Origin of the sequence: Prauserella flavalba (genome assembly GCF_003202235.1) — a bacterium.
Lineage (GTDB): Bacteria > Actinomycetota > Actinomycetes > Mycobacteriales > Pseudonocardiaceae > Prauserella_A > Prauserella_A flavalba.
Window position 1 is genome coordinate 1 of sequence record NZ_MASU01000002.1, and the last position, 224,043, is coordinate 224,043.

The 224,043-nt window shown below is 70.9% G+C and carries 219 protein-coding genes, 5 tRNA genes and 2 pseudogenes (1 of these 226 only partly in view); 134 read left to right on the forward strand and 92 right to left on the reverse strand.

Annotation, left to right across the window (positions count from 1 at the left end):
* Nucleotides 1-431, forward strand: a pseudogene (locus BA062_RS39715) (hypothetical protein); the annotation flags it as partial.
* Here the strand turns inward: BA062_RS39715 and pknB are convergent.
* From pknB to BA062_RS02290, 7 genes are all read right to left on the reverse strand, one after another.
* A complete protein-coding gene (gene pknB, locus BA062_RS02260; RefSeq protein ID WP_110334362.1) occupies nt 428-2,413 on the reverse strand; it encodes a Stk1 family PASTA domain-containing Ser/Thr kinase in 1,986 nt (661 codons plus the stop codon). The pseudogene BA062_RS39715 and the gene pknB overlap by 4 nt on opposite strands.
* A gap of 75 nt (nt 2,414-2,488) precedes the next feature.
* A complete protein-coding gene (locus BA062_RS02265) occupies nt 2,489-3,718 on the reverse strand; it encodes a serine/threonine-protein kinase (protein WP_110334363.1) in 1,230 nt (409 codons plus the stop codon).
* Between the two features lie 3 nt (nt 3,719-3,721).
* Nucleotides 3,722-5,191, reverse strand: coding sequence for a peptidoglycan D,D-transpeptidase FtsI family protein (locus tag BA062_RS02270; protein ID WP_110334364.1), 1,470 nt, complete (start codon nt 5,189-5,191; stop codon nt 3,722-3,724).
* A complete protein-coding gene (locus BA062_RS02275; protein ID WP_110334365.1) occupies nt 5,188-6,696 on the reverse strand; it encodes an FtsW/RodA/SpoVE family cell cycle protein in 1,509 nt (502 codons plus the stop codon). The genes BA062_RS02270 and BA062_RS02275 overlap by 4 nt, the downstream gene beginning before the upstream one ends.
* A complete protein-coding gene (locus BA062_RS02280) occupies nt 6,696-8,132 on the reverse strand; it encodes a PP2C family protein-serine/threonine phosphatase (protein ID WP_110334366.1) in 1,437 nt (478 codons plus the stop codon). Before BA062_RS02280 ends, BA062_RS02275 begins: the two co-directional genes overlap by 1 nt.
* A complete protein-coding gene (locus BA062_RS02285) occupies nt 8,129-8,602 on the reverse strand; it encodes an FHA domain-containing protein FhaB/FipA (protein ID WP_110334367.1) in 474 nt (157 codons plus the stop codon). The genes BA062_RS02280 and BA062_RS02285 overlap by 4 nt, the downstream gene beginning before the upstream one ends.
* 124 nt (nt 8,603-8,726) lie before the next feature.
* Nucleotides 8,727-9,959, reverse strand: coding sequence for an FHA domain-containing protein (locus tag BA062_RS02290; protein WP_110334368.1), 1,233 nt, complete (start codon nt 9,957-9,959; stop codon nt 8,727-8,729).
* 128 nt (nt 9,960-10,087) lie between these two features.
* Here BA062_RS02290 and BA062_RS02295 point away from each other — a divergent pair.
* The 10 genes from BA062_RS02295 to BA062_RS02340 all read left to right on the forward strand — a co-directional run bounded on the left by BA062_RS02295 (nt 10,088) and on the right by BA062_RS02340 (nt 19,806).
* A tRNA-Leu gene (locus BA062_RS02295) sits at nt 10,088-10,170 on the forward strand.
* A 159-nt stretch (nt 10,171-10,329) separates the two neighbouring features.
* The gene (locus BA062_RS02300; protein ID WP_110334369.1) at nt 10,330-11,373 is read left to right on the forward strand and encodes a trans-sulfuration enzyme family protein; all 1,044 of its coding nucleotides are present in this window, start codon (nt 10,330-10,332) and stop codon (nt 11,371-11,373) included.
* Nucleotides 11,374-11,510: 137 nt separating this feature from the next.
* On the forward strand, nt 11,511-12,713 hold the full coding sequence (locus BA062_RS02305) for a thioester domain-containing protein (RefSeq protein ID WP_110334370.1): 1,203 nt from the start codon (nt 11,511-11,513) through the stop codon (nt 12,711-12,713).
* An 86-nt stretch (nt 12,714-12,799) separates the two neighbouring features.
* Nucleotides 12,800-14,287 (forward strand): ABC transporter substrate-binding protein, encoded by a 1,488-nt coding sequence (locus BA062_RS02310; RefSeq protein ID WP_110334967.1) that lies wholly within the window; start codon nt 12,800-12,802, stop codon nt 14,285-14,287.
* 59 nt (nt 14,288-14,346) lie between these two features.
* Nucleotides 14,347-15,282: an ABC transporter permease gene (locus BA062_RS02315; protein ID WP_110334371.1), complete on the forward strand. Its 936-nt coding sequence runs from the start codon at nt 14,347-14,349 to the stop codon at nt 15,280-15,282.
* Entirely contained in the window at nt 15,279-16,094 is an 816-nt protein-coding gene (locus tag BA062_RS02320) for an ABC transporter permease (protein ID WP_110334372.1), read from the forward strand. Before BA062_RS02315 ends, BA062_RS02320 begins: the two co-directional genes overlap by 4 nt.
* On the forward strand, nt 16,091-16,852 hold the full coding sequence (locus tag BA062_RS02325; RefSeq protein WP_110334373.1) for an ATP-binding cassette domain-containing protein: 762 nt from the start codon (nt 16,091-16,093) through the stop codon (nt 16,850-16,852). Before BA062_RS02320 ends, BA062_RS02325 begins: the two co-directional genes overlap by 4 nt.
* A complete protein-coding gene (locus tag BA062_RS02330; RefSeq protein ID WP_110334968.1) occupies nt 16,843-17,640 on the forward strand; it encodes an ABC transporter ATP-binding protein in 798 nt (265 codons plus the stop codon). Before BA062_RS02325 ends, BA062_RS02330 begins: the two co-directional genes overlap by 10 nt.
* Entirely contained in the window at nt 17,641-18,414 is a 774-nt protein-coding gene (locus BA062_RS02335; protein ID WP_110334374.1) for an SDR family NAD(P)-dependent oxidoreductase, read from the forward strand.
* A 9-nt stretch (nt 18,415-18,423) separates the two neighbouring features.
* Nucleotides 18,424-19,806, forward strand: coding sequence for an amidase (locus BA062_RS02340; RefSeq protein ID WP_110334375.1), 1,383 nt, complete (start codon nt 18,424-18,426; stop codon nt 19,804-19,806).
* Here the strand turns inward: BA062_RS02340 and BA062_RS02345 are convergent.
* The 3 genes from BA062_RS02345 to BA062_RS02355 form a co-directional block, all read right to left on the reverse strand.
* Entirely contained in the window at nt 19,774-20,775 is a 1,002-nt protein-coding gene (locus BA062_RS02345; RefSeq protein WP_245959644.1) for an LLM class flavin-dependent oxidoreductase, read from the reverse strand. The genes BA062_RS02340 and BA062_RS02345 overlap by 33 nt on opposite strands.
* Nucleotides 20,776-21,192: 417 nt before the next feature.
* Nucleotides 21,193-22,053, reverse strand: coding sequence for an HpcH/HpaI aldolase/citrate lyase family protein (locus tag BA062_RS02350; RefSeq protein WP_168213866.1), 861 nt, complete (start codon nt 22,051-22,053; stop codon nt 21,193-21,195).
* Nucleotides 22,050-23,120 carry an HpcH/HpaI aldolase/citrate lyase family protein gene (locus BA062_RS02355; RefSeq protein ID WP_110334970.1) on the reverse strand — a complete coding sequence of 357 codons (1,071 nt, stop codon included), beginning with the start codon at nt 23,118-23,120 and terminating at the stop codon, nt 22,050-22,052. The genes BA062_RS02350 and BA062_RS02355 overlap by 4 nt, the downstream gene beginning before the upstream one ends.
* Nucleotides 23,121-23,433: 313 nt before the next feature.
* Between BA062_RS02355 and BA062_RS02360 the strand changes: the two genes are divergently transcribed.
* Genes BA062_RS02360 through BA062_RS02380 form a run of 5 tightly spaced genes read left to right on the forward strand, consistent with a single transcriptional unit; the run spans nt 23,434 to nt 25,751 of the window.
* Nucleotides 23,434-24,075, forward strand: a complete 642-nt coding sequence (locus BA062_RS02360) for a hypothetical protein (RefSeq protein WP_110334377.1) — start codon at nt 23,434-23,436, stop codon at nt 24,073-24,075.
* Between the two features lie 19 nt (nt 24,076-24,094).
* Nucleotides 24,095-24,757: an NAD(P)H-binding protein gene (locus BA062_RS02365; protein WP_110334378.1), complete on the forward strand. Its 663-nt coding sequence runs from the start codon at nt 24,095-24,097 to the stop codon at nt 24,755-24,757.
* 40 nt (nt 24,758-24,797) lie between these two features.
* Entirely contained in the window at nt 24,798-25,160 is a 363-nt protein-coding gene (locus BA062_RS02370; protein ID WP_110334379.1) for a YbaB/EbfC family nucleoid-associated protein, read from the forward strand.
* Nucleotides 25,153-25,437, forward strand: coding sequence for a hypothetical protein (locus tag BA062_RS02375; RefSeq protein ID WP_110334380.1), 285 nt, complete (start codon nt 25,153-25,155; stop codon nt 25,435-25,437). Before BA062_RS02370 ends, BA062_RS02375 begins: the two co-directional genes overlap by 8 nt.
* Nucleotides 25,438-25,463: 26 nt before the next feature.
* Nucleotides 25,464-25,751, forward strand: a complete 288-nt coding sequence (locus tag BA062_RS02380) for a hypothetical protein (RefSeq protein WP_146239989.1) — start codon at nt 25,464-25,466, stop codon at nt 25,749-25,751.
* Here BA062_RS02380 and BA062_RS02385 read toward each other — a convergent pair.
* On the reverse strand, nt 25,718-27,025 hold the full coding sequence (locus BA062_RS02385) for a D-arabinono-1,4-lactone oxidase (protein WP_110334382.1): 1,308 nt from the start codon (nt 27,023-27,025) through the stop codon (nt 25,718-25,720). The genes BA062_RS02380 and BA062_RS02385 overlap by 34 nt on opposite strands.
* A gap of 85 nt (nt 27,026-27,110) precedes the next feature.
* Here BA062_RS02385 and BA062_RS02390 point away from each other — a divergent pair, with 85 nt between their 5' ends.
* A complete protein-coding gene (locus BA062_RS02390; RefSeq protein WP_110334383.1) occupies nt 27,111-28,298 on the forward strand; it encodes an amino acid deaminase/aldolase in 1,188 nt (395 codons plus the stop codon).
* A 41-nt stretch (nt 28,299-28,339) separates the two neighbouring features.
* On the opposite strand, the gene BA062_RS02395 is transcribed toward BA062_RS02390, so the two are convergent.
* The 3 genes from BA062_RS02395 to BA062_RS02405 all read right to left on the reverse strand — a co-directional run bounded on the left by BA062_RS02395 (nt 28,340) and on the right by BA062_RS02405 (nt 30,163).
* On the reverse strand, nt 28,340-28,978 hold the full coding sequence (locus tag BA062_RS02395; RefSeq protein ID WP_110334384.1) for a TetR/AcrR family transcriptional regulator: 639 nt from the start codon (nt 28,976-28,978) through the stop codon (nt 28,340-28,342).
* Between the two features lie 383 nt (nt 28,979-29,361).
* Nucleotides 29,362-29,814 carry a hypothetical protein gene (locus tag BA062_RS02400; RefSeq protein ID WP_110334385.1) on the reverse strand — a complete coding sequence of 151 codons (453 nt, stop codon included), beginning with the start codon at nt 29,812-29,814 and terminating at the stop codon, nt 29,362-29,364.
* Between the two features lie 13 nt (nt 29,815-29,827).
* Nucleotides 29,828-30,163, reverse strand: coding sequence for a hypothetical protein (locus tag BA062_RS02405; protein ID WP_110334971.1), 336 nt, complete (start codon nt 30,161-30,163; stop codon nt 29,828-29,830).
* Between the two features lie 354 nt (nt 30,164-30,517).
* Between BA062_RS02405 and BA062_RS02410 the strand changes: the two genes are divergently transcribed.
* Together BA062_RS02410 and BA062_RS02415 are read left to right on the forward strand one after the other, a co-directional pair.
* Entirely contained in the window at nt 30,518-31,825 is a 1,308-nt protein-coding gene (locus BA062_RS02410) for a helix-turn-helix transcriptional regulator (protein WP_245959686.1), read from the forward strand.
* A 19-nt stretch (nt 31,826-31,844) separates the two neighbouring features.
* A complete protein-coding gene (locus BA062_RS02415; RefSeq protein WP_110334387.1) occupies nt 31,845-32,732 on the forward strand; it encodes a phosphotransferase enzyme family protein in 888 nt (295 codons plus the stop codon).
* Between the two features lie 154 nt (nt 32,733-32,886).
* On the opposite strand, the gene BA062_RS02420 is transcribed toward BA062_RS02415, so the two are convergent.
* The 5 genes from BA062_RS02420 to BA062_RS02440 all read right to left on the reverse strand — a co-directional run bounded on the left by BA062_RS02420 (nt 32,887) and on the right by BA062_RS02440 (nt 37,966).
* Nucleotides 32,887-34,923 carry an ATP-binding protein gene (locus tag BA062_RS02420; RefSeq protein ID WP_110334388.1) on the reverse strand — a complete coding sequence of 679 codons (2,037 nt, stop codon included), beginning with the start codon at nt 34,921-34,923 and terminating at the stop codon, nt 32,887-32,889.
* Between the two features lie 160 nt (nt 34,924-35,083).
* Nucleotides 35,084-36,106, reverse strand: a complete 1,023-nt coding sequence (locus BA062_RS02425) for a copper resistance D family protein (RefSeq protein ID WP_110334389.1) — start codon at nt 36,104-36,106, stop codon at nt 35,084-35,086.
* Between the two features lie 2 nt (nt 36,107-36,108).
* Nucleotides 36,109-36,675, reverse strand: a complete 567-nt coding sequence (locus BA062_RS02430) for a copper resistance CopC family protein (protein ID WP_110334390.1) — start codon at nt 36,673-36,675, stop codon at nt 36,109-36,111.
* Entirely contained in the window at nt 36,672-37,388 is a 717-nt protein-coding gene (locus tag BA062_RS02435) for a YcnI family copper-binding membrane protein (RefSeq protein ID WP_110334391.1), read from the reverse strand. Before BA062_RS02435 ends, BA062_RS02430 begins: the two co-directional genes overlap by 4 nt.
* 53 nt (nt 37,389-37,441) lie before the next feature.
* A complete protein-coding gene (locus tag BA062_RS02440; protein WP_245959645.1) occupies nt 37,442-37,966 on the reverse strand; it encodes a hypothetical protein in 525 nt (174 codons plus the stop codon).
* Nucleotides 37,967-38,217: 251 nt separating this feature from the next.
* On the opposite strand from BA062_RS02440, the gene BA062_RS02445 reads away from it, so the two are divergent.
* The 6 genes from BA062_RS02445 (at nt 38,218) to BA062_RS02470 (ending at nt 44,578) form a co-directional block, all read left to right on the forward strand.
* Nucleotides 38,218-39,963 (forward strand): BCCT family transporter, encoded by a 1,746-nt coding sequence (locus BA062_RS02445; protein WP_110334392.1) that lies wholly within the window; start codon nt 38,218-38,220, stop codon nt 39,961-39,963.
* Nucleotides 39,960-40,607 carry an ABC transporter permease gene (locus BA062_RS02450; protein WP_110334393.1) on the forward strand — a complete coding sequence of 216 codons (648 nt, stop codon included), beginning with the start codon at nt 39,960-39,962 and terminating at the stop codon, nt 40,605-40,607. The genes BA062_RS02445 and BA062_RS02450 overlap by 4 nt, the downstream gene beginning before the upstream one ends.
* On the forward strand, nt 40,600-41,760 hold the full coding sequence (locus tag BA062_RS02455; RefSeq protein ID WP_110334394.1) for an ABC transporter ATP-binding protein: 1,161 nt from the start codon (nt 40,600-40,602) through the stop codon (nt 41,758-41,760). Before BA062_RS02450 ends, BA062_RS02455 begins: the two co-directional genes overlap by 8 nt.
* On the forward strand, nt 41,757-42,536 hold the full coding sequence (locus BA062_RS02460; protein ID WP_110334395.1) for an ABC transporter permease: 780 nt from the start codon (nt 41,757-41,759) through the stop codon (nt 42,534-42,536). The genes BA062_RS02455 and BA062_RS02460 overlap by 4 nt, the downstream gene beginning before the upstream one ends.
* A complete protein-coding gene (locus BA062_RS02465; protein ID WP_110334396.1) occupies nt 42,533-43,495 on the forward strand; it encodes a glycine betaine ABC transporter substrate-binding protein in 963 nt (320 codons plus the stop codon). Before BA062_RS02460 ends, BA062_RS02465 begins: the two co-directional genes overlap by 4 nt.
* Nucleotides 43,496-43,645: 150 nt before the next feature.
* On the forward strand, nt 43,646-44,578 hold the full coding sequence (locus tag BA062_RS02470; RefSeq protein ID WP_110334397.1) for a TauD/TfdA dioxygenase family protein: 933 nt from the start codon (nt 43,646-43,648) through the stop codon (nt 44,576-44,578).
* A gap of 77 nt (nt 44,579-44,655) precedes the next feature.
* Here the strand turns inward: BA062_RS02470 and BA062_RS02475 are convergent, their stop codons facing one another.
* Nucleotides 44,656-45,150 (reverse strand): DUF6474 family protein, encoded by a 495-nt coding sequence (locus BA062_RS02475; RefSeq protein WP_110334398.1) that lies wholly within the window; start codon nt 45,148-45,150, stop codon nt 44,656-44,658.
* 11 nt (nt 45,151-45,161) lie between these two features.
* Here BA062_RS02475 and BA062_RS02480 point away from each other — a divergent pair, with 11 nt between their 5' ends.
* Complete coding sequence (locus BA062_RS02480; protein ID WP_110334399.1) at nt 45,162-46,799, forward strand: TM0106 family RecB-like putative nuclease; 1,638 nt, start codon at nt 45,162-45,164, stop codon at nt 46,797-46,799.
* On the opposite strand, the gene BA062_RS02485 is transcribed toward BA062_RS02480, so the two are convergent.
* Nucleotides 46,796-47,554: an SDR family NAD(P)-dependent oxidoreductase gene (locus BA062_RS02485; RefSeq protein WP_110334400.1), complete on the reverse strand. Its 759-nt coding sequence runs from the start codon at nt 47,552-47,554 to the stop codon at nt 46,796-46,798. The genes BA062_RS02480 and BA062_RS02485 overlap by 4 nt on opposite strands.
* A 146-nt stretch (nt 47,555-47,700) precedes the next feature.
* Between BA062_RS02485 and BA062_RS02490 the strand changes: the two genes are divergently transcribed.
* Nucleotides 47,701-49,008 carry a UDP-glucose dehydrogenase family protein gene (locus BA062_RS02490; RefSeq protein ID WP_110334401.1) on the forward strand — a complete coding sequence of 436 codons (1,308 nt, stop codon included), beginning with the start codon at nt 47,701-47,703 and terminating at the stop codon, nt 49,006-49,008.
* 33 nt (nt 49,009-49,041) lie between these two features.
* On the forward strand, nt 49,042-50,817 hold the full coding sequence (locus tag BA062_RS02495; protein ID WP_110334402.1) for a gamma-glutamyltransferase family protein: 1,776 nt from the start codon (nt 49,042-49,044) through the stop codon (nt 50,815-50,817).
* Between the two features lie 76 nt (nt 50,818-50,893).
* Here the strand turns inward: BA062_RS02495 and BA062_RS02500 are convergent, their stop codons facing one another.
* Together BA062_RS02500 and BA062_RS02505 are read right to left on the reverse strand one after the other, a co-directional pair.
* Nucleotides 50,894-51,781, reverse strand: coding sequence for a VOC family protein (locus BA062_RS02500; protein WP_110334403.1), 888 nt, complete (start codon nt 51,779-51,781; stop codon nt 50,894-50,896).
* Complete coding sequence (locus BA062_RS02505; protein ID WP_110334404.1) at nt 51,774-52,298, reverse strand: RNA polymerase sigma factor; 525 nt, start codon at nt 52,296-52,298, stop codon at nt 51,774-51,776. The genes BA062_RS02500 and BA062_RS02505 overlap by 8 nt, the downstream gene beginning before the upstream one ends.
* A 116-nt stretch (nt 52,299-52,414) precedes the next feature.
* On the opposite strand from BA062_RS02505, the gene BA062_RS02510 reads away from it, so the two are divergent.
* From BA062_RS02510 to BA062_RS02525, 4 genes are read left to right on the forward strand one after another with little or no spacing between them, the layout of a single operon-like run.
* Nucleotides 52,415-54,538 carry a molybdopterin-dependent oxidoreductase gene (locus BA062_RS02510; RefSeq protein ID WP_110334405.1) on the forward strand — a complete coding sequence of 708 codons (2,124 nt, stop codon included), beginning with the start codon at nt 52,415-52,417 and terminating at the stop codon, nt 54,536-54,538.
* A 41-nt stretch (nt 54,539-54,579) separates the two neighbouring features.
* Entirely contained in the window at nt 54,580-55,464 is an 885-nt protein-coding gene (locus BA062_RS02515; RefSeq protein WP_110334406.1) for a hypothetical protein, read from the forward strand.
* A 9-nt stretch (nt 55,465-55,473) separates the two neighbouring features.
* Nucleotides 55,474-56,583 (forward strand): sensor histidine kinase, encoded by a 1,110-nt coding sequence (locus BA062_RS02520; RefSeq protein WP_245959646.1) that lies wholly within the window; start codon nt 55,474-55,476, stop codon nt 56,581-56,583.
* On the forward strand, nt 56,580-57,248 hold the full coding sequence (locus BA062_RS02525) for a response regulator (RefSeq protein ID WP_110334407.1): 669 nt from the start codon (nt 56,580-56,582) through the stop codon (nt 57,246-57,248). Before BA062_RS02520 ends, BA062_RS02525 begins: the two co-directional genes overlap by 4 nt.
* Nucleotides 57,249-57,493: 245 nt before the next feature.
* On the opposite strand, the gene BA062_RS02530 is transcribed toward BA062_RS02525, so the two are convergent.
* Both BA062_RS02530 and BA062_RS02535 read right to left on the reverse strand, forming a co-directional pair.
* Nucleotides 57,494-58,741, reverse strand: coding sequence for a flagellar basal body protein FliL (locus BA062_RS02530; protein ID WP_110334408.1), 1,248 nt, complete (start codon nt 58,739-58,741; stop codon nt 57,494-57,496).
* 189 nt (nt 58,742-58,930) lie between these two features.
* Entirely contained in the window at nt 58,931-60,232 is a 1,302-nt protein-coding gene (locus BA062_RS02535) for an alginate O-acetyltransferase AlgX-related protein (RefSeq protein ID WP_245959647.1), read from the reverse strand.
* A gap of 69 nt (nt 60,233-60,301) precedes the next feature.
* Between BA062_RS02535 and BA062_RS02540 the strand changes: the two genes are divergently transcribed.
* Genes BA062_RS02540 through BA062_RS02550 form a run of 3 tightly spaced genes read left to right on the forward strand, consistent with a single transcriptional unit; the run spans nt 60,302 to nt 66,153 of the window.
* Complete coding sequence (locus BA062_RS02540) at nt 60,302-61,714, forward strand: SAM-dependent methyltransferase (RefSeq protein WP_110334975.1); 1,413 nt, start codon at nt 60,302-60,304, stop codon at nt 61,712-61,714.
* 42 nt (nt 61,715-61,756) lie between these two features.
* Nucleotides 61,757-64,927, forward strand: a complete 3,171-nt coding sequence (locus tag BA062_RS02545; protein ID WP_110334409.1) for a glycosyltransferase — start codon at nt 61,757-61,759, stop codon at nt 64,925-64,927.
* Nucleotides 64,928-64,947: 20 nt separating this feature from the next.
* Nucleotides 64,948-66,153, forward strand: coding sequence for an acyltransferase family protein (locus BA062_RS02550; RefSeq protein ID WP_245959648.1), 1,206 nt, complete (start codon nt 64,948-64,950; stop codon nt 66,151-66,153).
* Here the strand turns inward: BA062_RS02550 and BA062_RS02555 are convergent.
* A complete protein-coding gene (locus BA062_RS02555; RefSeq protein WP_110334977.1) occupies nt 66,095-67,099 on the reverse strand; it encodes a hypothetical protein in 1,005 nt (334 codons plus the stop codon). The genes BA062_RS02550 and BA062_RS02555 overlap by 59 nt on opposite strands.
* A gap of 86 nt (nt 67,100-67,185) precedes the next feature.
* Here BA062_RS02555 and msrA point away from each other — a divergent pair, with 86 nt between their 5' ends.
* A complete protein-coding gene (msrA, locus tag BA062_RS02560; protein WP_110334410.1) occupies nt 67,186-67,860 on the forward strand; it encodes a peptide-methionine (S)-S-oxide reductase MsrA in 675 nt (224 codons plus the stop codon).
* Between the two features lie 104 nt (nt 67,861-67,964).
* On the opposite strand, the gene BA062_RS02565 is transcribed toward msrA, so the two are convergent.
* Both BA062_RS02565 and BA062_RS02570 read right to left on the reverse strand, forming a co-directional pair.
* A complete protein-coding gene (locus BA062_RS02565; RefSeq protein ID WP_110334411.1) occupies nt 67,965-68,570 on the reverse strand; it encodes a lytic polysaccharide monooxygenase auxiliary activity family 9 protein in 606 nt (201 codons plus the stop codon).
* Nucleotides 68,571-68,765: 195 nt separating this feature from the next.
* Nucleotides 68,766-68,838, reverse strand: a tRNA-Gly gene (locus BA062_RS02570).
* A gap of 191 nt (nt 68,839-69,029) precedes the next feature.
* On the opposite strand from BA062_RS02570, the gene BA062_RS02575 reads away from it, so the two are divergent.
* The 10 genes from BA062_RS02575 (at nt 69,030) to BA062_RS02620 (ending at nt 78,785) form a co-directional block, all read left to right on the forward strand.
* Nucleotides 69,030-70,646: a sigma-70 family RNA polymerase sigma factor gene (locus BA062_RS02575; protein WP_110334412.1), complete on the forward strand. Its 1,617-nt coding sequence runs from the start codon at nt 69,030-69,032 to the stop codon at nt 70,644-70,646.
* 54 nt (nt 70,647-70,700) lie between these two features.
* Nucleotides 70,701-71,141 carry a DUF983 domain-containing protein gene (locus BA062_RS02580; RefSeq protein ID WP_110334413.1) on the forward strand — a complete coding sequence of 147 codons (441 nt, stop codon included), beginning with the start codon at nt 70,701-70,703 and terminating at the stop codon, nt 71,139-71,141.
* 13 nt (nt 71,142-71,154) lie between these two features.
* Nucleotides 71,155-72,063, forward strand: a complete 909-nt coding sequence (locus tag BA062_RS02585) for an Fpg/Nei family DNA glycosylase (RefSeq protein ID WP_110334414.1) — start codon at nt 71,155-71,157, stop codon at nt 72,061-72,063.
* Nucleotides 72,064-72,152: 89 nt separating this feature from the next.
* A complete protein-coding gene (locus BA062_RS02590) occupies nt 72,153-73,445 on the forward strand; it encodes a GAF domain-containing sensor histidine kinase (protein ID WP_110334978.1) in 1,293 nt (430 codons plus the stop codon).
* A 9-nt stretch (nt 73,446-73,454) separates the two neighbouring features.
* On the forward strand, nt 73,455-74,294 hold the full coding sequence (locus tag BA062_RS02595; protein WP_110334415.1) for a S49 family peptidase: 840 nt from the start codon (nt 73,455-73,457) through the stop codon (nt 74,292-74,294).
* Nucleotides 74,295-74,355: 61 nt separating this feature from the next.
* Nucleotides 74,356-75,189 (forward strand): LytR/AlgR family response regulator transcription factor, encoded by an 834-nt coding sequence (locus BA062_RS02600; RefSeq protein ID WP_110334416.1) that lies wholly within the window; start codon nt 74,356-74,358, stop codon nt 75,187-75,189.
* A 6-nt stretch (nt 75,190-75,195) separates the two neighbouring features.
* Nucleotides 75,196-75,672 (forward strand): hypothetical protein, encoded by a 477-nt coding sequence (locus BA062_RS02605; protein WP_110334417.1) that lies wholly within the window; start codon nt 75,196-75,198, stop codon nt 75,670-75,672.
* Nucleotides 75,673-75,711: 39 nt separating this feature from the next.
* A complete protein-coding gene (locus tag BA062_RS02610) occupies nt 75,712-77,472 on the forward strand; it encodes a sodium/solute symporter (protein ID WP_110334418.1) in 1,761 nt (586 codons plus the stop codon).
* A gap of 47 nt (nt 77,473-77,519) precedes the next feature.
* Nucleotides 77,520-77,870: a rhodanese-like domain-containing protein gene (locus tag BA062_RS02615; protein ID WP_391358005.1), complete on the forward strand. Its 351-nt coding sequence runs from the start codon at nt 77,520-77,522 to the stop codon at nt 77,868-77,870.
* A 3-nt stretch (nt 77,871-77,873) separates the two neighbouring features.
* Entirely contained in the window at nt 77,874-78,785 is a 912-nt protein-coding gene (locus BA062_RS02620) for a DUF4328 domain-containing protein (protein WP_210406741.1), read from the forward strand.
* A gap of 87 nt (nt 78,786-78,872) precedes the next feature.
* On the opposite strand, the gene BA062_RS02625 is transcribed toward BA062_RS02620, so the two are convergent.
* Together BA062_RS02625 and BA062_RS02630 are read right to left on the reverse strand one after the other, a co-directional pair.
* On the reverse strand, nt 78,873-80,042 hold the full coding sequence (locus tag BA062_RS02625; protein WP_110334420.1) for a cytochrome P450: 1,170 nt from the start codon (nt 80,040-80,042) through the stop codon (nt 78,873-78,875).
* 13 nt (nt 80,043-80,055) lie between these two features.
* Nucleotides 80,056-80,406, reverse strand: a complete 351-nt coding sequence (locus tag BA062_RS02630) for an MmcQ/YjbR family DNA-binding protein (RefSeq protein ID WP_110334421.1) — start codon at nt 80,404-80,406, stop codon at nt 80,056-80,058.
* A 51-nt stretch (nt 80,407-80,457) separates the two neighbouring features.
* Here BA062_RS02630 and BA062_RS02635 point away from each other — a divergent pair, with 51 nt between their 5' ends.
* The 4 genes from BA062_RS02635 to BA062_RS02650 all read left to right on the forward strand — a co-directional run bounded on the left by BA062_RS02635 (nt 80,458) and on the right by BA062_RS02650 (nt 83,195).
* On the forward strand, nt 80,458-81,333 hold the full coding sequence (locus BA062_RS02635) for a DUF5926 family protein (protein ID WP_110334422.1): 876 nt from the start codon (nt 80,458-80,460) through the stop codon (nt 81,331-81,333).
* The gene (locus BA062_RS02640; RefSeq protein ID WP_110334423.1) at nt 81,333-81,692 is read left to right on the forward strand and encodes a DUF952 domain-containing protein; all 360 of its coding nucleotides are present in this window, start codon (nt 81,333-81,335) and stop codon (nt 81,690-81,692) included. The genes BA062_RS02635 and BA062_RS02640 overlap by 1 nt, the downstream gene beginning before the upstream one ends.
* 154 nt (nt 81,693-81,846) lie before the next feature.
* Nucleotides 81,847-82,356, forward strand: a complete 510-nt coding sequence (locus BA062_RS02645; RefSeq protein WP_110334424.1) for a SigE family RNA polymerase sigma factor — start codon at nt 81,847-81,849, stop codon at nt 82,354-82,356.
* Nucleotides 82,353-83,195 (forward strand): hypothetical protein, encoded by an 843-nt coding sequence (locus BA062_RS02650; protein WP_110334425.1) that lies wholly within the window; start codon nt 82,353-82,355, stop codon nt 83,193-83,195. Before BA062_RS02645 ends, BA062_RS02650 begins: the two co-directional genes overlap by 4 nt.
* An 80-nt stretch (nt 83,196-83,275) precedes the next feature.
* Here the strand turns inward: BA062_RS02650 and BA062_RS02655 are convergent, their stop codons facing one another.
* From BA062_RS02655 to BA062_RS02675, 5 genes are all read right to left on the reverse strand, one after another.
* Entirely contained in the window at nt 83,276-83,824 is a 549-nt protein-coding gene (locus BA062_RS02655; RefSeq protein ID WP_110334426.1) for a ferritin, read from the reverse strand.
* Between the two features lie 167 nt (nt 83,825-83,991).
* The gene (locus tag BA062_RS02660) at nt 83,992-85,212 is read right to left on the reverse strand and encodes an arginine deiminase (RefSeq protein WP_110334427.1); all 1,221 of its coding nucleotides are present in this window, start codon (nt 85,210-85,212) and stop codon (nt 83,992-83,994) included.
* A gap of 52 nt (nt 85,213-85,264) precedes the next feature.
* Nucleotides 85,265-85,456, reverse strand: coding sequence for a hypothetical protein (locus tag BA062_RS02665; protein ID WP_110334428.1), 192 nt, complete (start codon nt 85,454-85,456; stop codon nt 85,265-85,267).
* Nucleotides 85,457-85,561: 105 nt separating this feature from the next.
* Complete coding sequence (locus BA062_RS02670) at nt 85,562-86,371, reverse strand: CPBP family intramembrane glutamic endopeptidase (protein ID WP_110334429.1); 810 nt, start codon at nt 86,369-86,371, stop codon at nt 85,562-85,564.
* Nucleotides 86,372-86,406: 35 nt separating this feature from the next.
* On the reverse strand, nt 86,407-87,192 hold the full coding sequence (locus BA062_RS02675; protein ID WP_245959649.1) for a DUF2470 domain-containing protein: 786 nt from the start codon (nt 87,190-87,192) through the stop codon (nt 86,407-86,409).
* Between the two features lie 77 nt (nt 87,193-87,269).
* On the opposite strand from BA062_RS02675, the gene BA062_RS02680 reads away from it, so the two are divergent.
* The 3 genes from BA062_RS02680 to BA062_RS02690 all read left to right on the forward strand — a co-directional run bounded on the left by BA062_RS02680 (nt 87,270) and on the right by BA062_RS02690 (nt 89,464).
* The gene (locus tag BA062_RS02680) at nt 87,270-87,902 is read left to right on the forward strand and encodes a LysE family translocator (protein WP_110334430.1); all 633 of its coding nucleotides are present in this window, start codon (nt 87,270-87,272) and stop codon (nt 87,900-87,902) included.
* A gap of 78 nt (nt 87,903-87,980) precedes the next feature.
* Complete coding sequence (locus tag BA062_RS02685; RefSeq protein WP_110334431.1) at nt 87,981-88,835, forward strand: hypothetical protein; 855 nt, start codon at nt 87,981-87,983, stop codon at nt 88,833-88,835.
* Nucleotides 88,832-89,464 carry an IclR family transcriptional regulator gene (locus tag BA062_RS02690; protein WP_110334432.1) on the forward strand — a complete coding sequence of 211 codons (633 nt, stop codon included), beginning with the start codon at nt 88,832-88,834 and terminating at the stop codon, nt 89,462-89,464. The genes BA062_RS02685 and BA062_RS02690 overlap by 4 nt, the downstream gene beginning before the upstream one ends.
* Before the next feature lie 57 nt (nt 89,465-89,521).
* Here BA062_RS02690 and BA062_RS02695 read toward each other — a convergent pair whose 3' ends face one another.
* The gene (locus BA062_RS02695) at nt 89,522-90,124 is read right to left on the reverse strand and encodes a TMEM165/GDT1 family protein (RefSeq protein ID WP_110334433.1); all 603 of its coding nucleotides are present in this window, start codon (nt 90,122-90,124) and stop codon (nt 89,522-89,524) included.
* Nucleotides 90,125-90,371: 247 nt separating this feature from the next.
* On the opposite strand from BA062_RS02695, the gene BA062_RS02700 reads away from it, so the two are divergent.
* From BA062_RS02700 to BA062_RS02715, 4 genes are all read left to right on the forward strand, one after another.
* Nucleotides 90,372-91,871 (forward strand): cytochrome ubiquinol oxidase subunit I, encoded by a 1,500-nt coding sequence (locus tag BA062_RS02700; protein WP_110334434.1) that lies wholly within the window; start codon nt 90,372-90,374, stop codon nt 91,869-91,871.
* Between the two features lie 190 nt (nt 91,872-92,061).
* On the forward strand, nt 92,062-93,072 hold the full coding sequence (gene cydB, locus BA062_RS02705; RefSeq protein WP_110334435.1) for a cytochrome d ubiquinol oxidase subunit II: 1,011 nt from the start codon (nt 92,062-92,064) through the stop codon (nt 93,070-93,072).
* On the forward strand, nt 93,069-96,368 hold the full coding sequence (gene cydD / locus BA062_RS02710; RefSeq protein ID WP_110334436.1) for a thiol reductant ABC exporter subunit CydD: 3,300 nt from the start codon (nt 93,069-93,071) through the stop codon (nt 96,366-96,368). The genes cydB and cydD overlap by 4 nt, the downstream gene beginning before the upstream one ends.
* 14 nt (nt 96,369-96,382) lie before the next feature.
* Entirely contained in the window at nt 96,383-97,525 is a 1,143-nt protein-coding gene (locus BA062_RS02715) for a GAF domain-containing sensor histidine kinase (protein ID WP_110334981.1), read from the forward strand.
* Here BA062_RS02715 and BA062_RS02720 read toward each other — a convergent pair.
* On the reverse strand, nt 97,522-98,166 hold the full coding sequence (locus BA062_RS02720; protein ID WP_110334437.1) for a response regulator: 645 nt from the start codon (nt 98,164-98,166) through the stop codon (nt 97,522-97,524). The two genes, BA062_RS02715 and BA062_RS02720, sit on opposite strands and share 4 nt — an antisense overlap.
* Nucleotides 98,167-98,418: 252 nt before the next feature.
* On the opposite strand from BA062_RS02720, the gene BA062_RS02725 reads away from it, so the two are divergent.
* From BA062_RS02725 to BA062_RS02740, 4 genes are read left to right on the forward strand one after another with little or no spacing between them, the layout of a single operon-like run.
* Nucleotides 98,419-98,958, forward strand: coding sequence for an excalibur calcium-binding domain-containing protein (locus BA062_RS02725; protein ID WP_168213867.1), 540 nt, complete (start codon nt 98,419-98,421; stop codon nt 98,956-98,958).
* Nucleotides 98,955-99,614 (forward strand): class F sortase, encoded by a 660-nt coding sequence (locus BA062_RS02730; protein ID WP_245959650.1) that lies wholly within the window; start codon nt 98,955-98,957, stop codon nt 99,612-99,614. The genes BA062_RS02725 and BA062_RS02730 overlap by 4 nt, the downstream gene beginning before the upstream one ends.
* 28 nt (nt 99,615-99,642) lie before the next feature.
* On the forward strand, nt 99,643-102,729 hold the full coding sequence (locus BA062_RS02735; RefSeq protein WP_110334439.1) for a DEAD/DEAH box helicase: 3,087 nt from the start codon (nt 99,643-99,645) through the stop codon (nt 102,727-102,729).
* A gap of 41 nt (nt 102,730-102,770) precedes the next feature.
* On the forward strand, nt 102,771-103,526 hold the full coding sequence (locus tag BA062_RS02740) for a DUF427 domain-containing protein (protein WP_110334440.1): 756 nt from the start codon (nt 102,771-102,773) through the stop codon (nt 103,524-103,526).
* A 4-nt stretch (nt 103,527-103,530) separates the two neighbouring features.
* Here BA062_RS02740 and BA062_RS02745 read toward each other — a convergent pair whose 3' ends face one another.
* Together BA062_RS02745 and BA062_RS02750 are read right to left on the reverse strand one after the other, a co-directional pair.
* Nucleotides 103,531-104,376 (reverse strand): thermonuclease family protein, encoded by an 846-nt coding sequence (locus tag BA062_RS02745; protein WP_110334441.1) that lies wholly within the window; start codon nt 104,374-104,376, stop codon nt 103,531-103,533.
* Between the two features lie 85 nt (nt 104,377-104,461).
* Nucleotides 104,462-104,788, reverse strand: a complete 327-nt coding sequence (locus BA062_RS02750) for a nucleotide pyrophosphohydrolase (protein ID WP_110334442.1) — start codon at nt 104,786-104,788, stop codon at nt 104,462-104,464.
* An 86-nt stretch (nt 104,789-104,874) separates the two neighbouring features.
* On the opposite strand from BA062_RS02750, the gene BA062_RS02755 reads away from it, so the two are divergent.
* Nucleotides 104,875-107,121, forward strand: coding sequence for an AAA domain-containing protein (locus BA062_RS02755; protein ID WP_110334443.1), 2,247 nt, complete (start codon nt 104,875-104,877; stop codon nt 107,119-107,121).
* The gene (locus tag BA062_RS02760) at nt 107,118-108,326 is read left to right on the forward strand and encodes a hypothetical protein (protein ID WP_110334444.1); all 1,209 of its coding nucleotides are present in this window, start codon (nt 107,118-107,120) and stop codon (nt 108,324-108,326) included. The genes BA062_RS02755 and BA062_RS02760 overlap by 4 nt, the downstream gene beginning before the upstream one ends.
* A gap of 4 nt (nt 108,327-108,330) precedes the next feature.
* Here the strand turns inward: BA062_RS02760 and BA062_RS39720 are convergent, their stop codons facing one another.
* The 3 genes from BA062_RS39720 to BA062_RS02770 all read right to left on the reverse strand — a co-directional run bounded on the left by BA062_RS39720 (nt 108,331) and on the right by BA062_RS02770 (nt 112,019).
* The gene (locus BA062_RS39720) at nt 108,331-108,486 is read right to left on the reverse strand and encodes a hypothetical protein (RefSeq protein ID WP_168213868.1); all 156 of its coding nucleotides are present in this window, start codon (nt 108,484-108,486) and stop codon (nt 108,331-108,333) included.
* A gap of 126 nt (nt 108,487-108,612) precedes the next feature.
* Nucleotides 108,613-109,410, reverse strand: coding sequence for an alpha/beta hydrolase (locus tag BA062_RS02765; RefSeq protein ID WP_110334445.1), 798 nt, complete (start codon nt 109,408-109,410; stop codon nt 108,613-108,615).
* 2 nt (nt 109,411-109,412) lie between these two features.
* Entirely contained in the window at nt 109,413-112,019 is a 2,607-nt protein-coding gene (locus BA062_RS02770) for an ATP-binding protein (protein WP_146239990.1), read from the reverse strand.
* Nucleotides 112,020-112,275: 256 nt separating this feature from the next.
* On the opposite strand from BA062_RS02770, the gene BA062_RS02775 reads away from it, so the two are divergent.
* The gene (locus tag BA062_RS02775; RefSeq protein ID WP_110334447.1) at nt 112,276-113,070 is read left to right on the forward strand and encodes a transposase family protein; all 795 of its coding nucleotides are present in this window, start codon (nt 112,276-112,278) and stop codon (nt 113,068-113,070) included.
* Between the two features lie 39 nt (nt 113,071-113,109).
* Here BA062_RS02775 and coaA read toward each other — a convergent pair whose 3' ends face one another.
* Complete coding sequence (coaA, locus tag BA062_RS02780) at nt 113,110-114,042, reverse strand: type I pantothenate kinase (RefSeq protein WP_110334448.1); 933 nt, start codon at nt 114,040-114,042, stop codon at nt 113,110-113,112.
* Nucleotides 114,043-114,164: 122 nt separating this feature from the next.
* Nucleotides 114,165-114,779, reverse strand: coding sequence for a macro domain-containing protein (locus BA062_RS02785; protein ID WP_110334449.1), 615 nt, complete (start codon nt 114,777-114,779; stop codon nt 114,165-114,167).
* A gap of 89 nt (nt 114,780-114,868) precedes the next feature.
* Here BA062_RS02785 and pheA point away from each other — a divergent pair, with 89 nt between their 5' ends.
* The 3 genes from pheA to BA062_RS02800 all read left to right on the forward strand — a co-directional run bounded on the left by pheA (nt 114,869) and on the right by BA062_RS02800 (nt 117,165).
* Complete coding sequence (gene pheA, locus BA062_RS02790; RefSeq protein ID WP_110334450.1) at nt 114,869-115,777, forward strand: prephenate dehydratase; 909 nt, start codon at nt 114,869-114,871, stop codon at nt 115,775-115,777.
* On the forward strand, nt 115,774-116,394 hold the full coding sequence (locus BA062_RS02795; RefSeq protein WP_110334451.1) for a histidine phosphatase family protein: 621 nt from the start codon (nt 115,774-115,776) through the stop codon (nt 116,392-116,394). The genes pheA and BA062_RS02795 overlap by 4 nt, the downstream gene beginning before the upstream one ends.
* Before the next feature lie 90 nt (nt 116,395-116,484).
* Nucleotides 116,485-117,165, forward strand: coding sequence for a DUF4232 domain-containing protein (locus tag BA062_RS02800; protein WP_110334452.1), 681 nt, complete (start codon nt 116,485-116,487; stop codon nt 117,163-117,165).
* On the opposite strand, the gene BA062_RS02805 is transcribed toward BA062_RS02800, so the two are convergent.
* The 3 genes from BA062_RS02805 to BA062_RS02815 form a co-directional block, all read right to left on the reverse strand.
* Nucleotides 117,162-118,358, reverse strand: coding sequence for an MFS transporter (locus BA062_RS02805; RefSeq protein WP_110334453.1), 1,197 nt, complete (start codon nt 118,356-118,358; stop codon nt 117,162-117,164). The genes BA062_RS02800 and BA062_RS02805 overlap by 4 nt on opposite strands.
* An 86-nt stretch (nt 118,359-118,444) precedes the next feature.
* Nucleotides 118,445-118,795 carry a metallopeptidase family protein gene (locus BA062_RS02810; RefSeq protein WP_110334454.1) on the reverse strand — a complete coding sequence of 117 codons (351 nt, stop codon included), beginning with the start codon at nt 118,793-118,795 and terminating at the stop codon, nt 118,445-118,447.
* Nucleotide 118,796: 1 nt separating this feature from the next.
* Nucleotides 118,797-119,840 carry a septum formation family protein gene (locus BA062_RS02815; protein ID WP_110334455.1) on the reverse strand — a complete coding sequence of 348 codons (1,044 nt, stop codon included), beginning with the start codon at nt 119,838-119,840 and terminating at the stop codon, nt 118,797-118,799.
* 88 nt (nt 119,841-119,928) lie between these two features.
* Here BA062_RS02815 and BA062_RS02820 point away from each other — a divergent pair, with 88 nt between their 5' ends.
* From BA062_RS02820 to BA062_RS02835, 4 genes are read left to right on the forward strand one after another with little or no spacing between them, the layout of a single operon-like run.
* A complete protein-coding gene (locus tag BA062_RS02820; protein ID WP_110334456.1) occupies nt 119,929-120,519 on the forward strand; it encodes a hypothetical protein in 591 nt (196 codons plus the stop codon).
* A complete protein-coding gene (locus BA062_RS02825; RefSeq protein ID WP_110334457.1) occupies nt 120,520-121,686 on the forward strand; it encodes a glutathionylspermidine synthase family protein in 1,167 nt (388 codons plus the stop codon).
* A 40-nt stretch (nt 121,687-121,726) separates the two neighbouring features.
* Nucleotides 121,727-122,173, forward strand: coding sequence for a DUF350 domain-containing protein (locus tag BA062_RS02830; RefSeq protein WP_110334458.1), 447 nt, complete (start codon nt 121,727-121,729; stop codon nt 122,171-122,173).
* 17 nt (nt 122,174-122,190) lie between these two features.
* Nucleotides 122,191-123,099 carry a haloalkane dehalogenase gene (locus BA062_RS02835; protein ID WP_110334459.1) on the forward strand — a complete coding sequence of 303 codons (909 nt, stop codon included), beginning with the start codon at nt 122,191-122,193 and terminating at the stop codon, nt 123,097-123,099.
* A 36-nt stretch (nt 123,100-123,135) separates the two neighbouring features.
* On the opposite strand, the gene BA062_RS02840 is transcribed toward BA062_RS02835, so the two are convergent.
* Nucleotides 123,136-123,477 carry an ArsR/SmtB family transcription factor gene (locus tag BA062_RS02840; protein ID WP_110334460.1) on the reverse strand — a complete coding sequence of 114 codons (342 nt, stop codon included), beginning with the start codon at nt 123,475-123,477 and terminating at the stop codon, nt 123,136-123,138.
* The gene (locus BA062_RS40435; protein ID WP_245959651.1) at nt 123,474-124,337 is read right to left on the reverse strand and encodes an SRPBCC domain-containing protein; all 864 of its coding nucleotides are present in this window, start codon (nt 124,335-124,337) and stop codon (nt 123,474-123,476) included. The genes BA062_RS02840 and BA062_RS40435 overlap by 4 nt, the downstream gene beginning before the upstream one ends.
* Nucleotides 124,338-124,434: 97 nt before the next feature.
* Here BA062_RS40435 and serS point away from each other — a divergent pair, with 97 nt between their 5' ends.
* Nucleotides 124,435-125,703, forward strand: a complete 1,269-nt coding sequence (gene serS / locus BA062_RS02855; protein ID WP_110334461.1) for a serine--tRNA ligase — start codon at nt 124,435-124,437, stop codon at nt 125,701-125,703.
* Here the strand turns inward: serS and BA062_RS02860 are convergent.
* Nucleotides 125,665-126,423 (reverse strand): maleate cis-trans isomerase family protein, encoded by a 759-nt coding sequence (locus BA062_RS02860; protein WP_110334462.1) that lies wholly within the window; start codon nt 126,421-126,423, stop codon nt 125,665-125,667. The genes serS and BA062_RS02860 overlap by 39 nt on opposite strands.
* 159 nt (nt 126,424-126,582) lie before the next feature.
* Here BA062_RS02860 and BA062_RS02865 point away from each other — a divergent pair, with 159 nt between their 5' ends.
* The gene (locus BA062_RS02865; RefSeq protein ID WP_245959652.1) at nt 126,583-127,578 is read left to right on the forward strand and encodes a DUF3558 family protein; all 996 of its coding nucleotides are present in this window, start codon (nt 126,583-126,585) and stop codon (nt 127,576-127,578) included.
* Between the two features lie 2 nt (nt 127,579-127,580).
* A complete protein-coding gene (locus BA062_RS02870; protein WP_110334464.1) occupies nt 127,581-128,099 on the forward strand; it encodes a GNAT family N-acetyltransferase in 519 nt (172 codons plus the stop codon).
* Nucleotides 128,100-128,174: 75 nt separating this feature from the next.
* On the opposite strand, the gene BA062_RS02875 is transcribed toward BA062_RS02870, so the two are convergent.
* The 3 genes from BA062_RS02875 to BA062_RS02885 all read right to left on the reverse strand — a co-directional run bounded on the left by BA062_RS02875 (nt 128,175) and on the right by BA062_RS02885 (nt 134,014).
* On the reverse strand, nt 128,175-129,728 hold the full coding sequence (locus BA062_RS02875; RefSeq protein ID WP_110334465.1) for an MFS transporter: 1,554 nt from the start codon (nt 129,726-129,728) through the stop codon (nt 128,175-128,177).
* A gap of 114 nt (nt 129,729-129,842) precedes the next feature.
* Nucleotides 129,843-132,977, reverse strand: coding sequence for an AfsR/SARP family transcriptional regulator (locus tag BA062_RS02880; RefSeq protein ID WP_110334466.1), 3,135 nt, complete (start codon nt 132,975-132,977; stop codon nt 129,843-129,845).
* A gap of 17 nt (nt 132,978-132,994) precedes the next feature.
* A complete protein-coding gene (locus BA062_RS02885; RefSeq protein WP_110334467.1) occupies nt 132,995-134,014 on the reverse strand; it encodes a DegT/DnrJ/EryC1/StrS family aminotransferase in 1,020 nt (339 codons plus the stop codon).
* Between the two features lie 154 nt (nt 134,015-134,168).
* Between BA062_RS02885 and BA062_RS02890 the strand changes: the two genes are divergently transcribed.
* Both BA062_RS02890 and BA062_RS02895 read left to right on the forward strand, forming a co-directional pair.
* Nucleotides 134,169-135,569 carry an AMP-binding protein gene (locus BA062_RS02890; protein ID WP_245959653.1) on the forward strand — a complete coding sequence of 467 codons (1,401 nt, stop codon included), beginning with the start codon at nt 134,169-134,171 and terminating at the stop codon, nt 135,567-135,569.
* A 78-nt stretch (nt 135,570-135,647) separates the two neighbouring features.
* Nucleotides 135,648-137,324: a hypothetical protein gene (locus tag BA062_RS02895; RefSeq protein ID WP_110334984.1), complete on the forward strand. Its 1,677-nt coding sequence runs from the start codon at nt 135,648-135,650 to the stop codon at nt 137,322-137,324.
* Here BA062_RS02895 and BA062_RS02900 read toward each other — a convergent pair.
* Nucleotides 137,321-138,136, reverse strand: coding sequence for an HAD family hydrolase (locus BA062_RS02900; RefSeq protein ID WP_110334469.1), 816 nt, complete (start codon nt 138,134-138,136; stop codon nt 137,321-137,323). The genes BA062_RS02895 and BA062_RS02900 overlap by 4 nt on opposite strands.
* Before the next feature lie 67 nt (nt 138,137-138,203).
* Here BA062_RS02900 and BA062_RS02905 point away from each other — a divergent pair, with 67 nt between their 5' ends.
* The 4 genes from BA062_RS02905 (at nt 138,204) to BA062_RS02920 (ending at nt 141,999) form a co-directional block, all read left to right on the forward strand.
* Nucleotides 138,204-139,085 carry an LLM class flavin-dependent oxidoreductase gene (locus tag BA062_RS02905; RefSeq protein ID WP_110334470.1) on the forward strand — a complete coding sequence of 294 codons (882 nt, stop codon included), beginning with the start codon at nt 138,204-138,206 and terminating at the stop codon, nt 139,083-139,085.
* Between the two features lie 205 nt (nt 139,086-139,290).
* Nucleotides 139,291-140,517 (forward strand): UDP-galactopyranose mutase, encoded by a 1,227-nt coding sequence (gene glf / locus BA062_RS02910; protein ID WP_210406742.1) that lies wholly within the window; start codon nt 139,291-139,293, stop codon nt 140,515-140,517.
* Nucleotides 140,510-141,070 carry a phosphatase PAP2 family protein gene (locus tag BA062_RS02915; protein ID WP_110334472.1) on the forward strand — a complete coding sequence of 187 codons (561 nt, stop codon included), beginning with the start codon at nt 140,510-140,512 and terminating at the stop codon, nt 141,068-141,070. Before glf ends, BA062_RS02915 begins: the two co-directional genes overlap by 8 nt.
* Nucleotides 141,067-141,999 (forward strand): decaprenyl-phosphate phosphoribosyltransferase, encoded by a 933-nt coding sequence (locus BA062_RS02920; protein WP_110334473.1) that lies wholly within the window; start codon nt 141,067-141,069, stop codon nt 141,997-141,999. Before BA062_RS02915 ends, BA062_RS02920 begins: the two co-directional genes overlap by 4 nt.
* A gap of 72 nt (nt 142,000-142,071) precedes the next feature.
* On the opposite strand, the gene BA062_RS02925 is transcribed toward BA062_RS02920, so the two are convergent.
* Entirely contained in the window at nt 142,072-144,897 is a 2,826-nt protein-coding gene (locus BA062_RS02925; RefSeq protein WP_110334474.1) for an arabinosyltransferase domain-containing protein, read from the reverse strand.
* A gap of 123 nt (nt 144,898-145,020) precedes the next feature.
* On the opposite strand from BA062_RS02925, the gene BA062_RS02930 reads away from it, so the two are divergent.
* Nucleotides 145,021-147,186, forward strand: coding sequence for an ArnT family glycosyltransferase (locus BA062_RS02930; RefSeq protein WP_110334475.1), 2,166 nt, complete (start codon nt 145,021-145,023; stop codon nt 147,184-147,186).
* Nucleotides 147,187-147,271: 85 nt separating this feature from the next.
* On the opposite strand, the gene dprE2 is transcribed toward BA062_RS02930, so the two are convergent.
* Together dprE2 and dprE1 are read right to left on the reverse strand one after the other, a co-directional pair.
* Entirely contained in the window at nt 147,272-148,027 is a 756-nt protein-coding gene (dprE2, locus tag BA062_RS02935; RefSeq protein WP_110334476.1) for a decaprenylphospho-beta-D-erythro-pentofuranosid-2-ulose 2-reductase, read from the reverse strand.
* Nucleotides 148,024-149,406 (reverse strand): decaprenylphosphoryl-beta-D-ribose oxidase, encoded by a 1,383-nt coding sequence (gene dprE1, locus BA062_RS02940; protein WP_210406743.1) that lies wholly within the window; start codon nt 149,404-149,406, stop codon nt 148,024-148,026. The genes dprE2 and dprE1 overlap by 4 nt, the downstream gene beginning before the upstream one ends.
* A gap of 70 nt (nt 149,407-149,476) precedes the next feature.
* Here dprE1 and BA062_RS02945 point away from each other — a divergent pair, with 70 nt between their 5' ends.
* Together BA062_RS02945 and BA062_RS02950 are read left to right on the forward strand one after the other, a co-directional pair.
* Nucleotides 149,477-149,923, forward strand: a complete 447-nt coding sequence (locus BA062_RS02945; protein ID WP_110334478.1) for a GtrA family protein — start codon at nt 149,477-149,479, stop codon at nt 149,921-149,923.
* Nucleotides 149,924-150,008: 85 nt separating this feature from the next.
* Entirely contained in the window at nt 150,009-151,949 is a 1,941-nt protein-coding gene (locus BA062_RS02950) for a glycosyltransferase (protein ID WP_110334479.1), read from the forward strand.
* 49 nt (nt 151,950-151,998) lie between these two features.
* Here BA062_RS02950 and BA062_RS02955 read toward each other — a convergent pair whose 3' ends face one another.
* Complete coding sequence (locus tag BA062_RS02955) at nt 151,999-152,241, reverse strand: hypothetical protein (protein WP_110334985.1); 243 nt, start codon at nt 152,239-152,241, stop codon at nt 151,999-152,001.
* 119 nt (nt 152,242-152,360) lie between these two features.
* On the opposite strand from BA062_RS02955, the gene BA062_RS02960 reads away from it, so the two are divergent.
* The 4 genes from BA062_RS02960 (at nt 152,361) to BA062_RS02975 (ending at nt 155,789) form a co-directional block, all read left to right on the forward strand.
* Nucleotides 152,361-153,143, forward strand: coding sequence for an ESX secretion-associated protein EspG (locus tag BA062_RS02960; protein ID WP_110334480.1), 783 nt, complete (start codon nt 152,361-152,363; stop codon nt 153,141-153,143).
* Nucleotides 153,144-153,276: 133 nt separating this feature from the next.
* Entirely contained in the window at nt 153,277-153,741 is a 465-nt protein-coding gene (locus BA062_RS02965; protein WP_245959654.1) for a hypothetical protein, read from the forward strand.
* Between the two features lie 3 nt (nt 153,742-153,744).
* On the forward strand, nt 153,745-154,320 hold the full coding sequence (locus BA062_RS02970) for a DUF3558 family protein (RefSeq protein WP_110334481.1): 576 nt from the start codon (nt 153,745-153,747) through the stop codon (nt 154,318-154,320).
* A 5-nt stretch (nt 154,321-154,325) separates the two neighbouring features.
* A complete protein-coding gene (locus tag BA062_RS02975) occupies nt 154,326-155,789 on the forward strand; it encodes a hypothetical protein (RefSeq protein ID WP_110334987.1) in 1,464 nt (487 codons plus the stop codon).
* A gap of 52 nt (nt 155,790-155,841) precedes the next feature.
* Here the strand turns inward: BA062_RS02975 and glfT1 are convergent, their stop codons facing one another.
* The 4 genes from glfT1 to BA062_RS02995 all read right to left on the reverse strand — a co-directional run bounded on the left by glfT1 (nt 155,842) and on the right by BA062_RS02995 (nt 159,334).
* Nucleotides 155,842-156,738 carry a galactofuranosyltransferase GlfT1 gene (gene glfT1, locus BA062_RS02980; RefSeq protein WP_110334482.1) on the reverse strand — a complete coding sequence of 299 codons (897 nt, stop codon included), beginning with the start codon at nt 156,736-156,738 and terminating at the stop codon, nt 155,842-155,844.
* A gap of 10 nt (nt 156,739-156,748) precedes the next feature.
* Nucleotides 156,749-157,555 (reverse strand): galactan export ABC transporter ATP-binding subunit Wzt/RfbE, encoded by an 807-nt coding sequence (gene wzt, locus BA062_RS02985; RefSeq protein ID WP_110334483.1) that lies wholly within the window; start codon nt 157,553-157,555, stop codon nt 156,749-156,751.
* Nucleotides 157,556-157,563: 8 nt separating this feature from the next.
* Complete coding sequence (gene wzm, locus BA062_RS02990) at nt 157,564-158,454, reverse strand: galactan export ABC transporter permease subunit Wzm/RfbD (protein ID WP_110334484.1); 891 nt, start codon at nt 158,452-158,454, stop codon at nt 157,564-157,566.
* A 91-nt stretch (nt 158,455-158,545) separates the two neighbouring features.
* Nucleotides 158,546-159,334: a class I SAM-dependent methyltransferase gene (locus BA062_RS02995; protein ID WP_110334988.1), complete on the reverse strand. Its 789-nt coding sequence runs from the start codon at nt 159,332-159,334 to the stop codon at nt 158,546-158,548.
* A gap of 97 nt (nt 159,335-159,431) precedes the next feature.
* Between BA062_RS02995 and BA062_RS03000 the strand changes: the two genes are divergently transcribed.
* The 5 genes from BA062_RS03000 to BA062_RS03020 all read left to right on the forward strand — a co-directional run bounded on the left by BA062_RS03000 (nt 159,432) and on the right by BA062_RS03020 (nt 164,332).
* Complete coding sequence (locus BA062_RS03000) at nt 159,432-160,091, forward strand: glycosyltransferase family 29 protein (protein ID WP_425452845.1); 660 nt, start codon at nt 159,432-159,434, stop codon at nt 160,089-160,091.
* Between the two features lie 29 nt (nt 160,092-160,120).
* Nucleotides 160,121-160,555: a hypothetical protein gene (locus BA062_RS03005; RefSeq protein ID WP_210406744.1), complete on the forward strand. Its 435-nt coding sequence runs from the start codon at nt 160,121-160,123 to the stop codon at nt 160,553-160,555.
* Nucleotides 160,545-161,024: a GNAT family N-acetyltransferase gene (locus BA062_RS03010; RefSeq protein ID WP_110334485.1), complete on the forward strand. Its 480-nt coding sequence runs from the start codon at nt 160,545-160,547 to the stop codon at nt 161,022-161,024. Before BA062_RS03005 ends, BA062_RS03010 begins: the two co-directional genes overlap by 11 nt.
* Nucleotides 161,025-161,026: 2 nt before the next feature.
* Nucleotides 161,027-162,073, forward strand: a complete 1,047-nt coding sequence (pseI, locus tag BA062_RS03015; protein ID WP_110334486.1) for a pseudaminic acid synthase — start codon at nt 161,027-161,029, stop codon at nt 162,071-162,073.
* Nucleotides 162,074-162,154: 81 nt separating this feature from the next.
* Nucleotides 162,155-164,332, forward strand: a complete 2,178-nt coding sequence (locus BA062_RS03020) for an MMPL family transporter (RefSeq protein ID WP_110334487.1) — start codon at nt 162,155-162,157, stop codon at nt 164,330-164,332.
* Here the strand turns inward: BA062_RS03020 and BA062_RS03025 are convergent.
* Together BA062_RS03025 and pseB are read right to left on the reverse strand one after the other, a co-directional pair.
* Nucleotides 164,301-165,440 (reverse strand): DegT/DnrJ/EryC1/StrS family aminotransferase, encoded by a 1,140-nt coding sequence (locus tag BA062_RS03025; protein ID WP_110334488.1) that lies wholly within the window; start codon nt 165,438-165,440, stop codon nt 164,301-164,303. The two genes, BA062_RS03020 and BA062_RS03025, sit on opposite strands and share 32 nt — an antisense overlap.
* Nucleotides 165,433-166,416 (reverse strand): UDP-N-acetylglucosamine 4,6-dehydratase (inverting), encoded by a 984-nt coding sequence (pseB, locus tag BA062_RS03030; protein WP_110334489.1) that lies wholly within the window; start codon nt 166,414-166,416, stop codon nt 165,433-165,435. Before pseB ends, BA062_RS03025 begins: the two co-directional genes overlap by 8 nt.
* A gap of 41 nt (nt 166,417-166,457) precedes the next feature.
* On the opposite strand from pseB, the gene BA062_RS03035 reads away from it, so the two are divergent.
* The 4 genes from BA062_RS03035 to BA062_RS03050 all read left to right on the forward strand — a co-directional run bounded on the left by BA062_RS03035 (nt 166,458) and on the right by BA062_RS03050 (nt 170,666).
* Nucleotides 166,458-167,201, forward strand: a complete 744-nt coding sequence (locus tag BA062_RS03035) for a cytidylyltransferase domain-containing protein (RefSeq protein WP_391359589.1) — start codon at nt 166,458-166,460, stop codon at nt 167,199-167,201.
* Entirely contained in the window at nt 167,198-168,208 is a 1,011-nt protein-coding gene (locus BA062_RS03040) for a spore coat protein (protein WP_110334491.1), read from the forward strand. The genes BA062_RS03035 and BA062_RS03040 overlap by 4 nt, the downstream gene beginning before the upstream one ends.
* Nucleotides 168,205-169,710, forward strand: a complete 1,506-nt coding sequence (locus tag BA062_RS03045) for a hypothetical protein (RefSeq protein ID WP_110334492.1) — start codon at nt 168,205-168,207, stop codon at nt 169,708-169,710. Before BA062_RS03040 ends, BA062_RS03045 begins: the two co-directional genes overlap by 4 nt.
* 62 nt (nt 169,711-169,772) lie before the next feature.
* Complete coding sequence (locus BA062_RS03050; protein ID WP_110334493.1) at nt 169,773-170,666, forward strand: IS982 family transposase; 894 nt, start codon at nt 169,773-169,775, stop codon at nt 170,664-170,666.
* A 123-nt stretch (nt 170,667-170,789) separates the two neighbouring features.
* On the opposite strand, the gene BA062_RS03055 is transcribed toward BA062_RS03050, so the two are convergent.
* Complete coding sequence (locus BA062_RS03055; RefSeq protein ID WP_168213870.1) at nt 170,790-171,359, reverse strand: bacterial proteasome activator family protein; 570 nt, start codon at nt 171,357-171,359, stop codon at nt 170,790-170,792.
* Between the two features lie 143 nt (nt 171,360-171,502).
* Here BA062_RS03055 and BA062_RS03060 point away from each other — a divergent pair, with 143 nt between their 5' ends.
* Nucleotides 171,503-172,702 carry a cysteine desulfurase-like protein gene (locus BA062_RS03060; RefSeq protein ID WP_110334495.1) on the forward strand — a complete coding sequence of 400 codons (1,200 nt, stop codon included), beginning with the start codon at nt 171,503-171,505 and terminating at the stop codon, nt 172,700-172,702.
* On the opposite strand, the gene BA062_RS03065 is transcribed toward BA062_RS03060, so the two are convergent.
* Complete coding sequence (locus BA062_RS03065; protein ID WP_110334496.1) at nt 172,699-173,676, reverse strand: NAD(P)H-quinone oxidoreductase; 978 nt, start codon at nt 173,674-173,676, stop codon at nt 172,699-172,701. The two genes, BA062_RS03060 and BA062_RS03065, sit on opposite strands and share 4 nt — an antisense overlap.
* A gap of 109 nt (nt 173,677-173,785) precedes the next feature.
* Between BA062_RS03065 and BA062_RS03070 the strand changes: the two genes are divergently transcribed.
* From BA062_RS03070 to BA062_RS03085, 4 genes are all read left to right on the forward strand, one after another.
* Entirely contained in the window at nt 173,786-175,309 is a 1,524-nt protein-coding gene (locus BA062_RS03070) for a M28 family metallopeptidase (RefSeq protein WP_110334497.1), read from the forward strand.
* Nucleotides 175,310-175,833: 524 nt separating this feature from the next.
* Complete coding sequence (locus BA062_RS03075) at nt 175,834-176,310, forward strand: MarR family winged helix-turn-helix transcriptional regulator (RefSeq protein ID WP_110334498.1); 477 nt, start codon at nt 175,834-175,836, stop codon at nt 176,308-176,310.
* A gap of 20 nt (nt 176,311-176,330) precedes the next feature.
* Nucleotides 176,331-176,415, forward strand: a tRNA-Ser gene (locus BA062_RS03080).
* 143 nt (nt 176,416-176,558) lie between these two features.
* Nucleotides 176,559-176,999: a DUF1801 domain-containing protein gene (locus BA062_RS03085; protein ID WP_245959656.1), complete on the forward strand. Its 441-nt coding sequence runs from the start codon at nt 176,559-176,561 to the stop codon at nt 176,997-176,999.
* A 556-nt stretch (nt 177,000-177,555) separates the two neighbouring features.
* Here the strand turns inward: BA062_RS03085 and BA062_RS03095 are convergent.
* On the reverse strand, nt 177,556-178,146 hold the full coding sequence (locus BA062_RS03095) for an ImmA/IrrE family metallo-endopeptidase (RefSeq protein ID WP_110334992.1): 591 nt from the start codon (nt 178,144-178,146) through the stop codon (nt 177,556-177,558).
* A 2-nt stretch (nt 178,147-178,148) separates the two neighbouring features.
* Complete coding sequence (locus BA062_RS03100; protein WP_110334499.1) at nt 178,149-178,520, reverse strand: helix-turn-helix domain-containing protein; 372 nt, start codon at nt 178,518-178,520, stop codon at nt 178,149-178,151.
* Between the two features lie 114 nt (nt 178,521-178,634).
* Between BA062_RS03100 and BA062_RS03105 the strand changes: the two genes are divergently transcribed.
* The 3 genes from BA062_RS03105 (at nt 178,635) to BA062_RS03115 (ending at nt 180,735) form a co-directional block, all read left to right on the forward strand.
* A complete protein-coding gene (locus BA062_RS03105) occupies nt 178,635-178,859 on the forward strand; it encodes a DUF2188 domain-containing protein (RefSeq protein WP_110334500.1) in 225 nt (74 codons plus the stop codon).
* An 87-nt stretch (nt 178,860-178,946) separates the two neighbouring features.
* Complete coding sequence (locus BA062_RS03110; protein WP_110334501.1) at nt 178,947-179,540, forward strand: hypothetical protein; 594 nt, start codon at nt 178,947-178,949, stop codon at nt 179,538-179,540.
* A 37-nt stretch (nt 179,541-179,577) separates the two neighbouring features.
* The gene (locus BA062_RS03115) at nt 179,578-180,735 is read left to right on the forward strand and encodes a glycoside hydrolase family 3 N-terminal domain-containing protein (RefSeq protein ID WP_110334502.1); all 1,158 of its coding nucleotides are present in this window, start codon (nt 179,578-179,580) and stop codon (nt 180,733-180,735) included.
* Here the strand turns inward: BA062_RS03115 and BA062_RS03120 are convergent, their stop codons facing one another.
* Nucleotides 180,736-181,140 carry an SsgA family sporulation/cell division regulator gene (locus BA062_RS03120; RefSeq protein ID WP_110334503.1) on the reverse strand — a complete coding sequence of 135 codons (405 nt, stop codon included), beginning with the start codon at nt 181,138-181,140 and terminating at the stop codon, nt 180,736-180,738.
* A gap of 353 nt (nt 181,141-181,493) precedes the next feature.
* Here BA062_RS03120 and BA062_RS40180 point away from each other — a divergent pair, with 353 nt between their 5' ends.
* A complete protein-coding gene (locus BA062_RS40180; protein WP_210406745.1) occupies nt 181,494-182,165 on the forward strand; it encodes a hypothetical protein in 672 nt (223 codons plus the stop codon).
* 9 nt (nt 182,166-182,174) lie between these two features.
* Here the strand turns inward: BA062_RS40180 and BA062_RS03130 are convergent, their stop codons facing one another.
* Complete coding sequence (locus BA062_RS03130) at nt 182,175-183,272, reverse strand: winged helix DNA-binding domain-containing protein (protein WP_110334504.1); 1,098 nt, start codon at nt 183,270-183,272, stop codon at nt 182,175-182,177.
* Between the two features lie 167 nt (nt 183,273-183,439).
* Between BA062_RS03130 and BA062_RS03135 the strand changes: the two genes are divergently transcribed.
* Nucleotides 183,440-184,453 carry a beta-ketoacyl-ACP synthase III gene (locus BA062_RS03135; RefSeq protein ID WP_210406746.1) on the forward strand — a complete coding sequence of 338 codons (1,014 nt, stop codon included), beginning with the start codon at nt 183,440-183,442 and terminating at the stop codon, nt 184,451-184,453.
* A gap of 28 nt (nt 184,454-184,481) precedes the next feature.
* On the opposite strand, the gene BA062_RS03140 is transcribed toward BA062_RS03135, so the two are convergent.
* From BA062_RS03140 to BA062_RS03175, 8 genes are all read right to left on the reverse strand, one after another.
* A complete protein-coding gene (locus BA062_RS03140; protein WP_110334994.1) occupies nt 184,482-185,915 on the reverse strand; it encodes an adenylate/guanylate cyclase domain-containing protein in 1,434 nt (477 codons plus the stop codon).
* Between the two features lie 103 nt (nt 185,916-186,018).
* Complete coding sequence (gene ku, locus BA062_RS03145) at nt 186,019-186,990, reverse strand: non-homologous end joining protein Ku (protein WP_110334505.1); 972 nt, start codon at nt 186,988-186,990, stop codon at nt 186,019-186,021.
* 8 nt (nt 186,991-186,998) lie between these two features.
* Nucleotides 186,999-187,871, reverse strand: a complete 873-nt coding sequence (ligD, locus tag BA062_RS03150; RefSeq protein WP_110334506.1) for a non-homologous end-joining DNA ligase — start codon at nt 187,869-187,871, stop codon at nt 186,999-187,001.
* On the reverse strand, nt 187,868-188,788 hold the full coding sequence (gene ligD / locus BA062_RS03155) for a non-homologous end-joining DNA ligase (RefSeq protein ID WP_110334995.1): 921 nt from the start codon (nt 188,786-188,788) through the stop codon (nt 187,868-187,870). The genes ligD (BA062_RS03150) and ligD (BA062_RS03155) overlap by 4 nt, the downstream gene beginning before the upstream one ends.
* A gap of 14 nt (nt 188,789-188,802) precedes the next feature.
* On the reverse strand, nt 188,803-189,372 hold the full coding sequence (locus BA062_RS03160; RefSeq protein ID WP_110334507.1) for a DNA polymerase ligase N-terminal domain-containing protein: 570 nt from the start codon (nt 189,370-189,372) through the stop codon (nt 188,803-188,805).
* Between the two features lie 37 nt (nt 189,373-189,409).
* Entirely contained in the window at nt 189,410-190,222 is an 813-nt protein-coding gene (locus BA062_RS03165; RefSeq protein ID WP_110334508.1) for a SigB/SigF/SigG family RNA polymerase sigma factor, read from the reverse strand.
* Nucleotides 190,219-190,650, reverse strand: coding sequence for an ATP-binding protein (locus BA062_RS03170; RefSeq protein WP_110334996.1), 432 nt, complete (start codon nt 190,648-190,650; stop codon nt 190,219-190,221). Before BA062_RS03170 ends, BA062_RS03165 begins: the two co-directional genes overlap by 4 nt.
* 93 nt (nt 190,651-190,743) lie before the next feature.
* Nucleotides 190,744-191,841 (reverse strand): Rv2629 family ribosome hibernation factor, encoded by a 1,098-nt coding sequence (locus BA062_RS03175; RefSeq protein ID WP_110334509.1) that lies wholly within the window; start codon nt 191,839-191,841, stop codon nt 190,744-190,746.
* Nucleotides 191,842-191,987: 146 nt separating this feature from the next.
* Here BA062_RS03175 and BA062_RS03180 point away from each other — a divergent pair, with 146 nt between their 5' ends.
* From BA062_RS03180 to glmS, 3 genes are all read left to right on the forward strand, one after another.
* Nucleotides 191,988-192,776, forward strand: coding sequence for a sulfite exporter TauE/SafE family protein (locus tag BA062_RS03180; protein ID WP_110334510.1), 789 nt, complete (start codon nt 191,988-191,990; stop codon nt 192,774-192,776).
* Between the two features lie 61 nt (nt 192,777-192,837).
* Nucleotides 192,838-193,107 carry an HU family DNA-binding protein gene (locus BA062_RS03185; protein ID WP_110334997.1) on the forward strand — a complete coding sequence of 90 codons (270 nt, stop codon included), beginning with the start codon at nt 192,838-192,840 and terminating at the stop codon, nt 193,105-193,107.
* Nucleotides 193,108-193,116: 9 nt separating this feature from the next.
* Nucleotides 193,117-194,946 carry a glutamine--fructose-6-phosphate transaminase (isomerizing) gene (glmS, locus tag BA062_RS03190; RefSeq protein ID WP_110334511.1) on the forward strand — a complete coding sequence of 610 codons (1,830 nt, stop codon included), beginning with the start codon at nt 193,117-193,119 and terminating at the stop codon, nt 194,944-194,946.
* A 72-nt stretch (nt 194,947-195,018) separates the two neighbouring features.
* Here the strand turns inward: glmS and hisC are convergent, their stop codons facing one another.
* Complete coding sequence (gene hisC / locus BA062_RS03195) at nt 195,019-196,077, reverse strand: histidinol-phosphate transaminase (protein WP_110334512.1); 1,059 nt, start codon at nt 196,075-196,077, stop codon at nt 195,019-195,021.
* A gap of 107 nt (nt 196,078-196,184) precedes the next feature.
* On the opposite strand from hisC, the gene BA062_RS03200 reads away from it, so the two are divergent.
* The 9 genes from BA062_RS03200 (at nt 196,185) to BA062_RS03240 (ending at nt 202,514) form a co-directional block, all read left to right on the forward strand.
* On the forward strand, nt 196,185-196,835 hold the full coding sequence (locus tag BA062_RS03200) for a dienelactone hydrolase family protein (RefSeq protein WP_110334513.1): 651 nt from the start codon (nt 196,185-196,187) through the stop codon (nt 196,833-196,835).
* 83 nt (nt 196,836-196,918) lie between these two features.
* Complete coding sequence (locus BA062_RS03205; RefSeq protein WP_146239991.1) at nt 196,919-197,371, forward strand: hypothetical protein; 453 nt, start codon at nt 196,919-196,921, stop codon at nt 197,369-197,371.
* Complete coding sequence (locus tag BA062_RS03210) at nt 197,371-198,444, forward strand: PPE domain-containing protein (RefSeq protein ID WP_110334515.1); 1,074 nt, start codon at nt 197,371-197,373, stop codon at nt 198,442-198,444. Before BA062_RS03205 ends, BA062_RS03210 begins: the two co-directional genes overlap by 1 nt.
* On the forward strand, nt 198,445-199,203 hold the full coding sequence (locus BA062_RS03215; protein WP_110334516.1) for an ESX secretion-associated protein EspG: 759 nt from the start codon (nt 198,445-198,447) through the stop codon (nt 199,201-199,203).
* Between the two features lie 10 nt (nt 199,204-199,213).
* Nucleotides 199,214-201,193, forward strand: coding sequence for an acetoacetate--CoA ligase (locus BA062_RS03220; protein WP_110334517.1), 1,980 nt, complete (start codon nt 199,214-199,216; stop codon nt 201,191-201,193).
* A gap of 81 nt (nt 201,194-201,274) precedes the next feature.
* A tRNA-Ser gene (locus BA062_RS03225) sits at nt 201,275-201,364 on the forward strand.
* 57 nt (nt 201,365-201,421) lie between these two features.
* Nucleotides 201,422-201,494: transfer RNA gene (locus BA062_RS03230), tRNA-Arg, on the forward strand.
* Nucleotides 201,495-201,649: 155 nt separating this feature from the next.
* On the forward strand, nt 201,650-201,874 hold the full coding sequence (locus BA062_RS03235; RefSeq protein ID WP_146239992.1) for a hypothetical protein: 225 nt from the start codon (nt 201,650-201,652) through the stop codon (nt 201,872-201,874).
* A 91-nt stretch (nt 201,875-201,965) separates the two neighbouring features.
* Complete coding sequence (locus BA062_RS03240) at nt 201,966-202,514, forward strand: hypothetical protein (RefSeq protein WP_110334519.1); 549 nt, start codon at nt 201,966-201,968, stop codon at nt 202,512-202,514.
* A gap of 281 nt (nt 202,515-202,795) precedes the next feature.
* On the opposite strand, the gene BA062_RS03250 is transcribed toward BA062_RS03240, so the two are convergent.
* The gene (locus BA062_RS03250) at nt 202,796-202,975 is read right to left on the reverse strand and encodes a hypothetical protein (protein ID WP_110334521.1); all 180 of its coding nucleotides are present in this window, start codon (nt 202,973-202,975) and stop codon (nt 202,796-202,798) included.
* A gap of 295 nt (nt 202,976-203,270) precedes the next feature.
* Between BA062_RS03250 and BA062_RS03260 the strand changes: the two genes are divergently transcribed.
* Nucleotides 203,271-203,645 (forward strand): VOC family protein, encoded by a 375-nt coding sequence (locus tag BA062_RS03260; protein WP_110334998.1) that lies wholly within the window; start codon nt 203,271-203,273, stop codon nt 203,643-203,645.
* 16 nt (nt 203,646-203,661) lie between these two features.
* Nucleotides 203,662-204,060 (forward strand): YciI family protein, encoded by a 399-nt coding sequence (locus BA062_RS03265; RefSeq protein WP_110334522.1) that lies wholly within the window; start codon nt 203,662-203,664, stop codon nt 204,058-204,060.
* Here BA062_RS03265 and BA062_RS03270 read toward each other — a convergent pair whose 3' ends face one another.
* The 3 genes from BA062_RS03270 to BA062_RS03280 are packed head-to-tail and all read right to left on the reverse strand — an operon-like array spanning nt 204,061 to nt 205,891.
* A complete protein-coding gene (locus tag BA062_RS03270) occupies nt 204,061-204,462 on the reverse strand; it encodes an arsenate reductase ArsC (protein ID WP_110334523.1) in 402 nt (133 codons plus the stop codon).
* Nucleotides 204,459-205,532 (reverse strand): ACR3 family arsenite efflux transporter, encoded by a 1,074-nt coding sequence (gene arsB, locus BA062_RS03275; RefSeq protein WP_110334524.1) that lies wholly within the window; start codon nt 205,530-205,532, stop codon nt 204,459-204,461. Before arsB ends, BA062_RS03270 begins: the two co-directional genes overlap by 4 nt.
* On the reverse strand, nt 205,529-205,891 hold the full coding sequence (locus BA062_RS03280; RefSeq protein WP_110334525.1) for an ArsR/SmtB family transcription factor: 363 nt from the start codon (nt 205,889-205,891) through the stop codon (nt 205,529-205,531). The genes arsB and BA062_RS03280 overlap by 4 nt, the downstream gene beginning before the upstream one ends.
* A 44-nt stretch (nt 205,892-205,935) precedes the next feature.
* On the opposite strand from BA062_RS03280, the gene BA062_RS03285 reads away from it, so the two are divergent.
* From BA062_RS03285 to BA062_RS41275, 8 genes and pseudogenes are all read left to right on the forward strand, one after another.
* The gene (locus BA062_RS03285) at nt 205,936-206,337 is read left to right on the forward strand and encodes an ArsI/CadI family heavy metal resistance metalloenzyme (protein WP_110334526.1); all 402 of its coding nucleotides are present in this window, start codon (nt 205,936-205,938) and stop codon (nt 206,335-206,337) included.
* A gap of 233 nt (nt 206,338-206,570) precedes the next feature.
* On the forward strand, nt 206,571-207,218 hold the full coding sequence (locus tag BA062_RS03295; RefSeq protein ID WP_110334527.1) for a TetR/AcrR family transcriptional regulator: 648 nt from the start codon (nt 206,571-206,573) through the stop codon (nt 207,216-207,218).
* Nucleotides 207,219-207,311: 93 nt separating this feature from the next.
* Nucleotides 207,312-208,781: a flavin-containing monooxygenase gene (locus BA062_RS03300; protein ID WP_110334528.1), complete on the forward strand. Its 1,470-nt coding sequence runs from the start codon at nt 207,312-207,314 to the stop codon at nt 208,779-208,781.
* Nucleotides 208,781-209,704 carry a metal-dependent hydrolase gene (locus BA062_RS03305; RefSeq protein ID WP_210406747.1) on the forward strand — a complete coding sequence of 308 codons (924 nt, stop codon included), beginning with the start codon at nt 208,781-208,783 and terminating at the stop codon, nt 209,702-209,704. The genes BA062_RS03300 and BA062_RS03305 overlap by 1 nt, the downstream gene beginning before the upstream one ends.
* The gene (locus BA062_RS03310; protein WP_168213871.1) at nt 209,701-210,756 is read left to right on the forward strand and encodes a PDR/VanB family oxidoreductase; all 1,056 of its coding nucleotides are present in this window, start codon (nt 209,701-209,703) and stop codon (nt 210,754-210,756) included. Before BA062_RS03305 ends, BA062_RS03310 begins: the two co-directional genes overlap by 4 nt.
* Before the next feature lie 17 nt (nt 210,757-210,773).
* The gene (locus BA062_RS03315) at nt 210,774-211,256 is read left to right on the forward strand and encodes an SRPBCC family protein (protein WP_110334529.1); all 483 of its coding nucleotides are present in this window, start codon (nt 210,774-210,776) and stop codon (nt 211,254-211,256) included.
* Between the two features lie 70 nt (nt 211,257-211,326).
* Entirely contained in the window at nt 211,327-212,223 is an 897-nt protein-coding gene (locus BA062_RS03320) for an SDR family oxidoreductase (protein ID WP_110334530.1), read from the forward strand.
* Between the two features lie 116 nt (nt 212,224-212,339).
* Nucleotides 212,340-212,444, forward strand: a pseudogene (locus tag BA062_RS41275) (helix-hairpin-helix domain-containing protein); the annotation flags it as partial.
* Here the strand turns inward: BA062_RS41275 and BA062_RS03330 are convergent.
* On the reverse strand, nt 212,437-212,856 hold the full coding sequence (locus BA062_RS03330) for an ester cyclase (protein ID WP_110334532.1): 420 nt from the start codon (nt 212,854-212,856) through the stop codon (nt 212,437-212,439). The pseudogene BA062_RS41275 and the gene BA062_RS03330 overlap by 8 nt on opposite strands.
* A gap of 77 nt (nt 212,857-212,933) precedes the next feature.
* Here BA062_RS03330 and BA062_RS03335 point away from each other — a divergent pair, with 77 nt between their 5' ends.
* The 3 genes from BA062_RS03335 to lexA are packed head-to-tail and all read left to right on the forward strand — an operon-like array spanning nt 212,934 to nt 214,802.
* Nucleotides 212,934-213,599 (forward strand): TetR/AcrR family transcriptional regulator, encoded by a 666-nt coding sequence (locus BA062_RS03335; protein ID WP_110334533.1) that lies wholly within the window; start codon nt 212,934-212,936, stop codon nt 213,597-213,599.
* Nucleotides 213,600-213,624: 25 nt separating this feature from the next.
* On the forward strand, nt 213,625-214,125 hold the full coding sequence (locus tag BA062_RS03340; protein WP_146239993.1) for a hypothetical protein: 501 nt from the start codon (nt 213,625-213,627) through the stop codon (nt 214,123-214,125).
* A 14-nt stretch (nt 214,126-214,139) separates the two neighbouring features.
* Nucleotides 214,140-214,802: a transcriptional repressor LexA gene (gene lexA, locus BA062_RS03345; protein WP_110335001.1), complete on the forward strand. Its 663-nt coding sequence runs from the start codon at nt 214,140-214,142 to the stop codon at nt 214,800-214,802.
* On the opposite strand, the gene BA062_RS03350 is transcribed toward lexA, so the two are convergent.
* Genes BA062_RS03350 through BA062_RS03370 form a run of 5 tightly spaced genes read right to left on the reverse strand, consistent with a single transcriptional unit; the run spans nt 214,733 to nt 219,116 of the window.
* Nucleotides 214,733-215,164 (reverse strand): bleomycin resistance protein, encoded by a 432-nt coding sequence (locus tag BA062_RS03350; protein WP_210406748.1) that lies wholly within the window; start codon nt 215,162-215,164, stop codon nt 214,733-214,735. The genes lexA and BA062_RS03350 overlap by 70 nt on opposite strands.
* A gap of 18 nt (nt 215,165-215,182) precedes the next feature.
* Nucleotides 215,183-216,895 (reverse strand): asparagine synthetase B family protein, encoded by a 1,713-nt coding sequence (locus BA062_RS03355; RefSeq protein ID WP_110334535.1) that lies wholly within the window; start codon nt 216,893-216,895, stop codon nt 215,183-215,185.
* A 9-nt stretch (nt 216,896-216,904) separates the two neighbouring features.
* The gene (locus BA062_RS03360; protein WP_210406749.1) at nt 216,905-217,414 is read right to left on the reverse strand and encodes a hypothetical protein; all 510 of its coding nucleotides are present in this window, start codon (nt 217,412-217,414) and stop codon (nt 216,905-216,907) included.
* Between the two features lie 11 nt (nt 217,415-217,425).
* Nucleotides 217,426-218,226, reverse strand: coding sequence for a hypothetical protein (locus BA062_RS03365; RefSeq protein ID WP_110334536.1), 801 nt, complete (start codon nt 218,224-218,226; stop codon nt 217,426-217,428).
* Nucleotides 218,223-219,116, reverse strand: a complete 894-nt coding sequence (locus BA062_RS03370; protein ID WP_110334537.1) for a hypothetical protein — start codon at nt 219,114-219,116, stop codon at nt 218,223-218,225. The genes BA062_RS03365 and BA062_RS03370 overlap by 4 nt, the downstream gene beginning before the upstream one ends.
* Nucleotides 219,117-219,382: 266 nt before the next feature.
* On the opposite strand from BA062_RS03370, the gene BA062_RS03375 reads away from it, so the two are divergent.
* The 3 genes from BA062_RS03375 (at nt 219,383) to BA062_RS03390 (ending at nt 221,621) form a co-directional block, all read left to right on the forward strand.
* A complete protein-coding gene (locus tag BA062_RS03375; RefSeq protein WP_110334538.1) occupies nt 219,383-220,117 on the forward strand; it encodes a hypothetical protein in 735 nt (244 codons plus the stop codon).
* A 172-nt stretch (nt 220,118-220,289) separates the two neighbouring features.
* Nucleotides 220,290-221,027, forward strand: coding sequence for a hypothetical protein (locus BA062_RS39480; RefSeq protein ID WP_146239994.1), 738 nt, complete (start codon nt 220,290-220,292; stop codon nt 221,025-221,027).
* A 6-nt stretch (nt 221,028-221,033) separates the two neighbouring features.
* Entirely contained in the window at nt 221,034-221,621 is a 588-nt protein-coding gene (locus BA062_RS03390; RefSeq protein ID WP_110334541.1) for a class F sortase, read from the forward strand.
* Between the two features lie 23 nt (nt 221,622-221,644).
* On the opposite strand, the gene BA062_RS03395 is transcribed toward BA062_RS03390, so the two are convergent.
* The 3 genes from BA062_RS03395 to BA062_RS03405 form a co-directional block, all read right to left on the reverse strand.
* Nucleotides 221,645-222,553 (reverse strand): mechanosensitive ion channel family protein, encoded by a 909-nt coding sequence (locus tag BA062_RS03395; protein ID WP_110334542.1) that lies wholly within the window; start codon nt 222,551-222,553, stop codon nt 221,645-221,647.
* A 79-nt stretch (nt 222,554-222,632) separates the two neighbouring features.
* Entirely contained in the window at nt 222,633-223,580 is a 948-nt protein-coding gene (locus BA062_RS03400) for a sugar kinase (protein ID WP_110334543.1), read from the reverse strand.
* 1 nt (nt 223,581) lies between these two features.
* Nucleotides 223,582-224,043 carry the 3' portion of a dihydrodipicolinate synthase family protein gene (locus BA062_RS03405; RefSeq protein WP_110334544.1) on the reverse strand. Its footprint extends 435 nt past the window's final position, so 462 of the gene's 897 nt are visible here — the last part of the coding sequence; its start codon lies beyond the right edge, outside the window; its stop codon occupies nt 223,582-223,584.

Consider the following 224,043-nt stretch of genomic DNA (forward strand, 5'->3'; position numbering starts at 1 on the left):
GACCCGTCACCCTGAGCCACACCCGCGGTCCCTGGGTGCTCGTCGCCGCGTTCGGGCTGGCCACGCTCGCCTGCTCGGCCGTGCTGACGGTGGTGTCGCTGCTGTGGGCGACGCTCGTGCACGGCGGGGTCCCCGCCGCCGAGCTGGGCCTGGGCGCGCTCGCCCACGCCGCGTGCGCGTTCACCGGCCTCGCCGTCGGGCTGCCGTGCTCGCGCCTGCTGGTGCCCCGCATCGGCTACACCGTGGTGTCCGCCCTGCTCCTGCTCGCCGTGGTGCTGCTGGTGCGCTGGGTTCCGCTGGTCAACCCGATGCTGCGCGCGCTCGCGGGCGAGCAGCCATCGGCGGGCGGCGTGGTGACCGCACTCATGACAACGGCGGTCGCACTCGCCGTGAGTGCGACCGCCGTGTCGGTCAGGGTCCGTTTCGCCTAGGGAAAGCCGGGGATCCCGGGCTCGTTCTCGGTCGTCGAGGTCTCGGTCGAACCCTCGTCGTCCTCACCGATGATCAGCGTGATCGGCTGGCTCTTCGTGATCGTCGAGCCAGCCGACGGGTTGGTGTTCACGACCTTGCCCACGTCGCTGTTGTCGTCCACCGGCTCCGTCTGCGTCGAGACGTCGCCGCTCCAGCCCGCCCGCTGCAGCTCGCGGATCGCCTGGTCCTCCGTCATGCCGGACAGGTCCGGCATCTGGATCTGCTGGCCGGAGCCGTTGGAGACGTCCAGCGTGATCGTGGTACCGGGGGCGAACTCGCCGCCGTTGGGCGTCTGGTTCACCACGATCCCCGCCTCCTCGGCGGAGTCGACGTCGTTGCGGACCACCTGGAAGCCCGCGGCCTCGAGGCCGGCCTTCGCCGCGTCGAACTGCTGACCGGTGTAGTTGGTCACCGCGATCGTCTCGGGCGCCTTGCCGACCGAGATGCGCACCGAGGAGCCCTTCTCCACCTGGTCGCCAGGGCTGGGCGTCTGGTCGACCACCCTGCCGATCATCGACTCGTCGTCGACCTCGATCTCCACCACGTTCTGGTCGAGCGTGAGCCCAACGCGCTGCAGCTCGGCCTCGGCACCGCTGCGGTCCCGGCCGGAAAGGTCGGGCACCTCCACCTGCTCGGGCGCGACGCCGACGCTCAGCACGATCTGGGTGTTCGGCGCGATGCGCTCGCTCGCGGTCGGGTTGGTGCTGATCACCTTGTCGATCTGGTCGGGGCCGCAGCTCGGCTCCTGACCGGAACCGTCGCGGCACACGACGTTCTCGCGGCGGAAGTTGTTGAAGCCCTCTTCGCGCAGCTGGGCCGTCGCGCGGTCGTAGGTCTGGCCGACGACGTTCGGGACGGCATGCAGCTCGGGGTCGCTCCTGAACGCGCCCATGATCCACGCGACGAACAGGATCGCCCCGGCGAGCAGCGCCACGAGTCCCGCGATCAGCCAGCGCTTCTTGCGCTTGCGGCGCGCCTCCTCCTCGGCGTCGTAGGCGTCGGGGTCGTAGTCGTCGTAGCCGTAGGCGTCCGGCTGCTGGCGGGTCGCGTTGAGCACCTGGGTGCGCTCGTCGTCCGACATCACCATCGGCGCGGACGGACGCTGACCGGACAGCGTCCGCACCAGGTCGGAGCGCATCTCGGCGGCGGACTGGTACCGGTTGGCCGCACCCTTCGACAGCGCCTTGAGCACCACGGCGTCCAGCTCCGGCGACACCGCAGGGTTCACCGCCGACGGCGGCTTCGGGTCCTCCCTGACGTGCTGGTAGGCCACCGCGACCGGGGAGTCGCCCGTGAACGGCGGCTCGCCGGTCACCAGCTCGTACAGCACACAGCCGGCCGCGTAGACGTCACTGCGGGCGTCCACCTGCTCGCCGCGAGCCTGCTCGGGGGAGAGGTACTGGGCGGTGCCGATCACGGCGGCGGTCTGGGTCATCGCGGCCTGGCCGTCGTGCACCGCGCGGGCGATGCCGAAGTCCATGACCTTCACGGCACCGTTGCGGGTGATCATCACGTTCGCCGGCTTGACGTCGCGGTGGACGATGCCGTGCCGGTGGGAGAAGTCCAGCGCCGCGCTGACGTCGGCCATGACCTCCATCGCCCGCTTCTGCGACATCGGACCCTCGGTCTTGACGATGTCGCGCAGCGTCCTGCCCTCGACGTACTCCATCACGATGTAAGGCAGCGGGCCGTACTCGGTGTCGGCCTCGCCCGTGTCGTAGACGGCGACGATCGCGGGATGGTTCAGCGCGGCCGCGTTCTGCGCCTCGCGCCGGAACCGCTCCTGGAACTGGGGGTCGCGGGCCAGATCGGCACGCAGGATCTTCACGGCCACCTCGCGGCCGAGCCGCACGTCGTGGCCGTGATGGACCTCGGACATGCCACCGTAGCCGAGCGTGTCGCCCAGCTCATAGCGGTTCGAGAGCAGTCGGGGTGCGCTCATTGCTCGGTGCCGTTCCATTCCGTCAGTGCCTTCTCCAACGCGCGAATGCGATCACGCCTAGCTGCCATCGACGCATCACCCGCGGTCATCCATCAGCAGCCTGCCCATCATTCGTTCCAAGCCGTCCTCTCCCGGTGAACGCTCACCGGCACCGGACCAGTTGTCCCGGATGCCCGGCGAATCGCTCTCCACCCGGCCGGGGGTGGCCGGATCGCCGTTCTGCCGGAGCAGCACCGTCAGTAGCACCGTCACCACGGCGACGAGCAGCACGAGCGCCAGCGAGAGCAGTATCCACAACCCGGCGGGCTTCCGCCGCTGTTGTGGCATGGCGTGGGGGACCGGTGCGCCGCCGGTCGGAGGGGCCACCGGCTGCATCGAAGGGTGGGAACCGGGGCCCACGGGCGTGACGGGATTCACCGGGGCGATCGGGGCCGGCTGGTACCCCGCGCCGACGAAGCCCGACGGCATCGGCAGCGGGTGACCGGCGCGTACGGCGGCGACGGCGGCCGCGAACTCGCCGCCCGTGGCGTAGCGCTGGCGCGGGTCCTTGACCAGTGTCGCCTCGATCACGGCGCGGGCGCCCGGCGGCACATCCGGCGGCAGCGGCGGCGGCAGGTCCCTGATGTGCATCATGGCGACCGTCACGGCGTTCTCGGAGAGGAACGGCCTGCGGCCCGCGAGGCACTCGTAACCGCACACGGCGAGCGAGTAGACGTCGCTGGCCGGTTCCGCGTCGTGACCGAGCGCCTGCTCGGGGGCGATGTAGTGCGCGGTGCCCATCACCATGCCCGAGCGGGTCACCGGCGCGGCGTGCGCCGCCTTCGCGATGCCGAAGTCGGTGAGCTTCACCCCACCCGACGGCGTGACCAGGATGTTGCCCGGTTTGACGTCGCGGTGCACGAGCCCGCGCTCGTGCGCGGCCTGCAGCGCGTTGCCTGCCTGCTCCAGGATGTCCAGCGTGCGCTCGGCGGAGATGCGGCCCTCCCTGGCGAGGATGCCGGCCAGCGGCTCGCCCTCGACCATCTCCATGACCAGGAACGCGATGGAGTGCTCGCCCGCGAGCGTCTCCCCGTAGTCGTGCACGCCCGCGATGTTCTGGTGGTTCAGCGAGGCGGTGGTCCTCGCCTCGGTGCGGAACCGGTGCAGGAACTCGGCGTCGCCGGACAGTTCGTCCTTGAGGATCTTCACCGCGACGGTACGGTCGAGCCGGGTGTCGCTGGCCTCCCAGACCTCGCCCATTCCCCCAACGGCGATGCGGCTGGCGAGGCGGTATCGCTCCGCGATGAGTTGCCCCGACGACAGCATCGGCTACCCACCCCCGAGGGCGGCGGCGATGGTGGACCTCGCGATCTCGGCGGCCACGGTGCCACCGGTGGCGGCGAGCCCCCGGTTACCGCCGGACTCGACGATCACGGCGACGGCGATCTTCGGGTCGTCGTACGGCGCGAACGCGGTGTACCAGGCGTGCGGCGGCGTCGCCTTCGGGTCCGTGCCGTGCTCGGCGGTACCGGTCTTCGAGGCGATCTTCAGCGACTCGTCCTTGCCGCCTCCGCTGGTGTTCGACTCCGACTGGATCATCATGTCGGTGAGCACCTGGGCGTTCTCCGCCGACATCGCGGGCTCGCCGGTGAGCTCCTCGGGGCTGAACTCCTCGATCGTCGACAGGTCGGGGGCGAGCAGCGCCTTGATGAGCTGCGGCTTCATCGCCACGCCGTCGTTGGCGACGGTCGCGGCGAGCAGCGCGTCCTGCAGCGGGGTCAGCCGGACGTCGCGCTGGCCGATGCCGCTCTGGTACAGCGCGGCGTCGCTCTCGAGATCGCCGAGCCCGGACGGCACGACACCCATCGGGATCGCCAGGTCGTCCATGCCGATGCCGAAGTTGGCGGCGGTCGCCTCGAGCTTCTCCTTGCCCAGCTGGCCAGCGATCTCGGCGAACGCGGTGTTGCACGAGTACTTGAGCGCGTCGGCGAGCGTGCTGCCGGGGCAGGTGGCGCCGCCGTAGTTCTCCAGCGTGGTGCTGGTTCCGGGCAGGGTCGTCTCGGCCGCGCTGGTCACCTGGCTGTCGGCGGTCATGCCGTTCTCCAGCGCCGCGGCGGTGGTGACGATCTTGAACGTCGAGCCGGGCGGGTAGTTCTCGCGGATCGCCCTGTTCAGCATCGGGTTGGCCGGGTCCTCGGTGAACGACGTCCACGCGTCCTGCTGCTCGTTTGCGTCGTGCGAGGCGAGCCTGCCGGGGTCGTAGGAAGGCGTGGAGACCATCGCGAGGATGTCGCCGGTCTTCGGGTCCAGCGCCACCACGGAGCCCGTGTAGCCGTTCTGGACCATCGCGTTGTAGGCGGCCTCCTGCACCGACGGCCGCACGGTGAGCCGCACGTTGCCGCCGCGCGGGTCGCGGCCGGTGATCATGTCCGAGAGCCTGCGCACGAACAGGCGCGGGTCCGAGCCGTTGAGGAACTCGTCCTCGGCGCGCTCGAGCCCGCCTGCGCCGTAGAGCACCGAGTAGTAGCCGGTGACCGGCGCGTACATCGGGCCGTCGAGGTAGGTGCGCTGGAACTTCAGCTGGTCGTCGGTCGGCTTGACGCCGGCCAGCACCTGGCCCGCCTCCTCGGAGACGATCTTGCCGCGTTCGCGCGAGTACTCGTCGAGCAGCACCCGCGAGTTGCGGCTGTCGGTGCGGTAGTCGTCGGCCTGTACCACCTGGATGTAGGTGGCGTTGACGAGCAGCAGCGTCACCATGACGAGCATGGCGACGCCGACCTTGCGCAGCGGCGTGTTCACGGCGTGCTCCCCCCATCGACGCCAGGCTGCGGCTGCCCAGCCGGGGGCCGCTGCACCATCACCGTGTGTGCCTCCGCCAGCGGCGCCTGCGGCTGCGGCTGCTTCGGCTTCGCCTGCTGCTGCGGGCGGCGGGCGGTGTCGCTGATCCGCAACAACAGCGCGACGAGGATGTAGTTGGCCAGCAGCGACGAACCACCGGCGGACAGCCACGGCGTCGTGACACCGGTCATCGGGATCAGCTTGGTGACCCCGCCGATGATCACGAAGATCTGCATGATGATCGCGAACGAGAGGCCGCCGCCGAGCAGCTTGCCGAACGTGTCGCGAACGGCCAGTGCGCTGCGCATGCCGCGCATGGCCAGTATCAGGTACACCATCAGGATCGCGGCGAGCCCCACGAACCCGAGCTCCTCGCCGAGCGCCGCGCTGATGAAGTCGGTGTTCGCCTCGGGAACGGTCTCCGGCCGGCCAGCGCCGAGACCGGTGCCGAACACGCCGCCGGTGCCGAGCCCGAACAGGCCCTGCGCGATCTGGTAGCCGCCGCCGGGGTCGTCGTAGGTCGACAGCGGGTCGATCCAGTTGGCCACGCGCTGCTGCACGTGGGTGAACAGCTGGTAGGCGATGAGCGCGCCGACGAAGAACATCGAGAGGCCGACGACCACCCAGATGATCCGCTCGGTGGCGACGTACAGCATCACCAGCACGATGCCGAAGAACAGCAGCGCGGTGCCGAGGTCGCGCTCGAACACGAGAATGCCGAGGCAGACCACGGCGGCGATGATGATCGGCCCGAGGTCGCGAGCCCTCGGCAGTTCGATGCCCAGCACCCGCTTGCCCGCGGTCATGAAGAGGTCCCGCTTCGCGACGAGGAACGACGCGAAGAAGATCATCAGCAGGATCTTGGCGAACTCACCGGGCTGGATCGAGAAGCCCGGCAGCTTCAGCCACACCTTCGCGCCGTTGACCTCCGACAGCGAGCTGGGCAGCAGCGCGGGCAGCGCGAGCGCCACGATGCCGATGAGGCCGAACGTGTACGCGTACCGCGTGAGCGTGCGGTGGTCCTTCACCACCATCAGCACACCGAGGAAGAGCGCCAGCGCCAGCACCGTGAACAGCACCTGCCTCGGCGCGCTGCCGGTGGCGGTCTCGCCGATGGAGATCGCTTCCTGCGCGTTGGCGAGGTCGATCCGGTAGATCATCACCAGGCCGAGGCCGTTGAGCAGCGCCACGCACGGCAGGATCAGCGGGTCGGCGTAGGGCGCCCAGCGGCGCACCGCGAGGTGGGCGACCGCGAAGATCGCCAGGTAGGCAAGCCCGTACCAGACGATGGACCAGGAGAGCTCCTGCTCCTGGTTCGCCTGCACCAGCACGAACGCCGACGTCACGATGAACGCGGCGAACGCCAGCAGCATCAGCTCCGTGCCCCGCCGCCTCGGCAGTTCGCGCGGCGGGTTCGTCGTGTACTGCTGGCCGACCGCGCCGGGGTTGCCTGCGGGTTGAGCCATCAGTTACCGCCTGGGCTGGGCGCCGGGCGGCAGTCCACCCCCGGCTCTTGCCGACCCTGTTCCGGCGTCGTCGTCTCGGTCGGCTGGTTGCCGCCGCTCGGCTGGTTGCCGCCCTCGGGCCGGTTCTCGCCGGTCGGCTCGGGCGCGGAGCCGCCCTGGCCGATGCCGCCGATCACGCCACCGCCCTGCGGCTGCTCCTCGTCGCAGATCTCCAGCATGTTGTTGCGGCGGAGCGTGTCGATGTAGTCCCGCGACTCGGCGAGCCCATCGCGCTTCACGGAGTTGCGCACGGCGACGCGCGCGTCCTGCTGGAGGTCCTGCAGGCGCAGCGGCTCGCACAGCGTGGCCTCCGGAGGACAGGAGCCCTCCGCCTCGCGGTGCAGGTCGAAGCCGAGCACGCTGCCGGGAACGCCCTGGAAGATCACGACTTCCTGGTTCGAGCCCACGCCGACGTAGTACTGCCGCATGACGAAGTAGCGGGTGGCGATCGCGGCGGCCGCGAGCAGGATCAGTGCCAGGCCGAGTGCCACGAGGAGTCTGATCCGCTTACGGCGCTTCGCTTTTGGGTCGGGTGGCGGCTCCGTCGGCTCGAGCCGCTGTGGCTGGGTGGGCGGAGGCGCCGTGAGCGCCCTCGCGCGGGCCGCGGGGGAGTCGCCCTGGTGTCCCTCGTCGCTGCCGTCACCGGCCGCACCGCCGACGATGGGCGCGTCCTCGCCGAAGTCGACGTCGACGACATCCGCGACGATCACCGTCACGTTGTCGGTGCCGCCGCCCTTGAGGGCGAGCTCGATCATCCGGTCCGCGCACTCCTGCGGGTCCGGGATCTGCATGGCCTCCGACAGCGTCTCGTTGCTGACCATGCCGGACAGGCCGTCGGAGCAGAGCAGGTAACGGTCGCCCGCCCGCGCCTCGCGGACCGTGAAGCTCGGCTCCACCTCGTGTCCGGTGAGCGCCTTGAGGAGCAGGGACCGCTGCGGGTGGGTCGCGGCCTCGTCCTCGGTGATGCGGCCCTGCTCCAGCAGCTCGTTGACGAAGCTGTCGTCGCGGGTGATCTGCGAGAACTGGCCGTTGCGCAGCAGGTAGGCACGCGAGTCGCCGACGTGCACGAGCCCGAGCCGGGAGCCCGAGAACAGCACGGCGGTGAGCGTGGTGCCCATCCCGTCGAGGTCGGGGTCGTTCGCGACGAGCTCCGAGATCGCCTGGTTGCCGTGGGTCACCGCGTCGCGGAGCTGGGTCACCAAGTCGTCGCCGGGCTCGTCGTCGTCGAGCGGGGCCAACGAGGCGATGACGACCTTGCTGGCCACCTCGCCGGCGGCGTGGCCGCCCATTCCGTCGGCCAGGGCGAGCAGGCGCGGGCCGGCGTACACCGAGTCCTGGTTGCTCGAACGAACCAGGCCACGGTCACTGCGGGCCGCGTAGCGTAGGACGAGAGTCATGGGCGAAGCTCGATCACCGTCTTGCCTATCCGGATGGGGACGCCGAGCGGGACTCGGAGGGGTGCAGTGACCTTAGCCCGGTCGAGATAGGTGCCGTTCGTCGAGCCCAGATCTTCCACGTACCACTCGTCACCGCGCAGTGAGATGCGAGCGTGCCGCGTGGAGGCGTAGTCGTCGTCGAGCACCAGTGTCGAGTCGTCGGCCCTGCCGATCAGGATCGGTTTGCCGTCCAACGCGATGCGAGTGCCCGAGAGCGCGCCGTGCGTCACGACCAGTTGCCGCGGCAGCTTCCCCCCGCGCGGCTTCCTCGGCTCCTTGCCGCCCTTGCCGCGCCGGAGGCTGGGCAGGTTGACGCGCAGCCCGGACGCCGCGTAGAGGTCCGAGCGCACCACGCGTAGCGCGGCGAACACGAACAGCCAGAGCAAGAGGAGAAAACCTGCTCTGGTGAGTTGAACGACCAGCTCTGGCACCTGTTGTGTCAGCTCCCGCCTTTTCACGCCCACCCCGTGACGAATGCGCCACGGGTCCCCCGCATGGCCGTCATTATGCGGGACCCGCGCTCGCGGGCCATGCGGGATGGCCGAAAAGCCCGAACTAGCCCTGCGTCCGGAACACCAGGGACGAGTGACCGACCCTGATGACGTCACCGTCGGCGAGCTGCCAGGTCTGTACGGGGGTGCCGTTCACCGTGGTGCCGTTGGTGGAGCCGATGTCGGCGAGCGTCGCGCTCTGGCCGTCCCAGGTGATCTCCAGGTGCCTGCGCGAGACGCCCGTGTCCGGGAGCCGGAAGTCGGCGTCCTGGCCGCGGCCGACCACGTTGCCGCCCTGCTTGAGCGAGTACGTGCGGTTGGAGCCGTCGTCGAGCTGGAGGCTCGCGGCGAGCTGGCGGTTGCCACCCGGCATCCCGGGCTGGCCGTAGCCCTGCTGTGCGTACGGGTCCGGCGGCGGCGCCTGCGCGGGGTAGCCACCGGGCGGGCTCGGCGGAGCCGCGTAGCCCTGGTCGTAGCCGGGTGCCGGGGGCTGCTGGCCGTAGCCCTGGTCGTACCCACCGGGCTGGCCATAGCCCTGGTCGTAGCCGCCAGGCTGGCCATAGCCCTGGTCATACCCACCGGGCTGCCCGTAGCCCTGGTCGTAGCCGGGTGCCGGGGGCTGCTGGCCGTAGCCCTGGTCGTACCCACCGGGCTGGCCATAGCCCTGGTCGTAGCCGCCAGGCTGACCGTAACCCTGGTCATACCCTCCCGGCTGCCCGTAGCCCTGGTCGTAGCCGCCGGGCTGCTGGCCGTAGCCCTGGTCGTAGCCGCCAGGCTGTCCCTGTCCGTAGCCGTACTGGCCCTGCTGGCCGTACGGGTCACCCTGGTCGTATTGGCCGTAGCCGCCGGGCTGGCTCATTGGTCGGTCTCCTGCGTCGCTGGTTCGTGCTGGCCGTGCTTGACCCCCGGCGCCAGGTGCTTTGACGTCGGGATCGACGGTCGAGCGGGTCTTGAACTGTCCAGTATGCAGCGCCTCGTTGCGCTCTAGCGAAACTACGACGTCACCATAGGTGTCCCAGCCGTGCTCGGCGAGGTGCTGTGCGACTGCGTCCGCGAGCAGCCGGGTGACCCGTTGCTCGTCGCCTGCCATCCGGTCGTGATCAGCGGCACCCAAGGAAACGATGTAGTGATTCGGAGCGAGCTTGCGCCCACCCGCGAGCTCACGGACGTTGTCCTCACTCTCACGCTCCAGATCCAGCGCCACTTCCTGCGTGACGACGTTGCCACCGAACATTCGCGCGAAGGTGTTGCCCACGAGGCTCTCGAGGCGCCGATCGAAGCGCTGTACGCGGCCCACCGGGACAACCCCCCTCCTTCCACGTGTACCTCCGGATAGATCGTATCTGGGTTTGGAGCGTTAAACACCGGGGCCGGTGAAACCCGCTCAGACGGCCTGATACGCTGTGCGAGCTGTCGCAGTTACTCGGGCGAGTGGCGGAATGGCAGACGCGCACGGTTCAGGTCCGTGTGTCCGAAAGGACGTGAGGGTTCAACTCCCTCCTCGCCCACCGACCTCGGCCGACGTGTGCTCGCGGAACTTGCTTGCCACGTCGGCCAGTTTCGTATCCGGGGGCCGAGCCCCCAGACCCCCACGGTGCGAGCTCCTCGTGACCCGGCGTGGTTACGTTGGGTGCAGACCAGCGTGCGTGAGTTGTGGAGTGGTTGTCGTGGGTGCTGATTGGTCTGTTCGGACTCTTGCGATCGTTGCCGGGCGGCCCGAGGGGGTTGGGCAGCCTGCCAACGTGCCTATCGTGCCCGCTTCGGCGCTGGGGTTGGGGTACTCGCGAGAGGACGGGACGCCTACCTGGGTTGCCCTCGAGGAGGCTATCGGGCGCTTGGAGGGGGGCCACGCCACCGCGTTCGCCTCGGGCATCGCGACCGTCTCCGCCGTCCTCGATCTGCTGCCGGCCGGTGCCGAGGTGGCGGTGCCCAGTGACAGCTACGTCGGCACGCGCGCGATGTTCGACCACGCCGAGCGGATGGGCCGGCTCCGTTGCCGCCGGGTGACGCCCGCCGACACCGAGGCCTGGGTCGCCGCCGCGGGGGAGGCCGACCTGCTCTGGCTCGAGTCGCCGACCAACCCGAGCCTGGAACTGATCGACATCCCCGCGATCACGGCCGCGGCCGCCGGGCGGGCGAAGGTCGTCGTGGACAACACGTTCGCGACACCGCTCGGTCAACAGCCCCTCTCGCTCGGCGCCGACATCGTCGTGCACAGCGCCACGAAACTCATCGGCGGGCATTCCGACCTGCTGCTCGGTCTGACCGTCGCCGCCGACGAGGAACTGGCCGGCCTGCTGCGTGACGCCCGCACGCGTGGGGGTGCGACCCCCGGCGCGCTGGAGGCGTGGCTCGCGCTGCGCGGGTTGCGCACGCTCGGGGTCCGCTACGCCGAGGCGTCCCGATCGGCCGCGCTGCTCGCCGAGCGACTCGGCAAGCACTCCGCCGTCACGCGCGTCCGTTACCCCGGTTCCGGCGCGATGATCTCCTTCGAACTCGCTGGTCCAGACCTCGCGGACCGGTTGTGTGAGCGGCTGCGGCTGATCCGGCACGCGACGAGCCTCGGCGGTGTCGAGTCGTCCCTGGAGCGCAGGGCCGCGAGGGCCGGTGACGCACACGTGCCTGCGGGTGCCCTGCGGTTCAGTGTCGGGCTCGAGGACCCCGAGGACCTGTGGCTGGATTTGGCTCAGGCACTGGATTCTGTTGGTTGAAATTGGAACAGACCACGGTCGTGTGGGCTGGTTCACGCCAATTTAATACCCTGTGTAAGCTCCGCCCTCACTGGGAAGTGTGATCTTCACTCGTACTGGGGAAGCTCCCTCATCTTTGCTGTGGGGTTAGGAGACTCATGCACAAGAGATCTGCCTTCACTCGGGCAGGCGCGGCCCTCACTGGCGCCTCCGCCGCCGTGCTGCTGAGCGCGCTGCCCGCGTCCGCCGAGGACGTCACCGCTCGGCTCCACGAACCCGCGCACACGAGCGGCTACGCGGTCAACATCGGCGGCGGCACCGTCGGCACCACGCTGTTCGGCCTGAAGATCGACGACGACAGCCTGCTCAAGGTCTACTGCGTCGAGATCGACGTGAAGATCGACCCGAGCCGCTCGCTGTCGGAGAAGCCGTGGGACGAGTTCCCCAACGAGCAGTCGCCGTTCCACGAGAACCGCGACAAGCTCAACTGGGTGCTGCAGCACAGCTACCCCGCGCTGGAGACCGACGACATCGAGGAGGCGCTCGCCGAGAGCGGCGTCGAGTTCGACAACGGGCTGAGCAAGCGCGAGGCGATCACCGCGACGCAGGCCGCCGTGTGGCACTACAGCGACGGCAAGGACCTCGACCTCGAAAATCCGCTGAAGTCGAACGACGAGGGAGCCGAGCACGACGTCGTCGCCCTCTACGAGTACCTCACCGGCGAGGCGAACGTGGGCATCGGCGACCAGCCGACGCCGACGCTCGACATCACGCCAGACGTGTCGACCGGTGCGGCGGGCGAGCGGCTCGGCCCGTTCACCGTCTCCACCACCGGCCAGATCACCGAGGTGAACAGCGAGCTGCCCGAGGGCGTCACGCTGACCGACGCCGAGGGCAAGGAACTCGCCGACGACGCCATCGCAGACGGCACCGAGTTCTTCGTCGACGTTCCCGCCGACGCCCCCGAGGGCGCCGCGAACATCGAGCTCGAGGGCACCGCGCAGGTGGCAACCGGCCGCCTCTTCGTTGCGGAGAACTACGACAAGAAGCCCGCGCAGTCGCTGATCGTCGCGCAGGCCGAGGAGTCGAAGCTCAAGACCGGTGCCAGCGCCAACTGGGTCGCCGGTGTCCCGGAGACCACCACCACGACGCCGCCGGCCGAGACCACCACCGAGGCTCCGCCGACCAGCTCAGAGGTGGTGGCCCCGCCGGCCACGGAGACCTCGGTGTCGCCGCAGGCCGACTCGGGTGACCTCGCCGAGACCGGTGTCTCGATCACCACCCCGATCATCATCGGCGCCGTGCTGATCGGCGCGGGCGTCGGAGCCCTGCTGCTCCAGCGCCGCCGCAAGAACGCGTAGTTCCACCTTTCCCCAAGGCCACCTTTGGTGCGTTCAACGCACCAAAGGTGGCCTTGGGTGCTTTTCGGGGGCCTATGCTGGGCCGGATGAGAGCGCGTTGGCTGGCGGTGGCGGTCGCGGGGGCGCTCGTGCTCTCCGGGTGTTCCGCCGGTTCCACCGCGACCGTCGGCGGTGAGGACACGCTGGCCGTCGGCTTCACGGCGGAGCCGAAGAACTTCGACTTCACCACCACCGACGGCGCCGCCATCCCGCAGGCCCTGCTCTACAACGTCTACGAGGGCCTCGTGAAGCTCGACGCGAACGGAGAGATCGCGCCGCTGCTCGCCGAATCGTGGACCATCAGCCCCGATCGCACCGTCTACGACTTCCAGCTCCGCTCCGGCGTCACCTTCAGCAACGGCGCGCCGTTCACCGCCGACGACGTCAAGTTCTCCATCGAGCGCGTCCGTACGGAGTGGACGATCTCGCTCAAGTCCACAATGGACGTCGTCGACCGCGTGGAGGTGGTGAGCCCTGCCCACGCGCGCGTGGTGCTCAAGGAACCCAGCAACTCGTGGCTGTTCGCCATGACCACGCGGCTCGGCGCGATGTTCGACCCGAGCGGTGTCGGCGATCTCGCGAACCGGCCCGTCGGCACCGGACCGTACGAGGTCACCGACCGGCGGCGCGGCGATTCCGTGGTGCTCTCGGCCAACCCGGACTACTGGGGCCGTGAACCGGCCTACCCCACCGTGGTGCTCAAGTACTACCGCGACGCCACCGCGCTCAACAACGCACTGCTGAGCAACGGCATCGACGTGATCTCCGGCGTCACCGCACCGGACTCGGTGCCGCAGTTCGAAGCAGACACCCGGTTCAACGTCCTGCAGGGCACCACCAACGGCGAGGTGGTGCTCGCCTTCAACAACCGGCGCGCTCCGCTGGACGACGTGCGCGTGCGGCGCGCGCTGACGCTCGCCATCGACCGGGAGGCACTGCTCGCGGCCGCATGGGGCGGCAGGGGCACGCTCATCGGCAGCATGGTGCCGCCCACCGATCCCTGGTACGAGGACCTCTCCCGCTCCTACCCCCACGACCCCGAGCGGGCGCGGCGGTTGCTTTCCGAAGCGGGACAACGGGATCTGCACCTGCGGCTGCGGATAGCGAACCTGCCCTACGCGATGTCGGCGGCGCAGGTGGTGGCCTCCGATCTCGGGCGGATCGGGGTGGACGTGACGATCGAGCCGCTCGACTTCCCCGCTGTATGGTTGCAGCAGGTGTTCACCGACCACGACTACGACCTCTCGATCGTCCAGCACGTCGAGCCCCGCGACATCGCGACGTTCGGCGATCCCGACTACTACTGGGGCTACGACAGCCCGCGGGTGCGGGAACTGCTGAGGCGCGCCGACACCGGCTCGCCGCGGCAACAGGTCGAGGACATGCGCGAGGTGGCGAGGACGCTCAGCGAGGACGCCGCGGCCGACTGGTTGTTCCTGTTCCCCAACATCGTGGTGGCGAAGAAGGAGGTCACCGGCCTGGTGCGCAACCAGGTCAGTGAGTCCTTCGACCTGACGGGGCTGGGGCGAGGATGAACAGCGGCGCGGAGCGCCTCCGTGGGGGCCGGTGGTTGGGAGCCGGGTGGGCATTGGCGATGCTGCGGAGGATTCTCATCCTCGTCGCGAGCGTGTTCGCGGCCTCGGTCGTGGTGTTCGCGTTCATGGCCGTGCTCCCCGGCGATCCCGCGCAGGTGGCGCTCGGCGTCAACGCGACGCCCGAGCTCGTGGAGCGAACGCGCGCCGAGTTCGGGCTCGACCGGCCGCTCGTCACGCAGTACCTCGACTGGATGGGCGGCGTCCTCAGCGGCGACTTCGGCACCTCCTACGTGACGCGGGAGGCGATCGGGCCGCAGCTCGTCGACCGGCTCGGGGTGACGCTGTGGCTCGTCGGCGCGGGCATGCTCGTCGCGCTGCTGATCGCGATGCCGCTCGGCACGATCGCCGCCGTGCGACACCGCAGGCCGAGCGGAACGGCCGTGTCGGCGCTGTCGCAGGTGGGCGTGGCGATCCCGGCGTTCCTGGCGGGCATCATCCTCGTGCAGGTCTTCGCCGTGCGCCTGGGCTGGCTCCCCTCGGGCGGGTGGACCCCGCCGGTGCGGGACCCCGTGGAATGGCTGCGCGGACTGATCCTGCCCGCCCTGTCGCTCGGGCTCGTCCAGGGCGCGGTGCTCACCCGCTACGTGCGCACGGCCGTGCTCGACGTGCAGCGCGAGGACTATCTGCGAACCGCCCGCTCGAAGGGCCTGAGGCCGTACCCCGCGCTCGTGCGGCACGGCCTGCGCAACGCCGCGCTGCCGGTGCTGACCGTGCTGGGCCTGCAGCTCACGACGTTGCTCGTCGGCGCCGTGGTGATCGAGCGCGTCTTCGTGCTGCCGGGGATAGGCAGCATGCTCCTCGACGCGGTCGCGGCGCGCGATCTGCTGACCGTGCAGGCCATCGTGCTCGTGCTCGTGGCCGCCGTGCTGTTCGTCAACTTCTGCGTCGACGTGCTCTACACGGTGCTCGATCCCCGGCTGCGGAGGTCCTGGTGACGCGGAACCTCAGCCTCCTCGCCGGTGTGGTGCTCGTCGGGCTCGTCGTGGGCACGGCACTCGTGTCGTTCGGGTGGACACCGCATGATCCGCTGCTCGTGGACGCGAGCGTGCGCCTGCTGGGACCCAGCGGCGAGTTCGTGTTCGGCACGGACAAGCTCGGCCGCGACGTCGCGAGCCAGCTGATGGTCGGTGCGCGCACCACGCTCTACGTCGGGGTGGTGGCGGTGGGCATCGCCGCGGTCGTCGGCACCCCGCTCGGGATCGCCGCCGGGATGGGCGCGCGGTGGCTCGGCGAGCTGATCATGCGCGTCAACGACCTCGTGCTCGCGTTCCCCGCGCTGCTGCTCGCGATCATGCTCGGCGCCGTGTACGGGGCGAGCACGCTCACCGCGACGATCGCGATCGGCATCGCCACGGTGCCGTCGTTCGCGCGCATCGCCCGTGCCGGCACGTTGCAGGTGATGAGCACCGAGTACGTGCTCGCCGCGCGGGCGGGCGGCCGCTCGCGGTGGTGGATCGCGCTGCGGCACGTGCTGCCGAACATCTCCGGGCTCGTGCTCGTGCAGTCGTCGGTGTCCTTCGCGATCGCGGTGCTCGCCGAGGCGGCGCTGTCGTTCCTTGGCTTCGGCACGGCGCCGCCAACGCCCTCGTGGGGCCGGATGCTGCAGGAGTCGCAGGAACTGCTGGCCGTGGAGCCGAGGCTCGCGCTCATCCCCGGCGCCGCGATCGCGGTGGCCGTGCTCGGGTTCAACCTCCTCGGCGATGGCCTGCGCGACCGCTTCGACCCGAGGCTGGAGGTGCGCCGATGAGCCTGCTTTCGGTGGAGGGGCTGGGCATCGCGGCGGGCTCGCTACCGCTCGTCGAGGACGTGTCGTTCACCATCGCGCCCGGCGAGCGGGTCGGCCTGATCGGCGCCTCCGGCTCGGGGAAGTCGCTCACCGCGTCGGCGGTGATGGGCCTGCTGCCCGAAGGGCTCACCCCGGCAGGCTCGGTGCGCTTCGGCGAACGGGAACTGCTCGGCGCGAGCGAACGCGAGCTGTCCCGCCTGCGCGGCAAGAACATCGCGATGGTGTTCCAGGAGCCGATGAGCGCGCTCAACCCCTCGATGCGCGTGGGCAGGCAGGTGGCCGAGGCGATGTCGCTGCACGGCACCCGCGATCGGCGGGGCGCCAAGGCCGCCGCCGTCGAGCTGCTCGGCCGCGTGCGCCTGCCCGAACCGGAGCGGACCGCGCGCGCCTACCCGCACCAGCTCTCCGGCGGGCAGCGGCAACGGGTCGTGCTCGCCATCGCACTCGCCAACGATCCCGCGCTGCTCATCTGCGACGAACCCACCACCGCGCTCGACGTCACCGTGCAGGCGCGGGTGCTGGAGGTGATCAACGAGGGCGTGCGCGACCACGGCAGCGCGCTGCTGTTCATCACTCACGACCTCGCCGTCGTGGCGACGATGTGCGAGCGGGTACTGGTGATGAACGAGGGGCGGATCGTCGAGTCCGGCTCAACTCGCGACGTGCTCGGCTCCCCGAAGCACGAGTACACCGCACGACTGCTGGAGGCATCGGCGTGATCTCCGTGAGTGAGCTCGAGCGCAGCTACCGGCGGTCCCGCACGTCGCTGACCGGGCCACGGCCCGAGGTGCACGCGCTGCGCGGGGTGTCGTTCGACATCGAGCGGGGGCAGCGCTTCGGCATCGTCGGCGAGTCCGGCTCGGGCAAGTCCACTCTGGTCAGGCTCCTCGCCGCGCTGGACCGGCCGACATCCGGCTCGATCACCTTCCAGGGCAGGCGGATCGACGACCTGCCGGAGCGCAGGCTGGGTTTCCTGCGCTCGCAGGTGCAGATCGTGTTCCAGGACCCGATGGGCTCGCTCGACCCGAGGATGCGTGTGCGCGACATCATCAGCGAGCCGCTGGGCAGGCGGCCGGGGCGGCGCGAGCGCGTGCGCGAACTGCTCGACGCCGTCGGCTTGCCCGCCGACGCCAGCGAGCGGTACCCGCACCAGTTCTCCGGCGGGCAGCGGCAGCGGATCTCGCTGGCCCGCGCGCTGGCGCCGAGGCCGAGCGTGCTGCTCGCCGACGAGGCCGTCAGCGCGCTGGACGTGCTGGTGCGCAAGCAGATCCTCGATCTCATCGCCGAGCTGGTGGAGCGCTACGAGCTGACGCTCGTGTTCGTGTCCCACGACCTCGGCGTGGTGCGGCGCGTGTGCGACACCGTGGCCGTGATGCGCGCGGGCGAGATCGTGGAGCTCGGCCCCGTCGACGAGGTCTACGACGACCCGAAGCACCCCTACACGCGAGAACTCATCGCGGCCGCGCCGAACCTCGCGGCCGCGCTCGCCGGACTCGAGGAGGAGTGAATGGACTACGCGAAACTGTTCCGGTTGGACGGTCGCGGTGCGGTCGTCCTCGGTGGGGGAAGCGGCATCGGCAGGGAGGCAGCACGAGCGCTCGCCGCGCAGGGCGCCGACGTCACGTGCGCCGACCGCGACCTCGGCGCGGCGGAGGAGACCGCGCGGCTCGCCGGTGACTCCGCGAAGGCGTACCGGCTCGACCTGCTCGACACCGCCGCCGTCGAGCGCGCGGCGACGGAGCTGGGCGAACCCGACGTCGTGGTGCTCACCGCGGCCACCAACGTGCGCAAACGGCTGCTCGACTACAGCCGTGAGGAGTTCGACCGAGTGCTCTCGCTCAACCTCGGCGCGACCTTCGACGTACTGCGATCGTTCGGAGCCGGGATGGTCGAGCGCGGGCGCGGCAGCATCGTGGTGTTCTCCTCCATCCGCAGCATCACCGTCGAGCCGGGGCAGAGCGCCTACGCGGCGACCAAGGCGGGCATCGTGCAGCTCATCCGCACCGCGGCCGCCGAGTACGGGCCCTCGGGCGTGCGCGTGAACGCCGTGGCTCCCGGCGTGGTCGAGACACCGCTGACCGAGCCGATCAAGGCCGACCCCGAGTGGTACCGGGCGTACGCGGAGAAGAGCGCGCTCGGCCGCTGGGCCGACGCGGGCGAGCTGGCCGGTGCCGTGGTGTACCTGGCCTCCGACGCGGCGAGTTTCGTCACCGGCTCGGTGCTGCTCGTCGACGGCGGGTGGACCGCGGTGGACGGCCGGTACGTGCCGCCCGGAGCGTAGGAGCGTGACATGGCCGAGCTGAGCTCGCTTTCCGCGACCGAACTGGTGGCCGAGTACCGCGCGGGCACGCTGTCGCCGGTCGAGGTCTCCGAGGCGGTGCTGGCCAGGATCGACGCACTGGAGGGCACCCTGCGCGCGCTCTACGCCTACGACCCGGACGCCGCCCGTGACTCGGCCCGCGCGGCCGAGCGGCGCTGGCTCGCCGGCGAGCCGCTCGGTGCCATCGACGGGGTTCCGTTGACGCTCAAGGAGAACATCGCCACGAGGGGCACGCCCGTGCCGCTGGGCACCGCGGCGACCGAGCTGTCGCCCGCCCCCGAGGACGCTCCCGCGGCCGCGAGCGTGCGCGAATGCGGCGGGGTGCTGCTCGCGAAGACGACCATGCCGGACTACGGGATGCTCACCTCCGGGCTCTCCAGCTTCCACCCGGCCACGCGCAACCCGTGGGACCACGCGCGCACTCCAGGCGGCTCGAGCGCGGGCGCCGCCGCCGCGGCCGCCGCGGGGTACGGACCATTGCACGCCGGCACCGACATCGGCGGGTCGATCCGGCTGCCCGCCGGGTGGTGCGGGCTGGTGGGGTTCAAGCCGAGCTTCGGGCGCGTGCCCGTGTTCCCGCCGTACCTCGGGCGCGTGGCGGGCCCCATGACCCGCACCGTCGCCGACGCAGCGCTGTTCATGGAGGTGCTCTCGCGGCCGGACTCGCGCGATCACCTGTGCCTGCCGCCGGAGGAGATCCCGTGGCACGAGCTCGCGCTCGACCCGGCCGGGCTGCGCATCGGGGTGCAGCTCGACGCCGGGGTCGGACTCGCCGTGGAGCCGGACGTGCGTGTCGCCGTGGCGGAGGCGGCGCGGCTGTTCGAGGCGGCCGGCGCGCGCGTCGAGCCGGTGGAACCGTTCCTCACCAGGCAGATGCTCGACGGGCTCGACCGGTTCTGGCGCACCCGGTTCGTCGTGGACACCGAGGAGCTGCCCGCCTCGCGGCGCCAACGGATCTTGCCCTACATCGCGGAGTGGGTGGCCGGGGGCGAAGGGCTTTCCGGCGTGGACGTCTACCGCGGGTTCGCGCAGATCGACGCGATCACCGCAGCCGCGCTGCGGGCGAGCGAGCCCTTCGACGTGGTGCTGTCGCCGACGTGCCCGGTGTCGGCGCCGCCGTTCGACTGGGCCTCGCCGACCAACGACCCGGCGCGGCCGTTCGAGCACATCGGATTCACGGTGCCGTACAACATGTCCGGCCAGCCCGCCGTGTCCGTCAACTGCGGGTATACGCGGGAGGGCCAGCCGATCGGCCTGCAGCTCGCCGGGCGCCGGTTCGACGACCTCGGCGTGCTGCGCGCAGCCGCGGCCTTCGAACGGCTACGCCCCGCGCAGCGCGCCTGGCCCGACTAGTTCCGCGAGTCGGGCGTAGGAGTCGAGCATCTCAGCTCGGTCGAACGTGCTGAGCGTGATCAGCAACTCGTCGGCGCCGGTGCGCTCGACGAGCTCGGCCAGTTCCGAGGAGACCTGCTCGGGCGTGCCGTGGATCTGCCCGCTCAGCGACTGCTCCAGCAGTCGCGCCTCGCGCGCGGTCGGCGTGGGCAGCTCGGCGGCAGGCCGCAGCGGCGGGAACACGCCGCGCGTGCGGGCGTGGACCATCGACCACGCCTCCGGCAGCAACAGCCGCCGCGCCTGCTCGGTGGTGTCGGCGACCGCGACGGCGCTGGACACCACCACGTAGGGGCACGGCCAGAGCTCGGAGGGGCGGAACCGCTCACGGTAGGCGGCGATCCGTGTGGCGACGGCGTCAAGACCGGCGACGGGAGCGATCACGAGCGCCAGGCCGAGGTCGGCGGCGAGGTCCGCACCGGCGCCGGTGGCGAGCACGAACGCGGGTACTCGGAGTCCTTCGGCGGGGTAGCCGTGCACGCCGGGGTGTTTCCGCTGGTCGCCGGTGAAGTAGCCGAGCAGCTCGCGCACCTGCTCGCCGAACCGGTCGGCGTCGTCCTTGCCGTGGCCGAGTGCACCGCGCACCCCGTTCGTGAAGCCGACCGAGCGCCCGAGTCCCATGTCGATCCGGCCCGGGTAGAGCGCTTCGAGTGTGCCGAACTGCTCGGCGACGACGATCGGCTGGTGGTTGGGCAGCATCACCCCGCCCGTACCGACCCTGATGCGCGAGGTGGCCGCCGCGATCGCGGAGGCGAGCACGGTGGGCGCTGACCCGGCGACCCCGGGCACGCCGTGGTGTTCCGACACCCAGAACCGGTGGTAGCCGAGTTCCTCGGCCTGCCGCGCGAAGCGGACCGTGTCGCGCACGGCCGCGGAGGTGTCCTGCCCCGTGCGTGTGCTGGAGCGGTCGAGGACCGACAGCGGAACCGGCAACGTCTGCACACGAGGTGCAACGCCGTGCCCAGCGCCCCGAATTCCGCGCGAGTCGTGCGTTCCCGACCGCGAGTCGTACGCCCAGGACCGCGAGTCGTGCGTTCCCGACCGCGAGTTGTGCGTTCCCACATCGTGAACGCACAACTCGCGTGCAGGAGTGCACAACTCGCGTGCAGGAGTGCACGACTCGCGAACGGGAGTGCACGACTCGCGAACGGCACCGAGCCCGCGACGAGTGTCGGATCGTCGGTCAGCGACGCGACCAGCAGCGGCCCCGCGGCGAGCGCGATGCCGTCGGCGATGTTCGTGAACGCGTTGGCGGTCCACAGTTTCGCGAAGTCCGCCCCCCAGCGGCGTCCGTTGTCCACTCCGCACGCACTCACGACAGCGCAAGTACCCGCGCGGGGCAACGGATTTTCAGCCGAGTGCGCCGATCGCCTCCGCGAGCCCGAGTACGCGCTTGGCGTTGTCGACGTGCAGGTTCTCGATCATCCGGCCGTCGACGGTCACCACACCGCGGCCAGCCTTCCTGGCCTCCTCGAAAGCGTCGATGATCTTGCGGGCCTGCGCGACCTCCTCCTCGGAGGGCGCGAACACCTTGTTGCACGGCTCGATCTGGCCTGGGTGGATGAGGGTCTTGCCATCGAAGCCGAAGCGCCTGCCCTGCAGGCACTCCACCTCGAAGCCCTCGAGGTCCTTCACGTCGTTGTAGACGCCGTCGAGGATCACCTTGCCCGTCGCGCGAGCCGCCAGCAGGCACAGCGAGAGCCCGCCGAGCAGCGGCGCCCGCCCGGGGACGAACTCGGCGTGCAGCTCCTTGGCGAGGTCGTTGGTGCCCATGACGAGCACGGTGAGCCGCTCGCTGGCCGAGGCGATCTCCTCGGCGTGCAGCATCGCGATCGGCGTCTCGACCATCGCCCAGATCTTCGTCTCGTCGGGTGCCCCGCCGAGCTCCAGCGCGCGCTCGATGTTGTGCACGTCGCGAGCGGAGTTCACCTTCGGCACCACCACGGCGGCCGGGGCCGCCTGCGCCGCGGCCCGCAGGTCCGCGTCGTGCCACTGGGTCTCCAGCCCGTTGACGCGGATGGTCACCTCGCGCGAGCCGTACTCGCCGGACGACGCCGCCGCGCACACGCGCTCGCGCGCGGCCTCCTTGGCGTCGGGGGCGACGGCGTCCTCGAGGTCCAGGATGAGCGCGTCGGCAGGCAACGTCTTCGCCTTCTCCAGCGCCCGCTCGTTCGCGCCGGGCATGTAGAGAACGGAACGGCGCGGTTTCACGCGAGTGCCTCCTTCGTTGCCGCGTCGTAGGCCTCGGCCAGCTCGGGGTCGCCCGCCGCGAGCGCGTCCGCCAGCTCGGCGACCACCCTGCACTGCTTCACCGACGCGTCGTCCTGCATCTTCCCGTCGATCATCACCGCACCGGTGCCGTCGCCCATCGCGGCGATCACCTTGCGGGCCCACGCGACGTCCTCGGGCGCGGGGGAGAACACCTTCTTCGCGATGTCGATCTGCACCGGGTGCAGGCTCCACGCGCCGACGCAGCCGAGGAGGAACGCGTTGCGGAACTGGTCCTCGCAGGCCACGACGTCGCGGATGTCACCGAACGGCCCGTAGTACGGCAGGATCCCGTGCAGCACGCACGCGTCGACCATGCGCGCGACGGTGTAGTGCCACAGATCCTGCTGGTAGGTGGTGCGGCCCTCGGTGAGGTCGTCGCCGACGGGGTCGGTGCGCACGAGGTAGCCGGGGTGCCCTCCGCCGACGCGGGTGGTCTTCATGCGCCTGCTGGCGGCGAGGTCGGCGGGGCCGAGCGAGATGCCCTGCATGCGCGGGCTCGCGCCGGCGATCTCCTCCACGTTGGCGACGCCGCTCGCGGTCTCCAGGATCGCGTGCACCAGCAGCGGCTTCCGCAACCCGGCCCGTGCCTCCAGCTGCGCGAGCAGGCGGTCGACGTAGTGGATGTCCTGCGCGCCCTCGACCTTCGGCACCATGATGACGTCGAGCTTGTCGCCGATCTCGGTGACGAGCGTGATCAGGTCGTCGAGCACCCACGGAGAGTCGAGGCTGTTGACGCGCGTCCAGAGCTGGGTGGAGCCGAAGTCGTTCTCCTTGGCGACCTTGACGAGCCCCTCGCGGGCGGCCTCCTTGCGATCGGCCTTGACCGCGTCCTCGAGGTTGCCGAGCAGCACGTCGACCTTCTTGGCGAGGTCGGGCGCCTTGGCGACCATCTTCTCGTTGCTCGGATCGAAGAAATGAATCATCCTCGACGGCAGGGCCGGGATCTGCCTGACCGGCTCCGGCGCACCCACGGCGAGCGGGGCGAAGAAGTCCTTCGGCGAGCGCATCGGGTCCTCCAGCACTGGCGGTCAATACCCGGCGACCCTATCCCGGCTTCCCGGCTCAGGGCTGCGGTACACATCACCGCTCCACTCTGAGAAGCACCGTTCGGCCGCACGTCACCCATCCGGCGGCACTGCCGGACCGAAGTCCGATTACCGCCCACCGACCGATCACCGACCGTTCGGCGCCGCCGATCGCAGCTACTCGTCCTACCGGCAGACTGCGACCCGTTTCCGCTGGTACCTAAGTTGTGGTGCTTCCCGCCAGGGCGCACCGGGCACGCGTGAGTCGCAGAAACGGCAGAGGGAGGCGGACTTCGTGGCGGTAACACCCGGGCACACCGCGGTGACGAGCGGTTCGAACGGAACCAGGTCGGCTCCCAGCCGCATCGTCGCACCCATCGAACTGCCTGCCTCCGGTGACGAGCTGGCCGCCGAGGCGGCGGCGCAGCTGGGCTGGGACGCCGTGCTGCTTCCCCGGCTGACGATGTTCGGCCGCCGGGTGTACGTGGTGGCCAGGCTCCGGCCGGAGGCGCACGCCGAGCGGATCGCGCTGGGCGTCGGCCCGGTCACCGACAGGGCGAGCGTGTCGACGTGGACGTGGCCGGAGCTGGCCGCGAGCGCGCCGCCGCCCGCCGCGGAGATCGTCGGCGTGCTCGCCGTCGCGAGGCACTGGCGCACCGGTCTCGCCGCGACCGTTCCGTTCGCGCGCTACGGCGACGCGGCGATGGTGCTCCCGCACTCGGCGACCCTGAGCCACGACTACGTCGACAACTGCCTCCCGCGCGCCCGTGCCTACGGCCTGGCCGTGGTCACCGCCGACGAGAACGCGACCGTCGGGCTCGACCTTTCGGGCCGCGACGAGCGAATCACCCTCGGCGAGGACGCCGTGTCCCGCTGGGTCAACGAGGTGGTCTACGAGCAGCTGCTGGCGCTGGAGACCCCTGCCGACGCGCACTGATCTCACTAGGCTCGGTGCCATGCGAGTCGTTATCGCCGGTGGACACGGACAGATCGCGCTGCGGCTGGAGAAGCTGCTCGCCGCGAACGGCGACACCGCCGTTGGCATCGTCCGTAACGTCGACCACGCCGCCGACCTACGGGACGTGAGCGCCGAGCCCGCGGTGCTCGACCTCGAGACCGCCACCCTCGACGAGGTCGCCGTGGTGCTGGAAGGTGCCGATGCCGCGGTGTTCGCGGCGGGTGCGGGGCCGGGCAGCGGAACGGCGCGCAAGGAGACCGTCGACCGCGGCGCCGCCGTGTTGTTCGCCGACGCCGCCGAGCGCGCGGGCGTGAGCCGCTTCGTGCAGATCAGTTCGATGGGCGCCGCGGGCCCCATCGAAGAGGCGGCCGTGGGCGAGGTGTTCGCCGCGTATCTCCGCGCGAAGGCCGCCGCCGAGGAAGATCTGCGCAAGCGCGAACTCGACTGGACGATCCTGCGGCCCGGCAGGCTCACCAACGATCCCGGTACCGGCCTCGTCCACCTCGCCGAGTCCGTGCCGAGGGCCGACGTCACGCGCGACGACGTCGCCGCGGTGATCGCCGAGCTGCTCACCGAGGACGGTACGTCGGCCTCCAACCGCCGGGTGCTCGAACTCACCGGCGGCAACACACCGATCGAGGAAGCCGTCAGCCGGGTCTGACACCCGTTTCGGTCGGACCCTCCCGGTAGGTTCTGCCCCCGTGGAATCCAGCACACCCGGGATCGAGCGCGCCCGCACCCAGACCGGTGCGCTGCTGCGCCGGATCAACGCCGCGAGCGCCGAACTGGCGACGGAGCGGTTCACCTACACCAGCCCCGACGGCCTGGTCCGGGCGACGGTCGACGGCAACGGAGCCCTGCTCGGCATCTCCCTCGCGGAGGGTGCCGTGCGCACGGCCGGGCTCGGCTCCCAGCTCGTCACCGCGGTGAACACCGCGCGCAGGGCCGCGACGCTCGACAGCCGCGACCGCCTCGCCTCGGTGATCGGCGGCAAGCGGGCCGACGCGCTGATCGGCTCCTCGGAGTACGACGGCATGCTCGACGGGGTGAGCAGCGATGACTGAGCAGGCCGGGGACAGGTTGGCGCAGGCAGGAAAACGCCGCGCCGAGGCCGACGCGAAGATCATCGGCGAGAAGATCGAGGAAGGCCTCGGCGTGGTGCAGGTCGACATCCTCGGCTCTCTGCGGGCGATCGAGCTCGACCACCGGGTGTTGCCCGAGCTGGCCGAGGTGCGCGTGGCCGAGCTGGTCACGGCCGCCGTTCACCGCGCGGAGCGCAAGGCCGGAGAGCTGCGGCAGATCGTGCTCGGCGCCGACCCGATGCGGGAGGACGCGTGCTGACCGCCGCGCAGGGTGTCCACACAGGAGTGTCGACAGACGAGGCGGAACGGATCGTCCTCGACATCGCGGGCAAGCTCGGGCTCGACGGGCCGGTGTCCGAAGTGCTCGGAGAACTACGCGCACTGTCCATACCGGACACTGCCGAGCCCGCGCGGAGCCTGGTGTTCGACGTCGCCGCGCGGCTTGTCGAGGCTGTCGGCGGGCTGGACCGGTCCGACTTCCTGTTCGCCGCCGTGCGCGCCGCGACCCGGATCCTCGCCGACTTCGTCACGCAGGCCGGTCAGCTGAGCGGGCCGAGCACGCGGTCGAGGTAGGCGTTGCCGAACAGGTCGAACGGGTCCACCTCCTTGCGCACGGCCAGGAAGTCGTCGAAGCGCGGATACCGCTGCCGCAGTGCCGCGGCGTCGAGATCGTGCAGCTTGCCCCAGTGCGGGCGGCCGCCCACGGCACCGGCGATCTCGCCGAACGCGGTGAAGTACTCGCGGTAGGGCATGCCGACGTACTGGTGGATGGCGATGTAGGCGGAGTCGCGGCCGTAGGCGGTGGAGAGCCAGACGTCGTCGGCCGCCGCGACGCGCACCTCCACCGGGAACGCCACGGGATCGGCGAGCTTCGGCACCAGCGCGCGCAGCTCACCGAGCACGTCGTGCACCGACTCCCTCGGCAGCGCGAACTCCGACTCAACGAATCGCACCGAGCGCTGGGTGACGAACACGCGGTGGGAGGCGTCGCTGTACTCCCGCCCGGACAGCGCCGCCGAGGAGAGCCTTCCCAGCGACGGCACCAGCCTGGGCACGGCGCGGCCCACGCGGCACAGCGTGCCGAACGCGGCGTTCTCCATGATCGTGTAGTCGACGAACCGGCGAACGTTCGACAGCGGGCGGGCAGGACTGCCCGGTTCGAGCCGGTTGTTGCGCTTGACCAGTGCGTTGCGGCCGTGGGGGAACCAGTAGAACTCGAAGTGGTCGTTGTGCTCGGCGAAGTCGTGGAACCCGTCGAGCACCTGCTCCAGTGGCTCGGGCCGCTCCTGCGCCCTCAGCACGAATGCCGGTTCGCAGCGCAGGGTCACGGTGCTGAGTACCCCCAGTGCGCCGAGGCCTACCCGCGCGGCGGCGAAGAGGTCCGGCCTGCGTTCGGGTGAGCACGACACCACCGAGCCGTCGGCCAGCACGATCTCCAGCGCCGCGACCTGCGTGGCCAGGCCGCCGAATCGGGCGCCGGTGCCGTGGGTGCCGGTGGAGATCGCGCCCGCGATGGTCTGCGCGTCGATGTCACCCAGGTTGGTCATGGCGAGGCCGCGTGCGGCCAGCTCGGCGTTGAGCGCGCGCAGCGTGGTGCCCGAGCGCACGGTGACCAGGCCGGTTTCCGGGTCGGCGGCGACGATGCCCGTCCACGCGCCGAGGTCGATCGCGTCGGAGTCGGTCGCGGCGATGTCGGTGAAGGAGTGGCCGCTGCCGAGTGCGCGCACGCGCCGCCCTTCGACGGCGGCGTCGGCGACCACCTCGGCGAGCTCGGCGGTGCTGCGCGGCCGGTGGACGCGGCGCGGGTGCGCCACGGCCGTTCCCGCCCAGTTGGTCCACGCTGACAACGGCTGCCTCCCCGATGGTCTGGGTTTGGCCACGATAAGTGAATACGATTCGCGTTACAAGCCTTCCTGGCGTAACGTACGCGCCGTGACCACGGGAAACGGCGCGGCGTACGACCTCGCGACGAAGGATCTCGACCCGCCGCTGGCCATTGTCGACCTCGAGGCGTTCGACGCCAACGCGGCCGACCTGGTGCGCCGTGCCTCCGGCCTTTCGGTGCGGGTGGCGAGCAAGTCCATCCGCTGCCGGTATCTGCTGGAACGGGCGCTCGCGCTGCCGGGTTTCGCGGGTGTGCTCAGCTATTCGCTGGCTGAGGCGCTCTGGCTCTTCCGGCAGGGCAGCAGCACCGACCTCGTGGTGGCCTACCCGACCGTCGACCACGGCGCCCTGCGGGAACTGGCCGCCGACGACGCCGCCCGCGCCGCGATCACGATCATGGTCGACTCGGCCGAGCACCTCGACCTCGTCGAGGCCGCGCTCGGCAGGCATCACCCCGAGATCAGGGTGGCCCTCGAACTCGACGCGTCGTGGCGTCCGCTGCCCGGTGTGCATGTCGGCACGCGCCGCTCGCCGGTGTTCACCGCACGCCAGGCGGGCGAGCTCGCCCGCAGGATCGTGGACCGTTCCGGCTTCTCCCTCGTCGGCATGATGGCCTACGAGGGACAGATCGCCGGTGTTCCCGACGGCGCGCCCGGCCTGCGCGGCGGGCTGGTCCGCTGGATGCGGCGCCGCTCCGCCGCCGAGCTCGCCGGGCGTCGCGCGAAGGCGGTCGAGGCCGTGCGCGAGGTGGCCGACCTGGAGTTCGTCAACGGCGGCGGCACCGGCAGCCTCGAGACGACGAGCGCCGAGCGGTCGGTCACCGAGGTCGCGGCGGGCTCCGGACTGCTCGGTCCCGCGCTGTTCTCCCAGTACACGCGGTTCACGCCCCGGCCGGCCGCCCTGTTCGCGCTGCCCGTCGTGCGCAAGCCTGCGCGCCGCATCGCGACCGTGTTCGCCGGCGGCTACGTCGCGTCGGGGCAGGCCGGGGTGTCGCGGTTGCCCTCGCCATACCTGCCTGCCGGGTTGCGGCTGCTCGGCGTCGAGGGTGCGGGCGAGGTGCAGACGCCGGTCACCGGCCCCGCCGCGCGCGATCTGTGCCTCGGCGACCGGGTGTGGTTCCGGCATGCCAAGTCGGGCGAGCTGGCGGAGCACTTCACGGAGTATCACCTCGTGCAGGGTGACCGCGTGGAGCGCACGGCGCCGACCTACCGGGGCGAGGGCCGCGCGTTCGGCTGAGTTGTCCACAGCGTGTGCAAGGCTGTGGACAACCCGGTTCCTCATTCGCCGAACCGGCTCGCCAGATAGCCCTTGATCAGCGCCTTCGTCTCGGTGAGCACTTCGGGATCGCCCTGGGGATCGTTGCGGAAGGCGAAGTTCAGCAACCCGTCCGCCGCCTCCACCGCGATCGAGATCGGCAGCGTCAGCCGTTCCGGCTCCAGGTCGACGTGCCTGGCGACGAGCGCCGCGAGCGAATCGGTGATCACGCGGTTGTTGGTGCGCTGCTCGTCCAGCAGGCGGACGTCCACGACGTCGCCGAAATGCACGCGGGAGAAGCCCGGCACCTCGCGGTGCATCTGCAGGTAGATGTCGAGCAGTGAGTCGACGACGTCCCACCAGTGCTCGTGCTCGCCACCACCCAGCCGCTCGCTGACCGCGGCGACGAACCGGTCGAGGTTGCGCTGGGTCAATGCCTGCACGACCGCACGTTTGTCGGGGAAGAACTGGTACAGCGAGCCCACGGCAACCCCGGCCCGCTTCGCGATGAGGGTGGTGGTCAGCGCCTCGTAGCCGACCTCCTGGAGCAGCTCGGCGCTCGCGTCCAGCATGCGTTCGACGCGTTTGGCGCTGCGCTGCTGGACGGGCTGCCGACGCAGGGGCGTCGTCTCGTTCGGCGTCACGGCCTGGTTCTCGGACACGTCGTGCTCCTCGCTGTGCAGGTCAGCGACTTTATCGTGCTGGTGACCTGCTTCTCGGTCGAGTGAACACTTCGCGCGGGCAAGAACCGGGCGAATGGGAACCGCGGGCCGGTGCCGGTCGGGGGAGGGGGAGTGCAACGGCACCGGCCCGCGGAGTATCGGGGCCGCACTGTGGGCGGGGTTTCACAGCGTGCGATATGCAGTTGTGCGGCGATCACTCGGCGCTCAACCTAACCGGCGGATTACCACTTTCGCCAGAGGCTGACGCACATTATTTTGGATTAATCGCCGACCGGTTGCGACCGGCGACCGGCTCATCTCGCTCGGGGGTACGGACGAGCCGGCCGCCGACCTTGGCGAGAACATCTCGCCGCCTGTGTCCGTTACCGGGCGGGGCTCCCGGTAACGGCGTGCCGGCCTGCCGGCACGGGGACCAGGGCGTGCTTGCCCTTCTGTTGCGGGACCGGCTGTGGTTCAGCCGGCGTGGGGACCGCGTGAGACTGTTGCGCGGCGGCCGGGGCCGCCCGGCGGCGTCCCCTCCGTCGCGTGTCCTGCTGGGGCGCCAGCCCACCGGCGACCAGGTGCTCGTGGGCCACCTGCCAGACCGTGCAGGGCGCCTTGCACTTGTGCCACCGCGTCGAGCACGTGGGGCAGTCGCCCCGCTCGTCCGGCTCGTGCGAGCGCAGCATGGCGCGCCAGCCCTCGGTCAGCCGGGGCAGTTCGGACCGCGCCACGGAGACCAGCGAGGGAGCGTCTGCGCGGCTCGCCAGATCGGAGAGCATGTCGAGGCGTTCCCACACCGCGTTGCGGAGCACCTGTCCGAGGATCTGATCCACCTGGAACTCACCGTCACCTTTCCGCCAGCTTGGCGGCTTCGTTGAGCGCGGCCCGCAGCTGGCCGAGCTGGCCTGCCGTGAGCCGCGCCGTCTCGCCGGGAGGCCCGACGAGCACCACTTCGTCGTCGTCTACGAACACCGTCAGGCAACGCTCACGACTGATCAGGTCGCCGCACTGCACACGCCACACGAGCTGTCCGCCCTCGTACCTGCGGACAGCGGCGGCGCGGGGGTCTGCCGTCGACGCTGACGACAGCGGCTGACGCGCCTTCTCGCCGACCAGAGACCGGTGCACGGGCGTCGTGCCGGTCGCAGCACGTCCTGCTGTGATCGAGTGCACGAACTCCACGTTCCTCTCCACTCTCCCGGCGTCAGGCGCTTGAGCCTGTTCCTTGCTGTGGTAGCTCTCCGTGACTGCGCTGGGTATTCACCCGGCCACGGAGATCTGCGAACTACATTGCGACGAAAAGAACGCCGAAAGAAGGCTTGGTGGGCGTCATAGCGGCGACCGGCCCGAGTTCCACGTTAAGCGGTCGGGGAACTTCGGCTGGGCCGATCAGCGCGCACAAACAGCGTTTCGCAGGGTTCAATAGGGGTGCTTACGCTGCTTACCGACGCCCGACAGGACTGTGGAGGGCCGCACGTGGACACAGGTGACGCCAAGCAGGGCCGGATCAACCCGAAGCTCTGGGAAGCCCCGGAGATGAGGGATGCCCTCGCGAGCAGAAACATCAGCGAGGTCTACCGCCAGCTGCGTAAACACGGTGTCTCGCAGCGTCAGATCGCCGCCATGACCGGCCAGTCGCAGTCCGAGGTCTCGGAGATCCTCAAGGGACGCCAGGTCATGGCCTACGACGTTCTCTCCCGGATCTCCACAGGCCTGGGCATCCCACGTGGATACATGGGCCTCGCCTACGACGAGGCCACGGAGATTCAGGTCGTCGGCGCGGCCGACGAGCAGCAGGCTGAGGAGGACGAGTCCGTGAAACGGCGGAAGTTCCTCGCGCACGCCGCACAGGTGACGATGGGGGCAGCGGTCTTCGGACCTGCGTCCGACGCCTGGGCGGCGAGTCCCGCAAGGACACCCGCACCTGGGCGGATCGGCATGACCGACGTCCGGCAGGTGGAAGCGGCAACAAGGGCGCTCCGCGCGCTCGACTACCAGTACGGCGGCGGGTTCTGCCGGGACGCCGTCGTCGCCCAGCTGTCCTGGGGACAGCAGATGCTCCAGGCCAGCGGTACCGAACTGGTCAAGTCCCGGCTCTACGTCGCGCTGGCCGACCTGCACAGCCTCGCGGGTTGGACCTCGTTCGACATCGGACTCATCGACTCCGCGCGCGGGCACTTCGCCAATGCGCTGGACCTGGCGAAACAGGGCGAGAACCACCCGCTCGTCGCCAACATCCTGTACCGCATGGGCCGCGTCTACCTGCACCAGGAGGCGCCGAACGACGCGCTCAAGCTGTTCCAGCTCGGGCAGATCGCCGCGCAGGAGTCCGGTTCGGAGCTCGCCGTGGCCGTGCTCTGCGCCAACGAGGCGTGGGCCTACGCGATGATGGGCAACGCGGAACAGGCCATCAAGCTGCTGGGCCGGACGCGGGACGAGTTCGCGCGCGCCGACCTCGCCAACGCCGAGTCGTGGGTGCGGTTCTTCAACGAGACCGACGTCTACGCGATGATCGGCACCGTCCACACGGCACTCGCGCACCAGGCGGACTCCGCGCACACGAAGTACGCGATCCCCGCGCTGAGCAGGGCCATCGGCGACTACGGCGATGACATGGCCCGCAGCAGGACGTTCAACCTGAGCATGCTGGCCACCAACCACATGATCGACGGCGACATCGATCAGGGCGCGAAGGTCGGCGGCAAGGCGCTCGACGCCGCCGAGGGCCTCAAGTCGGCCAGGATCGAGCAGCGCATGCGCCCGCTGAAGGAGGAAGCGGCGCGGCGCAGCAACAACTCCGACGCTCGCGAACTCGTGGAACGGATGACCACGTTCTTCGCGTAGGCAGGCGCGCCGAGGATCCTTGAACGGGCGGTTCACCAGGGAGAAGCTGGACCAGGTTCTGCGGCAGACGTGTGTCCGCCTCGGCCTCGACCACCGCGGCGCGAAGCTGCTGCGGTTCACCAACAACGCGGTGTATTCCCTGGTGAACGACCCTGTCGTGGTGCGGATCGTGGGGTCGCGTGCGCTGCGGCACCGGGCGCGCAAGGTGGTGGCCGTCGCCGAGCACTTCGCCCGGCACGGCGTGCCCGCGATCCGGCTCGTGGCGGGTGTTGAGCAGCCGCTGCACGTCGACGAGCACGTGGTGACCGTCTGGGAGAAGGTGCCCGGCACCGGAGGCCGCGCCACGTCCGCCCAGCTCGCCGTGCTGCTCCGCCAGGTGCACGCACTGCCTCCGCCGGACGGCGTCGGGCACTGGCAGCCGCTCGCCGACGTGCGCGCGAGGGTGTCCGACGCCGAGGAGCTCGCCCCCGGCGACCGGCGGTTCCTGCTCGAACGCTGCCGCGAGGTGGAGGCCGAGCTGGCCGAGCTCGAGTTCGCGCTGCCAACGGCGCTCGTGCACGGCGACGCCCATCCCGGCAACGTCATCGTGGGCGACGACGGCCCCGTCCTGTGCGACTTCGACTCCGCGTGCGCGGGCCCACCCGAATGGGACCTGATCCCGCTGGCGGTGGGTAGGCAGCGGTTCGGGGACCCCTCGGCCTGGTATCGGGCGCTGGTGCGGACCTACGGTTTCGACGTCACGTCCTGGGAGGGGTTCGGCGTGCTGCGGGCGGCCAGGGAACTCAAGCTGACCACGAGCGTGTTGCCGATCATGCGCAGTCATCCGGCCGTGCGACACGAGCTACATCGCAGGCTGGACGACCTCAGGGCGGGGCGACAGCACACCCGGTGGGTGCGGTACCGCTGAACGGGGCCGGTTTTTGCTTTCATTCAACGACAAGATCTGACCGTTCGTCGTTTGCGATTTTCCCGGTCGCTCGGGGTGACAATTTCACCCCGGCTGATCACTTCGGACGGTTGACGGGACGTCAACCGGTGCAATTTGCAGCCACACAGCGTCACTAGCTGCGGTTTTCCACCTGCCTCAGCCGCTCCCGCACCTCGCCGGCCTCGGGCCTGCCGAGCTCGGTGAAGATCGGCAGCACCGCCTCGTAGCGCCGCCTCGCCTCGTCGGCGCGGCCCGCCGACTCGGCCACCTCCGCGAGCACCTGCATGGCCCTGGCCTCCTCGAACGCCGACCCGCGCTGCCGCATCACCTCGCGTGCCTCGGTGACGTGCTCGGTCGCCTCCGCCGTGCGGCCGTCGAGCGCGAGCGCGCGGGCGAGGTCGATCCGGGCCCTGGCCACGTTGTAGCCGTCTGCCTGCTCGGCGAGCAGCGCCCTGGCCTCGTCGAGCTGCTCGATCGCCTCGCGAGTCCGGCCCAGCCTTGTCAACGTCACGCCGAGGTTGACCTGGGCGAGCGCGACGTCGTGCGGCCGCTCCAGCTCGCGGGAACGGCGCAGGTCGTCGGTGAACTCCCGCAGCGCGTCCTCCAACCTGCCCTGCGCCAGCGCAACCAGGCCGAGTCCCTCGACGGACCTGATCCCCGGCACCTGGTCGCCGTCGGCTCGCAAGGCTCGCAGCGCGCCGCTGTAGTGCTCGACGGCCTCGTCGAACCGCCCCGCGCCCCGGCACGCGGCACCGCAGCGGTTGCGCATGATGACCTCGGCGTCGGCGTTGCCCCACTGCTGGGCACACCGCACGCCGAGCTGGCTCACGGTCAGGAAGTCGCGGTAGTGCTTGCGGAGCAGGAACAGCGGCCACATGGCGTCGCCGAGGTGCCAGGCCAGCTCAGGGTGGTCGAGCTGGGCCGCCGCCTGCATCGCGGCGAAGACGTTGGTGCGCTCACGCTCAAGCCAGTCGAGCGCCTCATCCGCACCGGGCAGCGACGCGGCGTCGGGTCGCCTGCTCGCGTACTCGTAGGGCAGCGGCTCCTGGTCGAGGGTCACGAGGTGAGCGGTCGCGCGCGCCGAGCGGAGGTACCACTCGAGGATCCGCAGCTGGGCGTCCCTGCGTTCGTCGCCGCTCTCGTGCTCCTCGGCCTTCTCGACGGCGTGCAGGCGATACAGGTCGTGGAACGTGTAGCGACCGTCCTCGGGCTCGGTGAGCATGTTGACCTCGACGAGCTCGTCGAGCAACCGCCGGGTCGCCGACACGGAGCCGTTCACGGCCGCCGCGGCCACGCCCTCGCTGAACTCGGCACCCGGATGCAGCCCCAGCAGCCGGTAGGCCCTCGCGGCCTCGGGCGGCAGCGCCTGGTAGGCGAGATCGAACGACGCCTGCACGGAGTCCCCCTCTTTGCCCGCCGAGAGCACCGAGAGCCGTCGCCTGCTCACGCTCAGGTCGGACGCCGTGCGTGCCAGCGTCGCCTTCGGCTTGGCCACCAGCCGCCCAGCCACCGAACACAGCGCGATCGGCAGGCCCGCGGTGAGACGGACGATCGTCGTGGCATGTGCACGTTCAGTATCCACGCGATCGACGCCGAGTGTGTCACGCAGAAGGGTCATGGAGTGCTCGGCGCTCAGCGGTTCCAGAGCGAGCAGGCCCGCGCCCTCGTCCACGGCGAGACCGCCCAGCGGCCTCCTGCTCGTGACCACCACGAGGCTGCCGGGCGCGGCCGGGATCAGCGGCCGTACCTGTGCCTCCGAGCCCGCGTTGTCGAGCAGCACCAGCATCGGCAGCGACGCGGTGAGCGTGCGGTACAGCCCGCCCTGCTCCTCGACGTCGACGGGCACGCGGCTGCCCGGAACGCCGAGCGCGCGCAGGAACTGCCCGAGCACTTCGCCGACCGCCACGGGACCGGTCGGGTCGAACGCGCCGAGGCTCGCCTGCAGGGCACCGCCGGGGAAGCGGTTCGCGATCTCCGTGAGCCAGTGCAGTGCGAGGGCCGTCTTGCCGACGCCGCCGGGTCCGCTGATCACCTGCACCACGGTGCCGCCGCCGGCCGTGGCGAGCGCGTCCCGCAGCCGCTGGAGCTCCTCGGCACGGTTGGTGAACCGGGCAGGCGGCCGCTTGAGCTGGCGCGGAACGACCGGGTCGGGGCCCTTCGGGGCTGCCATGTCAGAGCTTCCTCGCTGCCGCGGCAAGGACCGGTCGATCGTCACGCGTACTCCTCTGCCAGCCACCCTTCCCGTCCGTGATCATCGCGCAGGGTGTGGGCGTGGATACCCGGAAGAACGCGAATTGCGCTGAACGGCGCAGGAGGTGAAGCTGTTCGGTCTAGGCGACCGGGGCGCGGGTCAGGACCACCGCGAAGCCGAACGCGAGCCCCATCACGGTCAGCTCCAGCGTCGCCCACATCGCGAGCGCCGTGTGCTGGTGCCGCATGATCCTGGGCAGCAGCCGGAAGCGCAGGTAGGCGCCGAAGCAGGCGATGGCGGCCGTGCAGGCGAGCTTGAGCAGCACGAGCCCGCCGTACGGCGTGGTGAACAGCGCCGTCCACAGGTCCATCGTCGGGTTCAGGTTCAGCTCGACGAGCCCGTTGAACAGTCCCGTTCCCGCCGAGATCGCCAGGCATATCGTGGCGAGCTTGGAGAACCGGGGCAGGGCGTACGCCAGCAGTGTGCGGTTGCCCACGAGCAGCGCCGCGATCGCGCCGAGCCCGCCCGTCCAGGCCACGGCGCTCATGACGTGCAGCTCCATCGAGATCATCGTGTAGTCGTGGAACGACCAGTTCGAGGCGTGCCCGGTGACCGGAAGGGGCAGCAGCGCGAACAGGCCGAGCCCCACGCGGACCTCGGCGGGCACCTTCTCGCCGTGCCGGACGGCCAGCACGTTCAGTGCCATGAGCCCCAGCGCGAGCACGGCGACGATCAGCAATGCCTTGCCCGCACCGACCGCGACGACGTAGTCGGCGAGGTCGCCGAAGCCGACGGTGCCGGCCCCGGGCCGGTACTCGGCTGTCTGCAGCACGAGGGTGACGAGCGCGGTGACGGCCCACACCAGCGACGCCGCCACCGCGGCGGGCCGGGCGCGGCGGAGCACCGGTTCGGTGAGCTTGGGCCGGTCGTAGCCCACGAGCACCGACAGCAGGGCCAGCCCGATGGCGGCGACCGCCGAGAGGTCCAGCAGCACCCGCACGACCGGGATGCCGACCGAGACCACCCCGCTGACCTCGGCGATGCCGCTGACCGGCGAGGTCGCCGTGAGCGCGATGCCGATGAGCACACCGGCGAGCGCCGAGGCGAGCACGCTGAGCAGGACACCGGCCGTGGCAGGCGAGGTGGTCTCGGCCCTGGTCATGACTACTTGTCCTCCGGTGAGCGGCCCATGCGCAGCGCGACCGTCACCCCGGCCACGAGCAGCGCGGCCGCCAGCACGATCCACACCCACACCGGCACGCCGGACGAGCTCTCGGCGGGCTGACCCTGGTTCGCCTGCGGCTGCGGCGTGTCGGGTGCCGCGGCGGCCGACGACGGAGGCGCGGGGCTGCCCGTGCCCTGGCCAGCCTGCGTGAGCGTGAACCGGATCTCCTTGGAGACCGGGTGCCCGTCGGCGGACAGGATCCGGAAGCCGATCACGTACTCACCGGCGGGTCCGAGCGGACGCACGGGCGCGGTCACGACGTTGCGCTCGACCCGCACGGTTCCCTCGGCGTAGCGGCCGCCGTCCGGCCCGGTGACCGCGACCTCGTTGACGTCGGCCTCCTGCACGGTCTGGTCGAACGTCAGCGTGATCGTGCTGGGCGCGGTGTCGAGCCGCGCGCCCTCGGCCGGGTCGGAGGAGATGAGCGTGTTGTGCGCGGCGGCGGGTCCGGCGGCGCCGAACAGCGTCAGCACCGCGATGCCGGCGACGACGAGTGCCCGCCTCATGACCGGCCCTGCTTCCGGGCCCGCAGGGTCGCACCGACGCCGAAGCCGACGCCGAGCGCGCCGACGGCGAGGCCGGCGCCGCCGAGCCAGCGCGCGGTGGTGTCGCTGGTTGCCGGCGCGGTGTCCTCGGCGTGTGCGCTGCCCTCGGACTCGGCGCTCGCTTGCTCGGCACTCGCGCCGTGCCCGTGTCCGTCACCGGAGGGTTGGGCCAGCTCGACCGTCGGCGCGGGGTGCTCGGGCTCCTCGTCGCCCTTGGCCTCCTGGTTCCAGTTGGCGACGGTGCCGTCGGAGTAGGTCTGCGCGGCGGGCAGCACGAGCGTGTCCACGTCCTCGGGCAGGGGACCCGCGGTGAAGGCGAACTCCTGGTAGGACGTGGTGCCCGCGGGAATCTCGTTGCCGGGCTGCGCGGTCCACGTGATCTTGCTGACCACGTCGTTCTTGGTGACCTCGGCCTTCCAGCCCGGTACCGGCTTGGTGCGGGCGGAGCTGATCGCGTACTCGGCGGGGATGGTCACCTCGACCTTGACCGTGCCCGCCTGCTCCTCCTCGTTGGGCACGCGCAGCACGATGGCGCCGTAGCCGCCCTGCTCCGGCTGGCTGCCGTAGACGTCGGCGGTGACGTGCGCCGAGGCGATACCGGCCGTCGCGAGTCCGGTCGCGCCGAGCGTGGCCGAGACCACGAGCGCACGCCGAAGGAATCGATGTGTCGACATGTAGGTGTTCTCTCCTGAACGAAGTCGGTTCCCGGGAAAGGTGAAGCAGGTGTTCAGGAGGGAACCGGGGGACCGCGCCTGCCGTGGACCCGGCGCAGCAGGACGTCGACGACGTGGGTGCCGCCCGCGGGGCGGACGGTGGCGCGAGCCACTGTGGCCGAGGGCACGGGTGCCGGTGACCACACTCTCGGCAGCAGCAGGCGCAGTGTGGCGACCACCACGAGCAGCATCGACTCGGCGTGGGCGAGCAGCAGGGCCGTACCCAGCGTCGCGAGCACGTGAGCCAGCGTCATGCCGGCGCCGCCGGTCGCGTGGCCGGAAAGTTCGGTGAGCACCAGGTGCATCACCAGCTGGGCGCCGCCGAGCACGAGCAGGATGCCCGGCAGGCCGCGGGTGCGGTCGGCCGCGGCCGTGGACACCCAGCCGATCAGCACGCTCAGCAGCACCGTTGTGGCGGGGTGCGGTAACTCACCATCGGCGAAACCGTGTGCGCTCGTCGCGAGCGCGGCGGAGGAGATCGCGAGCAGGACCCCGCGCGCGGACCGTAACGCGCTGCGAGAAGGGCCTGATCTGCTCACTCGCACAGGGTATTGGAGGGCCGATCCGGGCCCGCGTCGCTACCCGGCGCTCTATTTCATTTGTCGAAACTTCGCAACATTCCGTACGTCTTCGGTTGCTGATTTCCGCTGGATAGGCAACGGTATGTCCACATCGACGGCCGGGGTTTTGCCCCATACCTGCTTGTGGAGCGCTCCCAGGGCCCTAGGGTGTTAACCCGAACGGGTTAACGGCTACGAAAGGAGGCCGCGCCTCCACGAGGCGCGTGCGTATGTCTGAACAGTCTGAAGAAGACAGGTTGGCGGCACGGACGGTGGTGGACGACGGCGACCGTGCCAACGCACCGGAGGAGACCGGCGTCGCCGCCGGTCCCGGCCCAGACGAGCATGTGCCTCCAGTCGTCGCGGCGGACCAGCCCGCCGAGACCGACCGCACGGTGTTCGGCATCGCCGCCGTGCTCGCCCTCGCGATCATCATCTGGGGCATCGCCTCGCCGAGCAGCCTCGCGTCGGTGACCGACACGCTGCTCAACGACGCGGTGATCCCCTACGGCGGCTGGGCCTTCGTGCTCACCGCGTCCGGCTTCGTCGTCTTCGCCGTGTGCCTGGCCATAAGCCGTTATGGCCGGATCAAGCTCGGCAAGGACGAGGAGAAGCCCGAGTTCCGCACGGCGTCGTGGATCGCCATGATGTTCAGCGCGGGCATGGGCATCGGGCTGATGTTCTTCGGCGTGTACGAGCCGGTCTCGCACCTGGCCAGCCCGCCCCCTGGCACGGCGGCGCCGAACTCCGACGAGGCCGTGCACACCGCGATGGCCACGACGCTGTTCCACTGGACCGTCCACCCGTGGGCGATCTACGCCGTGGTCGGTCTCGCCATCGCCTACAGCACGTTCCGCCGCGGCCGCAGCCAGCTGATCAGCGCCGTGTTCGAGCCGCTCATCGGCAAGCGGCGCAGCGAGGGCCCGCTCGGCAAGGCCATCGACGTGATGGCGATCTTCGCCACGCTGTTCGGCTCGGCCGCGTCGCTCGGTCTCGGCGCGCTCCAGGTCGGCGGCGGCATGGCCTCGGTCGGCTGGATCGACAACCCCGGCACGGGGCTGCTCGTCGGCATCATCGCCGTGCTCACCGTGGCGTTCATCGCCTCCGCCGTCTCCGGCGTCGCCAAGGGCATCCAGTGGCTGTCCAACATCAACATGGTCCTCGCGGCCGTGCTGGCGCTGTTCGTGCTGGTGGTCGGCCCGACCGTGCTGATCCTCAACCTCGTGCCGAACGCGATCGGCGACTACTTCCGTGAGCTCGCCGAGATGTCCGGCCGTTCCGGCGTCACCGGCGGCGAGGAGATGCAGACCTGGCTCGGCGGCTGGACCGTCTTCTACTGGGCCTGGTGGATCTCCTGGACGCCCTTCGTCGGCATGTTCATCGCCCGCATCTCCCGCGGCCGCACCATCCGGCAGTTCATCATCGGCGTCATCGCGGTGCCGAGCGTGGTTAGCCTCATCTGGTTCGCGATCTTCGGTGGTGCCGCGATCGACCAGCAGCGGGGCGGCGTCGACATCGCGGGCGCGGGCGGCGAGGAGGCCGCGACGTTCGAGCTGCTCCAGCACCTGCCGTGGTTCGTGCCGATCGCCGTGATCGTGATGATCCTCGTGTCGATCTTCTTCGTCTCCGGGGCCGACGCCGCCTCGGTGGTCATGGGCACGCTCTCGCAGAAGGGCACCGTGGAGCCGAAGAAGAACGTGGTGATCTTCTGGGGTGTGCTCACCGGTGCGGTGGCCGCCGTGATGCTCCTCGTCGGCGGGGACAGCGCGCTCACGGGTCTGCAATACCTGACGATCCTCGTCGCGGTTCCGTTCGTGATCGTCATGCTGGGCCTGTGCGTGTCGGTGTACCGCGATCTGCGGCACGACCCGCTCATGATCAAGGAGGACGAGATGATGCGTTCGCTCGAAGCCATCCACGCCGAGCGGACGGATGAGAGGCGGAAGCGCAGGCCGTTCCGGAGCCGCAGGCCGTGAATCTCCTCGACTACGTAGCCGACCGGTGGGATCGGCTGTCCCTGCAAGCGTGGCTGCACGTCAGTGAGGTCGTGCAGTCCACGCTCATCGCCGCGGTCATCGGCGTGCTGATCGGGGTCGCGGTGTACCGCAGCCCCATCGGCTCCGCCGTGGCCACGGCTCTGGCCAGCACGATCCTCACCATTCCGTCGTTCGCGCTGCTCGGGCTGCTCATCCCCGTCTTCGGGCTCGGTGCGCTGCCGACGGTGATCGCGCTAGTGCTGTACGCGCTGCTGCCGATCACCCGCAACACGATCGTCGGCCTCGCCGGCGTGGACCCGGCCGTGACCGATGCCGCGAAGGGCATCGGCATGAGCCGGACGGCCGTGCTGACGAGGGTCGAGCTGCGACTCGCCTGGCCGGCGATCCTTGCCGGGATGCGCGTGTCCACCCAGATGCTCATGGGCATCGCGGTGATCGCCGCATACGCCAAGGGTCCCGGCCTGGGCAGCGAGGTCTTCTCCGGCCTGACGCGGGCCGGCAGCGCCAACGCGACCAACCAGGCGCTCGCCGGCACGCTCGGTGTCGTCATCCTCGCCCTGCTGCTCGAGGGCGTCTATTTCCTCATCGCTCGCTTCACCATCTCGAGGGGTATCCGTGGCTGAGAACGTCAGTGGCGTCGAGATCCAGCTGGAGAACGTCACCAAGCGCTACCCGGGCACCCGGGAGCCCGCGGTGAAGGACTTCACCATGACGATCCCGGCCGGCAAGATCGTGATCCTCGTCGGGCCCTCGGGCTGCGGCAAGACCACGACCATGCGGATGATCAACCGCCTGATCGAGCCCAGCTCGGGCCGCATCACCATCGGCGGGGAGGACGCGCTCAAGCTCAACGGCGACGCGCTGCGCCGCAAGGTCGGCTACGCGATCCAGCAGGCGGGCCTGTTTCCGCACTTCACCGTGGCGCAGAACATCGCGGTGGTCCCTGGCCTGCTCGACTGGGACAAGAAGCGCATCTCCGACAGGGTCGACGAGATGATGGACCTCGTCGGCCTCGACCCCGCCGTGTACCGCGACCGGTACCCGCGCCAGCTCTCCGGTGGGCAGCAGCAGCGCGTCGGCGTGGCGAGGGCGCTCGCCGCCGACCCGCCGGTGCTGCTGATGGACGAGCCGTTCGGCGCGGTCGACCCCATCACGCGCGGCAACCTGCAGGACGAGCTGCTGCGCCTGCAGCTGGAGCTGCGCAAGACGATCGTGTTCGTCACCCACGACTTCGACGAGGCCGTGAAGCTCGGCGACAAGATCGCCGTGCTGGGTGACCAGTCGACGATCCAGCAGTACGACACGCCGGAGGCGATCCTCGCCAACCCGGCCAACGACATGGTGGCCGGGTTCGTCGGTGCGGGCGCCTCGCTCAAGCAGCTCACGCTGCTGCGCGTGCGCGACGTCGACTACCACGACGACGCGCTCACGGTCGTCGCGCCGGACAGCTCGCCCTCGGACCTGCGCAAGCGGATGACCGAGCTGGGCAAGACCTACGCGCTCGTGCTCGACGCGCGGAAACGCCCGCAGCGCTGGGTGCACGTCCGCGACCTTTCGACGGCGAGCACGCTCGCGACCGTCGGCAGGCCGGTCGGTGACATGGTGAGCACGCAGTCCACGCTGCAGGATGCGCTCGAGGCGATCCTGTCCGAGGGCGGCAACGCGGTGGTCACCGGTTCGCGCGGCGAGTACGTCGGCACCATCGACATCAACACGGTGACCGACACCATCCAGCAGCTGCGCGAGGAGCACGACGCCGGGAGCGCGGCCTCGTGAGCAGTACCACCGAGATCCAGGGCTTCTCCACCGAGTCGGGCTCGCGCCGCGCTGACCGGGTGCGGCTGTTCGCCCAGCCCGCCGCGGTCGTGGTGATCGTGGGCCTCGTGCTGGTGTGGGCGTTCACGCGCACCAACGACAGCATCGAGGCCGAGTCGATCCAGGCCGGCGTGCTGCTCGACAAGACGTGGGAGCACGTGCTGATCACGCTCGTCGTCGCCGCGATCGTCGTCGGCATCGGTGTACCGCTCGGCATGGTGCTCACGCGGTCGTGGGCAAGGCCCGTCGCGCCGCTGTTCATCGGCATCGCCAACATCGGGCAGGCGGCACCGGCGCTGGGTGTGCTGGTGCTGTTCTTCCTGTGGACGGAGTGGGACGGCCTGTGGGCCGCCGCGCTGCCGATCGCCTTCTACTCGCTGCTTCCGGTGCTGCGCAACACCATCGTCGGCATCCAGTCGGTGGACCCCGCGCTCGTCGACGCGGGCAAGGGCATCGGCATGTCGTCCTCCGGTGTGCTGTTCCGCATCGAGGTGCCGCTGGCGATCCCGCTGATCCTCGCCGGTCTGCGGACGTCGCTGGTGCTCGCCGTCGGCACGGCCACGCTGGCGTTCTTCGTCAACGGTGGGGGGCTCGGCGAGCTCGTCGACACCGGCTACAAGCTCAACCGGGTGTCGGTGCTCGTGGTCGGCGCGGTGCTGGCCGTCGGCCTGGCGTTGCTGGTCGACTGGGTGGGCGCGCTGCTGGAGGAGTACCTGGGACCGAAGGGACTGTCATGAGGCGCAAGCTGCGCGCGGTCCTCGGTGCCGCGCTGCTGATGGCCACCACCTCGGCGTGCGGGCTCACCGTCAACGCCGCGCTGCCGTTCGACGTGCAGCCGGGTTCGATCAAGCCGGTGCCCGAGCTGCAGGGCGTCGACGTGACGGTGGGGTCCAAGGACTTCACCGAGCAGATCATCCTCGGCTACATCGCCGAGCTGGCGCTGGAGGCGGCCGGGGCGAACGCCATCGATCTGACCAACATCAACGGCTCCAACAGTTCCCGGTACGCCCTCATCGACGGGCAGATCGACCTGCAGTGGGAGTACACGGGCACGGGCTGGCTGTCCTACCTCGGCTACGACAAGCCGTTGCCGGAGGAGGACGAGCAGTACGAGGCGGTGCGCAAGGCCGACCTCGAGCAGAACGGCGTTGTGTGGCTGCCGTACTCGGAGGTCAACAACACCTACGCGTTCGCGACCACCGAGGCCTTCGCGCAGAAGCACAACCTGAAGACCACCACGGACATGACGAACTTCCTGAAGGAGAACCCGCAGGAGGGCGTCTTCTGCGTGGAGACGGAGTTCGCGAGCAGGCCCGACGGCATGCCCGGTGTGCAGAAGACGTACGGCTTCGACGTCACGACCACGAAGACGTTCGGCACCGGGGCGATCTACAGCGCCATCGCGGCCGGCACGTGCAAGTTCGGCGAGGTCTTCACCACCGACGGCCGCATCGCGGGACTGAACCTGCGGGTGCTGCAGGACGACAAGAAGTTCTTCCCGCAGTACAACGCGTCCGTGACGTTGCGCAAGGAGTTCCTCGACCAGTACCCGCAGATCGCGGACGTGATGGCGCCCGTCACCGAAGCGCTGAACAACGACGAGATCATCGAGCTCAACAAGCGGGTCGACGTGGACGGGGAGGACCCGGCGAAGGTCGCCCGCGACTGGATGATCGAGAAGGGTTTCATCAACTGAGCTATTTCTGGAATCATGGCGACATGCCTGCTGTCTGGGAACACTCCGGTATCTGTGCCCTGCTGCTGCGGCGCGGCCGCCTCGGCTCGCCGCCGTGCTGAGGCCATTCCGGATCCCATTTATTTTTTGACAGTAAGGAATTAAATTCCCATGACTCTGGAATTGTCCGATCGTTCTGCCCTGCGCGAAGCACGAGTGCCTGCCGGCGGGATTCTCGAAGGCCCTCGGGTGCTGAACCGGCTGCCCGAGGGCGTCGAGTCCCGGCCGTACGAGCTGTTCGGGGTGCGCCCGCTCGGGCGCGTCATCGGTGCCGAGATCGATGGTGTGGACCTCGGTGAGCCAGTGACCCCCGAACTACGGGAGGAGCTCAACCGCGCGCTGCTGGAGTGGAAGGTGCTGTTCTTCCGCGACCAGGACATCACCCCGGCGCAGCAGCGCGCGTTCGCGCGCAACTGGGGCCCGCTGGAGACCAACCCGTTCATCCCGGCCGGCGACACCGACGAGGTCACGCGGTTCGAGCGCAGTGCCTCGATGCCGGGCTTCGAGAACATCTGGCACACCGACGTCACGTTCCGCCCCAACCCGGCGCTGGGCTCGGTGCTGCGGCTGGTGACCGTTCCGCCGGTGGGTGGCGACACGATGTGGGCCGACATGGCCGCGGCGTACGACAACCTGCCCGAGGACGTGAAGGCCCGCATCGACGGCCTCAAAGCGGTGCACGACTACCTGCCGGGCTTCGACCGCTTCTCCGACCCCGAGGTGCTCGCCCAGTGGCAGGAGCAGTTCCCGCCGGTCGAGCACCCGGTGGTGCGCAGGCACCCGGAGACGGGCAGGCGGACGCTGTTCGTCAACCAGTCCTTCACGACCCACATCGTGGGGATGGACCGGGACGAGAGCGACCGGCTGCTGCACTACCTGTTCACGCAGGCGCATGTGCCGGAGTACCAGGTGCGGTTCCGCTGGACCGAGAACGCCGTGGCCTTCTGGGACAACCGCGCCACCCAGCACTACGCGGTGAACGATTACGCGCCGCACCCGCGCGTCGCCGAGCGCGTCGCCATCGCGGGCGACCGCCCCTTCTAGCCCCTGCCGACTGCAGTGAAGGCCACCATCACTGCGTTCAACGCAGTGATGGTGGCCTTCACTGCAACTGGGCGAGGCTAGATGCCGAGGCGGTGGAGGAGCTGGGACTCAATGTGTTCCAGCTCCGCGGCGACGGCCCGGTGGGCGGCCTTGCGGCGCGCGGCGGGCATCCGCTCGGCGGCGCGCACGGACGCGGCGAGCTGTTCGAGGGTCGACCGGCCGCGTTCGGCGAAGGTCAGGTCGTCGTCGGTGACCTTGGGCGAGCGGCGCAGCTCGGTGAGCCCGTCGGCGGCACCCGCGATGCGGGCGAGCAGCGCGCCGCCCCTGCCGGTGTACTCGCTGAGCTGCTCGACGCCGATGCCCATGCGACGCGCCTGGTAGCGGTCGTAGGCGTCTCTCGCGACACCGGCGGCCCGCACCGCGAGCGGGGCCACCACCGGCACAGCGGCAGGGATGATCACCTTGGCCACGCGGACGGCGTTCTTGGCCTTCTTCGGCGTCAGTGCGGACTCGTGCTCGACGTTTCCGGCGGCCTCGGCGGCCTTGTCTCGGGAGTGTCGGTGCCCTCTCATACAGTGAGCGTATGGCAAACGAGGTGCTACTGGACGCGGGAGTGGTGACCCGCTGCCGTCGGCGTGTGCACCTCGACAACGACCCGACCATGCGCGACGCCCCGCAAGCGCCGCCGGATCCGGCCGCCGAGCAGCGGATCGCCGACGCGAGGGCCCACCGGGCGGAGATCGCGGAGCGGTTGCGCGCGGCCACGGGCGCGCCCTGGGCGGTGGTCCCGGCCGAGCTGCCTCCATCCGATCGGGTGGGCCTGACGATGACGGCGCTGGAGGAGCGCGTCCCGTTCGTCTGGGGTGGACTGCTGCCGGTCGACACCGAGGGCGGCAGGCGCGGCGGCGTCGAGCTGCTGGTGCGCACGGCCCAGGGATACGTGCCGGTGCTGGTGGTGCGGCACCGCATCACCGACCCCGGCGAGGGCGCCCGCACGGCGCCGATGACCGAGCTCGACCCGGACGACGCGCGCACCGACCCGGCGCGCAAGCTCCGTTCGCACCCACGTGACCAGCTCCGCCTCGCCCACCTCCGGCGCCTGCTGGAGGCCGCGGGCCACGCCGAGCGCGGCAGGGCACTCGGCGGGGTCATCGGGCTCGACGCCGACGTGGTGGTGTGGCACGACCTCGCCGCGCCGACGTGGCCGGGCGGGCGCAGCACGCTGGAGGAGTACGACGAGCGCTTCGCCGACCGGCTCGCTGTCGCCCGCGCGGCCGCCGAGCGGAGGGAGGCACTCGCCGAGCCGTCGCGGATCCTGGAGTGCCGCCGCTGTCCGTGGTGGCCGGTGTGCGAGGCCGACCTCACGCGCATCAGGGACGTGAGCCTCGTCGTGCGCGGCGAGGACGCCGTCGAACTGCGCAAGGTGGGCGTCGGCACGGTCGACAAGCTCGCCGCGCTGGACGTCGCCGACGAGACGCCGATCCAGTGGACGGGCACCACGTTCGTCGACGCGGTCGCGCTCGCGCGCGCGTGGCTGGCCGACCTGACGGTGGTGCGCCGCGTCGCCGACGTCACCGTGCCGCGCGCCGACGTCGAGGTGGACATCGACATGGAGAGCTTCGGCGACTCCGGCGCGTACCTGTGGGGCTGCCTGCTCAGCGGAGCCGACATCGGGGTCGCACCGGGCTATCGGGCGTTCGCGACGTGGGAGGCACTGCCCACTGTGGACGAGGCGCGCTCGTTCGCGGAGTTCTGGGCGTGGCTTTCGGACGTGCGGGCGCGCACCGCCGCCGCGGGCCTGAGCTTCCGCGCCTACTGCTACAACGCGCTCGCCGAGAACCGCTGGTTGTTCGCGTCTGTGGAACGTTTTGCCGGCATGGCGGGCATCCCGCCGAAGGACGAGCTGCGGTCCTTCGTGGACTCCGACGAGTGGGTGGACCTCTTCCGCAGCGTCTCCGACCAGTTCCTGTGCTCACACGGCAAGGGGCTGAAGGTGGTCGCGCCCGTCGCCGGCTTCCGGTGGCGGGACCCGGAAGCCGGCGGTGAGGCGTCGATGCGCTGGTACCGCGACGCGGTGGGCATGGACGGCGAGCTTCCCGACCCGGCCCAGCGCGAGCGGCTGCTGCGCTACAACGAGGACGACGTGCTGGCCACCCACGCGCTGCGCGAGTGGATGACCGGCCCCGCCATGCGCGACGTCCCGTTCATGGGCGACCTCTAGCGCGGCGCCATCCGCAGCGAACCGTCGAGGCGGATCACCTCGCCGTTGAGGTAGTCGTGCTGGACGATGTAGAGCGCCAGCTGCGCGTACTCGTCGGGGCGGCCGAGCCGCTTCGGGAACGGCACGCCCGCGGCGAGGCCCGCGCGGAACTCGTCGCTCACCGTCGCCAGCATCGGGGTGTCGATGATGCCGGGCGCGATCGTCATCACGCGGATGCCGTGCGAGGCGAGGTCGCGCGCCGCGGGCAGGGTCATGCCGACGACGCCGCCCTTGGAGGCCGAGTAGGCGATCTGGCCGATCTGCCCGTCGTAGGCGGCGACCGACGCCGTGTTGATGATGACGCCGCGCTGGTCGTCGGCCAGCGGCTCGGTCTTCGCGATCGCCTCGGCGGCGACCGTGACGACGTTGAACGTGCCGATGAGGTTGACCTCGACGACCTTGCGGAACAGGTTGAGGTCGTGGGGGCCCTTCTTCGACAGGATGCGCGCGGAGGGGCCGATGCCCGCGCAGTTCACGACGGTGCGCAGCGGCGCCCCGGAGCCGGCCGCCTGCTCGACCGCGGCGCGCACCTGCTCGGGGTCGGTCACGTCGGCCTCGACGTACGTGACGCCGTCGATCTGCTCTGCCTTCTCGATCGCGGCGCCGAGGTCGAGCGCGAAGACGCGCGCGCCCTGCTCCGCGAGTGCCCGCGCCGTCGCGCCGCCAAGGCCGGAGGCGCCACCCGTGACGATGGCCGCGGTGTCGGTGATCTGCATGGTCTTCCTTTCTCACCCTGCTGAATCCGGCATCAGGTTAACGCTCGTTCGCGTGGCGGGTCCCGAGGCCATTCGTTGACGAATGGCTGCCTGCTGGTTCCCTCCGCGTTCGCTCGCAGGTCAACTGCGGGTGTGACCGTCGGTGTATGAGCGCAGCTCGAATCGTGGTGGTGGGCACCGGCTACGTCGGACTCACCACCGGTGCGTGCCTTGCCAGTCTGGGTCACCGGGTGACCTGCGCCGATGTGGACGAATCGAAGGTCGCCAGGCTCGCCGCGGGCCGGGTCGACATCATGGAGCCGGGCTTGGCCGAGCTGGTCGCCCGCGGCCTCACCAGCGGCAACCTGTCCTTCGTCGTCGGCGCCAGGGAGGCCGTGCGCGACGCCGACGGGGTGTTCCTGTGCGTCCCGACGCCGATGGGCGCCGGCGGCGCCGCGGACCTGCGTGCGGTGGAGCAGGTGGTGGCCGAGATCGCCGACGTGCTGCCCAGCGGTTGCGCGCTGATCACCAAGTCGACCGTGCCCGTCGGCACGGCCCGCCGGATCCAGGAGCTCACCGGCAGGCCCGATCTGCCCGTGGTCTCCAACCCCGAGTTCCTCCGCGAGGGCACCGCGGTGTCCGACTTCCTCGGGCCCGACCGGATCGTCGTGGGCTCGGACACCCCGGGTGCCGCCGACTGGGTCGCCAACCTCTACGCCGATCTCGGAGCGCCCGCCGTGGTGACCGACGCCGCGAGCGCCGAGCTGGTGAAGTACGCCGCGAACTGCTTCCTCGCGATGAAGCTCTCCTACGTCAACGCCATCGCGGAGCTGTGCGAGCGGCTCGGCGCGGACATCGAGCCGGTGACGCTGGGCATGGGTTACGACCGGCGCATCGGGCGGTCGTTCCTGCGCCCGGGACCCGGCTGGGGCGGGTCGTGCCTGCCGAAGGACACGAGCGCGCTGCTCAGGATCGCCGAGTCGGTGCGGTTCGACTTCGAGCTGCTCGACGCCGCGGTGGAGGAGAACATCGCCCAGCGCGACCGCGTGATCGCCAAGATCGCGGGCGCGGTCGGCGGCAGGCTCGCGGCTGCCCGGATCGGCCTGCTCGGGCTGGCGTTCAAGGCGGGGACCAACGACCTGCGTGACTCGCCCGCGCTGTCGATCGCGTCGGTGCTGTGCGCACACGGCGCAGAGGTGACGGCGTACGACCCCGCGGTGCAGGGCGAGCTGCCCGGCATGCTCGTGGTGGACAACGCCTACCAGGTGGCGAAGGGCGCCGACGTTGTGGTGGTGCTCACCGAATGGTCCGATTTCACCCGGCTCGACTGGGCTTACATGGCGGAGCTGATGCACGGTGACGCCGTGGTGGACACCCGTAACCTGCTGGAACCCCGCGTGGTGCTCGACGCGGGGCTGAGCTGGCAGGGAATCGGGCGGCCGCGTGCCGGGGCACGGGTCACTTCCGTTAGTTGAGCGAACGAAGCGTCCGCCCGTAGGGTTCAGGACGTGTTCACCACCAGACCTGAGCTCGCCGGTACGCGGGGCATGGTCGCCTCGACCCACTGGCTCGCCTCCGCCGCGGGCATGGCCGTACTCGAGGACGGCGGCAACGCCTTCGACGCGGCGGTGGCGGCAGGCTTCGTGCTGCAGGTCGCCGAGCCGCACCTCAACGGACCGGGTGGGCAGGTGCCCGCGATCTTCGTGACCGCGAGTGACCGCACGCCCAAGGTGCTGTGCGGCCAGGGTGTCTCACCCGCCGCGGCGACCCCGCGGCACTTCGCCGATCTGGGCCTCGACCTCATTCCCGGCAGCGGACTGCTCGCGGCGACCGTGCCCGGCGCGTGGGACGCGTGGCTGCTCATGCTGCGCGACCACGGCACGAAGAGCCTGCGCGAGGTGCTGAGCTACGCGATCTCGTACGCCTGGAACGGCGTGCCGGTGGTCGGCCGCATCACCGAGACCATCGACACGGTCGCCGAGCTCTTCGCGCAACACTGGACCACGTCGGCGCAGCTGTGGCTGCCCGGCGGCGAGGCGCCCGCTCCCGGCTCGCTGCACCGCAACCCGACGCTCGCGCGCACCTGGCAGCGGCTGCTCGCCGAGGCCGAGGCCGTGTCGGGTCGCGAGGCCCAGATCGACGCCGCGCGCCGCGCCTGGTCGCACGGCTTCATCGCCGAGGCGGTGGACTCCTTCAGCCGCACCGCGTTCCGCGACGACTCCGGCCGCGACCACGCGGGCCTGCTCACGGCCGACGACCTCGTGGGCTGGGAGGCTTCCTACGAGGACGCGCTGGTCACCGACTTCGGCGAGTGGAGCCTGGTGAAGTGCGGTGGCTGGACGCAGGGCCCCGTGCTCGCGCAGCAGCTGCGCATCCTGGAGGGGTTCGGCGACGAACTGTCGTATGTGGACGGTGTGCCGACCGCGCGGACCGTCCACCTCGCCGTGGAGGCGGCCAAGCTCGCGTTCGCCGACCGCGAGGCGTACTACGGCGACACCGGTGACGTGCCGCTGGACTGGCTCCTGTCGCGCGAGTACGCCGAGCAGCGCAGGGCGCTCATCGGCGACGAGGCGAGTGGCGAGCTGCGCCCCGGCGGCGCGGACCCGAGGCTGCCGAAGATCATCGCCGAGACGTGCGGCGCGCAGGCGGGCGGCGGCGCGATCGGCGAGCCGACCGTGGGGCCGCAGGGCCAGGTGCGCGGCGACACCGTGCACATCGACGTGGTGGACGCCGACGGCAACATGGTGTCGGCGACGCCGTCCGGTGGCTGGCTCCAGTCGTCGCCGACCATCCCCGAGCTGGGCTTCTGCCTCGACTCGCGGGCGCAGATGTTCTGGCTGGAGGAGGGCCTGCCCAACACGCTGGCCCCGCGCAAACGGCCCCGGATCACGCTGTCGCCCTCGATGGCGCTGCGCGACGGGGAGCCGGTGATCGCGTTCGGCACGCCCGGCGGCGACCAGCAGGACCAGTGGCAGCTGTGCTTCTGGCTCGCCCACACCCACGGTGGACTGAACCTGCAGGAGTCGATCGACTCGCCCGCGTGGCACACCACGGCGTTCCCCAGCTCGTTCTACCCGAGGTCGTGGACGCCGAAGGAGCTCGTGGTGGAGTCCCGGGTCGGCGAGGCCGCGCTCGCGGAGCTGCGCGAGCGCGGGCACGACGTGGTGGACGCGGGGCCGTGGGCGCTCGGCCGCCTCTCCGCCGTCTCCCGCGACCGCGCCACGGGCATCCTGCGTGCCGCCGCCAACGCCCGCGGCATGCAGGGCTACGCCGTCGGCCGCTGACCTGACCGCACCCAAGGCCACCTTTGTTGCGTTGAGCGCAACAAAGGTGGCCTTGGGGAGCGTTCCCCTGGAGGGGCTAGGGCTGCCAGAGCCAGAACTCGACGTTCTGGTTGTCGACGCAGTCGGCGGTGCGGCCGTAGGGCTCCCGCTTGACCTCGCGCACCTCGCCGCCGACCGTGCGCACCCGCTCCACGGCGGCGTCGAGGTCGTCGACGGCGTACATCATCTTCCAGCCCGCGTAAGGCTGCCCGCCCCACAGACCCGAGTCCGGCAGTCCGCTGCCCTCCACGCGCCACGCCCTCGGCACGGAGCCCTCACCGAACTGCCAGCCCAGCACCGTGCCGTAGAACGTCTTCGCCAGCTCGTCGTCCGGGATAGTGAACGTGAAGTACGCGGCGTGGCCGTGCGCGGGCCGCGGCGCGCCCGCGGACGAGCGCCTCGGAGCCTGCGCGAGCAGCCAGCGCTGCCCGAACGGGTCGCGGATCCGGCCGGTGAGGCCGTGCCCCCTGTCCTCCACGTCGCCGACCTGCTCGGCGCCCAGCCCCACCGCGCGGCGGATGGCCTCGGCGACATCGGGGACCTCGACCCTGATCGATGCCCCGCCCGAGGCGGCGACGGTGTGGCCGATCTCGGCGAACTCCTCGGCGAGCATCAGCACCGAGTCGCCGATCGCGACCTCGGCGTGGCCCACCCTGCCGTCCGGCATCACGATCGGCTCCGCGCGCCGGGTCGCGCCGAACACCTCGACGTAGAAGTCCAGTGCCGCGCTCGCGTCGGGCACGGCGAGATACGGGGTCAGCGCGTGCGTCTCGGCCCGCGCGGGTGCCTCAGCGGTGGTCATGTCCTCGTCCCTTCCTTCCTGCAGTACCGCGGCCCGCAGCGCCTCGCGTAGCTCGGCGGCGAACCGCGGGTCCGGTTCGATGGGCTGGTGCGGGCGGAAGAGGGCATCGAACGCGTCAGTCATCGCTACCCTCCTTCCCCTCGTAGTGGCGTCTGAACGCGGTTCTGGCCCTCACCAGCAGCGCCTCCGTGGCGTGCACCGTGCGGCCCAGATGCTCGGCGACCTCGGGCACGCTCAGGCCGTCGAGGTAGCGCAGGGTCAGCGCCGCCCGGTGCTGCGGTCGCAGCTGCGCGAGCACCTGCCGGGCACGTAGCGCGTCGAGCTCGGCGTCCCACGGATCGACGCACTCGTCCCCGGCGTCGTGCACGAGGCGCAGCTTGCGGTCCTCCCGCTCCTGCCCGCGCCAGTGGTCGGCGAGCTTGTGCCGGGCGATGCCGATGAGCCACGCCGTGCTCACCGGCGGCGCGCCCGGCCTGCGGCACGCGCTCACCGCGCCGAGGAACGTCTCCGACGTGAGCTCCTCGGCGAGCGTCCGGTTCCCGCAACGGGACAACAGGTAGCCGTACACCTCCGGCAGCACGTCCTCGTACATGCTGAGCAGCGCGAACGCCGGATCGGGCCGTATCCGTGGTTCCGTCACACCCTCATCGTCGTTCGCCGGGCCTCCGCTCCGACGCCTTCCCTCCGACTTTTCGCCCGTTGGGTTCGCCCATTACGACCCCTGGCGGAGGCGCTGCGCGCCGCTAGTCTCGATTCATGGTCACCACGACCCATCACCACAGCTGCACGCTCTGCGAGGCCACCTGCGGCATCACGGTGACGGTCGAGGGCGATCGGGTCACCGGCATCAGAGGCGACGAGGCCGATCCGCTGTCCAGGGGCTACATCTGTCCCAAGGCCACCGCGCTCGCCGACGTCCACCACGACCCCGACCGGTTGCGCACCCCGCTGGTGCGCTTCGGCGACGAGTGGGTGGAGACGAGCTGGCCCGCCGCGTTCGAGCTGGTCGCGGCGGGGCTGCGCGAGGTCCGCGAGCGCCACGGGAGGGACGCGCTCGCCGTCTACCAGGGCAATCCCAGCGCCCACAACTTCGGCCTGCTCACCTACGGCCTGCCGTTCTTCCGCGCGCTCGGCACGCGCAACCTGTACTCGGCGACGTCGGTGGACCAGCTGCCGCACATGCTCGCCGCGCTGGAGATGTTCGGCCACCAGCTGCTGATGCCGGTGCCGGACATCGACCGCACGGACTTGTTCGTGTGCCTCGGCGGCAACCCGGCGGTGTCCAACGGCAGCATCATGACCGCGCCGAACGTGCGGGCGCGGCTGAAGGCCGTGCGCAGGGTCGTGGTGATCGACCCGCGCCGCACCGAGACGGCAGGCCTCGCCGACGAGCACCTGTTCATCAGGCCCGGCACCGACGCGCTGCTGTTGCTCTCGCTCATCGACGTGCTGTTCGCCGAGCACCTCGTGTGCACGGGCAGGCTCACGCCGCACCTGGTCGGCCTCGACATCCTGCGCGAGGTCGCCCGCGGCTTTCCCGCCGAACGCACCGAGCCGGTCACGGGCGTGCCCGCCGAGCGGGTGCGGGCGCTCGCCCGCGAGCTGGCGGAGACGCCGAGGGCGGTCGTGTACGGCCGGGTCGGCATCTGCACGCAGGAGTTCGGCGGGCTCGCCGCGTGGCTCGTGGTGGTGGTCAACGCGCTCACCGGGCACCTCGACGAACCGGGCGGCGCCATGTTCACCACGCCGGCGGTGGACGCCCTTCCGCTCGCGGCGCTCACCGGGCACCGGGGCAGCTTCGGCACCTACCGCAGCCGGGTGCGCGGGCTGCCGGAGTTCGGCGGGGAGCTGCCGGTCGCCGCGCTCGCGGAGGAGATCGACACCCCGGGGGAGGGGCGGATCCGGGGGCTCATCACCTCGGCGGGCAACCCCGTGCTGTCCACTCCGAACGGTGCGCGGCTGGAGCGGGCGCTCGACGAACTCGACTTCATGGTCTCGATCGACCCGTACCTCAACGAGACCACGCGCCACGCCGACGTGATACTGCCGCCCACCGTCCACTTGGAACGGTCGCACTACGAGCTGGCCCTGGCGAACTACTCGGTGCGCAACGTCGCGAAGTACTCGCCGCCGGTGTTCCGGCGAGGATCCGACCAGCGGCACGACTGGGAGATCGTGCTGGAGCTGGCAACCCGCGTGCTCGGCGGCGGTGCGCCCGCGCGGTTGCTCGGCGGGCTCGGGCCGGAGGCCGTGCTCGAACTCGGCCTGCTCGCCGGCCCGCACGGGCTGCGCAAGCTCCACAAGGGACTGTCGCTGCGCTCGCTCAAGCAGGAGCCACACGGCGTGGACCTCGGCCCGCTGGAACGCAGGCTGCCCGGAAGGCTCGCGACGCGGGGCCGGAAGGTCAACCTGGCCCCGAAGTCCTACCTGGACGACGTGCCCCGGCTGCGTGGCGTGCTGGAACGCGAGCGCCCCGCGCTGGTGCTCATCGGCAGGAGGCAGCTGCGCAGCAACAACTCGTGGCTGCACAACAGCGAACGGTTGGTGAAGGGCAAGCCGCGCTGCACCCTGCTCGTGCACCCCGACGACGCGCGCCAGCGCGGTCTCGACGACGGCGACCGCGCGCTGCTCTCGTCGGCGAGCGGGAAGATCGCGGTGCCCGTTGAGGTCACCGACGCGATCATGCCGGGCGTGGTGAGCCTGCCGCACGGCTGGGGCCACCACCGCGACGGCGTGCGCCTCGCCGTGGCGACCGCGCACGCCGGCGTCAGCGCGAACGACGTCACCGACGAGGGCTTCGTCGACGCGCTGACGGGCACCGCCGCCGTCTCCGGGGTGCCCGTGGAACTCACCCCTGAGAGGGAGTTCGACAGGTCCTGAGCGGGAACCGCAGGACGGCGCGGGCGACGACGCTGATCGGCATGACCAAAGCACGGCACGTCCTCTGCTACGTCGCGATCGCCGGCGTCCTCCCGTACCTCCTGCTCAAGATCGTCTGGGTCGCCGGGGGCACGCTCGGCGCCACCGACCCCACGTTCCTCAGGGAACCTGCCATGATCGCCGGCAACGCCTTCACCGCGTTCATGGACCTGGTCGCGATCCTCGTGGTGCTCGCGTTCACCTACGACTGGGGGCAGCGCCTGCCCGCGTGGCTCGTGCTGTTCCCGATCTGGGTCGGCACCGGGTTCCTCGCGCCCATCGCGCTGTCGAGTCCTGTGATCGGCCTGAACCTGGCGATGGAGCCAGGTGACGGCGCCCAGCTGGCGACCTGGGTGACGCCCGTAGTCTACGGCAGCTTCGCCTGGCAGGGCTTCACGCTGCTCGCCGCGTTCGTGCTGTACGCGCGGACCCGCTGGCCGCACGTGTTCGCCGGCACCGCCCCGCGTGGACCGGTCGGCGTCGGGACGGGTGCCGGAGCGGTGCTCGCCCTCGGCACGGGGCTCGCCCACGTGTGGTGGGCGATCGTGCCCGAGGAGGGCGTCAACGTCGCCTCGCGGTTCCTGGACGGCGTGCACGGCGTGCTTGCGCTCGCCGCCGCCGGGGCGGTGCTGACGCTCGCCGGCAGGCGGCTGCGGGGCAGGCTCGTGCTGGCCTGGACCGGCTCGGGCGTGATGTTCGCGTGGGGGTTCTGGGCGGTGTTCACGGCGGTCGCGATGGCAGGCGACACGGACCCCGTGCACCTCGTGCTCGCGTGCGTCCAGGCGCTCGGCGGTGTCCTGCTCGCGCTCGGCCTCCCGGGTACCGCGCGGAGCGTAGCGCGGGAACGCGCTTTTCAGCCGACGCGCGAGGCCGCCGCTCAGGGGTAGCTTCAACGCGTGTTCCCGCCCAGGAAGCTCCTCACCGACGTGATCGGCCCGCTGGCCCTCACCGCCTTCGTCCTGGGCATCACCACCGTCGCCGCCACGCGGCAGCCGCAGGCCCAGCACCTCGACGTGCTGGGCTACGGCCTGTTGTGCGGTGCCGGGCTGCCCTTGCTGGCCCGCAAACGCTTGCCCGTGTCGGTGTTCGCGGTGTCGATCGCGTGCGCGCTGGCCTACTACTGGAGCGGCTACCCCGGCGGGCCGGCGATCCTGCTGCCCGCGCTGGCCCTCTACACGGTGGCACTGGTGCGGGGTCCGCTCGTCGCGAGCATCGCCGGCGGGGCGCTGGTGTTGGCGGGGTACGTGATCTTCGTGGCCGCCGGGCTCGGCTGGCTGCCCGACGCGAGGGCCGCGGGCCTCGTCGCGGGCGTCGCCGCCGTGATCGGCATCGGCACGGCGGTGCGCAACCGCGGCGCGGTGCTCGCGGCCGCGAGGGAGCAGGAGGCCGAGCGCCGCGAACGGCTCGCCGAGCAGGAGCGCCTGCGCATCGCCCGCGAGGTGCACGACGTGGTGGCCCACAGCCTCGCCATGATCAACGTCCAGGCCGGGGTCGCGGCGCACGTCGCCGACCGCAAACCGGAGCAGGCCAAGGAAGCACTGCGCAACATCAAGGAGGCCAGCGCGTCGGCGCTCACCGACCTGCGGGCCACGCTCGCCGTGCTGCGCACCGGGGAGAACCGGGCACCCGCGCCGAGCCTTCGGCAGCTCGACGAGCTGCTCGACCACGCGAGGACCGCCGGGCTCGTGGTGCGCCTGCGCGGCCACGCCGGGGAGCTGCCGGCGCCCGTGGACGCCGCGGCGTACCGGATCCTGCAGGAGTCGCTCACCAACGTGGTGCGCCACGCCAACCAGGCCAGGCTCGTCGAGGTGCGGCTGTCGCGGGCGAACGGCAGCCTGAGGCTGAGCGTGCGCGACGACGGCTCGGGCGCGGCGGCGCCGAAGATCGGCAACGGCCTGCGCGGCATGCGGGAGCGGGCCGAGGCGCTGGGCGGCACCGCCGACGCGGGCCCGGTCGTCGGCGGTTTCGAGGTCAGGGCCGTGATACCGATCGAGGAGCGGACATGACGATCAGGGTGGTGCTCGCCGACGACCAGGCGCTCGTGCGCGCCGGTTTCCGCGTGCTGCTCGACACCGAGGACGGCTTCGAGGTGTGCGGCGAGGCCTCCGACGGCGAGGAGGCCGTCGCGCTCGCGCGCGAGCACAAGCCCGATGTCGTGGTGATGGACGTGCGGATGCCCGGCGTCGACGGGCTGGAGGCGACGAGGCGGATCGCGGAGGAACCCGAGCTCGCCGGGGTGAAGGTGCTGGTGCTGACCACGTTCGACGTCGACTCCTACGTCTACGACGCGCTGCGCGGCGGCGCGAGCGGGTTCCTGCTGAAGGACACCGACCCGGTGGAGCTGCTGCGAGCGCTGCGCGTGGTGGCCGCGGGCGAGGCACTGCTGGCGCCCACCGTCACGCGCAGGCTCATCTCGGAGTTCGTCGGCAGGCCGGAGAACCGCCGGATCGACCCCGGCGCCATCCAGGAGATCACCGACCGCGAGCGCGAGGTGCTCGCGCTCGTCGCGGGCGGGCTGACCAACGACGAGATCGCCGGCGAGCTGTTCATCTCCACGGCCACCGCGCGCACGCACGTCAGCCGCATCATGACCAAGCTCGCCGCGAGGGACCGCGCGCAGCTGGTGGTGCTGGCCTACGAGTCGGGTCTGGTCAAACCAGGCGCCGCGTAGCCTTCACCGCGGCGGGCGGCAGGCCGGGGGCGTCAAGCCGAGGGGGTCAGTCAGCCGAGCGGCGGGATCGCATGACCTCGCGTGTCACCCTGACCAGGAAAACCGCGGCGAGCACGGCGACGAGGGAAATCTGCAGCCACATCACGCCTCCTCTCTCCGGGGCCCGATGCTCCGCTCGGAGGGCGTGTGACCGTGGGATGAGGTTGGCCGTGTTGGCCAACCTCACCCGTTCGGCGGTATGAAGCTCAGTCGCCCGTGTAGCTGGGCGGCGCGTGGTTGATCTGCTCGTCCAGCAGGTCGGTGAACACCGGCTCCAGCTGGTCGCGGTTGGGGCCGGTCACGTCGATGATCACCACGCGCTTGTAGAGCACGTACACCGCGCGGAAGACGCTGTCGGAGCTGGCGTTGCCCGCCCCGAACACGGGGACGCCCTGCATGGACAGCTCCGGGACCTCCGGGATGCCGCCTTCCTGCTGGATGACGCCGTACTCCTCGGCGGCCGACACGGCGGCGTCCTCGTTGGACACCTCGATCGCGTAGATGCCGATCGTGGCGTCGCCGTCGCGGGTGGTTTTGAGCAGGCCGTCGGTCATCCCGGCGTCCTCGAGCGCCTGGACCATCGACTCCGGCAGCATCTGGTTGGTCCTCAGCTGCTCCAGGTTGAACGGCCCGCCGCCGTTGCGCTCCTGGCCGGGCGGGTCGATGATCGCCGACTCGTTGTCGGCGGGCACGGCCTTCGCCGGGGGCGGTTCCGGCAGTGCCGAGCTGGTGGGCTGCTGCGGGGCCTGCGACTGCGAGGTGGCAGGCGGGTCGGTCTGTGCCTGCGGGTTGTCGTCACCGCCGTTGATGAACAGCGCCCACACGGCGAAGCCGATACCCGCGAGCAGGACCACGCCGAGCACGGAGAACAGCACCTTGCGGCCTGCGCCCGACTTGGACTCGGACTCGAACGACTCGGGGCCCTGGCTCACACCCCACTCGGAGCTGCCCTGCGGCGCGATCGGCGGGAAGTCGCCACCGCCCCACGGCGGCGTGGCGTCCTCCTGCGGCGCGTTCCACGGCTGCTGTTGCTGCTGGTACTGCTGCTGCTGAGGACCCGCGAACCCGCCGGGAGGGGAGGCGGGCTGCTGGTACTGCTGCTGCGGCTGGGGGAAGCCCGCCGGGGGCGAGGCCTGCGGCCGGGGCTGCTGCGACTGCCAGCCGGGCACCACCTGGGTGCGCTCGCCACCGGCATCGGAGGGGGAGACGGCCTGAGTGGCTTCCGGCTGCTGGGGCTGTTGCGGCTGCTGCTGTGGGGTGCCCTGCGGAGGCGAGAGCGGCTCGATGATCTGGGTCGAGTCGGCGTTGCCGCCCTGCTCGCCCTGCGGCTGCTGTTCCGTCGAGGTCACCGCCGACGACAGGATCTGGTCCCGGCGGGTTCTGTACTCGTCCGCGGACAGGCTGCCGGACGCGAGACTCTCGTCCAGCTTGCGTAGCTCTTCCTGCCAGGTCACCCCCGGCCCCCCTTCGGGACAGTTCTGTGCATGCTCGCGTCAGCTCAGCGAACATCGACGATGAAAACCGAGGACATTGTGCACCTCGTGTCAGGGGCGCACTGTGGCGACCACCCAGACGTAACCTACTGTGCCGTCGGGTCCGGCACCGCCCGCAACAGGACCCCGATCATGGCTGTCACCTGGTTGTTATCTGGGATTGGCCGCGAGCGCGGTGCCGAGCCGGTCGATCGCGTCGTCGTGCAGCAGGGCGCTCGCCCCGCCGGTGACGATCCGCTCCACGAACTCGACCACCACCACGTCGCGGTCGGCGAGCAGCTCGGCGATCTGGTCGACCGACGACTCCGCGACCGTCTCGGCATGCACGACGGAGAGGTCGCGGACGGCGGCCGTGAGGAACGGCGTGGCGAACTGGGTGTAGGAGTCGGCGATCACGCCGACCTTGTCCTCGATCGTGCCCTCGACGGGCTCGCCGCGCTGTTCCACCTGGAGCTGCATCTTGAAGTCGCTTGCGAGGTAGCGGGTGCGGTCCTCGCCGCCGTCCGGCGCGAGGGTGTAGCGCGTGAGGTCGCGCTGCTCCTGCCTGCCGAGCATCCGGGGCAGGTCGGCGGGCCACGCCTGCCTGCCGTCCGGCGCCACCTGCCACGTCGCCGTGCTGCCGGGCGTGATCCGCTCGGCCAGCGCGTACGTCATGGTGAGCCCGCCGGCGAAGTTCCAGTGGCTGTCGATGGCGTCGTACAGCGGCTCGCCGGTCTGCCGCTCGGTGTCGCGCAGGGCGGGCCGCAGGTCGATGGCGCCGGCCTCGGTGGGGACGCGGCGCCAGAACTCGGCCGCCCGCTGCTGCGAGCACTCCTTCCCGACGTAGCTCTCCGGCAGGTGCTGCGGCATCACCGTCGTCTTGTCCGGAGCGACCACCAGCTCGAACTCGCGGCCTGACGCCTCGACGGCCTCGCGCAGCTTGTTCAGCTGCGTCACCACGCCGCTCACGTCGCGCACCGGATAGCACCTGGCCTTGACGTCCTCGCCGAGGTAGAGCCAGTTGTCGCTGCCGGCGATCACCTCGGGGAACAGGTCGGGCGGCGTCTCCTGTCGCTCGCTGCCCGGCGAGACGCCCACCGTGTCGCGCGCGCCACCGCCCACGTCGGGCGGATCGCGGAACACCCCGGTGCTGATACCGCTCGCCGCGTCGATGCCCGCCTCGCGCAGCGGCAGGTGGTCGGTCGCCCACGCGGAAAGGCCGGTGAAGAAGCCCCAGCCGTCCGCGATGCTCGGGAACTCGGCCAGCGCCCTGTTCTCGAACGCCTGCGGCCGAACCCCGAGCACGAACGCGAGCGCCGGGGCGAGGAAGAACACGACCGCGCAGGTCAGAGCGGTGCGCTGGCGAGGGCTGTGCCGGGGCCGGTAGAGGTTGTGCTCGTTCGGCAGCCACGATTCCGGCGTGGGTGGAAGGCCCCCGCCCACGGGCGGGTGCGATCGGGGGCCTGCGGACACGCGCCGTATCGTATCGCCGGGCCGGGTGAACTGGGGGCCGGTTCGGGTCGATCAGTGGAGGGACGCGTGATGCACGGCGTCGACTACGAGCAGCGGCTGGCCGCGGAACGGGAGACGTTCGCGCAGCAGGTCGACCTGCACGGGAGCCTGCCGGAGTCCGCGCACCGCTGGTCGGCGAGGCACATGCTGCCGAAGCTGAACGCGCTCGGCGTTCCCACCATCGACCACCTCATCACCGGCGAGATCGCGAGCAGGGCCGCCGGGCTCGACCGCGACGCGGTGGTGCTCTCGCTCGGCAGCGGCAACGGCGATCAGGAGCTGGGCTGGCTGCGGACGCTCGCCGACGAGGGCGTGCACAACGTGCGCGTACGCCTGCTGGAGATCAACACCGACATGCAGGAGCGCGCAGCGAAGGCCGCCGAGTCGCTCGGGCTCGCCGACCGCGTCGAGCCCGTGGTCGCCGACTTCAACACGTGGGTCGCCGACGCCAGGCACGACGTGGTGGTGGGCTACCAGGTGCTGCACCACGTGCTGGACCTCGAACACCTCTACGGCCAGCTCCGCGACAGCCTCACGCGCGACGGCGTGCTCGTGGTGCACGACATGATCGGCCGCAACGGGCATCGCCGCTGGCCGGAGGCGCTGGAGGTGATCGAGCGGATCTGGGCCACGCTGCCGGCCGAGCTGCGCCGCAACGCGATCACCGGCGCCGTCGACGAGGTCTACGACGACGTGGACTGCGCGGTTGACGGCTTCGAGGGCATCCGCGCGCAGGACGTGCTGCCGGTGCTCCTGCGCTACCTGCACCCGAGCTTCTTCCTCGCGCTCGGCAACATCATCGACCCGTTCATCGACCGCATCTACGGGCACAACTTCGACATGGCCGACCCGGCACATCAGGCCCTCATCGACCGGCTCGGCACGCTCGACGACACCCTGATCGACCTCGGCATCGTCACCCCGACGCGGCTCACCGCCCTGTTCCATCCCACGCCGCGGCCGCTGCGCGTGCACGGCGAGCGCACCCCGGCGCGGTCGGTCCGCAACACCGAGGTGCTCGACCCGGCGGGCCGCGTCTCGTTCGACCCCAGGGGCAGCGACCCCGGCGGCCTCGTGCGCGGAGCCGGAGTCGCGGCGGGCCGGATGAACGGCGTCTTCCACGACGCGTGGGCGGGCCGCACCGTACGCTTCCCGGTGCTGACCACGGCCGACGTCGCGAGCATCGAACTGCGTACGTACGTGCCGGAGTGGATGCCGGACACCGGCGAGGTCACCGTGAGCCTCGACGGCACGCCGGTCGGTTCGATCGAGGTCGGGCCCGAGCTGACCGAGCGGAGTCTGCCCATCCGCGTGCCCGCGCATCGCACCGCCGAGCTGACCCTGAGCGCCGACTGGGCGGTCAACCCCAACCGTCACGGGCTCGGCGACGACCGGCGCAATCTGGCCTATGTGCTGGTCGGCATCACATTGCGGGAAATCTGAACCTGTCACCGGGGACAGTGTGTGAACCGCTAATCTCCCCGCATGGGTACGGGACCTCGGGGTGAGCGGCTCATCGACTGGACCGGGGAGCGGTGCGTGCCGTGGGCCGACGACCTCCAGGTCATCTACGAGCACTACCACCGGTACGCCTTCGCGCTGCGGTTCACCGAGGGCAAGCGCGTGCTCGACCTCGCCAGCGGTGAGGGCTTCGGCAGCGCGCTGATGGCCGCCAAGGCCACGCAGGTCGTGGGCATCGACATCGACGAGACCACCGTCGAGCACGCCCGGCAGCGCTACCCGCTCGGCAACGTCCGGTTCGAGGTCGGCTCGATCACCGACCCCGGCGCGTGTGCGAGCGAGGAGCCCTTCGACGTCATCACGTGCTTCGAGGCGGTGGAGCACGTGCTGGAGCAGGACCGGCTGATGGAGCTGGTCGGCAACCGGCTCGCGCCCGGCGGGATCTTTCTGTGCAGCACGCCCGACATCGACGTCTACACCCACGACCACGGCAACGAGAACCCCTACCACGTCCACGAGCTGCACGAGGGCGCCTTCCGGGAGCTGCTCGGCGGACGCTTCGAGCACGTGCTGCTGCTCAAGCAGAACGTCGCCGTCGGCTCGGTGATCCACGACGGCGAGTCCGGCTGCGACAGCGAGACCTACACGCTGAGCAGGCGCGCGGCCGACGACTGGTCGGTGGACCGCGGCGCCCCGCACACCTACTTCGTGGGCATCGCGTCGAACCGGCCGTTCGAGGTGCCGCACACGTCCGTGCTCGTCGACCCCAAGCTGACCCTGGTGCATGAGGCGAGGGCCGGTGAGATCGCGGGGCTGGCCGACTCGGTGCGCACCCTGGAGGCCAGGCTGCGTGAGCGCACCGCCGCCGTCGAGGACGCCGAGGCCAGGGCGCGGACGCTCGCCGGGGAGCGGGACGAGGCGCTGGCCCAGCTGCGTCGCGTCAACGAGTGCTATCGCAAGGCCGTCGACGAGGGCGACCAGCTGCGCCGCAGGGCCACCCGTGACGCGGCGAGGCTGAGCTGGCTCTCGGACAACCTCGGCACCCTGCGCCAGACCGTCAACCACCTCGCTGGGGAGAACGCCAGGCTCTCCGCCGAACACTCCGAGCTCGCGCAGAAGCTGCTCGGCCGCTACCGCTCCGCCGTCGAGAAGCTCGCCCCTCGCGGCACCCGCCGCCGCGACGCCTACGAGACCGCGCTGGGCAGGCAACCGGGGCCGGTCGTGCCCGCCGAGGAGGTGCCGGGGCCGGTCGCCGTCACCACCAGCGACGAGCCGATCGTCTCGGTGGTGATCCCGATCTACGGCAACTGGGCCTACACGCGCCGGTGCCTCGAGTCGATCGAGGTCAACCTGCCGATCACGCCGTTCGAGGTCATCGTGGTCGACGACGCCTCGCCCGACGACACGGCCGACCGCGTCGCGGGCTGCGCGGGGGTGCGGCTGGTCCGCGCGCCACGCAACCTCGGCTTCATCGGCGCGTGCAACCTCGGCGCCGAGCACGCGCGCGGCGAGCTGGTGATGTTCCTCAACAACGACACCGAGGCCCGGCCCGGCTGGCTGGACAAGCTCGTGCAGGTCTTCGACAACGACGCCTCCGTCGGGCTCGCCGGGTCGAAGCTCGTCTACCCGGACGGCACCCTCCAGGAGTCCGGCGGCATCATCTGGCGCGACGGCAACGGCTGGAACTACGGCAGGGGAGCCAACCCCGACGAGCCGCGGTTTCGCACGATGCGCGACGTCGACTACTGCTCGGGCGCGGCGCTTCTCGTGCGCCGCGACCTCTTCGAGCGCATCGGCGGCTTCGACACCCGCTACGCGCCCGCGTACTACGAGGACACCGATCTCGCGTTCGCCGTGCGTGCCGCGGGCTACCGCACCGTCGTGCAGCCCGAGTCGGTGGTGGTGCACCACGAGGGCGTCTCGAACGGCACCGACACCGGTTCCGGCGTGAAGCGGCACCAGGAGCTCAACCGCGAGGTCTTCGCCGAGAAGTGGGCGAGCGCATTGGCCGACCACCTGCCCGAGGCGAGCCCCGGCAACCTGTGGCTCGCCCGCGCCCGGGGTGCGCACGGCCACCGCGGCGGGCTCGTCCTCGTCGCCGACCACCAGGTGCCGCGCACCAAGGAGGACTCAGGCTCGGTCCGCATGGCCCGGCTGCTCGACCTGCTCGTCGACCTCGGCCAGCGCGTGGTGTTCTTCCCCATGAACGGTGCGATCCCCGAGGAGTACACGGCGCCGCTGCACCGCAAGGGCGTCACCGTGATCGCCGATCAGGGCCAGCAGGAGGAGTTCGTGCGCGACGCGGGCAGCGCGTTGCGGCTCGCGGTGCTGTCCCGGCCGCAGGTGGCGTGGCGGCTGCTGGAGCCGCTGCGTCAGCACGCGCCCGGCTGCGTCGTTGCCTACGACACCGTCGACCTGCACTTCCTGCGTCTGCAGCGGCAGGCGGACCTCGCGGCTCAGCTCGGCGACGTCGCCGAGCGGGACACGCTGAGCAGGCGGGCCGAGGCGCTGCGGGAAATGGAGCTCGGGCTCGCGCGCGCGTGCGACGTGACGCTCGTCGTGTCGGAGGTCGAGCAGCGGCTCCTCGGCGAGCTCGTGCCCGCTTCGAAGGTCGAGGTGCTCTCCAACGTGCACGAGGCCGACGTCGCGAGGGCCGACGTCGAGGGCCGCTCGGGCGTGTTGTTCGTCGGCAGCTTCGACCACATCCCCAACCGCGACGCCGCCCGCTGGCTCGCCGAGGAGATCATGCCGCTCGTGCGGCAGCGCCACCCCGGCGCGGTGGCCCACATCGTCGGCAGCAACCCGCCGCCGGAGATCGGCGAGCTCGCGCGCGAGGGCGTGGTCGTACACGGCTGGGTGGAGGACCTGGCCGCCCAGTACGAGCAGGCCCGCGTGGTGGTGGCCCCGCTGCGCTTCGGCGCGGGCGTGAAGGGCAAGGTCGGCGAGGCGCTCGCCCGCGGCGTGCCCGTGGCGGCGACCGCGCTCGCGGCCGAGGGCATGCACCTCGTCAACGGCGAGGAGGTGCTGCTCGGCGAGACCGCGGCGCAGCTGGCCGAGCGCATCGGCACGCTGCTCGCCGACGACGCGCTGTGGCTGCGGATCTCGGAAGCCGGCAAGGAGGCCGTGAACAGGCGGTTCGGGCCGGGCGTTGCCCGTGAGACGCTCGCCGGGCTGCTGCGGGGGCGCTCGGACTGACGACGGCATCGGGGGGACGAGTGGCCGGCACGGGCAAGCGGCGAAAGCTGAAGGAGTACGCCGACCCGAACATCGGGTTCGCGTGGCTGCGGCTGTTCGGCGCCATCACGGTGGTGATCGACCACAGCTCGCCGCTCGTGCACCCGGAACGGCTGACGATCTTCCCCGCGAGCTGGCACGCCTCGCCCGGCTATGTGGCGCTCATGGGCTTCTTCGCCATGAGCGGCTGGCAGATCAGCGACAGCTGGGAACGCGACCCGTCGTGGTGGCGGTTCAGCGGACGGCGCCTGCTGCGCATCCTGCCGCCGCTGCTCGCGGTGGTGTTCGTCACCACGTTCGTGATCGGTCCGCTGTTCACCAGCCTCACGGTGGGCGAGTACTTCGCCGACCAGCAGACCTGGCGCTACCTCGTGGGCACGTCGCTGCTGTTCCTCCTGCAGCATCTGCTGCCAGGCGTGTTCGACGACAACCCGTACCCGTGGTCGGTCAACGGTTCGCTGTGGACGCTGCCGATGGAGATGGTGGGCTACGTGCTCGTCCTCGTCGTCGGCCTGCTGGTGGCGTTCGGCGTGACGCGCTACGTCGTGCTGCCGGTGCTGGCGGGGCTGATGGTGCTGGACGGGATGTTCCAGGCGACGTTCGGCTTCCAGGGCAACGCGGGCTCGCTCATCGAGGTGCCGATCGGCTCGATGGTGTCGTTCATGGTGCCCTTCGCCATCGGCATGGTGATCCACACGTTCCGCGACCGGATCCCGCTCAACGGACCCGCGGCGATCGTGCTGTTCGCGGGCTGGATCGCGGCGCACTGGACCCCGCTCGACCGGTACCTGCTGGCCATCTCGGCGAGCTACGGCGCCATCGTGATCGCCCACCACTGGCCCACGTGGTTCAAGGCCGACGGCAGGCTCGTCTTCGGCAGCTACGGGCTGTACATCTGGGCGTTCCCGGTGCAGCAGATGATCATCGCGGCCGGGGTGCACAACCAGTGGGTGCTGATGGCGCTCGCGGTGCCCGCCGCCTACCTGTGCGGCGTCGCCTCCTGGTGTCTGGTGGAGGCGCCGACGCAGCGCAGGCTGCGGAAATACCTGGTCAAGCCCAAGCCTCCGCGGCAACCGAGGCCACCGTCGCCCCGGCCGCCGAGCTTCGCCGAGGCCGACACCGTCCGGTTCAGCCCAGTGGCAAGGCCGCCCGCAGGTCGGCGACCGCCTTCGATGCGAGTTCGCTGAGCCGCTCGGCGGAGGTGTCCGCGGTGGGCTGCGAGACCCACAGGTTCACCGCCGTGTCACCAGACGCGTACCAGGTGCCGCTGAGCGTGCGTTCGCCGAGCTCGCCCGACATGGTGTCCTGCGCGGTCTCCTCGGTGAAGCCCGCGCCGAGCATCAGCTCGCGCATGTCGTCGACCACGGAGTTCGCGGCGGCGGCGTTGTCGAGCGGGAGCACCAGCATGAAGTACGCCGCGTCGCCGTCGGTGGAGGCGCGGTAGACGATCTCCTTCGCGCCGGCGTCGGTGAAGATCTTGCCGGAGGACTCGGGGTAGAGGCCCAGTTCGACGCCCTTGGCGATCGACATCGTCGAGTTGTCGCTGTTCTGCTCGCCGGGCAGCACGGGCAGGCGGTCCTCCAGCGCGACCTCGGTGGGCGGCGCGGGGCTCGACGACGGCGCGGTGTCGCCCTGCACGGAGCCGCTCGACCCGCCGATGCCGCCGAGCCACCACGCGCCGCCGATCACGGCCGCGAGTGCGAGGAAGACGCCGAGCGAGATGTACAGCCACGTGCGCCTGCGGCCCCGGTTCTCCGGGGGCGGCGGAGGTGTGACCAGTGGCTGGCTCTGCAGCCTGCTCATCGGCATGGTCAGCTCGGTGTCGGCGGGGCTGGGCGCCGTGGTGGGCCGCCCGTTGGACAGCAGCGACGCGGGCGTGACGCGGGGCGGCTGTTGCGGCGCGGGCGGCTGCGGAGGCGGCTGGGTGGCCTGGTGTGCGTCGGCGGCCGGGTTGGCGGCCTGCCACTGCGGGGCGCCGCCCACGTCGGCGCGTGGCGAGGCGAACGGCGACACCACCGGGCTACCCGAGACCTCCGCGAGGATGTCCTCCCGGCGCCGCCGATGCAGATCATGGGAGATCGTTCCGGCGGCGAGCTCGGCGTCGAGGCGTCGCAACTCTTCCTGCCAAGTCATCGAGAACCCCCTGACCAACACGAGCGAGCGCATGCACAGTATTGCGTCACCCCTTTGAAGGACATTCTGTCGCCTAGGATTGACTCATGTCGTGGTTCGGTCGAGACAAGATGAGGCTCGTGTCCGCCGAGGAAGCCCTTCCCGGTCGCGCCGAGCCGCTGCGGACGCCTGACCTGCACGCCGTGTTCCCCGATCGCCGGATCAAGCCCCCGTTTCCGGAGGGCCTGCGGACGGCGGTGTTCGGGCTCGGCTGCTTCTGGGGTGCGGAACGCCTGTTCTGGCAGACGCCGGGTGTCTACTCGACGGCCGTCGGCTACGCGGGCGGGCACACGCCCAACCCCACCTACGAGGAGGTCTGCTCGGGACTGACCGGGCACACCGAGGCCGTGCTCGTGGTGTACGACCCCGCGCAGGTGTCCTACGAGCAGCTGCTCAAGGTGTTCTGGGAAGGTCATGACCCGACGCAGGGCATGCGCCAGGGCAACGACCTCGGCACCCAGTACCGCTCGGCGATCTACTACGCCGACGACGCCCAGCACCAGGAGGCCGAGGCGTCGCGCGCGGCGTTCCAGTCGGCCCTGCGTGCCGCGGGCCACGGGGAGATCACGACGGAGCTGGCGCCGCTCGGTGAGTTCTACTACGCCGAGGACTACCACCAGCAGTACCTGCACAAGGTGCCGAACGGCTACTGCGGCCTCGGCGGCACGGGCGTCTCCTGCCCGGTGGGCCTGACCCTCCCCGCCGAAGGCCGCGAGGTCTAGCCAGCGCGCTCAGGGCCCCCAGCTGCAGTGAAGGCCACCTTCACTGCGTTGAACGCAGGCATGGTGGCCTTCACTGCGGTTGGGTTGAGGGGGGCCCGCCGTGCTCAGCTGAAGGTCACGTCCGAGCACGCGTAGAAGGCGTTCGCCGTGTCGGCGACGTCCCAGACCGCCAGCACCACGTGGTGGCCCGACTTTCCGGCGGGCAGCGTGCCCGTGTGCTTGACGGTGTTCGGCGGGCGCTGGCCGCCGAAGTCGACCGTCAGGAACGGCTCCGGTTCGAGCTGGGCGCGCGTGAGCGGCTCGCCGGGGTTCCAGCCGTTCTTCGTCACGAAGTAGCGGAACGTCGAGGTGGCGTGCGGGACCTTCAACGTCCACTCGAACTCGAAGTCCTGGCCGCTCGTCATCGGTGTACGCGGCCACGGCTTCGCCGGGTCGTCGAGCTGGGCGAACTGGGCGTTGCCCGCCGCGCAGATCCGGCCGTCGGCGGGGCCCGCCGCGGGGAAGCCCTTCGGGCCCTCCACGCTCTGCGGTTCCCATTGGATCGGACCACAGTCACTCACCGCGCCCTGCTGGCAGTGCAGCGAGCGACTCGGCGGGTTCTGCGTGTAACCGTGGCCGGAGGCGCTTGGCGCCAGTGCGACGGAGGCGCCGAGCGGAATCAGGCCCAGTGCGGCGAGCGCCGCCGCACGGCGGGTGCGGGTGCCGGACATCGTCTTCTCCTCTCACCGGAAGCGATGTCGGAGATTTTCCCCTGCAGGAAGATTGGTGTAGACCACTAACCGGAGCAAAGCGGACGCGCGACGGTTCGACAGATTGGTCCACACCAATGGCGAACGGCGTAGTCCATTGCCCGGTCCGGGCGCAAGAAAAAGCTCCCCCGTGCGGGGGAGCTTTGAAAAACCGAGAGCGGACGACGGGACTCGAACCCGCGACCCTCACCTTGGCAAGGTGATGCGCTACCAACTGCGCTACGTCCGCCTGCACCGCTTTCCGGTGGTGCTCACACAGTCTATACCGACCCGGATCCGGGGTTGCGAGGCACCCGCCCATGCCTGAATGTGGGCATTTGGTCACGTCCGTAGTACAAGGGGTGACGGCGATGCCGTGGCTCCGTATGGTGTTCAACGTTCAACCGAAAGGGCTACGGCCCAGAGGGGGTGCCTGGCTGGATGGACCGTGCGGTTTCCGGATCCGATGAGCCGGCACTGCTCGCCCGACTGCGTTTCGGCGAGGATGCCGCGTTCGGCGAGCTGTTCGAGCTGCACGCGGGGGCCGTGCGCAGGCTCGCCCGAGGTCTGGCTTCCGACGCGTCGGAAGCCGAGGACATCACCGCCGAGACGTTCTTCCGGGTGCTGCAGGCCGTGCGCAGGGGCAACGGTCCACGCGACAACGTCCGCGCGTACCTGCTGACCGTCGCGCGCCGCGTGTCATGGGAGTGGCACGGGGCCCGCCGCGACGTCCCGGTGACCGACGACGAGCTGACCAGCCGGGTCGGCGCGGGCGCCGACTCCCAGAACCGCACCGCGGAGGCCACGCTCATCACGCGCGCGTTCTCCAGCCTGCCGGAACGCTGGAAGACCGTGCTCTGGCAGACCGAGGTCGAGGGCGTGCAGCCCGCCAACGCCGCCGCCCACTTCGGCCTGAGCCCCAACGCGACCGCCGCGCTCGCGCGCAGGGCCCGGCTCGGCCTGCGCGCGGCGTACCTGCAGGCCCACCTCGCGGTCAACCGCAGCTCCGACGGCTGCCGCACCGTGATGGAAAAGCTCGGCGGCTACACCGCGGGCAGCGTCACCGGCTCCGAGGCTCGCAAGATCAAGTCCCACCTCGGCACGTGCGCGTCGTGCCGGTCGACCCACGACGAGCTCATGGAGGTGTGCTCGTCGCTGCGGGCACACGCCGGGATCATCGTCCTGCTCGTGCCAGCCACCGGTCTCGCCATCAGCGCCGGGTCGGGCGCAGGCACGGTCGGCGGGGTGAGCGCCGTCAGCGGCGCCGCGGGCACCATCGCGAGCGGGGCCGGTGGCGGCATCGGCGGCTCGGCGCTCGCCGCGATCGGCACCAACGTCAAGCTCGGGCTCGCGCTCGCCTCGACGGCCGCGATCGGCGCGGTGGGGGTCGCCGCCGGGCCGGTCGACGACGGGATGCAGGACCCGATCGGGTTGCCGAGCGACGGCAACGCCGTCGAGCTCCAGATCGCGGAGGCCACGTCGGATCCCCTTTCGCAGCTGCCTTCGAGCGAACCGGGCGCCCGGTCCTCCGACGCCGGCGCCCCACAGCAGGGCAGGTTCGAGGCGGGCCCCGCCTTCGAGGAGGTCGAGCCCGTCGGCCATCAGGGCGCCACCGAGTACTCGCTGCCACCAGGGGCCGAGATCGCGAGCGAGGCCAGCCAGGGCCGTTCGCAGGGCAGGAGCACGGAGCTGCCCGGCACCCACGTGCCGCCGGGGCAGACGAAGGACAAGCCGCGCAGCGACCTTCCCGAGCAGCCCCAGCCCACCACCGGTACGCCGCTGTCCACCACCGACACGTCGACCCCGGGCACGTCGAAGCCGGAGAAACCTTCCAAGCCGGAGCCGCCGTCGAGGACCGAGCCGCCGTCGCGGTCGTCGGGACACTCGACGTCGCCCGGGCTCACGTCGTCGCCGCCGGAGTCGACCACGACACCCTCCGGGTCCTCCGGGACCATGCCGCCGTGCCCGAGCGGCCCGCCCGCCTGGGCACCCGCCAACGGCCACCACCACTGGGCGTGTGAAGAACAGCAGCCGGAAGCGGACTTCCCGCGCGGCTGAAGATCACGGTAACGTCTCAGAGGAACGTGCTCGGGCGGGCTTGCGGAGGAAGCGATGAACCGGCTGGTCCGGGGTTCTGACGGCCGGGAATGGATCATTCGCGGCCAGATGGAGTGGCGGCGCCCCGCCACGGCCGACGACTTCGAACACGACGTCGCCGCGAGCTACGCGCCCGGCATCGTCATGGCGGCGGTGGCCATCGGACTCGCCGTCGTGCTCATCGTGTGGATGCCGGACGACGTCCGCGTGCCCTCCTGGGTGCCGCTGGCGGTCGTGCTGGTCGCCCTGTTCTTCCCCCTGCGCTGGGTGCTGCGCAGGCCGTGGACGGTCGTCGCCGAGACCGAGGGCGACGTCACCGGCGAGCGGCCCTCCGAGCGCTGGGTCGGCACCATCCGGGGGATCTTCACCGTGCGCGGGGAGATCAACCGGGTCGCCAAGTCCATCGCCCGGCACGACCTGCCGGATTTCGAGGGGCCGCTGCACCCCGTCGAGTAGCGTGGAGTGAGCCATGCCCGAGTTACCGGAAGTCGAAGCGCTCGCGTACCACCTGCGGGAGCACGCCGTCGGCCGCACCGTGACGAGGGTGGACGTCGCCTCGCTCAGCGTGCTCAAGACGGTGAGCCCGCCGTGGACCGAGCTGCACGGCCGGGAGGTGACCGGAGCGGGCAGGCACGGCAAGCACCTCGACCTCGTATGCGGTGACCTGCACCTGATCGTGCACCTCGCGCGGGCGGGCTGGCTGCGCTGGTCCGACTCGCTCTCGCCAGCTCCGCCGCGGCCAGGCGGGAAGGGGCCGATCGCGCTGCGGGTGCATTTGACAAACACTGCGGCGCGAAGCGCCTCCGTGGCGGGTGGCGGTGGGCGACGGGAGGGCGGGCCGGGGTTCGACCTGACCGAGGCCGGTACCAAGAAGGGTCTCGCGGTGTGGATCGTGCACGACCCGAAGGAGGTCGACAGCATCGCGCGGCTCGGCCCGGACGCGCTCGACCTCGACCGCGACGGGCTGGCGACGCTGCTGAAGGGCCAGACCGCGCGGCTCAAGACGGTGCTCACCGACCAGCGCGTGCTCGCCGGTATCGGCAACGCCTACTCCGACGAGATCCTGCACACCGCCCGCCTCTCGCCGTACGCGACGCCCGCGAAGCTCACCGACGAGGCGATCGACCGGCTCGCCGAGGCCGTCCGCGAGGTGCTGACCGGCGCCGTCGAACGCTCGGTGGGCCAGGACGCCGCGCGGCTGAAGGGCGAGAAACGTTCGGGGCTGCGCGTGCACGCGCGCACGGGACTGCCGTGCCCGGTGTGCGGAGACACGGTGCGTGAGGTGTCCTTCGCCGACAAGGCGTTCCAGTACTGCCCGACGTGTCAGACCGGCGGCAAGCCCCTCGCCGACCGGCGCATGTCCCGGTTGCTCAAGTGAATGACAACGGTGCGTGACAACCCGCAGTCGCGAAATACGCACAGAAAGTGTACGGCTAACCCTTGCACGGGGGCCGTGGAGCGCAGAGCATTGACGCCGTGTCCGACCTGCTGACCACTCAAGTCATCCCATGGGGTGTCGCGGTGGTCGCGGTCGTCTTCCTGGTGGCCGTCCTGATCAGGAGCCGCAAGCCGAGCGGTGCGATCGACGACGCCGTGCTCGAAGCGGTCTACCTGATGTCGAAGGCGCCGCTGGAGCTGCGTGAGGGCCTCGACCAGGCGGTCGCCGACAAGGTCACCACCCGCCTGCTCCAGCTGCTCAAGTGCATCGCGGTGGGCATCACCGACGGCGAGGGCACGCTGCTTTCCTGGGACGGCGAGGCCAACGACCACTACGTCGACCTGGTCGACACCATCGGCACCGCGATCCGCAAGCACCGCCGCGAGGTCGTCTCGCACGACAAGATGCCCTGCAACCACCGGGGCACATGCCGCATGCGCACCGCGGTGATCGTGCCGCTGATCGTCGAGGGCGAGACCGACGCGGTACTGATCGTCGTCGGCCGCACGCGCGGCAAGCGCATCGTGCACATGGCCGACGCCGTAGCCAGGTTCGTCGGCACCCAGCTCGAGGCGGCCAGGCTCGAGGAGACCAAGCATCAGCTGCACCAGGCCGAGATCAAGGCCCTGCGCGCGCAGATCTCCCCGCACTTCGTCTACAACGCGCTGAACACGATCTCCTCGCTCATCCGGACCGACCCGGAGGAGGCGAGGGAACTGCTGCAGGACTTCGCCGACTTCACGCGCTACTGCTTCCGCACCGAGGGCACGTTCACGACGCTGTCCGACGAGCTGCGCAACATCGACCGCTACCTGACGATCGAGAGCGCCCGCTACGGCGGCAGGCTCAACGTCCGGCTCAAGATCGCGCCCGAGGTGCAGTCGGTGGTCGTGCCGTTCCTGCTCATCCAGCCGCTCGTGGAAAACGCGGTCAAGCACGGCATCGCCACCAAACCCGGCGGCGGCACGGTCACGGTCACCGCGCAGGACTACGGCACCGAGGCCGAGATCAGCGTCGAGGACGACGGCGTCGGCATGGACCCCGAGCTGCTCGACGGGATGCGCGACTCTCGCAGCAGCGCCCACATCGGGCTGACCGGCATCAACCGCCGCATGAACCAGGTGTTCGGCAACAAGTACTCGCTGATGGTCGAAACCGCGCCCGGCGCGGGCATGAAGGTGACCATGCGCGTGCCCAAGTTCGTCAGGGGCGTGCGGCCGGACATGCTGAAGTTCGCCGCCGACGTCCCGGAGCAGCCTGCGCGGCGCAACGGGTCCTCCGCCCGGTCCGCGCTGCCGAGCAGCACCCCCAAAGCTGGCTAGTGTGGGGGCATGGGTACGACACAGCGGCTGACCTCGCGCATCCCGATGATCGGGGACAAGACCGACCGCAAGGACGTGGTCGCCGTCGTGAAGCTGCACGGCGTGATCAACCCCCAGCCGACGCCGCTGGCCAGGGGAGTGATCAACCTGGCCACGGTCGAGACGGCGCTGACCAGGGCCTTCGACCACGATCGGCTGAAGGCCGTCGCCCTGCAGATCAACTCGCCCGGCGGCGCGCCGACGCAGTCGGGACTGATCGCGGAGCGCATCCGGCAGCTGGCCGACAAGAAGAACGTGCCGGTGCTCGCGTTCGCCGAGGACCTCGCCGCGTCCGGCGGGTACTGGCTGGCGTGCGCGGCCGACGAGATCTTCGCCCACCGGACCTCGCTGGTCGGCTCGATCGGCGTGATCAGCGGCGGCTTCGGGTTCACGGGCCTGCTCGACCGGTTCGGCGTCGAGCGCAGGCTCTACACGGCGGGCAAGAACAAGTCCCGGCTCGACCCGTTCAGCCCGGAGAAGCCCGAGGACGTCGAGTGGCTCGGCAAGCTCCACAACCAGCTGCACGAGATGTTCGTCGACTGGGTCCGCGAGCGCAGGGGCGACCGGCTGACCAGCGAGGAGGAGCTGTTCACCGGTGACGTGTGGCTCGGAGCCAAGGCGCAGCGGCTCGGCCTGGTCGACGCCCTCGGCAGCCTGCGCGACGTGCTCGCCGAGCGCTATCCCGACGCCGAGATCGTGTTCGCCGAGCCGAAGAAGCCGCTGCTCGCCCGGCTGGGCATCGGTGCCCCGGCCGCGGCGCTGCTCGACGCGGTGGAGAGCCGGGTCGCGTGGTCACGATTCGGTCTGTAGGCGGCGGCTTTCCCCGCTCGCGGTGCAGACGGTGTAGACATTGGACGCTCGCTTAGGCAGGATGCTTGTCACTGTGAGTACTCACGACGACACCCGCAAGCTCCTCGTCCTCGCGGTGGACGACGAGCTGCACGGGCTTGACCAGCTGCGGCACTGTCTCGAGTCGAACGCGCACGTCGGCCGCGTGATCCCCGCAGTCGACGCGTCCGAGGCCCTGCGCCTGCTCGGCTCAGAGGACGACGAGATCCGCGTGCGCAAGGAACGGGGCATGCCCCCCGTCGACGCCGTGTTCGCCGACATCAACATGCCCGGCCTTTCGGGCATGGAGATGTCGCGGGTCTTCGCGTCGCTCAACCCCGCGCCGGTACTCGTGTTCGTCACCGGCCACGCCACCGAGGCCGTGGACGCGTTCGACCTCGGCGCCGTCGACTACGTGCTCAAGCCCGCCCGCCAGGAGCGGATCGACAAGGCCGTCACCAGGGTCGTGGAGAAGCTGCAGAGCACGCCCGCGCGCGGTGATGCCGGACCGACGGGCGAGGCCGCGCAGACCGACGACGAGGTGATCCCCGTCGAGCTCGCGGGCACCACCAAGCTGATCCCGCGCTCGTCGGTGCGCTGGGTCGAGGCGCAGGGCGACTACGCGAGGCTGTTCACCACCGAAGGCAGCCACCTCGTCCGCATTCCGCTCGCCCAGCTGGAGGAACGCTGGGAGAAGGCGGGCTTCGTGCGCATCCACCGGTCGTTCCTGGTGGCCTTGCCGCTGATCACCGAGCTGCGCATGGGACAGGGCGGCTACCAGGTCGTGATCGGCAACGAGGAGAAGGTCCTTCCGGTCAGCAGGCGGCACACCCGTGAGCTCAAGGACAGGCTGGTCGGCTCGTCCCGCGCCGGGTAGCCGGCCATGACCGACGACTTCTACCGCAATGTCGGAGGCATCCGCGAGCCGGATCCGACGCTCGGCAAGAGCGTCCAGCCGGAGCCCGCGCCCGAACCGGTCCTGCCCGAGCCCGAGCCGCCGCCGAGGGTCCGACGGCAGCGCGTCGTGCTCGCCGAGCCCAGCCGCAGCGCGGGCTCGCTGCGGGCCCGCGTCGAGCTGGAACAGCAGACCAGCTGGGGTGAGCTGCTGATCAAGGACCTGATCAAGGTCCAGCTCCGGTCGGGGGTCGCCCTCGCGCTGCTGGTGCTGGCTGTGCTCGGGGCACTGCCCGCGGTGTTCTTCTTCTGGCCCTCGTTCACCGACCTGCGCTTCGTCGGCATCCCGCTGCCGTGGCTGCTGCTCGGCGTGGCGCCCTTTCCGCTCCTGTTCGGGGTCGGCCTGTGGTACAACCGGCTGGCCGAGCGGCACGAACGTGACTTCGTCGACATGATCGAGAACTGAGCCGGCGGCGCGGTACCGGACTTTTGCGAGGATCTGCCCGTGCAGGTGAACCCGTGGGCGCTGACCAGCGTCGGGCTGGTCATCGTGGTGACCTACTACCTCGGTCGCCGCACGTCCCGGTTCGCCCGTAGCACCCACGACTTCCTGGTCGCCCGCCGCACCGTGCGGTCGCGGCGCAACGCCGCCGCCATCTCCGGCGAGTACATCTCGGCCGCGTCGTTCCTCGGCGTCGCCGGACTGGTGCTCAAGGAGGGCGCCGACGCGCTGTGGTTCCCCATCGGCTTCACCGCCGGATACCTCGCGCTCATGCTGTTCGTCGCCGCGCCGCTGCGCCGCTCGGGCGCCTACACGCTGCCCGACTTCCTGGAGGCCAGGCTCGGCTCCGCATCGCTGCGCACGTTCTCGACCTGGTTCGTCGTGTTCATCGGCATCCTCTACATGCTCCCGCAGCTCCAGGGCGCAGGGCTCGCGCTGAAGACGATCATGCCCGCGCCCGCGTGGGTGGGTTCCGTGCTCGTGACCGTGGTCGTCGCGATCAACGTCATGGGCGGCGGGATGCGGGCGATCACGCTCGTGCAGGCGTTCCAGTACTGGCTGAAGCTCTTCGCGCTCGCCGTGCCTACGTTCGTGCTGTGCGTGGTGTTCTTCGGCAGCGGCGGCTCCGGCTCGGCGGGCTCGCTGGGGCAGCAGCCCCCGCCGCGGTTCACCGACGACACCACGGTGTCGATCGAGACCGACGTGGTGCTGCACGTCGACCGGCCGACGCTCGTGCGCGTCGACGACGAGGAGACCGTGTGGCTGCCCGGCACCGACTACCCCGTCGGCACCGGCACCGAGCTGTTCTTCGCCGAGGACGCCAGGGTGCCGGTGGTCGCCGACGGCGCCCTGACCAACGAGAGCTGGCTGCGCCCGACCAAGGACTCGACCGACCTGCTCTCCACGTACTCGCTGATGTTCGCCCTGTTCCTCGGCACGATGGGCCTGCCGCACGTGCTCGTGCGCTTCTACACCAACCCCGACGGCAAGGCGGCGCGGCGCACGACCGTGCAGGTGCTGCTGCTGCTCGGGCTGTTCTACCTGTTCCCGGTGATGATCGGCGCGCTGTCGCGCATGTACGTGCCAGAGCTGCTGGTCACCGGCAACACCGACGCCGCCGTGTTGCAGGTGCCTTCGGCGATGGTGCCGGGGGTGTTCGGTCAGATCCTCGTGGCCATCACGGCCGCGGGCGCGTTCGCGGCGTTCCTGGCGACGGCGTCCGGGCTGCTCGTGAGCGTGTCCGGGGTGATCGCGACGGACCTGCTCGGGGGCAAGGTCAGGGACTTCCGCGTGGCGACGATCGTCGTGGCCGCCATACCGGCGGGGCTGGCCGTGCTGCTGCCGATCGACGACCTCTCACTGACCGTCGGCATGTCGTTCGCGCTCGCCGCGTCGACCTTCTGCCCGCTGCTGGTGCTCGGGATCTGGTGGCGGAAGCTGACGTGGCTCGGCGCGATGGCAGGCATGTCCGTCGGCGGCGGGCTCGTGCTCACCGCGGTGGTGCTGGGCGCCATCAGCGCGCGAACCGGCGGCTGGGCTCCGTGGTTCATCGAGCAGCCCGCCCTGATCACCGTGCCGGCGGCGTTCCTCTTCACGATCGTCGTGAGCCTCGGCACCGCGCGGCGCGTTCCCGACGACGTCAACGCGGTGATGCTGCGCCTGCACGCGCCCGACCCGCTCGGCTTCATGCGCGACCGGGCCGTCGCGCGCTTCGGCAAGGCCGAGGAACGCGTGCGCACCGGCAAGGGCCGCCACCGGAAATAGGGTCTTCACCTGAGGGCAACGGCCTCACATGCGACGATGGGGACGTGGTGAACCCCGGCGAAGTACCGACGGCTTCCGTGTCCGACCTGCCGTCGCAGGACCTCGTGCTGCTCGACGTCCGCGAGCCCGACGAGTGGGCCGCGGGGCACGCCCCCGAGGCCGTGCACATCCCGCTCGGCGAACTGCCCGCGAGGGCGGCCGAGCTGGCGGAGCTCCCCGACGACAAGCCGCTCTACGTGGTGTGCCGCAGCGGCGGCCGTTCGGCGAGGGCGGCCATGTGGCTCAACGCCGCGGGCATCGCCGACGCGATCAACGTCGCGGGCGGCATGAAGTCGTGGCACACCGAGGGCCGCCCGCTGGTCGGCGACCGTGAGGGTGTGCCGCCCGAGGTGCTCTGAGCCATGCAGCACTGGCAGCCGCGGGGCAGGATGCGCGTGCGGTGGGTCGCGAGCGTGCCCGCCGGCGTTGCCCCGCGCCGCCGTGCGCAGGCTCCCGAGCCCTACACCGGGCCGCCGTTCTACCCGACGCCCCCGCGCTGGGGCTTCCCGAACCTCGCGTGGCGAAGGCCGACGGCCGTGCCGGGCACGGCGTCCGGCGTCCCGGTGCCGTTGCAGCGGCTGCGCATGATCGCCCGCAACACGGTGACGCTGCTGTGGACGCTCGCCGGGCTCGCCGCCGTCGCGGGCGGTGCGGAGATCTGGCGGTACGTGCTGCTGGTGCAGAGCCGCGACTCCGCGCTGAGCCCCGGCGTGGTCGGCGCGTCCGACGCGCTCGTGCTGTCGTTCTCGCTGCTGACCTTCGTGCTGGCCCTGTTCGCCATCGCGGCCACCGTGTGGTGGCTGTTCGTGGCCCGCTCCGCGGCCGCCGACGAGGTTGGTGAGGAGCCGCCGCGCCCGGGCTGGCAGGTGCTGGTGGGCACGCTCGTGCCGGGTCCCAACCTCGTGCTCGCGGGCCCGATCCTCGCCGAACTGGAGCATGCGACCCTGCGCCGCTCGCGCGAGCGGCGGCCCCGGCCCTCGCGGCTGGTGCTCGCCTGGTGGGGGACGTGGCTGCTCAACGCCGTACTGCTGGTGCTCACCGTGAGCTGGCGGCTGAAGGACGGTGTGCAGGCCGATGCCGACGGCGTGGTGCTCTCGGCGCTCACGGACCTCTCGGCGGCCGGTCTCGCGGTGCTGACGGCCCTCGTCGTGAACCGCTTCACGCGCCTGCTGGCGCCGATCGAGGGCCGGATCCTGCGCCCGTTGCGCGTCGTGAGGGTGACCGGCGCGCCCGAGCTGTCGCGCCGCGACCGCCCGGCCACGGCGAGCCGCTGACCCGCGAGTCGTGCGTTCCGGACCGCGAGTCGTGCGCTCCGGACGCCGAGTCGTGCGCTCCGGACCGCGAGTCGTGCGCTCCCGACCTCAGCCGGTGGTCACCGGAAGCGTGCGCAGGCCCCGGATGACGAACTCGGGCCGCCGTTCCGGCTCGCGGGCGAGGCACAGCCCCGGCAGCCGCTCCCGCAGCGCCGCGAGCGCGGCGGCGATCTCGATCCTCGCGAGCGGGGCTCCGAGGCAGTAGTGGATGCCCGCACCGAAACCGAGGTGCGGGTTCGGGAAACGGCCGATGTCGAACGTGTCGGGGGCGGTGAACACCTCGGGGTCCCGCGCGGCGGCGCCCAGCAGCGCCGCGATCTTCTGCCCCTTCGCCACGCGCTGACCGGCGATCTCGACGTCGGCGGTGGCCGTGCGCTCGAAGAGCTGCAGCGGCGAGTCGAACCGGATCAGCTCCTCGGTGGCAGACTCGACCAGCCCCGGGTCGGTGACGAGCCGCTCCCACTGCTCCCGGTGGGTCAGCAGCGCGGTGGTGCCGTTGCCGATCACGTTCACGGTCGCCTCGTGCCCGGCCATGAGCAGCAGGACACCCGTGGCCACCACCTCGTCGCCGGTGAGCTCGGCCGCGACGAGGTGGCTGAGCAGGTCGTCGCCGGGCCGCCGGGCGCGTTCGCCCGCGAGCTCCCGCAGATATCCCGCGAACGCCTCCGCGGCCCCCTCCGCCTCCCGTCGCCGGTCCTCAGGCAGGCCGTACTCGTACATCTTCACGATCTGGTTGCTCCAGCCGACCAGCCGAGGCCCCATGTCCTCGGGCACGCCGAGCAGCTCGGCGATCACGGCGACCGGCAGCGGCTGGGCGACGCGGTCGAGCAGATCGGCCTCGCCGTGCGCGGCGATCTCGTCGGCCAGCGTGCCCACCAGGCGGGCCGCGAGCGCCTCGACCGTGGGGCGCAGGCGCTGGACGTGCCCGCGCACGAACGCCGACGACACGCGCTTGCGCAGCCTCGTGTGCGCGGGCGGCTCGTTCTCCAGCAGCGAGTTCCGATGCAGCAGGTTGAACGACGCGAACTGCTCCACCGGCGTCGCGTCGGTCCAGATCCGGCCGAGCGAACGGTGCCGCAGCACCGCGCCTGCCGCGGCGTGGGAGACGGCGATGAACTGGCCGAGGCCCTCGTGCCAGTGCACCTCGCCCTTCGAGCGCAGCTCGGCGAAGACCGGGTAGGGATCGGCGATGAACGCGGGATCGTCGGCGACGAACATTCGGCGAGCGTAGCTACCCGAGGCCGTCCGCGAGGCGTCGTGGGGCGACCAACCGGTACGCCTCGTGGACCAGCTCGCGCATCTCGGCCCAGTCCACCGGTACGTCCAGGTACACGCCTACCCAGCTCCGGCCCCCATACGGCGGGCGGAAGAACCGTTCGGGATCGGTGGCGACCATCGCCTCCCGTACTCCCGGCGGCGCGGGACACCAGAAGCCGACCCGGCCCGCCGGATGCCGTTCGGAGAAGGTGACCACTGTCTTCCTGCCGACCACCCACGACGGCTCGCCGTGGTTGGCGCGTTCGTACACCTCGGGCAGGGCCAGGCACAGCTCCCGAAGCCGCTGCACCGGATCATCCGTCACGGGTCACATTGTGTAGCGTTTTTCGCGAGACGCGACGCGGGAGGCGAGAACGTGGGCAAGGGTGCGCGGAAGAAGGGCCCCAAGAAGGACCGCAGGCCCAAGGTCAGGGACGTGTTCGTCGCGCGGCCGTTCGAAGGGCTCGCGGCGGAACCCGAACTGATCGCGATGCGCGAGTTCGTGCCGTCGGCCACGGCGAAGCTCCAGCTGGCCGGCGACGCCGAGCGGAAGGTCACGCTCGGCACCGTCCTGCCGATGGCCGCGGCGGCGTTCGTGCGTTCCGACGGCGAGGTGTTCATCGGGATGCAGGTGCAGACCCGCTCCTCCGACATCAGCCGGGACCTCGGCCGGTCGCTGCGCTGGGCGCTCGACGCCAAGCCGGGTGACGTCCTGTCGGTGCCCGACACCACGAGCGAGCCCGCCGAAGGTGAGCGGCTGCAGGACCTCCTGGTGGCCGACGCCGAGCTCGAGGTGACCCTGCACGAGGACTTCTCGTGGTGGCTGCCCGAGGACAGCGACGCCACCGGCGACGTGGCGATGTCGCTGGAACGCGCCAACGCCGCGATCATGCCGACCGAGCGGCTCAGCACGGGCGCCTACTGGGTGCTCGCCGGGGAGAAGGCACACCTGCGCTGGGTGTGGCCCGCCGACGAGAACCGCCTGCTGCAAGCGCTTGCGCGGCTGTCGGCGGCCGGTCAGCTCTCGCTCGGTGACGAGTCCCGCTACGCCGGTTCATTCCGCGCCCACGGGCTGCTCGTGCCGGTGTGGGACCTCGACCCCGAGGCACACGCGCGGGAGTGGATCGAGCCGGCGAAGGAACTCGGCACCCGCCTGCAGCAGGCACTGGAGTCGCTGGACGACGAGCCGCTCAACGCCGCCGAACGGCGCTCCCGTGACGGCCTGATCGGACGCCAGCTCACGCTTCGCTGATGATCCTGCACATCTGTCCCGAGGCGGACTGGGCGGCCGTGCCGGACGGCGGGACGTACCACGCGGCCTCGCTCGACGACGTCGGGTTCGTGCACTGCTCCGACCCGGGGACGGTGCAGTTCCCGGCGACGGCCCTTTACCCCGGCCGCACCGACCTGCTGTTGCTCTGCATCGACCCCGCCCGCCTCGACGTGCCGCTGCGCTGGGAGCCCGCCGTGCCGCCCTCGCCGGGCGCGCCCTGGTTCCCGCACGTCTACGGGCCGATCCCCAAGGACGCCGTGGTGTCCGTGCACCGGTTTCCACCGGAGCCGGACGGTTCGTTCCGGCTGCCCGCCGAGCTGGCCGTGATCAACGCCTGAGCCGGCCGGGGCAACCTCGTGGCTCACTGCGACGTGGACAGGTCAGCCAGGTACGGGCGGTGTCGAGGGAGGCGTTACGGTGACCGCAGTCGCGCCTGCCATCCTGAGGGGGGATGGCCGGGCGGCCACCGCGCGCCAGGAGAGGGGATCGGCCGTGCCCGGCGACCTCACGGACTTCGCTGAGTTCGTCGAGGCGAACCTGCCCGGGTTGCTCCGCTACGGCCACGCGCTGACGGGCAATCCGCACGACGCCGCCGACCTCGTGCAGACGGTGCTGGAGAAGATCGGTTCCCGCTGGTCGCACGTCCTGCACAAGACCGGCGACCCGCTCGCGTACGTGCGCCGGTCGATGGCCAACGCCCACATCAGCCGCTGGCGGCGGCTGCGCAGGGAGAGCCTCGTCGCCGACATCCCCGAGCCCAGCGCGTTCACCCCTGCCGACCCGTTCGAGCACGAGCCGCTGTGGCAGGCACTGCGGGACCTGCCGCCGAGGCAACGCGCGGTCATCGTGCTGCGTTACTACGAGGGATTGTCCGAAGCCGAGATCGCCGCGTCGCTGGGCGTCAGCCCCGGCACGGTGAAGAGCCAGGCCAGCAAGGCCATCGCCTCGCTGCGCGGCAAGCTGCGCGGTGACGAGGAGACCGAAGGGAGGGAAGCGGTGTGACCCACTGGGAGCCCGACGACGACGCGCTCGGCGATGAGCTGCGCAGGCTGTTCGACGACGACCGGCTCGACGTGCGACCGGCCGCGGGCGCGGGCGACGCGATCGTGGCCGGAGCGCGGCGGCGGCGCCGGCGGCGCACGGTCATGGCTGCAGGCGGCGGCACGCTGGCCGTGCTGGCCCTCGTCGGCGGCGGGCTGGCGCTGACCACCCTGCGCGGCGGCGAAGACCACCGGCACCCGCCGGTCGCGGCCATGCCGCAGACCACCACCACGTCCCCGGTCACCAGCGCGCCGTCGGCGAGCTCGCCTTCCGCGGAGCGTTCCGAGCCGACGCCGGGCAGCCCGCAGACGCCGCCGAGCGTCGAGCAGCAGCCGCCGCAGTCCCAGCCGGTGCGTCCGTCCACGAGTACGGAGTCCACGAGCGCGAGCGTGCTCGCCGACCGCCCCGTGCTGGGCACTGACGGTTATCGCCAGCTCGCCCTCGGCATGAGCTACCAGGAGGCCGCCGCGACCGGGCTGCTCGGCCCGGTGGAGACCACCACCGCGCCCGCGGACAACGCCTGTGCGACCTACGCGGTCACCGACGGCGCCAACGCGATCGAGGACGTCACGATCTCCAGCGCGAACGGAATCGTGCGCTTCCGCGCCGCCGACGCGGCGACACCCGAGGGAATAGGCGCTGGATCTTCACTCGATCAGTTGAGGTCCGCTTATTCGGATCTCACTACAGAGCCTAGTGGTTACTCAACGTCGGCCGGCGCGGGTGCGCGTTATTCGTTCGTGGTATCCACCGAGACGGTCACCGAGCTGCAATTGGTCGCGCTGAACAGCGACTGCTGATTCGGTGACGCAACGAGAAAACCCGGGCTGCTCCACAGGGGGAGAGCCCGGGTTTTCTCGTGTCCGCGCGCGTGGGTGGGTCAGAGCTTCCCGCCGGCCACCGGGGGCATGCCGGCGTCGTCGCCGTCTCCGGTGCCCTCGCGGTGCAGGAACTTCTCGACCTCGAACAGGTCACCCTTCGCCCGGTCGTAGACGTTGAGGAGCGTCGTCAGCTTGGAGATCTCCTCGACCTGCTCCTTGAGGAACCACTGGATGAACTGCTCGCTGGTGTAGTCGTCCTCGTCGCGAGCGGCCTTGGCCAGCGCCTTGATGTCGGCGGCGACCTCCTTCTCCTGCTCCAGCGCCAGCTCGACGAGCTCACGGGCGTCGGCGAAGTCGTTGCGGACCTCGCCCGTGCCGGTGATCTCCACGTGGTGGTCGGTGTCCATCATGTACTGGACGAGCGCCATCGCGTGGTTGCGCTCCTCGATGGCCTGGGCGTAGAAGTACTTGGCCAGCTGGGGGAGGTCGTCGTTGTCGAACCACACGGCGAGCGCGACGTACTGCTGGGACGCGTTGAACTCGTTGCGAACCTGCTGCTGCAGCAATTCGTAGAACTTCGAGCGCGGATGCTTCTTGATGGTGGGCATGTATTCGAGAATAGGTGATGCAAGGCCCATTTATCCAGTCGGGGCTGGTGATCTGCGCCCTATTTCCGTACAATTCCTTAGTGAAGGTTTCACTTATTTCGTTTAGCCTCACCTAAGAAATTCGCTATTTCTTAGGTGAGGCTTGCTTGCCTATTGCGGGTCGTGCATTAGTGGGTCGCCGGAATCGGGCTTCTGGAGATCGGGCAGGACATGCATCGCGGCCCGCCCCGGCCCGAGCCGAGCTCCGAGCTGGCCAGCCGCAGCACCTCGATGCCGGCCTCCTCCAGTCGCGCGTTGGTCTCGACGTTGCGCTCGTAGCCCACCACCACGCCGGGGGCCAGCGCCAGCGTGTTGTTCCCGTCGTCCCACTGCTCGCGCTCGGCTGTGACCGGGTCGAGTCCCGTGTCGATCACGTGCAGCCGGTCGATGCACATGGCCTGCGCCGCCGCGGTGAGGAACGGTTCGGGGCCGTCGACGCGCAGGGCGCCGTTGTCGCCGGGCCGCAGGGTGTAGGCGACGAGCGAGTCCCTCGCGAGCGGGTACATCACCACGGCGTCCGGGCCGATCATCGTGCACACGGTGTCCAGGTGCATCGTGGCGCGCGTCTGCGCGATGGGCACCGCGAGCACGGTGTGCGCGATGCCGTCGGCGAACGCGGAGCGTGCCAGTGACTCGGCGCCCGCCGCGGTGGTGCGCTCGCCGACGCCCACGGCCAGCACGCCCGGCGACAGCAGCAGCACGTCGCCGCCCTCGACGGGCGCCGAGTGGGCGCCGTACGCGCGCACGGTGCCGTGGAAGCGCGGGTGGTAGGCGTAGATGATGTCGAGCAGGGCCGTCTCCCTGCGCCGCGCGGGCATCGCCAGCGAGGAGATGGCGACCCTGTCGGCGATCCACACCGACGAGTCCCTGGTGAACAGCAGGTTCGGCAGGGGGTCGACGGCGAAGTCGTGCGGGTGGTTCATCTTCCGCACGAGCGACGCGCCCTCCGAGGCCGGCAGTTCCTCGAACGTCATGCCCGACATGAGGACCTCGGCCATCGTGGCCGCCCCCACGCCGGACAGGTGCGAGCGGAGCGAGTCGGCCAGGTCGGTGCCGAGCCGCCGGTCGTCCACGGCCGCATGCAGCCCGGCCGCGTAGGCCCTCGGATCCGCCAGCGCCTCGCGGAGCAGGTCGGAGAGCAGCAGCACCTCGACGCCGCGTTCCTTCAGCACGCTCGCGAACGCGTCGTGTTCCTGCTGGGCGCGGTCCACCCAGGGGATCGAGTCGAAGAGGAGCTGATCGTTGTTGCGCGGGGTGAGCCTTTTGAGCTCGTTGCCGGGGCGATGCAGCAGCACGGAGCGCAGCGGCCCGACCTCGCTGTCCACGCCCGGGATGATGGTGTCTTCCACGGACGCGAGCGTAATGACTCGGACGGGCCGCTACCTGCTCACGCGCGCGGGATCAGCGGCGTGCCGCGCCCCGCCTCGCCGGCTCCGGAACGTGCGGCCACGCCGGAGCCGAGGTGGCAGGCACCGTGGCGAACTCCCAGTTGTCGACCCCTCCGCCCATGATCTCCGCATAGCGCTCGGCGGCGTCGCGGTTGGCGAACCGGATCTGCTGGTCGTTGAGCCGGTGAGTGATCTTGCAAGCCATGTGCCCCTCCTGGCCTCGTACTGCGTCGTCGGGCCCGGCTCCTCCGCATCCCCTGCGAACCAGGCCCTTCCATTAGAACATGTGTTCGAACACCCGCGCAACTTCTCACGGGAGCCACGAGACATGATCACGTAGAAGCGCGTATCCGACGAACGCAAACACGTCCAAGAGGGTGTGAGCTACGACCAATGGCCACAGCCGGTTCGTCCGCTGCCAGATCCGGCCGAAGACGAGTCCCATCACGAGGTTGCCGACGAAGCCGCCGATGCCCTGGTAGAGGTGGTACGAACCGCGCAGGACGGCCGCCGCGAGCAGGCCGGAGTTCTCGCGCAGGCCGAGCTGGCGCAGCCGGGTGAGCAGGTAGCCGACGACGAGGACCTCCTCGGCGAAGGCGTTGCCGAACGCCGCGAGGGTGAGCGTGATCGGCCGCCACCACGACTCGCCGAGCGTCGACGGCTGTACCGCGAGGTTGAGCCCGAGCTGCCACGCCGCGAAGTACAAAGCGAGGCCGGGGATGCCGATCAGGGCGGTCAGGCCGATGGCCCACCTGGCGTCGCTGCCCTTGCGTCCGCCGTCGAGGCCGATCTCGGCGAGCTTGATGCCGCCCCGCCACAACAGGTACAGCCCGAGCGCGCCCCAGCCGACGAGCTGCACGACGCTGAGCAGCTGTTTGAGCAGGTCGAGCACGCCGATCGCCGCCTGCGAGACGTTGATGGCCACCTGCTGCTCGTTGAGCGGCTCCGGCCGCAGCAGTGAGTCGAGCAGCGACAGCAGGCTGCGCGCGCCGGAGAGGCCCAGCGTGATGGAGAAGACGAGCACCAGCTCGAGGACGAGCGCGCGCCGCTCGGCGGGTTCGGCGACCACGGCGGGCCTCGCGGGCGCGGCCGGGTTCAGCCAGTCACGGCCTATCGACACCGGCGCACGTTACCCCAGCCGGTGAGAAGCGCAGGTCAAGCCTGCGAAAGGAACGGGCAGCCGACGAGCCTGCGCAGTTCCATCGCGAGCTGGGGCTGGCTGTCGATCGCCTTGGAGAAGGCCAGCCGCACGTCGTGGTCGCCGTAGCAGGACTCGACGCGCAGCCGCAGGCCGTAGCGGTCGAGCCCGAGTGGGCGGATGCGGCCGTCGCGAAGCTCCTCGGGCAGGTGCCTCGCGAGCTGCCCCACCACGTCGGCGTGCGCGGTCTCCAGGTGGCGGAGCCACTGCTCCTCGTACCGGCAGAACGGGTCGGCCTTGGCTGAGCTGAAGCTCTGCGCGCTCAGCGAGTGGGTGCCCTCGGAGTCGGCGAGCACGATGGACGCCGGGTTGAGGCGGAGGACGGCGACGCCGTGGCCGACGTCGAGCAGGCGCGGGTCGGGGCGCGTGCCTGCGATGGAGACCGCGCGGGCCCTCGCGGCGCGCTCGTCGAGCGGACGCAGCCAGCCGGTGATCCAGAGCAGGCCCCTGATCGGCTCGCGCAGGTCGACCGGCGCCTGGTCGGCGAGCTCGATCATCATCGCGAGCTCGCCGCTGTCCGCGGCGCGGGCCGAGGTGACGATCGGGTGGTCGTCGGGCAGCAGCACGCTGACGCTTCCGCTGGCGTGCACGTGCTGCAGGACGGGGACCACGCGCTCGTCGTCGGCGGCCCTGCGGTCGAGGGCGGGCATGAGGATCGCCGGTCCGTTGCGCAGCGCGATGGTCTTGGCTCGCTCGGCGGGCTGCGGGGCCTGCGGCCGGCGGGTCTGTTGTGTCTCGGTCACCACTCACCTCCAACTTAGGTGAGGCTAACCTTTTTTCTTGATCGGGGGAAGGTGCTCTTCCGGGTAGGCTCCTTCACATGGCCTGGTCACAGCTCCTTCCCTTCGCCGGCGTGGTGTTGCTGGGAGCGATGTCGCCGGGGCCCGATTTCGCCGTCGTGCTGCGGCACTCCGCCGTCGGCGGGCGCGTCTCCGGCATGGGCGCGGCCCTCGGCGTCGCCACGGGGATCCTCGTGTGGTCGGTGGTCGCCGCCGTCGGCGTCGCCGGCCTGCTGGCCGCCTCGGCCGTGGCGTTCACGGTCGTCAAGCTCGCCGGGGCGGCCTACCTGCTCTACCTCGGTGGCAAGGCGCTATGGGCGGCCCGCCGCGGTACGGCCGGGCAACCGGAGCAGCCCGCCGCGCCCCCGGATCCCCGGAGGGCCTTCCGTGACGGCCTGCTGTGCAACGTGCTCAACCCGAAGTGCGCGGTGTTCTTCGTCGCGCTCGTCCCGCAGTTCCTGCCCGCCGACCCGACGGTCGCGGACACCGTGCTGACGGCGGCGATCCCCGTGGTGCTCACGGCGCTGTGGTTCGGCGTCGTGGCCAACGTGGTCGGTGCGATGCGCAGGCTGCTGGCGATCCCGCGCGTGCGCAGGGCGCTCGACGCGGTCACCGGCACGCTGCTGGTCGCGGTCGGCGTGCGGCTCGCGGCGCAGGCGCGCACGGTACCTTGACCTCGTTGAGGCGTCCGGTGGACGGCCACTGTCGTCCTGATTTCGGACGCTACTAGCGTGTGTCTCGTGTCAAGCGCTGTGGAACTCACGCCCCCCGGCCCTCGTGGAATCCCTCCGCTGTTCGCGCGGCTGGTCGATGACTCGGCACTGTTCCCTCCCGGCGACGCCACGATGCCGGAGGCACTGAAGGGTCACTTCGAGACGCGGGCCGGTGAGCACGCCGGTGTGCTCGGGGTGTTCCTGTGCCAGGCGTCCCGGCTGCCCGAGCTGATCACCGAGCTGATCAAGATCAAGCCGAAGGAGCCGCTGCCCTTTTCACTGATCATCGACACCGGCCTCGGCGGGGTGCCCAAGGCGATCTCCATCGTCGAGTCCCGCAACGAGCTGCTCGCGCTGAAGATGGTGGAGATGCCCGCGCCGTCGGACGTCGACGAAGTGTGGCTCGAGCGGGTGTCGGAGTTCGTGCCGGAGGACGTGGTCCGCGTCGTCGAGCCGCGCAGGGGCGTCGGCTGGCTCGACGGCGTCCGCAAGGTGATCGAGCACGGCAGCTGGCCGAAGATCAGGTGCGGCGGGTTGTCCAGGGAGAACTTCCCCAGCGTCGACGAGGTCGCCGACTTCCTCTCCGTGGTGAGCAGCTTCTCCGGCGCGGCGTTCAAGGCCACCAACAGCCTGCATCGCGCCGTTCGGCACGTGGACGCAGAGAGCGGCTTCGAGCACCACGGGTTCCTCAACCTGCTCGTGGCCTCCGCGAGGTGCCTTTCCGGCGGCAACGTGCGCGACGCGCTCGCGTCGACCGACGGTGAGGCCCTGGCGAGTGAGGCCGCCGAGCTGTCGGACGAGGCGGCGAAGGCCGTCAGAGCCGTGTTCGCGTCGTACGCCTCGGCCACCTTCGACGAGCCGATCGCGGATCTGAAGGGCCTGGGCCTGTTGTGAGCAGGGAGAGCTCGCTGACCTTGGATCGCGGGCTCGCCCTGTTGCAGGCCGTGGCCGACGCCGGAGGCGAGGCGGCCACCATCTCGGAGCTGGCGGCGGCCATCGGCACGAGCAGGCCCGCGGTGTACCGGCTCCTCGTGCCGCTCGCGGAACGGGGGCTGGTGTGGCGCGACGGCAGCAAGGTCAGGCTCGGCGCCGGTGTGCTGCGGCTGGCCGGGCAGATGCTGCCCCAGCTGAGGGAGGCCGCCCAGCCGGTGTTGAGGGAGCTCGCCGAGACCGGCGGCACCACCGCGCACCTCTCCGTTGCGGAGGGCGACCAGCTGCAGGTGATCGCCGTCGCGGAGCCGTCGTGGACGGCGCTGCACGTGGCGTACCGCATCGGCAGCAGGCATCCCGTCTCGCGCGGAGCCGCGGGCAAGGCGCTGGCGCTGCGGGCGAAGGGCAGAGGCTGGGCGGTGGCCTCGGGGGAGCCGCAGCCGGGCACGTACGGGCTGGCCGCGCCGGTGCGCGGGGTGCTGGGCCTGCGGGCGACCGTCGGCGTGGTGTCGCTGGAGCCGCTCGAGCACGCGACGGTGGGGCCGAGGGTCGTGGAGGCGGCGGCCGCTCTGGCGACGGTCCTGAAGGGCTAGGCGCGCGCTGAACAACCGCTGCCTACTGCGCTACGGGCGGGGTCGTTCAGCACACTCCTAGCCGAGCAGGGCCGAGCCGAGCGCGAACACCGAGAAGGCGGCGAACACGAACCCGGCGCCGCGCTGGAGCAGGCGGGGACGCAGCCTGCTGCGGATCTTGCCGCCCAGGAATACCGCGAGCGCGGCGACGGCCACCAGGCCGAGGAACGCGCCGAGCCCGACCGCCACCGGCTGGCCGTAGCGGGCGGCGAGGCCGGCGGTGGCGAGCTGCGAGGCGTCGCCCCACTCGGCGGTGAAGAGCACCGCGAACGACGTGAGCGCGGCGCGGTGGAACGGCACCGGGGCCTTGCCGGAGCGGGCGGCGTCCTGCCCGGAGTCCTCGCCCTGGCGGAAGCCCTCGCGCAGCAGCATGGCGGCGCCCACGCCGAAGAGAACGCCGACGACGAGCGAGACGACCCGATCGGGAAGCAGGGTGAGCACACTGCCGAACGCGACCGCGATCACGGCCTGCACGGCGAACGCGACGGATACGCCCGTGAGCACCGCACGCGCCCGGTAACGCGTGGTCAGCACCAGCGTCGCCACCATGGTCTTGTCCGGCAGCTCCACGGCCATGACCAGCGCGAACGTCGCGATGAAGGCTAGCAGCGCGGAGGACATCGGAAATTCTCACCCCTTTTCTTCTTCCACGATAAAGGGGGAGTTCGTAAATGCCTAGCTGATGGGGATTGCGAATTGTCCTTTTCGGTGTCGGACCAACAATTTCCAGGCGTGTCTCATCATTTTCTTCGGCGGGCCGAAAAGAAATTCGCGGCGCGCCCTCGATTCCGGTTGGGACCAACGTCCCATGCAGGTCGGGACCAGGGGACCTGACGGTGAAGGGGCCGACGGGAGGAGAGTCGGACTCGTGGAGGTCCTGGATCTGGCGCGGTGGCAGTTCGGCATCACGACCGTCTACCACTTTCTTATGGTGCCGCTCACAATCGGTCTGTCGATTCTGGTCGCGGGTATGCAGACCGCGTGGGTGCGCACCGGTAACGAGCGCTACCTGAAGATGACGAAGTTCTGGGGCAAGCTGCTGCTCGTCAACTTTGCGATGGGTGTGGTCACCGGCATCGTCCAGGAGTTCCAGTTCGGCATGAACTGGAGTGCGTACTCGCGCTTCGTCGGCGACGTGTTCGGGGCGCCGCTGGCGATGGAGGGCCTGGTCGCCTTCTTCGTCGAGTCGACGTTCCTCGGGCTGTGGATCTTCGGCTGGGACCGGCTGCCGAAGCGGGTGCACCTGGCGTGCGTGTGGGCGTTCTCGCTGGCCACGGTGGCTTCGGCCTACTTCATCCTGGCGGCTAACTCGTGGATGCAGCACCCGGTGGGCGCCGAGTTCGTCGACGGCAAGCCCACGATGACCTCGATCTGGGCGGTGCTGACCAACAACACCGCGCTCGCCGCGATCCCGCACACGATCGCGGGCACGTTCTCGGTCTCGGCGGCCTTCCTCGTGGGCATCGCCGCGTGGCGGCTGTGGCGCAAGCGGCGTGAGCGGGACGAGGACCGGCAGGTGTGGCGCTCGTCGCTCAAGCTCGGTGCGTGGACCGGGGTTGTCGCCTTCGCCGCGCTGGCGATCACCGGCGACGTGCAGGGCAAGCTGATGTTCGAGCAGCAGCCGATGAAGATGGCCTCGGCGGAGGCGTTGTGCCACACGGAGCAGCCCGCGAGCTTCTCGATCCTCGCGGTGGGGGACGTCAGGGACGCCAACTGCGAGAACGTGAAGACGTTCTCGGTGCCCGCGCTGCTGTCGTTCCTCGCGCACAACGACTTCGACACCGAGGTCAAGGGCATCGAGGACCTGGTCGGCGAATACCAGGAGCGGTACGGCACGCACTACCCGGACGACCCGGCGCTCGGTGAGCTCGCGGGCCAGCCGATCGACTACGTGCCCAACCTGCCGGTGACCTACTGGGGCTTCCGGATCATGATCGGCTTCGGCGGGCTCTCGGCCGCGTTCGGAGTGCTCGCGCTGTGGCTGACGCGCAAGGATCGAATCCCGGACACGAAGTGGTTCCCCCGCGCGGCACTGCTGAGCATCGCGACGCCGTTCATCGCCAACAGCGCCGGCTGGATCTTCACGGAGATGGGGCGCCAGCCGTTCGTGGTGGTGCCCAACCCGACGGGCGTGGACGGCGTCTGGATGTTCACCGCGCAGGCCGTGTCGAACGTGTCGACGGGTGAGGTGTGGACATCGCTGATCTCGCTGACGGCGCTGTACGCGGTGCTGGCGGTGGTGGAGGTGTACCTGATCGCCAAGTACGTCCGCGGCGGTGTCGAGGGAGTGATGCCGCCGAAGAAACCGGACGACGAGGGAGAGGGTCCGGACAAAACCGACGACGACGCACTCGCGTTCGCCTACTGAGGAGGAGGGAAACGATGTTCGGGTTCCGTAGGCAACCCCCCACCCTCCCTGGGGGGCGACCCCGCTGCCAGCCTACCCAGTTCGAAGGTATCCACGGGGGCTTGCCAGCAATTTGTGGACAACTCGGGCTGTTGTGCACAACTTGGGGAAATCTGGTTTCACCTGAAACATCGGTCGGAGGGCCGCGCTGATGGACCTCGAGACGATCTGGTTCTGCATCGTCGCCCTCTTCTTCGCCGGGTACCTCTTCCTCGAGGGGTTCGACTTCGGCGTCGGCATGCTGCTGCCGATCCTGGGCCGCGACAACACCGAGCGCCGCGTCATGATCAACACGATCGGGCCGGTGTGGGACGGCAACGAGGTGTGGCTCATCGTGGCAGGCGGCGCGATGTTCGCCGCTTTCCCCGCCTGGTACGCGGGCCTGTTCTCGGCGGTCTACCTGCCGCTGCTGCTCGTCCTGCTCGCCCTGATCGGACGCGGGGTCGCGTTCGAGTACCGCGGCAAGGTCGACTCCGTCCGCTGGCGGCGCAACTGGGACCGCGTGATCATGATCGGCTCATGGATCCCGCCGTTCGGCGTCGGACTGCTGCTCACCACCTCGGTGCTCGGCCTGCCACTTGACGCCGACGGCAACCGCGTCGGCACGGCGTTCGAGTCCGTCCGCTGGGACACCGTGCTCGGCGGGCTCGCCGTCGTCGGCTTCTCGCTCGTCCACGGCGCCGCGTTCCTCGCGCTCAAGACCGACGGCGACATCCGGCAACGCGCCCGGCGTCTCGCCGTCCGCATCCTGCCCGTCGCGTTGCTGCCCGCGGTCGCCCTGATGCTGCTGGTGCAGTGGCGCGAAGGGTCGGCGTGGACCCTCGTCCCGCTCGCCGTCTCGGCCACCGCCGCCTTCGTCGCGTGGTGGCGCCTGTCCCTTGGCCGCGAGGGGCAGGGCTTCGCGGCGCTCGGCGTGGTCATCGTGTCGGCCGCGGTGGTGCTGTTCGGCGCCCTCTACCCCGGCGTGCTGCCGTCCACACTGGACGCCGCGAACTCGCTGACCGTCGACAACGCCTCATCCAGCCCCTACACGCTCACGGTCATGAGCTGGGTCGCGCTCTTCGGCGCACCGGCCGTGCTCGTCTACCAGGGCTGGACCTACTGGGTGTTCCGCAAGCGCATCAGCACCCAGCACATCCCGAAGGTGCACGTGCCCCGATGAACTTTCCCGTCCGCGCACCCCTTTCCGCCTATGTGTCCAGAGTGGACACACTGCGGACGGGAAAAGGTCCGCTCGGCGCGCTGCCGGCCCTCTCGGCCTCGGCGCGCCGGGCGTTGGCCTTCGCCGGGGTGCTCGCCTTCCTCAACGCCGCCGCGCTCGTGGCGCAGGCGTTCCTGCTCGCGTCGGTGCTCGCGGCCGTCGTCGCGGGCAGGACCGACGGCCACGCCACCGCGCTCGCCGCCCTGCTCGTCGTTGTCCTCGCCCGCGCGCTCATCGGCTGGGGCATCCGCGTGGTCGCCGCCCGCGCCGCCGCCGGCGCCAAAGAGGAACTGCGCGCCAAGGTCGTCGACCACGCGCTGCGCCTCGGTCCCGAATGGATCGCCCGCCGGGGCCCGGGTGAGCTGACCGCGCTCACCACCAGGGGCCTCGACGCGCTCGACGCCTACTTCACCGAGTACCTGCCCGCGCTCGTCACCGCGGCCGTGGTTCCGCTCGGCGTCGGCGCCGCCGTGCTCGTCGCCGACTGGCCCTCCGCCGTCCTCATCGCGCTGACACTGCCGCTGCTGCCGATGTTCGCCATCCTCATCGGCAAGTACACCGCCGACCAGGTCTCCTCGGCCACCGACGCCCTGCAGCGGCTCTCCGGTCACCTGCTCGAACTCGTACGCGCGCTGCCCGTGCTCGCCGCCTTCCGCCGCGCCGAGGCGCAGGCCGAGGCCGTACGCCGGGTCAGCGACCGCCACCGCAAGACCACCCTCTCCACACTCAGGGTCGCGTTCTCGTCGGCCTTCGCGCTCGAACTCGCCGCCACCCTCTCGGTGGCGCTCGTCGCCGTGGTCATCGGCGTCCGGCTGGTCTCCGGCGAACTGTCCCTCGCCGTCGGGCTCGGCGTGCTGATCCTCGCGCCCGAGTGCTACCAGCCCCTGCGCACCGCCGGTGCCGCCTTCCACGCCAGCGAGGACGGCGTCGAAGCCGTCCGCAGGGTCACCGACGTCCTCGCCGAACCCGTCGCGCCCGAGGGAACGGAGCCGCCGCGCCGTGGGGAGGTCCACGTCAGCGGTCTGCGCGTGCGCAGAAGGGACGGCTATGCGCCCGACGGCGAATCGTTCACCATCCGGCCCGGCGCGACCGTCTGGCTGCGCTCACCGAGCGGCGCAGGCAAGACGACCACGCTCTCCGTGCTGCTCGGCTTCACCAGGCCCGACGCGGGAACGGTCACGGTCGACGGCGCACCACTGGAAAATGTCGACATGTCGGCCTGGCGCGACTCGGTCGCGTGGGTGCCGCAGTCACCCGCGTTCGCGGGTGGCACCGTGCGCGACGAGCTCGCCCTCGCCGCACCCGGTGTGGACGACCTCGACATCGACGACGTGCTGGCCCAACTCGGACTTAGTGGTCTGGTGGCTGAGCCAGTGAGTCACCTGTCCACTGGACAGCGGCAACGCGTCGCCGTGGCCCGCGCGCTGCTGCGGCTGAGGGCCGGCGCGTGGCTGCTCCTGCTCGACGAACCGACGGCCCACCTCGACGCCGTCAACGCCGAGCGTGTGCTCGCCGCGGTCCGCCAGGCCGAGCGGGAGGGCGCCGCCGTGGTGATCGCCGCGCATGATCGCTCCACCCTCGACGCGGGGGAGGAGCCCACCGACGTTCGCCAGGGCGGTCGTGGGGTGCCGCAGAACGACCGCCCTGGCGGGCATGTCCACCTGCGGAACCTGGTCAGTCGTCGATTCCTGACCGGTGCCGCGCTCGGTGCCGCCGCGCTCGTCGCGGGTGTCGCGCTCACCGCGACCTCGGGCTGGCTCATAGCCAAGGCGTCGCAGCAGCCGCCGATCCTCACGTTGACCGTCGCGGTGGTCGGCGTGCGCACGTTCGGGCTCGCCCGCGCCGGGTTGCGCTACGTCGAACGGCTCATGACCCACGACGCGGCCTTCCGGGTCGCCGCGCGGCTGCGGGTCCGGCTGTGGCGGGCACTCGTCCGCCTCGGCCCCGCGCACACGCTCGGCCTGCGCCGCGGCGAAGGCCAGCGCCGCCTTGTCGCCGACGTCGACACGGTGCGCGACCTGCTGCCCCGCGTGGTCACACCGCCGATCGTCGCCGCCGTGGTGGTGCTCGCGGCGTGTGCCGTGCAGGCCGCGGTACTGCCCGAGGCCGGGCTGGCCCTCGCCGTCGCCGCGCTGGTCGCGGCCGGGTTCGCTCCCGTGCTCGCGCTCGGCGTGGAACGGCGGGCGACCTCGACGCTGGCCTCGGGCCGCCGCACCGTCGCAACGCAGGTGCTCGGCCTGTTCGAAGCGGCGGCCGAGCTGGTCGCGTTCGGCGCCCACCGGGCTCGCAGGGCCGACCTCGCCGCCGCCGACGCGACGCTGGCGCGGGCCTCGCGGAGGCAGGCGCTCGGCGCGGGCGCCGCTGACGCCGTGATCACCCTCGCCACCGGCGCCGCCGCCGTGGTCAGCACGTTCTTCGCCGCGCGTGCCGTCGCGGCCGGAACGCTCGATCCCGTGGTGACCCCGCTGCTCGCGCTCGTGCCGCTGGCGCTGGCCGAGGTGCTCGCACTCCTGCCGCCCGCCGCACAACACTGGGACTCGCTGCGCCAGGCCGAGGCCCGGCTCGCCCGGATCTGGGACCGCGACGTCCCCGAGCCCGGCGACCGCGTTGTGCACGGCGGCTCCGGCATCACCCTGCGCGGCGTGGACGTCCGCTGGCCGGACAGCCCGGAACCCGTGCTGCGCGGCGTGGACCTCGACATCCCGGCGTGCAGCCACGTCGCCGTGATCGGTCCATCCGGCGCAGGGAAGTCGACGCTGCTGGCGACGCTGCTGGGCTTCCTCCCGCCCGAGCGCGGGCACGCGAGCCTGCCCGCACGCGTCGCCTGGGCGCCGCAGGAACCGCAGCTCGTGTCCACCACCGTCGCCGAGAACCTGCGGCTCGCGGACCCGCACGCGACCGACGAGCAGCTCACCACCGCCCTGCTGACCGCGGGCCTGCCGGGGCTGCCGCTGTCCACCGTGCTGAGCAGTGCGGGCGCCGGGCTCTCGGGCGGGCAGGCGCAGCGGCTCGCGCTCGCCAGGGCGCTGCTCGCCGTCGACGACGCCGACCTGGTGCTGCTCGACGAGCCGACCGCGCACCTCGACGAGCCCACCGCCGACGTCGTGCTGGCGAACCTGGACACCGCACTGGCGGGCAAGACCGTCGTGCACGTCACGCACCGGCCCGAGGAGGTGGCCGGCGCCGACCTGGTGCTCGAGGTGAGGGAAGGCCAGATCACAGCGCGCGAGGCGGCTTTGGCTCACGGAGGCGCATAACCTTGATGTTGCTGATGGAACCAACCCTTGCCGCCCGGGCCCTGTCCGCGGCCACCGAGATCACGACGACGGCACTGTCCGGCGACGACCCCGGTGCCGTGCTCGGCTCCGTCGTGCGCCACGCCGCCGAACTCGCCGACGCCGACCTCGGCGTCGTCATGGTGCGCGCCGACGACGGCAGGGTCACCGTCGAATCCGCGCACGGCACCGACACCGCGGGCCTGCTCGGGCTCGTGCTGCCGGCCGAGTCCGCCGCGGGGCGGGTCGCGGCAGGCGGCGAGCCGATCGTCGCCGAGGACGTGACCAGCGACCCGCGCACGTCCCGGTTCGTGCCGGAGGAGCTCCGCTCGTACGGACCGTTCGCCGCGGCCCCGTTCGGCAAGGGCGGCCGCCTGCTCGGCGTGCTGACCGTCTACCGGCACCGCGACGCCGAACCGTTCTCGGCGAGCACGGTGGAAGTGCTGACCGCGTTCGCCGGCCAGGCCGGGGTCGTCCTCGCGCTCGCCGAGGGCGCCAACGCCCGCCACCGCGTGACGCTCTACCAGGAGCGCGAGCGCATCGCCCGCGAGCTGCACGACGTGATCGTGCAGCGGCTCTACGCGGCCGGAATGCAACTCGACCGGGTCCGCAGGCGCATGCGCAGGCGGTTCGCCGGTGCCGACGGCGCCAGGCTCGGCGAGGCCATCGACCAGCTCGACCAGACCATCGAGGAGATCAGGGGCACCGTGCGCGCGCTGCGCTCGCCGGAGCCCGAACCGCACGAGCCGGAGCCCGCCGCGACCGACCTCGCCGAGTCCGCTCGCGCCGAGGTGCGCATCGCAGGCGAACTGCTCGGTTACCCGCCGACCCTCGAACTGTCCGGCGAGCTCGCCGACATCCCCGCCGAACGAGCCGACCACGTCCGCGCCGCGCTGCGCGAGGCACTGTCCAATGTGGTCCGCCACTCCGGTGCGAGCGAAACGAGGGTGACGCTCCAGCGCGACAGGGACGGGGTGCGGCTACGCGTGCGGGACAACGGCTGCGGCGTGCCCCGCGACGTCGCCCAGCGCGGCCTGCGGCACCTCTCCGAACGCGCCGAGGCTGCGGGCGGCAAGTTCTTCATCAATTCCTCGCCCAGCCTCGGCACGCTCGTGGCCTTCGACCTCCCGCTGAGCTAGTCGCCCCGGCTCGCGTCATGCCGGGCGACCCAGGCCGCCGCCTGGGTGCGGCGCTGCATGCCGAGCTTGCCGAGCAGGGACGTGACGTAGTTCTTGACGGTCTTCTCCGCGAGGAACAGGCGCTCGGCGATCTCGCGGTTCGACATGCCCTGCCCGATCAGCTCCAGCACGCTGCGTTCGCGCTCGCTCAAATCGGCCAGCCGATCGGGCTCCGGGTGCCGCATCTTCTCGAGCAACCGCGCGGTGGTCACCGGGTCGAGCAACGACCGGCCTGCCGCGACCTCGCGCACGGCGTTCACCACGTCCTGCCCCCGCACCTGCTTGAGCAGGTAACCCGCGGCGCCGGCCATGATCGCGCCGATCATGGCCTCCTCGTCGTCGAACGCCGTCAACACCAGGCAGTGGGGCGGATTGGGCCGGGCGCGCAGCTCGCGGCACAGCTCCACGCCGTCGGTCTCGGTCTCACCGAGCCGGACGTCGACAACGGCCACATCGGGCTCCACGTGCATGGCGACGGCGAGCGCTTCGTCGGCCGTACTCGCCTCGGCGACGACCTCGATGTCGGGCTCGTCGGTCAGCAGCTCCCGAAGCCCGCGCCGCACCACCTCGTGATCGTCGACGAGCAAAACCTCAATGGCCATACCTCGAGGTTACGCGCGCGCGGAGCCGTTGAGGGAAACGCTCCAACAGTCGGTGAACGCTTCAAGCCAAATTATTTCTTTTGTTGATTTCGGATAACCGCGTAACGGACAGGCGAGTACTAATCGATAAGACCGGACATCCGACGCGTTTTCCCGCGGCCGGTGTCCCTTATCTGTGTCTGCTGAAAGGTTTTCCCTGTGTCCGTACAGCGCCGCACGATGATCGTTCTTTCCGCGTTCGCCTTCGCCGGCATGGCCTTCACCGGTGTCGCGTCGGCGGAGTCGGCACAAGGCGAGTTCAACTGCTCCGATTTCGGTACGTGGGCGGAAGCCCAGGCCGTTTTGGAGCAGGACCCGAGCGATCCGCACGGCCTCGACGCCGATAACGACGGAATAGCTTGCGAGGACCTTCCCGGCGCGCCGGACGACGGCGAAACGACCACCACCGCGCCGCCGGAACAGCCGCCCGCCGAACAGCCCGCGGTTGAGGACAAGGACTGCGACGACTACGCGTCACAGGCGGAAGCGCAGGGCGTTCTCTCACAGGACCCCCGTGACCCGCACAACCTCGACGCCGATAACGACGGCCAGGCCTGCGAACGCTTCTTCGCACCCGCGCCCAGCACCGAGGAGCAGCAGGTCGCCGTTCATCCCGTCGGCGGTGTCGCCACCGGTGGCGACACTGGCGAGGACGACTCGGCGCTCGTGGTGATCGGCGCGCTGGCCGCCCTGTTCGGTGCCGGTGCCGTGGTGGTCGTCCGGCGCCGTGCCCAGGGGAGCAACAAGGCGTGAGCACTCCTGTTGCGCGGCGGTTCCGGTGGCGGGTCGCGGCCGTCCTCGGAACCGCCGTCGCGGTCGCGGCGGCCGTGATCCTCGTGGTGGTACTGGGCGGAGAGCACGAACCGGCCGCCCAGCCCGCGGTCTCCACACCGACCACGACACAGGCCGCGCCGCCACCCACTACGGCCGCCGTCGAAGCCACACCGATTGGGGCGTCGCGGCCGGCATGGCTGGAGATCCCCTCGATCGGCGTGCGAACCGGCGAGGTCATCGACCTCGGCCTTGAGCCGGACGGTGCGCTCGAGGTGCCCGAGGACGCGGTGACCACGGGCTGGTTCAAGGAAAGCCCCACCCCGGGCGAGCTGGGGCCGTCCGTGATCGCGGGCCACGTCGACTACGGAGGCGTGCCGGGGGTGTTCTTCCGCCTGCACGAGGTGCGACCCGGCGACGAGGTCACCGTGCACCGCGAGGACGGCACGAGCGTCGTGTTCACCGTGGACCGCGTCGAGCGGCACGCGAAATCGGAGTTCCCGACCGAGGACGTCTACGGCAACACGACGGACCCGCAGCTGCGGCTGATCACGTGCGGCGGCGCGTTCGACGACTCGACCGGGCAGTACCTCGACAACGTCGTCGCCTACGCCACGATGACCGGAGTGATCGATTAGCGCTGCGTCTCATGGCACGCTGGGTCGCATGGAGTCCTTCGCCGATGGCGTCTACGAAGCCCTCCGCACGGTCGGCGTCGACGACGCCATCGGCAGGCTCCGCGACCGGCTCCAGCCGCATTTCGCGGGCGTGGACCCCGCGGACGTCCCCGAGGTGCTCGCGCGCCACGTCGCCGATGTCGTGCGCAGGGCGCTCAGCGAGCAGCCCCAGTTGCCGCGCCAGGTCGCGCTGATCAACGAACTGCTGGACCTGTTGCGGACGCCCGAAGAGACCGTACCCGGCTCCGTCGAGCAGCTGATCGCGCTGACCAGCACCGACCAGCTCGGAACCGGACCCCCGGTCCGACCGGTGACGCCGCTGGCCGAGGCGGCCCTGCTCACCAACGCCAAGGACGAGCCGTCGCTGTCCGCCGAGCTGCGCGCCGAACTGGCCAGTGCCGATCGGGTGGACCTGCTGTGCGCCTTCATCCGCTGGCACGGCCTGCGGGTACTGGAGGAACCGCTGCGTGAACTGCGCGACCGCGGCGTTCCACTTCGCGTGTTGACCACCACGTACGTCGGCGCGACAGAGCGCAGGGCCATCGACGAACTCGTGCGCCGGTTCGGCGCCGAGGTGCGCATCAGCTACGAGCATCAGTCGACCCGGCTGCACGCCAAGGCGTGGCTTTTCCGCCGGGAATCGGGCTATGACACGGCGTTCGTCGGCAGCTCCAACCTGTCGAGGTCCGCGCTCGTCGATGGTCTCGAGTGGAACGTGCGGCTCTCCGGCGTCGCCACCCCCGAACTGCTGCGCAAGTTCGCCGCGACGTTCGACACCTACTGGGAGTCCAACGCCTTCACCGGCTACGACCCTTCGCGCGACGCCGACCGTCTCGACGACGCGCTGGCCAGAGCCGGCAACCGGACCACCGCGGCCACGACGATCAGCCTCGCCGGGCTCGAAGTGCGGCCGATGCCGCACCAGGAACGGATCCTCGAAGCGCTGGAGACCGAACGGCAGGTGCACGGCCGGCACCGCAACCTCGTGGTCGCGGCGACCGGAACCGGGAAGACAGTGGTGGCCGCAATCGACTACCGACGCCTCGTCCGCGAGTTCCACGGTCGCGATCTCAGCCTGCTTTTCGTCGCGCACCGCAGGGAGATCCTGGAACAGTCGCTGCGGACCTACCGGGAAGCGCTGGCGGACGGGGCGTTCGGCGAGTACTACGTCGGAGGGACCCGGCCGGAGCGGTGGCGGCACGTGTTCGCGACCATCCAGTCGCTGTCGTCCTATGGCGTGCAGAACCTGCCGGCCGACCATTTCGACGTCCTGGTGATCGACGAGTTCCACCACGCCGAGGCAGTAACCTACCGCCGGCTGCTCGACCGCCTGCGCCCGAAGGAACTGCTCGGGCTTACCGCGACCCCGGAGCGTGCCGACGGGACCGACGTCCGCGGGCTGTTCGGTGACCGCGCGGCGTACGAGCTGCCGCTGTGGGACGCGTTGTCCGCCGATCTACTCGTGCCGTTCCACTACTTCGGGGTCGCCGACGACGTAGATCTCTCCGGGGTCAAATGGTCGCGCGGCAACTACGACGTCGCCGGTCTGGAGCGCCTGTACACCGGCAACGACGCCCGCGCGGCCAAGGTGCTCTCGGAGTTGCGCGACAAGGTCACCGACATCGGCCGGATGCGGGCGCTGGGCTTCTGCGTCTCGATCGCCCACGCCGAGTACATGGCCAGGGTCTTCCGCGAGGCGGGCATCTCGGCGCTCGCCGTCTCCGGTTCCACGAGCCCCGCCGAGCGCGAGCGTGCGATCACCGCGCTGGCCGGTGGTGACGTGAACGTGCTCTTCGCCGCTGACCTCTTCAACGAGGGCCTCGACATCCCGCAGGTGGACACCGTGCTGTTCCTGCGGCCGACCCAGAGCGCGACGATCTTCCTGCAACAACTGGGCCGCGGGCTGCGCAGGGCACCCGGCAAGGCGGTGCTCACCGTGCTCGACTTCATCGGCCACCACCGCAAGGAGTTCCGCTTCGACGTCCGCTACCGGGCGCTCACCGGTGCGAGCCGCAAACGGCTGCAACAGCAGATCGAGCAGGGCTTTCCGTTCCTGCCGTCCGGATCGCAGGTCGTGCTCGACCGCGTGGCGCAGCGGATCGTGCTCGACAACGTGCGCACCCAGCTTCGGCTCAACCGGAAGGCACTCGCCGCAGACGTCCGCTCGCACGGCGACCTTCCGCTCGCGGCGTACCTCGAGGAGGCCGGGCGAGAACTCGTGGACGTCTACAAGAACAGCGGCTCGTGGACCGGCCTCCGGCGTGAGGCCGGTCTGCCCACCGGGCAGGCCGGACCTGACGAGGATGCACTCCTGCGCAGGGTCGGCGCATTCGCGCACGTCGACGATCGCGAGCGGACCGAGGTGTACTCCACCCTCGCCGACCCGCACGGCCCGCGATACCGGGAACTGAGCGAGCGGCAACAGCGGCTGGCCAGGATGCTGCTGTTCACCCTGTGGCCCAAGGGGGTCAGCGGCTACGAGGACGGGCTCGCTCAGCTGCGGCGCCATCCGGCGGTCTGCGCGGAGATCAGGGAACTCGTCGCCTTCGGGCTCGACCGGGCCCGGCACCTGCCAGGGTCGCTCGGCGAAGGGCTTCAGCACGTGCCGCTCGCCAGCCATGCCCGGTACCGGCGTGAAGAGATACTGGCCGCGCTCGGTTACGCGACGCTGGAGCGACCCGTTGCCAACCACGTCTCGGGCGTGGCCTGGGCGGAGGAGACGAGCACCGACGCGCTACTGATCAACCTGCACAAGAGCGAGAAGGACTTCTCGCCAACGACGATGTACCGCGACTACGCGATCAGCCCCGAACTGTTCCACTGGGAGTCGCAGAACGCGACCGCGGTCGACTCGCCGGTCGGCCGACGGTATCTGCGGCACCGCGAACACGGCACGCACGTGGTGTTGTTCGTGCGCGATCACCGCACGGACGACCTCGGACCCTCCCCTTTCCTGTGCCTTGGCCCGGCGTCGTACGTCTCGCATCGCGGCAGCAGGCCGATCGCCCTCACCTGGCGGCTGCACCGGCCCATGCCGGCCGACACGTTCACCACGGCGAGCGTCGTGGCGGGCTGAAACCCGGAAATAAGCGTGCCGCGGTGCGTGTTCGGCAGGGTATGAGCATCGAGAGCCGTGGCCGGGTCCGGACCGAGCGGGGCGCCAAGCGGGTTCGTGCCGTTTTCGCAGGGAAGGTCGTCGCCGACACCACGCGACCGTTGCTGGTGTGGGAGGTGCCGTACTACCCGACGTACTACTTCCCCCGCGAAGACGTGCGCACCGAGTTGATCGTCCCAACCGGACAGACGCGCCGGTCGCCGAGTCGCGGGGAGGGGCGCGTCTCCACGCTCAGGGTGGGCGAGCGTGAAGCCGTCGAGGCCGTCACCGACTACCCCGAGTCGCCGCTGGAGGAGCTGCGCGACCACGTGCGCCTCGATTGGGATGCGATGGACGCCTGGTTCGAGGAGGACGAGGAGGTCTACGTCCACCCTCGCGATCCCCACACGCGCATCGACATCCTGCCGAGCTCGCGGCACGTGCGGGTCGAGGTCAACGGCGTGACCGTGGCCGATTCCCGCTCCCCGAGGCTGCTGTTCGAGACCGGTCTGCCCACGCGGTACTACCTGCCCAAGGTGGACGTGCGTCTCGACCTGCTGGAGCCCAGTGACCGCGTGACGCGCTGCCCCTACAAGGGCGAGACGCGGTACTTCTCGGTGCGCGCCGGTGCCGAGCTGGTGCCCGACCTCGCCTGGACCTACCCCACCCCGCTGCCGGAGAGCGAGCGCATCGCGGGGCTGATCGCCTTTACCGACGAACTGGTCGACGTCTATGTGGACGGGCAGCTCCAAGAGCGGCCCAAGACCAAGTTCGCCTGAGGAGCTACTCCCGGTCCCGGTCGCACGCCACACCGTCGCCGTCGCGATCCAGTTCCTCGCGGTAGCCGGGGTCCCAGCGGTGGAGCGGAGCCGCGTCGGCCTCCCACACGTCCCGGCAGCTCGCGTAGTGCGGCTCCGGGTCCGGCGAGGGCTCCGGCTCGGATTCGTCCGACGACGACGGCGCCGGTGGCGGTGGCGCCGGTTCGGCCACCACCGGCGGCGGGGCCGGTGACGGCTCGGTCGTCGTCGTGGTCGTCGGTGGCGGTTCGGACGTGGGCGGGTGTGCGAGGTCGCCCTCGCACGGCGGTCCCCACAGCCCCGAGGTCCGCGCGCGGGCCGACGATTCCGCGTCGCGCAGGATCCGCCCGTACGAGCTGTTGACGTCGGCGCCCGCGTGGATCGCGTAGCCGGCCTCCAGCGCTGCGACCGCGTAGTCGGTGCCGTCGGCGAGGATGAGCCTGCCGAGGGTGTTGCCGCCTCCGGTGCCCACCGATTCGACGACCGCCTCCTCGCCCTCGAGGAGATCGGTGGCCCACGCGAGCGTCTCCCGGCCGAAGCAGCCGCCGGCCCCCGCCGTGGCGATACCCCGCACGCGCAGGGTGATCGCGGCTCCCGTTTCGGGCACGAGGCGCACCAGGTCGCCCTCCAACACGTCGGTCACGCGATAGGTCGGGGTCGGCGCGGGCGGCAGGTCGGTGGGCGCCGCGTACCGGTCGGTGGTGTCGTCCTCGCCCGACTTTCCGACGAGCGTGCTGATGCCGAACAGCAGGGCGCACACCACCAGCGTGAGCCCGATCCACAGCAGTGAGCGCTTTCCACGGGCGGCATGCGCGGGCGGCTTGTGCGCCATGGATTCGCTTCCTCGGTGATCGGCCGGTTCGACTGGTTCTCGCGGCGCGGGCCGATTTCGTTACGAAGAATCCCGGCGAAGTGCGTCAGTCGGCCGTCGGCAACGGCGGAAAGCGCAGCTCGTTGCGATCGATCTTCGCGCTCGCGGCGTCGAGCAGGTCGACACCGAGCACGTCGGCGAGGCGCGTCAGGTACAGCAGCACGTCGGCCAGTTCGTCGAGAATGTCCGCTTTGAGCTGTGGATCGTCGAGCGCCTTCGCCGACTCCTCCGGCGTGAGCCACTGAAAGAGCGCGGTCAGCTCGCCGACCTCACCCGACAACGCCATCGCGAGGTTCTTGGGCGTGTGAAAGGGTTCCCAGTCGCGGGCGGCGGCGAAGTCGCGTAGCCGTTGGATGAGGTCGTCGAGGGTCACGGCACCCTGCCTATCACACTCTCGGATTACTTTCTGTACCCAAACCAGCACTCTTGGTTTACTCGGTCTGGATTGAGAGGGGTGGTATGGCCGATTGGCGGCAGGAGGCCGCTCGCGCGGTCGAGGCGGAGCTCGAGCACGTCCGGCAGAGCGGCGAGTGGACCGAGCTGGGACGGTATCGGCGGACCGGGGACGGTGAGTACGCCGTCGACGTACGGGGGCGGCGCGTCGATCCCATCGACGACGTCCGGCTCGCGGGACCAGAGGGGCCTCGGCACGGTCCGGCCGTGCCGGCGAGGGCGCAGCTGAGGGGCGGGGTGCTGTGGCTCGCCGTACCCGGGCCGCTCCCACCGGACTGTGATCGCGTGTGGGTGCGGCAGGTGCGGGCGCACGAGTCGCTGCAGCGGCTGGCCCACGAGCTGCGCGGACTCGGTCACGCCCCGCTGGCCGACCAGCTCGCCGCAGGGGAGCTGGACCGCGCCCGCGACGCCTACCGTGCGTGCTTCCGGCCAGGGCTGCGCCTGGTGTGGGGCGGGCCGGGCACGGGCAAGACCACGCTGATCGACAGTGCCGCCGCCGACCTCGCCCGTGCGGGCAAGCGGGTACTCGTGGTGACCGCGGCAGACGAGGCGCCGATCGATCCCGGCCACGACGCGGAGCGCCTGGTGATCCAGGAGCACCTCGCGGAGCTCACCGCCGTCGAACAGCAACTGGCCGAGCTGGACGCTGCGCTCACCGGCTACGACCACGCGGCCTTTCTCGCCGTGTGCAGGCGTATCGAGAACCGCGAGCGCTCCGCGTCGCTGGAGGCCGAGTTCGCCGAGGCGCGCAGGCGGCACGAGGAGGCGTCGGAGGAGCTGGCCGCGGCGCAGGCCGAACTGCGGGCGGCGCGGGAGGCCTGGCACGACTCGACCCACCAGCGCGCGCGGCTCACCGAGGCCAGGGAACTGTCCGTGCAGCTGGCGACGGTGTCCGACGCGGTGTCCGTGCTGAGCGACCGGCTGGAGAACCGCAGGCGGTTCTACCGGGGCAGGCGCGCCGACCGCAGGGCGTTGCGCGACGCCGACGCCGACTGGGCCCGGCTCGAGGAGCTGATCGCCGACTGCCGGGCGCAGGCGCACCCGCTCACCGACGACGATGCCATCGCCATCGAGGAGGGGCTGACCGCGGCGCACGACCGGCTCGACGCCGCGGCGCGCGAGGAGACCGAGGCGTACACCCGGCTGGAGCTCGTGCGTGGCCGGATCGCGCAGCTGCGGTCGGTGGGCGTCGCGTCCGATCAGGACCATCGGTTCCACGCCGAGTGTCTTCGGCTGGACCTGCCCGGCGTGCACGCGAAACGGGAGGAACTGCGCGGCCGCAGCCCCGGCCGCGCGGCCAGGCGCGGGCAGCTGGAGGAACGGCTGTGGTGGCTCGGTGAGCGGGCCCACGGGCGGCGTTACGAGACGGGCTTCTCCGGCCGGGTCGTGAGGGCCTCCGCCGCGCGGCGTTTCGTCGCCGAGCAGCCCTTCGACGTGGTGCTCGTGGACGACGCGGGCTCAGCGCGGCTGTCCGATGTGCTCCTCGCCGTGGCGCAGGCCCGCGAGACGGCGGTGCTGTTCGGCGACCTCCGCAGGCCAGGACCGCGCGTGCGCCCGCAGGCGATCCGGAACCTGCCCGAGGTCCGCCGGTGGACACTCACCACGCCGTTCGCCCACTGCGGCATCCGCACCCCCGAGGACGCCGAGGCCCACCCCGGCTGTGCCGTGCTCACCAGGCAGCACCGCTACGGCGCGAGCGTGCGGGCACTCGCCAACAGCGCCGGCTACGACGTGCTGGAGGGCTCCGGCCGGATCGACACCGAGGTGGTGCTGCTCGACACGAGGGGCTCCTCACCCGACTACGGCGCGATCGTGCGGTTCCTGACCGCCGCCGAGCGCGAGAGCACCGCGGTGGTGGCCCCGAACCGCTTGCAGGCCGACGCGTGGCTCGCCGCCGTGCGCGACCGGCTCTCCGTCGCCGTCGGTACCGCGCGGACCCTGCCGGGCACCGACTTCGACACCGTGCTCGTGGATCTCACCGGTGACGACTGGGCCGAACGGGTACGTTCCTTCGGCGTCGCCGTCACCCGGGTGCGCAGGCGCCTGTACCTGCTCGGCGACCTCGACGCGATCAAGTCGGCGCCCATCGGCACCCCGCTGGGCTCCGTGAACGCCCTGCGCCTGCAGGGGTCGGTCGCCGTGCGCAGGCTCGACGAGGTGGTGATCCCCGCGCCAAGGCGACCACAGCCCGCGATCGATCGGCACATCACGGTGACCAAAGAGAGTGCTTCGCATGACACGATGAGCGGGTGAGGAGCCATTCGGACCTGCGCGCGTACCTCCGTTCGCTGGACGCGCTGGTGCTCGCCGACCTGCTGTGCGAGCAGGCCGAGCGTGACCCGGAGCTGGCGAGGCGGTTGCTGGCCCGCGCGCACCCGGCCGAGAACGGCGAGCTGGCCCAGGTCAGCGACCTGCTCGACGACGCGCCGCCTGCCGCCGAGTCGGTGCAGGTCGCTTCCGTGCTCGACACCCTCCAGCGGCTGCTCGACGGCGGCACGCAGGCCGACGTGGCGCCGCTCGCGCGCAGGGCCGTCGAGAAGATCACCACGGCGCTCGGGGAGGTGGACGAGCCGAGCGGGGCGGCGGCCGACCAGCTCGACCGCGCGGTGTCGCTCTACGCGCGGGCGTGCGAGGCCCACCCGCCGCGGCCGGACGAGCTCGCGGACTGGATCCTTCGCCTCGCCTTCGAGCGGCCGGGCTGGCCTGACGTCTCGCTGACACCGTTCGCGAAACCTTTGGGAGAGAAGGGCCTCGCGCACGTCAAGTCCACTGTGGAGCAGGTACTGGCGGAGCCCGTCGCCGACGAGACGGCGGGCAGGCGGCGCACCGCGCAGCGGCTCAACCAGGAGCACGCCGAGGTGACCGGCGACGTCGACACGGTCGTGCGCATGCTCTCCGAACAGCTTCCCCGGCTCGACGTCAGCCTCAAGATCGTGCGCGTGCTGCGTGCCGCGGGCAGGCACACCGAGGCCATCGCGCACGCGGCGAAGGCGCTCGGGAACGAGAACGGCGGTCGCATCAGGGGCCCGCTCGTCGCCGCGCTGGAGCGCGCCCAGCGAGCCCCGGCCCCGGCCCCGGCCCTGGTCCCAGAGTCCCAGCCCGAACCCGAACCCGGGCCCGAGTCCGAGTCCGAACCGGAAAGCGTGGACGTCGCCGCGCTGCTTGCCGAGGACCGCGGCGACGAGGCGTGGAAGACCGCGGCCGGCCGCGAGCCCGCCGAGGTGATCCCCGCCTACCGCGACCATGTCGAGCAGCTCATCGCGCGGAAGGACGCCCAGTCCTACGCCCGCGCCGCCGGACAGCTGCGCAGGCTGCGCACACTGCACAAACGGGCCGGAACCGCCGACGAGTTCGGGTCCTACCTCGCCGAGCTCGCGGAGACGCACCGGCGCAAGACGCGGTTGATCGAGGAAATCCGCAAGGCAAGAATCGCCCTGCCGAAAGCCGTCAAACAGTGACGGCTCAGGTGGTGGGCGTGGTCGGTTCGCCGATGTCCGGCTGCCCGCGACGGGCGCCCCGGCTGTCGTCGAAGTCGAGCACGAACGCGCCGCAGGCCATCGCCAGCAGAACCGTGATGCCGAGCACGGCGCCCACCCAGGTCAGGATGATGTTGAGCATCGTGTGCCTCCCCCCTGCTCCAGGGTTGCTTTCTTACCCACCAGGGTCGCCGCGGGGGAGAAGTTCTGCTATCGGCCAACCGGTTGGCACTCAGGCACCGGATCGGCCGATCGGCCGAGGCCGCCCTCAGCCGCCTGCCAGCTTCGCGACCGCGCCGACCACCTCCGGGCCGTCGAGCAGCACCGGGTCGTTGTGGTCCGCACCGGGCACCGCGACGGCGCGTCCGTTCGCCGCGTCGGCAACGGCCCTGCTCAGCTCCGGTGGAACGATCGAGTCGACTGCACCGTAGACCACCGTCACCGGCACGCGGAGCCGCTGTGCGTACTCGCTGACCGGGAACCGGTCGCGCAGCAGCAGGCTCACCGGCAGGAACGGGTAGTGACGCTTCCCGACGGCGGCGAGGTCGGTGAACGGCGAGCGCAGCACGAGCCCGTCCGGCGGGTGCTCGGTCGCCAGCTCCGTGACCACGCCTGTGCCGAGGCTCTCGCCGAAGTAGAGCAACCTCTCCGGCTTCTGCCGTACCAGGAAGTCCCGTGCCGCGCGCGCGTCGAGGGCGAGTCCCTCCTCGCTCGGTGAGCCCGGATTCCCGCCGTAACCCCGGTAATCGAGCAGCAGCACCGACAGCCCGCGCCCGTTGAGGGCCTCGGCGAGCGGTACGCGCAGGGAGCGGTTGCCCGCGTTGCCCGGTGCGACGAGCACGGCCGCCCGCGCGTCCTCGACCGGGAAGTACCAGGCGCCGAGCCGCAGGCCGTCACCCGTCGTGAGCGTGACGTCCCGCCCGGACGGCAGGACGTCGGCCGCATTCGGCAGCGGCCCGCCGGAGGGCAGGTAGATCAGCTTGCGCTGGAACGCGAACGCGGCACCGAACACCACAGCCACGATGGTGACCACCACCGCGAGCCCGATCAACACCCGGCGCCGCATGGTCACCGGGCGAGCGTGCCGAAGTTGCGGCACAACGCGGGGACCACGGCCTCGGGCGCCGCGCCCACGGTCGCGAGCAGTTCCTCCGCCAGCCGGGTGGATGCCTCCAGCTGGGCAGGCGCGCGGAGTCGTTGCCAGTGTTCGAGGGTGTGCAGCAGCAGCTTCGCGGCCTCGGGCATCCTGCCCAGCCGCAGCAGCGCCGTCGCCTGCGCGGACGTGGCCGCCCCCTCGACCATCGTCGCGTCAGCCTGCTGCGCCAGCGCGCGTGCCCGGCCGAGCGCGGCGACGCCGTCCTCGACATCGCGGGCCAGCCGCACCATCGCGTCCACATAGGACGCAAAGGCGCGGTGCGCGGAGGGGACGGCCAGCGTGCGGGCCGCTTCCGCCGCCTCACCACCGGCTCCGGCGTCGAGCAGTGCGAGCACCGCCCATGCGTCGGCGCGGTGTGCGTCGGGAACGTCGCGCAGGGCGAGGATCTCGTGGCAGGCGGCGCGGGCCGACCCCGTGTCGGGTGAGGTGAGCGCGAGCGTGTGCAACGCGAGGTAGCGCTCCTCGTCGGTCGTGGCGATCTGCGCCGCGCGCTCGGCGAGCCCGCGCGCCGAAGCGAGGTCGCCATACCGCACGGCCGCGCGCGCCGCCGCGCCCGCCGCGAGCGGATGTTCCAAGTCTCCCAGTGCGAGCTGCCACGCGAGAAAGTCCACTTCGGAGCGATAGGGCGAGAGCAGCCCCAGCCGTCCCGCCAGCTCGCCCGCGAGCCCCGGTTCCTCGGTGCGAGCCCAGCGCAGCGCGGCCGTGACGTCGGCGGCGTTGTTCCGCAGCCGCGCGGCCGCAGCCCGGTCGTCCTCGCCGGTGGCCTCGGCCGCCGCGCGGGTGGCGAGATCGAGGCACCACCGCGCGTGCCGGTCCCGCGTCTTGTGCTCGGTCGGCGAGCCCGCGAGGTGCCGCGCGGCGACCTGCCGCACCAGCTCCGGAATCCGGAACCGCGCGCTCTTCGCGTCCTCCACGGTCAGCAGCGACAGCTCCGCGAGCCGCGTGATGCCCGAGGCGATCGCACCGCCGATGTCGGTCACCGCCTCCGCGGCATGCAGGTCGAACTCGCCCCGGAACACGGTCAGCGCGGACAGCAGCTCCGCGTCCGCCGCGGCGAGCCGGTCGAAGGCCCACTCCACGACCGCGCGCGGCAGGTCCTTCAGCTCCTCGACGCCGTGCACGGCGGCGCGCGACGCGGCGAGCTCGATGTTCAGCGGGTGACCCGGCATCGTCCGCAGCGCCCCGCGCACCAGACCGGTCTGCTCGGGGGTGATCGCGAAGCCGGGCCGCACCCTGCGGGCGCGGGCAAGGAACAGGTGCCCGCTCTCCGACGTGAGCGGTTCACCGCCGGACGGCAGCGGCGCCAGCGGCAGCACCCGCTCGCCGCCGACGCCGAGCGGAACCCGGCTCGTGGCGAGCAGGCGGACGCCGGGACACCGGTGCAGCACCCGCTTCGCCAGCGCCCTGACCTCGGTGAGCACGTGCTCGCAGTTGTCGAGCACGAGCAGCAGCCGCTGGTCTCCGAGGTAGTCGGCGACGGCGCCGAGCACGTCGTCGGCCGTGCCGCGCGCGTGCACGCCGAGTGCCGCGGCGACGGCGAGCGGAACCTCCTCGGGCTCCAGTGTGGACAGTTCGACCGTGGGCGGCGGTCCGTCCATCGTGGACAGCGTTTCGAGCAGCAGGCGCGTCTTGCCGGTCCCGCCGCCTCCCGTGATCGTGACGAGGCGCTCGCGCCCGGCCAGCGCGGTGAGCCGCGCCAGCTCGCTCTCCCTGCCGAGGAACGACGTCGGTGGCGGCAGCCGCGGCGCGCGCACCGGCCAGCGGTGGGTGAGCGGATGGGGCTCCTCGCCGCCGATGGCGCGGTAGGTCTCGCGCAGCTCGACGGACGGGTCCACGCTCAGCTCGGCGAGCCGCGCCCGGACGTGGCGGAAGGTCTCCAGCGCCTCGGCGGTCCGCCCGGCCCGATGCAGGGCCGTCATCGCCAGCGCGCACATCCCCTCCCGGAACGGCTCGACGGCGAGCACCTCGAGCAGCCGGTCGCCGGCGGCGCCCGCGTGGCCCACTGCCAGCTCGCAGCGCGCGAGGTGTTCGATCGCGCGGAACCGCAGCTCACCGAGCCGCAACGCCTCGTCGTGCGCCCGCCCACCCGGCGTCAGCTCGGGGTAGGCGATGGGACCGCGCCAGAGCGCGAGCGCGCGGTTCAGCAGCCGCACGCCCTCACGCGGGCGGGCGTTGAGCGACTTCTCGACCAGCCGTTCGAAGCGCACGGCGTCGATGCGGCCGGGATCGATCCGCAGCAGGTACCCGGTCTGCGACCAGGTGACGTCGGCGGTGGGCGCGAGCAGCGTCCGCAGGCGCGACACCCGGGTGCCGAGGGCGTCCTCGGCGCTGGCGCCGGGACGGGGACCCCACCCGGCGGCGATCAGCTCGGCGGGCGGGACGGGCTCGTTCGCGCGCACCGTCAGCGCGGCGAGCACCGCGCGCAGGGCAGGGTCGGCCAGCGCGTCCCTTGCGCCGCCGCGCTCGACCCACGCCTGCCCAAGGGCGCGCACGAGGATGCCGCGCGGCCTGGTGCCCACGCAGGACATCATCGCCGGATTCGGCCGATTTGCCAGCACGCAGACGGGCGAGGTGTGCGCGACCACACCCACGCTGAGTATCAGCCGACCGCAGTGAAGGCCACCTTCACTGCGTTGAACGCAGTGAAGGTGGCCTTCACTGAGCCTTTTCCATCTTGATCTTTGTGTGTTTGGCGTGTTGGTGTGCTGAACGTAGTGAAGCTCCTGGTAGATGGATCGTCGACCAAGATCAACCCAGGACCACCAGGAGCTTCGCGTGTTGTTGTATCCCGGCACGATCGACCTGTCCACCACCCACCTGCGGTATGTCGCCACCGTGGTCCGCGTCCACCGCCGCCGGATCGGCAGCCGCTGGCGTCGGCTCTCGGCCGGCCAGCAGGCCCTGCTGGTGCTGGCCCACCTGCGCAACGGCGACCCCTACGCGCGGCTGGCCGCCGGATTCGGCATCGGGATCGCCACCGTGTACCGCTACATCCGCGAAACGGTCCACCTGCTCGCCGCCCGCGCACCCACCCTCACCGACGCACTCCGGCGCCTGTCCCGCCACGGCGACAACTACGCCATCCTCGACGGCAGCGTCATCCGCACCGACCGGCTCGCCGCCGACCGACCGTTCTACTCCGGCAAACACCGCCACCACGGGATCAACCTGCAAGCACTCACCGACCCGCGCGGCACCCTGCTCTGGGTCTCCGACGGCCTACCCGCAGCGGTCAACGACACCGCCGCAGCCCGCCACCACAACATCCCCGACGCCTGCCGCCAAGCCGGCATCACCGTGCTGGCCGACAGCGGCTACCACCACATCGCCGACGGGGTGATCACCCCCTACAAACGCGTGGGCGGCGGCCACATCACCACCCGGGAACTCAACCCCGGCCAACGCGTAGCCAACACCGCCCTCGCCCGCGTCCGCGCCCCCGGCGAACGCGCCTTCGCCACCCTCAAAACCTGGCGCATCCTCACCCGCGTCCGCTGCAGCCCCCACCACGTCACCACACTCGCCAAAGCCATCCACACCCTCGAACACCACCCCCACCACCAAGGATGAAAAAGGCTCACTGCAGCCGCCGGGGGGCCTTCAGTGCGGCTAGAGCTTGCGCAGGCGGACCCGGTTGATCGAGTGGTCGGCGTCCTTGCGCAGCACGAGCGTCGCGCGCGGGCGCGTTGGGCGGATGTTCTCGATCAGGTTCGGCTCGTTGATGGTCTTCCACAGGTGCTTCGCCTCGGCGCGCGCCTCGTCGTCGGGCAGGCTCGCGAAGTGGTGGAAGTGCGACGTCGGGTCGGCGAACGCCGTGTGCCGTAGCTCCAGGAACCGCTCGATGTACCACTGCTCGATGTCGGCGGTGTGCGCATCGACGTAGATCGAGAAGTCGAACAGGTCCGACACCGTCAGCCGGGGACCGGGCTGCAGCACGTTGAGGCCCTCGAGGATCAGGATGTCCGGCCTGCGCACCACCTGCTCCTCGCCGGGCAGGATGTCGTAGGCCAGGTGCGAGTACACCGGCGCCCGCACCTCGTCGGCGCCGGACTTCACCTCGGTGACGAACCGCAGCAGCGCCCTGCGGTCGTAGCTCTCCGGGAAGCCCTTGCGGTGCATGATGCCCCTGCGCACCAGTTCGGCACGCGGGTACAGGAATCCGTCCGTGGTCACGAGGTCCACGCGCGGGTGGTCCGGCCAGCGGGCCAGCAGCGTGCGCAGGATGCGCGCGGTGGTGGACTTGCCGACCGCGACACTGCCCGCGACGCCGATGATGAACGGGACCTTGGTGCCCCGCGTGTCCTCACCGAGGAACGTCGTGGTGGCCTCGTACAACCGTTGCCGTGCCGCCACCTGCAGATTGATCATGCGGGACAGCGGCAGGTAGACCTCGGCCACCTCGGTCAGGTCGATCTGTTCGCCAAGCCCTCTCAGCCTCACCAGCTCGCCGGCAGTCAGCGGCAGCGGCGTCGAGCGGCGCAGCTCACGCCACTGGTCACGCTGCAACTCGACATAGGGGCTCAGCTCACGGACCCGTGGCATTCGCTCACTCCTCGCCCGTCGATGGGCCAGCGCCGTACACGTGTGTAACGCGCATCTAACGTTAGGGCTTACCGGCGTTCAACGGGCTGTGACGTTCTGCACGTCTGGGTGAACGGACCAGGTCAGCGGCCGAAGAAGACCTCTTCCCATGCGGCCGTGACCTGCCTGGCGCAGCTCTCGGGGGGCACGCCGCCGACCCCGGTGCCCAGCCCTGGCATGGCGATGGTGTCGATCACGCTGCGCAGCGCGGTGCCGTTGTCGAGCCTGCCGTCGCGCCAGAGCAGGAAGACGGCCCTGGCCGCGAGGTAGGGGTGCACGGTGTCGCCGGGCAGCAGTTCGCCGGGCTCCCGCATCGTCGGCGAGCTGATCAGCCACGCCGGTGCGGGCTCGCCGGTGGAAACCACCACGGCCTCGCCGATCGGCAGCTCGCCACCGTGGTAGGCGAGCACGGCACTGCGCACCGCCTGCTCGATGCCGGGAAACGCCCGCGCGTAGACGGCATCGATGCCGCCACGCATCCAGCCGAAGGAGTTCGCGGGGCTGACCACCGCCTGTGCGTGCACGTCGAGCACCGATCCGGAGTGGACTCTCACCGGGCCGTCGACGTTGTCCCGCACGGATTCCCACGCCTCGACGAGCGGTCGGTCGAGCGCGCACAGGACCAACTCTGGGGTTCTGTGCGGCGCTTCGTGGGACGACCCGTTGCGAGCCATGTGGGTGCCTGATTCGGCGGTCACGCGTACAGCATGGCAAAAAACGTCAACCGGGAGAACCGGCCGACCTACCGGCTATCGGAGTGAAACTCGTCTCGCCGTAGCCTGGCCTCGTGTCACGGATCGCCTATTTCGGACCGCAGGGAACCTTCACCGAGCAGGCCGCGCGCAGCCTCGCCGGTGACGAGGAACTGTTCCCCGTCGAGACCATCTCCGCAGCGCTCACCAGTGTCCGCAAGGGCGAGGCCGACGCCGCGTGCGTGCCGGTCGAGAACTCCGTGGAGGGGCCGGTGACGGCGACCCTCGACGGGCTCGCCGAGGAGGCTCCGCTCGTGGCGGTAGCCGAGGCGTTGCTTCCCGTTCACTTCACAGTCCTCGCGCGTGAGGACGTCGAAACCGTGCGTACCGTCGCGAGCCACCCGCACGCGCTCGCGCAGGTACGGCTGTGGCTGGAGCGCAACCTGCCCGAGGCGCGGCCCGTGGTGGCGTCGTCCACCGCGGCCGCGGCCGTCGCCGTGCAGCGCGGGGAGTACGACGCCGCCGTCACCGCGCCCGTCGCGGTCGAGCACTACCCGCTGCGGGTGCTGGCCACCGGTGTCGCCGACGTGCCCGACGCGCGCACCCGGTTCCTGCTGCTGAGGCCGCCGGGCAGGCTCCCTGAGCCGACCGGGGCCGACCGCACGTCGATCGTCGCCGCCGCGGCCAACCGCACCGGTGCGCTGGCCGAACTGCTCAGCGAGCTCGCCACGCGTGGCATCAACCTGACTCGGCTCGACGCGCGCCCGATCAAGGGCAACTTCGGCATGTACCGGTTTTTCATCGACTTCGAGGGCCATGTCGCCGAGCCGCGCATCGGCGGCGCGCTGGCCGCGCTGCGCAGGCGGTGCAACAACGTGCGGTTCCTCGGCTCGCACCCGCGGGCCGACGGTGTCGCGGCGACGATCGAGCCCGGCGCTGCCAACGACGACTTCGTCAACGCCGACGCGTGGGTGGACGCGGTGCGGAAGGGAGAGCTGGCGTGAGGTTGTACCTGGTCAGGCACGCGCAGAGCGAGGCGAACGTGCTCAAGACGCTCAACACCGCGCTGCCGGGGCCGCCGCTGACCGAGCTGGGTCGCAGGCAGGCCGACGCGCTGGCCGAGCAGCTCGCGGGCGAGCCCGTTGCCGCCGTGTACGCGTCGCAGGCCACCCGCGCGCAGCAGACGGCGGCGCCGCTGGCGTCCTCGCTCGCGCTCGACCTGCAGGTGGTGGAGGGCATCCACGAGATCCAGGTCGGCGAGCTGGAGGACCGGGGCGACACCGAGGCGCTCGAACGGTACTTCGGCACCGTCGGCCCGTGGACGCGCGGCGATCTGAGCCCGGCGATGCCGGGCGGCGAGAGCGGAAGGGACGTCTACGACCGGTTCGTCACCGCGGTCGGCGACCTGCGCGCCAAGCACGTCGAGGTGGATCCCGACGGCGTGGTGGTCGTGGTCAGCCACGGCGGCGCCATCCGCCTCGGCGCCGAATGGCTCGCCGACAACGTCAAGCCCGAGATCGCCGACAAGGGCCTGCTGCCCAACACCGGCATCGTCCGGCTCGAGACCAGGGGCGACGACGGCTGGACCTGCCTCGACTGGGCCGGTATGGGAATGGCTTGACGCACTTTCCGGCTTTCGGGTGAGAAAGTCACGCAACCCTCCGTGTGTGGCGCACGTCCTCTGGGTAGTCACGCACACAGGGAGGCGACCATGACCGACAAGCGCGTTGACGTCTCACACGTGGCACTCGCCGCTGCCGGAGCGGCACTGACCCTGCTGCTCGCCGCGTGCGGCGAGGGCACCCAGGACGCGGCACAGAACCCGGCCGTGCCGTCCTCGTCCACCTCGTCGTCGGCACAGTCGGAGACCCCGTCGACGACCCAGGAGCAGCAGCCGGCCTCGGAGACCTCCGAGCCCGGCACGTCGCAGGGACAGCCCGCCCCTGCCGACGCATCCGGCCTGTGCAAGTCCGGTGACCTGCGGCTTTCGCTCGGCCACGGCGACGCCGCCGCGGGCACGCAGTACCGGCCGTTGCAGTTCACCAACGTCGGCGGCGACGCCTGCGTGATCCAGGGGTTCCCCGGCGTCTCGTACGTGGCGGGGGCCGACGGCCACCAGGTGGGTGCCGCGGCGTTCCGTGAGGGCACCAAGGGCTCGCCGGTGACGCTCAACCCCGGCGACATGGCCTACGCCGAGGTCGGGTTCGTGCAGGTCCGCAACTACGAAGCGGCCGAGTGCCGTCCCACCGAGGTGCGCGGGCTGCGGGTCTACCCGCCGCAGGAGACCGAGTCGATGTTCATCGAGGCGCCGGGCACCGGCTGCGCCGGTGAGGACATCCCCGGCAACCAGCTGACCGTCAGGACGATCCAGCCCGGCTCCGGCGACGCCTAGCTGGGGAACCGCACGGTCGCGAACGCCCCGGCGGCGAGCGCGAGCAGCAGCCCGCCCGACACCACGAACGTGGCGGACGGGCTGCCCAGCGCGTCGGTGAGCACACCGCCGAGCAGGGCGCCCACGGGCAGCGAACCCCATACGACCGTGCGCCACGCGCCCAGCACCCGGCCGAGCAGCTCGCCGGGAACGAGCGTGTGGCGCGCGGTCGCCAGCAGGACGTTCACGGTCACCACGGCAGCCGCGAACAGGCCGAACAGGGTGGCCGACAGCGCGGGCTGCGCGGTGAAGCCCATCCCGCCGAAGGCGAGCCCGCACACGACGATCCCGCCGGTGAGCACCGTCCGCCTGCCGGTCCGGTCGAGCAGCCGGGACGCCACGGCGGCTCCGGCGAGCCCGCCGATGCCGCCGACGAACGCGAACAACCCGAACGCGGCGGGGGACAGGCGCAGGTCTTCCAGCGCGTAGAGCACCAGCTGCGCCTGTGCCAGCTCGGTGAGCATGCTGAGCAGGCCCGCGACGAGCACGAGGCGCAGCAGCAGCGGGTTGCGGCGCAGCCAGCGCAGGCCCTCGGCCAGGTCGGCACGCAGCGAGGACTCCGGTCGCGCCGGTCCGCGAGGCCGGTAGCTGCCTGCCAGCGCGACGAGCAGGGCGGCGCCCACCGCGAACGCGACCGAGTTGAGCAGGAACGGCAGCGAGGCGAACAGCGCGAACGTGAGGCTGCCGACCGGTCCGCCGAGGAACGTCTGGCCCACGATCTCGGTGGCCTGGAGCTTGCTGTTGGCCTTCGCGAGCCCGCTCCCGTCGACGACGGACGGGATGAGCACGTTCGCGGCGCTGTCGGCCACCGTCTCCGCGACCCCGATCAGCAGCGCCGCCGCGTACACCAGCCAGATCGAGACGGCGTCGAGGTACACGAGCAACGCGACCGCGCCGACGACCACGGCCCGCGCGGTGTTGGCGAGCACGATCGCGGTGCGCCGGTCGACACGGTCCAGCAGCGCGCCCGCCACCAGGGCGAACAGCAGCCAGGGCAGGAACTGGGCCGCCGAGAGGCCCGCGATGAGCACGGGGTCGCGCGTGACGGTGGCAGCCAGCAGCGGGAAGGCGACCTTGCCGATGCCGTCGCCGAGATTGCTGAACGCGCTCGACCCCAGTAGCCACGTGAGCCGGCGCTCAACGCTACGAACCATCGCCGCCCACGCCTGGAGCAGACCTCGGACGCAACCCGCTCGCAAGCAACGTAACCCGGCCGGGTGACAAGGTTCGTTCCGCCCGCTCAGCCCCAGCCGAGCTCGTGCAGGCGAGCGTCGTCGATGCCGAAGTGGTGCGCGATCTCGTGCACGACGGTGATCAGCACCTCCTCCACCACGTCCTCCTCGCTGGAGCAGATGGCGAGGATCGGCTCGCGGTAGATCGAGATCCGGTCGGGCAGCACGCCGCCGTAGTCGTGGCCGCGCTCGGTGAGCGCGATCCCGTGGTAGAGGCCCAGGATGTCGGGCTCCTCCTCGTTGTGCTCTTCCACCAGCACCACGACGTTGTCCATCGCCAGCGCGAACTCCTCGGGCACCTGGTCGAGTGCCTCCGCCACGAGCTCCTCGAAGCGTCGCAGCGGCATGTCCACCGGCACCTCAGCCCCCGTTGCCCTGTTCGGAGCCGCCCTGCTGTTCCTGCTCCTGCTGCCGGTTCTGCTGGTCGTTCTGCTTGTTCGACTCGCCCTGCCTCGGCTTCTGCTCGGTGGTCGGCGGCGGAGGCGCGTCCTTGGCGACGCTGCCCCGCACCGGAGCCAGCCCGCTGTTGTCCTCGAGCTTCGCGCCGACCTTGCAGTTCACCAGCGTGGAGCCGGCGTCCCAGCTCTCCTTCTCCCGCAGGTCCCAACCGAGGATGAGGCCCTTGTCGCGGAGGTTGGCTCCGCCGGTGTACTCGCCGACGATGCGGTTGCACTCGGTGTCGAGCCACTTCTCCTGCTCGTCGGCAGAGGGGAACGCCTCGAAGTGGTTGGCGAGGTTCACCAGGCCGACGATCTCGTACGAGTGCTCCTTGGTGCAGTCGACCGGGTCACCCACGGTCTTGTTGACGAGCGCGAGGCACGTGCCCGGCTCCCAGACGTTCGACTGGTTCTCGTCCTTGGCCTTGCCCTTGAGCGGCTGAAGCTCGCCGCCGGGGGACACCCACTGGATGCCGCAGTGCAGCTTCCGCTCGCCCTGGGTCCACTGCTGCTCGTCCGGCCGCAGCACGCCGAGCGAGAGCTTGCCGAACGGGTCGAGCGGCTTGTCGAGGTAGTCGCGCACGCTCTGCCCGCACCGCTGCTCGGCGATGGTCTGCCAGGCGTCGGCATTCGGCGGGCGGGCGTCCTTCGGGTACTGCGCCGAGATATCCACCACACCGGCGACCTCGAAGAGGTGCTCCTGGGCGCAGCCGACCTTTTTCACGTCGCTCGCGTCGGGCTTGGTCCACGTGAGGCAGCTGCCCGGCGGGGAGCTGAACGCCTCCCTGCGTGCCGTCACCGCGGCCTCCTCCGCCGCCTGCACGCGGTCGGCCTCGGTCTCGACTCCCCAGGAGAAGACCCAGCTCAGCGACATGGCGACGATGGCGCCGACGAACACGCCGGCCATGAGCACCCTGGTGCGCACGGCCGGTCTGCTCAGTGGGAACCGGTTGGGCTCGTCGGACATCGGTACCCATGATGCCTGTTCGCACCGGTGCGTGCCCGGGTGTCGATAGGGTGAGGTAGCGCAGGCCCCGCGGTTTACGGAGTGCTCGATGACGGATGACAACCCCTCCAACGAGGAGCAGCCACCCCGGCGTGGCTCCATGCGGTTCCAGGACGCCGAGAGCACCAAGCCGAGGGAGCCCACGCTGGCCGAACAGCGTGCCCGGCGCAAGGCCATCGCCGAGGAGGAGCAGCGCAGGGCCGAGGCGGAACAGGCGAGGGCGGAGGCCGACCGCAAGGCCGAGACCAGGCGCAAGGTGCTGATCGGCAGCGGCGTCACCGTCGGATTGGTCGGGCTCGTCGCGGGCTGGTACCTCGTGGCCGCGCCGGAGCAGGTCACGGCCGTGTGCACCACCGACGACGGCACGATCGTCGAGAACGACGACTACTGCGACGAGGACTACGTCACCAGCCACGGCGGCTACTACAGCGGCGGGTTCATGTTCCTTCCCCTGCCGGGTGGCGGCTACCAGCAGTACCGCTACAACTACGGCGGCACGGGCACGGTCGGCGGCACGGTCTCGGGCGGCTCCTACACCAAGCCGGCCAACGCCGACATCAGCACCAAGTCCGGCAAGACGGTCCAGCGCGGCGGCTTCGGCATCAGCAGCGGCGGTTTCGGCAAGAGCGGAGGCTCGTAAGTGCACAGGGAGTCCCGCCCCGCTCGGACCGACTGGAAACGCATCGTCGAGGAGCAGGGGCTGGTCTACGGCACGCCCGCGCGCTACGGCTCCGGCCAGGAACGGCCCTACTGGGACGAGTCGGTGCACTACGTGCTGCCGATGGACGAGGTCCTCTCCGTCGAGGCCGACGTGGAGCTGCTGCACTCGATGTGCCTCGAGGCCGTCGACCACGTGGTGCTGACCGAGCGCTACGCCGAGTTCGGCCTGCCGGAGTGGGTGTGGCCGCACATCGCCGAGTCGTGGAAGCGCCGCGACCCGCACGTCTACGGCCGCTTCGACCTGCGCTACGACGGCCGCAGCCCCGCCAAGCTGCTGGAGTACAACGCCGACACCCCCACGTCGCTGCTCGAGGCCGCGGTGCTGCAGTGGCATTGGAAGACCGACGTGTTCCCCGACGACGACCAGTGGAACTCCATCCACGAGCGCCTCGTCGAGCGCTGGGCCCAGATCGGCGACGCGCTGCCGTCGAAGGAGCTGCACTTCACGTGGTCGAGCGCCGACTCGACCGGTGAGGACCACATCACCACGTCGTACCTGCAGGAGACCGCCGCGGAGGCCGGGCTCGACACCGTGGGGCTGGCGATCGAGGAGATCGGCTGGGACCCGCTGCTCAAGCGGTTCGTCGACCTCGAAGAGGCGCCGATGAGCACGGTCGTGAAGCTCTACCCCTGGGAATGGGTGGTCGAGGAGGAGTTCGGCCGCTACGCGGTCGAGTCGCTGCCGCAGACGCTCTGGGTGGAGCCGCTGTGGAAGATGCTGCTCTCCAACAAGGCGATCCTCGGCCTGCTCTGGGAGAACTACCCCGGCCACCCGAACCTGCTGCCCGCGTTCAACGACCAGCCCGGCCTGCTCACCGAGTACGTCCGCAAGCCGAAGCTCGGCCGCGAGGGCGCGAACGTGCAGATCGTCGCGCCCGGCTACGAGACGCAGACGGGCGGCGTCTACGGCGCGGAGGGCTACGTCTACCAGGCGTTCGATCCGCTGCCCGACTTCGACGGCTTCCGGCCCGCGCTCGGCGCGTGGATCGTCGGCGACGAGGCCGCAGGGCTGGGCATCAGGGAGACCGCGGGGCTCGTCACCGACGACGGCGCCGCGTTCGTCCCCCACCGCATCCCCGAGTCGTGATAAACCACGCGAAACGATCAGCCAATCTGGGAGAACTTCCGTGCTTGTAGCGCTGTCCGACACGTTCGGTTCCGACCTGGCCAGGGGCATCGGCGCGATCGCGCTCTACGCGGTCGTCGGCCTGCTGCTGATGCTCCTCGGGTTCTACGCGATCGACTTCACCACGCCCGGCAAGCTGTCGGAGCTGGTGCGGCGCGGCCTGCCGAACGCGGTGATCATCACCGCCTCGGGCCTGGTGTCGATGGCGTTCATCATCGTGATCGCCATCTGGACGTCGTCCAGCGATCTCGCGGAGGGGCTGATCACCTCGCTGGTCTACGGCCTGATCGGCATCGTCGCCCAGGTCGTCGCCGTGCGCCTGCTGGAGTGGGTCACCCGCATCGACGTGCGCTCCACGGTGGAGAGCGACAAGTTCGCGCCCGCCAGCTTCGTGGTCGCGGCCGCCCACGTGGCCCTCGGTCTCGTGGTAGCCGTCGCCATCTCGTAACCACTACGGTTGACGTCGTGCGGTTACTGCGAACGCCCGAAGACCGATTCGCCGACCTGCCCGACTTCGACTACCCGGCCCTCTACGCCGACGTGGACAACCCGGTGCACGGGATCGTCCGCGTCGGCTACGTCGAGGCCGGACCGCCCGACGGACCCGTCGTGCTGCTCCTGCACGGTGAACCAAGCTGGTCGTTCCTGTACCGGAAGATGCTGCCCCTGCTGGCGGACGCGGGACTGCGGGCGATCGCGCCGGACCTCGTGGGCTTCGGCCGCTCCGACAAGCCCGCCGACCTCACCGACCACACCTACGCCAACCACGTCGAGTGGATGCGGGCGTTCGCGTTCGACGCGCTCGACCTGCGGGACGTGACGCTCGTCGGTCAGGACTGGGGCGGGCTGATCGGGTTGCGGCTGGTAGCGGAGAACCCCGGCCGCTTCGCCGGCGTCGTGGCCGCCAACACCGGGCTGCCCACCGGCGACCACGACATGCCGGCCGTGTGGTGGGCGTTCCACGACGCGGTGCAGAAGGCGCAGGTGCTCGACATCGCGCGGTTCGTGCAGTCGGGCTGCCGGACGAAGCTCACCGACGCCGAGCGCGACGCCTACGACGCCCCGTTCCCCAACGAGATGTACAAGGCGGGGCCGAGGGCCATGCCGGGGCTCGTGCCGACCAGCCCCGACGACCCGGCGACCGAGGCCAACCGGGCCGCGTGGGAGAACCTGACGAAGCTGGACCTGCCGTTCGTGTGCGCCTTCTCCGACGGCGACCCGATCACGGCGGGCATGCGGCCGATTCTGGAGCGGCGGATGCCGGGAGCCGAGGGCCGGGAGCACCCGACCATCACGGGCGCGGGCCACTTCCTCCAGGAGGACGGCGCCAACCAGCTCGCCGCCGCGGTGATCGACCTGGTGCGCAGCCGCTAGTCCCCGCCCACTCGCCTCCCGCAGTGAAGGTGGCCTTCACTGCGGTCGGGGCGGGTCGTCGTCGGCTTCGGCAGCGCGTTTGATGGCGTTCAGTCTGCGGTCCCATTCGCCTGCGAGCGAGGCCATCCAGCGCGCGGTGGCGTCGAGCGCCTGGGAACGGAGCGTGTAGCGCACCTCGCGCCCCGCCCGCGCCGACGACACAAGCCCTGCCTCCTCCAGGATCGCCAGGTGCTTGACGATCGCCTGCCGGGAGACGGGCAGGTCGGCCGCGAGCGCCGACGCGCTGGCCTGCCCTCGTGCGGCGAGTGCGTCGAGCAGCGCGCGCCGTGTGGGGTCGGCCAGCGCGCCGAGCACCGCGTCGACGCCGGTCTCGCTCATTCCTCGGTGGAGTTCTTCAGCTCGTCCAGCACCTCGTCCCACGCTCCTCCGTTGTCCTCGGCGGCGGTCAGCAGCTCATGCTCGGGCAGGGCAAGTGTGGCGAACCCGCTCTCCACCATCCGTAGCCGTGTCCCGTCGCCGTCGGCGACGAGCGTGAACTCCACGAGCGTCGAGTTGTCCGGGTTCGGCTCGGTCGACGGGAACCGGTTCGCCCACCGGTAGGAGAGGTAGCGCGGCGGGTCCACGCGCACGAACCGGTGCGGGATCGACCCGTACCCGGGGTGCTCGCCGACGACCAGCGCGCCCTCGGCGATCGCGAAGCCCGTGGGGTCGGCCTCCCCGAGCCAGAACTCCGGCGCGGTCAGGGACGCCCACACCCGGTCGACGGGCGCCGCGATCACGATCTCGCGCTCGACCCGGTCGAGCGGCACGGAGCCACCGGCCTGCACGCGCTCACGCAGCACGCCCAGCTGGGCCGCCCAGCCGCCGTCGTTGTCCTCGAACGCCTTGCGCCGGTGCGCCTCCGGCAGCGACGCGAAGCCGGTCTCCACCACGACGAGCCGTGTGCCGCCCGCCTCCTCGGTGAGCGTGAACTCCACGAGCGTCGAGTTGCCGTCCTCGGGCTCCGCTCCGGGGAACGCGCTGGCCCAGCGGTAGGCGAGGAAGTGGTGCGGCTCTGCCCGTTCGATGCGAATGGGGAAGTCGCCCCACTCCTTGCTTCGGGCGACGAACGTCTCGCCGGTGCGCGGTTCGACGTCCCTGCCCTCGTCGGCGACCCAGAAGAAGCCGGTCAGGTGCGCCCACACGCGCTCGCGCGGGGCGGCGATCAGGACGTCGCGTTCGATGCGGTCCGGGTTCATGGGAGTCCTCCCTCGTAGGTGCAACCACAGGGTTGCACGACGACCCAGGATAGTGCAACCCGTCGGTTGCAGTTGTGGGCCGACTACCCTCGTCACCGTGATTGACCCCAGGACTCTGCGCGAAGACCCGGACGTGGTGCGCGCCTCGCAGCGCGCCCGCGGCGAAGACGAGGGCACCGTCGACAAGCTGCTCTCCCTCGACGCCGAGCGCAGGTCCTCCATCGCCACCGCCGACCAGCTCCGCGCCGAGCAGAAGCAGCTCGGCAAGCAGATCGGCAAGGCGAAGGGCGACGAGCGCGAGGCCCTGCTCGCCAAGGGCAAGGAGCTGGCCGCGAAGGTCAAGGCCGCCGAGGCCGAGCAGACGCGCGCGAGCGGCGAGTTCGACGAACTGCACCGGCGCCTGCCCAACCTCGTGCTGCCCGGCGTGCCCGAGGGCGGTGAGGACGACTACGTCGTGCTCAAGCACGTCGGCACGCCGAGGGAGTTCGACTTCACCCCGCGCGACCACCTCGACCTCGGCGAGCGGCTCGGCGCGATCGACACCGAGCGCGGCGCCAAGGTGTCGGGCGCGCGGTTCTACTTCCTCACCGGCCTCGGCGCCCAGCTGCAGCTCGCGCTGCTCAACATGGCCGCCGCGCAGGCCACCGCCAACGGCTTCCAGCTCATGATCCCGCCCGTGCTCGTGCGGCCGGAGATCATGGCGGGCACCGGTTTCCTCGGCGCGCACTCGTCGGAGGTCTACCGGCTCGAGGAGGACGACCTCTACCTGGTCGGCACGTCGGAGGTGCCGCTCGCCGGCTACCACTCCGACGAGATCATCGACCTCACCAAGGGCCCGCGCCGCTACGCGGGCTGGTCGACGTGCTTCCGGCGCGAGGCGGGCTCGTACGGCAAGGACACGCGCGGCATCATCCGCGTGCACCAGTTCGACAAGATCGAGATGTTCGTCTTCTGCCGTCCCGAGGAGGCCGAGCACGAGCACGAGCGCCTGCTCGCGTGGGAAGAGGAGATGCTCGCCAAGATCGAGGTGCCGTACCGGGTGATCGACACCGCGGCCGGTGACCTCGGCACGAGCGCCGCGCGCAAGTACGACTGCGAGGCGTGGGTGCCCACCCAGCAGACCTACCGGGAGCTGACCTCCACGTCGAACTGCACGACGTTCCAGGCGAGGCGGCTCGGCGTGCGCTACCGCGACGCGAACGGCCGCCCGCAGACCGCTGCCACGCTCAACGGCACGCTCGCCACCACGCGGTGGATGGTGGCGATCCTGGAGAACCACCAGCTCGAGGACGGTTCGGTGCGGGTGCCCGAGGCGCTGCGGCCGTTCCTAGGCGGCAGGGACGTCCTCGTCCCGCCCGGCGAATAGCCTGCCGGGGGCGGCGAACCCGGTGACCCTGGCGGCGCGCAGCGCTGCCCACATGGTCACCTGGTTCGCCGTCAGCACCGGGATGCCGAGGTGGCGCTCCAGCGGCTCGATCAGGTCGTAGGTCGGCACGTTGGTGCAGCTGACGAACAGCGCGTCGGCACCGGTCGGATCCACTCCGGCCACCGCCCGCAGAACGTCCGAATAGGACATCTTCCAGATGTCGCCGAGCAGGCCGAGCCCGAAGCTCGCGCACGTCGAGTAGCCGAACTCGGCGAGGTAGTCGAGCAGTCGCCCGGTCACATCGTCCACATAGGGCGTGATCACGGCGACCTTGCGCACGCGCAGTTGCTCCAGTGCCGCGACGAGCGCGCCGGAGGTGGTGACGGCCGAGGGAGCGCCCGCGTCGAGCATCGCCGCGACGAGCGCGGCCTCACCCGCCGCACCGTCGACGAAGCTGCCCGAGGTGCACGCGTAGGCCACGGCCCTGGGCTCCGGCGCCAGTACATCCCTGGTCGCCCTGCGGACTCCGTGCGGGTTGCCGAGCGCGGAGGCGAGCTGCACGGTCACCGGCTCCGGCAGGTACGGCAGGCGCGTGGTGTGCAGGCCGACGTGGTCGGGAAGCCAGCGCCACAGCTCCCGGTCCAGCGCGAAGTCGAACGGGGCCACCAGCCCGATCCCCGTCGGTTCCGGCAGCCGGGCCACCTCGGATTCCTCGATCACGGACCCAAGGTAGGTTCCGCGCGCGGGCGCGAAGGCCGCCTGTGGCGAAGCTTCACCGGCGGGAAATGCGATGTAACCCGCACGCCGCGAACGGCTTGATTACGCTGACACGCGTTAATCGGGCGGCAACAAAGCCGCGGTCGAACGGGGGAACCGATCTTGCGTGCGAAGGCCCTGGTCCTGCTGGCGGCGGGGGTCCTGCTCAGCTCGTGTGCCACGACGGTCGGCGGGACGGCGCAGCCCCTGGCGAACCCGCCGACGAGCGAGGACAAGGCCGCGGCAGGGGAGCCGTGCTCGCTGCTGACACCGGAGGAGTCGACCGCGCTGGGCCTGGTGGAGGAGGGCGAGTTCACGCCGGGCGAGCCCGCCCAGCTGATGCCGCCGTCGTGCACCTGGGCTCAGGCCGATCCGATGTCCGATCTGGACTCGCTGACGGCCGGCTTCGAGACGGCGATCCCGCTGGTCGACTACATGGACGGCGTCGAGCCGGAGCGCACGCTGGAGATCGGCGGGCTGGAGTGGGGCCACTACCCGGACCCGGTCACCGGCGGCTCGGTGTGCCTGCTCGCGACGGAGATCTCCGAGACCTCCTTCGTGGTGCTGAGCACCAGCGACTTCAGCGACGAGTCCAAGGCGTGCGTGATGGCCGAGGCCGCCGCGCCGTACGTGTCGGCGCACCTGCCGGGCGGCGAGCCCGCACCCGAGCCGACGCCCTCGCGGGAGCCGGAGCCGAGCCCGCTCGCCTCGGTGGACGCGTGCACGCTGCTCAAGCCCGAGCAGGCCGAGCAGCTCGGTTTCAGCGGGGCGGCCGAGCCGCTGGACGGCTCCGAACAGGACGGCATCCCGCCGGGATGTCAGTGGCAGGACACCGACGGCGAGCAGGGCGTCAAGGCGCTCGACCTGTACGCGGGCGACCGGCCCGCACAGGAGTGGCCGTACGCCGACCAGCAGGGCGAGTCCATCGAGGCGGGCGGCAGGACGTGGACCCTTTTCCCCGGTCCCGGCGGCATGGAGGTCAACTGCCAGGCGACGCTCAGCTTCACCGAGACGTCGTCGGTGATGCTCACCAGCGGCAACCTCGACGATCCGAAGAAGGCGTGCGACCAGGTGCGGGCGGCGATTCCGCTGGTCACGGGCAACCTCCCGGCGAGCTGACGGTGCTGATCCGCCGCGAGACCCCCGCCGACGTCGACGCCATCCGGGCCGTGCACGTTGCCGCGTTCGCCCCGACGACCGAAGGGGACGCCGAGCCGGTGGAGGCAGGGCTGGTCGACGCGCTGCGGGCGTCCACCGAGTGGCTGCCGTCGCTGTCGCTGGTCGCGACCGATGACGGCGAGGTGATCGGGCACGTCGTGTGCACGAGGGCGTGGGTCGCGGGGCGCCCCGCGCTCGGCCTCGGACCACTCGGCGTGCTGCCAGGGCATCAGGCGAAGGGCGCCGGGTCGGCGTTGATGCACGCCGTGCTCGGTGCGGCCGACGCGCTGGGCGAGCCGCTCGTGGCGCTGCTCGGCCACACCGGCTACTACCCGCGCTTCGGCTTCCGCCCTGGCACCGAGCTCGGCGTGCGTGCTCCCGACCCGGCGTGGGGCGCGCACTTCCAGGTCCGCCCGCTCGGTGCCTACGACCCCACGCTGCGCGGCGAGTTTCGCTACGCCAAGCCCTTCCGCGACCTATAACCCGACCCGACCGACCGCAGTGAAGGCCACCTTGCCTGCGTTCAACGCAGGCAAGGTGGCCTTCACTGCATGTAGCTAGGCGGCCACGTGGTCGCTCGCCGGCTCCGGTTTGGCGGAGGTCGGGGGGACGTGGCGCAGCAGCACGGCCGCGAACAGCGCGACCCCGGCGAGGATGAGGGCGCCGATGATCGACGTGGTGTGCATGCCCGAGACGAACGCCTGGTGCGCGGTGTCCACCAGCCGCGCGCCCTCTTCGCCGGGCAGCTGCCCCGCGACGGCGACCGCGCCGCCGAGGGTGTCCTGCGCCGCGTCGGCCACCTCCGGCGGCAGGCCCTGCGGCGCGGTGTCCGCGAACTCCGCGCGGTAGGCCGCCACGCCCACGCTCCCCAGCACGGCGAGCCCGAGCGCACCGCCGAACTCCGTGCCCGTCTCCGACATCGCCGACGCGCTGCCCGCCCGCTCCGGTGGCGCGCTCGCCACCACGAGATCCGTCGCCAGCGCGGCCACGGAGCCGACACCCGCCGCGATCAGCCCGGCGCCGAGCACGATCGTCGCGAGCCCCGACTCCACGCCGGTCTGGGTCACCAGCGCGAACCCGCCCGCGGCCACCAGCAGACCCACGGGGATGATCACGCCTGGCCGGACGAAGCGCACGAGCACGGCGGCGAGCGTCGTGCCGATGATCATGCCGCCGAAGCTCGGGGCGGTCCACAGCGCGGCCTCCAGCGGCCGCATGCCGAGCACCACCTGGAGGTACTGCGCCGCCACCATGCTGAGCCCCATCACGGAGAAGATCGCGAACAGCGCGGTGACGATCGCCGCGCCGAACTCCTTGCGCTGGAACAGGCTCACGTCGATCATCGGGTGCTCGATCCGCCGCTGCCGCAGCACGAACAGCACGCCGACGAGCAGACCGGCCACAATGGACACCGCGGCGACCCAGTCGGCACCGTGCTCGGCGATGCGCTTGACCCCGTTGATCACCGGCAGCACGGTCGCCAGCGACAGCACCGCGCTCAGCAGGTCGAACTTCCCCGGCTGGTGGTGCCGGTACTCGGGCAGCAGGATCGGCCCCAGCACGAGCAGCAGCACCATCGCGGGCACGTTGATGAGGAACACCGAGCCCCACCAGAAATGCTCGAGCAGGAAGCCGCCCAGGATCGGACCGAGCACGCCGCCGCCAGCGAAACCGGCCGTCCACAGTGAGATCGCCAGCGTCCGCTGCTTGGCGTCGTGGAACATGTTGCGGATCAGGGACAGAGTGGACGGTGCCAGGGTCGCGCCGCCGACGCCGAGGAGCGCGCGGGCGGCGATCAACAGCTCCGGGTTGGGCGCGTAGGCCGACAGCACCGACGCCGAGCCGAACGCGAGCGCGCCGATCAGCAGCAGCCTGCGGCGCCCGATCCGGTCGCCGAGCGAACCCATCGTGATGAGCAGCCCGGCGAGCAGGAAGCCGTAGATGTCGACGATCCACAGCTGTTGCGCACTGGTCGGTTCGAGGTCGGCCGACAGGAACGGCAGTGCGAAGAACAGCACCGACAGGTCCATCGACACCAGCAGGCTCGGTAGCAGCAGCACCCCGAGGCCGAGCCACTCGCGGGCACCCGCTTTCGCGGAGATCTCCTTCATGCCGCCAGCGTGCGGACCCTCGCTGACCGTTCCCGCACCGAACGCTGACGGTGAGCAAGGGAGCTTTGCTCTCGTTTTACGGCAGTAAAGCTCCCTTGCTCACCCGGACCTGGGTCAGGGAGCGGGCGGGGCCAGCCCCGCGAGCCTCAGCGCGTCGTCCTTGGTCAGCGCCTCGCCCTCGGCGTACGCGGCCGCGTAGGCGGCCTCCCCGAGCACCGCGCTCGCACCCGCCGCCACCCGCGCCACGTCGGGATCGCCCACCATCGCGGTGCCGCGCACGGCCGCTCCCGCGCCGAGCAGCCTGGCCGCCGCCTCGGCCTCGCCGTCCAGGAGCGCGACCCCCGCGAGCCCCTCGATCGCCAGCGCCGTCACCAGCAGGTCGGCGCGGCCGAGACCGGAGAGCGCGGCCTCGCGGTAGCGGTCGCGCGCACCCTCGCCGTCGCCCTTCACCTCGGCGATCCGGCCCAGCGTCACGGTCACGTAGGCCCGCACCTCGTCGTAGCCGAACAGGCCGCTCGGGCACTCCGCCAGCGCCTGCTCGCCGAAGTGTTCGGCCTTCACCAGGTCGCCGGAAAGCCGCGCCACGTCACCGAGCCCGCGCCACGCCGACGCTGTGATCTCGCGCGTGCCGAGCCTGCGGCCCAGCAGCGCCGCGTCGGTGAAGTCCGCCTCGGCCGACTCCAGCGAGCCCGCCCGCAACCGCGCCTCCGCCCGCAGGCACAGCATCTCGCCGCGGTCCTCCAGCGCGTCGAGCTGACCGGCCAGCTCCAACGCCTCGCCGAACAGCCGCACCGCCTCCTCGTGCTCGCCCTGCCACCCGGTGAGCCTGGCGAGCTCGTTGAGCACGAGCGCCTGACCCCAGCGCTCGCCGAGCGCGCCGAACTGCTCCCGCGCCGTCGCGAAGTCGCGCCGGGCCTGCTCGGCCTGTCCCGAGTAGAGCAGCAGCATGCCCCAGCCGAACCGGTCGAGCGCCTGGCTCCAGCCGTCGGCGGAGCGGAAGATACTCAGCCGCAGCTTGTGGTCGATGGTGTCCTGGTGCGGGATGCCGTTCGCCGCGCCCCATAGCACCAGCAGAAACGGATGTCTCGGCGGCTTGCCGATCTGGTCGAAGGTGGCGAAGACCGCCTGCTGGTGTTCGGCAAGGCCCGGAGCACCTGGGTCGTCGAACGCGGCCGCGAACACGCACAGCGCGTACTCCTCGGCCAGCCCGGCGGGCGACCCCGGTTCGAGCACGCCGAGCAGCTCGCCCGCCAGCGCCGTCGCCTCGGCCCGCCGCCCCCGCAGCCAGAAGTACGGCAGCAGTTCGGCGAGCAGCCGCAGTGCCGTGGCGGTGTCGGCGCGGGTGGTCCAGCGCACCGCGGCGTGCAGGTCGTCGTGCTCGTCGTCCAGCCTGCGCAGCCACCCCAGCTGCGCCGCGGTCAGCAGGTGCCTGCCCGCCTCGGCGGCCAAGGCGAGGAAGTAGGTCGCGTGCGCATGGTGCAGGCGGTCCCGCTCGCCGGCCTCGGCCAGCCGCTCGGCGCCGAACGCGCGCACCGTCTCCAGCATGCGGTAGCGCCCGTCGGCGCCCAGTTCCACCAGTGACTTCTCGGCGAGGCTGCTCAGCACCTCGGGCACCTCGGCGGGATCCAGGCCGCACACCTGTTCAACGGCCTCGATCGTCGCCGCGCCGGAGAAGACCGTCAGCCGCCGGGCCAGCGCCCGTTCCTCGTCGTCGAGCAGGTCCCAGCTCCACTCCACCACCGCGCGCAACGTGCGGTGCCGGGGCGCCGCCGCCCTGCTGCCCCGCGACAGCAGGCGGAACCGGTCGTCCAGCCGCGCCGCGACCTCCTCGACCGGCAGCGACCGCACCCGCGCCGCCGCCAGCTCGATCGCCAGCGGCAGGCCGTCGAGCGCGCGGCAGATGTGCACCACGGCGCCCGCCCGCTCGGCGTCGACGGCGAAGCCGGGGGAGACCGCCGCCGCCCGCTCGGCGAACAGCCGCACCGCCGGGTACCCGAGCGCGTCGGCGGCCGCTGCGTCCGGCGGCGGCAACGCCAGCTGCGGCACCGGGCACAGCGTCTCTCCCGTGATGCCGAGCGCCTCCCTGCTCGTGGCGAGTATCCGCAGGTCCGGGCAGCCCCGGAGCAGCTCACCGGCGAGCCCCGCGGCCGCCTCGACCAGGTGCTCGCAGTTGTCGAGCACGAGCAGCAGCTCCCGCTCGGCCAGCGCGTTGACCAGCCGCTCGGCGGCCGGGCTGCTGCCACGCAGGCGCGTCGCGATCGCGGCCTGGCGCAGACCGAGCGCGTCGAGCACGGCCTGCGCGGGGTCGTCACCGTCGTCGAGCGGAGCCAGCTCGACGAAGCAGACCTCGCCCCGGTAGGCGCGGGCCGCCTCGATCGCGAGCCGCGTCTTGCCGGTTCCGCCGGGGCCGGTGAGGGTGACCAGCCGCGAGTCGCCGAACAGGCCGGTGAGCCGGTCGAGCTCCGCCGTGCGGCCGACGAAGCTCGTGAACGGCTCTGGCACCCCGATCCGCCTCGGCAGCGGGGGCTGCTCGGCGCGCAACACGGCGAGGTGCGCCTGTGCCAGCTCCGGAGAGGGGTCGACGCCGAGCTCGTCGGCGAGGTGACGGCGGGCGTCGTCGAACGCGGCGAGCGCCTCCGGCCGCCTGCCCGCGGCGTGCAGCGCGTGCACGAGCAGCACCCGCAGCCGTTCCCGCAGCGGGTGCTCGGCCACGAGCCCGCGCAGCTCGGTCACCAGCGGCGCGGGATCGCCCAGCGCCAGCTCGGCCTCGATCCGATCCTCCACGGCGGTCAGCCGCAGCTCGGCGAGGCGCGCGGCCGGTCCCTCGGCAAGCAGGGGCAGGTCGGCGAACACCGGGCCCCGCCACAACGCGAGCGCCTCACGCAGCAGCTTCCCGGCGGCGGCGTGCTCGTCGGCGGCGAGCGCGGCGCCGCCCTCGCGCGCCAGCCGCTCGAACCTCGCCGCGTCCACGTCGTCGGGCTCCACCGCGAGGCGGTAGCCGCCGGGGTGGCGTTCGACCAGGCCGGGCAGCGCCTGCCGCAGGCGGGAGACCTGCGACTGCAGCGCGTTGGCGGTGTTCGGGGGCGGCGACTCGCCGTAGATGCCGTCGACCAGCCGCTCCGTGCCGACCACGCGGCCGGGGTCGAGCAGCAGCAGGCCCAGCAGGGCACGGACCTTCGGGCCGCCGACCGGGACCGGGACAGCACCGGGACCACGCACGTCGAGCGGACCCAGGATGCCGAAGCGCATACGCCGAGTATCCCGCTTTACGCGCCGAGTTCGTCCCGGACGACCTCGATGATCGTGTCCAGCTCGGTGTCGGTGAGCTCGGCGTGCACGGGCAGGGCCAGCGCCTCCTCGGTGACCTGCGACGCGACACGGAAGTCGCGAGGGGACACCGAGGGCACCAGCCCCGCGTAGCGGTCGTGGTCGAAGACGAGGCGGGGATGGCAGACGGCGTTGGCGATGCCCCGCCCGGTGAGCGCCTCGGCCAGCTCGTCGCGCGAGAGCATCGCGTGCGGACCGATCAGCACGGTGTAGCGCTGCCAGACGTGCTCCCTGCCGGGCAGCCGCTTCGGCACGTCGAGGCCGGGGGTGCCGCGGAGGCCGTCGGTGAGCCGTTCGGCGTTGCGCTGCCGGGCGTCGGTGCGTGTCGTGTGCCGCATCAGTCTGCCGAGGCACACCGCCGCGGACAGCTCCGACAGCGTCGCGTGCCGTGCCTCGTCCCGCACGCGACCGGCCAGCTCGGCGTCGTCGGTGGTCACCACACCGCAGTCGGTCGCGGAGAAGCAGGCGAGCCCGGACGAGCCCGCCGGGCTGCCGGTGGCCTGCCCCGCGTCCTCGACCAGGCGTACCCCGGCCTCGGCCGCCAGCGCCCCGTGCTTGCCGAGGTCGGCGGGCTGGCCGAAGAGGTGCGCGGGCAGCAGCACCCGCGTCCGGCGCGTGATCCGGCAGCCCGCCTCGTCGGGGTCGAGCGCGAAGTCGTCGCGGGCGATGTCGGCGAAGCCCGCGCGGGCACCGGCCTCGATGATCGCGTCGAGCGTCGCCACGGAGGTCAACGGTGACGTCAGCACCTCGTCGCCGGGCCGGAGATCGAGTGCCCCCAGGGTCGCGACCAGCGCCGCGAAGCCGCTCTGCACGGCGACGGCGTGCCGGGTGCCCGTCACAGCGGCGAAGTCCCGCTCGAACCGCTCCACCATCGGACCCCGGGAAATCCGACCCGATCGGAGTACCTCTGCCACGAACGGCTCGGCCTCACGGAGGTCGATCACGGAGAGCGGGATCATGCGGTGCTTCTTCTTTCTCCGGTGCGGGGACGGGTAAGGTGATCGCCCGGCCATGAAAGCAGCAACTCGGTCATGGGCCAACGGAAGAGTTGCCGTGGCAAACCGGATTCACCCGACCGCGCTCCTCTCCCGCGGCGCGGCGCACGGAGGTGTTGTGACCAGCCTGCTGGGCGCTGGCGCCCGACTCGTCGATGTCGCCGGCGACCGTTCACTGACCGGTCCCGAGCTCCTCGCCGAGGTGGCTCGTGTCGGCGAGGAGCTCGCCGCGTTGCCGGAGGGAGCGGTGTTCTCCCGCACGGCGGTCGACCTCGACAGCGTCCTGCGCTACCTCGGCGCGTTCGAGTCGGGGCGGGCCGTCGCACTGCTCGACCCCGTGCTCGACGGCGCGGCGCTCGGCCGGTACGTCTCCCGCTTCCGCCCCGCCGCGGTGCTCTCGGCTCCCGACGAACCGCCGCCACGCGGCTACACCGCCCGCGACGGGCACTGGGTGCGCGACGCACGCGACTGCGTCGCGCCGCACCCGGACCTGGCCGTGCTGCTGTCCACCAGCGGCACGACGGGGGAGCCGAAGTTCGTGCGCCTGTCGAGGTCCGCGCTGCTCGCCAACGCCGAGGCGATCGCGGCCACGCTGGGCATCGAGTGCACCGACGTCGCGCCGACGAGCCTGCCGCTGCACTACAGCTTCGGCCTCTCTGTGCTGAACTCCCACCTGGTGCGCGGGGCGACGGTGGTGATCGAGCCGTCCGGCGTCTTCCGCAAGCCCTTCTGGAACGCGGTGTCCGAGCACCGGGTCACGTCACTGGCCGGCGTGCCCTACCACTACGAGCGCCTGCGGAGCATGGACTTCGACCCGGCGCCGTACCCGAGCCTGCGCACCCTGACCCAGGCGGGCGGCAAGCTGCGGACCGAGCTGGTGACCCACTTCCACGATGCGATGCGCGCCGTGGACGGCAGGCTCTTCGTGATGTACGGGCAGACCGAGGCGGGCCCGCGCATGTCGACCGTTCCGCCGGAACTGCTGCCCGAGAAGCTCGGCTCGGCGGGGCAGGCGCTGGAGGGCGGCTCCTTCAGCGTCCGCCGCGACGACGGCGAGGAAACCACGCACCCGAAGATCGTCGGCGAGGTCGTCTACCGGGGACCCAACGTGATGATGGGCTACGCGGGCACCGAGGCCGAGCTCGCCCACGGCGACGAGAACGGCGGCGTGCTGGCCACGGGCGACCTCGGCTACCTCGACGAGGACCGGTTCCTGTTCATCACCGGCAGGCTCAAACGGATCGGCAAGGTCTTCGGCAACCGCGTCAACCTCGACGACCTGGAGCAGGCCGTGCGCGGGACGGGCGCCGGGATCGAGGTGGTCGCCGCGGTCGCCGCCGACGACAAGATCGTGCTGTTCGCGGAGGGCGCCGCGAGCGGAACGTGCCAGGACGTGTCGAGGGCGCTGGCCGACCTGATGCACCTGCACGCCAGCGGGTTCGACGTCCGCCCCATCGACCACATGCCGGTGCTGGCGAGCGGCAAGATCGACTACGCGGTGCTGGAGAGCGGCCTCTGACACCCCGGCGAGCCCTGCGGCGCGCACGGGGTTAGCTTTGCCCGAAGTGTCCAAAGGCTGGGGCTGGGGGTGCTCGGGGTGGTCGCCGTCGCTGCAGGTCTCTGGCTCGCGCTCGGGATCTTCGTCGTCGCGGGCTGGAGCCGCGTCAACACCGACCGGGCGTGGCGGGCGGCCGCGCTCCTGCTCACCCTCGCGTTCGCGCTAGTGCACCAGCTGCTGTTCGCGACGGTCGCCGAGGACGCCTACCTGACGTTTCGCTACGCCCGCAACGTCGCCGACGGCTACGGCCCCGTGTTCAACCCCGGCGAGCGCGTCGAGGGCTACTCCAACTTCCTGTGGATGGTGCTGATCGCGCTGCCGAGGGCGATGTTCGGCGTCGACGTCGAACCGGCCGCGCCTGTGCTCGGCATCGCGTGCGCACTCGGCTGCGTGCTCGCCGCGTACTTCCTGGTCAACCGCATCATGCGCCTCGCGCAGCCCGACGGGCCCGGCCTGCCCGCGCTGGGCGTGGCCGCCGCCGTGGTGACCGCGGGTGCCAGCTCGCTCGCCGGCTACGGGCCCTCCGGGCTGGAGACACCGCTGTTCCTGCTGCTCACGCTGTGCGTGGTGCACGCACTCGCCGCGGGCCGTCCCGTGGTCGCCGGGGTGCTCGTCGCACTGACGGTGATGACAAGGCCCGAGGGACTGGTCGTCGCCGTGCTCGCCGGGGTGTGGCTGCTGGTGACCGCCCTGCGCAGCGGCACGACGAAGTGGGCGCCCGCGGGGTACGCCCTGGGGGCGCTCGTGCTGCTCGTGCCGTGGACCGCGTGGCGCGTCACCTACTACGGGCACCTGCTGCCCAACTCGCTCGTCGCGTCCTCCGGCGGTTCGGTCGGCTCGATGCTGCGGCGCGGATGGGACTACCTCGCCGGGTTCGCCCTCGTCTACCAGGTGTTCCTGCTGCTGACGGCCGCCGCGATCGCGTTCCTGCTCAGCCGCAGGAGCTTCCCGAGGGCGCGCTCGCTGGCGTGGCTGGTGCTGGCGATCGCCGTGGCGCTCGCGGGCTACGCCGTCGCGGTCGGCGGGGACCGGCTGCCCTCATGGCGCCTGCTCGCACCCGTGCCGCCGCTGCTGACGGTGTTCGCGGCCGCCGCGTACGGCCTGTTCCTCGTCTCCCGCCCCGCCACCACGCCGTCGCCGCAGCCGAGGACCGAGCGGCTCACCGCGCGGCGCACCGTTCCCGTCGTGGCGCTCGCCGTGTGCGGGCTCTCGCTCGTGGTCAGCACCACGCATCCGGGGATGGTGCGTGCCATGCACGACTGGCGTGCCTCGATCCGGCAGCTCGCCGAGACCGGCACCTGGCTCGGCGAGCGGCTCCCGCCGGGCACCGTGGTCAGCACCTACGCCAACGGCGCGTTGTCCTACCGCGCCGGACCTCGGCTCGTGGTGGTGGACGTGCTGGGACTGACCGACGAGCACATCGCGCGCCAGGGCGAGCGCATTCAGGCGGCCGGCATCGGCGGGCAGGTCGCCAGCGACTACGACTACGTGGTGAACGTCCGGATGCCCTCGGTGGCCGTCGACACGGCGGAGGGCTACACCGACCGGCAGCACTGCGGCATCAACCCGGCCTACGCGGGGCTCTACGAGGTGGCCACCTTCCGTAGGGAGGGCGAGCGGAAATGGATCTCGCTGTACGTCCGGCGCCCGCAGGCCGAGGTACTCGTGCCCCTGCTCGACGCCGACCCGCGCTACACGTACGTCCGCTGCGGCTAGAACCAGCGCTCGAGGACCTGCGCCACGCCGTCCTCAGAGTTCGGCGCGGTGACCTCGTCGGCGGCCTCAAGCACCACGGGATGCGCGTTGGCCATCGCGACGCCGTGACCGGCCCAGCGCAGCATCTCGATGTCGTTGGGCATGTCGCCGAACGCGATGGTGCCGTCCGAGTCGGCCCGCAGCCGCTGCGCGACCTCAGCGAGCCCGGTGGCCTTGGTGATCCCGTGCGCGGCCAGCTCGATCAGCCCGCCGCCGGAGGAGAAGGTGACGTCAACGGTGCCGTCGAGCACGGACCTGGCGGCCTCGGCCATCGCGTCCGAGGTCATCTTCGAGTGGCTGACCAGCAGTTTCACCGCCGCGTGCCCGAGCACCTCGGCCCTGGGCACGACCGCGCCCTCGCCGTCGCCCCACGGGTTGCGGTAGTCGGTCTCGATCACGAAGTTCTTCATGTCGCGGTCGACCGCGTGCGTGCCGACGCGCTCGGCGGCGAGCCGGCAGCCGGGGATCGCACGGTCGAGTGCGTCGGCGACGTCGCTCAGCAGCACCGGGTCGAGCAGTCCGTGCACGTCGAGCACCCGGTCGGCGCCGATGTCGTAGAGGATCGCGCCGTTCGCGCACACGGCGTAGCCGGTGAGCCCGGCCTGCTCGGCGACCTGCGGGATCCACCTCGGCGGGCGCCCCGTGACGAGGACGACCGGCACCCCGTCGCCGACCGCCCTGCCGACCACGTCCACCGTGCGGTCGCTGAGGTGGGTGGCATTCGAGAGCAGGGTGCCGTCGACGTCGGAAGCGATCAACCGGGGTCTCTCCACACCTCCAGTTTCCCAGAGGGATGCCCGTGCACCCGCGTGTCGTACCCCACCGCTAGCGTGTGCTGGCGTGCGCGTTGGCATTGTGATTCTTCCCGAGGACCGGTGGTGGGCCGCCGAGCCCAAGTGGCGGGCGGCCGAGGAGTACGGCTTCGACCACGCTTGGACCTACGACCATCTCGGCTGGAGAACGCTCGTCGACGGCCCCTGGTTCAGTGCCGTGCCCACGCTCAGCGCCGCCGCGATGGTCACGTCCCGTATCCGGCTGGGCACGTTCGTCGCGTCGCCGAACTTCCGTCATCCTGTGCCCTTCATGCGTGAGCTGATCACCCTCGACGACCTCTCCGACGGCCGGTTCCTGCTCGGCATCGGCGCGGGCGGCATCGGCTACGACACACAGGTCCTTGGCGAGCCGGAGCTGACCGTCCGCCAGCGGGCCGACCGGTTCATCGAGTTCACCGAGGCGCTCGACGGGCTCCTGCGCACCGACGGCTACGACCACGACGGCGCGTTCTACGCCGCGAAGGGCGCACGCAACCTGCCAGGCCCGGTCCAGCGGCCGCGCCCGCCGTTCCTCGTCGCCGCGAACGGTCCCCGCATGATGGAGCTCGCCGCCCGGCTGGGTGACGGCTGGGTCACCACCGGCAAGGGCGGCGACACGCTGGACGAGTGGTGGCACGGGGTCGGCGAGCTGACCTCGCGGTTCGAGGAGGCGCTCCAACTGCACGGACGCGACGGCGCCCAGGTCGACCGCTACCTGAGCCTCGACGCCGCCCCGGTGTTCTCGCTGTCCAGCAAGGAGGCCTTCGCCGACGCGGCGGGCAGGGCGAAGGAACTGGGCTTCACCGACATCGTCGTGCACTGGCCGCGCAGCGGCACCCCGTACCAGGGCAGGGAGACCGTCCTGGAGGAGGTTGTCGACGAACTGCTCCCCGGGTTGCAGGGGCACTAGCCCGAACGGGTGAGTCTCGTTAGGCCGGGAACCGATCGCGGGCCGGCTACGTCGGTCCTGTCGCATGGCGCGGGATGGGCAACCCGGGGGTGCCGGGATGCGCAGGCCCTCGTGCGGCGGGCACGCGCGGACTCGGGGCAGGTCCGCGGGGGCCGAAGGAGCCTCGCCGCACGAGGGCCGTGGCGCGCCGGTAGCCTTTTCGCCCGTGAGCGCGCACACGAACCCCGCAGAGATCACCGAAGGCGAGTTCGCCGGATACGACCTCATCGTGGTCGGCTCCGGGTTCTTCGGCCTGACCGTGGCGGAACGGGCCGCCAGCCAGCTCGACAAGCGCGTCCTCGTGCTCGAGCGCAGGCACCACATCGGAGGCAACGCATACTCCGAGCCCGAGCCGGAGACCGGCATCGAGGTGCACAGCTACGGCGCGCACCTGTTCCACACCTCCAACAAGCGCGTGTGGGACTACGTCAACCAGTTCACCGACTTCACCGGCTACCAGCACCGGGTGTTCGGCAAGTACCAGGGGCAGGTCTACCCCTTGCCGATGAACCTCGGGCTGATCAACCAGTTCTTCGGCAAGTCCCACTCGCCCGACGAGGCCCGCGCGCTTATCGCGCGGCAGGCCAGCGAGATCGAGACCAAGGACGCGCAGAACTTCGAGGAGAAGGCCATCTCGCTGATCGGCCGTCCCCTCTACGAGGCGTTCTTCCGCGGCTACACCGCCAAGCAGTGGCAGACCGACCCGAAGGAGCTGCCCGCGGGCAACATCACCAGGCTCCCGGTCCGCTACAACTTCAACAACCGGTACTTCAACGACACCTACGAGGGCCTTCCGGTCGACGGCTACACCGCGTGGCTCGAGCGCATGGCCGACCACCGGAACATCGAGGTCCGCCTCAACGTCGACTACTTCGAGGTGCGGGACCGCATCCCGGCGGGCACGCCGACCGTCTACACCGGCCCGCTCGACCGCTACTTCGACTACTCGGAGGGCCGCCTCGGCTGGCGCACGCTCGACTTCGAGCAGGAAGTACTGCGCGACTGCGGTGATTTCCAAGGCACGTCGGTCATGAACTACAACGACGAGGACGTGCCCTACACCCGGATCCACGAGTTCCGGCACTTCCACCCCGAGCGGGACTACCCGGCCGACAAGACGGTCATCGTGCGGGAGTACTCGCGGTTCGCCAAGGACGACGACGAGCCGTACTACCCGATCAACACCTCCGAGGACCGCGCGAAGCTCGAGCGCTACCGCGAGCTCGCCGCCGCCGAGGCCAAGGAGCGCAACGTGCTCTTCGGCGGCAGGCTCGGCACGTACAAGTACCTCGACATGCACATGGCGATCGGCTCGGCGCTGTCGATGTTCGACAACAAGATCGCCCCCCACCTGACCGACGGCGCACCACTGGACGGGGCGATCGATGCTTGAGAAGGATCCTGCCAAGGGCAAGCCCGTCGAGATCCCGCCCGCGACGGGTGAGATCGCGGTGCTGGCGGGCGTGCAGAAGGCCATCGCCCGCCCGGCGACCGTGAAGGCCGCGCGCGGCCTCTCCCACTTCGGGGAGCACAGCGCGGGCTGGTTCGCGCTGGGCCTGCTGGGCGCGGCCGTGGACAAGTCGCACCGCAAGGACTGGCTCGCCGCCTCGGCGGGCGTCGTGGGCGCACACGCCGCCTCGATCGCGGTCAAGCGGGTCGTCCGCAGGAAGCGTCCGGACCACCCGAGCGTCGAGGTCGGGGTGGGTACGCCCAGCAAGCTGAGCTTCCCGTCGTCGCACGCGACGTCCACGACGGCGGCGGCGGTGCTCTACTCAGGATTGACGGGGCGTAACCTCGTGCCCGCACTCGTGCCACCGATGCTGGCCTCGCGGCTCGTGCTCGGTGTGCACTACCCGACCGACGTGCTCGCCGGCGCGGCCCTTGGTGGCGCCGTCGGTGGCATCCTGCGCCGCAAGCTGAACTCACGGAAGCGGAAACCACGATGAGTGAGACGACCGAGCGTGCCGAAGTGAGCACCGAAGCCCCCGCAGGCAAGAAGGGTCCCATCGGGACAGTCTTCGGCGTGGTCAAGACCGCGCGCCCCCGGCAGTGGGTCAAGAACGTCCTCGTTCTGGCCGCGCCGTTCACGGCGGGGGAGATCGCCAACCTCAGTGTGCTGTTCGAGGCGCTGATCGCCTTCGTGGCGTTCTCGCTCGTGGCGTCCTCGGTCTACCTCATCAACGACGCGGTTGACGTCGAGGCCGACCGCGCCCACCCGACCAAGCGCAATCGGCCGATCGCGGCCGGGATCGTGCCGATCCCGGTGGCTTACGTCTCCGCCGTCGGGTTCTTCGCGGCGGGCTGCGCGATCAGCCTCATCGCCGACTGGCGGCTGCTCGTCGTGCTGGTGATCTACGAGGCCATCCAGCTCGGCTACTGCTTCGGCCTGAAGCACCAGCCGGTGGTGGACCTGGCGATCGTCGGCTCCGGCTTCCTGATGCGACTCATCGCGGGCGGTGTCGCCACCGGCATCGCGCTGTCGCAGTGGTTCCTGCTGGTCACGGCGTTCGGCTCGCTGTTCATGGTCGCGGGCAAGCGGTACGCCGAGATCATGCTTTTCGAGCGCACGGGAGCGAAGATCCGCTCGTCGCTGAAGAAGTACTCGGCGAGCTACCTGCGGTTCGTGTGGGCGACGTCCGCGGCGATCCTGATCATGTCGTACTCGCTCTGGGCGTTCGAGCAGCAGCAGCGCATGGACGGCACGGTGTGGAGCGTCATCTCGATGGTGCCGTTCGTGATCGCCGTGCTGCGCTACGCGGTGGACGTCGACGGCGGCAACGCGGGGGAGCCGGAGGAGATCGCCCTGCGCGACCGTGTCCTCCAGGTCCTCGGCGCCTCCTGGGTGATCACCCTGGTCTTCTCGTACTACCTCTGAGCCCCTGCTGATCGGCCCCCAAGGCCACCTTCGGTGCGTTGAGCGCAACAAAGGTGGCCTTGGGGGCCGTTTCTATTGCTCCATGTGGGTGGTGGTGACTCCACGGATCGGCACCGCGTAGTCCAGGCGGAAGATGCTCACCGGCTCGAAGAGCTTGTCGCCCTCCAGATAGGTCGGCACCGGGGTCTGCCTCGCCAGCTGCAGCAGCGGCGCGTGCGGCCCGCCCGCACCGGCCGACAGTGACACCCCGGCGAGCCAGCGGATGCTCGGCCCCGATGCGAAGCGGTACCGCACCGGCTCGGAGAGCCCGTTCGCCACCGACGACGGCACGCGGCACGGCAGCACGAACGCGTCCACCCAGTCCAGGATCACCGGCTCCGACACGGGCACCAGCTCGGCCACCGGCACCACCTTCGGCAGCCTCGGAGCACCGACCGCGATCCAGCCCTCGCCGTCGGCCCGGTCGGTCGCGACGATCCGCACCTGCGCTGCGTCGCCGGGTTCGAGCCGCGCGTCCCGCCAGGCGCCGTCCTTGTCCAGGCCGAGGCCGTGTTCGCGCAGCACGGTGCCGTGCTCGTCGGCGAACTCCACCTTCGCCGAAACCTCACCCTGGCCGCCGATCGGCACCACCAGCGGTGGCAGGTCCGCCGCACCGGCGCCCTCCGGCAGCCGGTACCAGTCCGTGGTGACCGTTCCGGCGGCGCCGCCGCTGCCCCACACCGGCGCCTCGGAGGTTCCGTAGGGCGCCACGGGCGCCACCTCGGCGGGGAAGCCCCCGTTCACGACGAAGCCGTCTGTTGACGCGGGCGCCCCGCCGCTCGGCAGCAGGCCGGCCCTCAGGTCGGGTTCCACCCGCAGCCAGTCCTCCACCCCGCAGCCGCCGCCGGACAACGACGCGAGGTTCGACCGGCCGATCGTGTAGGTGTCCCAGCGCGGCACCATCGCGTACGCCATCGTCGCCACCTCGACCACGACCGTGCCCATCGCCACGACCACCACCAACCAGCCCGGCTGGCGCAGCAGGCGCCACGCGCCGAACAGGCCGGCGACGGCGATCACGAGGCCGAGGACCAGTACCGCGTCGGCCGCGTCGATGTTGCGCAGCCCGGGCTCGACCATCGCCCACTTGACGTTGAGGCTCGACACGTACCACCAGCGCGACGGCGCCGAGAGCGCCAGCACCACCGCACCCGTGAACACGGCCATGACCAGCGACTTCTCCCACGAACGCCGCAGCGCACCCCGCGTGATGGTGTAGACGGTCACCGCGATCACGAGCGTGCCCAGCCCGGCCAGCGCGCCGAAGTGGTGCGTCCACTTCGTCGGCGTGAACGCCAGCGCCACCAGGTACAGCGCGCTACCCGCGAGCAGCCGCCGCGAGGGACCCGCGGCGAGGCCGGGAAGGCGCCGGAAGGCCAGCAGCGCCGCGAGCACGAGCATCGAGGCGAACATCAGCAGCACCGGCATCCTGCGGTTGAGCGCGCCCTCCACCTGCGTGCTGTCGAACAGCGTCTCGTAGCGCGTGAGCTCGTCGGTGACGCCGTAGCTCGGACCGATCTCCGTGCGCACCTCGGTGGCGTGCAGCACGGCCGAGAGCGACTGGTCGTAGAACATCAGCAGCAGCGCGCTCGCGCCCGTGCCCAGCAGCACCGCGACGACGAGCCCCCAGTGCCCGCGCACGAGCCGCACGATCGGGGGCAGGGCCGCCAGGAACGGCATGAACGCCGCCACCCCGGTGGGGGTCACGGCCACGGTCGCGCCCGCGACGACGACGCCCAGCGCGAGCGGCGTGAACGCACGCGTCGCGATCGCCCGCTCCACCAGCGCGAACACCACCAGTGAGCCGAACACGATCCACGGCTCTGGCCGCACGCCGACGTCGTAGGGCAGGTACCAGACGAGGAACAGGGCGGCGCTCGCCCAGCGCAGCAGCAGCCGGGGGCCCGCGGTGAACCTGCGCAGCAGCACGCGGTCGATCAGCAGCCACGAGGCGAAGCCGAGCAGCACCGACGGCAGCCGCAGGAACCATCCGCTCGCGGTGAGCTCGGCCAGCGGCCGGTACAGCTCGTAGAACCAGCCGAACGGGGCCTCCGGCGCGTTGAACCAGCGGAAGTAGTTGCCGACGTAGCCGGTGTCGGCCTCGGACTTGAGCATCGTGACGATGTAGCCGTCGTCGACGGTCAGCGCGCCGATGACCGCCCAGACCAGCAGCGTCGCCGCGACGGCTCCGTCCGCGAGCGTCGGCCGCCACCAGCGCTCCGGCAGCACCCGCACCCGCCGCGTTCTCGGCGCCTCCCAGCGGTGGAGCAGCACGAGCATCGCCACGAGGCTCGCCACCGACAGGACGCCCGCGATGATCTTCAACGCGCTCGGGTCCGTCTGGTACCGGGTGTCCGGAACGACCGTCGCGCGCAGGTCGGTGCTCCCACTCAGGTCCGTGAACAGCCCGTTCACGGCAGGCGGCTGCCCGCTCCGACCCACCTCGGTGCCGTCCACCAGGACGCGTGTGCCATCCGCGCCGGAGTGCAGCGCCCACTCACAGTCGGCGCTCCTCGCCTGCCGGGCCAGCTCCTCGTCGCCCAGGCTCACCACGACGGAGCCGCCCTCCGCCCGCACCGTCAGCCCGGCCGGGCTGGGCTGCTCGCCCGCCACGCCCTCCGGCGGCGTCGTGGACAGCACGAGCCCGTCCCCGAGCGCGGCGGCGTCGGCGCAGGTGAACGTCACGTCGAGCCGCTCGGGCTCGTAGGGGAAGAGCGGCAGCGCCGTGCTCTCGGTCTCCTGCGCCGACGGCCATTCGTAGGTCGTCACGTCCTGGTTGACCGGTGCCAGCACGAAGAGCACAGCGGTCAGCGCCGAGAGGAGTCCGAGGCCGGCGATCGTCCAGCGGTGAGAGGACACCGTTGAACCCTAGGGAAGACGACCTTGCTCGCGCGCACCCACCTTGGCCGCGGGTCAACCCACTCGCGGCCACGCGTGATCTGGTCGGTAGCTTACGAACACATGCCCGACAGGCGGGGAGAGATGACCACGACAGCCGACACGGACAGACAGAGCGAGACCGCAGGCGACGAGACCGAGTCCGCCCCGGAGTCGCCGAGGACCGCCGAGCCCGGCAGGCGTTTCCGCACCCTGCTGGCCCGGCGAGATCGTCTTGCCTGGCTGATCGGCGGCCTCTCGCTCGTGCTGGGCGGCGTGTTCGTGGTCGTGGACATGGCCTACAACCAGGGCAACCTCGTCGCCCCGCTCGACGACGTCTACATCCACCTGCAGTACGGCAAGCAGCTCGGCGAGGGGCACCCGTTCCAGTACAACACCGGTGACCCGATCAGCACGGGGGCGAGCAGCCTGCTCTACGCGTTCGTGCTGGGCGCCGCCTACGTCGTCGGCTTCAAGGGCGCGCTCTTCCTCACGTTCGCCGTGCTGTTCGGCGTCCTCTGCATGGCCATCACGGCCGGGCTCGTCTACCACCTCGGCCGCGCGCTCGTGAGCCGAGCCGTCGGCGTGTGGGCCGGCGTCCTCGTGGCCGTGAGTGGCCCGCTGCTGTGGGGCGCGGCGAGCGGCATGGAGGTCGGGCTGACGTCCCTGCTGGTCACGGGCTCGGTACTGGCGTTCGTCAAGGAGCGGCCCTCGATCCGGTTCCGGTGGACGCCGCTCATCGCCGCCGCGATGGCGCTGGTCCGGCCGGAAGGCATGATCTTCGCGATCATGCTCTGCGGCGCGATGCTGTGGACGCTCTGGGGTGCGCGGCGCGAGCGGAAGGTCCCCCTGCCCGCGCTGTGGACCCTGCTGCCGCTTGCCGCCACCGCGGCGCAGTACCTCTTCTACCGGCTCGCCACCGGCACGTTCACCGCCAACGGTGTGCAGTCGAAGTCGCACCTCAACGACCGCCCGGTGTTCTACCTCGGCCAGTTCATCGACCGCACGGTGGCCAACATCCGGGGGGCCGTCGACTACTTCAACGGCATGAACGGCCAGGACTTCGCGTTCCCCGGCATGCTCGTCGTGTTCCTCGTGGGCCTGGCGTACCTGCTGGTCACGCGCAGGCGGTGGCGCCCGCTGCTGCTCGCGGTCGGCCTCGGCTTCGGCGCCGTCGTGGTGTCGGTGTCGACGCTGTCCACGGCGCTGATCCACGAGCTGCGCTACTTCCACCCGTTCCTGCCGCTGTACATCCTGTTCACCGTCTGCGGCGTCTACGCACTCACGCGCGTGGCGTTCGCGGAGCGCGCACGCCGCATCGGGATGCACGTGCTGCTCGTGGTGGTCCTGCTGTTCTCGCTGGTCGCGCTGCCGACCTGGGGGGTGCGGCTCGGGCGTGAGGCGGCCACCATCCGCGACACCGACGTCTCGCTGGGCGCCTGGATCGACGGCAACCTGCCGCAGGACGCGATCGTCGCGGTGAAGGACGTCGGCGCCGTCGCCTACTTCGGCAACCGCAAGGTCATCGACACGATCGGCCTCGCGACCAACGGCCTCGCCGAGGCCAGCAACAACGGCACCGGCTCGCTCTACGAGGCGCTGCGCAAGCTGCCGCCCGGCGAGCGCCCCGACTACTTCGCCATCTACGAGCCGCAGCCGGGCGCGCCGATGCGACCCCTGGTCGACGCGGGCATCCTCGGCCCGGAGCCGCTGCAGACGCTGCCCGTGCGCGCACCCGCCGACCTCACCGGCTTCCGGATCGTGCCGTTCGAGGACCTCAAGGTCTACGAGGCGCACTGGCAGCTGGCGGGCAGCGGTGAGGCGTGCCCCGTGCCCGGCGATGTGCGCGACTACCTCAACGCGGGTGACCTGGAGAGCGAGGAGGCGCACGACTACGAGGCGCGGATGGAGCAGCCGAGCCTGCAGCCCAACAGCCTGCTGCGCAGGCAGGACGACGTGATCGACAGCGGCAGGGTGATCGTGGGCGGCGAGGCGTTCACGGCGCACAACCTCCAGCCGGGCAAGCCGCTGAAGATCACCGGCCGGATTCTGGCGCCGGGCGAGGAGCGGTCGGTGCGGGTGCTCGTCGACGGCCGCGAGGTCGGCGTCTGGCAGCTCGGGCCGAAGCGCGACAGGTGGACGAACGAGTCGTTCACCGTGCCCGGTGACGCGATCACGGCCTCGACGGTCTCGGTGGAGCTCGCACCGGTTCGCCCGATGCTGAGCCCCTACCCCGAGTACACCTCCTTCGGCTACTGGTTCATCCAGTAACCCCCGCTGCAGTGAAGGCCACCTTGCCTGCGTTGAACGCGGGCAAGGTGGCCTTCACTGCGGTTGGGCGGAGCTGCTCGGTGGGTCAGATGGGCAGCTTGCGGAAGATGGGCCTCGGCACGTGCCGCAGCGCCGACATCACCCAGCGGAAGGTGCCGGGCGCCCACACGAGGTCCTTCCCCGCCTGGGAGGCGTTCACGGCGATCTCGGCCACCTGCTCGGCGGTCTGCTCCAGCGGGGCCTTCCCCATGCCCTCGGTCATCTTCGTGCGCACCTGGCCGGGACGGACCACGGTCACCGTGACGCCGGAGGGCTTCAGGGCCTCGCCGAGGCCGAGGAAGAAGCCGTCGAAACCGGCCTTCGTGGAGCCGTACAGGAAGTTCGACCGCCGCACGCGCTCACCGGCGACCGACGACAGCGCGATCACCTTGCCGTGCGCCTGCTTCTTGAGCTTGTCCGCGAGTGCGACGCCCACCGAGACGGCGGCGGTGTAGTTCACGGTCGCCAGCTCGACGGCCTTGGCGTGGTCCTGCCAGACCTCCTCGGCGTCGCCGAGCAGCCCGAAGGCCACCACGGTCACGTCGATGTCGCCGCCCTCGAACGCCTTGTCCAGCACCGCGGGGTGCGAGGCCGTGTCCTTGGCGTCGAAGTCCACAGTGGAAACATCGGCGCCCTTGGCCTCGAGCCGCTTGGCGGCGGCGTCGAGCCGCGCGGAGGGCCGTGCCGCCAGCACGATCCTCAGTGGACGCTTCGCGAGGTACTGCTCGGCGATCGCCAGCGCGATGTCCGAGGTGCCGCCGAGCAGCAGCAGCGACTGGGGGTTGCCCACCGCGTCGATCACAGTTCCAGCCTCCTGGCCATGTCCGAGATGAATACGCCGTCGGGGTCGACGGAATGGCGGACCTTGCGCCACTCGTCGAGGCGGGGGTACATGCGGTGGAAGGTCTCCGCGGCGGTGCGCGAGTCCTTCGCGGTGTAAAGCCGCCCGCCCGCGGCCAGCACGTCCTCGTCGAGCTCCTGGCAGAACCGGCCGAGGCCGTCCTTGGTGGGGAAGTCGACGCTGAGCATCCAGCCGGGCGAGGGCCACGACAGCGGGGCCGGGTTGGCCTCGCCCATCCGCTTGATCACGTTGAGGAACGAGTAGTGCCCCGAGTTCGCGATCTTGCGGCACATGCGCTTGAGCTCGTCCTCCCGCCCGAACGGCACGGAGAACTGGTACTGCAGGAAACCGGCCGAACCGTAGCCGCGGTTCCACTCACTCAACATGTCGAGCGGGTGGTAGAACTGCGTCAGGTTCTGGATCTTGCCGCGGGCGCCCTTCTTCGGCACCGTCCGGTGCCAGAGCTGGCCGAGCATCGTCGCGGTGACCTTGTTGACGAGCTTGTTGGGGAAGACGTCCGGGATCGTCATCAGCACCGGCGCGTCGAACTTGAGCGGGTCGGCCTTCAGCTTCTCCGGCAGCTCGTCGAGCTTGGCCAGCGAGCCGCGAGAGAACGTGGCGCGGCCGAGCCTGCCGTCCCGCGAGATCAGGTCGGGCACGGCCATCGAGTAGTCGTAGTTGAGGTCGGAGCCGTTGGTGAACAGCTCCAGCGTCTCGTCGAGGTTCGAGGTGCGGTCGGCGTCGACGACGAAGTACGCGGACTCCGTCTTCTTCATCCGCACCTTGGCCCGCACGATGATGCCGGTGAGGCCGATTCCGCCGACCGTCGCCCAGAACAGCTCCGACTCCGGGCCCTCGGGCGTGATCGTGCGCACCCTGCCGTCGGCCGTCAGCAGGTCCATCGACAGCACGTGGTTGCCGAAGCTGCCCGCGCTATGGTGGTTCTTGCCGTGGATGTCGTTGGCGATGGCGCCGCCGATCGTGACCTGGCGCGTGCCCGGCAGCACCGGCACCCACAGCCCGTGGGGGATGGCCGCGCGCATGAGCGCGTCCAGGCTCACCCCGCCGTCGACGTCCACCGTCGCGCTGTCCGGGTCGATCGAGTGGATGCGGTTCAGCGCCGTCATGTCGACGACGAGCCCGCCCGCGTTCTGCGCGGGGTCGCCGTAGGAGCGTCCGAGGCCGCGAGCGATGACGCCGCGCTCACCGGCCTGCGTGACCGCACGCGCGATCGTCTCGACGTCGGGCGTGCTCAGCACGTTCGCGATCGTCGGGGCTGTGCGGCCCCACCCGGCGAGTGCCCTGCGTTCGGTGTGGGGTTCTGGAGTCGCTGCGCTCACCCGGCCCAGGGTAGCGATGCCCGTGTGCGAGACTCGGACCGGACAGATTCCCGGCCGATGAGGTAGTGCAGTGGTGGCGACCGACTCCCAGGCCAGTGAGGCGGCGAGCAGGCCCGCTTCTCCCGGTCTGCTGGCACAACTCGTTCGATTCGCGCTCATCGGTGGTTTCTGCGCGCTGGTCGACTCCGGCATCTACTGGTTGCTGCTCCAGGCTGGCACGTGGGTGCATCTGGCGAAAGCGATCAGTTTCATCGCCGGCACCACGACGGCATATTTCCTTAACCGCCGCTTTACTTTCACCGCGGCACAAAAGGGCGGAGCCGGGCAGATCGGCGGCTTCATGCTGCTCTACACGGTGACGTTCTTCGTCAACGTCGGCACCAACGCGCTGGCACTGGAACTGCTGCCCGAGTTCCAGTGGCGCGTCGCGCTCGCGTGGATCATCGCGCAGGGCACGGCGACCACGATCAATTTCGTGATGCTGAAGTGGGTCGTGTTCCGCGAACCCCGTGCGTGACGGCCTTGTGCGTTGTCCCCAGGGATGGCCTGTACCTTAGCTGGCAGCCCCCCGTGAAATGTTTTCCTTGGAGGACTGAGGTCTGATGCCCGGTAAAGCCGCTCCGGCAACCGCACAACAGCCGGCCACGAACGGCAAAGCCCCGGCGAGCGAGGAGCAGGCGCTGTTCTCCGAGCACACCCCGCAGGGCAGGCTGCTCGCCCAGCGCGGCCTCTTCGCGGGCCCTTCCGACGTGGTGAGCAAGGACCTCTACTCCGACATCACGGAGGGCGTCGCCTCCCGCAAGCGCGAGAGCGTCACGCTCGAGCCGTCGGCCCGGGTCTCCGGCAACACCTACTTCGGACGTTTCCCCGCGAGCTACTGGCAGCGCTGGACCAACGTCCCCGCCGTCACCGTCGAGGCCACCGTCACCGGCTCCGGCCACCTGGCCGTGCGGGCCTCCGACGTCGAGGGTGAGCCCCGCACCATCAGCGCCACGTCGGTGGAGAACGCCAAGCAGCCCCGGACGGTCACGCTCGAGGCCAAGCTGGACAAGTTCTACGACGGCGGCGCGCTGTGGCTCGACCTGGAGACCGAGGCCGGTGAGCGGCTGACCGTCTCCGACGTCCGCTGGACCGTCGAGCCGCCGGCGAAGGTGCGCCCGACCGCGGTGACCATCTGCACCATGAACCGCGCCGACGACTGCCTCCATAACCTTCAGGCGCTCGCCGACTCGCTGCCCGCGCTCGACACGCTCGACGCCATCTACGTCGCCGACCAGGGCACCGACACCGTCGACTCCCGCGACGGCTTCGCCGAGGTCGCCGAGCGGCTCGGCGCCAAGCTGCACTACATCAAGCAGCCGAACCTCGGCGGTGCCGGCGGCTTCACGCGCGGGCTCTACGAGGTCGCCGGTCACACCGAGACCGAGCACGCCAACGTGCTGTTCATGGACGACGACGTGCTGCTCGAACCAGACCTGGTGATCCGGTTGACGGCGTTCTCCAACCGCGCCGCGAACCCCATGATCGTCGGCGGGCAGATGCTGAACCTGCTGCACCCGAACCAACTGCACGTCGGCGCCGAGTACGCGCGGCTCAACACGCTCGAGCCCGGCCAGCCCGTCGCGCACAGCCTCACCACCGCCGACCTGCTCGGTGTCGACGAGGAGTCCGGCAAGCCGAACCGGCAGGAGCGCCGCCTCGACGCCGGCTACAACGGCTGGTGGTCGTGCCTCATCCCGTACGAGGTCGTCAAGGAGATCGGCTACCCGATGCCGTTCTTCTTCCAGTGGGACGACGCGGAGTACAGCTACCGGGCGCGCGCACACGGGTTCCCGACCGTCACGCTGCCCGGCGCAGGCGTGTGGCACGCGGACTTCCACTGGAAGGACTGGGACGAGTGGCACCGCTACTTCAACCTGCGTAACTCGATCATCACGGCGGCCCTGCACAGCCCGTTCGACCTCAACGTGCTCTCCCGCGTGCTGATGGCCCAGCTCGTGCGGTATCTGCTCGGGATGCAGTACGGGCTCTCGGCGACCCTGATCAAGGCGGTCGAGGATTTCCTCGAGGGGCCGGACATCCTGCACGACGGCGGCGTCGCCGCGATGAAGGAGATCAGGGAGATCCGGGCGCAGTACCCGGAGACCAAGCGGTACCCGGCCACCGACGTGCCTGGCATCGCCTCCAACGACATCGGCATCATCAACACCGCGCCGAGGCCCAGCATGCAGCGTCTGGTGCTGCTCAAGCGCATCCTCAACCGCGTGCTCGGCAAGCACCGGTTCGCGCTCGGCGCCATTCCGAGCGACGAGGCCCACTGGTGGCACGTGTCGCTGTTCGAGACGGCCGTGGTCACCGACGCCTCACAGGAGGGCGTGCGGGTGCGGCGTTACGACCGCGACCGCATGTTCGACCTGGCCAAGCGCGGCGTGCGCACCATCCAGCGGCTCCGCAAGGAGGGCCGCGCGGTGCAGGCGCAGTACAAGCGCGCGCTGCCAGAGCTGACCAGCCGCGACAACTGGACGCGGCTCTACCGGCTGTGATCGTCGGGGTGGTGAGTGCCGGGGGGCACTCACCACCCCGGCCTGCTTGTCAGTGCAGGCCGAACACCTTCCCCTTGCGCTGCAGGTCGTCGATGTAGGCGACCGCGACGTGTGCGAAGTTCACCTGCAGGTTCACGTCCTCTTTGGTGCGGATGGTCTGGACCGAGCCGTGGTCGAGGTACAGGTAGAGCTGCTTCGTGAGCTCGGCGACGTCGTCGGGATGCACGGTGAACAGCAGCGGTTCCCCGCCGCTGACCAGGTGCAGGACGAGCGTGGGTTTCTCATCGGCCATGAAGTCCACAACAGCAGTCCGTGATCGCCCCGGCAAGATTGGTTCGCTGACAGCGGAGCCTTCGCGGCTGCTGATAACGTGCGTTCGCAGAAATCGAGGCAATCGGGGGGAACCGGAAAATGGCGCATTCGTTCTCGCTGTCACTGGTGGCGGTCGACATGCTGCTCGAGCACCTCAAGCTGGGCAAGGCGCCGTTCCCGTTCCAGATCCCCCACATGGGCACCACCCACACGCAGCGAGCCCAGGTCAGGGAGGCGGTGTTCCGTGACCTGGAGAGCCGTGACCTGTTCAGCCGCGGTCGCGTCGACGCCGACGCCCAGCTCGCGCTGGAGACGTTCGTGAAGGCTCCGCTGGCGGTCGCGGCGGCGGCGCAGCTGAAGAAGGACGACAAGCTGTTCGCGAGGGCGGCGTCGGACGGCCAGTTCGCGGTGGTCGTGAGGCAGGACGGCAACCTGCTGGTGTTCGATGAGGTCAGGCCCACGAACTTCGTCTCGGCGATCGTCGACCTCCTGCCCCTGACGCCCGCGGCCGCGGGCCAGTCGGTGACGGTCGCGAAACCCGCACCGCGCCGGAAGCCCAGGCACGGAGCGCCCGACGAGGGTGGCTACGACCCGTTCGCGGGCGTGGCCCCGCCGCGTTCGCACTCGGCGTCGCAGGAACGCGCGGTGGCGAGGCTGTTCGAGAAGCCGAAGGAGGGGATCGGCCAGTTCGCGGCTTTCGTGCGCGGCAGGGACGGCAAGGAGGTCAGCCTCGGCCCGATCGCGTGGTTCGACACCGAGGACGGCCGGTACTTCTGCACGCAGCGCGCGGCCGAGGACGGCCAGCAATGGCTGACCTACGCGCCGGGCGACAACGCCCGCATCGCGCAGCAACTGTATGCCCAGCTAGAGGGCTATCTGTAGCCGAAGTGGAACCAGACGTGGCCCCGGCCGCGTCATACCGCGGTCGTGGAGAGGATTCTGTGAACGCCCGTCGCGGTGAGTACCCGGCTTGTAAACTGCCGTCGGACGACACAGGCGAGGATGTGGGGTAACGATGCCGATCGCATGGGATTCGGGGGAGGCGCCGGACACCAGCGCGTGGGGCGCTGCCATCGGCAAAGCGGTGTCTGCGGTCGACTCGCGCGCCATCGAGTCGACAAAGGCCGAGACGGAGAAGTTGCTCAGCGCAGCCAGGTCCGGCGGCTTCCGGATCAGCGAGGAAGGCGTCAAGCCGCTTCGCGACAGCCTGACGCAGATGCGGGACCGGCTCGATGAGCTGACGCAGAGAACCACTCAGTACCTGGGACAGGCGCCGAAGCTCGGCAGTCACGAGTACGGCGAAACCGTTGCGGCGCACGACCAGAAGGGTGGCGCCAACGAACTCGGCTCGGCTGCCGTGGTACTTGACCAACTGCGAGAGGTCCTTCGGGACGCCGATGAGGCACTCGCGCGCGCTGCCGGTATCTACAAGGAGAACGAGAGCGCGACGACCGGCAGCCTCGGGCCGGTGCAGGCCTGAGCGATGGGAAACTCAGTGATCCGCCCGTTCGCCTTGCTCGCGTCCGGAGCTGCCCTGCTTTTGCTGACCGCATGTTCGAGCGACGAGCCTGGCTCGGCTGAGCCCATGAGCGAGACGCCCACGAGTCAGCCGCAGAGCTCGAGTTCGCCGTCCACGTCGAGGCAGAGTGATGACGGCGCGTCGGCGTCTTCGCTCGACCCCTGCACGCTGTTGACCAAGGACGACATCTCGTCGTTCGCCACCTTCGAGGATGCTAAAGAGACCGAGATGGGTGGCGCTCGCGGCTGCGACTTCTATCCCGTGCGAACCGATGCGAGCGATCTTCCCTCGATAGGCGTGGCTGTCCGCGAAAGCCAGTCCGTGGACAGCGTTAATGACGAGGGCTTGGGAATCAACACTGGTGACCTGAACGGTCGGGACCTCGCGCAGGTGCCGACTCATGGCGGCTGCATCATCGCGATGGCTGTCGGCGACAGCTCGCGGGTCGATGTAACGGTGACTGGTCTTGACACGCAAGAGTCGTGCGATCTCGCAAGCCAGGTGGCCGAGATCGTCGAACCGAAACTGCCTGAGGGGTGAGCACCATGACCAGTGCGCGCACGCTCACAGACGAGGAGATCTACCAGTTATCCCCGTCGCAGCGGGAGGAGTACTTCCGCCAGCGCGCCGAGGCTGGCGTCGACGACGGTGGCATCACCGGTTGGATCAACCGAATGGTGGCCCAGGGTAGGGCCGGTATGGAGGCACAGGAGGCCGGAAACCAGCGAGTCCGGGACCTGTCCTCCGGTGACGTGCGATATGTCGAGGGGTTGCAGCCGTCGCCAGCTGACTACCAGGGCCACGACCACAGCTCCATGTCGGGTTACCTGGCGAACAACCTGGATCCCCAGGAAGTTGTGAACATTTCCGACGCGTATCACGAACTGCACACCGCGTTCAATGAGTTCGCGACTCAGCTGAAAGAGGCAGTCGGCAAGTCACAACATGAGTGGGAGGGCGCGGCCGCAGACCAGGCGTACGGGTATTTCCAGAGCCTCAGTACCTGGGCCGACGGTAACTCCCAGAACGCTCAGCTCGCCTCCGAGGTCATGTACCAGCAGTCCGAGGCGGCGACCACTGCCAAGAACAGCATGCCCGAAGAGGTTCCCTTCAACTGGGAAACCGAGATGCAGCGCTGGGGCAGCAACCCGTTCAACATCGTCTCCAACATGAACGAGACGTTCGAGACCTACCAGCGCAGCCAGGAGGCCCATTCCGAGGCCGCGCGGGTGATGACCCAGTACGACAACGACCTCTACACCGCAGCCTCGAAGCAGCCCGTGTTCGCCGAGCCGCCGAAGTTCGGCACCGGCACCGGCGAGGGCACCGGCCTCAAGCCTCCCGGTACCGGCATCAGCATGCCCGGTAACGGCGGCACCGAGGCGTCCGGTTACAGCGGCGGCTCGATTCCCGGCGGCAGCACCGTGCCGGGCGGCAGCGGTGGCGGCAGCTACGGCGGTGGTGGCGGCTCCGTGCCCGGCGGCGGCTACTCCTCGACGCCGGCGCCGTTGCCCGGCAGCTACACCGGTAGCACCCCGGGTACCACTCCGTCCGGCTACCGGCCGCCAACCACGAACCGGCCCCGGATTCCCACCGGGAACAACAACAGCAACTTCAACAACATGGGCCCCATGCCGATCGGTCCGATGGGCGGCGGCAGCGGTTACGGCGCGGGCGGGTCCGACTACGCCAGCAAGCTGGGCCGCGGCGGGGCCGGTGGCTTCGGCCCCGGCGGCAGCGCGGGTGCCGGTGGGGCTCCGGGCGCCGGAGCCGCGTCCGGTGCCGCCAAGCCCGGCATGGGTCCGATGGGCGGCGGTGCCGCCGCGCCCGGCGCCGCAGCGGCGGCGGGCCGGGGTGGCATGGGTGCCGCGGGCATGGGCGCCGGAGCCGGCCGTGGCCAGGGCAGCGAGGACGCCGAGCACCAGCGGCCCACCTACCTCGTCGAGGGCGACCCTGACGAGGTGTTCGGCACCGACCAGCGCACGGCACCGCCCGTCATCGGCGAATAAGGCACAGCGAACGGCCCCGGGCACGAAGCTCGGGGCCTTTCCACGTCAGTCGTCAGTAGCGGAAGAAGCGTTCCCTGCGGCCCTGGCGGACCAGTCGCAGCCACTGCGCGAACGCCTTCGGGTCCCGCTTCACCCCCACGAAGTACAGGCCGAAGCGCAGGACCTCCAGCGCACCGATCTTGCGCATTCCCGGCTGCGACAGCAGGTAGCCCCTGTTGCGGTAGGTGTAGTACCGCTTGACGTCGTTCTCCGGGTCCTGCGCGTGGAACCGGCCGCCCAGCATCGGCTTGAACTCGTCGGAGCCGTTGGGATGCAGGTAAGCCGTGCGCAGCGACGTGCCGAACGGCAGGCCCGAGCGCACGAGCCTGCGGTGCAGCTCCACCTCGTCGCCGCGGAAGAACAGCCGCAGGTCGGGCACGCCCGTGACCTCCAGCGTCGATGCGCGGAACAGCGCACCGTTCATGAGCGAGGCGATGCCCGGAAGGAAGTCGGTGCCCAGCTCGGCCGACGAGCGCTTCCACGTGAGCCCCCTGCGGAGGGGGAACGCGAGCCGCTCGGGGGCGTCGATGTTGACCACCATCGGCGAGACCTCGGCGAGGTCGCGCTGCCGGGCCTCGTCGAGCAGCACCTGCAGCACGTGTTCGTCTGCGGGCCTGCCGTCGTCGTCGGCCAGCCACACCCACTCCGCGCCCAGCGCGAGCGCGTGCAGCATCCCCAGCGCGAAGCCGCCAGCGCCGCCCAGGTTGCGGTGTGACGGCAGGTAGGTGGCGGGCAGCGAGTACGCCTCCACCACGTCGCGTGCGGGCTTGTCGGGGCCGTTGTCGACCACGATCAGGTGGTCGACGGGCCGTGTCTGCGCCTCGATCACCTTCAGCGACTCGGCCAGCAGCTCCCGCCGGTGGCGGGTGACCACCACGGCGACGACGGCGCCCTCCGGCAACGGCTCCATGGCTGCCACCTCAGTCGCCGCTCAGCGCCGGTGCGTCTTCGAGCCGGTCCAGCGTCTCCTGGCTGACGTTGTGGAAGGGATCCCTGCCCTTGTACGCCGTGAGCACCTCGCGCAGCCCGCCCTGCATCTTCATCCGGCCCTCGTCCATCCAGATGGCCGAGGTGCACAGCTCCAGCAGCAGATCGTCCTGGTGGGACGCGAACACCAGCAGACCCGAGCGCTTCACCAGGTCGACGAGCCGGTCGCGCGCCTTGTTGAGGAACGCGGCGTCGACGGCGCCGATGCCTTCGTCCAGCAGCAGGATCTCCGGGTCGATCGACGTCACCACGCCCAGCGCCAGCCGCACCCGCATACCGGTCGAGTAGGTGCGAAGCGGCATCGAGAGGTAGTCGCCGAGCTCGGTGAAGTCGGCGATGTCGTCGACGCGCTTCTCCATCTGCTTGCGCGTCATGCCCAGGTACAGGCCACGGATCATGATGTTCTCGTAGCCCGAGATCTCCTGGTCCATGCCGACGCCGAGGTCGAAGACCGGCGCCACGCGGCCGTTGACGCGGGCGGAGCCGCGCGTGGGCTCGTAGATGCCGGAGAGCAGCCGCAGCAGGGTCGACTTGCCCGCACCGTTGTGGCCGACGAGGCCGATGCGGTCGCCGCTCTTGACCGACAGCGTGATGTCGTGCAGCGCCTCGATGATGGGCACCTTGCTGTCGGTGCCGATCTTGCCGCCCACCTTGCCCAGCACGCGCTTCTTCAGCGAGCGGGTCTTCGCGTCGAAGATCGGGAAGTCGACCGACGCGTTCCAGACGTCAATGCTGATCATCTTTGTCGTCACACCCAATACGAGACGCGAGCACGGTAGTTGCGCATCACCAGCAGCGCCAGGGCCCAGCCGACGATCGTGAAGGCGCCGACCACCGCCCAGTGGTGCCAGCTCTGCTCGTTGCCGATCAGCGGCGCACGCACGAGCTGGATGAAGTGGTACAGCGGGTTCAGCTCGGCGACGAGGTCCCGCCAGCCGGCGCTCTCGCCGAACTTGTCCTTGAGGATGTCGGTGGACCACACGATCGGCGTCATGAAGAACAGCAGGTTGATGAGGCTGGTCACGACCTGCGGGATGTCGCGGAACCGTGTGGACGCGATGCCGAACAGCAGTACCACCCAGCCCGCGTTGATCGCCACGAGCACGAAAGCCGGGATCGCGAGCAGCACGCTCCAGTTCAGACCGGGCTGTGGCACGCCGCCCTCGGTGATCGAGTAGCCGGGCGTGGTCACCGAACCCCAGAAGATCGCGATCACGAGGAAGTAGATGATCAGGTTGTGGGCGAGCATGATGCTCTGCCGCCACACCGTGCGCAGCACGTACACCGAGAGCGGAGCGGGCAGGTGCTTGATCAGCCCCTCGTTCGCGATGAACGTGTCCGTGCCCTCCGTCAGGCACCCCAGAATGAAGTTCCAGACGATGAAGCCCGTGGTGATGTAGGGCAGGAACGTGGCGATCTCGGCGCCGAACAGCTGCGAGTACAGCAGGCCGAGACCGAGCGCGGTGATGCCCATGCTGAGCGTGATCCACAGTGGCCCGAGCACAGAGCGGCGGTACCGCTGCTTGATGTCCTGCCAGGCGAGGTGGCCCCACAGCTCACGCTGCCGGGCGCCGTCCCTGAGATCGGCGAACGCACGGCGGAAAGTCCGACTGTCCGAAGCGGGTGGTGCCGATGTCATCGTGGGCGTTTCCGTGGGGTCAACGGTGCTTGTGGCGTGCACGAGATACGAGGGTACTGGCGCCGGATGAAGGCGATCGCGCGCGTCCGCCTCAACCCGTGAGGCGTACCACGACCTGGCAGTCTTCGTAGGAGTACGCCTCGTACGCGAACTGAACGCCTGTGCGCTCGGTGTACTCGCGCCACGCCCGGTACTCGTGGTCCTGCCAGCCGGGGTAGTTGAAGAACTCGTCGAACGCGATCACGGAACCCGCCCGCAGCCGGGGGCCGACGAGGTCGAGCACGGTTTTCGCTGAACTGTAGAGGTCGCTGTCGACGTGCACGAAGTCGATCGGCCGCCCGTGCCGCTCCAGGAAGGCAGGCAGCGTGTCGGCGAAGAGGCCGACCACGAGCTGCGCGCCCGGTACGTCCGGTAGGTCCGTCCTCGCGAACGCGCCCTCGGGCATCCCGGCCAGCCACGGCTCCGGCAGGCCCTCGAAAGAGTCGAAGCCGTACACCTCGCCGCCGTCGCGGGCCTCCGCGATGAGGCGGAGGGTGTTGCCGGAGGCGACGCCGAACTCCAGCGCCAGGCCGCCCTGCGGCGCCAGCGAGACCGCGTACCGGAGCGTCTCCCACGGTTTGCGGAAGTGCCGGGCGCCGAGCAGGTGCTCGCGGGCGAAGCGGTGGCTCTCGGCTGCGGCCTCGCGATCGCCCGCGTAGACGATGTCGCGCCTGCTGCGGATCTCGAACTCGACCACGCGGTCGAGCAGGCGCGCGGTGTCCCGCCGCAGCTCGGCGACCTGTTGTTCGAGCCGCTCAAGCTTGCGCAGCTGTGGGGCCTGCGCTGCCTCGACGGCGCGCACGAGTTTCGCGCGCAGTTCGTGCCGGACCTTTCGCCGCATCACCGGATGATAGGCGCCCGACTGCGCCGTTCGGAGCACTCGGTAGCTGTGTGTGTACGCGTTGCGCACTGCCGGTGTGCTGATAGCTTGCGTTCACATGGAAAGGGACGTCCGGGCGCCCAGTTTGCTGCGGAGCCTGCTCGAGGCGTACGCCGACCGACCCGATCCACGTTCGGTCGCCGTCGTGGGCAATCAGCCGCTCGCCCCGGACGAGCAGCGGGCCAAGGCCATCGACTCGTGCGACCTCGTCTTCCGCGTCAACGGCTTCGTGTGTGACGAGCGGGGCGGCCGCCCTGCGGTCGGCAGCCGGACCCACGTCGTGGTGTTCAACCGCGCGCTGCGGGCCACGAAATGGGTCTTCGACGACTACCCCTCGCGGCTGTATCTGCTGGTGGAGCCGGGCAGGCTGCACTGGGAGCCCGAGGACATCCCGCAGTGGTGGCCCGCCGACCTGGGTTTCGTGCCCGTGTCGAACCGTGAGGTGACGTTGCCGCTGTCGGAGGCGCTCGACCTGCCGACACAGGCGGAGGGCACGTGGGCCACCACCGGCACGATGGCGGCGTGGATCGCGCGGACCACTTTTCCCGACGCCGAACTGGTGCTCACGGGCTTCTCGTTCATCGACGATCCGAACCAGACGGCCTGGGAGCACGCGGCGGGAGATTCGTGCATCGTGGGACCGGAGCACCAGATCGCCGCCGAGGGCAGGCTGCTGGAGTCCTGGACCAGTACGGGCAACACCAAGTTCCTCCGCTGACCACCGAGAACCTCGAAGGAAAACGTGCAGTGAACCCGTTGAGAGTGCTTCGTGAGGGCGCCGCCGCGAGGCTCGCCAGGCTCGTCGACTTCCGCATCGACGACCGCATGCGCGGGCACGTCGAGCGCATCGAGCGGCACGCGGGCAGGCTCGCCGAGCAGGAGCGGCGCGTCGCCGACCTGGCGGCGGAGCTCGACCGGGTCCGCGGTGACCTGCGCTGGACGGCCGGCGAGGTGGAGCGCCTGATCCCGCACGTCGCCGCGCAGGAGGCCCGGCTGGAGGACCTGCGCGCCAAGATCGCGCTGACCCCGCCCGCCGACAAGCCGGAGCTCGCCGAGGCGCGTTCGCTCGTCGAGGAGGTGCAGCGCCAGCACGCCCAGGTGCGCGTGCGGCTCACCGGGATCGCGCGGTACGAGGACCGGCTGCGCAAGCTGGAGGACCGCGCGGGCGCCAGTGGCGACTGAGGCGCCGCTGACCGTCCGCGAGGCGGGCGTTGGTGACGCCGAGCTGCTGCTGAGCTGGCGCAACGACCCGGAGACGCGGCGCTGGTCGCGGACCACCGATGTCGTCGCTCTCGCCGACCACGTGCGCTGGCTCGAGAACGTGCTGGCCTCGGCCGACCGGCTGCTGTTCGTCGCCGAGAAGGACGGGCCGGTGGGCACGGTGCGGTTCGATCTCGTGTCCGACGCCCCCGAGGGCACGTGGGAGGTCAGCATCACCGTCGCCCCCGAGTCCCGCGGCAAGGGCCTCGCCGGGGCGATACTGGCGGCGGGCGAGCGTGAGCTGCGCAGGCGGGAACCCGCGCGGTGCGTGCTCGCGAGCGTCCACGAGGACAACGCGGCGTCCGTGGCCCTGTTCCGCAAGGCCGGCTACACCGGCACCGAGGCGGCCGGGCCGTTCCGGGTGCTCACCAAACCACTGGAGAATGCCTAGCCATGTCCGTCCGCATCGGTAAGCACGACATCGGGCCCGAGCACGCGCCGTTCGTGATCGCGGAGGTGTCGGGCAACCACAACGGCGACCTCGGCCGCGCGCTCGCGATCGTCGACGCGGTGGCCGAGTCCGGGGCGCAGGCCGTGAAGCTGCAGACCTACCGGCCCGACACGATCACGATCGACGTGGACGGTCCCGCGTTCCGGCTCAGCGACGGCCACGAGCTGTGGGGCGGGCAGAACCTCTACCGGCTCTACGAGCAGGCCCACACACCGTGGGAGTGGCACGAGCCGCTGTTCCGCCGTGCCCGCGAGCACGGCCTGGAGGTGTTCTCCAGCCCGTTCGACCCGACAGCCGTGGAGCTGCTGGAGTCCCTCGACGCGCCCGCGTACAAGATCGCGTCGTCGGAGATCGTCGACCTGCCGCTCGTCGAGCTGTGCGCGCGGACCGGCAAGCCGCTGGTGATCTCCACCGGCATGGCCACGGTCGCCGAGATCGACGCCGCGGTGCGCACCGCGCGCGACGCGGGCAACGACCAGCTGATCGTGCTCGGCTGCACGGCCAGCTACCCGGCCGCGCCCGAGGAGAGCAACCTGCGTGGCCTGCCGGTGCTGGCCCAGGTGACGGGCGCGCTGGTGGGGCTGTCCGACCACACACCGGGCCTCGGTGCCCCGGTCGCCGCCGTGGCGCTCGGTGCGTGCGCGATCGAGAAGCACGTCACCCTTTCCCGCGGAGACGGCGGCGTCGACTCGGCGTTCTCGCTCGAACCCGCCGAGCTCGCCGCGCTGGTCACCGAGACACGGCGGGCGTGGCAGGCGCTGGGTGAGCCGGTGCTCGGGCCGAAGGAGAGCGAGCGGGAGGGCCTTCGCCTGCGGCGTTCACTCTACGTCGTCGAGGACGTGCGGGCAGGCGAGCCGGTGACCGAGCGGAACGTGCGCTCGATCCGTCCCGCAGGCGGCCTGCCACCCGCCGAGATCACGAAGGTGCTCGGTCGGACGTTCCGCGTCGACGCCCCGAAGGGCACCCCCCTGAGCTGGGATCTGGTTTGAGGGTCGTTCGACTCTGGGGCCCGGCGCCGAGGCCGTGCGACGCTGCGACTCAGCCTGGGGGTCTGAGGCTGGAGGTCGCGGATGGCCGGCGCCGCGCAGGCTGGACCACTCGAACGCCTCGGCCGCGGCTGCGCGCGGCACCCGTGGCCGGTGTTGCTGGTCTGGCTGGCCGTGCTCGCGGGGGCCACTGTCGGCAAGGTCATGGTCGGCGACGCCTACAGCGATGACTACACGTTGTCGGACACGGAGTCGGGACAGGGCAGCGAGGTGCTCGTCCAGCACGGTGTCACCCACAGCGCGAACTCCGCCCGCATCGTGTTCGAGTCCGGCTCGCTGACCGCGCACCGCGACGCCGTCGAGCAGGCCATCGGCGACGTCCGCGAGGTCGACCACGTGCTCGCCGCGTCCGACCCGTTCGCGCAGGGCGCGACGTCGCGAAACGGCCAGGTCGCGTTCTCGACCGTCCAGTTCGACGCCGACCCCGGCACCATCGGTACCGGGCTCGTCGACGACATGGACACGGCGACCGATCCCGTGCGTTCCGCCGGGGTCTCGGTCGACTACGGCGGCAGCCTCGGGCAGGCCGCCGAGCCGGAGACCGGCGACCGCAGGTCAGAGGCGATCGGCATCGGCGTCGCAGTCGTCGTGCTGCTGCTCGCCTTCGGCAGCGTGTTCGCCGCGGGGCTGCCGATCGTGACGTCGGTGGCGGGCGTGCTCACCGGCGTCGGCCTGCTCGGGCTGCTCGCGAGCCAGGTCCAGTTCGCCACCACGGCGCCCACGCTCGCGATCATGATCGGGCTCGGCGTGGGCATCGACTACGCGCTGTTCCTCGCCACCCGTCACCGGCAGCTCCTCATGGATGGCGTGGACCCGGTGACGGCGGCGGGGCGCACCGTGTCGGGTAGCGGGCGTTCGGTGCTGATCGCGGGCACGACCGTGGTGATCGCGCTGCTGGGCCTGTTCGCGGTCGGAGTGGGTTTCATCGGCAAGCTCGGGCTGGCGGCCGCGATCACCGTGCTCACCGCGGCGGCGACCGCGGTCACGCTCGTGCCAGCTCTGCTGGGGCTTGCCGGGCGACGGATCGACAGGCTGCACGTCCGCCGCCCCGTCGCCGAGGCGAGCGAGCGGGGATCCGCCGATGCCTGGCAACGCTACGCGGGCGGGCTGCTCCGGCACCCGTGGCTCGCGCTGTGCGGTGGGGTCGTGGTGGCCGGAGTGCTGGCGATTCCCGCATTCTCCATGCAGCTCGGCCACATCGACCAGGGCGCCGACGCGGAGGGCAGCACGACCCGGCTGGCCTACGACGCCATCGCGAGAGGCTTCGGCCCGGGTGCGAACGGGCAGTTCACGGTGGTAGTACAGGGCGCCGACGGCAACGTCGCCCAGCGGCTGCAACAGGCGCTGTCGAACACCCGAGGGGTCGCCGCGGCGACAACGCCGACCCAGAGCAAGGATGGGACGCTGATCGTCTCCACCGTCACGCCGACATCAGCCCCGCAGGACAGTGCGACCGATGACCTGCTGCACCGGCTCAGGGACCAGACGCTCCCCGGTGTAATCGGCGGAACGAACGCGCACAGCTACGTCACCGGCGCCACCGCGGGTCAGCTCGACTTCCGCGACATCGCCGCCGCGCGCCTACCGACGATCATCGGCGTGGTGGTGGGAGCCGCGTTCCTCTTGCTGCTGCTGACGTTCCGCAGCCCGGTGCTCGCGCTCAAGGCCGCGGTACTCAATCTGCTGTCGATCGCGGCCGCGTACGGCGTGATCGTCGCCGTGTTCCAGTGGGGCTGGGGCGGTTCGTTCTTCGGCGTCGCCGAACCGGTGCCGATCGAATCCTATGTCCCGATGATCATGTTCGCGATCGTCTTCGGGCTGTCCATGGACTACGAGGTGTTCTTGCTCTCCCGCGTGCACGAGGCGTGGCGGCGCAGCGGCGACAGCCACGCGAGCGTGGTCACGGGCCTCGCCGTCACGGCTCGGGTGATCAGCTCGGCCGCGTTGATCATGATGTCGGTGTTCTTCGCGTTCCTTCTCTCCGACAGCGTCGTGATCAAGATGCTGGCGCTGGGTCTCGGGGTGAGCGTGCTCATCGACGCGACCCTCATCCGGCTCGTGATCGTGCCGGCCGCGATGTTCCTGCTCGGCGACCGGTGCTGGTGGCTGCCCGCCCGGCTCGACCGTGTGCTGCCGCATCTGGAACCCGAGCCGGAATCGAAGGAACGGCCTAGCCCCCGAAGAACGACCGCACCGACGTGATCACGCGGTCCACATCGGACTCGGTGAGGTCCGGGAACAGCGGAAGGGACAGCTGTTCGGAGTAGAACCGTTCGGCGTTCGGGCACAGCCCGCGCCGGTAGCCGAGGTCCTCGAACACGGGGTGCCAGTACACGGGGATGTAGTTCACCTGCACGCCGATGCCGTGCCCGCGCAGGTGGTCGAACAGTGCCCGGCGCCGCCCGCCGAGCACGCGCAGCGGGTACAGGTGCCACATCGGGTCCGCGCCCTCGCGGGTCACCGGGGTGCGCACGCCGTCGAGGTCGGCGAATGCCTTGTCGTAGCGCGTGTGGATCGCCGCGCGGCGCCGCTTGAACTCCGCGAGCCGCCGTAGCTGGCTGCTGCCCAGCGCGCACAGCACGTCCGGCAGCCGGTAGTTGAGCCCGAAGGCGTGCACCTCCTGGTGCCAGCCGCCCTCGTCGGGGTACCGCTGGGCGGCGCGGTCGCGAACGAGGCCGTGGTTGCGGAACGCCCTCGCCCGCTCCAGCAGTTGTTCCGACGCGCTCACCACGGCACCGCCCTCGGCCGTGGTGAGGTTCTTGGTGGCGAAGAAGGAGAACGTGGTGAGATCGGCGAGCGAGCCGATCGGCCTGCCCCGCCACGAGCCGCCGATCGAGTGCGCGGCGTCCTCCAGCAGCAGGGCACCCGCGGAGTCGGCGACCGTGCGCAGCTCGTCCAGCTCCGCGGGGTGACCCGCGTAGTCGACGGCGGCGATCACCTTCGTGCGGCTCGTCACGGCGGCGCTGGCCGCGTGCGGATCGAGGTTGCCGGTGTCGGGCTCGACGTCGGCGAACACCACCTTCGCGCCGTGCAGCGCCGCGGCCGACGCCGTCGCGACGAACGTCATGGGGCTGGTCACCACCTCGTCACCGGGGCCGACGCCCGCGGCCGCGTAGGCCACATGCAGCGCCGCCGTGCCCGAGGTGACCGCCACCGCCGGGGTTCCGCCCGTGTGCTCAGCGAGGTCGGCCTCGAACCGCTGCACCGCCGGTCCCGTGGTCAGCCAGTCGCCGCGCAGCACCTCGGCGACGGCCGCGAGGTCGTCGCCGCCGACCGACTGCCGCCCGTAGGGCAGGAACGGCTCACTCATGTTCGGCGATCAGCTCTTGCAGCTGGCCGGTGTCGAGCCAGAGGTCGTTGGTGTCGGAGCGGTAGGCGAAGCCGTCCGGCACCGGCACGCCGCTCTCCGGCGGCTCGTAGCCCCAGCCCGCGATGTGCGGCTGGACCACGTAACGGTCCTCCAGCAGCAGCGTCCGCCGCGAGTCGTCCGGCGCGATCATCTCCTCGTGCAGCTTCTCGCCGGGCCGGATGCCGACCTCGTGCATGTCGCTGCCCGGCGCGATCGCCTGCGCGAGGTCGACGAGCCGCATGCTGGGGATCCTCGGCACGTACAGCTCGCCGCCGTGCATCTGGTCGAACGAGTCCACCACGAAACGCACCGCCTGTGGCAGCGTGATCCAGAAGCGGGTCATCTCCTTGTGCGTGATCGGCAGCGACTCGCCCCGCTCGGCGAGCGAGCGGAAGAACGGGATGACGCTGCCCCGCGAACCCATCACGTTGCCGTAGCGGACCACGGCGAAGCGGGTGGGGTGCGTGGCCGCGTAGTGGTTGGCGCTGATGAACATCCGGTCGGCGCACAGCTTGGTGGCGCCGTAGAGGTTGATCGGGCTCGACGCCTTGTCGGTGGAGAGCGCCACGACCTTGCGCACGCCGGTGTCGATGGCGGCCTCGATGACGTTCTGCGAGCCCATCACGTTGGTCTGGACGAACTCGAAGGGGTTGTACTCGCCGGTGTCCACCTGCTTGAGCGCGGCGGCGTGGACCACGTAGTCGACGCCGTGCATGGCGCGTTCGAGCCTGCGCCGGTCGCGGACGTCGCCGATGAACCAGCGCAGCCGGGGGTCGTCGCCGAACTGCCTGCGCACCTCGTACTGCTTGAGCTCGTCGCGGGAGAGCACGACCAGCCTGCGCGGGTTGAGCTCGGCGAGCGCGTGGGTGATGAAGGCCTTTCCGAACGAGCCCGTACCTCCGGTGAGCAGGATGCTCGCACCGTCGAGCTCGGCCATGGGGTTACCTCCGCGTTGCAGGCGTATGGACTCCGGCCATCATGTCACCCATGCGGGAACCGCCGGTCGTGAACGTCGTCATCCAGGCGAGGGCGTCGTCGACGCGGTTGCCTGGCAAGGTGCTGCGCTCGCTGGGCGGTCGCAGCGTGCTCGGCTGGGTGGTGCGGGCGGCGTCGGCGACGCCGGGAGTCGACACGGTGGTGGTGGCGACCTCGGAAGCGCCCGGTGACGACGCGGTGGCCGAGGAGGCCGCGCGGTGTGGTGCCGAGGTGGTGCGGGGGCCGCTGGACGACGTGCTCGCCCGCTTCCTGCTCGCGTGCGAGCGGTACCCGGCGGACGCGGTGGTGCGGCTCACCGCGGACTGCCCGCTGCACGACCCCTCGCTGATCGCGCAGCTCGTGGCGTTGTGGCGGGCGCAGCCGGAGCTCGACTACGTGAGCAACGTCCTGGTGCGCACGCTGCCGCGCGGGTTCGACGCCGAGCTGGTGCGGGTGCCGGTGCTCGCCGAGCAGGCGGAGGAACAGGAGGGGTCGCATCGCGAGCACGTCACGTCCGGTGTGCACGGGCGACCGGAGCGTTATGCGTGCGCCGGTATCGTCGTGTCGCCGCCCGCCGGTGACCTGCGGGTCACGCTCGACACCGAGCAGGACTGGACGGTGCTGGAGGGCGTGGTCGCCGAGCTGGGGGACCGCGTTCCGGCGTGGCGGGAGGTCGTGGACGTGCTGCGGCGGCGTCCGGACCTGGTGGCGGTGAACGCGGACGTGGAGCAGAAGGCGGTGCGGTGAGGATCCTGCTGCGAGCGGACTCGTCGCGACAGATCGGGGCCGGGCACATCTCGCGCATGGTCGCGCTCGCCGAGCAGGCGACGCGGCGCGGCTGGACGGTCGCCTTCGCCGGGCGCACGGACAACGCCGACTTCCTCGCGGCGCGCTTCGCCGAGCTGGGCGTTCCGGTGCTCGGGCCAGGGACACGCGCGGACGGCTACGACGCGGTGGTGGTGGACCACTACGGCATCGCCGAGGTGCGTTCCGAGGTGAACTCCGCCGGTGCGCGGCTGGTGTCCTTCGAGGACGGCGTGTTCGGCAGGCGCGCGGCGGACGTGGTGGTGGACTGCGGGCTGGTGCCGCAGCCGCGCCCCGACGACGGTTCGGGCCTGGTGCTCACCGGCGTCGCCTACGCCCCGCTCCGGCAGGTTGTGCTCGAAGCGCGGGACAAACGGAGAGCAAGGGAGCTTTACTCCCGCGAAACGGGAGTAAAGCTCCCACGCTCCCACGACGGGGGCGACGCGAAAGCTCCACACGTGCTGGTGGTGCTCGGTGGGGGTGGGGTGTGGCAGGAGACCGTCGCCGCGTTGCTGGAGGCCCTGCGCGCCACGGGCACGCCGTGCACGGTCGAGGCGCTCGTGCGCGGCGAGCCCGCCCTGCCCGAGCCAGGGCCGGGCCAGCGCTTCGTCGTCTCGCCACCCGGCCCGGGCCTGCACGGCAAGCTCGTCGACACCGATCTGGTGGTCAGCGCCTCCGGCGTGACCCTCTTCGAACTCTGCTGCATCGGCGTGCCGACCGCGCTCGTCCAGCTCGTCGACAATCAGGCCGCCGGCTACCGCGCCGCTGTCGACGGGGGCCTCGCCGCGGGCCTCGGCACGGCCGCCGCGCTCGATGACGCCACCGCGACCCTCACCGCGCTGCTCACCGAGCCCGCCGCTCGCGAGCGGCTCGCCACCACGGCCTCGGCCACCGTCGACGGCCACGGCGCCGCCCGCGTGCTCGACGCGCTCGAAGGGGCCGGCGGATGAGCAAGGGCGCCAGGTCGGGCCTGCTGCTGGGGCTCGCCGTCCTGTTCGCGTTCGGCACCTGGCTGGCGTGGTCGTTCGTGATCGACGACGCCTTCATCACCTTCCGCTACAGCAGGCACCTCGCCGAGGGGTTCGGGCCCGTCTGGAACGTCGGCGGCGACGCCGTCGAAGGGTTCACCAACTTCGCCTGGATGCTCTGGCACGGGCTGTTCGCCTCGTTCGGCGCCGAGAACCTGGTGACCGTCGCGAAGGTGACGTCTGTCGTGCTCGGCGGCGCGACGCTCGTGCTGCTCGTGCGCGCCACCGACGGCGTGGGAGCCGTCGTCGCCGGGCTGGCGTTCGTGCTGTTCCTGCCCACCTACTTCCACCTCAACAGCGGGCTGGAGACCGTGGCCTTCGCCGGGGTGCTGCTCCGGCTGGTGATCGTCGCGCTGCACGTGATCGACGAGGAGCGGGTCTTCGACTGGGAGCCGCCGCTGCTGCTCCTGCTGCTCGCGATGCTGCGGCCGGAGGGCCTCCTCGCCGGACTGCCCGCGCTCGCCGTGTGGTTCTGGTACTCGCGCCGGATCCCCACTGCCCGCTGGGGCCTCGGCGCGCTGCTGGTCGTCGGCGCCGGGTACTTCCTGTGGCGCTGGATCTACTACGGGCAGCTGCTGCCGAACACGTTCTACGTCAAGTTCGGCGACCTCGCCGCGAGCTCCGAGTGGGCAGGGCGCACGGCGCTCGCGCTCGCCCCGCTGCTGGTGCTGACGCTCGCCCTGCTCGTCGTGAAGGGGCTGTGGTTCAAGGGCGCCCTGCTGAGCCTCACGGTCGTGGCCACGTACGCGCCGTACGCGGTGTCCGGCCTGACGATGGACTACCTGCACCGCTTCGCCTACCACGCCTTTCCAGTGCTCTGCCTCGGCGCGGGCATCGCGGTCGCCGCGATCGGTCACCGCCTGGCGAGCGCGGCCGTGGGTGCCGTCGCGGTCGGCTGGGTCGCCGTCACCGGTGCGATCGCCCAGGGGCTGCCGACGATCGCGAACTACGGGGTGGACCTCCAGCGGGCGCACGTCGCGATCGGACAGGGCCTCGCCGAGGCCGGGCTGCCCGAGGAGGCACGCACTCTGGCCGTCAGCGACGCCGGTGCGATCCCGTACTACAGCGACTGGCGGTCAATCGACTACATCGGACTCAACGACGAGGCGATCGCCCACGGCGCCGACCCCACCACCGTAGTGGGCAAGGCAAGGCCGACGGTCGTGATCGTGACGTCGTACCGGCCGGAGATTCCGGGCGAGATGTACGGCCTGGACGTGCGGGCGGCGACCGCCGGTTACCAGCTGGTGGCGCGGATCCAGATGCGCGAGGACTACTGGCAGAACGTCTTCGTCCTGCCGCAGTGGGCGCCCCAGGTGAGCACCGCCGTCACCGCGAGCACCGACGCGGCACGGCTGACGTACGACCAGGGGCGCTACGAGCTGACCGTCGACCGCTGGCTCGACCGCGTCAGCGGCCGCTAGACGAGTAAGTCCTAAGTCTGGGTGGTGTTCGGAGACGGGCGAAGGGTGTTCAAGATCAGTTTGTGAGGACCGACTTGAACACCCTTCTGACCGCACTGTACGTCAAGATCGATGACCATCTGGGCAGGCCATCACGCATGGGGCGGCCGCCTCGTCTCACCGACGCCGAGCTGGTCACGCTTGCGGTGGCCCAGGCCCTTCTGGGCGTGCGGTCGGAGGCCCGCTGGCTGCGGTTCGTCCCCGCGCACCTGCCCGGAGCGTTCCGGTATCTCCCCGGACAGTCCGGCTACAACAAGCGGCTGCGCGCCGCTTCCCCGCTGCTCAAACGCGTGATCCGAATGCTCGCACTCGACACCGACCTGTGGGCCGACACCACGTGGGTGGTCGACTCCACCCCGGTCGAATGCGCCCGCTCCCGGCCCACGGTCAAGCGATCGGCACTGGCCGGATGGGCTGGTTATGGCTACTGCGCCAGCCATTCCCGCTTCTTCTGGGGACTGCGCCTGCACCTGATCTGCACCCCGGCAGGCCTGCCGATCACGTGGGCCCTGGCCGACCCGAAGATCGACGAACGGCAGGTCTTGATGGCCGTGCTCGACCACGACCCCGAGGTGCTGGCCGATCGACCCGGCCTGCTGATCATCGCCGACAAGGGCTACGCGTCCCGCGAGCTGGATCGCTACCTGGCCGACCGTGGGATACGGCTGTGGCGTCCCTCGTATCGCAACCGCGCCCCGCATCCAGCGCAGCACCTGCTCAAACCGGTCCGGCAACTGATCGAGTCGGTCAACGACACCCTCAAGGGCCAACTTGACCTCGAGCTACACGGCGGCCGCACCATCGACGGTGTGACCGCCCGCATCGCACAGCGACTGCTCGCCATGACCGCCGCCATCTGGCACAACCGCGCCACCGGCCAGCCCGTCACCCGATCCCTCATCGCGTTCGACCACTGAGCAGATAGGAATTACTCGTCTAGAGGTACTGCCCGAACCGCAGTGAAGGCCACCTTGCCTGCGCCCAACGCAGTGAAGGTGGCCTTCACTGCAGTTGGGCACTGCAGTTGGGCGGGCCAGTCGTCAGAGGTACTGGCCGGGGTTGCCGATCGAAGGGCCCTGCTCGCCGCCACCCGTGCCGGGGGGCAGGCCGCGGCGCATGTGCTCCAGCTGCACCCGCGCGGCCATCTGCTGGGCGAACAACGCCGTCTGGATGCCGTGGAAGAGCCCCTCCAGCCAGCCGACGAGCTGGGCCTGCGCGATCCGCAGCTCCGCGTCCGACGGCGTGGTGTCGTCGGTGAACGGCGAGACCAGCCGCTCGAGCTCGTTCTGCAGCTCCGGCGCGAGCGCCTGCTCCAGCTCCTTGATCGACGTCTGGTGGATCTCGCGCAGCCGGTTGCGGGAGGCGTCGTCGAGCGGTGCCGCGCGCACCTCCTCCAGCAGCTGCTTGATCATGGTGCCGATCCGCATGACCTTGGCCGGTTCCTCGACCATATCGCCGACCGACTCGTTCTTGTTGTCTCCCTCAGCGCCGGGACCGATCCGCGCCGCACCCACCGGAGCGCCGTCAGGGCCAACGACCACCACGTGGTGTGATGGTTCGCCTTCTTGGCTACCGGCTGTGTGTGAATTCGGGAAGTTCGGCTCCGTCATATGCTCCATCCTGGCTCATTTCGGAAGTGCTTCACAGCGCTTCGGCACACCCCACATCCGAGCGTAGCCGGAACGGTCGCTGACCGTGTTCACCAGGGCAACCCCGAACGCGCAGCGAAACTACGGCTCCGTACGGTGTGCTCATGGCGTTTGACGTCGCTCGGATACGTGGGTTGTTTCCCGCACTGGGTGACGGCTGGATCCACTTCGACGGCTCCACCGGAATGCTCGTTCCGGAACAGGTCGCCTCGGCGGTGTCGACGGCGATGCGGGCTCCGGTCTCCGGGCCCGGCGGAGCGTTTCCGGCCTCCCAGCGCGCGGAGAGCATCGTCGCTGCCGCGCGCCGTGCGGTCGCCGATCTCGTCGGCGGCGACCCCGACGGCGTCGTGCTCGGCCCGAGCGCGTCGGTGTTGCTGGGCCGCCTCGTCGACGCGCTGTCCGAACGCTGGACGCTCGGCGACGAGGTCGTGGTGTCGCGGTTGGACGAGCCGGCGAACATCGCGCCGTGGCTGCGTTCCGCCAAGCGGATCGGCGCCGCGGTTCGCTGGGGCGAGATCGACATCGAGACGTGCGAGCTGCCGGCGTGGCAGTACGAGAACCTGGTCAACGCGCGGACCAAGGCCGTGTCGCTGACGTGCGCGTCGGGTTCCGTCGGCACGCGGCCTGACGTGCCGACGGTCGTGGAGATCGCCAAGCGCGTCGGCGCGCTGGTGGTCGTCGACGCCACCTACGCGGCGCCGTTCCTGCCGCTCGACGTCAACTCGCTCGGCGCCGACGTGGTGGTGCTGTCGGCGCAGACCTGGGGCGGCCCCGCCGTCGGCGCGCTCGTGTTCCGTGACCCGGAGCTACTGGAGCGCCTGCCGTCGGTGTCGCTCGACCCGAATGCCCGCCGCGCGGCGCGACTGGAGCTCGGCCCCCACGCCTATCCGCTGCTCGCGGGTCTCATCGCCTCGATCGACTACCTCGCCGGGCTCGACGACGCGGCCTCGGGCTCCCGCCGCGAGCGTCTGCTGACCTCGCTCGGCTCGGCCAAGTCCTACCACGCCGGGCTGCTCGCCCAACTGTCCACCGAGCTGCGCTCGCTGCGGCACGTGATGGTGATCGGGGACGCCATGCGGCGCATCCCGGCGCTCGCGTTCGCCGTCGCCGAGCGCAAGGCCGCCGAGGTCGCGGAGTACCTGGCGTCGCAGGGGCTGTGCGCGTTCGCCGACGAAGGCACGAGCGGAGTGTTCGCGGCACTGGGTGTGGGCGAGGTCGGCGGAGCGGTCCGCATCGCCCTCGCCCACTACTCCAACGTCTTCGAGATCAACCAGCTCGTGCGCGTGCTCGAGGAACTCGCCTAGGACTTCGCGGTCAGCACGACCTTGCCGAAGACGCCGCCCTCTTCGAGCGTGCGATGCGCGTCCGCGGCCTCGGCCATCGGGATGACCTGGTCGATCACGGGCCGCACGGAACCGTTCTCGATCAGCGGCCACAGGCGCTCGCGCACGTCGGCGACGATCCGGCCCTTGTCCTCGACCGGGCGGGCGCGCAGCGTGGTCACCGCGACGCTGCCGCGCTTGGCGCCGAGCTTGCCGAGGTTCAGCTCGCCCTTCACACCGCCCTGGAAGCCGATCACGACGAGCCTGCCGTTCGTGGCGAGCGCGTCGACGTTGCGGCCGAGGTACTTGGCGCCCATGTTGTCGAGGATGACGTCGGCGCCGCCGGTCTCCTTCTTGAGCTCCTCGACGAAGTCCTGCTCGCGGTAGTTGATCGTGAGGTCGGCGCCGAGCTGACGGCACCGCTCCAGCCGCTCCGCCGAGCCCGCCGTGACGGCGACCGTCGCGCCGAGCGCCTTCCCGACCTGGATCGCGTGGGTGCCGATGCCGCCCGCGCCGCCGTGGCAGAGGAACACGTCGCCCTCACCGAGGCCCGCGTGCATCACGACGTTCGACCACACCGTGCAGGCGACCTCGGGCAGCCCCGCCGCCGAGATCAGCTCCACCTCACCGGGCACCGGCAACAGCTGCACCGCGGGCACGACGACCTTCTCGGCGTAGCCGCCACCCGCGAGCAGCGCGCACACCTCGTCGCCGACCTGCCAGCCCTCGACGCCCTCGCCGAGCTCGGCGATCGTGCCGGAGCATTCGAGGCCGAGAACGTCGCTCGCGCCGGGCGGCGGCGGGTAGTGGCCCTGCCGCTGCAACAGGTCCGCCCTGTTCACCGCGCTCGCGGCCACGTCGATCAGCACCTCACCGGCGCCGGGGGACGGGTCGGGCACTTCGGTCCACTGGAGGCTCTCCGGACCACCTGGCTCGCTGATCGTGATCGCGTGCATACGGGGACCCTACGTCACCGCGCAACCCGGCCTTTCCTACGAATGGCGCTTGACCTTACGAGTAGGACACACAAAAGTGACGCTCCTCAGTCACGAAGGGGACGTGTCTATGTCATCCAGCAGAGGGAAGCTCAGACCTGCCATCGTGCTCGCGGCCTGTGCCGGTCTGGTACTCACCGGCTCCGCCACCGCGGTCGCCGCACCGAACGCGGGCGACCAGCTCGCCGACAGGCTCGCGAACAAGGTCGACGTCGGCAACATCAACCGGCACCTCATCGCGCTCCAGCGGATCTCCGACGCCAACGGTGGCAACCGTGCGGCGAGCAACCCGGGCTACGACGCCTCCGCGGAGTACGTCGCGGGCAAGCTCGAAGCCGCCGGCTACACCGTGACCCGCCAGGAGTTCCCGTTCACGTACACGGAGACGCTGGCGGAGAGCCTGGTGGTGGGCGGCACGGACGTGCCGATCATCATCATGAGCTACAGCCCGTCCACGCCGGAGGGCGGTATCACCGGCCCGCTCGCGGTGATCGAGTCCGACGACTCCCCCGGCTGTGAGGCCGCCGACTACGGCGATGTCACCGGCCAGATCGTGCTCGTGGAGCGCGGTTTCTGCCCGTTCGCGCAGAAGCAGGCCGCCGCCGCGGACGCGGGAGCGATCGGCGCGATCGTCTACAACAACGAGCCCGGCCCGCTCAACGGCACTCTCGGCGACCCGAGCGCGGGACGCATCCCGACCGGCGGCATCAGCCAGGAGGACGCGCAGCCGCTGCTGTCGCAGAACGGGGCCGAGACCACGCTGGAGCTGCGTGCCTTCGAGGAGGAGCGCACGAGCTACAACGTCATCGCCGAGACCAAGACCGGCCGCAAGGACAACGTCGTGATGGCGGGCGCTCACCTCGACAGCGTCACCGAGGGCCCCGGCATCAACGACAACGGCACCGGCTCGGCCGCGCTGCTGGAGACCGCGCTGCAGCTCGGCGGCAAGCCCAAGGTCAACAACGCGGTGCGGTTCGCGTGGTGGAGCGCCGAGGAGTTCGGGCTCGTCGGCTCGACCCACTACGTCAACTCCCTGTCGTTCGAGCAGCAGCTCGACATCGCGCTGTACCTGAACTTCGACATGGTCGGCTCGCCGAACGCGGGCTACTTCGCCTACGACGGCGACGACTCCGACGGCGAGGGCGCGGGCGCCGGCCCGTACGGCTCGGCGCAGATCGAGCAGTCGTTCATCGACGCGCTCGCCGCCAGGGGCATCGAGCCGGAGGGCACCGACTTCGACGGCCGCTCCGACTACGGCGAGTTCATCGCGGTCGGCATCCCGGCGGGTGGCCTGTTCACCGGCGCCGAGGGTGTGAAGACCGAGGAGCAGGCCGCGAAGTGGGGCGGTGAGGCCGGAGCCGCCTACGACCCGTGCTACCACCAGGCCTGCGACAACCTGGGCAACGTCGACCGCCTGGCGCTCGACCGCAACGCCGACGCGATCGCCCGCGTCGCCGCGAAGTACGCGATCAGCACCGAGGAGGTCAACGGGGTGACGCCGAAGGGCGCGAAGAACGAGGAGAAGCTCGCCGACCAGCGCTCGGCGCAGCGGACCCTCGCGGTCGAGGCGCACACGCACGACGAGGCCGCGTAGCGACGGAACACCACAAGGGCCCCTCGTATGCGGGGGCCCTTGTCACGGGCACAAAAATGCCTGGGTGCGGTTGGTTCTGCTGCCACCGCACCCAGGTCTACCGAGGTTGTCCAGTTGTCTTGCGGTCGACCGCGACGCGGGCCGGCGTGGAACACTGTGGTGCGGTCACAGAAACCGTACCGAGGCAGCGTTCGAGAACGCCGTCATGCGCGAGAAGACGCTTGAACACCCGGGCTGCTCACAATCGCGGCTGGGCCGGTTCGAGCCGCCCCATCCGTGGGGTCACAGCGGGCGGACAACCGCAGGAAATCATTTGTCACAGCACCACCTGGCCCTTTCCCGGCGGGGCCGTCCAGCTGGCACTCCGGTGCGGAGTCCCGTCTGCCGGTCCGACTCCTCCGTACCCCTCAGGATCCCCCTTCGGTGCCGAGGTCACAACCGCTGGGAGCCCCCACCATCCGGTGATCCCACCGTCAGGCCACGCGGTGGGAGTGTTGTCGGGGCCAGGACCTACTCTCCGTAGCATGACCCAGGTTCCCGGCGAGGTGCGCTGGCTTTCGGATACGGAGATGGCCGCGTGGCGGTCCTACATCGTGTCGACGCTGCGGCTGCGGCAGTGCCTCCACCGCGAGCTCGTCGAGAGCCACGACGTCTCGCTGATCGACTACGAGGTGCTCGTGTGCCTGTCGCAGGCGCCGGATAACCGCATGCGCATGACGGAGCTGGCCACCATGCTCGGGTCGACGAAGAGCAGGCTGTCCCACCAGGTCGGCCGCATGGAGGTCGCGGGCTACGTCCGCAGGGGCAAGGACCCCGACGACCGGCGCGGAGTCATGGCCGAGCTGACGAAGGCGGGCGAGGAACTGCTGGAGGGTGCCGCGCCGACCCACGTGCGGGGCGTCCGGGCGCACCTGATCGATCTGATGAGCACCGAGGAGCAGGTGACGATGGGCAAGGTCTTCAACCGCGTCCTCACACACCTCGCCGAGCAGGAGGACTGACGCGTTAGGCTGAGCGACGGGGAAGCGTGGCAGAGCGGCCGAATGCACTCGCCTTGAAAGCGAGCGACCCGCAAGGGTCCGGGGGTTCAAATCCCTCCGCTTCCGCGACAGGAGACCAGGGCATACGCCTTGGTCTCTTTTCTTTTCCGGCCGTTCTCCGGTCGATCAGGAATCGAGAAGCTCCCGCCCCCGTATCCGACTAACGTCGCAAGTACCGCAAACCGGTCTACCACAGGGGAGTGACACCGTTGAGCAGCACGTCCAAGGGCTTCTCCGAGCGGGAGCGCGCGGCCATGAAGGCTCGCGCCGCCGAGCTGAAGAAGGAGGCCGGCCGAGGCAGGGGGAACAAGGCGGCCGCCGACGAAGCCGCCCTGCTGGCCAAGATCGGCGAGATGTCCGAGCCCGACAGGGCGGTGGCCGAACGCATCCACGCGATCGTCACCGCCAACGCCCCGGAGCTGTCGCCGAAGCTCTGGTACGGGCAGCCCGCCTACGCGAGAAAGGGGAAGGTCGTGTGCTTCTTCCGCAGCGGCCAGGTCGACAAGGAGCGCTACTCGACCTTCGGCTTCAACCCCGAGGCCAAGCTCGACGACGACAGCGGTCTCTGGGCGACCTCGTTCGCCGTCGCCGAGCTGAGTGACGAGGCCGAGGAGACCATCGCCGCGCTGGTCAAGAAGGCGGTGAGCTGACCCCTCTTCGTTTACCGGCTGGGGCGGGCACACCACGCTGTGTCCGCCACCACAGCGAGCGAATCACCGAACCCGCGAGGTCGCGATGGCTGAGACGTCAACGCGGCCGTGCCCGAGGCGGTGCACATCGCGCGCGGCGGCAACCGCGGGTGCCTCAACCGGGCGTGCCGGTAGGCGCGGGTCGTACCGTCGACAACGACCCCGTGGTGCTCGCGCACGGGCGCGCTGCTGGGGGAGAACGACTTCGTTCACCTGATCTCCGCGGACATCCAGGTGGGCACCCTGCACCACGTCGCCGGCGACCGCGGTTCCGCGATCATGCGCGAGTACATCGATGCGTTGCCCTGGGGCAGTTACGTCGTCTTCTCGCACTTCTTCGACCCCGAGGTGCCGGAGCTGACGGCCGTCGCCAAGCGGATCGAGAACATCCTCGTGAACGGGCCGATGGGGGCGGGTGAGTTCCGTGTGCGACGAGTGGTGGCCCGGCGGGCCCGTGCTGAACGCGCTGAGCGCCGCCGCGCGGTGCATCGTCGGCGCCGTGGGTCGCAAGCCGTAGCTAGCAGACGTTCGCCGGAACCGGTTCCCGCCATTTCGCCTTGGTGCACCGTGCGATCCGCCTCGCCGCCGTGGTGTTGAGCCGCCAGCGCGCCATGCTCCGGCTGATCCGGAAGTACCGCGCCACCGAGGTGTCGGTCCAGCCCCGGAAGGCCGCCGTCCTCGCCGCGTCGCACGGCAGCAGCAGTTCGCCGGAGAGCTCGGCCGCCTCCAGCTCGAGGTCCGATGAGGACGACCGGCACTGCTCGCCGTCGGTGAGCAGCACGCCGAAGTCGTGCTCCAGCAACACGTGTGCCATCTCGTGGGCGATCGTCGAGCGGCGGCGGTTGGTCTCGTGCACGTGGTTCTCGATGATCACGGCGCCCCTGCCGACGGACACCAGCGCTCCGGAGAACGACGCCGCGGCCGGGCCGGTGAAGTGCCGTACGGCGTCGCGGGGCAGGGACGGGTGGCTCAGGTCGTGTACCTCGATCCCGTACAGGTCGGCGAGTGCGTACGGATCGAGCGGGGCGAAGACGCCGATGCCCATCTCCTCGCGGACGTCGAGCGCCAGTCGCTTCGCTTCTGCCTTGAAACCGCGCCGTAGGGCCACGCTCATCTCTCCTGACGGTCCACTTTGATCCTTCGCATGGTCGCGCCGACGATCTCCAGCAGGTAGTCCTTGTCGGCCTGCGACAGGTCGTCCCTCGCCCGCAGCAGCAGGGCGAGCTGGGTCTCGAGTGCGGGTTCCTCCTGTGCGCGTTCCTTTCCGTCGGGCCAGACCATGAACACCTCGGCAGGCGAGCCGAGCCACTGGACGAGCGCGATGAACCCGTCGAGGTCCGGGCGGTGTCCGTTGCCCATTCGGCTGAGCAGCGAGGGGCTGACCCCGGCCTCGTCGGCGAGCTGGCGCCACGACATCCCGCGTGAGCCCCGCTGCGCGTCCAGCGCGTCGTAGAGCCGACGCGCGTCCATCCGGCCTTCCATATCGCCGCCCTCCGTGAGTCGTATTTTCACTATCACAGGGGTGTGTCAATTCTGCCATTCGTCGCGGTACTGCTACGTTGTTCCAGTATAGCAACGTCGGTGAAGGGAGCGACGATGACGAGGAAGCTGTTCCAGGTGCGGTTCCGGTTCTCCCCGGACTCGCTGACCTGGCTCGTGATCCACGACGAACTGGTGCTCTCCCGGTACTGCCGCAAACGTGACGCCGTCGCCGAGGCCGCGCGCGTGGCCCGGGCGAACCCGCCCAGCGTGCTGGTGGTCGAACGGATGGACGGAACCGTCGAGCGCGAGCGAAGATATGGGGGTACGCCCCGGAGCTGACGCCGTGTGTAGCGCTGCGGCACGGCTGGGCGAAAGACAACGTGGAGACCGCGTTTTCCGACCCACCCTTCGTGAACGGAGGGCCCCATGAGCAGCGTGAGCCCGCCGCCGTCCCGGACGCACCGCGTACCGGTGGCCGTGGCCGGTGCGGTGGCGCTGCTGGTCGCCGTCGGCGTCGCGCTGCTGGCCGCCAGGACGGAGCCGAGGCCGGAAATGGCCCCGGGGCGCCCCGGCGTGCCCCCGCTCGCCACTCCCGCCGCGGCTCCCACCTCGGCCGGGTCCTCGGCGCTGGGACCCGCATCGGCCGTGGTCGGTCCCCGGTCGGGCACGTCGGGAGCGGACGCGCTGCCGCCCGAGATCATGGGCCAGTCGGCAGGGGATGGCGGGCTCACCGTGCGGGGGTGCGCTGGAGACGTCACCACCGTCGAGGCGATGGTGGCCGACGGCAGCGGGGTGCGGTCGGTGACGCTCAGCTGGAGCATGCCGGGCGGGCCGCACGGTACGACGCCGATGGCGAAGGGACCCGGCGTGTCGTGGTCGGCCCGGCTCGGCCCGTTCCCGCAGCGGGGCGAGGTGGTGTGGCAGGTCGTCGCCACCGACGTGCAGGGCAACACCGTCACGGGCGTTCCGGCGCGGCTCATCGTCGAGGGGTGTGCGTCACCCGCGACGACCCTCAGTTGAGTGGCCGCCGGGCCGCACAACGTACCGTGGGGCAACGATGAAGCGTTTGCTCCTGACGACCGTGTTCGTGTCCCTGCTCGCCGGGTGTGGTTCGCCCGGCGGCTCCGGCAACTCCCCGAGCCCGGGCTCGGCGGCGTCGCGGCCCCCGTCGTCCGCGTCCTCGCAGGCCGCGCCCACGACGTCCCCGGCCGCCCCCGCAGGCACCGGCTGTGAACCGGTGATCGCCGGGATGTCGCCGAGGGAGCGCGTGGCCCAGCTCGTGGTGGTCGGCGTGGAGCCGAGCGACCCCGCCGCCGCGGTGGCGCTCGTGCGCGACGAGCAGGTGGGTGGCATCTTCATCGGGGGCAACGCGACCGATCTGCTCACGGACAACGCGCTCGCGCGGGTCCAGGAGGCGGCGAAGGTGCCGGTCTCGGTGGCCGTCGACGACGAGGGCGGCCGCGTGCAGCGGCTCGACCAGCTCGAAGGCGACCTGCCGAGCGCGCGGGAGATGGCGCGGACCATGACGCCGGAGCAGGTGCGCGCGCTCGCCGAGGAGCGCGGAAAGGCCATGCTGGCGAGGGGTGTGACCGTCGACTACGGGCCCGACGCCGACCTCACCGACGAGGACGCGAACGCCGCGATCGGCGACCGCTCCTTCAGCGCAGACCCCGCGGTGGCCCGCGAGTACGCGCTGGCCTTCGCCGCCGGGCTCACCGACGCCGGCGTGCGGCCCGTGCTCAAGCACTTCCCCGGCCACGGGCGGGCGAGCGGCGACTCCCACACCGGCCTGGTGCGCACCCCGCCGCTCGCCGACCTGCGGGAGCACGACCTCCTGCCGTACGAGGACATCGCCCAGTACGGCGACATCAGTGTGATGGTGGGCCACCTCGACGTGCCCGGCCTGACCGAGGGACAGCCCGCGTCGCTCTCGCCTGCCGCCTACCAGCTCCTGCGCACCGACTACGCCTTCCAGGGCGTGACGGTGACCGACGACCTCGGCGCCATGAAGGCGATCTCCGACCGCTACAGCGTGCCCGAGGCCGTGCTGCGCGCCCTGCAGGCCGGTGCCGACCAGGCGCTGTGGTCCTCAGGAGGGGACGTCGCACCCGTGCTCGACCGGCTGGAGCAGGCGGTCGCCGACGGCGAGCTGCCCGGCGAGCGCGTCGAGGACGCGCTCGAGCGGGTGCTGCGCTCGAAGAACGCCTGCGGGTAGCTACGCCGCCGTGAGGTGGGCGATGAGGGCGTCGAGGTCGAGGTGGCCGCTCTCGGTGCCCGGCGGCACGATCTCCACGGTTGCCTCGGTGAAGCGCCGCACGTCCTCGATGTCGATCTCCACCACCGCGTAGCCGTCGGGTGACTCCAGTTCCAGCACGAGGTAGTCCTCGTGCGTGGCGAGGTCGGGGCGGACACGCACGTCGCCGATGCCCGTTGGCTCGGTGATGCCGTCGAGGAGCAGATCGCGCGCGAACTCCCATTCGACCCACTCGCCCGGCTCGATGCGGAACGCGAGCGCGACCGTGAACGGCTCGTCCGCCGCGTAGGAGAGGCGGGACAGCAGCGGCGTGCCGCAGCCGTTGAGGTACACGAACTGGCTTTGGTGTACGGCGTCCTGGTGCACGGCACACCCTCCCGTCTGTCCGTGCCGCCCGCTTGCTGTGGGCGGCCCTTCCGCAAGGAGAGACGTCCACCTGGCTGTGTTGTGATGCGCCGATCGGGGGAATTCCTTTCGAGACAACTGCGAGTAGAGCAACGCCCGCGCCGCGCGCTTCGTAGCTAGTCCGGCCGGGTGGTCGCACGTGTGCGAATTGCCTGTTGGGCGGGCCGAACGTGGCTTGTTGGCAGGCTGTTCACTCGATCGAGTCGAGTTGTCGGAGTACCCGGGGTGGCCTAGTGACACCACTCGTGCGGCGGGGTAAACCAGCGATCGGGCCTTGGTCGGCCACTGGGGGACGATGTTGATGGAGGGACCTGATGGCGCCCAAGGTTCTGCGCCAGACTCCGCATGACGCGGACCTGCTCGACCGCACGGGGATCATTGGCGCCAGCGTGCCCGGCGCGTACTCCGGCGACGGTCCCGACGACGGCGTGCCTGTCCGCCGCGTCAACCGGTCCGGCATCGCGAGCATGGCCGCGGCCGTGTTGATGGCGGTCGTCGCGTTCGGTGCCGTCGTCGACGGGCGGCCGGGGCAGGGCGCGGGCACGCCCATGGCGGGCGAGGCCGCGGGCGGGGGGCCGATCGTGGTCGTCGAGACGCCTCGGCCCACGGAGGTCGAGGGCAAGGCCAGTCCCGATCCCGGTGCCATTCCCGCGCCGGAGACCGTCGACCCGCCCGCGCCGGTCGCCGTGGTGGAGGAGGAACCTCAGCCGGAGCCGGAGCCCGTCCCCGAGCCGGAGCCCGAGCCGGTGATCGCGGCCGAGGCACAGGTGCCCGAGCTCGGCCTCCCGGAGGCGCGCATGGACCTGCCGGCGGGAATGGGGCCGTCGTCGCGGTTCACCGATCGGATGCGCGAGTTCATCGACCCGATGTTCGAGCACTACCTCGAGCAGCGCCGGGAAGCCATGTCGGCCCAGCGGGACCGGGACGACGACTCCGACGACTCCGACTCGCGTTACCGCGGTGATTTCGGCTACCACGACTGGTGATCCGTCCGGTTAGGACGGTAAGAAACGCACCTCGCCGCCGGGCACCTCGGCGAACGTCAACAACCGTCGGCCCTCAGCGGCCAGTGAGGCCGTGTCCCGCTTGGACAGCGGGCGAAACGGCTGGATCTCCAGCGCCGCGGTCTTCTTGTCCCGCTTGATCTTCCAGGCGCCGCGCACGAACCCGTCGACGAGGAACGCGCCCGGCACGATGCCGTTGCGGGTGGCGATGCGCCTGCGGTCCTCCTGGCTGATCACCCTGCTGCGATCGGCGTGGGAGAGCAGCAGGTTGTCGTACTCGGGCACGAACCGCACCGGTGCGCGCGTGTCTTCCGCGGGGCGCGGGGCGTCGGGAAGGTCGAACAGCTCGACGCCGTCCTCGGTGCGGAACGTCCGCAGCCGGGGCCGCAGCCGCTCCACCACCTCGCCCAGCCTCGTCAGCCCGCACCACGTCTGCACGTCGCGCACGCTCGCGGGCCCGAACGCGCCGAGATAGCGCAGGATCAGCCGCTCGGCGTCGGGCCCGCGGGTCGTTCGCGTGCCGAGCCAGTCGGTGGCGAGCGCGTACGTCGGTTGCCCGCTGCGGCCCCACACGGCCCTCGGCGGTACCTGCACGAGCGGGAGCAGGTTGCGGGCCGCGAAGACCAGCGCGGTCGGCTCGCGATCGGGCCAGCGCGCGGCGAGTTCCGTGCCCAACTCGGCGCTGCTCAGTGGCTTCCCGGCCAGCAACGCGCTCGCCGTGGCGGCGAGTTCGCCGAGATCGAGTCCGTTCAGCCGCGCGGTGTGCTGCTGGTTGCCCTTCAGGTCGCTGTCCATGACCGGCTGGGTGAACGCGCGCAACGGCAACGCGTCGGCGGCGCTCACCTGGTGCACGGTGCCGCGGAGGTTGACCATCCGCACGACGTCCCGGCTGAGCAGGAGCTGCGACAGCTGGCCCGGGGAGGAGCCGCGCAGCCGGGTCCAGAGGCCGTAGTAGGGCGGAAACGGTGCCTGCGCCTGCATGCCCACGAGGTGCTCGATCAGCTCGATCGCCTGCCGCTCGCCCCGTTCCAGCAGCGACTGACGGGCCAGCAGGGCGCGGTTGAGGGCGCGCGTGCCGAGGGTGGTCATGGCGTCTTTTCTAGTGGTTGTTCCGGTCGGGTCCCGGCCTGATTTGCGCCGAGGTCTACACTCGTTGAGACATAGGTCACAACGGAAGCCTCTACCGATTAGTAGGCCATACAAGTGTTCGGGGGCGGTTTCGCGTCTCCCCGTTTCCCGACGCAGGCCCCTGGAGGATGCAAGTGCCCACGCACGATGCGCGTGGTGTGGCGGTGCTCGCCGGTCTCGGCGGCTGGCTCCCGCCGCGCATAGTGGACAACGACGAACTGAGCCGGCACCTCGACACGTCCGACGAGTGGATCCGGACCAGGACCGGCATCGGGCAACGGCACGTCGTCGACCCCGGTATGTCCACAGTGGACATGGCTGTGGAGGCGGGACGGCGCGCCCTGCACTCGGCGGGCTCACGGGACGTCGACGCGCTCGTGCTCGCCACGGCGACGCCCGACCAGATCTGTCCCGCCAGTGCTCCGCAGGTGGCGAGCAGGCTCGGGCTCGGCAACATCGCCGCCTTCGACGTCAACGCGGTGTGCAGCGGGTTCGTGTACGCGCTGGCCACGGCCGCCGGACTGATCTCGGCGGGTGCCGCGTGCAGTGTGCTGATGGTCGGCGCCGACGCGTTCACCACGCTGCTGAACCCGAAGGACCGCGGCACCGTGCCGATCTTCGGCGACGGCGCGGGAGCGGTGGTGCTGCGTGCGGGCGAGCCGGACGAGCTCGGTGCGATGGGGCCGTTCGACCTGCACAGCGACGGCGACCTGGCCGAGCTGTTGATCGTGCCCGCGGGCGGGGCGAAGCAGAAGACGTCCGACAACCCGGAGGACCACTACTTCAGCATGCAGGGGCCCGCGGTGTTCCGGCACGCGACCGCGCGCATGGCGGAGTCGTCGCGCACGGTGATGGAGCGGGCGGGCTGGACGGTCAGCGACGTCGACCGGTTCATCGGTCACCAGGCCAACATCCGGATCCTGCACGCCACGGCCAAGCAGCTCGGCCTGCCCGCCGACAGCCTCGTGGTCAACATCGAGCGCACCGGCAACACGAGTGCCGCGTCGATCCCGCTCGCGATGGTGGACGCGGTCAACGACGGCACTCTCCAGGCGGGCGACCGCGTGCTCGTGAGCGCCTTCGGCGCCGGCCTCACGTGGGGCGCCACCGCCCTGCGCTGGCCCGACATCACCCCCGGCTGAACAGCCCCCAAGGCCACCTTTGTTGCGTTCAACGCAACAAAGGTGGCCTTGGGGGCGGGTGTGGCTCCCAGGTTTCGGTGGGGGTGGGGCGGCCACGGAGGTGGATGGTTCCGTGGTGCTGCCAGAGGCCCCGCTCCGAAGCGACACATGCCTTCACGACGGCCTCGCTCGCCAGAATCCGGCCCTCGGCCTGCTTCGCGTGTTCGGTGAGCCGCGCCGCTTCGTTCACCGCGTCGCCGATCACCGTGTACTCGAAGCGGCTCGCCGTGCCCAGCTGGCCCGCGAACGCGGGGCCCTTGGCGACGCCGATGCCGAGGTCGAGCTCCCCGGAGGACACGGCGTCGCGGATGGCCCGCGCCGCGCGCAGCGCTGACGTCGCCGGGTCGGCGTGCCGCGTCGGGGCGCCGAAGATGCACAGCGCCGCGTCGCCCTGGAACTTGTTCACCAGTCCGCCGTGGGTGCCCACCGCGTCGACGACGCTCGCGAACAGGCCGTTGAGCTTGCGCACCACCTCGTCCGGCGGTAGCTCCGCCGCCAGCGCCGTGGAGTCCACCACGTCCACGAACAGCGCCGTCACGTCCCGCACGTCGCCGGAGAGGGAGGCGCCGTACTCGAGCGCGTGCCGCACCACGTCGTCGCCGACGTGCCTGCCGAAGAGGTCCCGCAGCCGTTCCTGCTCGGCGAGGCCCTTCGCGAGGTCGTTCACCGACGTCTGGAGCATCCCGATCTCGCTGGAGTCGTCGATGCCGACCCGCACGTCGCGGCGCCCCTTGGCGATCTGGTCGAGCGCGAGGCGCAGCCGGTGCAGCGGCGCGGCCACCGCGCGCGCCAGCAGTGCCGTCGCGAGCGCGCCGAGCACGAGCCCCGTCACCGACAGCGCCAGTAGGCTGGGCGCGGGGTCGCTCGGGCCGAGATCGGGCGGCAGCACCACCAGCAGCACGCCCACCATCGGCACACCGCTGGCCAGAGCCCACGTGATGACGAGCCGGCGCAGCACCGTCATCGGCAGCGTGCCGCGCGGCGGCGCGGTGGCCAGCGCCATCGTCATCACCGGCCGCGCGACCCACTCCGTGGCCAGGTAGGTGAGGCCCACCGTCGCGAACCCGCCGAGCAGGATCGCCATCGCCACGCCCAGCGCGTCGAGCCACGTGCCGAACACCGCCGTGAGCGTGCCGATGACCACGACGCCGCCGAGCCACAGCGTGCCGCTGACCGTCGCGAGGTCCACGGGAAGGCGCAGCGCGCGGCGCGCCTCCTCCCGCGTCGGTTCGCGCCCCAGCACGAACCACACGGCGGTACGGCGTTGCAGGAACACCGCCCACGCCGTGCCCACCAGCACGGACAGCAGCACGTACCCGCCAGCGCACACGGCGATGATCCAGCCGTGCCCTGCGACGGTCTCGGGGACGCCCTGCAGCATGAGCAGCAGAAAGACGATTCCGGCGCCGCAGAAGCTCGACATGAAGCCGAGCGCGGCGAAGCCCAGGCTCGTGCGCACGACGGTGTGGAACCGCGTCGGCAGGCGAGTCGTGCGCACGCGGTGATCGTATTGCCTGGCGCGCGCCTCAGGAGGCTCGTTTGCGTGCCGGTGCGCCTGAGGCGTCGGCGAGCGCCTTCTCCAGCTGGGCGCGCGTCATCTTCGACCGGCCCTTGATGCCCGCCTCGCGGGCCATCTTGTCGAGGTCGGCCTTGCTCAGCTCCGACAGGTCCGGTTGCTTGGCCTTGCCCTTCTTGGCCGACCTGGTGGCCGACCCGCCCTTCTTGCGGCTCTCCACACTGCGCGAGAGGGCCTCGAACAGGTCCACGACCTTCGTGGCCTCGGGCGGCGCCTCCTCCGGCGTCACCGTGCGGCCTGCGCGCTTGTCCTCGATGAGCTTCTTGACGCGCTGCGTGTAGGTGTCGTGGTAGTCGTCGGGCTTCCAGTCCTCGGCCATCGACTCGATCAGGCTCACCGCCATGTCGACCTCCTTGGGCTTCACGTCGCCCGGCGCGGGGAGCTTGCTGATCTCCTTCTTCGGCTCGCGGATGTCCTCGGGGAAGAGCAGCGTGTTCAGTACGAGCACGCCGTCGCCCGATCGCACCGCCGCGATGTACTCCTTGCCCCGCATGACGAACCGCGCGAGCCCGGCCCGGTTGGTCTTGCCCATCGCCTCGATCAGCAGGCTGTACGCGCGGCCGAACTCCTCCTTCGCGGGCGCGAGCCAGTAGGTCTTCTGGAAGTAGATGGGATCGATCTCGTCGAGGTCCACGAACGCGTCGATGTCGATCGTGCGGGAGCGACCCGGCGCGATCTGGTCCAGCTCGTCGGGCTCCACCAGCACGTACTCGTCCCCGCCGAGGTCGTAGCCCTTGACGATGTCCTCGTACGGCACCTCCTCGCCGGTGCGCTCGTTCACGCGCCGGTACCTGATCCGGTCGGAGGTGCCGCGCTGGAACTGCCGGAAGTGGATCGTGTGGTCCTCGGTGGCGCTGTACAGCTCGACGGGCACCGTCACCAGCCCGAAGTTCAGCGCTCCGCTCCAGATCGCGCGTGCCATGCCGCCTCCTAGCTCAGCTTCTCCAGCGCGTTCGCCGCCGACGCCGCGTGGGCGTGGATGTTCTGCCAGGGGTCGGCCTTGCGCGCCAGTCGTTGCCGGATCCGGGTGAGGTCGTAGCCGTCCGGCCGCGCCCTGCCCAGCTCTGTCCAGTCCAGCGGGGTCGCCACGTGCGCGCCGGGCCGCGCACGCAGCGAGTACGGCGCGATGAACGTCTGCCCGTAGGCGTTGCGGTTGGTGTCGAGGAAGATCCGCCCGCCCCGCTTGTCCTTGCGCTGCGCCGTGGTGAGCCGGTTGGGGTCGTCTGCCGCCAGCCGGTCGGCGGCGAGCCGGGCCAGCTCCCGCACGGTGTCGAAGTCGGTGGTGGCGTCCAGCGGCACGGCGACGTGGAAGCCGCGGCCTCCGGTGGCCTGCACGAACGACGTGAGCCCGACGCCCTTGAACAGGTCGCGAGCCCTGCGGGCGACCCCGCGCAGCTCGGCGGCCTTGGTGCCCTCCGGCGGGTCGAGGTCCAGCACGAGCAGATCGGGACAGTCCAGCTTGTCCACAGTGGACAACCAGACGTGGAACTCGATCGTCGCCTGGTTGGCAAGGTACTCCAGCGTGTCCGCGTCGTCGCACACGACGTGGTGCACGTACTCGCCCTGCTTGCCGCGCTGCGGCACCGCCTCGACCCGTACCCAGCCGGGAAAGTGCTCGGAGGCCTCCTTCTGGAACCAACCCTCGCGCTCAATGCCGTCCGGGTAGCGGCGCAGGGTCAGCGGGCGGCCCTTCAGGTGCGGCACCATCACCTCGGCCACGCGCCGATAGTGCTCGACGACGTCGCCCTTGGTGATGTCGTCGGCGGGGTAGAACACCTTGCCTGCCTTGGACACGTCGGTCATGCCGTCTCCCGGATCACGTCGGTCGCCGGTTTGTCGTTGCGCAGCCCCGTGAACCGAGGGTGCCGCAGCCTGCCGTCGCCGGTCCACTCGGTGAACTTCACCTGCACCACGAGCTCCGGCTCCAGCCAGTGACTGTTCGGCTCCCGCACCGGTCCCGCGAACGGAGACTTCGCCCTGCCCAGCGTCTCGAACCTGCGGCGGAGGTCGCGCAGCGTCGCGTCGTTGTAGCCGGCTCCCACCTTGCCCGCGTAGCGGAGCCCGCCGTCCGCGTAGTAGCCCACGAGCAGCGAACCGAACCCCGCGCGCGAACCGGAAGGGTCGGTGTAGCCGCCCACCACGAACTCCTGGTCCTTGACGCACTTGAACTTCAGCCAGTCACGCGAGCGCCCGCTGGTGTACGGCGCGTCGGCCCGCTTGGCGATGAGCCCCTCCCAGCCCTTCGCGCACGCCTCCTCCAGGAACTTCTCGCCCTCGGTGTTGCGGTACTGGGAGATGCGGATCGCGCCGTGGAAGTCGAACGCCTGTCGCAGCAGCTCCCTGCGCTGCCGCAACGGCAGCGAGCGTGCGTCGGTGCCGCCGAACTCCAGCAGGTCGAACAGGTAGTAGAAGACCTCGACGCCGGTGTTCCTCGCGCGCACCGGATCGCTGAGGTGGATGCGTGGCTGGAGCTTCGCGAAGCTCGTCTGCCTGCCGTCGAAGGCCACGATCTCGCCGTCGGCGGTGAACGACTCGCCGCCCTGCCCGGCGAGCGCCTCCACCAGCTCGGGATAGGCGGCGTTCATCAGCCGGTGGTTGCGCGACCACAGCCGCGGTTCGCCGCCGTCCTCGCGCACGCACACCGCGCGCACGCCGTCGAGCTTGCGTTCGAACACCCAGCCCGGATCGGAGAAGTACCGGTCGGTGAGCGTGGCCAGCATGGGCTCGTGCCACCTCACGCGAGGTCCTCGTTGGTCCGGCCGGTGAGCACCGACTCCGGCTGCGTCTTCGCGGGCTTGCGACGACGGTCGGCGCCCTCGTCGTCCTTCTTGATCAGCAGCCACTGCTCCTGACGGCTCCCGCGCGTGCGCACGAGCGTGAACGCACCGTGCAGCTTCTCGCCCTCCAGCCGGAAGCTGAGGCTGCCCCGGTCGAGCGCGTCCTCGGCGGACCCGTCGCCGAGGTGCTCGAACGTGCCGGCGTCCCACACGATCACGGTGCCGGCGCCGTACTCGCCCTCCGGGATGCTCCCCTCGAAGTCGGCGTAGTCGAGCGGATGGTCCTCGGTGCGGATGGCCAGCCGTTTGTCGCCGGGGTCCAGCGAGGGGCCCTTCGGGATCGACCACGACGCGAGCACGTCGCCGATCTCCAGCCGGAAGTCGAAGTGCAGGCTCGACGCGTCGTGGCGCTGGATGACGAAGCGCGGCCGCGCGGCCTTCCGCCCGCGCCGCGACCCACCGGGCTCGCCGGACCGCTTCAGGTCCCGCTTCGAATGGTATTCGCCCAGGGCGTCGTTCTTCGCCATACCCGAGCAGGTACCCGGGCTGTGAGCTGCTGAAACGCTACGGCTCGTCGCCCTCGGGGCGATCTTCGACGAGGCCCTCGCGCAGCCGGTCCAGCGTGCGGGCGAGCAGCCGTGAGACGTGCATCTGCGAGATGCCGATGCGCTCGGCGATCTGCGTCTGCGTCATGTTGTGCACGAACCGCAGCGCGAGGATCTTGCGCTCGCGCTCCGGCAGTTCCTTCACCAGCGGCTGCAGCGTCTCGTGGTTCTCGACGCCCTCCAGCGCGGCGTCCTCCTCGCCCAGCGTGTCGCCGAGCGCGAGGTTCTCCGTGTCGCCGGAGAGCACCTCGTCGAGCGACATCGAGTGATAGGCGTTGCCGGCCTCAAGGCCTTCCATCACCTCGTCGGGGGTGAGGTCGAGATGCGCGGCGATCTCGCTCGGCGTCGGCGCACGGCCGAGGCGCTGCGAGAGCTGAGTGCTGGCGTTGTTGATCGAAAGGTGCAGCTCCTTGAGCCTGCGCGGCACGCGGATGACCCACCCGGTGTCCCGGAAGTGCCGCCGCACCTCGCCCATCACGGTCGGCACGGCGAACGAGAGAAAGTCCGAGCCCCGCCGCGGGTCGAAGCGGTCGACCGCGTTGATGAGGCCGACCCTGGCCACCTGCACCAGGTCCTCCTTGGCCACGCCGCGGCCGGAGAACCGCTGCGCGATGTGCTCTGCGAGCGGCAGGTGGCCGGTGACGAGCTCGTCCCTCAGCTCGACGCGGCGTGGATCGTCCTCTGCGAGCTCGACGAACTCCTCGAAAAGGGGGGTGAGGTGCTCGTAGTCGTCCGAAGGGCTGCGCGATCCGCGAGTCGTCGATCCGGTCACGTAAGGGTCGGCTTTCGCTTGGCGAGTTCGACGTGCACCCAGTGGCCCTGCCCGTCCCGCGCGGCGGTCTCCACCCACGAGTCGGCCGAGTCGGCGAGAGTGGTGAGCACGCGCCAGCCGAACGACGCCGTGCTCGGCGCCTCGTGATCGGCGGAAGTGACAGCACCGCTGAACCGCAGCTCGTCGTCGTCGATGGTGAACCGGCACACCATCGTGGTGCCGGGCACCGCGCGGGTGATCAGCGTGGAGCACGCCTCGTCGACCGCGAGCCGCAGGTCGGCGATGGCGTCCAGATCGAAGTCGGCTCTCATGGCGATGTTCGCCGCCACGGAGCGGATGATGGGCAGGTGGACCAGGCTCGCGCCCAGCCGCAACTCGATGTCGTCCTGGGCACCGACGTCCTGCGACGGCGGCTCTGTTTCGGTCACTTTCACCTCAGTGTTCTGCCGGCCGTTCAACGTTTCCCGCCTACAGTAGCCACCCTGCGCATACCTCGTCTCGATGTGCGGTTTCGCCGCGGTTCAGTCGTGCCGGAGCACTGCGCCGACGCCGTCGGCCAGCTCCACCGTGTTCCCGGTGCAGACGATCTCGGCGGCCCCCGCGATGGCGGCCACGGCCAGCGCCTCGTCGGCTCGCCGCCTGCTGACCGACCTGCTCCCGTGGGCCTCGAGCTCCTCCTCCTGAACCGCGACGAGCGTCGGCTCCTCACCGGTGAGCACCTCGGCGTCGCCGGGATCGGAGACGAGCAGCGTCTCGACGTTGGCCTCCCGCAGCGCCGTGGTGGTGGCCTCCAGCCCCTGCACGGCGAGTCCGTCACGCTTGCCGAGCGCGGCGCGGAACCGCTCCACGACCTCGTCGCGGCGGGTCTGCTTGGTCTTGGCGAGTAGCTGCCGGATCTGTTCGTGCAGCTCGGTGTTGCCGCCGCCCTGGTGACGCGCGCCGCTCTGCAGCTCGGTCGCCACACGCCGCACCTGCTCGGGCAGCGCGTCGTGCAGTTCCTTGCGGGCCTGCGACTCACCGGCCAGCACCACCAGCCCGGCGCCGATCCGGCGAGCCGTGGTGGCGACGTGCTCGGCGACCCGGTTGATGTTGTGCCGGGCCGTCTCCTCGGCGTGTGCCTGGAGGTCGCGGTGCGCTGACCCACCGCCCCGCACCTTGTGCACGGGGTGGTCCGAGCCCTCGACGGTCTCCTCGTCGACCACGTTGCCGTCCGCGTCGACCGCGGTGACGTCGGCGCCGACGTGGTCGACCACCGCAAGCACGTGCGCGGGCGGGCGCTCCCCGAACTCGGCCAGCGGCAGCACGTAGGGCAAGCCGGAGAGCCGCGCGATGGGCTGGGCGGGTGGTTCGTCGAGCTCCTGGTCCACCAGCACGCGGTCGCCGACGGCGACGAGCGCCCTGCCGCTGCGGCCGACCGGGGGCGCGGCCTCCCGCACGGCGGTCTCCATCGCGTCGAGTGTTGGCCGCTCGGCGCCCTGGTCCTCGAGCCGCTCGCGCAGCTCGCGCCAGCGAAGCTCCAGCAGCTTCTCGGCATCGGCGGTGTCGTGCGTGTCGTCGAAGTAGACCGAGGCGAACGGGCCGTCGGCCGTGACCAGCTCGCGCAACCTCGTCGTGTCCACTCGTACCTCCCTCGCAACGTGTCCGGCGGGGGATTCCCGGTATGGCACGGGCGAAACGTCCTACCTGGGAGGGTCGAGCGTGAGGCTGAACACTGTATACGCATCCTCAGGGGGCGGCCCAAATAACCGCCGCTTATGGTCCGTCCGTGATCTGGTGGCACGCCGTTCTCATCGCTCTCGCGGGCGTGTGGGCGGGAATGATCAACACGGTGGTCGGGTCCGGGACGCTCGTGACGTTCCCGGTGCTCGTCGCGTTCGGCTACCCACCCGTGACGGCGACGACGTCCAACGCGATCGGCCTCGTACCCGGCACGATCACCGGCGCGATCGGCTACCGGAAGGAACTGCGCGGCCAGTTCCGGCGGCTGCTGACCTTCGTGCCCGCGTCGGCCCTCGGCGCCGTCGGCGGCACGGTGCTGCTGCTCTCGCTGCCGCCGGATGCCTTCGAAACGGTGGTGCCCGTGCTCGTGGGGCTCGCGGTGGTGCTGGTGATCATCCAGCCGAGGGTGTCGACGTGGGTGCTGCGGCGTAGGGAGACCAAGGCGGAGCGCAACGGTGCCGACGAGCCCGCGAAGCAGGGCACGGTGCTGCTGCTCACGCTGATCTTCCTGGTCGGGATCTACGGCGGGTACTTCACGGCCGCGCAGGGCGTGATGCTCATGGCGTTCATGGGCATGCTTCTCAACGAGCCCATCCAGCGGCTCAACGGGATCAAGAACGTGCTCGCCGCCGTGGTGAACGTGGTGGCGGGGACGATTTACGCCTTCGTGGCCCCGATCAGCTGGCCGGTGGTCGCGCTGCTCGCGGGCGGCTCGATCCTCGGCGGCTGGCTCGGTGCCCTGGTCGGGCGCAGGTTGTCCCCGACGGTGCTGCGTGGCGTCATCGTGGTGGTCGGCATCGCCGCGATCGTCCAGCTGGTGCTGCGCCAGGTGTGAGCTTGCCCGATATCGGGCAGGAAACTTGAAGTGGCCGCCCGTCGCGGGCAGGCTCGGGCGCATGGACCAGTCGCCGCCCTCGGAACTGGTGCGGCACGTCGCGGCCTCAACGGGGCTCCCCTCGGAGACCGCGGCCAGGGTCGTCGCCGACGTGCTCGCGTTCTTCGGCGAGACCACCGAGGAGCTGGTGCGGCGGCGGCATCGCGAACTGAAGAACCGTGGGTGGCGCAACGCGCAGATCTGGGCACTGCTGCAGGCCGAACTGGCGAACAGGCCGGTCGCGGCGGGCCCGCTCTCCGAGCGCCAGCTGCGGCGCATCGTCTACGGGTAGGAGACACCCATGTGTGGAATCGTCGGCTACATCGGCAAGCGCGAGGCGGCGCCGATCCTGCTGGAGGGCCTGCAGCGGCTCGAATACCGGGGTTACGACTCGGCCGGTGTCGCGCTGGCCCACCGGGGCAGGCTCAGGGTGACCAAGGCCGCCGTGCGCGTCGGTGAGCTGCGCACGCTCGTGGGTGAGGACAACCCCGCGCCGGTGGGCATCGCGCACACGCGCTGGGCCACCCACGGCGAGCCGACCGACGTCAACGCGCACCCGCACCTCGACGCGGAGGGCCGCATCGCCGTCGTCCACAACGGGATCATCGAGAACGCCGAGCAGCTGCGCGCGAAGCTCATCGCGAGCGGCGTCGAGTTCGCCTCCGACACCGACACCGAGGCGCTCGCGCACCTGATCGCCGCGCGACTGCGGGACGGCGCGGAGACGCTCGAGGACGCCGTGCGCGGCGCGCTGCACCAGGTGGAGGGCGCCTACGGCATCGTGGTGCTCGACGTCAAGAACCCGGGCGAGATCGTGGTCGCCCGCAACGGCAGCCCGATCGTGCTAGGCATCGGCGACGGGGAGATGTTCGTCGCCTCCGACCTCGCCGCGCTCGTGCGGCACACGCAGCGCGTGGTCTACCTCGACGACGGCGAGCTCGCCACGCTCAAGGCCGGTGACTACCGCACCAGCACGCTGCAGGCCAAGCGCACCGACAAGACGCCCACCGAGGTCGAGCTGTCCGACGAGGACTACCAGCTCGACGGCTACGCCGACTACATGCGCAAGGAGATCGGCGAGCAGCCGGAGGCCGTGCGGCGGGCCCTGCGCGGCAGGCTCGACGAGCGGTTCTCCACCGCGCGGCTCGGCGGCCTCCGCCTCGACCCGAGGGAGCTGCGCTCCATCCGGCGCGTGAAGTTCCTCGGCTGCGGCTCGGCCTACTACGCGGGCCAGATCGGCGCCGGCCTCGTCGAGGAGCTGGCGCGGCTGCCCGCCGACGCCGAGCCCGCCTCGGAGTTCCGCTACCGCAACCCGGTGGTCGACCCCGAGACCCTGTACGTCGCCGTGAGCCAGTCCGGCGAGACCGCCGACACGCTCGCCGCCGTGCAGGAGCTCTCCCGCAAGGGCGGCCGCGTCATCGGTGCCGTGAACGCCGTGGCGAGCGCGATCGCCCGCGAGTGCGGCAGTGGCGTGTTCCTGCATGCGGGACCCGAGGTGTCGGTGGCCTCCACCAAGGCCGTCACGAACATGAACACGACGTTCGCGATGCTCGCCCTGCTGCTGGGCCGCGTGCGTGACCTCTCCGTCGCCGACGGGCGCCGCATCGTCGAGGGGCTCGACGCGCTGCCCGACCACATCGAGGAGGTCGTGCGCACGCAGGACGAGCCCATCGCCGAGGTCGCCCGCAAGTTCGCCGAGGCCAGGCACATGTTCTTCGTCGGGCGCGTGCGGGGCTGGCCCGTGGCGAGGGAGGGGGCGCAGAAGCTCAAGGAGATCTCCTACGTCCACGCCGAGGCATACCAGGCGGGCGAGCTCAAGCACGGGCCGATCGCGCTCATCGACCCCTCCATGCCGTCGGTGGTGATCGTTCCCGACGACGAGCTGCTGGTGAAGAACATCGGCACGATGGAGCAGATCAAGGCGCGCGGCGGCCCCGTGATCGCGGTGACCAACGCGCAGCTGCCCGAGGGCCTCGCCGACGCGGAGCTGCGCGTGCCGCGCACCGAGCCCGAGCTGGACCCGATCCTGTTCGGCATCCCGCTGCAGCTGCTCGCCTACCACCTCGCGACGGCGCTGGGCCGCGACATCGACAAGCCGCGCAACCTGGCGAAGAGCGTCACCGTCGAGTGAACCGGTCGCCGTGGTCGGCACGGCGCTCGCCGAGCGGGGCCACCCGATCGTCGCGTGTGGACGGGTCGGCCATCAGCGCGTGAACGACCTCGCCGCGTCCAGGAACACGTCGTTCTCCTCGGGGGTACTGATCGTCACGCGCACGCCGTCACCCGCGAACGGCCGCACCACGACCTTGTGCTCCAGCGCGTGCTGGGCGAACTCGACGGCGCGCTCGCCGAGCGGCAGCCACACGAAGTTCGCGTGCGTCTCGGGGACGTCGTAGCCGGCCGCCAGCAGCTCGTCGCGCACCCGCGCGCGCTCCCGCACCACGTCCGCGCACCGGGCGAGCAGCTCGTCCTTCGCGTCCAGCGAGGCGATCGCGGCCGTCTGAGCGAGCGTGTTGACGCTGAAGGCCACGTAGACCTTCCGCAGCGCCGTGATCACCTCCTCGGGCCCGACGGCGTAGCCGACGCGCAGGCCCGCGAGCCCGTAGGCCTTGGAGAACGTGCGCAGGACGGTCACGTTCGGCCGCGTCCGCACGAACTCCAGCCCGTCCGGCACGTCGCGGTCGGTGACGAACTCGCGGTAGGCCTCGTCGAGCACCACGAGGACGTCGGAGGGCACCTGGTCGAGGAAGCGCACCAGCGCGTCGCGGCGCACTGCCGTACCCGTGGGGTTGTTCGGGTTGCACACGAACACCACCCGCGTCTTCGGCGTGATCGCGGCGGCCATGGCGTCGAGGTCGTGGGTCTGCGAGGCGTCCAGCGGCACCCTCACGGCCTTCGCGTTGCCGACCTGCGTGACGATCGGGTACGCCTCGAACGAGCGCCACGCGAAGAGCACCTCCTCGCCCGGCTCGCACATGCCCTGCACGAGCTGCTGGCACAGCGACACCGAACCGCAGCCAACGGCGATCCGCTCGACGGGCAGCTCCAGCTCTTTCGCCAGCCGCTCCGTCAGGGCCTGCGAGCCCATGTCGGGGTAGCGGTTCACCTGTGCCGTCGCGTGGGCGATCGCCTCGGCCACGCTGGGCAGGGGGCCGCCCGGCACCTCGTTGCTGGCCAGCTTGATCGCACCGGGCACTGTGCGGCCGGGCACGTACGCGGGCAACGCGGCCAGGTCGGCCCTCGTCGGGATGGCGGAGGACATCGGATGCGCTCCTCGGGGTCGGAAGGGTTTCGCCGTTCAACCTATCTCGCCGCATATCTGCCAGCTCACGTTGACTGGGACACCACTATCGGTGGTTGAGTGGGTACATGACGCAGACGTACACCGAGGACTACCGGCACGAGGACGGCCGCACCGCGAGGCTCACCTTCGCGGAACCGGATGGCGCCGTGCGAGGTGGTCTCGTCGTGCTGCACGAGGCGGAGGGCGTCACCGACACGGTGCGGCTGCTCGTCTCGGGGCTCGCGGGAGAGGGCTGGCTGGCCGTCGCTCCCCACATCGTGGCCGCCGGTGCGCCGCTGACCGGCCAGGACGTGCTCGCGGCCACCGACGTCACGCTCGCGTGGCTCGTGGAACGCGGCGTGCGCGCCGACCTGATCGGCGTCGTCGGGTTCGACACGGGCGGCACGGCCGCGCTCGTGGTGGCCGCCAGCCGCAAGCTCGGCGCCGCGGTGAGCGTCGGCGGGCACGCCGTCAGCACTCCCGCGTCCGACGAGCTGCCCCCGCTGGTGGAGATCGCGGGCAGGCTCACCAGCCCGTGGCTCGGCATGTACGGCGACGACGGCGACGTGGCGGGCGAGCTCGCGGTCGAGCGGCTGCAGGAGGCTGCGTCGGCGGCGAAGGTGGCCACCAACGTCGTCCGCTACCCGGGCGCCAGTCACCGCTTCGACGCCGACCCGGCCGCCGCGGCGGAGGCGTGGCAGCGCACGCTCGACTGGTTCGACGCGTACCTGCGCTGAACAGGTAGAACCCGGCGAATCGATCGTCGGCACCCCCGTTTCGCAGTACAGTTCTGCGTGCACGAGTCTTTGGGGGTGCCGTCGTGACCGATCCTTCCGCCCAACCCGTTCCCATGCTGGCGCCCGGCGCAGCGTTCGCGTCGGGCGCCGCCGCAGCGCTGGCCCCGGTCGCCGAGGACCTCGAGACGGTCCACGACCAGGTGCGCACCGGTGAGCTGAAGCTCGATCCCGATGCGGCCCACCGCTTGCTGGCGTCGATCACCGCCGTGCAGTCGAGGGTGCACACCTTGATCGCCGACTGCGGTGAGCGCATCGACCGGCCGCTGCGGTTCGGGGACAACTTCGTCGGCCGCACGATGGGCGAACGGTTGCGTGGCGCGGCGTCGGGTGGGGCCGGTGCCGCGCTGCCCGTGCTGGAGGAATTCGCGCGTCAGCTGGAGAGGCTCGACGAGATCGTGCGGCGCGCGGCCGGGCTGATCGCCGAGGCCGACACCGACGCGAGCGAACGGCTCACCCGGCTCGGGGAGGTGGACTGATGCAACGCGAGCCGGTGCACTGCCTGCCCTACCCGTGGCCCCGGCCAGAGCCGGAACCCGAACCCGGCGACCTCGGCCAGTACGTGAACTGGCGGACCTACTCGCACCGCGAGCTGTACGACATGGCCACCACCGGGCTCGACCTGGAGGGCGCCACCGAGGTGGCGGCGCAGTGGTCCCGGCTCGGCGGCGAGCTGGACGAGATCGGACAGGAACTGCGCAAGGCGCTGCGGGAGGCCGCCGACGGCTGGCAGGGTGCCTCGGCCGAGGAGGCGAGGGGCAAGGTCGAGCAGCTCGCGGGCTGGACGGAGGAGTCGGCGGCGGGCAGCGCGGTGGTCTCCGGCTGCGTGAGCGAGCAGGCCGCGCTGGCCGCGACGGCGAAGCGCAACATGCCGGAGCCGCCGCCGGCCGTGGAGGTTTTCCTGCCCACCCCGCAGGTGCCCCAGGAGTACTGGCGCACCGCACCCGACCTGGTGGCCGACCCGGCGCCCGAGCGGGAGGAGTCGCGGCAGCTGCACCAGCAGGCCGCCGAGGTGATGGAGCAGTACCAGCGTGACTCCAACGAGCTGTACGGCCGCGTGCCTGCGTTCCAGAGCCCGGATCCGGAGTCGTTGCTGCTGCGGGAACCCGACCCGCCGCCTCCTCCTCCCCGGGAGCCCGGGCCGAAGCCTGAACCGGCGCCGGACGACGGCACGACGGCGAGTTCCGTCAGTCCGGTCGCGCCTGTCGCCGGTGGCACGTCCGCGCCCGGCTCACCGGGTGGCGGCACGGTCACGCCGATGACGCCGGGGCAGCAGAGCGGCGGCGAACAGCCGGGAGCCGGTCCGCGCGCGGGTGCGGCGGCGCCGAGCGGACAGGCCGCGCCTCCCGCCGCCGCGGCGACCGCCGGCCCGCGTGGTGGAGCGGTGCCCGGCGCGATGCCGATGGGTGCCGCCGCCGGTGCTCGCCCCGGCGGGGACGACGACGTCGAACGCAAGTCGCCGTCGTACCTCCAGGAGGAGGACGACCTGTGGGGTCCGCAGGTGCCGGTGGTTCCGCCGGTGCTCGGCGAGGGTCCGCGCGGAGGCTGGTGAGTGCACGACGAGAGCACCGGCTGGCTCAGCCTGCACCCCGGTGAGCTGTACCTGATCTGGACCGAGCTGGGGCTGGGTGAGCTTCCCGCCGTGCTGGAGATCCCGCACGTGGGGCGCACGGCGTCGGCCCGCGCCGAGCTGGTCGAGCTCGCCGACAGGGCGCTGGCCGAGCGAGGGCTCGGCACTGTCGCCCGCCCCGCCCGCGACCTGGCCGACCTGCTGCGCGCGCTGGCCGCGCCCGAGCTGTCGCTCGACCTTGAGGTGACCGGCGACGGGACCGTGTTCCGCGGTGCCGGTGCCTCCGGCGCGTACGGCGACGTGGCGGCCGGTGCCGGCGACGGCGAGGTGCGGCTCGGCCCGGTACGCAGGACGGCGCTGGTGGAGACAATGCTGACGTCGGTATCCCCGCTGCAGGCCGGCATCGGCGGCCCGGGCAACATCCGGTTCGCCGACTACCGCAGGGCCTGTCGGGTGGCCGAGTACGAGGGCTCGACCGGGTTCCTGGACGTGCTGCGCGACGCGGGTGTGCGGGCCGCCGAAGCGAACACGCTTCTGCGGGCCGTCAGCGGACCATCCGGTTCCGGGCGGTTCGGCGCGAGCGCACGGGCGAGCGGCCGCGCGCCGAGCACGGTCAACTGGGTCGACACCGAGCACGGCCGGTACGCCCTGCGCAGGCACGGCGACTGGGTCACGGTGACGCCGGTCGATCCAGCGCGATTGCTGACGATGGCGCAGGAAATGGCCTCGGATCTGGCCTAAAGTGCGGCGTATGAGTGCTGACGCCGAGGTCGGAGAGGTGTTGTGGCAGCCCTCTCCCGAGCACATCGCCGAGACCAGGATCGAGGACTTCCGCCGGTGGCTGAGCACCGAGCGCGGCGTGACCACCAGGGACTACCAGGAACTCTGGGAGTTCTCCACGGGATCGCTCGGTGACTTCTGGTCGGCCGTCGCCGACTACCTCGGGGTGCGCTGGCACGAGCAGCCCGGCGCGGTGCTGTCGGGGCTGGAGATGCCGGGCGCGCGGTGGTTCGAGGGCGCGACGCTGAACTACGCGGAGCACGCCCTGTCCGGCGGCGTCGCGGGCGCGGAGAAGGCCGACGGCGACCTCGCGGTGATCTTCCAGCGCGAGGACGGCCTCGAAGACCGGCTCACCTACGGCGAGCTGCGGTCCCGGGTCGCCGCGGCGCGGGCTGCGTTCGTGGCGCTGGGCGTCGGCAAGGGCGACCGTGTGGTGGCGCTCGCGCCGAACTGCCCGCAAACGCTCGTGGCCTTCCTCGCCGCGGCGAGCCTGGGGGCCACGTGGTCGTCGTGCTCGCCGGACTTCGGCGTGCGCGCGATCGCCGACCGGTTCACCCAGATCGAGCCGAAGGTGCTCCTCGCCGTCAACGGCTACGTGTACAACGGCAGGTCGTTCGACGTCCGGCCGACCGTGGAGGAGCTGCGCGGGAAACTGCCGGGGCTCGCGGCGACGGTGCTGATCGACTACGAGGGCGGCGGCGCCATCCCGGACGCGCTCGGCTGGGACGCGCTCCTCGCCGAGCACGCGGGTGCCGAGCTCGCGTTCGAGCCCGTCGAGTTCGACCACCCGCTGTGGGTCCTGTACTCGTCGGGCACGACGGGCCTGCCGAAGGGGATCGTGCAGGGCCACGGCGGGATCACGGTCGAGCACCTCAAGGCGCTCGCGTTGCAGTGCGATCTCGGCCCGGGGGAGCGGTTCTTCTGGTTCACCACGACGGGCTGGATGATGTGGAACTTCCTCATCTCCGGGCTGCTCGTCGGCTCGACGATCGTGCTGTTCGACGGCAGCCCCGGGCATCCCGACCTGCGGACGCTGTGGCGGCTGGCCGAGCGCCACCGGGTGACGTACTTCGGCACGTCGGCTCCGTTCGTGCAGAGCTGCCTCAAGGCGCACCTGAAGCCGTCGGAGGAGTTCGACCTGTCGGCGATGCGGGCGCTGGGATCCACGGGGGCGCCGCTGAGCGTGGAGGGCTTCCGCTGGATCGCCGACGCGATCGGTCCGCACGTGCAGATCTGCTCGGTGTCGGGCGGGACCGATCTGTGCACGGCGTTCGTGGGTTCGTCGCCGGACCTGCCGGTGTGGCTCGGTGAGCTGTCGTGCCGGTGCCTCGGCGCGGCCGTGGAGGCCTACGACGAGGCGGGCAAGCCGGTGGTCGACCAGGTCGGTGAGCTGATGATCACCAAGCCGATGCCGTCGATGCCGGTGTTCTTCTGGAACGACCCGGACGGCAGGCGCCTGCGGGAGGCGTATTTCGAGGAGTTCCCCGGCAAGTGGAGGCACGGAGACTGGATCAAGATCACACCGCGAGGCTCGGCGATCATCTACGGGCGCAGCGACTCGACCCTCAACCGGGGCGGCGTGCGGATGGGCACGGCGGAGTTCTACCGGGTCGTGGAGGGTTTCGAGGAGGTCCAGGACTCGCTGGTCATCGATACCTCCGCCAACGAGGAGGGTGAGCTGCTGTGCTTCCTGGTCCTCGCCGAAGGGGCGACGCTGGAGGCGGTGGAGCCGTCACTGCGCAAGGAACTGCGAAAGGAGCTCTCACCCAGGCATGTTCCGGACCGGTTCGTGGTGGTCGACGAGGTCCCGCGCACGCTGAACGGCAAGAAGTGCGAGGTCCCGGTGAAGAAGATCCTCAAAGGCGTCGCCCCGGACCGAGCGGTCAGCCGCGACGCGCTCGCGAACCCGAGCTCCCTGGCCCCCTTCGTGGCTCTCGCTCACCGAGAATGACCAGGTCACAGGGTTAATCGGGGGTGCTTTGTGGTGGGTCCGGAGGCGTGTGTACTCTATGTTGGCAGTGGTCGCGACCTGGGAGGCTTCGCCTAGTCTGGTCTATGGCGCCGCACTGCTAATGCGGTTGGGGGTAACCCCCCCTCCCGGGTTCAAATCCCGGAGCCTCCGCCGGGGCTCGGCCTAGCCGAGCACCACCCCGACCCCGGTCGGGAACAACTGAACACTGCGCCCGTAGCTCAACGGATAGAGCATCTGACTACGGATCAGAAGGTTAGGGGTTCGAATCCCTTCGGGCGCGCAGCATGAAAAACCCGCTCTGAGCAGCGGGTTTCTTGCTGTTCAGGCGTCTTACAGTCCTGTGGCTGTTGGTCTTCAGGCAGTAGTCGGCGTCTCGGAAACGCGCTCCAGGTGCGTGTGTCGGCCGGCAAGGACCCATCGACTGGGGAGCGGATCGTGCTCGTCGAGTCGGTGAGGATCGAGAAGCCGGGTAACGAGCGTTCCGAGCGAGCCGCCCGCAAGGAAGCCGAGAAGGCGTTGACCAAGTTGCAGGGCGAGGCCGACGAGCTGAAGGTCGCGCGGACGAAGTCGACGTTCGGCGCTCTGCTCGATCGTTGGCTCGCCGCAGGCCCAGGGGGCCACGGGTGCGTGACTTGGGGTGGTGGTCGGGAGCAGGGTTGATCTTGCCGGGTCGGGGTGGAAATCGGGCACCTTCAGGGCAATGCCGCGAAGTTGCCCCTCGCGGCGTTCCCGGGCCGTTTACTCTCCTCGCATGGACGAAACGACGGCCGATGTCACAGTACTGCGGCGTGAGGTACAGCTGCTGCGGCACCGCGTGCTCTACCTGGAAGTAGCACTGTTCCGCGCGGTGGTGGCCGTCGGCGCGGTCGCGCTAGTGCTCGGCTACTTCCTGCCGTTCCTGTCCGCGACCGAGGAGGCAGGCAACTCGGACGAGGACGAGACGATCGCGCTGATCCCCGCGATCGCCGGTCTCGCGGACGCCGGCGACGGGCCGTTCAGCGGTGAGGCGGCCATGGCCGCGGTCGTCGTCGGTGGGTTCGTGCTGGTCATCCTGGTCGCGTTCATCGCGCTGGTGCAGCTGTTCCGGGACCGGGTCAGCCCCCGCACGGTGCGGATCGCGCGTGTCTTCGGGATCATCCTGCTCGTCGTGTGCGGGGTGGCGTGGCTGTTGGTGTTCGCCCTCGCCGGTCACTCCGAGGGCGAGTCGAGCGCGTTCTCCCCGGCCACCCTGTCGATCACGATCGGCGGCGCCGTGACCATCCTGGCCACGGCGCTCCACCCCGGCGACTGGCGTGACTAGTGCGGTGACCACTATTGATCACCGGGTTGGTCAGGCTGCTCGGGGTTGAGGGCGGGCCCCACCGGCGGTGGCGTTCGCCGCGGATGCGGGCGCGTTCCCGGTGCTGAGCGGCGAGCACGTCTGGATGGCGGTTGTTCGCGTTGCGCCAGCGCAGGTAGGAGTGCATCTCTCGCGCGAGTGCTGGTGGTTGGGGTGGTCGAAGTTGCGCCGTTGAGTGGAGCCACCGACGGGCCGACGCTGGGCTAGTGGCGCGAAGGGCCAGCAAGCGCAGCCAATGCTCGCTAGAGGTTCAGTGTGACGCCGTAGGCGACTATCCAGGTCGCCCAGCCGAGCCAGCCGATCAGGCCGGTGATCGCGATCCTGTTCGTTCCGTCCACAGTGTACGGAGCGACGGTGAAGCCCAGCAGCGCGATCGCCAGAAGGCCTGGTTGAAGCCGAACAGCACGTTCGTCGCCGCCCACAGGCCAGGTACCGAGCCGCGGTGACGCGGGCCGGAGGGCACGCTCCGGCGAGGGCTGGACGTTCCTGTCGCCGTCGACATCTACGCCGCGCTCTGCAACATCGACGTCTACAGCACGCTCACGGTCGAGCGGTCGTGGTCACCCGGCCGCATCCAGGAGTGGTGGGGCGAGGCGCTCGCCCGCGAGCTGCTGAGCCAACTCGGAGAGGACAACGCCCAGAACCGATGTCGAGAAGGTGGCGCCTGCTCCGACGAGTGTGGTGGAGGCGCCGAACGTCGGCGCGGAAGGGAGCAGCATGGGCCAGCCCGTCGTGCACTTCGAGATCATCGGTACCGATCCTGGGCGGTTGCGCGAGTACTATCGGGGCCTTTTCGGGTGGGAGTTCCAGACCGGCGGGACCACCATCGAGGCCGTGTCCGAGCCCGGTAACTACGGCTTCGTCGGCGACGGGGATGCCGGCATCAACGGCGGTGTCGGCGGCGGTTCCGGATACGACCGGCGCGTGTTGTTCTACGTCGGGGTCGACGACGTCGAGTCGGCGTTGCGGGAGGCTGAACGGCTCGGCGGGACGCGCAGGATGGGGCCGGAGCGCACGCCGGGAGGGGATCTCGTGGTCGGGCAGTTCACCGACCCCGAGGGCAACTTGATCGGCGTCGCCGGGCTGGCGTGAACGGCGAGGAGCGAGCGTGAAGTATCTGATTCTGATCTACAGCAACCCCGAGAACTGGGAACATCCCGCCTACGCCAGGACTCCCGGGTTTCGCGAGCTGCCCGAGGCCGGGCAGGCCGAGCTGACCAGGCAGGCCGAGGCGTTGCACGAGGAGATCGTCGCCTCCGGGGAGCTGGTGACGGGCGTGGCGCTGGGCGCGCCAGGGGATGCTCGGACGTTCCGCGTGCGCGCGGGCGTGCCCGCGACGACCGACGGGCCTTACGCCGAGGCGAAGGAGCAGCTCGTGGGCTACTTCGTGGTCGAATGCGCCAGCCGGGAGCGGGCCGCCGAGATCGCCTCCCGGTTCCCGGACACCCGGTTCGGCGCCGTCGAGGTACGGCCGATCGCCGAGCTCGTCGAGTTCGGCACCGGCTGATCAGTCGGTCAGTTCCGCGAGCAGGGCTCGTACCCGGCGGTCGATGTCGTCGCGGATGGGGCGGATGCGTTCGGCCGGCTGGCCCGCCGGGTCGTCCAGTTGCCAGTCGAGGTAGCGCTTGCCGGGGAACACGGGGCACGCGTCGCCGCAGCCCATCGTGATGACGACGTCGGCCGCCTGTACCGCGTCGGTGGTCAGCGGCTTGGGGAACTCCTTGGACAGGTCGAGTCCGAGCTCGTTCATCACCTCGACCACGGCGGGGTTGATGGTGTCGGCGGGCGCGGAGCCCGCGGAGCGGACGGTGACCCGGCCCTTGGCGTGGTGGTCGAGCAGTGCGGCGGCCATCTGCGAGCGGCCCGCGTTGTGGACGCAGACGAACAGGACCTCGGGCAGGGTGGTCATCGGGTTGCCTCCACGGTGAAACGGCGACGAAGTGCGAGTGATACGTAGACGAGGCCGACGAGTACTGGCACCTCGATCAGCGGCCCTACGACCCCGGCCAGTGCCTGGCCGCTGGTGGCGCCGAAGGTGGCGATGGCGACGGCGATGGCGAGCTCGAAGTTGTTGCCGGCCGCGGTGAACGCCAGCGTCGTGGTGCGCTCGTAGGACAGGCCAAGGCCCTTGCCGAGAGCGTACGAGCCCGCCCACATCACGGCGAAGTAGCCGAGCAGCGGCAGTGCGATCCTGGCGACGTCCAGCGGTCGGGCGATGATCTGGTCACCCTGCAGCGCGAAGAGGATCACGATGGTGAACAGCAGCCCGTAGAGCGCGATCGGCCCGATCCTCGGCAGGAAGCGCGTCTCGTACCAGCCGCGGCCCTTCGCGCGCTCGCCGAGCCTGCGCGTGAGGAACCCGGCCACCAGCGGGACGCCGAGGAAGATCAGCACGCTCTTGGCGATCTCCCAGCCGGACACGGCGAGGTCGGTGGTCTCGAGGCCGAGCCAGCCGGGCAGCAGCGCGAGGTAGAACCAGCCGAGCACTCCGAACGCGACGACCTGGAAGACCGAGTTCACGGCCACCAGCACGGCGGCGGCCTCCCGGTCGCCGCACGCGAGGTCGTTCCAGATGATCACCATCGCGATGCAGCGGGCGAGGCCGACGATGATCAGCCCGGTGCGGTACTCCGGCAGGTCGGGCAGCAGGAGCCAGGCCAGCGCGAACATCAGGGCCGGGCCGATGATCCAGTTCAGCAGCAGCGACGACCACAGCAGGCGCCGGTCGCGGGTCACGGAGCCGAGCTCGTCGTAGCGGACCTTGGCCAGCACCGGGTACATCATCACCAGCAGTCCCACGGCGATCGGCAGCGAGATGCCGTCCACGGTCACGGCGTTCAGCGCGGTGCCGAGCCCGGGGACGAGGCGGCCTGCCACGAGTCCGGCGGCCATCGCCGCGCCGATCCACACCGGCAGGAAGCGGTCGAGTGTCGAGAGTCTGCCGACGAGGCCGGCCGGGGCGTTGTCGGTCGTGGTCACGCGGGCACCGTCTCCTCGCCGGGCACGAGCACGGCCGACAGCCGGGCCAGCACCTCGGGGTGCACGCGGTAGTAAACCCAGGTCCCGCGCCGTTCGCCGGTGACCAGCCCGGACTCTCGCAGCACCTTCAGGTGGTGGGAGATCGTCGGCGCGGTCAGGTCGAAAGCGCCGGTCAGGTCGCACACGCACGCCTCGCCGCCCGCGTGCGAGGCGATCAGTGAGAGCAACCGCAGCCGCACCGGGTCGGACATGGCCTTGAACAGGCGGGACAGCTCCACGGCCTGTCCCTCGCTCAACGGTTCGCGGGCCAACGGTGAGCAGCACGCGTCCAGGTCGGTCAGCGGCAGTTGCTTCGGCATGCGTCTATATTGACAGACCTCTAATTAGCTATCAATCTAAGTGCATGTCACGCATGCAACTCGCGCTGCGGGTGGGTGACCTGCAGGGATCGATCGAGTTCTACTCGAAGCTCTTCGACACCGCCCCGGCCAAGCTTCGGGACGGCTACGCCAACTTCGCCATCGCCGAGCCGCCGCTCAAGCTCGTGCTGCTCGAGGGAGACCCGGGCCAGGCCACGGTCATGGACCACCTCGGCGTCGAGGTCGACACGGCAGACGAGGTGGACGCCGCGGGCAAGCGGCTCACCGGTGAAGGTCTCGACACGTTGACCGAGGACGACACCACCTGCTGCTACGCCCTCCAGGACAAGGTCTGGGTGCACGGCCCCGGCCAGGAGCCCTGGGAGGTCTACACCGTCAAGGCCGACTCCCAGTCGTTCGGGCGACCGGAGGGTTGCTGCTCCTGACCGGGGAACGGGTCACGGCCTGGTCGTAAGTGTCGAAGAGACCTGAGAAGGTCATCAGCGAAGGGAAGGCTCGTGCCGTTCGTGCGGCACCTTGGGGCTGCCGGTTGCCGCCTCGACCCTTAGCCACCACTTCCGCGCCCCGCGCCTCGCGGAGCTCGACACCAGGTTCCCCGGGCTCGTGTCGGCGGTGCTGGCCTCGGCGAACTGGCCGTTCCGGGTGACAGGATGGCGGCATGTCGGTACGTGCGGAGTCTGGCCCGAGTCGTCCCTGGCGTGGTGTCGGCGCCGACGAGCGGCAGGCCCGCCGCCGGGAGCAGCTGATCGAGGCAGGCTTCACGCTCATGGGCACCGACGGCGCGGCCTCGGTGACCATGCGCGGCGTCTGCCGGGAGGCCAGGCTCACCGAGCGGTACTTCTACGAGAGTTTCCGCAACCGGGAGGAACTGCTGGTCGCCGTGCTGGAGTCGGTGGCCCGCCAGGCGAGGGCCGTGTTGGAGGCCGCACTCGCGGAGGCGCCCGAGGGCACCGCCGACCTGACGCACCGCGCGGTCGCGGCGTTCACCGGTTTCGTCACCGCCGACCCCAGGAGAGGCCGGGTGCTGTTCGTCGAGTCGCTCGCGGCTCCCGAGCTGACGAGCCGCGGCGCCGAGCTCGTCGAGGAGTTCACGACGACGATCGCGCAGGCGCTGCGCACGCCCGGGCTCGCGGGCGAGGCCGCGGACGACCGCGACGTCGAGCTCAACGCGCAGGCGGTGTTCGGGGCGCTCGCGTACCTGTTCCAGGCGTGGCTGGCCGGGCGCGTGCCCATCGACCAGGGTCGCTTCGTCGCGCACGTGGTGCAGGTGATCGAGCAGCTCGCGAAGGCCAGCTCGCTGCGCTGACGTTCACGGAAGATCGGCGACACGCAACAGGTACACCACAAACTGACATCACCTGATGTTGACATCGTGTGATGTCAGCTCTACCTTGGCCTCATGCAGGGCAACGGCGCAGCACGCGCCCGCGTCGCGATCATTGGGGCCGGGTTCGGCGGACTGGGCACCGCGATCGCGCTGAAGCGGGCCGGCATCGACGACTTCGTGGTGCTGGAGCGCGCAGACGACGTGGGCGGCACCTGGCAGGCCAACACGTACCCGGGCGCCCAGTGCGACATACCGTCCATTTTGTACTCGTTCTCGTTCGCGCCGAACCCGCGCTGGAGCAGGCTCTACCCGCTGCAGGCCGAAATCCAGGACTACCTGCGCCGGTGTGCGAGCGACTTCGGAGTGCTGCCCCACGTCCGGCTGCGGCACGACGTGCTCGACGCGGCCTGGGACGAGGACGACCGGCTGTGGCGGGTACGCACCGACCGGGGCACCTGGGAGGCACAGGTGCTCGTGGGCGCGCTTGGGCCGTTCAGCGAACCCTCCGTGCCGGGCCTGCCGGGCCTGGATCGCTTCTCCGGCACCGTTTTCCACTCGTCGCGCTGGAACCACGACCACGACCTGACGGACAGGCGGGTCGGCGTGATCGGCACGGGCGCGTCGGCGGTGCAGATCGTGCCGAGGGTGCAGCCCGCGGCCGGAACGCTGACGGTGTTCCAGCGCACGCCGACGTGGATCATGCCGCACCCGGACCGGCGCATGGACGGCTGGCCGAGACGCGTGTTCGAGCGCGTGCCTGCCGTGCAGACGCTCGCACGGACCGGGCTCGACCTCGTGCAGGAGGCGCTCGTGCCCGGTCTGGTGCACCAGCCCGCGCTGCTGAAGGGCCTCGAACTGCTCGGCCGCGCGCACCTGCGCAGGCAGGTGCGCGACCCGGAACTGAGGGCGAAGCTCACGCCGTCGTACGCCTTCGGCTGCAAGCGTCCCACGTTCTCGAACGCCTACTACCCGGCGTTGTGCAGGCCGAACGTGGAGGTGGTGACCGACGGGGTCCGCGAGGTGACGCCCGAGGGCATCGTCACCGCCGACGGCCGCACCCACCGGCTCGACACGCTCGTGTTCGGCACCGGTTTCCGGATGACCGACCACCCCGGGTTCACGCGGCTGCGCGGCAGGGACGGGCGCACGCTCGCCGAGGCGTGGAGCAAGGGACCGAGGGCCTACCTCGGCACCACCGTCGCCGGGTTCCCCAACTTCTTCCTGCTGCTGGGCCCGAACTCGGTGGTCTACACGTCGCAGGTCGTCACCATCGAGGCCCAGGTGCGCTACGTGCTGAGCTGCCTGCGCGTCATGGAACAGCGCGGTCTCGCGGCGCTGGAGGTCAGCGAGCGCGCACAGGAGGAGTTCGTACGCGAGGTGGACCACGGGCTTCGCGGCTCGGTGTGGAACACCGGCGGCTGCGCCAGCTACTACCTCGACGACAGTGGCCGCAACTTCACGTTCTTCCCCGGGTTCAACCGGCGGTTCCGGGCCCGCACCCGGCAGGTGGACCTGGCTGACTACCACGTGAGGAGCGCTTGATGTTCCGACTGTTCCGGCTTCCCCGAATCGGCCGCAGCCCGGTGGTCGACGCACGCGGGGCGCGCCGCTACACCGAGCAGGCGCACGCCATCGCCGCGCGCGACGTCCACTTCTCGTGGGAGGGCGTGCCGATGCACTACATCCCCGGCGAGCCGATGGCGACGCACATCATCAACGTGATGCATCTCGTGCTGCCCGAGGGTGAGCGGGCGATGTCGAAGGCGCTGGCCGAGGCGCTGCCGTTGATCACCGACGAGCGGCTGCGGGAGGAGGTCGTCGGCTTCATCGGCCAGGAGTCCACGCACGCGTCGTCGCACGAGGGCGCGAGGGAACATCTCGCGACGCTCGGGCTCGACGTGGAGCCCATCGCGCGCAAGATGGACTGGCTCGTCGACCGGGTGCTCGGCGAGCACGGCCTCACCGGCAGGGCCCGGCACGCGTGGCTGTGCGAGCGGCTCGGCCTGTTCGCCGCGATGGAGCACTACACCGCGGTGGTGGGCGAGTGGCTGCTGGAGGCCGACCACCTCGAACGCAAGGGCATGCACCCGACGATGCTCGACCTCGTGCGGTGGCACGGCGCGGAGGAGGTGGAGCACCGCAACGTCGCGTTCGACGCCTTCATGCACGTCGACGGCGGCTACGCGCGCCGCGTGCGGACGTCGCTGCTCGCGAGCTTCACGCTCGCGACGCTGTTCCTCACCACCGCGCGCTACCTGTACCGCACCGATCCCACGCCGGGCGCCCGGCGCTGGTGGGTGACGGAACTGCTCAGCGCCACGCGCCGGGGCGTGATCCCGAAGGCGACGATCTTCCTCACCGAGATCCCCAAGTACCTGCGCCCGAGCTTCCACCCGTCCCAGCTCGGGCCGATGGACACGGCACTGCGCTACCTCGCACGTTCGCCCGCGGTGGGCACGGCATGACCGTCAACGCGCAGCCCACCAAGGCCATGCGGCTCGCGGCCGCCGCGGGCGGGGCGTACCGCCGGGTGTTCGCCGCGAGCCGGATCGCCCCGCTGCTGTCGCGGCCACAGCCCGTGCGCCGCACCGGGTTCGACCTCGATCTGTCCATTCTCGACCGTCGTGAGGAGGCCGAGGACGTGGTGAGCCTCGTCCTCGGCGACGCGGACGGGCGCCCGCTGCCGTCGTGGGTCCCCGGCGCCCACGTGGACCTGTTCCTGCCCTCCGGGCGCCAGCGGCAGTACTCGCTGTGCGGCGACCCCGCCGACCGCCGCGCCTACCGCGTCGCGGTGCGCCGCATCCCCGGCGGGGAGGGCGGCTCGGCGGAGGTGCACGGGCTTCGCGTGGGCGATTCCGTGCGCGTGCGCGGACCCCGCAACGCGTTCTCCCTCGTCGAAGCCGGGTCCTACCTGTTCGTCGCCGGAGGCATCGGGATCACCCCGATCCTGCCGATGGTGCGCGAGGCCGACCGGCGGGGCAGGCTCTGGCGGCTCGTCTACCTCGGCAGGTCGCGCGCGAGCCTGCCGTTCCTGCGCGAGCTCGCCCACTACGACTCCGCCGCCGTGGACGTGCGCACCGACGACGTCACGGGCAGGCCCGACCTCGCCGGCATCCTGCCGCTGGCCAGGCCCGGTGCCGCGGTGTACCTGTGCGGCCCTCCGGCGCTGACCGACGGGGCGTGGCGGATGCTGCGAGACCTCGACCCGTCCGCGTCCCTGCACACCGAACGGTTCAGTCCGCTGCCCGTCGTGGGCGGCGGCCCGTTCCGGATCCGGCTCGCGCGCAGCGGGATCACCGTGGACGTCGCCGGGGACGAGACGGCGCTGGCCGCGGTCCGCCGCGCGCTGCCCGGCGTGGCCTACTCCTGCCGCCAGGGGTTCTGCGGCACGTGCAAGACCCGCGTGCTCGACGGGCGGGTGGAGCACCGCGACCGTACGCTCACCGCACGCGAGCGCCAGGACGCGATGCTGCTGTGCGTGTCGCGCGCCTCCGGCTCGCTGGTACTGGACCTCTGATGACGAGGAGAACGACCATGCCGCGCTGGTTCCCACTGACCGAGGCCGACGACGAGTTCGTGCGCACCGCCCCGGTGCGGTTCGAGCACGTCGCCGACCTGCCCGCGCCGCCGCCGGTGGTGTGGCGGGTGCTCACGGCCGACGACGCGCTGGTGTCGTGGTCGCGCCTCATCACCCGCGCGGAGTGGACGTCGCCGCCAGGGCCCGGTGCCACGCGGCTGGTGACCCTCGGCGGCGCGCTGACGCTCGACGAACGCTTCTACCGCTGGGAAGAAGCGCGGCGCATGACGTTCACGGTCGACCGGGCCACCGGCCCGGGTCTGCGCCGCTTCGCCGAGGACCTCGTACTCGACGCCGTGCCCGGCGGGACGCGGCTGCGCTGGACGTTCGCCAGTGAGCCCGTGCTCGCCGTGGCGGCGAAGCCGCTGGTGCCGCTGCTGCGGCGCGTCACCGCCGGGCTGCCTCGCGGGCTGGCCCGGCGCGTCGAGGAGGCACGATGAGCGACACTGGCGGAGCCCCGGTCATCGGTGCCGACCGGGCGCGGGTGTCCCGCAGGACACTGGAGGCGCGGTGAGCCGTCCCGTGCGAACGCTGCTCGACGTCGTCCGCGACTTCGGCGTGCCGCTGCCGGGGCCGTCGCGGGACGTGCGAGGCAAGGCGGTGCTGATCACGGGCGCCGCGAGCGGCATCGGGCTCGCGCTGGCCCGCGCGCTGCACGCGCAGGGCGCCGTGCTGGGCCTCGTGGACCGGGACGAGAGCGCGCTCGCCGCCGTGACGGCCGAACTGGGCACGCGCGCGCACTCGGTGGTGGCCGACGTCGCCGACCGGCCCGGCATGGCCGAGGCCGTCGGCGGGCTCGCCCGGCACACGGGGGGCTGGGACGTGGTGGTGGCCAACGCGGGCGTGACGCCGCCGCCCGGCACGCTGCGGCAACTGGATCCGCACGAGTTCGACCGCGTCGTGTCCGTGAACCTCACCGGAGTGTTCAACACCGTCCGGCCCGCGCTGGACGACGTGCTCGCCCGGCGTGGTTACGTCCTCGTGGTGTCGTCGGCTGCGGCGTTCACACCCGGTCCAGGCGGGTCGCCGTACATGATCAGCAAGGCGGGCGTCGAGCAGCTGGGCCGCGCGCTGCGGCTGGAGCTCGCCCCGCACGGCGCGGACGTCGGCGTGGCCTACTTCGGCTTCGTCGACACTCCGCTGGCCCGTGCCACGCTCGACGACGACCCGCTCGGCCGTGCCCTCGAAGCCCGCCTGCCCGGACCGCTGCGCAAGCGGATCACCGCGGAGCAGGCGGCCCGCGTGCTCGCCAGGGCCATCGAGCGCAGGTCGGGCCGCGTGGTCGCGCCCTCGGCGTGGCAGCCGTGGGCGCTGCTGCGCGGCGTCGTCAACGTGGTGGCCGACCGCTACCTCGCGGCCGATCCTTCGTGTCACGCGCTCGTCCGGGACCTGGAGGCACGGCACTGAGCCGGTGTCCGAACTGTTCAAGACGCCGCACCGTCCGGCTGCTGAACTGGCGGACATGAGTCCTCGACGACGACGCGACGGCACCGACCTGTTGGAGCTGGCCAACGTGGGACCCGCCCTGCCTGCTGGACACGTCCATGTCCGTTGTGGACCAGGCCAACGGCGCGCCGCCGCGCCCGTGGTGGGACTACACGGAGGAACGTAAACGCCTGCTCAGCTGACGTCGCCCTCGCCTTGGAGCTGGCGCCAGAGTGAGGCGTCGTCACGCACCGCCCAGTGCTCGACGCCTTTGCCGCCGGCCACCCGGACCAGGTGCATCTGCTTGTAGGCGAAGCGGCGTCCTGTGGGAGCGAGGCCGAAGAACTCGCCGGTGTGCCTGCCGCTGTGGGTGCAGTGGATCGCCACCGTGTCACCTTCCGCGATCACCCGGTGGATCTCCCAGCGCTGGTCGCTGAAGGCCTTGTTCAGCAGGTGCATGTAGTACGTGACGCTGCCGAGGCCGGGTGGGGTGCCTGGCGGTGCCTCGTGGTTGACGAACTCGTCGCTGACGAGCGTGGCCAGCGCGGCCTCGTCGTCGGCAGGGAAGACCTCTTCCAGGACCCGCCGTGCGATGGCTTTGACGTCGTTGCTCATGACTCCTCCCGAAGAGTTGCCCGTGGCTGTGTGTCAGTCGCGGGAGAAGCAATTTCGTGACAGTATCATTCTCGCCAATGAGTGAGAACGCAAGACCCAGGCGGCGCTACGACGCGCCGAAACGGCGCGAGCAGGCCGCGCGCACCAGGGCGCAGATCATCGAGGCCGCGCGCAGGGTCTTCCTCGAGTACGGCTACGCCCGTGCGACCATCCCCCGGATCGCGGCTGAGGCGGGCGTCGCGGTGGAAACCGTGTACCGCTCGGCGGCTGGCAAGGCCGGGTTGCTGGAGGCCGCGGTGCAGGCGGCATTGGCCGGGGGGCCCGAGCGGGCCGAGGTTCCGGTGCGGGAGCGGCCGGCGATCCGCCGAGTGATCGAGGAGCGGGAGCCTCGGCGGCAGCTCGCGCTGTACGCGCGGACGCAACCCGGCGTGTGGAGCCGCGTTGGGCCCCTGCTGCGGGTGCTCGATGCCGCGGCGCCCGGTGATCCGAAGCTGGAGGCGCTGCGGGAAGCACACGCGCGGCAACGGCTCGACGGCCTGCGTGACTTCGCGGCCCTGCTCGCCGAGCGCGGCGCCCTGCGACCCGGACTGTCCGTCGAGCGCGCGGCAGACCTCATCTGGACCATCTGCGCGCAGGCCAACTACGAGGCGCTCGTGACCAGTCGCGGGTGGACTCAGGACGAGTACCGGGACTGGCTCACCGACACGCTCGTGCACGCGCTGCTACCGCCCACCATCGAGTGAGTACACGCCGTTTACGATGCCGCGAGTGGAGCACGGGACAGGACGACAGGTCGTCGCCGCGGTGGCGGCCGTGGCGATGCTGGGACTCACCGCGTGCAGCCAGGACAGCGAGGAGACCGACTCGGCCTCGGACTGGCAGCAGGAGGACCCGTGCTCGCTGCTGACCGAAGAGGAGGCCGAGACCTACCTCGGCGAGGACGCCTCGGCCATCACTCCGAAGCGGACGGACGAGCAGGACCGGCCGCGCTGCGACTGGAAGGGAACCGGTACGGGCGAGGTGACGCTCATGCTGTGGGAGCCGCCGATGCCCGACGTGATCACCGACGCCAGCGACACCGTCAAGGTCGGTGACACCATCGGTTACATCACCTCGGAGACCGCCTCCAGTTGCCACCTCGACGTCGCGGCCCACCCGGCGTTCGTGCAGTTGCAGGCCCGCGGTTCCGGCGGCCTGACGAGCGACGAGAGCTACTGCGACGCGGTGGCGAGGACGGCGGACGGTGTGCTGGCACGGCTGGGCTGGTGACTACGATGCCGCAGGTGACCACCTACGACGAGTTCGACGCGTTCGGCGATCTGGACGCCTCGGCACTTCCCCACCGGCAGCAGCGAATCCTGGTCGCCATCCGGGACTGGGTGGTCAGGTACGGGTACTCGCCGAGCACGCGCGAGATCGGTGACGCGGTCGGCCTGCGCTCCACGTCCTCGGTGTCGAGGCACCTGGCGAGCCTTGAGGAAAAGGGCTTCCTGCGGCGCAGCAGCTCCGTGTCCCGGCCGATCGACGTGCGCGCGTTCCTGCGCGAGCCGTCCGGCAGTCAGTCCACAGAGGACTCGGTGCCGGTTCCCGTGGTCGGTGACATCGCGGCGGGTACGCCCATCTCCGCGGTGGAGCACGTCGACGACACGCTGACGCTGCCCCGCGAGCTGATCGGGCGCGGCAACGTGTTCGGCCTGCGCGTGCGCGGTGACTCGATGATCGACGCCGCGATCTGCGACGGCGACATCGTGGTGGTGAAGCAGCAGTCGGAAGCCCATTCGGGGCAGATCGTCGCCGCGATGATCGACGGCGAGGCCACGGTGAAGGTGTTCCGCCGCAGGGGCGGCCACGTCTACCTCGAACCGCGCAACCCCGCCTACGAGGTGATCGACGGCGACGAGGCCGTGGTGCTCGGCGTCGTGGTCTCGGTGCTGCGCAGCGTCTGACGCGGCGAGCCGATGCGGTGCAGCGTGCCCTCCGGGTCCACGTAGGCGAACTCGCGCAGTCCGTACGGTGTGTCCTGTGGAGTGGTGAAGCGGCCCTCGACACCGGAGGCCGACCATTCGGTGTGCACCGCGTCGGCGTCCGAGACGTAGACGTACACCGCGGCGCCGGTGCGCTTCGGGTCGTGCTCGGCCCATTCGGTCAGGTGCAGCCAGACCTCGCCGCGGTTCGCGAAGGCGTAGTCCGCGCCCGCATCTGCTCGCTCGACCGTGAACCCGAGCCGCCGGTAGCGCTCCAGCGCCGCCGCCAGATCCCGCACCGGGACGACCGGCGTGATGTCCTCGAACCGCACCTCGTCTGCCATGCCGACACGGTACGCGCGTCAGCCGCCGACCTCGAACGAGCGCAGCCACAGCTCCAAAGTCAGCACCAGCCACAGTTTCCCGCCGTGCCTCGGCAGCAGCGTGCCCTCCCTGCGCAGCCAGGACCGCAGAGTGTCGGGGCGGACCAGGCCGCGCTGCCGGGTCGTGCGGCTCAGCAGCAGGTCGTTGCCGAGTTCCCGCAGCGGACCCGCCAGCCATTGCTGCACGGGCACCCGCATGCCGCTCTTCGGACGGTCCACCACCGTCGCGGGAAGCAGGTCCCTGACCGCTTCCTTGAGGACCCATTTCTCCGTGGTGCCCGCCAGTTTCCAGCGCGGGGGCACCCGGAACGCCTGGTCGATCACGGGGCGCGCGAACAGTGGTGACCTGCCCTCCAGCCCGCTCGCCGCGGTGATCCGCTCCACCTTGCTCAGGATGTGGTGTGCGCCCTTCGTGCGCAGGTTCGCGTGCAGCAGCTGGTTGAGCAGGCTGTGCATCCGGCCCTGCCGCAGGTAGGGCGCGACCAGTTCGGCCGGGTGCGGCGCGTCGCCCAGCTCCGCGAGCACGTCGCCGGTGAGCAGGGCGGGGAGGTCGGCGTAGCACTTGCGGTAGGAGTCCAGGTACGCCAACGCTCTCGCGCGAGGATCGGGATCGTCGCGATGCAGCTCGGAGATCAGCATCGGCAGGTTCTTGGGCCCGCCGAACACCGGGTCGCCGCCCTCGCCGTTGAGCACCACGCTCATCCCGTCGCCCGCGACGGCCTCGGCGAGCAACCGGTTCGGCACGGTCAGCGGGTCGCCGACGGGGCAGTCCAGCAGCGCGACCGTGTCCGGCAGCCGCGCGGCGACGGTCTCGCCCGCGACGGTCAGCACACGGTGTTCGGTGTGGCAGTGCGCGGCTACGAGCCCCGAGTAGCCGAGCTCGTTGGGCAGCTCGTCGCCGAAGCTGATCGAGTAGGTGCGCACGGGGTTGTCGTGCAGCTTCGTGGCGAGCGCCGTGACGAGGCTGCTGTCGACGCCGCCGGAGAGCAGCACGGCGGCGGCCTCGCCGCTGGGCAGCCGCCGCGCGGTGGCCTCCTCCAGCAGTGCGCGGAGCGCGTGCGCGTGCTCGGCGGCCGGGCGCGCGTCGGTCAGCTCCTGCGGCTCCCAGAACACCTCCTCCGCGGTGGTGGTGTCCGCGCGCAGCCGCAGGCACCGGCCCGGCAGCACCTCGTGGACGCCGCGCAGCAGCGTCTCGGCGCCGGGCAGGTAGGCGAACGTGAGGAAGGACCTGACCGCGGAGAGGTTCAGCCCGGTGTCCAGCGCGGGCCAGCGGTGTATCGCCCGCAGCGACGTCGACGCGAGCCAGCTTCGGCCGGACCGCGCGTAGAACGCCGTGCGTGCTCCGGTGTGGTCGCGCACCAGCACCAGCTCGGGACCGTCCGCGATGGCCAGCGCGAACATGCCGTCGGTGGCGGCGAGCCCGGCGAGCCCGAAGCGGGCGTAGCTGTGCAGCAGCAGCTCAGTGTCGGAACACCCGGGCGGCGGCGCGTCGGTGCCGAGCCGCGAGCGCAGCTCGTGGGCGTTGAACAACGTCACCTCGCCGACCGCCGTCAACCCGGCCGCCCGGCACGGCGCGGTGGCGGCGCCCGGCCCGTCGAGCAGGCCGAACGCGTGCCTGCCCGCCGTCAGCACATCCCGTCCGCCGACCGCGACGAGGTCACCGTCCGCCGAGGACGCACACCAGCGCGTCATGCCGCGGCCTCAGCCGAAATCGCCGCCGTCATCCAAACCGCCCTCGCCGTCGGACCAGTCGTCGTCGTACGTGTCGTCGCCCTCACCGGTGCTCCCGGCGTCCCCGCCGCCGCCCGTGCTCTGCGCCTGCTGCCGCAGCTCCTCTTCCTCCGCCTCGGTCATCGACATCGGCGGCAGCACCAGCCCGGCGACGAGCGCGCCGCCCGCCACCCCGGCGAGCACGGCGCCGACGCGCCCGCCGAAGGACGAGCGGTTCACCGTGAGCACCCCGTCGCCCCACAGGGTTCGCCCGTAGCCCGCCTCCCGGCCGTAGAGCACACGCCCGTCGTGGAATGTCCGCTTGACGATCCTGCGGCCCAGCGGCTCGTCGGTGCCGGTCACGCCGTGGCTGTCGCGCCACGACACCACCCCGCCCTCGCCGCGCGTGCGCCATTCGGCGCGCCCGTCGGAGTAGCGCCGGTGCACCGTTCCGTCGGCGAGCAGCTCGTCGGTGTAGGTGTTCTCCCGTCTCGGCCGCACGGTTGCCTCCCTCATGCGCTCGGCCAACTCAGAAAGCCCGTTTCCCTGGCCCCGCGCAGATCCGGAATCCGCGCGCGGGTGGGCCGGACGTCGCGAACCAGCCGGTGCACCGTGCGCAGCAGCGACGCCGGGCGGACCGCGGCGACCTCCGTGAACCGCCCGCGGGCGAGCCAGTCCCGTTCCCACGGGCTCACCCCGGACGGCGGCGGGACCGCGGGGCCGCGCCCGTGCGTGAGGTGCAGCGCACCCGCGTGCCGGGGCCGCAGGCCGATGCCGGCCACGCGCACGTCCTCCGGTACCGCGGCCAGCCGCCGCAGCCTGGCGGGGAGCGCCAGGCCGGGCACGCTCGCGTCGTGCAGCGCGTAGACGGTGGGCCGCTCGGCCCTGCCGAGCATCCCCACCACCCCGTCGGCCAGCGGCAGCTCGGCCGCACCGAACACCGGGCACGCCGATTCCATTGGGACCCCGTTGGCGCGCAACATGTTCGCGATCGCGTCCGATTCGCACACCAGCAGCCGGGGCAGGCCGTAGTCGAACAGGTCCGGTTCCCGCGTGTGGCGGCCCACCTGGCGACGTGCGGGCTCCACCGGGGGCAGCAGGCCGGGCAGCGGTCCGAGCCGCTTCAGCGCGGCGCGGAATCGCGGATAGGGCACCGCGGGGGCGACGGTGAACGCCCACCGGCGGGGCACCCGGTGCGCGGGCCGCAGTACCCGGCAGAGCTCGTAGTACAGCTGACGTTCGGTGAAGCGCAGTCCGCCCGGCTCGGCGACGCGCTCGGCGGCGACGCGCAGGGCGCGATCCAGGACGTTCATGCGCCGGGCCAGGTGAGGAAGCCGACCCGCCGGGCGGCCCGCCGGTCGGCGTCGGGTTCGCCGTGTGCCCTGGCGATCGCGCGGTCGAGCACCTTGAGCAGCCTGGGCGGGCGCACCGCGGCCAGCGGCGACCACCAGCCCGCGCCGAGCCAGCCGGCCTCCTCCTCGGTCAGGGCGGGATCGAGTGCGCGCAGCCCCCGCACCTCGGCCTCCGGCAGCGGCCGCTCGCGCAGCTTGATGGCCTTCTCCTCAGCCAGCACGGCCTTCGGGCGCAGCCCTGGCGCCACCACCCGGGAGCCGAACGCGGCCCGCGCGTCGGCGGCAAGGCGGATGCCATCGGGGCTCGCGTCGTGCAGCACGACGACGGGAACATCCGGCGGAACCCGGTCGAGGGAACCGACGAGCGCGGCCGAGTGGGCAGCGGCGACGCCGTTCGCCGCGAGGCACGCGAGCACGGTGGGATCGGGGCACACCACGGCGACCCGCGGCTCGGTCACGACCGGAACGGTGACCTTCGAATCGTCCACCATGCCCGGCGGCAGGTTGCCGTCGTAGGTGGCTTCCCAGCGCAGCAGCCGGGCGCGGAAATCGCCGAGCTTCTCGGGCATCCGGATCTTCGCCCTGCGCTCGTACCACGGCCAGGCGACGAAGAAGAGCAGCAGCAGAACGACCACCAGCACACCCACCGCGGTCAGCGCGGTTCCCCAGCTGAGGTCAGTCGAGATGGCCGCGACCACCGCGATGATGCCCGCGATGAAGACGAAGCAGCCGATGCCGAAGATCTTGTCGAACGGATCGGGCAGGCGGCCGCGCGCGGCGGCGTACCAGAGTTGGGGCAAAGTGTAGTGAATTCTGCCGTCATCGGTCAGCTTGTCCGCGAGCCGGCGCACCCGCAGATCGTGGACCCGGATGCCGCCTTCCTTTGGCTCCAGGGCGAAAAGCCGAGAGCAGTACTTGCAGCGGTAGTCGGAGCGTTCGCTGCGCTTGAGGTCTCGATGGCAGTGGGGGCAGATCATCGCGAGCCGCCACTCTCGCCTGTGCGCCTCGTCAAAACCACTGTTCCGCCCCCATCGACCTGAGGTAGATCATAAAGGAGCGCGGCCGGAAAACAAGCAATCGCAACAAAAGCCCGGCCGCCGACCGGGAGGTGCCCATCATGTCCGACCCACGACTGAAGCGCGACGCGGACGCGGAGAACGAGGTCCACGACGTCGCGTCCTTCGTGGATCCGGCGCGGAACGTGGTGACCCCGGTACTGCGGTTGCCGGAGGCCGCGGCGCTCGCCGTGGTCACCGCATTCGCCGAGATCGTGGGCGCGGCGAAACGCAGCCGCACCGCGACGACGGAGGACCGGGACGGGATCGTGCGTTCGCAGGTCTTCGAGGAGGGCGACGTCTACCTTCTGGACACGCCGTTCGACGACTTCTTCGCCGACCGTTACGTGATGGACTTCTACAACGTCAGGGAGCGGGGCGTGTGTTCGCGCATGCACCTGCACACCGGGCTGCGGTTCGTGCGCATGATGACCGGGCCGGAGACCCGAATCAGGGTGAGCAGCCTGTCGCCGTTCGAGGTGACGAACGTTCCCGGCGTGACTCCCTTCGTGCCGCGGGAGTTCGAGGACGAACTGCCGGACGCGCCGGAAGGGGTGCGGCGAACTCGTTACAACCTCGTTGTTCCGCCGTGTTCGTTCGTGGACATGCAGATTCCGCGAGGGGTGAGTCACCAGTTCAACGCGATCGGCGAGCACGCGGTGATCGATTCCGTGCACCCCGAGGAATCCATCGAAACGTTCCGGGAGAAGATGTCGGGCTATCGGATGATGGCGCAGACTGTTTTCCTCGCAGAGGAACTTCCCTCGTCGGAGGCGTGCGAAAACCTTCCGACCTGACCTCGGGAAAGCTCGTCAATTTCCCACCATGACGTCGGCACGCGATTCGGCGCGTTACCGTTTTCGGGCATGATCTTTCTCATTCTGAGCGCGTTACCCTTTCGGGTGATTTGTCGGGCAGGATCTTGCGGTACCTGAACGGCCCTTTTCGATTTCCTGCTGGGGAGCACTCTTGAGAAGGCCCTTGCGCGGTATCGCTGGTGCCGCGCTGTCGACAACGCTGATCCTGACCGTGTTCGTGGGTCCCGCGCTCGCTCAGGACGAGGAGGCGGGCACGTCCACCGACGTCGCCGTCACCACCACCACCGCGCCGCCCGAGACCACCACGTCGGAGTCCGCGCCGGAGACCTCCACCTCGGAGTCCGCGCCCGAGACGACGACCTCCGAGAGCGATTCGGCCACCACCACGACCTCGGCCGAGCCGACGGCGACGGAGACCTCGGAGTCCGAGGAGACGTCCACCACCACGACGTCGTCGGAGCCCACCGGTCCCGAGGAACCGCCCTATGTGGACGACTCCGGTTACGGCATCGACCTCGACCCCGAGCAGGGGCTGGGACTGCTGCTGATCGCGTGCGCCGCGGGCGAGCCGACCGGCGTGACCTCGCCGGACTTCGAGATCCTCGACGGCCCGTGGCAGGACGAGACCGACGGCCGCTACTGGGCGTACCTCGTGCAGTTGCAGCCGGGTCTGACCTTCGCCGGCGGCAACGTGGTGGCCGACTGGGTCTGCGGCGGGGAGCCCGGCGGCGGGTCCGGCAGCGGCGGTGGCGGCAGCACGCCGGTCGCCCCGGTGCCCGGCTCGGAGGACGCGGGCGACTGGCAGCGCGAGAACGGTGGCGACGCGCAGGTCGGCTTCGCGCCCAAGGGCGGCGTCGAGACCGGCGCCGGTGGCATCGCGCGGGGCTGAGCGTCGATGCGTTCGCTGTTCCGGGGCGGCCGCGTGCTCGCGGCCGCCCTGCTCGCCTCACTCGCACTCGCCGGCTGTGGTTCGTCACCCGCGCCGGAGTCGTCGCCCCCGCCGACCACGTCGGTGCCGGTGACGAAGCCCTACGACAAGCTCCGGCCGACGCAGGTGACGATCCCGAAGATCGGCGCCGACTCGTCGCTGATCTCGGTGGCCGTGACCAAGGAGGGCGCGCTGGCCGTGCCGTCGGTGAAGGAACCGATGCAGGCCGCGTGGTACCGCCTCTCGCCCGTGCCGGGCGAGATCGGGCCTGCGATCGTGCTCGGGCACGTCGACGGCAACAGGCAGGCCGGCATCTTCGCGCGGCTGCACGAGCTGGTGCCCGGCGACGAGATCAAGGTGCGCCGCAGTGACGGCCAGGAGCTGACCTTCGCCGTCGAGCGCTCGATCCAGGTGCCGAAGGACGAGTTCCCGACCGAGGCGGTGTACGGCAACACCGACAAGGCGCAGCTGCGCCTGATCACGTGTGGTGGCGTCTTCGACGGCGAGGAACACAGCTACGAGGACAACGTCATCGTCTACGCCAATCTCGTCTGATCCACTCCGGCGCCGGAACGTCCTCAGCCCGACTGGGTCGCTCCGGCGCCGGTGAGCGGCAGCACCGGGTACGCCACCTTCACCCCCGCCTCGTCCATTCCGGACTTGAGGTGCTCGCGCAGTGCCCTGCCCAGCGACCACTGCTCGCCGGGCTGGGTGGTCACGAGCACCCGGATCGTCACCGCGCCGTTGCCGATGCCGACGACCCCGTTGATGTCGGGGCGCTCCAGGATCTTCGGCGAGTACTCCGGGTGCTCGGCGAACTCGTCGATGCTGCGCTGGATGACGTCCTTCGCGTGGTCGAGATCCACCGTGTAGTCCAGCGGCAGCTCCACCACGGCGTTGGCCCAGTCCTGGTTCATGTTGCAGACGCGCATGATCTCGCCGTTGCGCACGTGCCACAGCCCGCCGTTGAGGTCGCGGATCTTGGTGATGCGCAGGGTCACCGCCTCGACGGTGCCCACGGCGTCACCGGCGTCGATCACGTCGCCGACGCCGTACTGGTCCTCCATCATCATGAACAGGCCGGACAGGAAGTCCTGCACCAGGCTCTGCGCGCCGAAACCGATCGCGAGGCCGACGACGCCCGCGCTGGCGATGATCGGCCCGATGTTGATGCCCACCTGGCCGAGGATGGTCACGAACGTGATCCCGAAGATCACGAACGTCGCGACGCTCTTGAGCACCGAGGCGATCGTCTCCGCGCGCTGCTTCTGCCGTTCCCTGCGCGCGTGATCGGCGGCCTTGACGATCCGCGTCGCCATCTTGGTGCGGTGCAGGCGTTCCCGTGAGCTGACCATCCGCCTGGCCAGCTGGTCGATCACCCTGCCGACGACCGCGCGCAGGATCACGGCCACCACGATCACGATCGCGATGTTGATCGCGCCGGAGATCAGTGCGCTCGAGTTCTCGCTGAGCCAGTTCGCCACCATGCTCCCTTCCACGTCGACACAGGCCTGTCGGCGCGGCTACCCGGGAGTCGGCGACGTCATGCGGGACGCCGCCTGCGAGTTATCGCACAGCATCCCGCCGCAACGCCTCGGCCAGCAGCTCCGCGGCCGAGGCGCGGCCGGGAAGGCCCGCCGTGTCCCCCGTGTGAGCGAGGACGTCGGCGGCGAGGCGGGAGCCGAGCCACGCGGCGGCGCCGGGGGAGCCGCCGGCGAGTCGCGTCGCGAGGTACCCGCCCGCGAACGCGTCGCCCGCGCCGACCGGGTCGACCACCTCGGTCGCGAGGCTCGGCTGGTGGTGGAGCGTGCCGTCGTCGGCGGTCCACCAGCAGCCGCCGGGCCCGCCCTTGACCACCACCTCGCGCACCCCCGCTCTGCGCACGATCTCCGCCGGATCCGCCGTGCCGAACAGGGGTTCCGCCTCGTCGGTGCCCACGAGCAGCAGGTCGGTGTGGGGGAGGATCGCCGACAGCGTGCGCACGGCGCGGCCCTCCGGGTCGAGTGCCGGGCGCAGGTTCACGTCCACGACGACGCGGCTGCCGTGTGCGGCCGCGTTGGCCGCGACGTGCCGTACGAGGCGTTCCGGGCCGGGGCCCAGCGCGGCCGTCAGCCCGGACACCAGTACCGCGCGCGGCCGGTGCCGCAGGGCCCGCCCGGCATCGGCGACGTCGAGGGTCGATGCCGCCGAGCCCGCGCGGTAGTACAGCACGCGGCGCGCGCCGTCCGGCAGCGCGTCCTTGGCGAACAGCCCGGTCTGTCTCGTCGGGTCCCGCTCGGCGTCGAGGGTGACGCCGAGCGCGGCGGCCGCGTGCTCGACGCGGCTCGCGAACGCGTCGTCGCCGAGCCGCGTGCACAGCACGGCCCGCCTGCCCAGCAGGGACAGCGCGGCGCACGCGTTCAGCTCGGCTCCCGCCACGTGTACCTCGAACGTCGGCGAGGCCGTCAGCGTCCCGCCCGCCGGTGGCTGCACGAGGACCATCGGCTCGCCGATGCCGACCACGTCGACGCTCAACTCAGCCCGCCTTCAACGGCAGTTCGTCGAGGATCGCGTGCAGGCTCTGCCTGCTCGCCTTGTCCAGCGGCGCCGCGGGCAGTCGCACCGTCGCGTGCTCGATGAGCCCGCGCCGCACCAGTACCTCCTTGTGCACGGCCCACGCGATGCCGGACTGGAGTCCGAAGAGGACCAGCGGGAGGAGCTTCGCGAACGCCGCGCGGGCCTCGGCGCGCCTGCCCTCGGTGAAGTCGGCCAGCACTGGGGCGAGCAGGTCGGGGAACTCGCACGCGGGCATGGTGCCGATGGCACCGCGGGCGTACTCCTCCAGCACGAACTGGGCGTTCTGGCCGCCGAGCACGGCGACGGTGTCGGGCACGCGCTCCACGACGGCGCCGACCTTCGGTGCGGTCGGTGGCGCCTCGACCTTCACCGACGTGATCCGGTCCAGCTCGCACAGCTGGGCGATCAGCGGCGGCGGCAT

Excerpts from the sequence above, each read along its gene's own strand:
- pknB (WP_110334362.1), bottom strand. The coding sequence starts at position 2,413 with ATGAGCGCACCCCGACTGCTCTCGAACCGCTATGAGCTGGGCGACACG.
- BA062_RS02265 (WP_110334363.1), bottom strand. The coding sequence starts at position 3,718 with ATGCTGTCGTCGGGGCAACTCATCGCGGAGCGATACCGCCTCGCCAGC.
- BA062_RS02275 (WP_110334365.1), bottom strand. The coding sequence starts at position 6,696 with ATGGCTCAACCCGCAGGCAACCCCGGCGCGGTCGGCCAGCAGTACACG.
- BA062_RS02280 (WP_110334366.1), bottom strand. The coding sequence starts at position 8,132 with ATGACTCTCGTCCTACGCTACGCGGCCCGCAGTGACCGTGGCCTGGTT.
- BA062_RS02305 (WP_110334370.1), top strand. The coding sequence starts at position 11,511 with ATGCACAAGAGATCTGCCTTCACTCGGGCAGGCGCGGCCCTCACTGGC.
- BA062_RS02310 (WP_110334967.1), top strand. The coding sequence starts at position 12,800 with ATGAGAGCGCGTTGGCTGGCGGTGGCGGTCGCGGGGGCGCTCGTGCTC.
- BA062_RS02315 (WP_110334371.1), top strand. The coding sequence starts at position 14,347 with ATGCTGCGGAGGATTCTCATCCTCGTCGCGAGCGTGTTCGCGGCCTCG.
- BA062_RS02325 (WP_110334373.1), top strand. The coding sequence starts at position 16,091 with ATGAGCCTGCTTTCGGTGGAGGGGCTGGGCATCGCGGCGGGCTCGCTA.
- BA062_RS02335 (WP_110334374.1), top strand. The coding sequence starts at position 17,641 with ATGGACTACGCGAAACTGTTCCGGTTGGACGGTCGCGGTGCGGTCGTC.
- BA062_RS02340 (WP_110334375.1), top strand. The coding sequence starts at position 18,424 with ATGGCCGAGCTGAGCTCGCTTTCCGCGACCGAACTGGTGGCCGAGTAC.
- BA062_RS02355 (WP_110334970.1), bottom strand. The coding sequence starts at position 23,120 with ATGCGCTCGCCGAAGGACTTCTTCGCCCCGCTCGCCGTGGGTGCGCCG.
- BA062_RS02365 (WP_110334378.1), top strand. The coding sequence starts at position 24,095 with ATGCGAGTCGTTATCGCCGGTGGACACGGACAGATCGCGCTGCGGCTG.
- BA062_RS02375 (WP_110334380.1), top strand. The coding sequence starts at position 25,153 with ATGACTGAGCAGGCCGGGGACAGGTTGGCGCAGGCAGGAAAACGCCGC.
- BA062_RS02410 (WP_245959686.1), top strand. The coding sequence starts at position 30,518 with ATGAGGGATGCCCTCGCGAGCAGAAACATCAGCGAGGTCTACCGCCAG.
- BA062_RS02420 (WP_110334388.1), bottom strand. The coding sequence starts at position 34,923 with ATGGCAGCCCCGAAGGGCCCCGACCCGGTCGTTCCGCGCCAGCTCAAG.
- BA062_RS02425 (WP_110334389.1), bottom strand. The coding sequence starts at position 36,106 with ATGACCAGGGCCGAGACCACCTCGCCTGCCACGGCCGGTGTCCTGCTC.
- BA062_RS02430 (WP_110334390.1), bottom strand. The coding sequence starts at position 36,675 with ATGAGGCGGGCACTCGTCGTCGCCGGCATCGCGGTGCTGACGCTGTTC.
- BA062_RS02435 (WP_110334391.1), bottom strand. The coding sequence starts at position 37,388 with ATGTCGACACATCGATTCCTTCGGCGTGCGCTCGTGGTCTCGGCCACG.
- BA062_RS02445 (WP_110334392.1), top strand. The coding sequence starts at position 38,218 with ATGTCTGAACAGTCTGAAGAAGACAGGTTGGCGGCACGGACGGTGGTG.
- BA062_RS02465 (WP_110334396.1), top strand. The coding sequence starts at position 42,533 with ATGAGGCGCAAGCTGCGCGCGGTCCTCGGTGCCGCGCTGCTGATGGCC.
- BA062_RS02470 (WP_110334397.1), top strand. The coding sequence starts at position 43,646 with ATGACTCTGGAATTGTCCGATCGTTCTGCCCTGCGCGAAGCACGAGTG.
- BA062_RS02475 (WP_110334398.1), bottom strand. The coding sequence starts at position 45,150 with ATGAGAGGGCACCGACACTCCCGAGACAAGGCCGCCGAGGCCGCCGGA.
- BA062_RS02480 (WP_110334399.1), top strand. The coding sequence starts at position 45,162 with ATGGCAAACGAGGTGCTACTGGACGCGGGAGTGGTGACCCGCTGCCGT.
- BA062_RS02485 (WP_110334400.1), bottom strand. The coding sequence starts at position 47,554 with ATGCAGATCACCGACACCGCGGCCATCGTCACGGGTGGCGCCTCCGGC.
- BA062_RS02490 (WP_110334401.1), top strand. The coding sequence starts at position 47,701 with ATGAGCGCAGCTCGAATCGTGGTGGTGGGCACCGGCTACGTCGGACTC.
- BA062_RS02500 (WP_110334403.1), bottom strand. The coding sequence starts at position 51,781 with ATGACTGACGCGTTCGATGCCCTCTTCCGCCCGCACCAGCCCATCGAA.
- BA062_RS02510 (WP_110334405.1), top strand. The coding sequence starts at position 52,415 with ATGGTCACCACGACCCATCACCACAGCTGCACGCTCTGCGAGGCCACC.
- BA062_RS02515 (WP_110334406.1), top strand. The coding sequence starts at position 54,580 with ATGACCAAAGCACGGCACGTCCTCTGCTACGTCGCGATCGCCGGCGTC.
- BA062_RS02525 (WP_110334407.1), top strand. The coding sequence starts at position 56,580 with ATGACGATCAGGGTGGTGCTCGCCGACGACCAGGCGCTCGTGCGCGCC.
- BA062_RS02540 (WP_110334975.1), top strand. The coding sequence starts at position 60,302 with ATGCACGGCGTCGACTACGAGCAGCGGCTGGCCGCGGAACGGGAGACG.
- BA062_RS02545 (WP_110334409.1), top strand. The coding sequence starts at position 61,757 with ATGGGTACGGGACCTCGGGGTGAGCGGCTCATCGACTGGACCGGGGAG.
- BA062_RS02555 (WP_110334977.1), bottom strand. The coding sequence starts at position 67,099 with ATGACTTGGCAGGAAGAGTTGCGACGCCTCGACGCCGAGCTCGCCGCC.
- msrA (WP_110334410.1), top strand. The coding sequence starts at position 67,186 with ATGTCGTGGTTCGGTCGAGACAAGATGAGGCTCGTGTCCGCCGAGGAA.
- BA062_RS02565 (WP_110334411.1), bottom strand. The coding sequence starts at position 68,570 with ATGTCCGGCACCCGCACCCGCCGTGCGGCGGCGCTCGCCGCACTGGGC.
- BA062_RS02575 (WP_110334412.1), top strand. The coding sequence starts at position 69,030 with ATGGACCGTGCGGTTTCCGGATCCGATGAGCCGGCACTGCTCGCCCGA.
- BA062_RS02580 (WP_110334413.1), top strand. The coding sequence starts at position 70,701 with ATGAACCGGCTGGTCCGGGGTTCTGACGGCCGGGAATGGATCATTCGC.
- BA062_RS02585 (WP_110334414.1), top strand. The coding sequence starts at position 71,155 with ATGCCCGAGTTACCGGAAGTCGAAGCGCTCGCGTACCACCTGCGGGAG.
- BA062_RS02595 (WP_110334415.1), top strand. The coding sequence starts at position 73,455 with ATGGGTACGACACAGCGGCTGACCTCGCGCATCCCGATGATCGGGGAC.
- BA062_RS02600 (WP_110334416.1), top strand. The coding sequence starts at position 74,356 with ATGCTTGTCACTGTGAGTACTCACGACGACACCCGCAAGCTCCTCGTC.
- BA062_RS02605 (WP_110334417.1), top strand. The coding sequence starts at position 75,196 with ATGACCGACGACTTCTACCGCAATGTCGGAGGCATCCGCGAGCCGGAT.
- BA062_RS02620 (WP_210406741.1), top strand. The coding sequence starts at position 77,874 with ATGCAGCACTGGCAGCCGCGGGGCAGGATGCGCGTGCGGTGGGTCGCG.
- BA062_RS02625 (WP_110334420.1), bottom strand. The coding sequence starts at position 80,042 with ATGTTCGTCGCCGACGATCCCGCGTTCATCGCCGATCCCTACCCGGTC.
- BA062_RS02640 (WP_110334423.1), top strand. The coding sequence starts at position 81,333 with ATGATCCTGCACATCTGTCCCGAGGCGGACTGGGCGGCCGTGCCGGAC.
- BA062_RS02655 (WP_110334426.1), bottom strand. The coding sequence starts at position 83,824 with ATGCCCACCATCAAGAAGCATCCGCGCTCGAAGTTCTACGAATTGCTG.
- BA062_RS02665 (WP_110334428.1), bottom strand. The coding sequence starts at position 85,456 with ATGGCTTGCAAGATCACTCACCGGCTCAACGACCAGCAGATCCGGTTC.
- BA062_RS02680 (WP_110334430.1), top strand. The coding sequence starts at position 87,270 with ATGGCCTGGTCACAGCTCCTTCCCTTCGCCGGCGTGGTGTTGCTGGGA.
- BA062_RS02695 (WP_110334433.1), bottom strand. The coding sequence starts at position 90,124 with ATGTCCTCCGCGCTGCTAGCCTTCATCGCGACGTTCGCGCTGGTCATG.
- cydB (WP_110334435.1), top strand. The coding sequence starts at position 92,062 with ATGGACCTCGAGACGATCTGGTTCTGCATCGTCGCCCTCTTCTTCGCC.
- cydD (WP_110334436.1), top strand. The coding sequence starts at position 93,069 with ATGAACTTTCCCGTCCGCGCACCCCTTTCCGCCTATGTGTCCAGAGTG.
- BA062_RS02715 (WP_110334981.1), top strand. The coding sequence starts at position 96,383 with ATGGAACCAACCCTTGCCGCCCGGGCCCTGTCCGCGGCCACCGAGATC.
- BA062_RS02720 (WP_110334437.1), bottom strand. The coding sequence starts at position 98,166 with ATGGCCATTGAGGTTTTGCTCGTCGACGATCACGAGGTGGTGCGGCGC.
- BA062_RS02725 (WP_168213867.1), top strand. The coding sequence starts at position 98,419 with ATGGCCTTCACCGGTGTCGCGTCGGCGGAGTCGGCACAAGGCGAGTTC.
- BA062_RS02735 (WP_110334439.1), top strand. The coding sequence starts at position 99,643 with ATGGAGTCCTTCGCCGATGGCGTCTACGAAGCCCTCCGCACGGTCGGC.
- BA062_RS02740 (WP_110334440.1), top strand. The coding sequence starts at position 102,771 with ATGAGCATCGAGAGCCGTGGCCGGGTCCGGACCGAGCGGGGCGCCAAG.
- BA062_RS02745 (WP_110334441.1), bottom strand. The coding sequence starts at position 104,376 with ATGGCGCACAAGCCGCCCGCGCATGCCGCCCGTGGAAAGCGCTCACTG.
- BA062_RS02755 (WP_110334443.1), top strand. The coding sequence starts at position 104,875 with ATGGCCGATTGGCGGCAGGAGGCCGCTCGCGCGGTCGAGGCGGAGCTC.
- BA062_RS39720 (WP_168213868.1), bottom strand. The coding sequence starts at position 108,486 with ATGCTCAACATCATCCTGACCTGGGTGGGCGCCGTGCTCGGCATCACG.
- BA062_RS02765 (WP_110334445.1), bottom strand. The coding sequence starts at position 109,410 with ATGCGGCGCCGGGTGTTGATCGGGCTCGCGGTGGTGGTCACCATCGTG.
- coaA (WP_110334448.1), bottom strand. The coding sequence starts at position 114,042 with ATGCCACGGGTCCGTGAGCTGAGCCCCTATGTCGAGTTGCAGCGTGAC.
- BA062_RS02800 (WP_110334452.1), top strand. The coding sequence starts at position 116,485 with ATGACCGACAAGCGCGTTGACGTCTCACACGTGGCACTCGCCGCTGCC.
- BA062_RS02805 (WP_110334453.1), bottom strand. The coding sequence starts at position 118,358 with ATGGTTCGTAGCGTTGAGCGCCGGCTCACGTGGCTACTGGGGTCGAGC.
- BA062_RS02815 (WP_110334455.1), bottom strand. The coding sequence starts at position 119,840 with ATGTCCGACGAGCCCAACCGGTTCCCACTGAGCAGACCGGCCGTGCGC.
- BA062_RS02820 (WP_110334456.1), top strand. The coding sequence starts at position 119,929 with ATGACGGATGACAACCCCTCCAACGAGGAGCAGCCACCCCGGCGTGGC.
- BA062_RS02840 (WP_110334460.1), bottom strand. The coding sequence starts at position 123,477 with ATGAGCGAGACCGGCGTCGACGCGGTGCTCGGCGCGCTGGCCGACCCC.
- BA062_RS40435 (WP_245959651.1), bottom strand. The coding sequence starts at position 124,337 with ATGAACCCGGACCGCATCGAACGCGACGTCCTGATCGCCGCCCCGCGC.
- BA062_RS02875 (WP_110334465.1), bottom strand. The coding sequence starts at position 129,728 with ATGAAGGAGATCTCCGCGAAAGCGGGTGCCCGCGAGTGGCTCGGCCTC.
- BA062_RS02880 (WP_110334466.1), bottom strand. The coding sequence starts at position 132,977 with ATGCGCTTCGGCATCCTGGGTCCGCTCGACGTGCGTGGTCCCGGTGCT.
- BA062_RS02885 (WP_110334467.1), bottom strand. The coding sequence starts at position 134,014 with ATGATCCCGCTCTCCGTGATCGACCTCCGTGAGGCCGAGCCGTTCGTG.
- BA062_RS02915 (WP_110334472.1), top strand. The coding sequence starts at position 140,510 with ATGCTTGAGAAGGATCCTGCCAAGGGCAAGCCCGTCGAGATCCCGCCC.
- BA062_RS02920 (WP_110334473.1), top strand. The coding sequence starts at position 141,067 with ATGAGTGAGACGACCGAGCGTGCCGAAGTGAGCACCGAAGCCCCCGCA.
- BA062_RS02930 (WP_110334475.1), top strand. The coding sequence starts at position 145,021 with ATGACCACGACAGCCGACACGGACAGACAGAGCGAGACCGCAGGCGAC.
- BA062_RS02950 (WP_110334479.1), top strand. The coding sequence starts at position 150,009 with ATGCCCGGTAAAGCCGCTCCGGCAACCGCACAACAGCCGGCCACGAAC.
- BA062_RS02955 (WP_110334985.1), bottom strand. The coding sequence starts at position 152,241 with ATGGCCGATGAGAAACCCACGCTCGTCCTGCACCTGGTCAGCGGCGGG.
- BA062_RS02960 (WP_110334480.1), top strand. The coding sequence starts at position 152,361 with ATGGCGCATTCGTTCTCGCTGTCACTGGTGGCGGTCGACATGCTGCTC.
- BA062_RS02965 (WP_245959654.1), top strand. The coding sequence starts at position 153,277 with ATGCCGATCGCATGGGATTCGGGGGAGGCGCCGGACACCAGCGCGTGG.
- BA062_RS02970 (WP_110334481.1), top strand. The coding sequence starts at position 153,745 with ATGGGAAACTCAGTGATCCGCCCGTTCGCCTTGCTCGCGTCCGGAGCT.
- BA062_RS02975 (WP_110334987.1), top strand. The coding sequence starts at position 154,326 with ATGACCAGTGCGCGCACGCTCACAGACGAGGAGATCTACCAGTTATCC.
- glfT1 (WP_110334482.1), bottom strand. The coding sequence starts at position 156,738 with ATGGAGCCGTTGCCGGAGGGCGCCGTCGTCGCCGTGGTGGTCACCCGC.
- wzt (WP_110334483.1), bottom strand. The coding sequence starts at position 157,555 with ATGATCAGCATTGACGTCTGGAACGCGTCGGTCGACTTCCCGATCTTC.
- wzm (WP_110334484.1), bottom strand. The coding sequence starts at position 158,454 with ATGACATCGGCACCACCCGCTTCGGACAGTCGGACTTTCCGCCGTGCG.
- BA062_RS02995 (WP_110334988.1), bottom strand. The coding sequence starts at position 159,334 with ATGCGGCGAAAGGTCCGGCACGAACTGCGCGCGAAACTCGTGCGCGCC.
- BA062_RS03000 (WP_425452845.1), top strand. The coding sequence starts at position 159,432 with ATGGAAAGGGACGTCCGGGCGCCCAGTTTGCTGCGGAGCCTGCTCGAG.
- pseI (WP_110334486.1), top strand. The coding sequence starts at position 161,027 with ATGTCCGTCCGCATCGGTAAGCACGACATCGGGCCCGAGCACGCGCCG.
- BA062_RS03020 (WP_110334487.1), top strand. The coding sequence starts at position 162,155 with ATGGCCGGCGCCGCGCAGGCTGGACCACTCGAACGCCTCGGCCGCGGC.
- BA062_RS03025 (WP_110334488.1), bottom strand. The coding sequence starts at position 165,440 with ATGAGTGAGCCGTTCCTGCCCTACGGGCGGCAGTCGGTCGGCGGCGAC.
- pseB (WP_110334489.1), bottom strand. The coding sequence starts at position 166,416 with ATGGCCGAGCTCGACGGTGCGAGCATCCTGCTCACCGGAGGTACGGGC.
- BA062_RS03035 (WP_391359589.1), top strand. The coding sequence starts at position 166,458 with ATGTCACCCATGCGGGAACCGCCGGTCGTGAACGTCGTCATCCAGGCG.
- BA062_RS03045 (WP_110334492.1), top strand. The coding sequence starts at position 168,205 with ATGAGCAAGGGCGCCAGGTCGGGCCTGCTGCTGGGGCTCGCCGTCCTG.
- BA062_RS03055 (WP_168213870.1), bottom strand. The coding sequence starts at position 171,359 with ATGACGGAGCCGAACTTCCCGAATTCACACACAGCCGGTAGCCAAGAA.
- BA062_RS03060 (WP_110334495.1), top strand. The coding sequence starts at position 171,503 with ATGGCGTTTGACGTCGCTCGGATACGTGGGTTGTTTCCCGCACTGGGT.
- BA062_RS03065 (WP_110334496.1), bottom strand. The coding sequence starts at position 173,676 with ATGCACGCGATCACGATCAGCGAGCCAGGTGGTCCGGAGAGCCTCCAG.
- BA062_RS03070 (WP_110334497.1), top strand. The coding sequence starts at position 173,786 with ATGTCATCCAGCAGAGGGAAGCTCAGACCTGCCATCGTGCTCGCGGCC.
- BA062_RS03075 (WP_110334498.1), top strand. The coding sequence starts at position 175,834 with ATGACCCAGGTTCCCGGCGAGGTGCGCTGGCTTTCGGATACGGAGATG.
- BA062_RS03100 (WP_110334499.1), bottom strand. The coding sequence starts at position 178,520 with ATGGAAGGCCGGATGGACGCGCGTCGGCTCTACGACGCGCTGGACGCG.
- BA062_RS03105 (WP_110334500.1), top strand. The coding sequence starts at position 178,635 with ATGACGAGGAAGCTGTTCCAGGTGCGGTTCCGGTTCTCCCCGGACTCG.
- BA062_RS03110 (WP_110334501.1), top strand. The coding sequence starts at position 178,947 with ATGAGCAGCGTGAGCCCGCCGCCGTCCCGGACGCACCGCGTACCGGTG.
- BA062_RS03115 (WP_110334502.1), top strand. The coding sequence starts at position 179,578 with ATGAAGCGTTTGCTCCTGACGACCGTGTTCGTGTCCCTGCTCGCCGGG.
- BA062_RS40180 (WP_210406745.1), top strand. The coding sequence starts at position 181,494 with ATGGCGCCCAAGGTTCTGCGCCAGACTCCGCATGACGCGGACCTGCTC.
- BA062_RS03130 (WP_110334504.1), bottom strand. The coding sequence starts at position 183,272 with ATGACCACCCTCGGCACGCGCGCCCTCAACCGCGCCCTGCTGGCCCGT.
- BA062_RS03135 (WP_210406746.1), top strand. The coding sequence starts at position 183,440 with ATGCAAGTGCCCACGCACGATGCGCGTGGTGTGGCGGTGCTCGCCGGT.
- BA062_RS03140 (WP_110334994.1), bottom strand. The coding sequence starts at position 185,915 with ATGTCGAGCTTCTGCGGCGCCGGAATCGTCTTTCTGCTGCTCATGCTG.
- ku (WP_110334505.1), bottom strand. The coding sequence starts at position 186,990 with ATGGCACGCGCGATCTGGAGCGGAGCGCTGAACTTCGGGCTGGTGACG.
- ligD (WP_110334506.1), bottom strand. The coding sequence starts at position 187,871 with ATGACCGACGTGTCCAAGGCAGGCAAGGTGTTCTACCCCGCCGACGAC.
- ligD (WP_110334995.1), bottom strand. The coding sequence starts at position 188,788 with ATGCTGGCCACGCTCACCGACCGGTACTTCTCCGATCCGGGCTGGGTG.
- BA062_RS03160 (WP_110334507.1), bottom strand. The coding sequence starts at position 189,372 with ATGGCGAAGAACGACGCCCTGGGCGAATACCATTCGAAGCGGGACCTG.
- BA062_RS03185 (WP_110334997.1), top strand. The coding sequence starts at position 192,838 with ATGGACCAGTCGCCGCCCTCGGAACTGGTGCGGCACGTCGCGGCCTCA.
- glmS (WP_110334511.1), top strand. The coding sequence starts at position 193,117 with ATGTGTGGAATCGTCGGCTACATCGGCAAGCGCGAGGCGGCGCCGATC.
- hisC (WP_110334512.1), bottom strand. The coding sequence starts at position 196,077 with ATGTCCTCCGCCATCCCGACGAGGGCCGACCTGGCCGCGTTGCCCGCG.
- BA062_RS03200 (WP_110334513.1), top strand. The coding sequence starts at position 196,185 with ATGACGCAGACGTACACCGAGGACTACCGGCACGAGGACGGCCGCACC.
- BA062_RS03210 (WP_110334515.1), top strand. The coding sequence starts at position 197,371 with ATGCAACGCGAGCCGGTGCACTGCCTGCCCTACCCGTGGCCCCGGCCA.
- BA062_RS03220 (WP_110334517.1), top strand. The coding sequence starts at position 199,214 with ATGAGTGCTGACGCCGAGGTCGGAGAGGTGTTGTGGCAGCCCTCTCCC.
- BA062_RS03240 (WP_110334519.1), top strand. The coding sequence starts at position 201,966 with ATGGACGAAACGACGGCCGATGTCACAGTACTGCGGCGTGAGGTACAG.
- BA062_RS03260 (WP_110334998.1), top strand. The coding sequence starts at position 203,271 with ATGGGCCAGCCCGTCGTGCACTTCGAGATCATCGGTACCGATCCTGGG.
- BA062_RS03270 (WP_110334523.1), bottom strand. The coding sequence starts at position 204,462 with ATGACCACCCTGCCCGAGGTCCTGTTCGTCTGCGTCCACAACGCGGGC.
- BA062_RS03280 (WP_110334525.1), bottom strand. The coding sequence starts at position 205,891 with ATGCCGAAGCAACTGCCGCTGACCGACCTGGACGCGTGCTGCTCACCG.
- BA062_RS03285 (WP_110334526.1), top strand. The coding sequence starts at position 205,936 with ATGTCACGCATGCAACTCGCGCTGCGGGTGGGTGACCTGCAGGGATCG.
- BA062_RS03295 (WP_110334527.1), top strand. The coding sequence starts at position 206,571 with ATGTCGGTACGTGCGGAGTCTGGCCCGAGTCGTCCCTGGCGTGGTGTC.
- BA062_RS03300 (WP_110334528.1), top strand. The coding sequence starts at position 207,312 with ATGCAGGGCAACGGCGCAGCACGCGCCCGCGTCGCGATCATTGGGGCC.
- BA062_RS03305 (WP_210406747.1), top strand. The coding sequence starts at position 208,781 with ATGTTCCGACTGTTCCGGCTTCCCCGAATCGGCCGCAGCCCGGTGGTC.
- BA062_RS03310 (WP_168213871.1), top strand. The coding sequence starts at position 209,701 with ATGACCGTCAACGCGCAGCCCACCAAGGCCATGCGGCTCGCGGCCGCC.
- BA062_RS03315 (WP_110334529.1), top strand. The coding sequence starts at position 210,774 with ATGCCGCGCTGGTTCCCACTGACCGAGGCCGACGACGAGTTCGTGCGC.
- BA062_RS03330 (WP_110334532.1), bottom strand. The coding sequence starts at position 212,856 with ATGAGCAACGACGTCAAAGCCATCGCACGGCGGGTCCTGGAAGAGGTC.
- BA062_RS03335 (WP_110334533.1), top strand. The coding sequence starts at position 212,934 with ATGAGTGAGAACGCAAGACCCAGGCGGCGCTACGACGCGCCGAAACGG.
- BA062_RS03350 (WP_210406748.1), bottom strand. The coding sequence starts at position 215,164 with ATGGCAGACGAGGTGCGGTTCGAGGACATCACGCCGGTCGTCCCGGTG.
- BA062_RS03355 (WP_110334535.1), bottom strand. The coding sequence starts at position 216,895 with ATGACGCGCTGGTGTGCGTCCTCGGCGGACGGTGACCTCGTCGCGGTC.
- BA062_RS03365 (WP_110334536.1), bottom strand. The coding sequence starts at position 218,226 with ATGAACGTCCTGGATCGCGCCCTGCGCGTCGCCGCCGAGCGCGTCGCC.
- BA062_RS03375 (WP_110334538.1), top strand. The coding sequence starts at position 219,383 with ATGTCCGACCCACGACTGAAGCGCGACGCGGACGCGGAGAACGAGGTC.
- BA062_RS03390 (WP_110334541.1), top strand. The coding sequence starts at position 221,034 with ATGCGTTCGCTGTTCCGGGGCGGCCGCGTGCTCGCGGCCGCCCTGCTC.
- BA062_RS03395 (WP_110334542.1), bottom strand. The coding sequence starts at position 222,553 with ATGGTGGCGAACTGGCTCAGCGAGAACTCGAGCGCACTGATCTCCGGC.